207 protein-coding genes and 3 pseudogenes (1 of these 210 running past the window's edge) are annotated in these 229,629 nt (G+C 69.4%); 76 read left to right on the forward strand and 134 right to left on the reverse strand.

The annotated features are described in order from the left end of the window. Positions 1-230, forward strand: partial view of an FAD binding domain-containing protein gene (locus ACFSXZ_RS06420; RefSeq protein ID WP_378262226.1) — the end only. 742 nt of this gene lie to the left of the window's left edge; 230 of the gene's 972 nt are visible here — the last part of the coding sequence; its start codon lies beyond the left edge, outside the window; its stop codon occupies positions 228-230. Continuing rightward, positions 230-2,404 (forward strand): xanthine dehydrogenase family protein molybdopterin-binding subunit, encoded by a 2,175-nt coding sequence (locus ACFSXZ_RS06425; protein ID WP_378262228.1) that lies wholly within the window; start codon positions 230-232, stop codon positions 2,402-2,404. The genes ACFSXZ_RS06420 and ACFSXZ_RS06425 overlap by 1 nt, the downstream gene beginning before the upstream one ends. A 4-nt stretch (positions 2,405-2,408) precedes the next feature. On the opposite strand, the gene ACFSXZ_RS06430 is transcribed toward ACFSXZ_RS06425, so the two are convergent. From ACFSXZ_RS06430 to ACFSXZ_RS06440, 3 genes and pseudogenes are all read right to left on the reverse strand, one after another. Next, complete coding sequence (locus tag ACFSXZ_RS06430) at positions 2,409-3,431, reverse strand: threonine ammonia-lyase (protein ID WP_378262230.1); 1,023 nt, start codon at positions 3,429-3,431, stop codon at positions 2,409-2,411. 250 nt (positions 3,432-3,681) lie between these two features. Beyond that, positions 3,682-4,575, reverse strand: a complete 894-nt coding sequence (locus tag ACFSXZ_RS06435; protein ID WP_378262232.1) for a hypothetical protein — start codon at positions 4,573-4,575, stop codon at positions 3,682-3,684. Positions 4,576-4,788: 213 nt separating this feature from the next. Beyond that, a pseudogene (locus ACFSXZ_RS06440) lies at positions 4,789-5,145 on the reverse strand (epoxide hydrolase); the annotation flags it as partial. Here ACFSXZ_RS06440 and ACFSXZ_RS06445 point away from each other — a divergent pair. Next, complete coding sequence (locus tag ACFSXZ_RS06445) at positions 5,126-5,662, forward strand: CGNR zinc finger domain-containing protein (protein WP_378262234.1); 537 nt, start codon at positions 5,126-5,128, stop codon at positions 5,660-5,662. The pseudogene ACFSXZ_RS06440 and the gene ACFSXZ_RS06445 overlap by 20 nt on opposite strands. A gap of 149 nt (positions 5,663-5,811) precedes the next feature. Here the strand turns inward: ACFSXZ_RS06445 and ACFSXZ_RS06450 are convergent, their stop codons facing one another. The 5 genes from ACFSXZ_RS06450 to ACFSXZ_RS06470 form a co-directional block, all read right to left on the reverse strand. Further along, positions 5,812-7,056 carry an HNH endonuclease signature motif containing protein gene (locus tag ACFSXZ_RS06450; RefSeq protein WP_378262236.1) on the reverse strand — a complete coding sequence of 415 codons (1,245 nt, stop codon included), beginning with the start codon at positions 7,054-7,056 and terminating at the stop codon, positions 5,812-5,814. 223 nt (positions 7,057-7,279) lie between these two features. After that, entirely contained in the window at positions 7,280-7,828 is a 549-nt protein-coding gene (locus ACFSXZ_RS06455) for a cysteine hydrolase family protein (RefSeq protein WP_378262238.1), read from the reverse strand. Positions 7,829-7,831: 3 nt separating this feature from the next. Further along, complete coding sequence (locus ACFSXZ_RS06460) at positions 7,832-9,577, reverse strand: MFS transporter (protein ID WP_378262240.1); 1,746 nt, start codon at positions 9,575-9,577, stop codon at positions 7,832-7,834. After that, complete coding sequence (locus ACFSXZ_RS06465) at positions 9,574-10,023, reverse strand: MarR family winged helix-turn-helix transcriptional regulator (RefSeq protein WP_378262242.1); 450 nt, start codon at positions 10,021-10,023, stop codon at positions 9,574-9,576. Before ACFSXZ_RS06465 ends, ACFSXZ_RS06460 begins: the two co-directional genes overlap by 4 nt. Positions 10,024-10,128: 105 nt before the next feature. Continuing rightward, positions 10,129-11,346, reverse strand: a complete 1,218-nt coding sequence (locus ACFSXZ_RS06470) for an erythromycin esterase family protein (RefSeq protein ID WP_378262244.1) — start codon at positions 11,344-11,346, stop codon at positions 10,129-10,131. 113 nt (positions 11,347-11,459) lie between these two features. Between ACFSXZ_RS06470 and ACFSXZ_RS06475 the strand changes: the two genes are divergently transcribed. From ACFSXZ_RS06475 to ACFSXZ_RS06495, 5 genes are all read left to right on the forward strand, one after another. Beyond that, on the forward strand, positions 11,460-12,158 hold the full coding sequence (locus tag ACFSXZ_RS06475; protein WP_378262246.1) for a MerR family transcriptional regulator: 699 nt from the start codon (positions 11,460-11,462) through the stop codon (positions 12,156-12,158). 24 nt (positions 12,159-12,182) lie between these two features. Next, positions 12,183-12,959, forward strand: a complete 777-nt coding sequence (locus ACFSXZ_RS06480; RefSeq protein ID WP_378262248.1) for an Fpg/Nei family DNA glycosylase — start codon at positions 12,183-12,185, stop codon at positions 12,957-12,959. Positions 12,960-12,991: 32 nt separating this feature from the next. Then, positions 12,992-13,645: a transcriptional repressor LexA gene (gene lexA / locus ACFSXZ_RS06485; RefSeq protein WP_378262250.1), complete on the forward strand. Its 654-nt coding sequence runs from the start codon at positions 12,992-12,994 to the stop codon at positions 13,643-13,645. Positions 13,646-13,746: 101 nt separating this feature from the next. After that, a complete protein-coding gene (locus ACFSXZ_RS06490; protein ID WP_378262252.1) occupies positions 13,747-14,391 on the forward strand; it encodes a TetR/AcrR family transcriptional regulator in 645 nt (214 codons plus the stop codon). Then, positions 14,388-14,522 carry a glycosyltransferase gene (locus ACFSXZ_RS06495; protein WP_378262254.1) on the forward strand — a complete coding sequence of 45 codons (135 nt, stop codon included), beginning with the start codon at positions 14,388-14,390 and terminating at the stop codon, positions 14,520-14,522. Before ACFSXZ_RS06490 ends, ACFSXZ_RS06495 begins: the two co-directional genes overlap by 4 nt. Here ACFSXZ_RS06495 and clpB read toward each other — a convergent pair. The 7 genes from clpB to ACFSXZ_RS06530 all read right to left on the reverse strand — a co-directional run bounded on the left by clpB (position 14,510) and on the right by ACFSXZ_RS06530 (position 22,998). Then, the gene (gene clpB, locus ACFSXZ_RS06500) at positions 14,510-17,158 is read right to left on the reverse strand and encodes an ATP-dependent chaperone ClpB (RefSeq protein WP_378262256.1); all 2,649 of its coding nucleotides are present in this window, start codon (positions 17,156-17,158) and stop codon (positions 14,510-14,512) included. The genes ACFSXZ_RS06495 and clpB overlap by 13 nt on opposite strands. Continuing rightward, positions 17,149-17,448 (reverse strand): chaperone modulator CbpM, encoded by a 300-nt coding sequence (locus ACFSXZ_RS06505; protein ID WP_378262258.1) that lies wholly within the window; start codon positions 17,446-17,448, stop codon positions 17,149-17,151. Before ACFSXZ_RS06505 ends, clpB begins: the two co-directional genes overlap by 10 nt. Further along, positions 17,445-18,332, reverse strand: a complete 888-nt coding sequence (locus ACFSXZ_RS06510; protein ID WP_378262260.1) for a DnaJ C-terminal domain-containing protein — start codon at positions 18,330-18,332, stop codon at positions 17,445-17,447. Before ACFSXZ_RS06510 ends, ACFSXZ_RS06505 begins: the two co-directional genes overlap by 4 nt. Before the next feature lie 7 nt (positions 18,333-18,339). Next, positions 18,340-18,810, reverse strand: a complete 471-nt coding sequence (locus ACFSXZ_RS06515; protein ID WP_378262262.1) for a nucleotide exchange factor GrpE — start codon at positions 18,808-18,810, stop codon at positions 18,340-18,342. Positions 18,811-18,816: 6 nt separating this feature from the next. Then, positions 18,817-20,691 (reverse strand): molecular chaperone DnaK, encoded by a 1,875-nt coding sequence (dnaK, locus tag ACFSXZ_RS06520; RefSeq protein ID WP_378262264.1) that lies wholly within the window; start codon positions 20,689-20,691, stop codon positions 18,817-18,819. Positions 20,692-20,777: 86 nt separating this feature from the next. Further along, positions 20,778-21,875 (reverse strand): hypothetical protein, encoded by a 1,098-nt coding sequence (locus ACFSXZ_RS06525; protein ID WP_378262266.1) that lies wholly within the window; start codon positions 21,873-21,875, stop codon positions 20,778-20,780. Positions 21,876-21,939: 64 nt separating this feature from the next. Next, on the reverse strand, positions 21,940-22,998 hold the full coding sequence (locus ACFSXZ_RS06530) for a uroporphyrinogen decarboxylase family protein (RefSeq protein ID WP_378262268.1): 1,059 nt from the start codon (positions 22,996-22,998) through the stop codon (positions 21,940-21,942). Positions 22,999-23,153: 155 nt separating this feature from the next. Here ACFSXZ_RS06530 and ACFSXZ_RS06535 point away from each other — a divergent pair, with 155 nt between their 5' ends. Both ACFSXZ_RS06535 and ACFSXZ_RS06540 read left to right on the forward strand, forming a co-directional pair. Beyond that, positions 23,154-24,452 carry a DUF1800 domain-containing protein gene (locus ACFSXZ_RS06535; RefSeq protein ID WP_378262270.1) on the forward strand — a complete coding sequence of 433 codons (1,299 nt, stop codon included), beginning with the start codon at positions 23,154-23,156 and terminating at the stop codon, positions 24,450-24,452. Positions 24,453-24,457: 5 nt separating this feature from the next. Further along, positions 24,458-25,666, forward strand: coding sequence for a DUF1501 domain-containing protein (locus tag ACFSXZ_RS06540; protein ID WP_378262272.1), 1,209 nt, complete (start codon positions 24,458-24,460; stop codon positions 25,664-25,666). A gap of 4 nt (positions 25,667-25,670) precedes the next feature. On the opposite strand, the gene ACFSXZ_RS06545 is transcribed toward ACFSXZ_RS06540, so the two are convergent. The 3 genes from ACFSXZ_RS06545 to ACFSXZ_RS06555 are packed head-to-tail and all read right to left on the reverse strand — an operon-like array spanning position 25,671 to position 28,913. After that, positions 25,671-26,978, reverse strand: a complete 1,308-nt coding sequence (locus ACFSXZ_RS06545) for a sensor histidine kinase (protein WP_378262274.1) — start codon at positions 26,976-26,978, stop codon at positions 25,671-25,673. Further along, the gene (locus ACFSXZ_RS06550) at positions 26,975-27,652 is read right to left on the reverse strand and encodes a response regulator transcription factor (RefSeq protein ID WP_378262276.1); all 678 of its coding nucleotides are present in this window, start codon (positions 27,650-27,652) and stop codon (positions 26,975-26,977) included. Before ACFSXZ_RS06550 ends, ACFSXZ_RS06545 begins: the two co-directional genes overlap by 4 nt. A gap of 43 nt (positions 27,653-27,695) precedes the next feature. Further along, positions 27,696-28,913 (reverse strand): FAD-dependent monooxygenase, encoded by a 1,218-nt coding sequence (locus ACFSXZ_RS06555; protein WP_378262278.1) that lies wholly within the window; start codon positions 28,911-28,913, stop codon positions 27,696-27,698. Between the two features lie 124 nt (positions 28,914-29,037). Between ACFSXZ_RS06555 and ACFSXZ_RS06560 the strand changes: the two genes are divergently transcribed. Continuing rightward, positions 29,038-29,943 (forward strand): LysR family transcriptional regulator, encoded by a 906-nt coding sequence (locus ACFSXZ_RS06560; protein WP_378262280.1) that lies wholly within the window; start codon positions 29,038-29,040, stop codon positions 29,941-29,943. Between the two features lie 8 nt (positions 29,944-29,951). Here ACFSXZ_RS06560 and ACFSXZ_RS06565 read toward each other — a convergent pair whose 3' ends face one another. Both ACFSXZ_RS06565 and ACFSXZ_RS06570 read right to left on the reverse strand, forming a co-directional pair. Further along, positions 29,952-31,316, reverse strand: coding sequence for an MFS transporter (locus tag ACFSXZ_RS06565; RefSeq protein ID WP_378262282.1), 1,365 nt, complete (start codon positions 31,314-31,316; stop codon positions 29,952-29,954). Positions 31,317-31,463: 147 nt separating this feature from the next. Beyond that, positions 31,464-31,730 carry a hypothetical protein gene (locus tag ACFSXZ_RS06570; RefSeq protein WP_378262284.1) on the reverse strand — a complete coding sequence of 89 codons (267 nt, stop codon included), beginning with the start codon at positions 31,728-31,730 and terminating at the stop codon, positions 31,464-31,466. A 281-nt stretch (positions 31,731-32,011) separates the two neighbouring features. Here ACFSXZ_RS06570 and ACFSXZ_RS06575 point away from each other — a divergent pair, with 281 nt between their 5' ends. Next, the gene (locus ACFSXZ_RS06575) at positions 32,012-32,503 is read left to right on the forward strand and encodes a molybdopterin-binding protein (RefSeq protein ID WP_378262286.1); all 492 of its coding nucleotides are present in this window, start codon (positions 32,012-32,014) and stop codon (positions 32,501-32,503) included. A 179-nt stretch (positions 32,504-32,682) separates the two neighbouring features. Beyond that, a complete protein-coding gene (locus tag ACFSXZ_RS06580; protein WP_378262288.1) occupies positions 32,683-33,720 on the forward strand; it encodes an ester cyclase in 1,038 nt (345 codons plus the stop codon). Positions 33,721-33,734: 14 nt separating this feature from the next. Here ACFSXZ_RS06580 and ACFSXZ_RS06585 read toward each other — a convergent pair whose 3' ends face one another. The 12 genes from ACFSXZ_RS06585 to ACFSXZ_RS06640 all read right to left on the reverse strand — a co-directional run bounded on the left by ACFSXZ_RS06585 (position 33,735) and on the right by ACFSXZ_RS06640 (position 45,852). Continuing rightward, positions 33,735-34,961: a cytochrome P450 family protein gene (locus tag ACFSXZ_RS06585; RefSeq protein ID WP_378262290.1), complete on the reverse strand. Its 1,227-nt coding sequence runs from the start codon at positions 34,959-34,961 to the stop codon at positions 33,735-33,737. After that, entirely contained in the window at positions 34,958-35,275 is a 318-nt protein-coding gene (locus tag ACFSXZ_RS06590) for a putative quinol monooxygenase (protein ID WP_378262292.1), read from the reverse strand. The genes ACFSXZ_RS06585 and ACFSXZ_RS06590 overlap by 4 nt, the downstream gene beginning before the upstream one ends. Positions 35,276-35,316: 41 nt before the next feature. Then, positions 35,317-37,683 (reverse strand): FAD-dependent monooxygenase, encoded by a 2,367-nt coding sequence (locus tag ACFSXZ_RS06595; RefSeq protein WP_378262294.1) that lies wholly within the window; start codon positions 37,681-37,683, stop codon positions 35,317-35,319. A gap of 22 nt (positions 37,684-37,705) precedes the next feature. Then, positions 37,706-38,938: a beta-ketoacyl synthase N-terminal-like domain-containing protein gene (locus ACFSXZ_RS06600; RefSeq protein WP_378262296.1), complete on the reverse strand. Its 1,233-nt coding sequence runs from the start codon at positions 38,936-38,938 to the stop codon at positions 37,706-37,708. Positions 38,939-38,987: 49 nt separating this feature from the next. Further along, complete coding sequence (locus ACFSXZ_RS06605; protein ID WP_378262298.1) at positions 38,988-40,256, reverse strand: beta-ketoacyl-[acyl-carrier-protein] synthase family protein; 1,269 nt, start codon at positions 40,254-40,256, stop codon at positions 38,988-38,990. Beyond that, positions 40,253-40,705 (reverse strand): cupin domain-containing protein, encoded by a 453-nt coding sequence (locus tag ACFSXZ_RS06610; RefSeq protein ID WP_378262300.1) that lies wholly within the window; start codon positions 40,703-40,705, stop codon positions 40,253-40,255. Before ACFSXZ_RS06610 ends, ACFSXZ_RS06605 begins: the two co-directional genes overlap by 4 nt. Continuing rightward, positions 40,702-41,160: an SRPBCC family protein gene (locus tag ACFSXZ_RS06615; RefSeq protein ID WP_378262302.1), complete on the reverse strand. Its 459-nt coding sequence runs from the start codon at positions 41,158-41,160 to the stop codon at positions 40,702-40,704. Before ACFSXZ_RS06615 ends, ACFSXZ_RS06610 begins: the two co-directional genes overlap by 4 nt. After that, positions 41,160-41,417 carry an acyl carrier protein gene (locus ACFSXZ_RS06620; RefSeq protein WP_378262304.1) on the reverse strand — a complete coding sequence of 86 codons (258 nt, stop codon included), beginning with the start codon at positions 41,415-41,417 and terminating at the stop codon, positions 41,160-41,162. Before ACFSXZ_RS06620 ends, ACFSXZ_RS06615 begins: the two co-directional genes overlap by 1 nt. A 32-nt stretch (positions 41,418-41,449) precedes the next feature. After that, a complete protein-coding gene (locus tag ACFSXZ_RS06625; protein ID WP_378262306.1) occupies positions 41,450-42,868 on the reverse strand; it encodes an acetyl-CoA carboxylase biotin carboxylase subunit in 1,419 nt (472 codons plus the stop codon). Then, a complete protein-coding gene (locus ACFSXZ_RS06630) occupies positions 42,835-43,335 on the reverse strand; it encodes an acetyl-CoA carboxylase biotin carboxyl carrier protein (protein WP_378262308.1) in 501 nt (166 codons plus the stop codon). The genes ACFSXZ_RS06625 and ACFSXZ_RS06630 overlap by 34 nt, the downstream gene beginning before the upstream one ends. Positions 43,336-43,394: 59 nt before the next feature. Beyond that, on the reverse strand, positions 43,395-45,104 hold the full coding sequence (locus tag ACFSXZ_RS06635) for an acetyl-CoA carboxylase carboxyltransferase subunit alpha (RefSeq protein ID WP_378262310.1): 1,710 nt from the start codon (positions 45,102-45,104) through the stop codon (positions 43,395-43,397). An 82-nt stretch (positions 45,105-45,186) separates the two neighbouring features. After that, the gene (locus ACFSXZ_RS06640; protein WP_378262312.1) at positions 45,187-45,852 is read right to left on the reverse strand and encodes a TcmI family type II polyketide cyclase; all 666 of its coding nucleotides are present in this window, start codon (positions 45,850-45,852) and stop codon (positions 45,187-45,189) included. A gap of 801 nt (positions 45,853-46,653) precedes the next feature. Here ACFSXZ_RS06640 and ACFSXZ_RS06645 point away from each other — a divergent pair. Beyond that, a complete protein-coding gene (locus ACFSXZ_RS06645) occupies positions 46,654-46,857 on the forward strand; it encodes a hypothetical protein (RefSeq protein WP_378262314.1) in 204 nt (67 codons plus the stop codon). Here the strand turns inward: ACFSXZ_RS06645 and ACFSXZ_RS06650 are convergent. After that, positions 46,844-49,057 (reverse strand): ATP-binding protein, encoded by a 2,214-nt coding sequence (locus ACFSXZ_RS06650; protein WP_378262316.1) that lies wholly within the window; start codon positions 49,055-49,057, stop codon positions 46,844-46,846. The genes ACFSXZ_RS06645 and ACFSXZ_RS06650 overlap by 14 nt on opposite strands. Before the next feature lie 187 nt (positions 49,058-49,244). Between ACFSXZ_RS06650 and ACFSXZ_RS06655 the strand changes: the two genes are divergently transcribed. From ACFSXZ_RS06655 to ACFSXZ_RS06675, 5 genes are all read left to right on the forward strand, one after another. Continuing rightward, entirely contained in the window at positions 49,245-50,114 is an 870-nt protein-coding gene (locus tag ACFSXZ_RS06655) for a DUF222 domain-containing protein (RefSeq protein ID WP_378262318.1), read from the forward strand. 478 nt (positions 50,115-50,592) lie between these two features. Beyond that, complete coding sequence (locus tag ACFSXZ_RS06660; RefSeq protein WP_378262320.1) at positions 50,593-52,062, forward strand: family 2B encapsulin nanocompartment shell protein; 1,470 nt, start codon at positions 50,593-50,595, stop codon at positions 52,060-52,062. Positions 52,063-52,068: 6 nt separating this feature from the next. Further along, positions 52,069-54,360 carry a terpene synthase family protein gene (locus tag ACFSXZ_RS06665; protein WP_378262322.1) on the forward strand — a complete coding sequence of 764 codons (2,292 nt, stop codon included), beginning with the start codon at positions 52,069-52,071 and terminating at the stop codon, positions 54,358-54,360. A gap of 37 nt (positions 54,361-54,397) precedes the next feature. After that, positions 54,398-55,792 (forward strand): family 2B encapsulin nanocompartment shell protein, encoded by a 1,395-nt coding sequence (locus ACFSXZ_RS06670; RefSeq protein WP_378262324.1) that lies wholly within the window; start codon positions 54,398-54,400, stop codon positions 55,790-55,792. 37 nt (positions 55,793-55,829) lie between these two features. Then, a complete protein-coding gene (locus tag ACFSXZ_RS06675; protein ID WP_378262326.1) occupies positions 55,830-56,204 on the forward strand; it encodes an MmcQ/YjbR family DNA-binding protein in 375 nt (124 codons plus the stop codon). On the opposite strand, the gene ACFSXZ_RS06680 is transcribed toward ACFSXZ_RS06675, so the two are convergent. Both ACFSXZ_RS06680 and ACFSXZ_RS06685 read right to left on the reverse strand, forming a co-directional pair. Next, positions 56,173-58,530, reverse strand: a complete 2,358-nt coding sequence (locus ACFSXZ_RS06680) for an ATP-binding protein (RefSeq protein ID WP_378262328.1) — start codon at positions 58,528-58,530, stop codon at positions 56,173-56,175. The two genes, ACFSXZ_RS06675 and ACFSXZ_RS06680, sit on opposite strands and share 32 nt — an antisense overlap. Before the next feature lie 69 nt (positions 58,531-58,599). Continuing rightward, on the reverse strand, positions 58,600-59,142 hold the full coding sequence (locus ACFSXZ_RS06685) for a DinB family protein (RefSeq protein WP_378262330.1): 543 nt from the start codon (positions 59,140-59,142) through the stop codon (positions 58,600-58,602). Between the two features lie 92 nt (positions 59,143-59,234). Between ACFSXZ_RS06685 and ACFSXZ_RS06690 the strand changes: the two genes are divergently transcribed. From ACFSXZ_RS06690 to ACFSXZ_RS06720, 7 genes are all read left to right on the forward strand, one after another. Further along, positions 59,235-60,218 carry a helix-turn-helix transcriptional regulator gene (locus tag ACFSXZ_RS06690; RefSeq protein WP_378262332.1) on the forward strand — a complete coding sequence of 328 codons (984 nt, stop codon included), beginning with the start codon at positions 59,235-59,237 and terminating at the stop codon, positions 60,216-60,218. Positions 60,219-60,635: 417 nt separating this feature from the next. Continuing rightward, positions 60,636-61,883: an RICIN domain-containing protein gene (locus ACFSXZ_RS06695; RefSeq protein WP_378262334.1), complete on the forward strand. Its 1,248-nt coding sequence runs from the start codon at positions 60,636-60,638 to the stop codon at positions 61,881-61,883. Between the two features lie 158 nt (positions 61,884-62,041). Continuing rightward, positions 62,042-65,155 (forward strand): amidohydrolase family protein, encoded by a 3,114-nt coding sequence (locus tag ACFSXZ_RS06700; protein ID WP_378262336.1) that lies wholly within the window; start codon positions 62,042-62,044, stop codon positions 65,153-65,155. A gap of 284 nt (positions 65,156-65,439) precedes the next feature. Then, positions 65,440-65,850: a DUF222 domain-containing protein gene (locus ACFSXZ_RS06705; protein WP_378262338.1), complete on the forward strand. Its 411-nt coding sequence runs from the start codon at positions 65,440-65,442 to the stop codon at positions 65,848-65,850. A gap of 2 nt (positions 65,851-65,852) precedes the next feature. Then, on the forward strand, positions 65,853-66,065 hold the full coding sequence (locus tag ACFSXZ_RS06710; protein WP_378262340.1) for a hypothetical protein: 213 nt from the start codon (positions 65,853-65,855) through the stop codon (positions 66,063-66,065). Between the two features lie 49 nt (positions 66,066-66,114). Then, a complete protein-coding gene (locus ACFSXZ_RS06715) occupies positions 66,115-66,336 on the forward strand; it encodes an imine reductase family protein (protein WP_378262342.1) in 222 nt (73 codons plus the stop codon). Positions 66,337-66,347: 11 nt separating this feature from the next. Next, on the forward strand, positions 66,348-67,358 hold the full coding sequence (locus ACFSXZ_RS06720; protein WP_378262344.1) for an amidohydrolase family protein: 1,011 nt from the start codon (positions 66,348-66,350) through the stop codon (positions 67,356-67,358). A 55-nt stretch (positions 67,359-67,413) separates the two neighbouring features. Here the strand turns inward: ACFSXZ_RS06720 and ACFSXZ_RS06725 are convergent, their stop codons facing one another. Genes ACFSXZ_RS06725 through ACFSXZ_RS06775 form a run of 11 tightly spaced genes read right to left on the reverse strand, consistent with a single transcriptional unit; the run spans position 67,414 to position 79,847 of the window. Continuing rightward, positions 67,414-67,599 (reverse strand): hypothetical protein, encoded by a 186-nt coding sequence (locus ACFSXZ_RS06725; RefSeq protein ID WP_378262346.1) that lies wholly within the window; start codon positions 67,597-67,599, stop codon positions 67,414-67,416. Positions 67,600-67,628: 29 nt separating this feature from the next. After that, complete coding sequence (locus ACFSXZ_RS06730; protein WP_378262348.1) at positions 67,629-69,023, reverse strand: amidase; 1,395 nt, start codon at positions 69,021-69,023, stop codon at positions 67,629-67,631. Between the two features lie 10 nt (positions 69,024-69,033). Beyond that, on the reverse strand, positions 69,034-70,443 hold the full coding sequence (locus ACFSXZ_RS06735; protein WP_378262350.1) for an amidase: 1,410 nt from the start codon (positions 70,441-70,443) through the stop codon (positions 69,034-69,036). Beyond that, positions 70,440-71,909, reverse strand: a complete 1,470-nt coding sequence (locus ACFSXZ_RS06740) for an MFS transporter (RefSeq protein ID WP_378262352.1) — start codon at positions 71,907-71,909, stop codon at positions 70,440-70,442. Before ACFSXZ_RS06740 ends, ACFSXZ_RS06735 begins: the two co-directional genes overlap by 4 nt. Positions 71,910-71,917: 8 nt before the next feature. Beyond that, on the reverse strand, positions 71,918-73,579 hold the full coding sequence (locus tag ACFSXZ_RS06745; protein ID WP_378262354.1) for an amidase family protein: 1,662 nt from the start codon (positions 73,577-73,579) through the stop codon (positions 71,918-71,920). Between the two features lie 31 nt (positions 73,580-73,610). Next, the gene (locus tag ACFSXZ_RS06750; protein WP_378262356.1) at positions 73,611-75,233 is read right to left on the reverse strand and encodes an ABC transporter substrate-binding protein; all 1,623 of its coding nucleotides are present in this window, start codon (positions 75,231-75,233) and stop codon (positions 73,611-73,613) included. A 12-nt stretch (positions 75,234-75,245) separates the two neighbouring features. Beyond that, complete coding sequence (locus tag ACFSXZ_RS06755) at positions 75,246-76,193, reverse strand: ABC transporter ATP-binding protein (RefSeq protein ID WP_378262358.1); 948 nt, start codon at positions 76,191-76,193, stop codon at positions 75,246-75,248. Continuing rightward, positions 76,193-77,182: an ABC transporter ATP-binding protein gene (locus ACFSXZ_RS06760; RefSeq protein WP_378262360.1), complete on the reverse strand. Its 990-nt coding sequence runs from the start codon at positions 77,180-77,182 to the stop codon at positions 76,193-76,195. The genes ACFSXZ_RS06755 and ACFSXZ_RS06760 overlap by 1 nt, the downstream gene beginning before the upstream one ends. Before the next feature lie 37 nt (positions 77,183-77,219). Next, positions 77,220-78,125, reverse strand: coding sequence for an ABC transporter permease (locus ACFSXZ_RS06765; RefSeq protein ID WP_378262362.1), 906 nt, complete (start codon positions 78,123-78,125; stop codon positions 77,220-77,222). A 16-nt stretch (positions 78,126-78,141) separates the two neighbouring features. Next, a complete protein-coding gene (locus ACFSXZ_RS06770; protein WP_378262364.1) occupies positions 78,142-79,086 on the reverse strand; it encodes an ABC transporter permease in 945 nt (314 codons plus the stop codon). Then, positions 79,086-79,847 (reverse strand): GntR family transcriptional regulator, encoded by a 762-nt coding sequence (locus ACFSXZ_RS06775; RefSeq protein ID WP_378262366.1) that lies wholly within the window; start codon positions 79,845-79,847, stop codon positions 79,086-79,088. The genes ACFSXZ_RS06770 and ACFSXZ_RS06775 overlap by 1 nt, the downstream gene beginning before the upstream one ends. Before the next feature lie 502 nt (positions 79,848-80,349). On the opposite strand from ACFSXZ_RS06775, the gene ACFSXZ_RS06780 reads away from it, so the two are divergent. The 6 genes from ACFSXZ_RS06780 (at position 80,350) to ACFSXZ_RS06805 (ending at position 87,896) form a co-directional block, all read left to right on the forward strand. Beyond that, a complete protein-coding gene (locus ACFSXZ_RS06780; RefSeq protein ID WP_378262368.1) occupies positions 80,350-80,808 on the forward strand; it encodes a YbaB/EbfC family nucleoid-associated protein in 459 nt (152 codons plus the stop codon). Positions 80,809-80,821: 13 nt separating this feature from the next. Then, the gene (locus ACFSXZ_RS06785; RefSeq protein ID WP_378262370.1) at positions 80,822-81,148 is read left to right on the forward strand and encodes a hypothetical protein; all 327 of its coding nucleotides are present in this window, start codon (positions 80,822-80,824) and stop codon (positions 81,146-81,148) included. Between the two features lie 85 nt (positions 81,149-81,233). Next, positions 81,234-82,640 carry a WXG100 family type VII secretion target gene (locus ACFSXZ_RS06790; RefSeq protein ID WP_378262372.1) on the forward strand — a complete coding sequence of 469 codons (1,407 nt, stop codon included), beginning with the start codon at positions 81,234-81,236 and terminating at the stop codon, positions 82,638-82,640. A 233-nt stretch (positions 82,641-82,873) separates the two neighbouring features. Beyond that, positions 82,874-86,218, forward strand: coding sequence for a GH92 family glycosyl hydrolase (locus ACFSXZ_RS06795; protein WP_378262374.1), 3,345 nt, complete (start codon positions 82,874-82,876; stop codon positions 86,216-86,218). Continuing rightward, entirely contained in the window at positions 86,215-86,391 is a 177-nt protein-coding gene (locus ACFSXZ_RS06800) for a hypothetical protein (RefSeq protein ID WP_378262376.1), read from the forward strand. Before ACFSXZ_RS06795 ends, ACFSXZ_RS06800 begins: the two co-directional genes overlap by 4 nt. Before the next feature lie 290 nt (positions 86,392-86,681). After that, the gene (locus ACFSXZ_RS06805; RefSeq protein ID WP_378262378.1) at positions 86,682-87,896 is read left to right on the forward strand and encodes a branched-chain amino acid ABC transporter substrate-binding protein; all 1,215 of its coding nucleotides are present in this window, start codon (positions 86,682-86,684) and stop codon (positions 87,894-87,896) included. A 169-nt stretch (positions 87,897-88,065) separates the two neighbouring features. On the opposite strand, the gene ACFSXZ_RS06810 is transcribed toward ACFSXZ_RS06805, so the two are convergent. From ACFSXZ_RS06810 to ACFSXZ_RS06900, 19 genes are all read right to left on the reverse strand, one after another. Then, positions 88,066-88,173 carry a DUF6893 family small protein gene (locus ACFSXZ_RS06810; RefSeq protein WP_378262380.1) on the reverse strand — a complete coding sequence of 36 codons (108 nt, stop codon included), beginning with the start codon at positions 88,171-88,173 and terminating at the stop codon, positions 88,066-88,068. A gap of 56 nt (positions 88,174-88,229) precedes the next feature. Continuing rightward, entirely contained in the window at positions 88,230-88,439 is a 210-nt protein-coding gene (locus tag ACFSXZ_RS06815) for a hypothetical protein (protein WP_378262382.1), read from the reverse strand. Further along, positions 88,432-89,076, reverse strand: a complete 645-nt coding sequence (locus tag ACFSXZ_RS06820; protein ID WP_378262384.1) for a DUF5947 family protein — start codon at positions 89,074-89,076, stop codon at positions 88,432-88,434. Before ACFSXZ_RS06820 ends, ACFSXZ_RS06815 begins: the two co-directional genes overlap by 8 nt. Further along, on the reverse strand, positions 89,073-89,618 hold the full coding sequence (locus ACFSXZ_RS06825) for a hypothetical protein (protein ID WP_378262386.1): 546 nt from the start codon (positions 89,616-89,618) through the stop codon (positions 89,073-89,075). Before ACFSXZ_RS06825 ends, ACFSXZ_RS06820 begins: the two co-directional genes overlap by 4 nt. 184 nt (positions 89,619-89,802) lie before the next feature. Then, on the reverse strand, positions 89,803-91,599 hold the full coding sequence (locus tag ACFSXZ_RS06830) for a nickel-dependent hydrogenase large subunit (RefSeq protein WP_378262388.1): 1,797 nt from the start codon (positions 91,597-91,599) through the stop codon (positions 89,803-89,805). A gap of 38 nt (positions 91,600-91,637) precedes the next feature. Further along, positions 91,638-92,723 carry an NADH-quinone oxidoreductase subunit B family protein gene (locus ACFSXZ_RS06835; protein WP_378262390.1) on the reverse strand — a complete coding sequence of 362 codons (1,086 nt, stop codon included), beginning with the start codon at positions 92,721-92,723 and terminating at the stop codon, positions 91,638-91,640. Next, positions 92,720-93,268, reverse strand: a complete 549-nt coding sequence (locus tag ACFSXZ_RS06840; RefSeq protein ID WP_378262391.1) for a hydrogenase maturation protease — start codon at positions 93,266-93,268, stop codon at positions 92,720-92,722. The genes ACFSXZ_RS06835 and ACFSXZ_RS06840 overlap by 4 nt, the downstream gene beginning before the upstream one ends. Further along, a complete protein-coding gene (locus ACFSXZ_RS06845; RefSeq protein ID WP_378262393.1) occupies positions 93,265-94,650 on the reverse strand; it encodes a hypothetical protein in 1,386 nt (461 codons plus the stop codon). Before ACFSXZ_RS06845 ends, ACFSXZ_RS06840 begins: the two co-directional genes overlap by 4 nt. Next, positions 94,647-95,366 (reverse strand): hydrogenase nickel incorporation protein HypB, encoded by a 720-nt coding sequence (hypB, locus tag ACFSXZ_RS06850; RefSeq protein ID WP_378262779.1) that lies wholly within the window; start codon positions 95,364-95,366, stop codon positions 94,647-94,649. The genes ACFSXZ_RS06845 and hypB overlap by 4 nt, the downstream gene beginning before the upstream one ends. Before the next feature lie 175 nt (positions 95,367-95,541). After that, positions 95,542-95,871, reverse strand: a complete 330-nt coding sequence (locus ACFSXZ_RS06855) for a hydrogenase maturation nickel metallochaperone HypA/HybF (RefSeq protein WP_378262395.1) — start codon at positions 95,869-95,871, stop codon at positions 95,542-95,544. Between the two features lie 3 nt (positions 95,872-95,874). Beyond that, on the reverse strand, positions 95,875-96,984 hold the full coding sequence (gene hypE, locus ACFSXZ_RS06860) for a hydrogenase expression/formation protein HypE (RefSeq protein ID WP_378262397.1): 1,110 nt from the start codon (positions 96,982-96,984) through the stop codon (positions 95,875-95,877). Beyond that, positions 96,981-98,108, reverse strand: coding sequence for a hydrogenase formation protein HypD (hypD, locus tag ACFSXZ_RS06865; RefSeq protein ID WP_378262399.1), 1,128 nt, complete (start codon positions 98,106-98,108; stop codon positions 96,981-96,983). The genes hypE and hypD overlap by 4 nt, the downstream gene beginning before the upstream one ends. Before the next feature lie 2 nt (positions 98,109-98,110). Further along, a complete protein-coding gene (locus ACFSXZ_RS06870) occupies positions 98,111-98,383 on the reverse strand; it encodes a HypC/HybG/HupF family hydrogenase formation chaperone (RefSeq protein WP_378262401.1) in 273 nt (90 codons plus the stop codon). A gap of 21 nt (positions 98,384-98,404) precedes the next feature. Then, a complete protein-coding gene (locus ACFSXZ_RS06875; RefSeq protein ID WP_378262403.1) occupies positions 98,405-99,109 on the reverse strand; it encodes a D-sedoheptulose-7-phosphate isomerase in 705 nt (234 codons plus the stop codon). Then, positions 99,102-99,326, reverse strand: coding sequence for a HypC/HybG/HupF family hydrogenase formation chaperone (locus ACFSXZ_RS06880; RefSeq protein ID WP_378262405.1), 225 nt, complete (start codon positions 99,324-99,326; stop codon positions 99,102-99,104). The genes ACFSXZ_RS06875 and ACFSXZ_RS06880 overlap by 8 nt, the downstream gene beginning before the upstream one ends. After that, positions 99,323-99,958, reverse strand: a complete 636-nt coding sequence (locus tag ACFSXZ_RS06885) for a D-sedoheptulose-7-phosphate isomerase (RefSeq protein WP_378262407.1) — start codon at positions 99,956-99,958, stop codon at positions 99,323-99,325. The genes ACFSXZ_RS06880 and ACFSXZ_RS06885 overlap by 4 nt, the downstream gene beginning before the upstream one ends. 233 nt (positions 99,959-100,191) lie before the next feature. Next, entirely contained in the window at positions 100,192-101,175 is a 984-nt protein-coding gene (locus ACFSXZ_RS06890) for an aldo/keto reductase (RefSeq protein ID WP_378262408.1), read from the reverse strand. A 62-nt stretch (positions 101,176-101,237) separates the two neighbouring features. Continuing rightward, positions 101,238-103,346 (reverse strand): sensor histidine kinase, encoded by a 2,109-nt coding sequence (locus tag ACFSXZ_RS06895; RefSeq protein WP_378262410.1) that lies wholly within the window; start codon positions 103,344-103,346, stop codon positions 101,238-101,240. A gap of 507 nt (positions 103,347-103,853) precedes the next feature. Then, a complete protein-coding gene (locus ACFSXZ_RS06900; RefSeq protein ID WP_378262412.1) occupies positions 103,854-104,744 on the reverse strand; it encodes a sterol desaturase family protein in 891 nt (296 codons plus the stop codon). A 78-nt stretch (positions 104,745-104,822) separates the two neighbouring features. Between ACFSXZ_RS06900 and ACFSXZ_RS06905 the strand changes: the two genes are divergently transcribed. After that, a complete protein-coding gene (locus ACFSXZ_RS06905; RefSeq protein WP_378262414.1) occupies positions 104,823-105,461 on the forward strand; it encodes a TetR/AcrR family transcriptional regulator in 639 nt (212 codons plus the stop codon). A 223-nt stretch (positions 105,462-105,684) separates the two neighbouring features. After that, a complete protein-coding gene (locus ACFSXZ_RS06910) occupies positions 105,685-106,125 on the forward strand; it encodes a hypothetical protein (protein ID WP_378262416.1) in 441 nt (146 codons plus the stop codon). Positions 106,126-106,146: 21 nt separating this feature from the next. Here ACFSXZ_RS06910 and ACFSXZ_RS06915 read toward each other — a convergent pair whose 3' ends face one another. After that, entirely contained in the window at positions 106,147-107,175 is a 1,029-nt protein-coding gene (locus ACFSXZ_RS06915) for a hypothetical protein (RefSeq protein ID WP_378262418.1), read from the reverse strand. 181 nt (positions 107,176-107,356) lie between these two features. On the opposite strand from ACFSXZ_RS06915, the gene ACFSXZ_RS06920 reads away from it, so the two are divergent. Next, positions 107,357-108,568: an MFS transporter gene (locus tag ACFSXZ_RS06920; protein WP_378262420.1), complete on the forward strand. Its 1,212-nt coding sequence runs from the start codon at positions 107,357-107,359 to the stop codon at positions 108,566-108,568. Between the two features lie 45 nt (positions 108,569-108,613). Here the strand turns inward: ACFSXZ_RS06920 and ACFSXZ_RS06925 are convergent, their stop codons facing one another. The 3 genes from ACFSXZ_RS06925 to ACFSXZ_RS06935 form a co-directional block, all read right to left on the reverse strand. Continuing rightward, the gene (locus ACFSXZ_RS06925) at positions 108,614-108,907 is read right to left on the reverse strand and encodes a DUF3040 domain-containing protein (RefSeq protein ID WP_378262422.1); all 294 of its coding nucleotides are present in this window, start codon (positions 108,905-108,907) and stop codon (positions 108,614-108,616) included. Positions 108,908-109,032: 125 nt separating this feature from the next. Further along, positions 109,033-109,326, reverse strand: a complete 294-nt coding sequence (locus tag ACFSXZ_RS06930) for a hypothetical protein (RefSeq protein ID WP_378262424.1) — start codon at positions 109,324-109,326, stop codon at positions 109,033-109,035. 152 nt (positions 109,327-109,478) lie between these two features. Further along, entirely contained in the window at positions 109,479-110,615 is a 1,137-nt protein-coding gene (locus tag ACFSXZ_RS06935; RefSeq protein ID WP_378262426.1) for a glutathione-independent formaldehyde dehydrogenase, read from the reverse strand. Between the two features lie 127 nt (positions 110,616-110,742). On the opposite strand from ACFSXZ_RS06935, the gene ACFSXZ_RS06940 reads away from it, so the two are divergent. Beyond that, positions 110,743-111,954 carry an alcohol dehydrogenase catalytic domain-containing protein gene (locus ACFSXZ_RS06940; protein ID WP_378262428.1) on the forward strand — a complete coding sequence of 404 codons (1,212 nt, stop codon included), beginning with the start codon at positions 110,743-110,745 and terminating at the stop codon, positions 111,952-111,954. A gap of 9 nt (positions 111,955-111,963) precedes the next feature. On the opposite strand, the gene ACFSXZ_RS06945 is transcribed toward ACFSXZ_RS06940, so the two are convergent. The 7 genes from ACFSXZ_RS06945 to ACFSXZ_RS06975 form a co-directional block, all read right to left on the reverse strand. After that, positions 111,964-112,428 (reverse strand): hypothetical protein, encoded by a 465-nt coding sequence (locus ACFSXZ_RS06945; protein WP_378262430.1) that lies wholly within the window; start codon positions 112,426-112,428, stop codon positions 111,964-111,966. Next, positions 112,429-112,728, reverse strand: coding sequence for a YbaB/EbfC family nucleoid-associated protein (locus ACFSXZ_RS06950; RefSeq protein WP_378262432.1), 300 nt, complete (start codon positions 112,726-112,728; stop codon positions 112,429-112,431). After that, complete coding sequence (locus ACFSXZ_RS06955) at positions 112,725-113,816, reverse strand: CHAP domain-containing protein (RefSeq protein WP_378262434.1); 1,092 nt, start codon at positions 113,814-113,816, stop codon at positions 112,725-112,727. The genes ACFSXZ_RS06950 and ACFSXZ_RS06955 overlap by 4 nt, the downstream gene beginning before the upstream one ends. A 17-nt stretch (positions 113,817-113,833) precedes the next feature. Beyond that, positions 113,834-114,622 carry a transglycosylase SLT domain-containing protein gene (locus tag ACFSXZ_RS06960; RefSeq protein ID WP_378262436.1) on the reverse strand — a complete coding sequence of 263 codons (789 nt, stop codon included), beginning with the start codon at positions 114,620-114,622 and terminating at the stop codon, positions 113,834-113,836. Between the two features lie 133 nt (positions 114,623-114,755). Beyond that, positions 114,756-115,571 (reverse strand): ESX secretion-associated protein EspG, encoded by an 816-nt coding sequence (locus ACFSXZ_RS06965; protein WP_378262438.1) that lies wholly within the window; start codon positions 115,569-115,571, stop codon positions 114,756-114,758. 59 nt (positions 115,572-115,630) lie between these two features. After that, a complete protein-coding gene (locus ACFSXZ_RS06970; RefSeq protein ID WP_378262440.1) occupies positions 115,631-116,770 on the reverse strand; it encodes a WXG100 family type VII secretion target in 1,140 nt (379 codons plus the stop codon). Positions 116,771-116,778: 8 nt separating this feature from the next. Further along, complete coding sequence (locus ACFSXZ_RS06975) at positions 116,779-117,255, reverse strand: hypothetical protein (RefSeq protein WP_378262442.1); 477 nt, start codon at positions 117,253-117,255, stop codon at positions 116,779-116,781. A 212-nt stretch (positions 117,256-117,467) separates the two neighbouring features. On the opposite strand from ACFSXZ_RS06975, the gene ACFSXZ_RS06980 reads away from it, so the two are divergent. Together ACFSXZ_RS06980 and ACFSXZ_RS06985 are read left to right on the forward strand one after the other, a co-directional pair. Further along, positions 117,468-118,076, forward strand: a complete 609-nt coding sequence (locus ACFSXZ_RS06980) for a potassium channel family protein (protein WP_378262444.1) — start codon at positions 117,468-117,470, stop codon at positions 118,074-118,076. A gap of 262 nt (positions 118,077-118,338) precedes the next feature. Then, positions 118,339-118,947 carry a GNAT family N-acetyltransferase gene (locus ACFSXZ_RS06985; RefSeq protein WP_378262446.1) on the forward strand — a complete coding sequence of 203 codons (609 nt, stop codon included), beginning with the start codon at positions 118,339-118,341 and terminating at the stop codon, positions 118,945-118,947. Between the two features lie 17 nt (positions 118,948-118,964). Here the strand turns inward: ACFSXZ_RS06985 and ACFSXZ_RS06990 are convergent, their stop codons facing one another. The 4 genes from ACFSXZ_RS06990 to ACFSXZ_RS07005 form a co-directional block, all read right to left on the reverse strand. Next, positions 118,965-121,241 carry a heavy metal translocating P-type ATPase gene (locus tag ACFSXZ_RS06990; RefSeq protein ID WP_378262448.1) on the reverse strand — a complete coding sequence of 759 codons (2,277 nt, stop codon included), beginning with the start codon at positions 121,239-121,241 and terminating at the stop codon, positions 118,965-118,967. Between the two features lie 54 nt (positions 121,242-121,295). After that, on the reverse strand, positions 121,296-121,502 hold the full coding sequence (locus tag ACFSXZ_RS06995) for a heavy-metal-associated domain-containing protein (protein ID WP_378262450.1): 207 nt from the start codon (positions 121,500-121,502) through the stop codon (positions 121,296-121,298). A 289-nt stretch (positions 121,503-121,791) separates the two neighbouring features. Next, complete coding sequence (locus ACFSXZ_RS07000) at positions 121,792-122,943, reverse strand: permease (protein ID WP_378262452.1); 1,152 nt, start codon at positions 122,941-122,943, stop codon at positions 121,792-121,794. A 143-nt stretch (positions 122,944-123,086) separates the two neighbouring features. Then, positions 123,087-123,698: a maleylpyruvate isomerase N-terminal domain-containing protein gene (locus ACFSXZ_RS07005; protein WP_378262454.1), complete on the reverse strand. Its 612-nt coding sequence runs from the start codon at positions 123,696-123,698 to the stop codon at positions 123,087-123,089. A 187-nt stretch (positions 123,699-123,885) separates the two neighbouring features. Between ACFSXZ_RS07005 and ACFSXZ_RS07010 the strand changes: the two genes are divergently transcribed. Further along, positions 123,886-124,281 carry a CBS domain-containing protein gene (locus ACFSXZ_RS07010; protein ID WP_378262455.1) on the forward strand — a complete coding sequence of 132 codons (396 nt, stop codon included), beginning with the start codon at positions 123,886-123,888 and terminating at the stop codon, positions 124,279-124,281. Positions 124,282-124,299: 18 nt separating this feature from the next. Here the strand turns inward: ACFSXZ_RS07010 and ACFSXZ_RS07015 are convergent, their stop codons facing one another. Further along, entirely contained in the window at positions 124,300-125,373 is a 1,074-nt protein-coding gene (locus tag ACFSXZ_RS07015; protein WP_378262457.1) for a TetR/AcrR family transcriptional regulator, read from the reverse strand. An 89-nt stretch (positions 125,374-125,462) separates the two neighbouring features. Between ACFSXZ_RS07015 and ACFSXZ_RS07020 the strand changes: the two genes are divergently transcribed. Continuing rightward, on the forward strand, positions 125,463-126,671 hold the full coding sequence (locus ACFSXZ_RS07020; RefSeq protein WP_378262459.1) for a cytochrome P450: 1,209 nt from the start codon (positions 125,463-125,465) through the stop codon (positions 126,669-126,671). Here the strand turns inward: ACFSXZ_RS07020 and ACFSXZ_RS07025 are convergent. From ACFSXZ_RS07025 to ACFSXZ_RS07040, 4 genes are all read right to left on the reverse strand, one after another. Beyond that, positions 126,662-126,904, reverse strand: coding sequence for a DUF2630 family protein (locus ACFSXZ_RS07025; RefSeq protein WP_378262461.1), 243 nt, complete (start codon positions 126,902-126,904; stop codon positions 126,662-126,664). The two genes, ACFSXZ_RS07020 and ACFSXZ_RS07025, sit on opposite strands and share 10 nt — an antisense overlap. A gap of 62 nt (positions 126,905-126,966) precedes the next feature. Next, positions 126,967-129,072 (reverse strand): EAL domain-containing protein, encoded by a 2,106-nt coding sequence (locus tag ACFSXZ_RS07030; protein WP_378262463.1) that lies wholly within the window; start codon positions 129,070-129,072, stop codon positions 126,967-126,969. 132 nt (positions 129,073-129,204) lie between these two features. Next, positions 129,205-130,236, reverse strand: coding sequence for an alpha/beta hydrolase (locus ACFSXZ_RS07035; RefSeq protein ID WP_378262465.1), 1,032 nt, complete (start codon positions 130,234-130,236; stop codon positions 129,205-129,207). A 20-nt stretch (positions 130,237-130,256) separates the two neighbouring features. Next, positions 130,257-131,588 carry a cytochrome P450 gene (locus ACFSXZ_RS07040; protein ID WP_378262467.1) on the reverse strand — a complete coding sequence of 444 codons (1,332 nt, stop codon included), beginning with the start codon at positions 131,586-131,588 and terminating at the stop codon, positions 130,257-130,259. A gap of 34 nt (positions 131,589-131,622) precedes the next feature. Between ACFSXZ_RS07040 and ACFSXZ_RS07045 the strand changes: the two genes are divergently transcribed. Further along, positions 131,623-132,423, forward strand: a complete 801-nt coding sequence (locus tag ACFSXZ_RS07045; RefSeq protein ID WP_378262469.1) for an SAM-dependent methyltransferase — start codon at positions 131,623-131,625, stop codon at positions 132,421-132,423. 28 nt (positions 132,424-132,451) lie between these two features. Here the strand turns inward: ACFSXZ_RS07045 and ACFSXZ_RS07050 are convergent, their stop codons facing one another. Next, positions 132,452-133,609 (reverse strand): pyridoxal phosphate-dependent aminotransferase, encoded by a 1,158-nt coding sequence (locus ACFSXZ_RS07050; RefSeq protein ID WP_378262471.1) that lies wholly within the window; start codon positions 133,607-133,609, stop codon positions 132,452-132,454. Positions 133,610-133,771: 162 nt separating this feature from the next. Between ACFSXZ_RS07050 and ACFSXZ_RS07055 the strand changes: the two genes are divergently transcribed. The 8 genes from ACFSXZ_RS07055 (at position 133,772) to ACFSXZ_RS07090 (ending at position 140,993) form a co-directional block, all read left to right on the forward strand. After that, complete coding sequence (locus tag ACFSXZ_RS07055; RefSeq protein WP_378262473.1) at positions 133,772-134,452, forward strand: DUF998 domain-containing protein; 681 nt, start codon at positions 133,772-133,774, stop codon at positions 134,450-134,452. A gap of 78 nt (positions 134,453-134,530) precedes the next feature. Further along, positions 134,531-135,292, forward strand: a complete 762-nt coding sequence (gene fabG, locus ACFSXZ_RS07060) for a 3-oxoacyl-ACP reductase FabG (protein ID WP_378262475.1) — start codon at positions 134,531-134,533, stop codon at positions 135,290-135,292. Between the two features lie 7 nt (positions 135,293-135,299). Continuing rightward, positions 135,300-135,752 (forward strand): MaoC family dehydratase, encoded by a 453-nt coding sequence (locus tag ACFSXZ_RS07065; protein ID WP_378262477.1) that lies wholly within the window; start codon positions 135,300-135,302, stop codon positions 135,750-135,752. A gap of 79 nt (positions 135,753-135,831) precedes the next feature. Beyond that, positions 135,832-136,863 carry a phosphotransferase family protein gene (locus tag ACFSXZ_RS07070; protein WP_378262479.1) on the forward strand — a complete coding sequence of 344 codons (1,032 nt, stop codon included), beginning with the start codon at positions 135,832-135,834 and terminating at the stop codon, positions 136,861-136,863. Positions 136,864-136,866: 3 nt separating this feature from the next. Then, complete coding sequence (locus tag ACFSXZ_RS07075; RefSeq protein WP_378262481.1) at positions 136,867-138,087, forward strand: acyl-CoA dehydrogenase family protein; 1,221 nt, start codon at positions 136,867-136,869, stop codon at positions 138,085-138,087. After that, complete coding sequence (locus ACFSXZ_RS07080) at positions 138,084-139,274, forward strand: acyl-CoA dehydrogenase family protein (RefSeq protein ID WP_378262483.1); 1,191 nt, start codon at positions 138,084-138,086, stop codon at positions 139,272-139,274. The genes ACFSXZ_RS07075 and ACFSXZ_RS07080 overlap by 4 nt, the downstream gene beginning before the upstream one ends. Continuing rightward, positions 139,271-140,362: an acyl-CoA dehydrogenase family protein gene (locus ACFSXZ_RS07085; RefSeq protein ID WP_378262485.1), complete on the forward strand. Its 1,092-nt coding sequence runs from the start codon at positions 139,271-139,273 to the stop codon at positions 140,360-140,362. The genes ACFSXZ_RS07080 and ACFSXZ_RS07085 overlap by 4 nt, the downstream gene beginning before the upstream one ends. 160 nt (positions 140,363-140,522) lie before the next feature. Next, on the forward strand, positions 140,523-140,993 hold the full coding sequence (locus ACFSXZ_RS07090; RefSeq protein WP_378262487.1) for a DUF7715 family protein: 471 nt from the start codon (positions 140,523-140,525) through the stop codon (positions 140,991-140,993). Here ACFSXZ_RS07090 and ACFSXZ_RS07095 read toward each other — a convergent pair. The 3 genes from ACFSXZ_RS07095 to ACFSXZ_RS07105 all read right to left on the reverse strand — a co-directional run bounded on the left by ACFSXZ_RS07095 (position 140,957) and on the right by ACFSXZ_RS07105 (position 143,144). Next, on the reverse strand, positions 140,957-141,544 hold the full coding sequence (locus ACFSXZ_RS07095) for a TetR/AcrR family transcriptional regulator (protein WP_378262489.1): 588 nt from the start codon (positions 141,542-141,544) through the stop codon (positions 140,957-140,959). The two genes, ACFSXZ_RS07090 and ACFSXZ_RS07095, sit on opposite strands and share 37 nt — an antisense overlap. A gap of 68 nt (positions 141,545-141,612) precedes the next feature. Beyond that, positions 141,613-142,395, reverse strand: a complete 783-nt coding sequence (locus tag ACFSXZ_RS07100) for an SDR family NAD(P)-dependent oxidoreductase (RefSeq protein WP_378262491.1) — start codon at positions 142,393-142,395, stop codon at positions 141,613-141,615. After that, positions 142,392-143,144 (reverse strand): SDR family oxidoreductase, encoded by a 753-nt coding sequence (locus ACFSXZ_RS07105; RefSeq protein WP_378262493.1) that lies wholly within the window; start codon positions 143,142-143,144, stop codon positions 142,392-142,394. Before ACFSXZ_RS07105 ends, ACFSXZ_RS07100 begins: the two co-directional genes overlap by 4 nt. Positions 143,145-143,256: 112 nt before the next feature. On the opposite strand from ACFSXZ_RS07105, the gene ACFSXZ_RS07110 reads away from it, so the two are divergent. The 3 genes from ACFSXZ_RS07110 (at position 143,257) to ACFSXZ_RS07120 (ending at position 145,444) form a co-directional block, all read left to right on the forward strand. Next, positions 143,257-143,847: a TetR/AcrR family transcriptional regulator gene (locus tag ACFSXZ_RS07110; RefSeq protein ID WP_378262781.1), complete on the forward strand. Its 591-nt coding sequence runs from the start codon at positions 143,257-143,259 to the stop codon at positions 143,845-143,847. 76 nt (positions 143,848-143,923) lie between these two features. Next, positions 143,924-144,373, forward strand: coding sequence for a nucleoside deaminase (locus tag ACFSXZ_RS07115; RefSeq protein WP_378262495.1), 450 nt, complete (start codon positions 143,924-143,926; stop codon positions 144,371-144,373). Between the two features lie 153 nt (positions 144,374-144,526). Next, entirely contained in the window at positions 144,527-145,444 is a 918-nt protein-coding gene (locus tag ACFSXZ_RS07120; protein ID WP_378262497.1) for a glycoside hydrolase family 25 protein, read from the forward strand. Between the two features lie 20 nt (positions 145,445-145,464). Here ACFSXZ_RS07120 and ACFSXZ_RS07125 read toward each other — a convergent pair whose 3' ends face one another. The 8 genes from ACFSXZ_RS07125 to ACFSXZ_RS07160 form a co-directional block, all read right to left on the reverse strand. After that, positions 145,465-145,680, reverse strand: a complete 216-nt coding sequence (locus ACFSXZ_RS07125) for a hypothetical protein (protein ID WP_378262499.1) — start codon at positions 145,678-145,680, stop codon at positions 145,465-145,467. Between the two features lie 181 nt (positions 145,681-145,861). Then, positions 145,862-146,560, reverse strand: a complete 699-nt coding sequence (locus ACFSXZ_RS07130; protein WP_378262501.1) for a TetR/AcrR family transcriptional regulator — start codon at positions 146,558-146,560, stop codon at positions 145,862-145,864. 12 nt (positions 146,561-146,572) lie between these two features. Continuing rightward, complete coding sequence (locus ACFSXZ_RS07135; RefSeq protein ID WP_378262503.1) at positions 146,573-147,730, reverse strand: acyl-CoA dehydrogenase family protein; 1,158 nt, start codon at positions 147,728-147,730, stop codon at positions 146,573-146,575. Then, positions 147,727-149,643 (reverse strand): acetyl/propionyl/methylcrotonyl-CoA carboxylase subunit alpha, encoded by a 1,917-nt coding sequence (locus ACFSXZ_RS07140; RefSeq protein WP_378262505.1) that lies wholly within the window; start codon positions 149,641-149,643, stop codon positions 147,727-147,729. Before ACFSXZ_RS07140 ends, ACFSXZ_RS07135 begins: the two co-directional genes overlap by 4 nt. A gap of 8 nt (positions 149,644-149,651) precedes the next feature. Continuing rightward, complete coding sequence (locus tag ACFSXZ_RS07145; protein ID WP_378262783.1) at positions 149,652-151,187, reverse strand: acyl-CoA carboxylase subunit beta; 1,536 nt, start codon at positions 151,185-151,187, stop codon at positions 149,652-149,654. A 53-nt stretch (positions 151,188-151,240) separates the two neighbouring features. Next, positions 151,241-152,377 (reverse strand): acyl-CoA dehydrogenase family protein, encoded by a 1,137-nt coding sequence (locus ACFSXZ_RS07150; protein WP_378262507.1) that lies wholly within the window; start codon positions 152,375-152,377, stop codon positions 151,241-151,243. After that, positions 152,374-154,056, reverse strand: a complete 1,683-nt coding sequence (locus ACFSXZ_RS07155) for an acyclic terpene utilization AtuA family protein (RefSeq protein ID WP_378262509.1) — start codon at positions 154,054-154,056, stop codon at positions 152,374-152,376. Before ACFSXZ_RS07155 ends, ACFSXZ_RS07150 begins: the two co-directional genes overlap by 4 nt. 163 nt (positions 154,057-154,219) lie before the next feature. Continuing rightward, entirely contained in the window at positions 154,220-154,999 is a 780-nt protein-coding gene (locus tag ACFSXZ_RS07160; protein WP_378262511.1) for a TIGR03084 family metal-binding protein, read from the reverse strand. A gap of 321 nt (positions 155,000-155,320) precedes the next feature. Between ACFSXZ_RS07160 and ACFSXZ_RS07165 the strand changes: the two genes are divergently transcribed. The 3 genes from ACFSXZ_RS07165 to ACFSXZ_RS07175 all read left to right on the forward strand — a co-directional run bounded on the left by ACFSXZ_RS07165 (position 155,321) and on the right by ACFSXZ_RS07175 (position 161,122). Further along, positions 155,321-157,792 (forward strand): ribonucleoside-diphosphate reductase subunit alpha, encoded by a 2,472-nt coding sequence (locus ACFSXZ_RS07165; RefSeq protein ID WP_378262513.1) that lies wholly within the window; start codon positions 155,321-155,323, stop codon positions 157,790-157,792. 115 nt (positions 157,793-157,907) lie between these two features. Next, a complete protein-coding gene (locus ACFSXZ_RS07170) occupies positions 157,908-158,984 on the forward strand; it encodes a ribonucleotide-diphosphate reductase subunit beta (RefSeq protein ID WP_378262515.1) in 1,077 nt (358 codons plus the stop codon). Positions 158,985-159,268: 284 nt separating this feature from the next. Continuing rightward, positions 159,269-161,122 (forward strand): diguanylate cyclase domain-containing protein, encoded by a 1,854-nt coding sequence (locus ACFSXZ_RS07175; protein ID WP_378262517.1) that lies wholly within the window; start codon positions 159,269-159,271, stop codon positions 161,120-161,122. A gap of 123 nt (positions 161,123-161,245) precedes the next feature. On the opposite strand, the gene ACFSXZ_RS07180 is transcribed toward ACFSXZ_RS07175, so the two are convergent. The 3 genes from ACFSXZ_RS07180 to ACFSXZ_RS07190 form a co-directional block, all read right to left on the reverse strand. Further along, positions 161,246-162,460: an LCP family protein gene (locus ACFSXZ_RS07180; RefSeq protein WP_378262519.1), complete on the reverse strand. Its 1,215-nt coding sequence runs from the start codon at positions 162,458-162,460 to the stop codon at positions 161,246-161,248. A 333-nt stretch (positions 162,461-162,793) separates the two neighbouring features. Next, positions 162,794-163,474 carry an alpha/beta hydrolase gene (locus ACFSXZ_RS07185; RefSeq protein ID WP_378262521.1) on the reverse strand — a complete coding sequence of 227 codons (681 nt, stop codon included), beginning with the start codon at positions 163,472-163,474 and terminating at the stop codon, positions 162,794-162,796. A 67-nt stretch (positions 163,475-163,541) separates the two neighbouring features. Then, positions 163,542-165,428, reverse strand: coding sequence for an ABC transporter ATP-binding protein (locus tag ACFSXZ_RS07190; protein WP_378262523.1), 1,887 nt, complete (start codon positions 165,426-165,428; stop codon positions 163,542-163,544). A 170-nt stretch (positions 165,429-165,598) separates the two neighbouring features. Here ACFSXZ_RS07190 and ACFSXZ_RS07195 point away from each other — a divergent pair, with 170 nt between their 5' ends. Next, positions 165,599-166,849 (forward strand): glycosyltransferase 87 family protein, encoded by a 1,251-nt coding sequence (locus ACFSXZ_RS07195; RefSeq protein ID WP_378262525.1) that lies wholly within the window; start codon positions 165,599-165,601, stop codon positions 166,847-166,849. On the opposite strand, the gene ACFSXZ_RS07200 is transcribed toward ACFSXZ_RS07195, so the two are convergent. From ACFSXZ_RS07200 to ACFSXZ_RS07210, 3 genes and pseudogenes are all read right to left on the reverse strand, one after another. Further along, positions 166,827-167,036 carry a helix-turn-helix domain-containing protein gene (locus ACFSXZ_RS07200; protein ID WP_005437638.1) on the reverse strand — a complete coding sequence of 70 codons (210 nt, stop codon included), beginning with the start codon at positions 167,034-167,036 and terminating at the stop codon, positions 166,827-166,829. The two genes, ACFSXZ_RS07195 and ACFSXZ_RS07200, sit on opposite strands and share 23 nt — an antisense overlap. 289 nt (positions 167,037-167,325) lie before the next feature. Then, positions 167,326-168,300 (reverse strand): ABC-F family ATP-binding cassette domain-containing protein, encoded by a 975-nt coding sequence (locus ACFSXZ_RS07205; protein WP_378262785.1) that lies wholly within the window; start codon positions 168,298-168,300, stop codon positions 167,326-167,328. A 75-nt stretch (positions 168,301-168,375) separates the two neighbouring features. Beyond that, positions 168,376-168,924 (reverse strand): annotated as a pseudogene (locus ACFSXZ_RS07210) (ATP-binding cassette domain-containing protein); the annotation flags it as partial. Between the two features lie 267 nt (positions 168,925-169,191). On the opposite strand from ACFSXZ_RS07210, the gene ACFSXZ_RS07215 reads away from it, so the two are divergent. Then, positions 169,192-170,070: a cyclase family protein gene (locus ACFSXZ_RS07215; protein WP_378262528.1), complete on the forward strand. Its 879-nt coding sequence runs from the start codon at positions 169,192-169,194 to the stop codon at positions 170,068-170,070. A gap of 37 nt (positions 170,071-170,107) precedes the next feature. On the opposite strand, the gene ACFSXZ_RS07220 is transcribed toward ACFSXZ_RS07215, so the two are convergent. Both ACFSXZ_RS07220 and ACFSXZ_RS07225 read right to left on the reverse strand, forming a co-directional pair. After that, positions 170,108-170,773 (reverse strand): acVLRF1 family peptidyl-tRNA hydrolase, encoded by a 666-nt coding sequence (locus ACFSXZ_RS07220; RefSeq protein ID WP_378262530.1) that lies wholly within the window; start codon positions 170,771-170,773, stop codon positions 170,108-170,110. After that, positions 170,770-172,428, reverse strand: coding sequence for a deoxyguanosinetriphosphate triphosphohydrolase family protein (locus tag ACFSXZ_RS07225; RefSeq protein ID WP_378262532.1), 1,659 nt, complete (start codon positions 172,426-172,428; stop codon positions 170,770-170,772). Before ACFSXZ_RS07225 ends, ACFSXZ_RS07220 begins: the two co-directional genes overlap by 4 nt. A 16-nt stretch (positions 172,429-172,444) precedes the next feature. On the opposite strand from ACFSXZ_RS07225, the gene ACFSXZ_RS07230 reads away from it, so the two are divergent. Together ACFSXZ_RS07230 and ACFSXZ_RS07235 are read left to right on the forward strand one after the other, a co-directional pair. Beyond that, complete coding sequence (locus tag ACFSXZ_RS07230; protein ID WP_378262534.1) at positions 172,445-173,503, forward strand: lycopene cyclase family protein; 1,059 nt, start codon at positions 172,445-172,447, stop codon at positions 173,501-173,503. 73 nt (positions 173,504-173,576) lie between these two features. Next, positions 173,577-175,331 carry a GGDEF domain-containing protein gene (locus ACFSXZ_RS07235; protein ID WP_378262536.1) on the forward strand — a complete coding sequence of 585 codons (1,755 nt, stop codon included), beginning with the start codon at positions 173,577-173,579 and terminating at the stop codon, positions 175,329-175,331. A 25-nt stretch (positions 175,332-175,356) separates the two neighbouring features. On the opposite strand, the gene ACFSXZ_RS07240 is transcribed toward ACFSXZ_RS07235, so the two are convergent. The 8 genes from ACFSXZ_RS07240 to ACFSXZ_RS07275 form a co-directional block, all read right to left on the reverse strand. Next, on the reverse strand, positions 175,357-176,787 hold the full coding sequence (locus ACFSXZ_RS07240; protein ID WP_378262538.1) for an MFS transporter: 1,431 nt from the start codon (positions 176,785-176,787) through the stop codon (positions 175,357-175,359). Positions 176,788-177,216: 429 nt separating this feature from the next. Then, positions 177,217-177,645 carry a metal-sulfur cluster assembly factor gene (locus ACFSXZ_RS07245; protein ID WP_378262540.1) on the reverse strand — a complete coding sequence of 143 codons (429 nt, stop codon included), beginning with the start codon at positions 177,643-177,645 and terminating at the stop codon, positions 177,217-177,219. Between the two features lie 13 nt (positions 177,646-177,658). Further along, positions 177,659-178,114 carry a Fe-S cluster assembly sulfur transfer protein SufU gene (sufU, locus tag ACFSXZ_RS07250; protein ID WP_378262542.1) on the reverse strand — a complete coding sequence of 152 codons (456 nt, stop codon included), beginning with the start codon at positions 178,112-178,114 and terminating at the stop codon, positions 177,659-177,661. After that, positions 178,111-179,400, reverse strand: coding sequence for a cysteine desulfurase (locus ACFSXZ_RS07255; RefSeq protein ID WP_378262544.1), 1,290 nt, complete (start codon positions 179,398-179,400; stop codon positions 178,111-178,113). The genes sufU and ACFSXZ_RS07255 overlap by 4 nt, the downstream gene beginning before the upstream one ends. 40 nt (positions 179,401-179,440) lie before the next feature. After that, the gene (gene sufC, locus ACFSXZ_RS07260) at positions 179,441-180,211 is read right to left on the reverse strand and encodes a Fe-S cluster assembly ATPase SufC (RefSeq protein WP_378262546.1); all 771 of its coding nucleotides are present in this window, start codon (positions 180,209-180,211) and stop codon (positions 179,441-179,443) included. Positions 180,212-180,289: 78 nt separating this feature from the next. Beyond that, the gene (sufD, locus tag ACFSXZ_RS07265; protein WP_378262548.1) at positions 180,290-181,486 is read right to left on the reverse strand and encodes a Fe-S cluster assembly protein SufD; all 1,197 of its coding nucleotides are present in this window, start codon (positions 181,484-181,486) and stop codon (positions 180,290-180,292) included. A 1-nt stretch (position 181,487) separates the two neighbouring features. Next, positions 181,488-182,936: a Fe-S cluster assembly protein SufB gene (gene sufB / locus ACFSXZ_RS07270; RefSeq protein WP_378262550.1), complete on the reverse strand. Its 1,449-nt coding sequence runs from the start codon at positions 182,934-182,936 to the stop codon at positions 181,488-181,490. Between the two features lie 154 nt (positions 182,937-183,090). After that, on the reverse strand, positions 183,091-183,828 hold the full coding sequence (locus ACFSXZ_RS07275) for a helix-turn-helix transcriptional regulator (protein ID WP_378262552.1): 738 nt from the start codon (positions 183,826-183,828) through the stop codon (positions 183,091-183,093). A 95-nt stretch (positions 183,829-183,923) separates the two neighbouring features. On the opposite strand from ACFSXZ_RS07275, the gene mptB reads away from it, so the two are divergent. The 5 genes from mptB (at position 183,924) to ACFSXZ_RS07300 (ending at position 189,350) form a co-directional block, all read left to right on the forward strand. After that, entirely contained in the window at positions 183,924-185,525 is a 1,602-nt protein-coding gene (gene mptB, locus ACFSXZ_RS07280; RefSeq protein ID WP_378262554.1) for a polyprenol phosphomannose-dependent alpha 1,6 mannosyltransferase MptB, read from the forward strand. 5 nt (positions 185,526-185,530) lie between these two features. Next, the gene (locus ACFSXZ_RS07285; RefSeq protein ID WP_378262556.1) at positions 185,531-186,457 is read left to right on the forward strand and encodes an ABC transporter ATP-binding protein; all 927 of its coding nucleotides are present in this window, start codon (positions 185,531-185,533) and stop codon (positions 186,455-186,457) included. 130 nt (positions 186,458-186,587) lie between these two features. After that, the gene (locus ACFSXZ_RS07290; RefSeq protein ID WP_378262787.1) at positions 186,588-187,313 is read left to right on the forward strand and encodes an ABC transporter permease; all 726 of its coding nucleotides are present in this window, start codon (positions 186,588-186,590) and stop codon (positions 187,311-187,313) included. A gap of 25 nt (positions 187,314-187,338) precedes the next feature. Beyond that, positions 187,339-188,331 carry a COX15/CtaA family protein gene (locus ACFSXZ_RS07295; RefSeq protein WP_378262558.1) on the forward strand — a complete coding sequence of 331 codons (993 nt, stop codon included), beginning with the start codon at positions 187,339-187,341 and terminating at the stop codon, positions 188,329-188,331. A gap of 83 nt (positions 188,332-188,414) precedes the next feature. Beyond that, complete coding sequence (locus ACFSXZ_RS07300; protein WP_378262560.1) at positions 188,415-189,350, forward strand: acyl-CoA desaturase; 936 nt, start codon at positions 188,415-188,417, stop codon at positions 189,348-189,350. A 2-nt stretch (positions 189,351-189,352) separates the two neighbouring features. Here ACFSXZ_RS07300 and ACFSXZ_RS07305 read toward each other — a convergent pair whose 3' ends face one another. After that, entirely contained in the window at positions 189,353-190,222 is an 870-nt protein-coding gene (locus ACFSXZ_RS07305) for a siderophore-interacting protein (RefSeq protein WP_378262562.1), read from the reverse strand. A gap of 251 nt (positions 190,223-190,473) precedes the next feature. On the opposite strand from ACFSXZ_RS07305, the gene ACFSXZ_RS07310 reads away from it, so the two are divergent. The 3 genes and pseudogenes from ACFSXZ_RS07310 to ACFSXZ_RS07320 all read left to right on the forward strand — a co-directional run. Further along, on the forward strand, positions 190,474-191,445 hold the full coding sequence (locus ACFSXZ_RS07310; protein WP_378262564.1) for a quinone oxidoreductase family protein: 972 nt from the start codon (positions 190,474-190,476) through the stop codon (positions 191,443-191,445). Positions 191,446-191,611: 166 nt separating this feature from the next. Continuing rightward, on the forward strand, positions 191,612-193,000 hold the full coding sequence (locus ACFSXZ_RS07315; RefSeq protein WP_378262565.1) for a hypothetical protein: 1,389 nt from the start codon (positions 191,612-191,614) through the stop codon (positions 192,998-193,000). A 38-nt stretch (positions 193,001-193,038) separates the two neighbouring features. Beyond that, positions 193,039-193,266: pseudogene (locus ACFSXZ_RS07320) on the forward strand (zinc-binding dehydrogenase); the annotation flags it as partial. Here the strand turns inward: ACFSXZ_RS07320 and ACFSXZ_RS07325 are convergent. Continuing rightward, a complete protein-coding gene (locus tag ACFSXZ_RS07325) occupies positions 193,263-194,414 on the reverse strand; it encodes a cytochrome P450 family protein (protein WP_378262567.1) in 1,152 nt (383 codons plus the stop codon). The pseudogene ACFSXZ_RS07320 and the gene ACFSXZ_RS07325 overlap by 4 nt on opposite strands. 122 nt (positions 194,415-194,536) lie before the next feature. Here ACFSXZ_RS07325 and ACFSXZ_RS07330 point away from each other — a divergent pair, with 122 nt between their 5' ends. Next, entirely contained in the window at positions 194,537-195,394 is an 858-nt protein-coding gene (locus ACFSXZ_RS07330; protein ID WP_378262569.1) for a helix-turn-helix domain-containing protein, read from the forward strand. Between the two features lie 5 nt (positions 195,395-195,399). Here the strand turns inward: ACFSXZ_RS07330 and hpnH are convergent, their stop codons facing one another. The 7 genes from hpnH to hpnC all read right to left on the reverse strand — a co-directional run bounded on the left by hpnH (position 195,400) and on the right by hpnC (position 204,071). Next, positions 195,400-196,404, reverse strand: a complete 1,005-nt coding sequence (gene hpnH / locus ACFSXZ_RS07335) for an adenosyl-hopene transferase HpnH (RefSeq protein WP_378262571.1) — start codon at positions 196,402-196,404, stop codon at positions 195,400-195,402. A gap of 2 nt (positions 196,405-196,406) precedes the next feature. Then, positions 196,407-197,876, reverse strand: a complete 1,470-nt coding sequence (ispH, locus tag ACFSXZ_RS07340; RefSeq protein ID WP_378262573.1) for a 4-hydroxy-3-methylbut-2-enyl diphosphate reductase — start codon at positions 197,874-197,876, stop codon at positions 196,407-196,409. After that, a complete protein-coding gene (gene shc, locus ACFSXZ_RS07345) occupies positions 197,873-199,774 on the reverse strand; it encodes a squalene--hopene cyclase (protein WP_378262575.1) in 1,902 nt (633 codons plus the stop codon). Before shc ends, ispH begins: the two co-directional genes overlap by 4 nt. After that, positions 199,774-200,784, reverse strand: a complete 1,011-nt coding sequence (locus ACFSXZ_RS07350) for a polyprenyl synthetase family protein (protein ID WP_378262577.1) — start codon at positions 200,782-200,784, stop codon at positions 199,774-199,776. The genes shc and ACFSXZ_RS07350 overlap by 1 nt, the downstream gene beginning before the upstream one ends. 163 nt (positions 200,785-200,947) lie before the next feature. Then, complete coding sequence (gene hpnE / locus ACFSXZ_RS07355) at positions 200,948-202,378, reverse strand: hydroxysqualene dehydroxylase HpnE (protein WP_378262579.1); 1,431 nt, start codon at positions 202,376-202,378, stop codon at positions 200,948-200,950. Further along, on the reverse strand, positions 202,375-203,232 hold the full coding sequence (hpnD, locus tag ACFSXZ_RS07360) for a presqualene diphosphate synthase HpnD (RefSeq protein WP_378262581.1): 858 nt from the start codon (positions 203,230-203,232) through the stop codon (positions 202,375-202,377). The genes hpnE and hpnD overlap by 4 nt, the downstream gene beginning before the upstream one ends. Continuing rightward, positions 203,229-204,071, reverse strand: a complete 843-nt coding sequence (gene hpnC / locus ACFSXZ_RS07365; RefSeq protein WP_378262583.1) for a squalene synthase HpnC — start codon at positions 204,069-204,071, stop codon at positions 203,229-203,231. Before hpnC ends, hpnD begins: the two co-directional genes overlap by 4 nt. 93 nt (positions 204,072-204,164) lie before the next feature. Between hpnC and ACFSXZ_RS07370 the strand changes: the two genes are divergently transcribed. Further along, on the forward strand, positions 204,165-205,508 hold the full coding sequence (locus tag ACFSXZ_RS07370; RefSeq protein ID WP_378262585.1) for a PucR family transcriptional regulator: 1,344 nt from the start codon (positions 204,165-204,167) through the stop codon (positions 205,506-205,508). A 58-nt stretch (positions 205,509-205,566) separates the two neighbouring features. On the opposite strand, the gene ACFSXZ_RS07375 is transcribed toward ACFSXZ_RS07370, so the two are convergent. The 5 genes from ACFSXZ_RS07375 to ACFSXZ_RS07395 all read right to left on the reverse strand — a co-directional run bounded on the left by ACFSXZ_RS07375 (position 205,567) and on the right by ACFSXZ_RS07395 (position 211,822). Continuing rightward, a complete protein-coding gene (locus ACFSXZ_RS07375) occupies positions 205,567-206,844 on the reverse strand; it encodes a wax ester/triacylglycerol synthase domain-containing protein (protein WP_378262587.1) in 1,278 nt (425 codons plus the stop codon). A gap of 95 nt (positions 206,845-206,939) precedes the next feature. Continuing rightward, positions 206,940-207,692: an SDR family NAD(P)-dependent oxidoreductase gene (locus ACFSXZ_RS07380; protein ID WP_378262589.1), complete on the reverse strand. Its 753-nt coding sequence runs from the start codon at positions 207,690-207,692 to the stop codon at positions 206,940-206,942. Positions 207,693-207,697: 5 nt separating this feature from the next. Continuing rightward, positions 207,698-208,264: an FKBP-type peptidyl-prolyl cis-trans isomerase gene (locus tag ACFSXZ_RS07385; protein WP_378262789.1), complete on the reverse strand. Its 567-nt coding sequence runs from the start codon at positions 208,262-208,264 to the stop codon at positions 207,698-207,700. A 170-nt stretch (positions 208,265-208,434) separates the two neighbouring features. Next, positions 208,435-210,729, reverse strand: a complete 2,295-nt coding sequence (locus ACFSXZ_RS07390; RefSeq protein WP_378262791.1) for an ATP-binding domain-containing protein — start codon at positions 210,727-210,729, stop codon at positions 208,435-208,437. 130 nt (positions 210,730-210,859) lie between these two features. Continuing rightward, positions 210,860-211,822 carry a heme o synthase gene (locus ACFSXZ_RS07395; protein ID WP_378262591.1) on the reverse strand — a complete coding sequence of 321 codons (963 nt, stop codon included), beginning with the start codon at positions 211,820-211,822 and terminating at the stop codon, positions 210,860-210,862. Between the two features lie 262 nt (positions 211,823-212,084). On the opposite strand from ACFSXZ_RS07395, the gene tkt reads away from it, so the two are divergent. The 7 genes from tkt (at position 212,085) to ACFSXZ_RS07430 (ending at position 221,949) form a co-directional block, all read left to right on the forward strand. Beyond that, on the forward strand, positions 212,085-214,184 hold the full coding sequence (gene tkt, locus ACFSXZ_RS07400; RefSeq protein WP_378262593.1) for a transketolase: 2,100 nt from the start codon (positions 212,085-212,087) through the stop codon (positions 214,182-214,184). A 15-nt stretch (positions 214,185-214,199) separates the two neighbouring features. Continuing rightward, positions 214,200-215,315, forward strand: coding sequence for a transaldolase (gene tal, locus ACFSXZ_RS07405; RefSeq protein WP_378262595.1), 1,116 nt, complete (start codon positions 214,200-214,202; stop codon positions 215,313-215,315). A 4-nt stretch (positions 215,316-215,319) separates the two neighbouring features. Then, positions 215,320-216,945 carry a glucose-6-phosphate isomerase gene (locus ACFSXZ_RS07410; protein WP_378262597.1) on the forward strand — a complete coding sequence of 542 codons (1,626 nt, stop codon included), beginning with the start codon at positions 215,320-215,322 and terminating at the stop codon, positions 216,943-216,945. A gap of 101 nt (positions 216,946-217,046) precedes the next feature. Beyond that, positions 217,047-218,576, forward strand: coding sequence for a glucose-6-phosphate dehydrogenase (zwf, locus tag ACFSXZ_RS07415; RefSeq protein ID WP_378262599.1), 1,530 nt, complete (start codon positions 217,047-217,049; stop codon positions 218,574-218,576). A 73-nt stretch (positions 218,577-218,649) separates the two neighbouring features. Then, entirely contained in the window at positions 218,650-219,636 is a 987-nt protein-coding gene (gene opcA, locus ACFSXZ_RS07420; RefSeq protein ID WP_378262601.1) for a glucose-6-phosphate dehydrogenase assembly protein OpcA, read from the forward strand. 163 nt (positions 219,637-219,799) lie between these two features. After that, entirely contained in the window at positions 219,800-220,579 is a 780-nt protein-coding gene (gene pgl / locus ACFSXZ_RS07425; protein ID WP_378262603.1) for a 6-phosphogluconolactonase, read from the forward strand. Positions 220,580-220,722: 143 nt separating this feature from the next. Next, complete coding sequence (locus tag ACFSXZ_RS07430; RefSeq protein ID WP_378262605.1) at positions 220,723-221,949, forward strand: histidine kinase; 1,227 nt, start codon at positions 220,723-220,725, stop codon at positions 221,947-221,949. A gap of 23 nt (positions 221,950-221,972) precedes the next feature. Here the strand turns inward: ACFSXZ_RS07430 and ACFSXZ_RS07435 are convergent, their stop codons facing one another. The 7 genes from ACFSXZ_RS07435 to ACFSXZ_RS07465 form a co-directional block, all read right to left on the reverse strand. Further along, on the reverse strand, positions 221,973-222,314 hold the full coding sequence (locus ACFSXZ_RS07435; RefSeq protein ID WP_378262607.1) for an RNA polymerase-binding protein RbpA: 342 nt from the start codon (positions 222,312-222,314) through the stop codon (positions 221,973-221,975). Between the two features lie 55 nt (positions 222,315-222,369). Further along, a complete protein-coding gene (secG, locus tag ACFSXZ_RS07440; RefSeq protein WP_378262609.1) occupies positions 222,370-222,600 on the reverse strand; it encodes a preprotein translocase subunit SecG in 231 nt (76 codons plus the stop codon). A gap of 136 nt (positions 222,601-222,736) precedes the next feature. Next, on the reverse strand, positions 222,737-223,525 hold the full coding sequence (gene tpiA / locus ACFSXZ_RS07445) for a triose-phosphate isomerase (RefSeq protein ID WP_378262611.1): 789 nt from the start codon (positions 223,523-223,525) through the stop codon (positions 222,737-222,739). Beyond that, complete coding sequence (locus ACFSXZ_RS07450; protein ID WP_378262613.1) at positions 223,525-224,784, reverse strand: phosphoglycerate kinase; 1,260 nt, start codon at positions 224,782-224,784, stop codon at positions 223,525-223,527. Before ACFSXZ_RS07450 ends, tpiA begins: the two co-directional genes overlap by 1 nt. A gap of 13 nt (positions 224,785-224,797) precedes the next feature. After that, complete coding sequence (gene gap, locus ACFSXZ_RS07455) at positions 224,798-225,802, reverse strand: type I glyceraldehyde-3-phosphate dehydrogenase (RefSeq protein WP_378262615.1); 1,005 nt, start codon at positions 225,800-225,802, stop codon at positions 224,798-224,800. A gap of 130 nt (positions 225,803-225,932) precedes the next feature. Next, positions 225,933-227,120, reverse strand: coding sequence for a winged helix DNA-binding domain-containing protein (locus tag ACFSXZ_RS07460; RefSeq protein WP_378262617.1), 1,188 nt, complete (start codon positions 227,118-227,120; stop codon positions 225,933-225,935). Between the two features lie 85 nt (positions 227,121-227,205). Next, on the reverse strand, positions 227,206-229,608 hold the full coding sequence (locus ACFSXZ_RS07465; RefSeq protein ID WP_378262619.1) for an ATP-binding protein: 2,403 nt from the start codon (positions 229,606-229,608) through the stop codon (positions 227,206-227,208). Positions 229,609-229,629 lie beyond the last annotated feature (21 nt).

Here is a 229,629-nt window from a genome sequence, read left to right on the forward strand (position 1 = left end):
ACGCCCGGGTCGCGGTCGGAGGCGTGGCGACCGTGCCCTGGCGGCTCACCGCTGTCGAAGAGGCCCTGCGGGGGAAGCCCGCGATCCAGGAGTCCTTCTCGGAAGCCGCTTCCCTGGCGGCCGAGGGGGCGAAACCGCTGTCGGACAACGGTTTCAAGGTGACCTTGCTGAAGCGGACGGTACTCCGCGCGCTACTCGAACTGACCGACCTCACCAGGGGGAGCCGCTGATGGTCAGCAGGATGGACGGCCGGCTCAAAGTGACCGGCCAGGCCCGCTACGGGCTCGACCGCACCATGCCCGGAATGGTCTACGGCTACGTGGTGCTCAGCACCATCGCCCACGGCGAGATCGCGGCCATGGACGTCACGGCCGCGAAAAGCGCTCGCGGCGTGCTCGGCGTGTATTCGCCCTTCGATCCGTTGGAGTTGAGCACACCGGCCTCGCCCATGATGGGCGAGACGTGGGTTCCCCTCCAGAACCGCGAAGTCGCCTACTACGGTCAGCCGATCGGTTTCGTGGTGGCGGAAACCTTCGAGCAGGCGCGGGACGCGGCGGCGCTCATCGAGGTCACCTACCACCAGCGTCCGGCCCTGACCTCGTTGCGGGACGGGCTGGCCACGGCCGAGGACGCACCGCCCGCCTTCAACGGCTCGCCCCAGACCCTCACGGTCCTCGCCTCCGGCGTCGAGTCCATTGAGGACGCTCTCGCGGCGAGTCCGGTCGTCGTCGAAGCCACCTATGCCACGGCGAGCCAGCATCATGCCGCGATGGAGCCGCATTCCGCGGTCGCCGTGTGGGACGACGAGGGCCTGACTGTCTACAGTGGAAATCAGGCATCCGATCTCCAGGCGGCCGAACTGGCCGGCGCGCTCGGGGAGGATCTCTCGTCGGTGCGTGCGGTGAACCCCTTCGTGGGCGGCGCTTTCGGCGGTAAGGGCCGGACTTCGGCGCCCGCGTTCCTGGCGGCGGCCGCGGCCAGGGCCCTCGGCCGGCCGGTGAAGGCCGCCCTCACCCGGGAACAGGTTTTCACCGCCACCGCGGGCCGCGCCGAGACGATGCAGAAGATCTCCCTCGGCGCGGAACGCGACGGCACCCTGGTCGCGGTCCGGCACGACTCGTGGTGCACCACGGCGGCCGACCGCTCGTTCGTCGAGCCGACCTCGTTCGGCACCTCGCGTGAGTGGTATGCCACCCCGAATCTGGCCATCAGCCAGAAAATGGTGCCACTGCACATCCCGCAGACCACGTTCATGCGCGCGCCGGGCGAGGCGCCCGGTTCGTTCGCGCTGGAGAGCGCGATGGACGAACTCGCGGTCGCGCTCGGGATGGACCCGATCGAACTGCGCCTGCGCAACAACTCGACCGCGCCGCCCGGCAAGGACCTCCAGTGGTCGAGCAAGCATCTCGACGAGTGCTTCCGCATCGGGGCGGCGCAATTCGGCTGGGCGGACCGTTCCCCGCGCGGCCGCACCGACGGTGACTGGCTGGTCGGCATGGGCACCGCCACCGCGATGTTCCCCGCCCTGCGCTTCCCGGCGACGGTCGAGGTCACGTTGCGGGCGGACGACTCGGCCGTGGTCGCGACCAGTGGCGCGGACCCGGGCACGGGCCTGCTGACCGTGCTGTCGCTGATCGGCGCCGAATCGCTTGACATCGCACCGGATCGCGTCACTCCGCGCCTCGGCGACTCCGCGTTCCCGGCCGGGGGCATGTCCGGCGGCTCGACCGCCACGGCGAGCGCGGGTACGGCCATCATGATCGCCGCGACCAAGGTGATCGACGACCTCCAGACCCTGGCGTCGTCTCCCGGCGCGCCCTTCGAGGGAAGGGAGGTCACCTACGCGGACGGTCGCGTGCACGCCGGCGGCCGGGCCATGACGTTCGGCGAACTGCTGCGGGAAATGGACCACTCGTCGATCTCCGCGCGCGGCTCGTCGGCGCCCGGCGAGGAAATGACCAAGCATTCGTTCAGTTCGTTCGGCGCCCAGTTCTGTGAAGTGCGGGTGCACCGGTGGACCCGTGAGGCCCGGGTCTCCCGCATGCTCGGCGTGTTCGACGCCGGGCGCGTCATCAACGAGAAGACCGCTCGCAGCCAGCTCGCCGGCGGCATGATCTGGGGCGTCTCGGCAGCGCTGCACGAGGGGCTGGAACTCGAGGCGAACGGACGGTTCGCGAACGCGGACTTCGCCAATTACCTCATCCCGGTGAACGCGGACATCCCCGAGATCGACGTCCATTTCGTCCAGTACCCGGACACGCTGCACAACGCCGTCGGCGCGAAGGGACTCGGCGAAATCGGAGTGGTCGGGATGGCCGCGGCGATTGCCAACGCGCTCTACAACGCGACCGGCATCCGGGTGCGCCACATCCCCATCCGGATCGAGGACCTCCTGGAGGACTGAGCGGTCAGGAGGTGGCCACTCCCCGGGATGCGGCGGGCCGGGCCGGCTCTGCCGGACGGTCCGGCCCGCCGGCCAGGACCCGGGCGGCGAGCCCCGGCGCGACGTTGCCCCCGGAGAGGATCGCCACCGTGGCCCCTCCGGCGGGCAACGCGGCCCTCCGGTGCACCATCGCCGCCGCGGCGACCGCGCCGGAGGGCTCCACCAGCTGTTTCGCGGCCATCGCGAGCTGACGCAGGGTGTCGGCGATCTCCTCCTCGGAGACCGTGACGATCTCGTCGACCAGCATGCGAATGTGATCCCAAGGCAGTTCACCCAGCCTGTCCGCCCGGAGGCCGTCCGCCATGGTGCGGCCGGTGTCCTCCTCCGGCCAGGCGACGAGCCTGCCGAGGCGGTGGCTTTCGGCCGCGTCGGCGGCGAGTTCCGGCTCCACACCGATGACCCTCACCCCGGGGCGCCGGGCCTTCACCGCCGCCGCGACGCCGCTGATCAGCCCGCCGCCGCTGACCGGCACCAGCACCGTGCCCAAGCCGGGCACCTGATCCAGTAACTCCAGCCCGATCGATCCGTGTCCGGCGATGACCTCGCGCGAGTCGAAGGGGTGGATGACGACCGCACCGGTCCGCTCCCCCAGTTCCTTCGGATGCGTTTCCCGCTTTTCCGGCTCGACGAGGTGCACGGTGGCACCGAGCGCCCGCACCGCTTCCACCTTGACCGCGGGAGCGGTGACCGGCATGACGATGGTGGCCGCCACGCCCAGCGCCTTCGCCGCGTACGCCACCGCCTTGCCGTGGTTACCGCTGGAAAACGCCACCACACCGGCCCGGCGCGCCCGTTTTCCGGCGGCCTTGACGGCGTGCAGGGCGCCCCGGATCTTGAAGGAGCCCAGTAGTTGCGTGTGTTCCGCCTTGAGCAGGAGCGGCGTCCGGGAAGGCAACGCCGAGCAGGGCAGGACCGGTGTTGTCCGGACCACGTCCCGGATTCCGGCGAAGGCGTCCGCGATTTCGGCGGACGTCACCAGATCGACCACGAAGACACAACTCCCCCACAGCTGAATTTCACGCCATTTCGGACGTGAATATGGTGGACCCCAGTTCTTGACAGGAGACGCGAGCTACGACCCCAGTTCGCGTCCCGGGGTCAGGTTAGCAACGGTTCCCGGGACCGACCTTCCCCCGATTGGGTGCTTTTCTTTTTGATGAACGAAAAACCGGGCCGCGCTCGCACGTGCCCAGAAAATCTTTTTCCCGCAAGCTCTTCGAACATTCCGGCGCATCGGCTCACCACGCTCCCGTCTCCATGCCCAGCTGGGCACGCCGGACAGCCTGTTCGGCGGCCTCGGCGAGGTCGTGGCTTCCACGGGTCCTGGCATCGCGGGCGACGGAACGCATCCGTTCCACTTTGTCCGTCCGGGTGGCTTCCGCTCCGTCGTGGACGATTTCCAGACGCTCGGTCGACCACAGCGGGTCCAGGGCCGGGTGCGAACCGAGCGGCGACAGACAGGAGTAGTCCTCGCTCGCCGCGATGAGGCAACGACGGAGCCGCCCCTGCAACGCGAGCGCCGCCGCCGCGAGCGCCGCACCGTGGTAGTGCTCCCAAGGGACCAGCGGGTCGGCCAGTTCCCGGACGTTCGTGTCCAGCACGACGGTGCGGCAACCGGTCCGCCCCGCGACGCGCCTGAGACGCCGCAGCACCATCTCGTAACCCCGGATCGCCCGCCGTTCGTAGTTCACGTAGAGCAGGTCCGTGATCGGACGGTGCCCGGGGTCCGCGCGCAGTTCACCGTCCTTGAAGAGGCTGTAGAAGGAGTCCACCCCGGTGGTGAAGAAAAGCCCGACGCCCTCGGGTTCGTCACGCAACAGCCTGCCCCGCGCCTCCACTCGCACGGGCACCAGCCCGTGCCCCCACGCCCGGTAGACCTCCATCACCGACTTGCTCGCGCGCAGCAGGCGGGGCGATACCGGCGCGTCGAGCACCAGGTCCTCACCCAAGCGCATCGCCGGCATCAACAAGGCCGCGAGAAACGCGTCTCCACGCTCCGGAAGCCAGTCCGGTTCGCCACCGCGCAGGATGAAGTGCAGCATTCGCCCCACGGGTCTCGCTTCGGTGCGCACGGTCGCGGACAGGCGCCAGCCACTGGCGGCGCGGTCTCGTGCCACCTGCTCGACGATCACTGCACGGGCACCTCCATCCCGCATTTCCCGGACAGGGCGTCCTTCACGACGTCGTGGCGCGAACAGAGCGGTCATTACCGGCGATTCTTCAGGATAACGAGAAGAAGCTCAGAATAGCGCTCCGATGCGGGGAGTCAAACCGGCGCGATCGGTGATTTCCTGGTGATGATCCACGGCGATTCGCCACCGTGCCGGCAAGGTCGCGTGCCGCGTTCACCGAGGAGCGGCCAGCACTGCCGCGAGGCCCTCGCGCAGATCTTCGACGAAATACCCGGGAACCTCCAGCGACGGGAAATGTCCCCCGATTTCCGGTGACCCCCATCGGACGATCCGCCGGTACCGCTCCCGCGCCCAGGCGCGCGGGCACTTCTCGATGTCACGGGGATACATCGTGATGGCCGACGGTACGTCGACGCGAAGTCCGGGATCGAGCGAATTGTGACTTTCGGAGTAAATGCGAGCCGACGACGCGCCGGTCCGCGTCAGCCAATACAGCGTGACGTCGTCCAGAACGCGGTCCCGGGAAATCGTCTCGAACGGACTGTCTTCGGTGTCCGACCACTCGGCGGCCGTCGAGCGCATTCCCACGCCACAGCGACTCGTCGACTGGCTGGCCGTGAACGGCCTCGCCGTGGACTCCTGCACTCCCGCCCAACTCGACCTCGCTCGGGAACTGAGGGAATCCATTCACGCCGCCGCGACAGCGACCGCGATCCAGGACGCGCTCCCCGCGTCTGCTGTCCAAGTCATCAACAAGTGCAGCATTGAGGGCCGGGCCGCGGCTGTCCTGACGCCCGAGGGCGATCGGCGATGGCGGCTCAGCTCGGCTTCCTGCGTGGAAGACGCCCTCAGCGTGATCGCCGCCGACGCGATCAGCATCATCGCGGGCGAACGAGACGGAAAACTGGCCTTGTGCGCATCACCCACCTGCCGAGCCGCCTTCTTCGACACCAGCCAAAGCCGCACCCGCAAATGGTGTGACATGAACACGTGCGGGAACCGTCAGAAGAAGGCGCGCTTCAATGCCAATCAGCGCAAGAACGCCAGTTCAGCGTTTGGCTCTGCCCAGGATTTGGTTGACACCTGACGTGTGCCCGGCGACGCGGCGACATCGCGCACAGAGCGCCCTTCCACCAGATCAAGCGCACGTCGCCGGAACCCGGACATGCGCGTGATGCGACGGTTGCCCGTGATCGAATTTGTGCTTTTGTAGTGAGGACCGTCTATGGGTGCGGTTTATGCGCGCATGGCATGTAAGGTGTTGCGCCGTGGTCTGCGTTCGGGATCCACATAGGACGGTGGAAGGTACTCCGGAAGTCCTTGCCTGATGCGGACTTCCCACTCCGAATGATGGATCACCTGATGATGGCGGGCACAGATCAGGACGAGGTTGTCCAGCGCTGTCGGGCCGCCCCACGCCCAGTGTCGCACGTGGTGCGCCTGGCACCACTTGGCCTTCTTCGCGCACGCCGGAAATGAACAACCGCGATCCCTGCGGATCAGCGCCCGGCGGATAGCACGAGGGACGACTCGGGTGGCGCGTCCGATGTCGAGAATCTCGCTCTTCGAGCCGAGTACCACGGGCACCACGGCGGCGTCGCAGGCGATGCGGCGGATCTGGGCGGCGGAGAGGTTCCAGTAGCCATCCACCAGCCCGTGCCCGATCCCTGACTTCAACTCCTCCAACGTCACGCTCACCATCAAGGTGGCCGGTTCCCCCGCCTCACTCGGCGTGCTTTCACACTGGGCGGCGAGGGTGAGGATGTCGCGGAACGCATCGCCGTAACGTTCACTGCGCGAACGTCGATCGGGCTCGTCTTCTGTGGGCTGTGGCGCGGTGTGCGGGGAGAGCAGGGTGGTGAGGAGTGCTCCGGTTTCGGTGTCGAGGTCGAACCGGCCCAGCACGCGGCCGTCCCGGGTCTCCTGCACATCCAGTCGCCGCTGCGGACGCAGTAGGTCCTTGTCTTTCGGCTCGTCGCCGTCGGGATCCAGACGCAGCGCGATCTCCTCGCCGAGTCGTTTGACGTGGGACGGTTCGCTGGTGATGGCGGCCTCGCACAGGATCTTTTCCGCGATCGCCCGGTCTTCGGGGGAGGCGGTGTCCGGCAGGCCGGTGACGGCCTTGCGGATCGCCTCCACATGTCCAGGCGAGATCACCCCGTCGCCCACGGCATCGGCCACCACCGGAAGCTGCGGGCCGATGCGGGCCCCGGTGGGCGTCACCGAACCACATAACGCCTCGGCGTGGGCGACGATCCGCTGCGCCTCGGGGGAACTGAGGTTGAACATATCCCGCAGCAGTGCGGACGTCTCGATATGCACACCCCGGCTCGTCGCGATACCCCGCGACTCGATTTCGGCCACCAGGACAAGCTCGTCTCGATACCGCTGACGACGCCGGATCTCCACTTCCCGCAACGCATCCAGCACCGCCGTGTCACTCAGCGAGGACACGTGCTCAGGAGTCAATGCGGCGGCCATGCGCCCAGTCTACCCGCATATCGAACACATGTTTATACACGTTCGGGTGAGCTTCAACGGAACGAAAGGACCATTCGCTCGCGGAGGCGACCTCGGCAAGATCGAGTTGCCGAGCGGGAAGCAAAGGATCTTGGTGGTGGCGTGAGAGTGTGTTGGGAGGGGACTCTCAGCGAAGACCGCTCGCCGCGCGCGAACCCCACAGCCCGAATCGAATGCGGCTACCTCAGAGTTTTTCGATCCAGGTGTCGATGGTGATGACGTCGGCCTGCCGGGGAAAGACCTTTTCGACGAGCACCCGGTGCACCTCCTCGTCCTGATCGAGGCAGCCGTCGGACAGGACGGTGATGCCGAAGTCCAGGTCGGCGGCCTGGCGCAGGGTGGACAGGACCACGCCGCTGGTGGAGATCCCGGTCAGCACCAGGGTGTCCACGTCGGCCGCGCGCAGTACGACGTCCAGATCGCTTCCGGTGAAAGCGCTTACCCGGCGCTTGGTGACCACGATTTCGCCGGGTTCGGGCGCGACCTCTGGCGCGATTTCGAGAGCGTCGGCGGTGAAGCCGCCGTACTGCGCGACAGCGGCGAAGGCCTTGTTGCGGCTGCTGACTTCGGGATAATTTTCGCGGAAGCCGACGCGCACGAAGATCACCGGGAGGTCGGCGGCGCGGGCGGCGTCGATCGCGCGGCGCAGGTGGGGCAGGTAGCCGGAATCCTCTCCGAATCGTCCTACGATGCCGTTTTGGATGTCCATCACGAGCAGGGCGGTGCCGGCCATGGGTCAGTATTCCCCTCTCCGGCCCTGGGCCGGCGTTGTCGGATCGGCGACGATCGCCACTGGCGCGGTCTCGGCGCCGGTTTCCGATGTGGACATTCTGGGGCCGCGTGCCAGCGAGGCCACGGCGGCGAGAAGCGTCATGATCGTGGCGGCGGTGAACACGGTGAAGAGTCCGTTGTGGACCGGTCCGGAGACCAGTTCCGGGAAGAATCTGCCGCCGGTGAGCACGTCGACGTTGTGCTGTGACAGGGTGCGCAGCACGCCGCCGCCCAGCAGGTGCGCGATCGGGTTGTCGCCGAGGAAGGCCGCGAACAGCGTGCTCACCGGAGGCAACGCGGCCACGCTGGTCGCCGTGGCCAGCGGTACGCCCTGGGCGTGCAATCCGGTGGCGAGGGTGCCCGGCAGCGTCCCGGCGAGGCCCGCGATCATCAGCGAGAAGAAGATCCCGATGGACAGCGAAGTCCCCGAGTTCTGGAAGGTGGACCGCATCCCGGACGCCACCCCGCGTTCGGCGGCGGGCACGCTGCCCATGATCGCGGAGGTGTTCGGCGCGGCGAACATGCCCTGGCCGATACCGGAGGCCACCAGCAGGCCCGCGAACGCCGGGTAGGAGAAGTCGACGGGCAGGGTGACCAGGCCGACGAACGCGCAGGCGACGATGACCAGGCCACCGGTGGCGAACAGCCGCGCCCCGAACCGGTCGGACAGGTACCCGGAGATCGGTCCGGCGAGCAGGAAACCCCCCGTCAGCGGCAACATGCAGATCCCGGCCCACAGTGGCGTGTCTTCGTAGGCGAACCCGTGCAGGGGCAGCCAGATCCCCTGCAACCAGATGATCAGCATGAACTGCATGCCGCCCCGGGCGACGGCGAGCAGCAGCGCCGCCATGTTCCCGGCGGCGAACGCGCGGATGCGGAACAGCCCCAGCCGGAACATCGGCGCGGCCACCCTGGTTTCCGCGACGCAGAACACGATCAGCAGCAGCACACCGAGCGCGAGCCCACCGAGCACTCGCGGGCTGGCCCAGCCCGTCGCATTGCCGCCATAAGGCTGGATGCCGTAGGTGATCGCGGCCAGGAGCAGTCCGGTACCCGCGGTGAACGTCGTGGTGCCGACCCAGTCGATGCGGGCCGGGCGCCGCACACCGACGTCACGAAGGCTGCGGTAGGACCAGAACGTGCCGACCACGCCGATCGGCACGCTCACCCAGAACACCGCGTGCCAGTCGACCGCGGCCAGCAACCCGCCGGCGAGCAGGCCGAGGAACTGACCGGCCAGCGCGGTGATCTGGTTGATGCCCAGGGCCATTCCGCGCTGCCGTGCCGGGAACGCGTCGGTCAGGATGGCCGCCGAGTTCCCGGTCAGCATCGCGCCGCCGAACGCCTGGACCACCCGCCATCCGATCAGCCACAGCGCGCCCGGCCCGCCCATGAACGGATCGAGGGACAACGCCAATGATGCCAGCGCGAAGATCGCGAATCCCGCGTTGTACATGCGGACGCGGCCGAACATGTCCCCGAGCCGGCCCAGCGCGACCACCAGGACCGCGGAAACCAGGAGATAGCCCAGAATCATCCACAGCAGGTAACCGATGTTGCCGGGCGCCAAGGGATCCAGGCCGATGCCGCGGAAGATCGCCGGCATCGAGATGATCACGATCGAGCCGTCGATGGTCGCGATCAGCACCCCGAGTGTGGTGTTCGACAGCGCGATCCACTTGTAACGCCCGGCGGCGTCCTCACCGCTCACAACCGCTCCGCCAGCCGGTCCAGGAGGGACATGACGGCCAGCAACTCGCCCCGTTCGGCGTCGGTGAACTCCTCGTCCAGCGCGCGGGCCAGCCGCTGGACGGTCGCCGAGCGGCGGTCCCTGACCACCGCCCGGCCGGCCTCGGTCGGCACGACGAGCACCCGCCGCCGGTCGTCCGGGTCCGGCGTGCGCTCCACCATTCCCCGCCGTTCCAGCGCGGCCAGTGTCACGGCCATCGCCTGCGGGCGCACTCGCTCGCTTTCGGCGAGCAGGCCCGGCGGAAGCGGACTCTCCCGGTCGAGCCGGGACAACACGGAAACCTCCGACAGCGTCAACTCCCCCACCTCGTGCGCCTGGCGCAACCGGCGCGCGACGCGTCCTATCGCGACCTTCAGCTGGCCCGCCAGTTGGGCGGACTCTCGAGACGGCACCTTGACCACAGTCACGATAGTTACCATAGACTTATCAAGACACTTTAATCAACTTGCCGTAACTAATTGCGCGATCTTGCCGTCCGGGCCCAGGGTGCCGAGTCTGGCGTATCGCGGGCGCTACCAGTACTGATGCCGTTCGCCGTCGGTGTCGGCGATGAAGATGACGGCGTCCGCGCCGTCCAGGTCGGCGGGATCGAACGGGAGATGGCCGCGCACGATGGGTTCGCCGGTACCGATCGACGGGGGAAGCGCGGCACGCAGGGCCGGTGCCGGGAACAGGGTGCGGCGGGTCGTCGCCGCGGCCAACGCGTGCTGGAAAGTACCCGGTTCGCTGTCCGGACTGGCGTCGCTTGCCACGAACACGTAACGCTCGCCGAGGGTCAGTGCCACGAGCGCGCCGGCGCTCCCCCAGCTCGCTTCGTCCTCACCGACGGTCAAGCGAGACCGTCCACGCTGGAGGTGCACGTTGTGCGCGAACACCAGGCCCGGTCCGCGCTGGTGCTCCCGCGTGACGATCGCGAGCAGGTTGTCGGCCATCATCTCGGCGCGCACGCTGAGCAGGGTCGCGATGCGATCGGGCCCGGCACTGGCCATGGCGGCGTGGTAGCGCAACAGACTCCGCGCGGTGCGCGCGGAGGCGACGGCGTGGTCGTAGCCCTCCGGGTCGGCGGGACGCAGTCCGGGCGCCGCGCGGCGCAGCACACTGGTGAGATCGTCGGCGACGATACGCAGGGCACGAGCGCGCTCGGAGTCGCCGACGGATGCCGCCGGATCGAACGCGGCCGCCTGGTTCGTCCATTCCCGGTCATCGCCGAGCAGCGCGTCGAGGTCGCGAACCGATTCGGGCCGCAGCGTGGCGGGCAGGTAGTCGTTGACCGAGAACAGCGCTCGTCGGGGGCTGGGCGCACTGTAGTTCTCGGTCGGCGCGTCGAAACCGTAGAAGCGAACCCGGTCTTGCGGTTCACGGTCGGCGTTGTACTCCCGGAGCCATTCGACGAGTTCACGGTTTCCCGGCACAGCGCCGAATCCGTGACTGAACCCTGTTGCGAGTACCGTGTCGACCTCCGCCGGGGCCCCGGCCACGTAGTCGTCGACAACGGAGGCGGCGAAGAAATCGGTCTCCAACGCGATCGACCGGTACCCGCGTTCGACGAGGTGAGCCAGGATTTCGTTGCGCAGCAACGGGAACGCCTCGATTCCGTGAGTCGGTTCACCGAGGGCGAGCAGGACGGACGGCTCGGTCCGCGTGGTGAGCAACTCGTCGAGGGCACGGCCCAGGCTCGCCGGGTCGTCGAGTGGGCGGCCGATTCCCGGCAGTGCCGCGGCAGTGGACATGAACACTCCCTTTCCGTAAGGAACTGACCTCGACGCTATCGTTGAAGAATCGAGGGAAACTTGTGCGATGCCGACCTGGGTTCGATAGGTTGAAGCCTCAAACGGAGGTGTGAGTGCGCCCGATCGACCTCGCCCGGGAACACGGGTTGTCCGCACAGGCGATCCGCAACTACGACGACGCCGGCATCCTGCCGCCGACCGAACGCAGCGAGTCCGGCTACCGTCTCTACACACCCCTGCACGCGCAGGCCCTCCGTGCCTTCCTGGCGTTGCGCCGCGGCCACGGGCACCAGCAGGCGACGGAGATCATGCGCGCGACCAACCGCGGCGAGACCGAGTCCGCCTACCGGCTCATCGACGCCGCACACGTCGCGCTGCTCGCCGAACGCGACACGCGCGCCGAAGTCGCCACGGCTCTGGGCGTGCTCTCCACCACGCCACCCGTCCCGGTCGGCGGCCGGCCGCTGACAGTGGGGGAACTCGCACGCCGTCTCGGCGTGCACCCGGCGACGCTGCGCACCTGGGAGACTCAGGGCATCCTGCGTCCCGAACGCAACCGGGCCACGGGTTACCGCGAATACGGACCGGACGGCGTGCGTGACGCCGAGATCGCACGGCAACTACGCCGGGGCGGGTACCCGCTGCACCAGGTCGCGCGGTTCATCGAGGCGCTGCGTGAGGCGGGTGGAGCCGACGCGCTGAGCGCCTTCCTCGACTCCTGGCAGGCCAGGCTGACCACGCGCAGCCGCGGTCTCCTGGCGGGCGCGGCCCAACTCGACGCCTACCTCACCCAACTCGAAGCTTTGCCGTGAGCGTTACCCGGGTAGTCCCGGACCATGCCGGAGTTGCCGGACGTCGAAGGGTTCCGCCGGGTGCTCGCGTCGCACGCGGTCGGCCGGCCGATCCAGCGTGTCGAGGTGCGGGACCAGGGAGTGCTCCGCGACGTCAGCGCTGAGCGGTTGTCGCGCACGCTGACCGGGCGCCGTTTCTCCGAGCCGCGCAGGCATGGCAAGTGGCTCATCGCCCCTGCCGGCCCGGACGCCGTGGTGTTCCACTTCGGCATGACGGGCTCGCTCCAATGGGGAGAACCGGACCGTCACGACCGCGTCGTGTTCGGCTTTTCCGATGGCGAATTGCGGTATCGGGACATGCGGAAGTTGCAGGGCCTGCGGTTGCTGGACTATCCGCGCGGTGTGGAGGATCTGCTCGCCGGTCTCGGACCGGACGCGACGGAAATGACCACCAAGAAATGGGACGAGGTGCTGCACGGACGGCGAGGGCAGATCAAGGCGACGCTGGTGGACCAGTCCGTCGTCGCCGGGATCGGCAATCTGCTGGCCGACGAGATCCTGTGGCGTGCGGGCCTGCACCCGCGTGTCTCGTGCGCCCGGCTCGGCGGGCACGAGTTCGCCGGGCTGGCCACCGCCACGCGCGGTGTGCTCCGGCAGTCGATCAAGGTGGGCCGGGTGCCGCCCCGGAAGTCGTGGCTGACCGGGCGGCGCGACGAGCCGTCCGGAACCTGCCCGCGCTGCGGCACCGTCCTCGCCCACGGCCGCGCGGGCGGCCGCGGTACCACCTGGTGCCCGCGGTGTCAGCCGGAGAACCGGCGCTGAACCGCGCGAGGTCGGCCTCTACCATTTCGCGGGTGACCACCTACGACGATTTCGACCAGCTCGACGCCTCCTCCCTGCCGCCCCGCCAGCAACGGATCCTGGTCGCGATCCGGGACTGGGTGGTGCGCCACGGATATTCGCCGAGCACGCGCGAAATCGGTGACGCGGTCGGGCTGCGGTCTTCGTCGTCGGTGTCGAAACACCTGGCCAGCCTGGAGGACAAGGGATTCCTGCGGCGTGGCACCGGAGTGTCCCGCCCGATCGACGTGCGCGCGTTCCTGCGGGAGACCGTGGCCCAGGAGCCTTCCGGCGACTCCGTCACCGTGCCCGTGGTCGGTGACATCGCCGCGGGAACTCCCATCACCGCCGACGAGCACACCGACGACATGCTGACCCTCCCCCGCGAACTCGCCGGACGCGGCACCGTCTTCGCGCTGCGCGTACGCGGTGACTCGATGATCGATGCGGCGATCTGTGACGGTGACATGGTGGTGGTGCGGCAGCAGTCCGAGGCCTACTCGGGCCAGATCGTCGCCGCGATGATCGACGGCGAGGCCACGGTCAAGGTGTTTCGCCGCCGAGACGGTCACGTCCTGCTCGAACCGCGCAACCCGGCTTACGACGTCATCGACGGTGACGAGGCCGTCGTCCTCGGCATCGTCGTCTCCGTCCTGCGCAGCGTCTGAACTCCGTCGCCCGGGCGTCGGACGTGACGGCCCTTTCATCGGCAACGGCATCCTGATCAGCACACATTCCGCTTCTTGACCGATCGGTCTATACTTCGTTCGTGCGGACTAATGATGAACCGGGTGGACAAACGTTCACCGAGCGGGCGCGGCGGACGCAGATCGTCGGATGCGCGATCGAACTCGTCGCCGAGGCCGGCTACCCGGCGGCGTCGATCGGCAAGATCGCCGAGCGCGCCGGAGTGGCCAAGAGCGTGGTGCTCTACTACTTCTCCACCAAGGAGAAACTGGTCCACACGCTGGTGATGGAGATCTTCCTCGCGTCGGTGCCGGTGATGGTGCCCGCCATCGCGGCCGAGGAGACCGCCTCCGGCAAGCTGCGCGCCTATATCCGGTCCAACGGCGAGTTCATCCACACCCACCGCGACCATGCGCTGGCGATGCTGGAGATCTGGACCAGCTACCGCTCGGCCACCGGGCAGCGGCTCGACGAGGAGATGGCGGAGTCCACCGCGCGACAGCCGCCCCAGGGAGACCTCGCGGCCCTGGACCCCACCACGATTTTCGAACTCGGGCAGCGCACGGGCGAATTCCGCGCCTTCCCGGTACACCACATGACGACAGCGCTGCGGCAGGCGATCGACGGCGCTGTCCTTCAGTCGTCCCGCGACGCCGGTTTCGACGTGCCCGGCTACTGCGAGGAACTCGTCACCATTTTCGATCTGGCAACCAAGGGGGAACCATGAGCACTGTTGTGATAGCCGCGTTCGGGTCCAGAGGGGACGTGGCGCCGTTCACCGGTCTCGGCGTCCGGCTTCGGCAGGCCGGGCACGACGTGGCCATCGCGGCCCGTGAATTCGTCGATCAGTTCTTGTGAAGGTAGTCCAGCGTGATTTCGTCGCCGGTGGCGTCGATCCGCACGATCTGACCATCCTGGAGGTCGCCGCGGATGAGCGCGCGGCCGATGCGGGTTTCGATGTCGTGCGAGAGGTAGCGGCGCAGTGGCCGGGCGCCGTAGACCGGGTCGTAGCCGCGCTGCGCGATCAGCCGCCGTCCCTTCTCGGTCAGTTCGACGGAAATCCGCCGGTCCGCCAGTCGCGAGCGCAGGTCGTCCAGCTGGAGGTCGACGATCCGTTCCAGTTGCGCCTGCGTGAGCGGCTTGAATAGCACGACGTCGTCGATGCGGTTGAGGAACTCGGGCCGAAAGTGCCGGCGCAGCTCCGCCATGACCCGGTCGCGGGCCTCGGCCTTGATTTCCCCGCCCACGGTGGACCCTTCGAGCAGGAACTCGGACCCGATGTTCGAGGTCATGATGATCACCGTGTTGCGGAAGCCGACCACCCGGCCCTGCGAGTCGGTGATCCGGCCGTCGTCGAGGATCTGGAGGAGGGTGTTGAACACGTCGGGGTGGGCCTTTTCGATCTCGTCGAACAGCACCACGGAGTACGGTTTGCGGCGCACCGCCTCGGTGAGCTGCCCGCCCTCTTCGTAGCCGACGTACCCTGGTGGCGCGCCGACGAGCCGGGAAACGGTGTGGCGTTCCTGGTATTCGCTCATGTCGAGCCGGACCATGCTCTCCTCGCTGTCGAACAGCGCGGCAGCGAGGGTCTTGGCCAGTTCCGTCTTCCCGACGCCGGTGGGGCCGAGGAAGACGAACGAGCCGATGGGCCTGCGCGGGTCGCGGATGCCCGAGCGGGCGCGGATGATCGCGTCCGCGACCAGCGTGACGGCCTCGTCCTGGCCGATCACCCTGGCGTGCAGGATCTCGTCCAGCCGCAGGAGTTTCTCGCGCTCGCCTTCGCGCAGACGCGCCACCGGGATACCGGTCCACGCCGCCACGATCTCGGCGATCTCCTCGTCGGTGACCACCTCGCGCAGCAGTGTGTCCTGCCTGGCCGTCACGCGTTCTTCTTCGGCTGCCAGGTCACGCTCGAGTTCGGTGAGCCGTCCGTACCGGAGTTCGGCCGCACGGTTGAGGTCGTAGGAACGCTCGGCTTCTTCGGCCTCATGCCGCACCTGCTCCAGTTCCTGACGCAGATGCTGCACTCGTTTGATCGCCTCGCGTTCGGTTTCCCACTGCGCCCGCATGGAATCCGCCTCGGTGCGCAGATCCGCCAACCCTGGTGTTCTGTGGGGGGCACGGCCCCCCACACCCCCCTCTGGGGGCAAGCCCCCAGACCCCCTCCGAAGTTCCTCCAACCGAAGCTTGCCCGCCTCGTCGGTTTCCTTGGCCAGCGCGGCTTCTTCGATCTCCAGCCGGGTAACCCGGCGCGTGAGCTGGTCCAGTTCGGCCGGCATCGAGTCGATCTCGGTGCGCAGCCGGGCGCAGGCCTCGTCGACGAGGTCGATCGCCTTGTCCGGGAGGAAGCGGTCGGTGATGTAGCGGTGGGACAGCGTCGCCGCGGCGACCAGGGCGCTGTCGGTGATCTTGACGCCGTGGAAGACCTCCAGGCGCTCCCGCAGGCCCCGCAGGATGGAAATGGTGTCCGCCACGTCCGGCTCGCCGACCATGACCGTCTGGAAACGGCGTTCCAGCGCGGCATCGGATTCCACGCGCTTGCGATATTCGTCGAGCGTGGTCGCGCCGATCATGTGCAGTTCGCCGCGGGCGAGCATCGGCTTGAGCATGTTGCCCGCGTCCACCGCGCCTTCGGCCGCTCCGGCGCCGACCACCGTGTGTAGTTCGTCGACGAACAACAGGATCCGCCCTTCGGCGGCCTTCACCTCGCCCAGCACCGCCTTGAGCCGTTCCTCGAACTCGCCGCGGTACTTGGCACCGGCCACCAGTGATCCCATGTCCAGCGCGAAAATCGTCTTGTCCCGCAAGCCTTCCGGCACGTCACCGTTGACGATGCGCTGCGCGAGTCCCTCGGCGATCGCGGTCTTGCCGACGCCGGGATCGCCGATGAGCACCGGGTTGTTCTTCGTCTTGCGGCTGAGGATCTGGATCACGCGGCGGATTTCCGCGTCGCGCCCGATCACCGGGTCGAGCCGGCCCGCGCGGGCTTCGACGACCAGATCGCGCCCGTACTTTTCGAGCGCTTCGTAGGCGGCTTCGGGCGAGGCCGACGTGACCCGCTGGCTGCCGCGCACACTGGTGAGCGCGGTCAGGAAGGAGTCCTTGGTGACGCCGTTGGCGGCGAGGACCGGCTCCTCGTCGATCAGCGCCAGCAGGAGATGTTCGACCGAGACGTATTCGTCCTTGAGGCGCTTGGCCTCCCGCTCCGCGTCGTCGAGGATCTTCGAGAGGTGCCTGCTGAGGAACACCTGTCCCGGCTCGGCACCCGGTCCGGTGACCTTTGGCCGCCGTGCCAGCTCCCGCTCGACGGCGGCGCGCAGTTCGCCGGGGTCCGCTCCCGCCCGCTCGATCAGCCTCGGTACCAGGCCTTCCTGACTCAGCAAGGCGAACAACAGGTGCGCACCGTCCACTTCGGTCTGACCGAGGCGGGTGGCGACGGACTGCGCCTCGCTCAACGCTTCCCGTGACTTCTCGGTGAGCCGGTTCAGGTCCATCGTTCCGGCCTCCTCCGCAGCTCGGTTTCCAGTCGGCGAATGCGATCGAGCAGGTCGAGAACGACGGCCACACCGGCATAGTTGACGCCGAGCCCGGCCCGCAGCCGCTGGATCCGCCCGATGGTGGCGAGGACTTCCGGGTCGAACCACAGCTCTCCGTCGGCGTCACGGCGCGCGTCCAGCACGCTCAACGTCACCAGGCGCCGCAACAAGTCCGGGTGCAGGCCACTCAGCCGGGCCACCACCTCCAGGCTGAGCCGCCGCGGCGGCACGGCAAGGGGAAAGCTCATCGCGTCCTCCGTGGGTCGAAGTCCGACACCGCCGCCAACTGCTCGAACAGTTCCCGTTCCCGGCGGTCCGGCTTGGGCGGCACCATGATCCGGACCTCGGCGTAGAGGTCACCGGGGCGGCCGCGCGGGTCCGGCATGCCCTCGCCGCGCAGCCGGAGCCGCTTGCCGCTGGAGGTTCCCGGCGGGACCCGGACCTTCACCTCGCCACCCGGCGTGGTGACCGGAACGTTCGCGCCCAGCGCCGCTTCCCACGGCGTCAACCGCAGCACGAGATGAATGTCGCGGCCGTCCAGCCGGTACCGGGAGTGCGGAGCGATCCGGACCCGCAGGAAGAGATCACCGGCCGGGCCGCCGCGGCCTCGCCCGCCTTCGCCGGCGAGCCGGATGCGCTGGCCGTCGGTCACGCCGGGCGGGATGGCGACGTCGTACTCGCGCCCGCCGCGCCCGGTGACGCTCACCTGGCGTTTCCCGCCGCGATAGGCCTCTTCGACGCTGAGCGGGAGTTCGGCTTCCTGGTCGGCACCGGACATCCGGCCGGCCCCGGACCCTGCCCCGAAGAGCCCGCCGAACAGGTCCTCGAAGTCGATCCCGCCTCCTTGTCCGAAGTGGACATTCGCACCGCGCGGCCCGCCCGCGCTCGCCGCGCGCTCGGCACCTTCCGGGATCTGCCGGAAGTCCGGGCCGAACCGGTCGTAGCGGGCACGGGTGCCGGGGTCGGACAGGACCTGATAGGCCTCGCTGATCTCCTTGAACCGGTCCTCCGCGCCCGGGTCGGCGTTGATGTCGGGATGGTATTTCCGGGCGAGCGTGCGGTAGGCCTGTCCGATCTCGTCGGTGGTGGCGTTCCGGGAAACGCCCAGCGCCGCGTAGAAATCCTTCGCCACGCCACGTTCACCCCCGCCGGTTCACCACGACCGCCGCCGGCCGCAACTGGGTCTCGTCCTCGCCGTAGCCGGGCCGCACGACACTGATCACGACACCGTCCGGCCGGTCCGGGTCGTCGGCCGTGCCGACGACCTCGTGCCGGTGCGGGTCGAACGGCACGCCCACTTCGTCCTGCCGCGGGTAACCGAGCCGTGCCAGCACGTCCACGGCCTGATCGCGGACCGCGCGCACGCCGTCCATGACCGGGTTGGTGTCCTCTTCGGCGTGCGAAAGCGCCAGTTCCAGGTTGTCCAGCACGGGCAACCACGCGGCCATCGCCTCGTTCCGCGACGCCAGCCGGCCACGGCCGAGGTCCTTGGAGAACCGCTTGCGGAGATTGTCCAGGTCGGCCAGGGTGCGGCGCCAGCGGTCCTCGAACTCGGCGGCCTTCTCCCGCGCGGTGTCCTGGCCGTCGGCGATAGGAGATTCTTCGGGCATCAGGGGTCAGCCCCGATCGAATTCGGCGTCCACCACATCGTCACCGCCGTCTTCGCCACCCTCCGATGTGGACGGTCGGGGCTCCGTTCCCTGGTGCGCCGCCAGGGAGTGGTAGAGCTGTTGCAGTTCCGAGGTCAGCGAGCGAGCCCGGTCGATCGGCGCCTCCGACTTCAGGGCTTCTCGCGCCTCGGTGACCAGCATTTCGGCGCGCGACCGTTCGTGCGCGGGTGCCGCTTCGCCGAGTTCACTCAGCCGGTGTTCCACCTGGTGCGCCGCCGAATCCATCGCGTTGCGGGCGTCGACGGCTTCCCGCAGCCGGAGGTCTTCGGACCGGTTGCGCTCGGCCTCGGCGACCATCCGCTCCACTTCGCCGGGGTCCAGATTGGAACTTTCGCTGATCGTGATGCCCTGCTCCGCGCCGGTGTCCCGGTCGCGCGCCGTGACGGCGAGAATGCCGTTGGCGTCGATGTCGAAGGTGACCTCGACCTGAGGCTCACCCTGCGGCGCGGTCCGGATGTCCTCCAGCCGGAAGCGGCCGAGCACCCGGTTGTCCGCGGCCCGCTCACGTTCCCCCTGCAGCACGACGATGTCCACCGCGGCCTGGTTGTCCTCCGCCGTCGAGAAGGTCTCGCCGCGGCGGGCCGGGATCGTGGTGTTCCGCTCGATGATTTTCGTCATCACCCCGCCCCGGGTTTCCACGCCCAGCGAAAGCGGTGTCACGTCGAGCAGAAGCACGTCCGAGACCTCGCCCTTGAGCACCCCGGCCTGCACGGCCGCGCCGATGGCCACCACCTCGTCGGGATGGACGCTCATGTTCGGGTCCTTGCCCCCGGTCAGCCGCCGCACCAGGTTCTGCACGGCCGGGATCCGGGTCGAGCCGCCGACCAGGATGACCTCGTCGATTTCGGCGTCGCTCACCTTCGCGTCCGCCATCGCCTGCTTGACCGGGCCCAGGCACCGCTGCACCAGGTCCCCGGTGATCTTGTCGAACGTCGACCGCATCACCGTGGCGGTCAGGTGCTTGGGCCCGGCGGCGTCCGCGGTGACGAAGGGCAGGTTCACCTGCGTCTGCGTGACCGAGCTGAGCTCCACCTTCGCCTTCTCGGCGGCCTCGAACAACCGTTGCAGCGCTTGGGGATCGTTGCGGAGGTCGATTCCCTGCTCCCGTTGGAACTCCTCGGCCAGGTAGTCCACGAGCCGCCGGTCGAAGTCGTCACCGCCGAGGTGGCCGTCACCGGAGCTGGCCCGCACCTCGACCACGCCGTCACCGACGTCGAGCACGCTCACGTCGAAGGTGCCGCCGCCGAGGTCGAAGACGAGCACCGTCTCGTGCTGGCGCTTGTCGAGGCCGTAGGCCAGCGCCGCCGCGGTCGGCTCGTTGATGATCCGCAGCACCGACAGCCCCGCGATCTTTCCCGCGTCCTTGGTCGCGGTGCGCTGCGCGTCGTTGAAGTAGGCGGGCACCGTGATCACGGCTTCGGTGACCCGCTCGCCGAGTTGCTTCGCCGCGTCGTCGGCGAGTTTGCGCAGGACCTGCGCGCTGATCTCCTCCGGCGCGTAGAGCTTGCCGCGCACGTCGAACCGCGCGTTGCCCCCCTCGTCGGCCACCACGTCGAAGGCGACCGCCTTGGCCTCGTCACCGATCTCGTCGAACCGGCGGCCGATGAACCGCTTCGCCGAGTAGATCGTCCCCTGGGGATTGAGAATCGACTGCCGGCGCGCGAGCTGGCCGACCAGCCGTTCCCCGCCCTCGGTGAAGGCCACCACCGACGGTGTGGTGCGGGAACCCTCCGTGTTGGGCACCACCCTCGCTTCGCCGCCTTCCCACGCGGCGATCACGGAGTTGGTCGTCCCTAAGTCGATGCCTACCGCCCTGGCCATGGGTGCCTCCTCAGCGCGCTTGCCCGCACGGCACCAGATCCGGCTCGCGGTGTCATCGCCCGGCGATGATGAAAACGCCCTTGGCGCTAACCGTCGCGGTCGCGGGCAGCCTCTTCCTGCTCGCGCTGCTCCGCCTCACGGGTGCGGGCACGCCGCTCCCGCTCGCGCCTGCTGTAGGTGGCCTGTTGAACGGCTTCCTCGGACTCGAAGCTGGATCCCAGCGCCCCGGCGACCGTCCCGAGCGACGCGGACAACCACGCCAGCTTCAGGTAGTTCCCGAAATCGGCGGTATGTCCCAGGCTCTTCGCCAGGTAGGGGGCGGAGATCACGGCCAGCGCGGCCAGCGTGGTCACCACCAGGAGAACGGCGTAGATGCACGCCACGCCGAGGAACACCGTGCCCACGGTGGCCGCGTTGTAGAGCACCGCCTGGGCGCGGGGAGTCCGGCCGGTCGCGCGTTCCCACAGGTCGTTGTACGCGATCAGCCAGACCACCATCGCGGCGATCGCGAAGAAGGTGATCAGCGCGAGCCGTCCGGCGCTGAGGAAGTCGGCCATCGCCCAGATGCTGCTGTAGAAAACGCCGAAAGCCGCCGAGGCCGCCGAAGCGGCCAGCGCCCGGGACAGGCTCGGCACCATCCGCCAGGGCCGGTTGTCCCGCACCATGCCGAACAGCAGCCGTGCCCACCCCCTCGGCCCCACCAGCACCAGCGACGCGTCGACGTCCTTTCCGGCGTTCCCGGTCATTTTCACCGGGGCGATCAGACCCCGGCGCCGCATCCGCGGCGACGGGCTCGCTTCCTGCCGGAGTTCGGCGGCCAACCGCACCACGGCGTCGAGCAGCCGCCGCCGGACCGACAAACCGGCCAGGGCGGGCAACGAAGCCAGCGCGGCGCGATGCGTGGTACTGATGTCCGCGACCACCGCGCTGCCCCCGGCGCACCGCGGCAGATCGGTCACGCAGACCACCAGGTCCCAGTGGTCACGACGGCGTTCCCGCTCGGCGATCTCCCCCAGCGGGATGTGGCCGTGATCGTCGAGACTCAAGGCCTCACAACGGAAAGAGACCTCCCAGTCGCCCTCGCCGAGGTTGCTCTTCAGTGCCTCGGGCAACTCTCCGGCAAGATCACGGGTCAACTCGCTCGGCAGGCCCGGATCGGCGATCAGGCCCATCGTCACGGTCATCGTTCCCCCTTCCCAGGTAACCGGTTCCGGCTACCCCGCCTGGGGGAAAAGAATCACCCTCCGGTCAGGAAGAGGGCACGCCCGCCTCGGCGCGGAGTTGGCGTGCCGCCTTCGCCATGGATTCGAGCTTGCCCCTGGCCGCGTCGCGCGGCAGGTACTTCATGCCGCAGTCCGGCGCCAGCACGATCTTTCCCGGTTCGAGGATGTCGAGCGCGCGGCGGGCCCGCGCGGCGACGGTCGCGGGGGTTTCCACCTCGGGTGTGGAGTTGTCGATGACGCCGAGGATGATGGTCTTGCCGGAGATGCTCTCGAGCACATCGAGGTCCAAATTGGACTGTGCGGTCTCGATGGAGATCTGGTCGCAGGCGGCGTCGGCCAGTTCCGGGAGGAACGAGTATCCCTCCGGGCGTTCGTGGACGATGGCCGCGTAGCCGAAGCACAGGTGCACCGCGGTGGTGCCCGGAGCGCCTTCCAGGGCACGGTTGAGCGCTTCGACGCCGTAGCGCCGTGCCTCTTCGGGGCGTGCCTGCAGGTACGGCTCGTCGATCTGGACGATGTCGGCACCCGCGGCGAAGAGGTCCGCGATCTCCTGCCTGCACACGTCGGCGTAGGCGAGCGCGGCGGAGCGCACGTCCGGGTAGTAGTCGTTCTGCGCCTGCTGCGCCATGGTGAACGGGCCGGGCACGGTGATCTTGACCGTGCGCCCGGTGTGCGCCCGCAGGAACTCGACATCGGCGCGCTCGACCGGCCGTGACCGCCCGATCGGCCCGGTGATGCGCGGCACCGGGTTGGGATGGCCGGTGCGGTCCAGCGCGGTGCCCGGATTGTCGATGTCGACGCCGTCGAGCGCGGTGGCGAAGTGGTTGGAATAGCTCTCGCGGCGCATCTCCCCGTCGGTGATGATGTCCAGCCCCGCGGCCTCCTGGTCGTGGATGGCGAGCAGGGTCGCGTCGTCCTGGGCTTCGGCGAGATGCTCGGCGGGGACGCGCCACAGTTCGCGGGCGCGCACCCGCGGCGGGAACCGCCCGGCCAGCTTCTGACGGTCGATGAGCCAGTCGGGCTGGGGATAGCTGCCGACCAGCGAGGTGGGAAAGAGAACCGACCCGTCACCGGCTGTGGTCATGATGCACGCCTTTCCGCTGCCTCGCCTTCTCGCCCCGATCATGGTTGTGGCGGGTCAGCGGTGTCAATCACGCCCCTCGCCGTCGCCTGAGGATCTGCTGAAGGACCGTGCCGGACCATGGCCCCGGCACCTCCTGCCCGGAGATCATCCGGGGCATGGGGTTCATCACTGAACGAGCGGCGGTGCGGCGGCTGCACGACCGGTTCGGGTTCGGGCCCCGGCCCGGCGACCTGGACCGTGGCTTCGCCGAAACCGCGAGCAGGCTGCTGAACCCGGGCCCCGATCCGGGCGCGCAGGCGACACCCCCTCCTCGGCTCGGCGCGCCCCCGGAACCACCCGGCAAGCAGGACACCACGGCGAAACAGCAGGCCGCCCAGCAGCTTCAGGAGCAGGCCTCCCAGGCCGCCGTGTGGTGGCTGGACCGCATGGTCGCGGCCGAGCGGCCCGCGGTCGAACGGCTCACCTGGTTCTGGCACGGGCATTTCGCGACCAGCGAGCAGAAGGTGCGCAGCCCGCAGTTGATGCTCACGCAGAACCAGACCCTGCGCGACCTCGGGATGGGCAGCTTCACCCGGCTCGCGCAGGCGATGATCGTCGATCCGGCGTTGTTGTTGTGGCTGGACGGCAACAGCAACAAGGCCGGCAAGCCCAACGAGAACCTCGCCCGTGAATTCATGGAACTGTTCGCCCTCGGCGTCGGCCACTACGGCGAGAACGACGTCCGCGAAGCCGCGCGGGCGCTCACCGGGTGGACCGCGACACGGGGTGACACGACCGCGCACCTGATGCCACGCCGGCACGACGACGCGGCCAAACAGATCCTCGGCCGCACCGCGGATTTCGACGCCCGCTCCTTCGTCGACCTCGTCCTGGACCGCCCGGAGTCGGCGCCGTTCGTGGCCGGGCGGATCTGGTTCCGGCTCGTCTCGCCCACGCCACCCCCGGCCGACGTGCTCGGTCGGCTGGTCGCGGCGTACGGACCCGGCCGCGACATTCCTTCGCTGCTGTCCGCCATCGCCGGGGAGCCGTTGTTCCGTGACAGCGCCACTTCCCTGGTCAAGCAACCGGTGGAATGGCTCGCGGGATTGATGCGCGCGCTCGGTGTCCGTCCCGGTTCGCTGGACGCCAAGACGAAGACGCAGCTCCTGACGGGGCTGCGCGGGATGGGTCAGGTGCCGTTCGAACCACCGAGCGTGGGCGGCTGGGCCGCCGGAGGCGCGTGGCTGACCACGTCGGCCGGGCTCGCGCGACTGCACCTCGCGCAACTCGTCACGGCGCACGCCGACCTGAGCGCGGTCGCCAAGGCGGCGGACAAACCGGCCGCCATCGGCGATCTCCTCGGTGTGGACGGCTGGTCCGACCGCACCAGGACCGCGCTCGCCGGTGTCGCGGGCAACGTCACCCAACTGTCCACTGTGGCCGCTTGTGCCCCCGAATACGTGGTGAGCGGGTAGGAATCATGAACAAACTGACCAGGCGCCGGTTTCTCGTGGCCAGTGGCGTCACGGCGGCGGGCGCGCTCGCCGCCGGTGCCACGCAGGTGGACTGGGCGCACCTGATGAGCGCCGCCCAGGCCTCACCGCTCGACCCGAACGCCGGTGTGCTCGTGGTCGTGACGCTCTACGGCGGCAACGACGGGCTCAACACCGTCGTGCCGGCGAGTGACCACGCCTACCAGGACGCTCGTCCGGAACTGGCCTACAAACCCGAAGAAGTCCTCGACCTCGGTGACGGGCTCGGCCTCAACCCGGGCATGAAGGGCTTCAAAGGCCTGTGGGACAACCATGAACTCGCGATCGTGCGGGGCGTCGGCTACCCGAAACCGGACCACTCGCACTTCCGGTCGATGGCGATCTGGCAGACGGCCTCCCCCGACACCGCGGTCCCGACCGGTTGGCTCGGCCGCTGGCTCGACGCCACCGGGGACGACCCGCTGCGCGCGGTCTCGGTGGAACCGGTGCTGCCACCGTTGCTGGCGGGCGCGCGGACCGCGGCCGCGTCACTGCCGGTGGGCGGCCTCACCCTGCCCAACGGCGCACTCGGCAAATCCTTCCAGGGGTTGGGCGCCGCGCAGCCGGGGGAAGGGTACTGGCAGGCGAAGGCGGCGCATTCGATCGGCGACCTGTACCAGGCCGAGAAGGTCCTCGGCGGTGCCGTGCACCCGAACGGAAAACCCGCCCAGCGCAAAGCGGCCCTGGCCGCTCAGCTCGACATCGTGGCCGGGCTGATCGAAGCCGGCGTGCCGACCCGCGCGTATTCGGTGTCACTGGGCGGTTTCGACACCCACGCGGACGAACGCGGCACCCAGCAACGGCTGCTGACCGAACTCGACGGCGCGCTGACCCCGTTCGTGCAACGGCTCGGCCGCACCGACCGGGGCAAACAGGCCATCGTGCTGGTGTATTCGGAGTTCGGCCGCCGCGTGAAGGCCAACGCCAGCCAGGGCACCGACCATGGCACCGCCGGCCCGGTGTTCGTACTCGGCAACGGGGTGCGCGGCGGATTCCACGGCGCGGAGCCGAGCCTGACCGACCTCGACGACGGGGATCTCAAGGAGAGCACCGATTTCCGCGACGTCTACGCGACGCTGCTGGAAAAGGTCCTCGGCACCGACGCGGGCCACGTACTGCCGAACCACACCGGTCGGCTGGACGAAATCCTGGCTTGACCGGCTAAGCCGGCGTAAGTCCGCTCAGGACGAAGGACGCACCACCGCCGGGTGCTTCCTCGCACCGCAGATCACCACCGTGCGCGCGAGCGAAACCGCGCGCGATGGCCAGTCCCAGCCCGGATCCGCCGGCCCGCCGGTCGCGGGCGTCGTCGAGCCGGACGAGGCGGTCGAAGACGCGTTCCCGTTCCGCTTCCGGGATTCCGGGCCCAGTGTCGGAAACGGTGCACCCGTCGGCGGCGACGGTCAGGGTGAGGGTGCCGTGGTTTTCCATTGCCTGAAGGGCATTGTCCACGAGATTGGCCAGAACCTGGGTCAGGCGGTCGGCGTCGCCGAGCACCGGCGTGTCCACTCCCGCCACCTCGGTCTTGACCTCGGGAGCCAGCAACCGGGCTCGCTCGGCCTGGGAACGGGCCAAGGACAGCAACGAAACCGGCTCCCGCGCGATCTCGTCGCCGGCGTCCAGGCGCGCCAGCTCCAGCAGGTCGTTGACCAGTTTCCCGGCGCGCCGCGACTCGCGGACCAGCAGCAGGTGCAGGTGTTCGGCCCGAGCCGGATCGTCGTCGGGGGAGGCGTCCAGCACCGCCTCGGCGGCCGCCTGGACACCGGCGAGCGGGGTGCGCAGTTCGTGGGCGGCGTCGGCGACGAAACGGCGGGTCCGTTCTTCGGACGCCCTCGCCGCGCGTTCGGCGCCTTCCAGCGCGTCGAGCGCGGCGTCGAACGCCGCGGCCGTGCGGCCGAGTTCCGTGGTCGTCCGGGTGGGCGCGAGCCGGTCACCCCGGCGCCCGGAGACGATCGACCGGGCCAGCCGGGTCATGGCGTCCAAAGGGGACAGTGCCAGCCGGACACCTACCAGCAGCGCCAGCGCGGTGACCGCCACCGCGATCAGACCGGTGATCACCAGCAGGCGCCGCAACGTCTGCTCGGCACCGTCCACCACCGCTTCGTCCGCGACCAGCGTCAGCTTCGCCCCGTTGACCCGCGACCCGCCGGACAACGTCGCCTTCACCTGCTTCAGCCGCTGGTCCGACACGTCGGGCGCACCGACGAGGTCGCCGTCGGCGAGGGTCAGCCATCCCCGCACGCCCCGCGTTTCGACCCGGCTGAGCAGGTTCGGCGGGCTGACGTTCTGCTTGGCCAGTTGCTGGGCCAACTGGACCCGTCCGGCGAGCACCCGGTTGACGTCCTGCTCCGCCTGCACGCGGAACACCGCGTCCACCACGAAGCCGACGGTCAGGAGCACGGCCACCAGCACCACCAGCGCGGTGAGCAGGACCCGCCGGTGCAGGGAGGCCGTGCGGAGTCCGGTCAAGACGGCTCACCGCCCAGCAGGTACCCCTGCCCGCGCACGGTGTGCAGCAGGCGCGGCCCATGCGCTTCGAGCTTCTTGCGCAGGGTGCTGACGTTGACTTCGACGAGGTTGGGGCTGAACTCGTCGTAACCCCACACGGCCGTCAGGATCTGGGTCTTGCTGACCACCCGGTCGCGCCGGGTGGCGAGGTAGCGCAGCAGTTTCCATTCCGTCGCGGTCAGATCGAGGCGGTTCCCGTCGTAGACCGCCACCCCGGACTCCACGTCCACGACGAGGTCACCGATCTCGATCGCCGGTTCCGCCCGCCCGATCCGGCGCAGCACGGCGGTGACGCGGGCGATGAGTTCGGCCAGCACGAACGGCTTCACCACATAGTCGTCCGCGCCTTCGCCGAAACCACGCAGCCGGTCCTCGACGCCGTCGCGCGCGGTCAGCATCACCACCCCGGCCGCTGACCTGCGCCGGATTACACGCAGCAGCGCGAACCCGTCGCGGCCGGGCAGCATCACGTCGAGCACGACCAGATCCGGCCGGAAGCGGCTCAGTTCGGCTTCGAGCCCCGAGCCGTCGGCCAGCGCCCGCACCGCGAACCCGGCCGAACCGAGCGCGGTTTCCACCGCGACACGGATCGCTTCGGCGTCTTCGACAAGGAGAATCCGCGGTTCACCGGACACGCGCGTTCCCGGCGCCGGAGGAGAAGGGCATGGCAAAGCATAATCAATGGCCCGTGACGCCGGATCCTGCCTTCGCGACCGCGCGGACCCGGGCGCGCCGGGTGTGTGCCGAGCGGTACGGCGCGTTGAGCTGGTTCTCCACGAAAGCCACCTGGCTGGGGAGCTCCATCCGCATGTCCGCGGCGGCCCCGGGCAATTCCCGGGCGGTGATCGCCATTTCGCCGTCGAGGATGGCACGAGACACGTCGGTCACCAGCCGCACGCGGTTGAAGCGCAGGTCCGCGACCGCGGTCAGCGACGCGTCCAGCGGGCGGTCCACCGCGATCTCGTCGGCGAGCACGATCGCGTCCTCCAGCGCCATGGCCGCGCCCTGGGTCAGATGCGGGACGGCCGTGTGCGCCGCGTCGCCCAGCACGATGACGTGGCCACGGTGCCACGGTTTCGGCACCCGGCACTGCATGAGCGGGCTGTAGACGATTCCCGCCGGGCCTTCGATCCGGTCACGGATCCAGCCGAGCGGCCCGGAGAACCCCGCCAGGCGCTCGGCGAGCAACCGGCCGAACTCTCGCGGCTCGTGCCGGGGATTGCCCGGCTCCGGAGTGACCAGGAGCAGGTACATGAGCTCGTCCGACAGGGGAATGAGCCCGCCCTTCACGCGGTCGCCCTGGAACGCCACGAGCCCGTGCAGCGACCGGAGTCTGGGAAGCGGCATGCGCCACACGGAATAACCGGTGAACTCCGGTTCGTAAGCGGTGCCGAACAACCGCCGCCGCATCGGTGAGCGCATACCGTCGAACGCCGCGACGAGATCATAGGCTGTCCGGCGCCCGTCGCTCAGCCGGACCGTGACATCCCAAGGACTTTCCGTGAGCTCGTCCACGGTCACGCCGTACTGAACGCGGGCGCCCGCGCGGATCGCGGCCTTGCGCAGGATCTCACCCAGCGCGGCACGGCTGATGGCCACGTTCGGCGGCACGCGGTCGTCCCCCAGTCCGGACGGGACATAGACGATCGGCGTGTCCTTCCAGTCGCGAAACTCGTTGCCACCGAAGGTGAATCCCGCCGCGATCACCTCGTCCAGCACGCCGAGGGTGTCGAGCGCGCGCAGAGCGTTACCCGGCTGGTTGATGCCGACGCCGAGAACGCGGGCGTCGGGCTTGACCTCCACGATCTCGACGTCGACGCCCTGACGGGCCAGGGCAATTCCGGCCGCGAGCCCACCTATGCCCGCACCCACGACGAGCGCCCGGTCGACCCGCATACGCTTCACCTCGTTTCTGCCTTTTCGTCACAACGTGTCTAAAGTGCACGGTATGTCGCCGGTCACACCAGGGGAAACGATTGACGTCGATCGGCCGCATCGACGAAAGTGATGGTGCGCCGGAATGTCACTCGGTGGAATCGATCTGAATCTGCTGGTAGCGCTCGAAGCCCTGCTCACCGAGTGCAACGTCACCCGGGCCGCGGAACGCACCTCGGTGGGCCAGCCCGCCATGAGTGCTTCACTGTCGCGGCTGCGCCGGCATTTCAACGATCCGTTGCTGGTGCGCGACGGACGGGGGCTGGTGCCCACTCCCCTGGCGGAATCCCTGATCCATCCCGTGCACGACGCGATCGAAGCGGCCGAAGCGGTGATGAGCGCGAGCGCGGTCTTCGACCCATCAGCCGACCGGCGCACCTTCACCGTGGTGGCCAGCGACTACGTGACCCTCGTGCTGTTGAGCCCGTTGTTCGCCGATCTCGCCGTCGCCGCGCCGGGCGTGGGCATCAGCGTCGAGCCGCTGCAAATGGACTTCGCCGACCAGCTCCGCAGCGGCAGGATCGACCTCCTGATCGTGCCGACCGCGGTGGCGGCGAACCTGGCCTTCCCGCACACTCGCCTGTTCGCCGACCGGTACCTGCTGGCCTGTGATCGGGACAATCCCGATGTCGGCGAGACGGTCACCCCCGCGCAGTTCAGCAAGCTGCCGTACCTGTCCTACAGCATCGGGCGAAGCCTGGGGCTGGCCGAGACCGAACTCGCCGAGGCCGGCATCCACCGCAACGTCGAGCTTCGCACCCACAGTTTCGTGCTCACTCCCTTTCTGCTCACCGGGAGCCGGATGGTGAGCATGGTGCACGAGAGACTGGCTCTTCGTTTCGCCGAGCAGGCCCGGCTGCGGCTGCTGGAACCGCCGATGCGGCTTCCGCCGATCGTCGAAGCCATGTACTGGAGTCCCCGGCACACCGACGATCCAGCGCACCGCTGGCTCCGGGACCGCATCACCGAAATAGCGGAATCACTGCCGTGAGCGCCGGTTCACCGGCCGGTGCCCAGCGGCCGGGAAGCGGCCCTGGTGAAATCCACGTCCTTCGTTTCCGGGCCGGCGAAGGCACCCGTGGCTCCGAGGACACCGCCGATGACCATCAGCACCACCGACGTCAGCGCGTAGGGCATCAGGTTTCCCAGTCCGGCCATGAAAAAGGCGTAGAACGAAGGGATGATCACCGAAGCGCTGAAGCCGAGGCCGAAGCCCGACGCGCGGACATCGGTGTGGAATCGCTCGTTGATGTAGGGCAGCACCACTCCCCACGGTGCCGTGACCAGGATCGAGAAGACGCAGACCAGCAGCACGAGCAACCCGAACGACAGCTGCGCGCGGGTCACCAGGAGCGCCAGCAGTGCCGCGCCGACGGTGGCGATGGCGGCTCCCAGGATGATGAAGAAGCGGCGGCGGCCGATCCGCTGCCCCACGATTCCCGATCCGACATAGCTGAAGACCAGGCAGGCGTAAGCGATCATCAGGGTCAGGGTCAGCTGCGTGCCGGAAAGCTTGAAGAACGTGTGCAGCACCGTCGTGGGCAGGTAGAGGGTCACCAGGTTCTGGGTGAGCCAGAATCCGGTCATCATGACGAACACCTGGAGGAAACTCTTCCCGCTGCTGCCCCGGAACACGGTCCGCAGCGGGAACGACTTCTTCTCCGACGCCTCCCAGATCTCCGACTCCGACACGTTCCGCACGTAGTAGAGCACCAGGCAACCGGCCAGCAGGGCCCCGAGCACGAACGGGATCCGCCAGCCCCACACCGCGTAGGGCGAATCCGGCCCGGCCAGCGGGAACAGCGCGAAGGACGCCAGGCCGACGAGGTTGATCGCGATGTAGGCCAACGGGAACGCGGCCAGGATCACCCCGCCGAGCAGGCCGCGCCGCTCCTTCGGCGAGTACTCCATCGCCAGCGGAAGAGCGCCGGTGTAGCCGCCGCCGAGGCAGATGCCGTCGGCGAACCGGAGGGCGATCAACAGCCAGAAGGAGGCGATACCGATCGTCGAGTGCCCGGGCAGGAACGCGATCAGCAACGTGATGATCCCGAAGCCCGACACGGACGTGATGGTCGCCGAGCGGCGGCCGGCCCGGTCGGCCAGCGCACCGAAGATGGCGGCGCCGACGGGCCGTCCGATCAGGGTGGTCACGAACACCAGGGACGTCATGATCCCGGCCAGTCCGGGAGAGAGCGAGGCAGGCTGGAAATACGCCAGCGCGGGCGTCAGGATCACGGTCGGCAAATAGATGTCGAACATGTCGACGAACTCGGCGAAAAAGGCACCCACGGTGGCGGAGCGCCGTTTCGCGTCCGGATCTTCCCCGGCCGCACGCGCCACCGCGGCCTGTTCACTGCTGGTCATCGGCCGATCCCTGTCTGCTCGCCGCATACGTCGTGGAATTCACTTACCCGACGAAAGGGATCGTCAAAACAGATGTTCCGCCTCCCGGAAGCCCGGTCGCGCCTGCCGGCCGGCGCCGGACCGCTTACGGGGCGGCGCGCACCGTGGTCAGGCGGCGCGGTTTTCGAGAATTTCGGTGCCGGTCCGCGTGACGGTGAGTTCGCGGTCGAGAGGACCGAGACGCCGTTCGGTGGTGATCATGCCCAGTTTGGTCAGCCGGTCGAGGGTTTCCGCCTGCGGCTGCGGGACCAGGCCCGCCTCCGCGCCGTCGCTGCCGCGCCAGCGGTAACCGGTCGGTCCGCCCCAGGTGCCCGCGTGGAAAAGAACCTCGCGGTCGGCCACTTGCCGAAGAGCTGTCAGTTCGTTGTCCTTCATGCCGAATCCTCGTAGTACTTGACTTACCTTTTCGAGAGTGCTCCGCCCGGCCGGGCCCGACATCCGGCGATCTACCCAAACGCCTACGTAATGGAGACCTACGTAGGCCATGAGGAGGGCGAACTCCCGGCACCGGCCAACCACCGCGCTCCAGGCACCCGCGCGGAGCCGGCCCACCTCCGCGAACGCTTCTGCGGAATCAGCGTCGCCTTTCAACCGCTTTTGCGGATCTACCCGTTCGGCGGCTGTACGGGCCCGTACCAGGTACTTACCGTGAGTTCATGGCGGCGAGGAGCACCCAGGGGTCCGTGTCGGCGCCGCCCGCGACGCCGGATCCGGGGCAGATCCTGATCACCGGCGACGTCGCCGGCGAGGGCGTTGTCCGCACCGCCGAGTTGGACGCCCGAGCACATGCCCTTCGCGAGATTCGTTACGTGACACGACGGTCGCGGGAAGTCCACTACGCGTGCGGAGTTCCCCTGCACGAGGTCCTCGCCGAAGCCCGTCCCCGGCTGGATGAACGGCACAAGATGGGCCAACTCAATGTCGTGGTCGTCGCTGTCTCGGCCGACGGCTACCAGGTAGTGCTTTCCCTCGCCGAAATCGATCCCGAGTTCGGCGCCTGCGACGCCCTGCTCGCCACCCGCTACAACGGGGAGTCGCTCACCCTGCCGACGCTCGTGCTGCCCTGCGACGGAAGGGCAAGCCGCTACGTCCGCCGCCTGTGCCGGCTGCATCTGCTCAGCATCGCGCCGTCGCACGAAACCGGATAGGCCGGAACGGCCACTGTGGACGGATGACGGGTTCCGCTTTCCATCGGCGCCATCCGGAGAGACACTGGGTTTTCCAGGGCGCGTCCCGAAAGAATCGCGGCAGCACAAGGGAAAAGAATCACCACCGGGGCCGGCTCGCGGAAAAAGGACAAAGCAGTCTCACAGGAGGGGTGAAGATCATGCATGTCCGGAGCAACATGCTGATCGGCGACCCGGCGCGGGTCGACGAGGTCCTTCACTACATCGAGGACACCGTGCGCCCGTATGTCGAAGCGCAGCCGGGCAGCCGCGGAATCGCGGTGGCGGCGAATTTCGAACTCGGCGTGATCGTGACGAACGCCTACTGGGACAGCGCCGACGCCATGACCGCCAGCGAGCACGCCGTGCAGACCGGTCGCAAGGAAGCCGCGGAACTGCTGCACGGCATGGTGACCGTGGACCATTACGAAGCCCCGGTCTTCCTCCGGCACCGCCGCCCGGGTCGCGGCGCCGGGCTGCGAGTGACCACGATCGAAAGCGATCCCGCCGATCTCGACGTGCTCGTCGACGTCTTCCGCGACACGGCACTGCCGAGGCTGGCGCGGATACCGTCCCTGTGCAGCGCCCAGCTCCTGATCGATCGCGCTTCCGGGCACTGCCAGGCGATCGTCGCCTACGATTCCGCGTCGGACCTGGCCGCCACCCGGGCGAACGTGGCACGGATCCGGTCCGACTCGATGGCCAGGACCCACGCCACCGTGCGCTCCGTGCAGGAGTACACGGTGATCTTCACCTCTGTCCGGGAGGGTGGCACGACCAGCCTCATCGAGCGCGAAACCGAATTGTGGAACGCGCACGACCGCGAGCAGTGGACGAGCCTGTTCGACCAGCAGGCGTTCGAACTGCGGGCGACCGGCGGCATCCGCGTGGCCGGGCGCGACGCGCTGGACCTGCTCTGGTACACCTGTCAGGACGCCTTCCCGGACAATCACGTGGAGAACCTCGCCTGCTACGGCGACGACCACGGCGGGGTGCTGGAGGGCCGGTTCACCGGCACGCACACCGGACCGCTACGGACCCGGGGTGACGAAATCCCGGCCACCGGCAAGAGCCTCGAAGTCGGCTTCTGCGGTGTCTACCGCGTGCAGGAAGGCAAGATCATCGGCGCGTCGCTGTACTTCGACCGCCTTGACGCGCTGGACCAGATGGACCGGCTGTACGGCATCACCCCCGCCTGACCGGGCGCCGCGCCTCAGACGTCGAACTCGACGGGAAGCTCGAGCAGACCTCGGAACGGCGACGCCGCGGCAAGCCGGCGCAGTTCGCCGGGCGGAACCGCTAGCCGCAGGTTCGGCAGCCGGCGCAGCATCGTCCCGATGCCGATCCGCGCCTCCATCCTGGCCAGGGAAACCCCGAGGCAGTAGTGGACACCGTGGCCGAATCCGATGTGCGGCCCGCGCTCGCGGCACAGGTCAAGGCGGTCCGGGTCGGCGAACTGGGCGGGGTCGTGGTTCGCGGAGTTGATCACCACACCGACGATCGAGCCGCGTGGGATGCGCACGCCGTCGTAGACGACGTCCTCGGTCGCTATCCGGGGACTGGCCACGGGCAGCGGACCGTCGAACCGGAGCAGCTCCTCGATCGCCTGCGGCAACAGTTCGGGCGTGGAGCGCAGCATGCCGAGTTGTTCGGGATGGGTCAGCAGGGCCACCGTCGCGTTGCCGATGAAATCCGCGGTGGTCTGGTGCCCGGCGAACAGCAACAGGAACGTCGTGGTGACCAGTTCCCGTTCGGACAGCTTCCCCTCCTGGTCGCACGCGTCGATCAGGGCGCAGATCATGTCGTCCGCCGGGGCTTCCCGCTTGGCCTGCACCAGGTCGGACAGATAGTGGTGCAGGTGGAGTTGCGCGTCCTGGACGGCCGCCTTGTCCTCTTCGGGCGCGCGGCCGGACGAGCCGGAGGTCCTGATCACCTGCGTCCAGTCGAGGACCCGCTCGTGGTCGCTCTCCGGTATCCCGAGCAGTTCGCAGATCACCGTCATCGGCAGCGGGATCGCGAAGTCGTGCATCAGCTCGGCCTCGCCCTGGTGAACCACCTTGTCCAGCAGGCTGTCCACGATCTCCCCCACCCGGGGCCGCAGCGCCTCGATCCGGCGCGGCGCGAACGCCTGCGAGATCATCCGGCGCAACCTCGTGTGCTCCGGCGGGTCGGAGTTGAGCATGTTCTTGTTCAGGCCCTCGGAATTCGGCCCGAAGATGCGCAGATAGTGCTTGTCCGGCCCGTAAAGATCCTTGGACAGCCGGGGATCGGTCAGCGCGGTTTTGGCATCGTCGTACCGGGTGATCAGATACGAGTCGTACCGCGGCGAACTGACCGGGCACACGGGCGCGGTTTCGCGCAGGTGCGCGAACGTGGGATAGGGATCGGCGGTCATTTCGTCGGTGTAGAGCTCCGACGCGGGCACCGGACGCTCGGTCATTTCGCGGCCTCCTCGGTTCCCACGCTGTGCAGCACGTGATAGGTCTGGCGCTGGGCCGATTCGCGCAGTTCACGCACCACCCGCATGAGACGGTCACGCTGCTCGCTCTGTCCGAAGGCGTCCAGCCGTTCCCGGTCGGCCCAGTCGCTGATGATCAGGTAACTGCGCGGGTCGTCGGCGTCGCGGAGCAGGTCCTGGCGCAGGCAACCGTCAAGGCCGCGGATCTGTTCGGCCGCCGACAACCACTCGTCTTCGAACCGCTGCTCGCAGCCCTTCCGGGTCCGCATCGACAGGACGGTACGGACATTCGTCATTTCGCACCTCCGAGCTTTTTCAGGACGCCTTCGCGGGCGCGTCACATCACACCACCGCGGGCAGCCTCACCTTGTGAATTGTTCCCTCCGAAAACGCCCTGCAGGTTCGCGCGTAGCGCGTCGGCGTCGATGGGCAGGGCCCGGAATCCGACATGGCCGTCCGGGCGCACCAGGTACAGCGCCATTCCGGCGACACCGTAGGTGGCGCGGAACTGGCCCCCGTTGTCCCGCACCACGGGCGGATCCAGCATCCACGGCACGCGGGTGTCCGGGCTGCACACGAGATACACGTTCAGCTCACCGCAGGTCAGCTCGCGGATGTCGGCGGTCAGCTTCTCCACCGCCGCCAACGACGACTCGTCGGCCGTGGAGTCGGCGTAGACGAGCAGGGTGTGCTTCGTGCCGCGAGTCAGGTCGAACAACCGCAGCGAATGTCCCACCCCGCGCCGGTACAGACCGGACACGTCGGGCGCGCGGTCGCCGGGCCGGGGACCGTCCCGCAGTGCGTCCGGAGTGGACACCGACTCGGCGACCAGCGGACTGTCCGAATAGCTCAGCAGCATCGACATCTCTTGCAGGAACTGGCGTTTCAGGTCCTCGCGGTCGAGTTCGTCGGTGAAGGCCATCCGCACCGCGCGACCGACGATCTCCTCGCCCTCCGGCCGCCGTTCGGCTTCGTAGCTGTCCAGCAGACCGGGCGCGGCCCTGCCCCGCACCGCCAGCGCCACCTTCCACGCCAGGTTCCAGGCGTCCTGGATACCGGTGTTCATGCCCTGCCCGCCGGCGGGAGGATGCAGGTGCGCCGCGTCTCCGGCGACGAACACGCGCCCGTCGCGATAGGAGTCGACGATCCCGTGGCTGATCCGGAAGATCGACGACCAGCGCAGGTTGGACGCCCGGGTGCCGGGAGGCGCCAGCCGCGTCAGCGCGGCCTGGATGTCGGCCAGCGTCGGCTGGGCCAGTTCCTCGCTGAACCCGGGAGGGGCGTCCTTCCCCCCGGTCTGGGCGAAGAACCGGGGTGGCGCGAGGGTCGCGATCCGGTACCGGGACTCGCCGCGCAGCGGGACGCACACCACCATGTCGTCCATCTGGCCGTCGGTCTGGTGCAGGAATCGCAGCAGGTGGCCCTCCGGCATGTCCCAGTCCACGTCCACGTCACCGAGCATGAACAGCTGCGGGAACCGGCCGAGGCCACCGGTGAAGGTCAGCCCGAGCAGTTCGCGAACGGTGCTGTGCGCGCCGTCGCAGCCGAGAAGGTATTTCGCGCGCACGGTTTCGCGGCCGCCGCCGGCCATCTGGAGCGTGGCGAGCACACCGTCGTCGTCCTGGCTGAAGGCGATCAGTTCCGCGCCCCGGTACGGGCGCACGCCGAGGGCGGCCAGCCGATCGGTGAGGATGCGTTCGGTCTCGTACTGCGGAAGCCCGAGGTGCGCGTAAGGCAGTTCCGGCAGTTCCCAGCTCATCCGGCCGACCTCTTCGCCGTTGACGAGCACCATCTGCCCGGTCAGCCAGATTCCGGCGTCCATCGCGTCACGCACGATGCCCTGGTCTTCCCAGAGCTCCATCGTGCGGCAGTGCACCCCGATGGCCTTGTCGGCCTTCCCCGTCAGGGTGGGCATCTTCTCGACCACCCGGCAGTCGATCCCGCGCCGGGCCAGTTCGACAGCGGCGGTGAGCCCGGTGGGCCCCGCCCCGACCACGAGTACGTCCGTTGTCCAGTGCACTGTTTTCTCCCTGCTGTCCCGGGTTTTCCTGAACTCGGTGTCCTCGGTCTCCGCGCGGTCTCGGCCGTCGTTGCCGTCACGCCGGGGAGAAGCCGTCAGGTGGAAGAGGCGGCGCCGGAATTCGAGCAGGAACGGCGCGATCGGCCCGGCCTCCTCCCGCGCGTGCGCCGGATCGCCGATCCAGCGGAAGAACTCCGCTTCGCCACGCCATTCGGCCACGATGTGGTAGGTGTCCGTGCCGGGCTCGCGCAGCAGTTCCTCGCACAGGTATCCCGGCACCTCGGCCATCCGGGGGGCGACCTCGGCATAACCGCGTTCGAATTCGGCGAGCCGGGCGCCCGGCACGGTCAGCTCGACGTCCACGCAGATTTCCGGCCCGGTGGGCGCAGGGTCTTCGGCGTCGGCCATCAGGCGATGGTCACCAGGACGGGAAGGTTCGCACAGCGAGCCGACGGCCTCGGCGAAACGCGCCGCGACCGGACCGCTCCGGTACTCCAGCAGCGCCGCCTCGCCGGACCATTCCGTGACGACGACGAACAAGCGCGGCTCGAGGGCGCCGGCGAGCAGGTCCGCGGCGAGGTTGCCGGGCAGCGCGCGGATCCGTCCGGTCGCGGTGCGGCAGGCGGCTTCCACCGCCGCTTCCTGACCGGGCAGCGCGCGCAGCCGGTCCATCGTCCTGATCATGCGAGGTTCCCTTCCACCGCGATCACGCTCCAGGCCTGCGAAGCACCACCGAACTGTTGAACCCGCCGTAGCCACGGGCGGTCACGAGCACCGCGCCGACGCGCATCCGGCGTGGCTCACGAACGAAATCGAGGCCGTACTCGGGATCCGGGTCGGCGAGATTGCCGACGGCCGGGACCATCCCGTCCCGGATGGCGAGCGCCCCCACCACGAGATTCAGCGCGGATCCGCCCGCGCACAGCCGTCCGATGAAACCCTGGGGCGCGGTCACCGGGACGTTCTCGGCGCCGGAACCGAAGGTCTCCCGGATGGCACGCACTTCGAGCGCGTCGAAGTCACGGTTGCCCGCGCCGTCGGCGATGACGAGATCGATGTCCTGCGGGAGCAGGCCGGCGTCGGCGATGGCCTGCCGCATACACCGCGTGAGCTGGACGCTGTCGCCGGGCGCTTCGTGGTGATGGTGCGCGTCATGAGTGGCCGCGTAACCGGCGACCTCGGCGTAGATGTTCGCCGCACCACGGCGCCGCGCTTCGGCGGCGTCTTCGAGCACGAGCACGGCGCCGCCCTCCCCCGGCGCGTACCCGTTCGCTTCGACGTCGAAGGGTTTGTAGCCCCGAAGCGGATCCGGGCTCGTGGTCATCCGCCCGTTCGCCGTCTGGCACGACAGCGAGTACGGGCACAGCGGCGCCTCGGTGCCGCCTGCCAGCACGGTGGGCGTGCCCCGGCGGATCACCCGGCGCGCGTAGCCGACGCTGTCCAGTCCCCCGGCGCCGTCGGTGACGATCACGCTGGACGGGCCCTTGGTGCCGCGCGCGATCGACACCTGACCGGTGTTCGCCGCGTAGAACCACGCGATCGACTGGTAGGCGCTGACCGCGCGGCGGCCGCGCGCCCACAGCGCCTGGATTTCGCGCTGCCCGAACTCGACGCCGCCGGAACCGCTGCCGAACGCCACACCGGTGTGGTATGCCTCGCGCCCGGCCACGTCGTATCCGGCGTCGGCGAGGGCGAATTCCGTGGCGGCCAGTGCCATCCAGGTCCACCGGTCGGTCTGCACGGCCAGCCGGTCGTCGATGTAGTCCTTCGAAGAGAAACCCGGGACCTGTCCGGCGATGGTGGTGTCGTAGCGGCTCGCGTCGAAGGCTTCGATCGGCCGGACGTGCAGCTCACCGTCCAAAGTAGAGCGCCAGTAGGCGTCGGCGCCGACGCCGCTCGGCGCGACGACACCGGCTCCGGTCAGCACGATCGAACTCATCGGCCCATCCTCCGTCTGTCGGGTCCAGCAGGTCCACAGTGGACTCCTGTCAGGACGACCATCCCGGCCGGGCGAGCAGGATCGCCGACTGGAAGCCACCGAATCCGCTGCCCACCGAAAGCACCACGTCCAGCGACTCGGCGCGGGCGGTCTTGGGCACGTAGTCCAGATCGCACAGGGGATCCGGTTCCTCGTAGTTCGCCGTCGGCGGCACCACCCCGTCCTCGATCGCCAGCGCGCACGCCGCCACCTCGATCGAGCCGATGGCGCCGAGCGAGTGCCCCACCATCGACTTGATCGAACTCACCGGCACCCGGTAGGCGTGGTCGCCGAGACTGCGCTTGAACGCCGCGGTCTCGTGCACGTCGTTCTGCTTGGTGCCCGAACCGTGGGCGTTGACGTAACTGACGTCCTCCGGATTGCACCTCGCCTGGCGCATCGCCTCCTCGATCGCCGCGGCCATCTCGATGCCGTCGGGCCGCAGCCCCGTCATGTGGAAGGCGTTGCAGCGGTTGGCGTATCCGGCGATCTCGGCGTACACATGGGCGCCACGGCGCGCGGCGTGCCCGGCTTCTTCGAGGACGAGCACCGCCGAGCCCTCCCCCATCACGAACCCGTCCCGGGTGGCGTCGAACGGACGGGACGCGTGCTCGGGGTCGTCGTTGCGCGCCGTGGTGGCCCGGATCGCGTCGAAACAGGCCATCGTGATCGGCGAGATCGGCGCGTCGGTGGCGCCCGCGATCACCACGTCGGCGTCGCCGTCCTCGATCAGCTGATGCCCGTAGCCGATGGCGTCGATCCCCGACGTGCAACCGGTGGAGATCACCGCCGCCGGTCCGTGGGCCCCGAAGCGGACGGCGACCTCGGCCGCCATGCTGCTCGGCACCAGTGCCTCGTAGAGGAACCTGGTCGCGTAGCGTGGATCGACCAGCCATTCGCGCCCGCTGTCGGAGACCAGCTTGTACTCGTCCTCCAGCCGGGTGGTGGCCCCGACCGCGCTGCCCATGGCCACCGCCAGCCGGTCGTGGTCCAGCGAGTCGAGTTCGAGCCCGCTGTCGGCGACCGCCTCGCTCGCGGAGACCAGCGCGAACTGGGTGAACCGGTCGCTGCGCCCGGCCTCCTGCCGGGTGAGCCCGGCGGCGAGCGGGTCGAAGTCGCACTCGGCCGCCACCTGCGACCGGAACTGGTCGGGGTCGAAGAACGAGATCCGCCGGGTCGCGGTCCGGCCGCTGGTGAGCAGCTCCCAGAACTCCTTGCGGCCGGTACCGCCCGGGGCCACCACGCCGACCCCGGTGATCACCGACGAGCGCCCGTTCATCCCGTGACCTCACCCGGTGCCGGCTCGGTGTCGACGTGACCGAGCTCGGGCCGCGGCGCCAGCGGGCCCAGGCTGAACACCAGGAACGCCGTCTCCTGCCCGTCGTTCATCAGCCGGTGCCGGACCCCGATCGGGATGTGCACGCCGTGGTCGGCGCGCAACGTGCGGGGCTGCCCGTCGAGCCGCACGGTGATCGTGCCGCGGACGCAGTAGAGGAATTCCTCGGAGTAGGGATGCCAGTGCTCGGTCACCACCTCCCCCGGTTCCAGCGTCAGGGTGCCCATGAACCCCGCTGTCGCACCGGTCGTGGCGGGCGAGAGCACGGTCCTGATGTCACCCCCGCGCCGCCGGTTCGGCGGCACGTCCTCCCGGCCGACGACACGGACGTCGTCGGCGTGGTTCGGCGGCGTTTTCGAGGGTGTTTTCGGCGGTGTTTTCGACGCGGTCATGACGCACGCTCCGCGGCCAGTTCGATCTTGCGCGCGATGATCTCCATCTGGATGCGGGAGTTCTCGTTGATCCGCCGGGTCATCGCCTCGTCGTCGACCGGAGCGTCCGGCCGCATCGCGAAGTCCTGCACCCAGCGCATCCGGGTGCCCTCACCGTCTTCGGCGTAGGTCCATTCGATGTCCATGTACTCGAACGGGCCCTTCTCCACGCGGTGCGCGAGCACCTTGCGCTCGTCGGGATACATCGTTCGCTCGGACACCCAGGTCCACACCGTGCCGTTCTCGTCGGGGTGCATCGCCAGCCGGAACCTCACCGTGTTCCCGTCGGTGGCCAGGATCTCCGCCGACGAGTACTCGGTGAACAGGGCGGGCCAGGACGCCACGTCGTTGGTCATGGTCCAGACCAGATCGATCGGTGCCGCGATGTGCACCGTGTTCTCGGTGTGCCCGCTCATCACGCGTCCACCTCCCCGAGCCGCCGGTTGACGGCGGAAATGATGTCGGCGAACGGCCGGTGCTGCAGGCCTTCGTCGGGAAGCTCGAACCCGTACCGGGTCTCCAGCGTCGCCTGCACGGCCAAGAACGCCAGGGAATCCAGTCCGATGTCGGTGAACTTCAGGCTGGCGTCCGCGGTGCGGTTCGCCTCCGGTAGCCCGGCCTTGTCTTCGAGGATGTCCATCAGGTCCTCGAGGCTGAACGGTTGGATGCTCATGATGCTGCGACTCCCTTCGGTTAGCGGGCAGATCAGTCCAAGCGCGCCGGTCGTCCTCCTTCGCTCGCGGCCTGTTCGCCGGCCAGTTCGTCGACGAAGCCGATGGTGTGCTCGCCGGCGGCGAACACCGGATGGTTCAGCACCGCGCGATGAAACGCCGCGGTGGTGCTGATTCCCTTGCCGTCGACCCGGATCTCGGCCAGCGAACGGTCCATTCTGGCCAGTGCGGCGGGCCGGTCCGGTCCCCAGACCACGACCTTCGCCAGCAGCGAGTCGTAGAACGGGGAGACCCGCGCGCCCGCGAGGTAACCGGCGTCGACCCGCGTCCACGGCCCGGCGGGCAGGTCGAGCCGTTCCAGCAGTCCCGGCGTCGGCGCGAACGCCGAAGCGGGATCCTCGGCGTTGATCCGGCACTCGATCGCCGCACCGGTGATCGTCACGTCGTCCTGCTTGAGCGACAACGGTTCGCCGCCGGCGATCCGGAGCTGTTCGGCGACCAGGTCCACTCCGGTGACCATCTCGGTGACCGGATGCTCCACCTGGATACGCGCGTTGAGTTCCATGAAATAGAAGCGGCCGTCGCCGTCGACCAGGAATTCCATCGTTCCCGCGCCGGTGTAGCCCACGCCGGCCGCCCCGCGCACGGCCGCCGCGCCCATCTCGTCGCGCAGCGCCGGATCCAGGCGGGTGGACGGCGCCTCCTCGACCAGTTTCTGGCGCCGCCGCTGGATCGAGCAGTCCCGTTCGCCGAGGTGGATTCCGTTGCCGTGCCGGTCACAGAGGATCTGGATCTCCACATGCCGGGCATCGGTCAGGAACCGTTCCAAGTAGACGGTGCTGTCTCGGAACACCGCGTGCGCGGCGGCTCTGGTGGCGTTGTAGGCGGGACGGAACTCGTGCTTGGCGGGCACCACCGCCATCCCGCGCCCACCGCCGCCTGCCGCCGCCTTGATGATCACCGGGTACCCGATCTCGGCCGCGATCCGCTCGCCGTCCTCGACCGTCTCGACCGGATCCTGCGTGCCCGGCAGCAGCGGCAGCCCGGCGCGGGCCATCAGCCCGCGCACGACCGCCTTGTTGCCCAGCCTGGCCATCACCTCGGGAGCGGGACCGACGAAGATCAGGTCGTTGTCCACGCAGATTTCGGCGAAATCCGGGTCCTCGGACAGGAAACCGTAGCCGGGATGGATCGCGTCCGCGCCCGCCTGCCGCGCCGCCTCGACGATGTTCGGGATGTTGAGGTAGCTGTCCTTGGCCGACGGCGGCCCGATGCACACCGAAGCGTCGGCCAGCGCGAGGACCGCCGCGTCCCGGTCCGCCGTGGAATACACGGCGACGACCTCGATCCCGAGTTCCCGGCAGGTTCGCGCGACCCGCACCGCGATCTCGCCGCGGTTGGCGATGAGCAGTCTGCGGATCATCGCCTGCCGCCCTCCGGGCCGGGGGTCCACGCCCGCTCCTCCGGCGCCATGACGATCAGCGGCTGGTCGAACTCCACCGGATCGCCGTTGGCGACGAGCACTTCCTCCACCGTGCCCGCGCATTCGGCGAGCAACGGATTCATCAGTTTCATGGCCTCGACGATGGCCAGCGTCTCGCCCTTGCCGACCAGATCACCGATCGACACGAACGGCGGCGCGCCCGGCTGCGGAGCCGTGTAGAAGGTCCCGACCAGCGGCGCGCGGATGACCACGAGGCCTTCCCGGTCGCCGGATTCCCCGGCTTCGCCATCCGCCGGAGGCGCGACCGCCCCGGTGACCGGGCTGACCGGGGTGTCCGACCACTCGACCTCGACGCTGTGCCCCGCCGCGTGCATCGCCACCCGCCGGAGGTTGCCGGACAGCTTCGTCACCGCGGTGACTTCTCGCGTCAGCGCGCGCAGGATCGCGGCGTGATCATCACCGCTGGGCTCGCTCATGCCACTACCTCCGCGCGTGTGCCTTCTTCGTCTCCGTCGTCACCGTGGTCCGGACTCGCTCAAGCCGACCTCACCTCGCTCGCTTGCCACTTGCCGTAGGCGCGAAACCGTTGATGCCGCGTGGAAAGCAGGTCCTGGCCCGGCACCGCGGCGAGTTCGTCGAGAGCCTCCACGACGGCCTTGGCCAGGTTGTCCGCCGCCTGCGCGGGATCGGTGTGCGCGCCACCGGCCGGCTCGGGCACGACCCCGTCGACGATGCCGAGCCCGAGCAGTTCCGGGGCGGTGATCCGCAGCGCGCGGGCGGCCTCGGGAGCCTCGTCCGCCGACCGCCACAGGATCGCGGCGCACCCTTCCGGGCTGATCACCGAATAGAAACCGTTCTCCAGCATCAGCACCCGGTCGGCGGTCGCGAGCGCGAGCGCCCCGCCACTGCCGCCCTCACCGGTGATCACCGAGACGATCGGCACCGGCAGGGTGCTGCTGCGCATGATGCATTCGGCGATCGCCGCCGACTGCCCGCGCCGCTCGGCCTCGACTCCGGGGTAGGCGCCGGGGGTGTCCACCAGGCACACCACCGGCAGCCCGAGCGACGCCGCGTGGTCCATCAGGCGGCGGGCCTTCCGGTATCCCTCGGGATGGGCCATGCCGAAGTTGGTGGCCACCCGCTCGCCGGTGGTGTGGCCCTTCTGGTGCCCGATCACCATCACCCGGCGTCCGCCGATGCGCGCGGGACCGCCGACCACGGCCGGGTCGTCACCGGTGCACCGATCCCCGTTCAGCGCGCAGAAATCGTCGAACGCGAGACCGAGGTAGTCCGTTGTGGACGGACGATCGACATGCCGGGCACGCCGCACCACCTCCCACGGATCCTCGGTGCGGAGCCGCTTGACCCGGCGGATCGGCGGAGTGCCCGGCACCGTCTTCGGCTCCTGCTGCTGAGGATGGTGAACGCGCAGCAGGCGGTGCAGCAACGGCCGGAGCCCGGCCCGGGGTACCACGTCGTCCACCATCCCGTGCTGGAGGAGGAATTCCGCGGTCTGGAAGCCTTCCGGCAGTTCCTCGCGCACCGTCTGCCCGATCACCCTCGGCCCGGCGAAGCCGATCAGCGCGCCGGCTTCGGCCAGCACGACGTGACCCAGTGAGGCGAACGACGCGCTCACCCCGCCGAAGGTCGGGTTGGTCAGCACGCAGATGGACAGCACGCCGTCCTCTCGCAGACCCGCCATCGCCTGCGCGGTCTTCGCGAGCTGCATCAGGGCGAGCGCGCCTTCCTGCATCCGGGCGCCGCTGGAAGCCGTGACCACCACCAGCGGCGTGCGGGTGCGGCGAGCGTGCTCGGCGGCCGCCGTCACACACTCGCCGACCGCCGAACCCATGCTGCCGCCCATGAAGCGGAAATCCATCGCGGTGAGCACGACCTCGCAACCGCCGAGTCCGGCGGTGCCGAACACCACGGCCTCCGCCTCACCGGTTTTCTCGCCCGCGGCGGCGAGGCTCTCCCCGTAGTCACGCCGGCCCCCGAAGGAAATCGGGTCCCAGCCGGTGCCGTACCGGGGAATCGCCTCGCCGGTCATCTCGACGAAGCTGCCGGGGTCGGCCAGCTGCGCGATCCGCTCGCGTGCGGTGAGCCGGGTGTGGTGACCACAGCCCGCGCACACGCCGAGATCACGCCGCAGCCGTTTCCGGTAGAGCAGCGCCCGGCAACCCGGGCACGTCTGCCAGCCGCCGACCCCGCGCAGCGTTGGAGTGATAGGTCTGGTCGTGCTCATGGTCACCGCTGTTCCTCCGCGAGTTCGCGCGTCCCCGCTCTGCGATCGCCTCGACAGCCGCGGGCCGGCACAGGGGGTGTCATCAGTCGCCGGCTCGCCAGCGGTAGAACTCCTTCGCCACCGCGTCCGCCGGACCACGCCAGGATTCCGGGTTGTACGGGTCGATGTACGGGCGGAGGTCTTCCATGATCTTGGCGAACGCGGGCTGGTCGTGGTTCTTGCGCACGGTGTCGGTGAACGGGCCGTCGCGCTCCAGCAGGTGCAGGTAGACATCGTCGATGGAGTAGAGCCAGCGCGCGGTCACGCCCATGATCTCCGGCAGCGGCCCGGCGTCGGACTGGGCGAAGATCCGCGCGACGTCGGTCTGGGTGTCGGGCTTGATCCGCGCGACGATCACCGTCATCTGCCGGTCGGCCGGGTCGACCTTCCTGCCCGAATCCCACCGGTAGAACTCCTTGGCCACCGAGTCCGACGGCACCTTCCAGTCCTTCGGATAGGGCGTCACATAGGGCGCGATGGCCTCGCTGACCTGTTTGAACGCGGGCAGTCCCCGGGTCTGCCCGGTGACCTTCGGGTCGGCCTTGCGCTCGATGATGTGAATGTAGAGATCGTCCAGTGAAAGCAGGGTCCGTCCGATCACGCCGAAATCCTGTGGCCGCGTGGTCTCGTCCGCCCGGCGGAAGACCTCGGCCACCTTGTCCTCACTACCGGGGACAATGCGCGCGACAATGACACTTCGGAAAGTCATGGCAACTCCTTATGGCCACTGCTGATTACGACCCGAGCGAATTCCGCACAGCGGGTACCGCGTGGAAAACCCATCGCTCGTGGCACCACCGCCCTGGCCGGGCGGCGCGGGCACCGCGCCGTACTCGGTGCGGTTCACAGACGATCTCAGACGGACGCCACCGAAACGAATACGCGCCGCCGGTGGTGTGCTACGACGCGGCAAGGTCTTGGCTCGGGGTAAAACCGCGGAACGGATGCAACGAATACGACAACATCATGTGCATGGAGTAAACCTGTGCGGAACCTAAGAGGTCTTCACCCGATAGTAGTGACCCGGGCCCCCTCCGATGTGATCCATCGCGCCGAGACCGCCGGACAACACGGTCGATCCGCCTACATCCGGTACCGGTACCCCCGGAAGGGACGACGCCGTGACACTTTCGGCACAACGGTTTCGTGACGGTGAGAGACAGGTCCGGTCCATCCCCACACGCACGGTGAACAGTCCGGCGAATCCATCGAAGAACGCCGGGCGACCAGAGAAAACGAATTTCGCGATATATCGGAAACTGTCGCGAATATGGTTTCGTGACAAAGGCACATTTCTTTGATTACCGGAATTCACCACTCTCGCGATGGCCCTTCCCGGGTCGACGGCACGGCCACTGCGGCGAACGGCCCGGAGCCGCTACCCTCGAACAGGAACTCGAAGACCGGTTCCCGAGCAGGAAAAGCCGGGCCGAGTTCGGCGGAGTGACGCCGAGTTCGGCGGTAACGCTCCCGCAACGCCAGTGTCGGCGCTCATCGAGGAGGAGACGAAGTGGCACCACGGCAACCGGAAGGCATCCCGTCCGCCCTGCTCGACCTGAGCGGTGTGTCCTTGCGCGAACTCGGCACCCTCGCCGGGCCGGAAGTGACCGAAGCGATCAACGCGACGCTGGCGATGGTGGCCGGCGGCGGAGACGAAGTCCAAGATCAGCGGGAGGACCCCTGGCGTCCTTCCCTCCCCGTCACACCCCGGTGAGGCGATCACCGCGTACTGACTCGAGGTCGTTCGCCACCGCGAACGCGTCGGCGGCCCGCCGGTGGTATCGCTCCGCTTCCTCGACGCGGCCCATGCGCTGACACGTATCGGCAAGGCGCGTCAGCACGTGTCCCTCCGACCGGCGGTCAGCCACCTCGCCGAAGAACCGCAGCGCGTCGAGAAGGCACTCCACGGCCTCGTCGAACCGGCCCATTTCGCGGTACGCGAGGCCAAGATCGGCCCGGGCGCGCGCCACACGGTGACGGTCGCCGACCTCGGTCAGCACGGTCAGGCTCTCGAGATGGCACGCCACCGCCTCCTCCAGCCGGCCCATCTCGCGATAGACGATCCCGATTCCGTTGAGATTGCGGCCTTCGACCAGTCGCGCACCGATCGAGCGGACGATGCGCAAATCCTCCAAGCGGCACCGCAGCGACTCCTCCAACCGCCCGAGAAGCCGGCACGCGACGGCAATGCCGAACAGTGCGCCACCTTCATGGGCACGGTCCCCCAGTTGACGGTAGATCGCCAGAGCACGCTGATGCAGGTTCAGCGCCTCCGAAGGGTTTCCCGCGATCTGCAGGACGTCACCGAGTCTGGTCAGGCTATGGCCTTCTTCCCAGGAGGATCCGATTTCTCGGCATATCGTCAGTGCTCGGCGATGGCAGGATTCCGCGTCGTCCAGCCTGCCGAGTTTCCGGAAAAGTACACCGAGGTGATTCAACATCCGCGCCTCGTTGGACGCGTCACCGCTTTCGCGGGTGATAGCCAAGGCGAAAACGTGGGTCTCATACCATTCGTCCCGCAATTCCCGTACCTCGAAAAACTGGTACAGCTCCCGGGTGAGTTCCACCGCCTGTCGCGGGTGTCCGTGCCGTGCGGCCGAAGTCACCATGCCGACGAGGCTGGCATGCTCGGTGTCGCCCCACTGGATGGCTTGCCTCGGGCCGGTGAACCGCGCTCGGGCCGCTCGTTCGGGTGTTCGCCTGATGTGATCGCGCGCCTCACGAACTGTGTCCAGGTAGTAGTCGAGGAGCCTGGCGAACGCATCCTCGCGTTCCGGATCTTCCCCCGCCCGTTCACCGGCATAGAGGCGCAGCAGGTCGTGTAACCGCCACCGGTCCGGTCCGGCCGCGGGCTGGACCAGGTTGGCCCGGCGCAGTTCGCGCAACAGCGGCCGGACCTCACTCTCTTCGATTCCGAGAAGAGCCGCCATCGCGCCGAGGCCGATCTCGGGCCCGGGGTTGAGCGCGATCAGCCGGAACAACCGGGCGGCCGCCGGATCGAGATTCCGGTAGGACAGATCGAACGCGGCGCGCACCGCCAGCCCGCTGTCGTAGCTGAGTTCGGTCAGCCTTCGCCGTTCCTCCGACAACGCGTCGGCCAACTCGGCGACCGACTGTTCCGGCATCGCGGCCAGCAGGGCCGCGGCGACCCGGACCGCCAACGGCAGTCCGCCGCACATCCGCACGACACGGGCCACCGCCGCGGGATCACTGGCCGCGCGGACGTCCCCCGGATCGACGGTGGCCAGTTCCTCGACCAGCATGCGAGCCGCCTCGTCGTCGTCCAGCACACCGAGATCGAGCAGCCGGGCACCGTCGAGGTCGGCGAGCCGGTGCCGGCTGGTGACCAGGACGCGATGCTCTCGCGTACCGGGCAGGAGAGGCCGCACCTGTGCCCCGTCCGAGACGTTGTCGGCGACGATCAGTAAGCGCTTTCCCCTCCTGCCCCACTCGGCGAGAATCGAACGCCACAACCGTTCACGATCAGCCGGGTGCGGTGGCACGTGTTCACCCGAAACGCCGAGCGCACCGAGCAGGCTCGCCAGCGCCGAAGAGGCCATGACACGCTCTCCCGGGTCGTAGCCGCGCAGGTTCATCATGACCGCCCCACCGGGGAACCAGCCCGCCTCCACGGCCTGGTGCGCGGCACGCACCGCGAGCGCGGTCTTGCCGACACCGGCCAGACCACTCAGCGTGGAGATCACCACGGCCGGGTCACCGGGCTCGCCCGGCCTCAACGCGGCCGCCACCGACGCCAGCTCGTTCTCCCGGCCGACGAAAACGGCCTGCGGCGGCAGCCCGGCCACCGCGACCGGCGGAGTCACCGGCCGGGAAAGCATCACGCGATGGCTTTGCAGCACGTTCCCGAGCACGAATCCGCTTATTTCGTTGTGCCCACCGGAGCCGTCCGCCATACCTTCCAGTCTGCCTTCGCGCTCGGCGGTGCGACAGGATTTCGGCGGACTCCGACCGCGGGCCACCGTAAGGCGTCATCATCCGAGGCCGAAGACACGGACACCCGCGATCCTCAGAACAAAGCACGTCACCCGATCGTGCTTACGCCGGGGACGATATTCGCCTTCCTGTTCGATAGAATGAGGTATGCCTGGAAGCCGTTCCGACCCGCCCGAGCGAACCCGTCCCGCCGTCGGGAAAGTCCTGCCGTGGCTGGAAACCGGGGAAGACACGGACACCCTCGCGGAACTGGAAGCACACCTGACCGCGACGTTGCGGGATTTGGCGGTGACAGGGAAGCCACGTGGCGGGTTGCTGCGGACCGCGCGACGGTTGCAGGCGATGGCAAACCAGATTCGGGCAGCCCAAATGGCGGTGATCGCGGAGTTCGACCGTGCCGCGGAGCAGCCGAGCAATGTTGCTCTGGAGGTCTCGCTGGGGCTGGCGATCAGTAAACACACTGCCCAGTACCAGATCGGGCTGGCGCAGGCGTTGACCACGCGCCTGCCGCAGACGTTGGCGGCGATGCGGCGGGGTGAGATCGACAGTTGGAAGGCCAGTCGTGTCTATGAGCCCACCGCGGTCCTTTCCGATGCGAAGGCGCGCGAGGTGGACGCGATCATGGCGGTTCGGATTCCCGGGAAGGATCCCGCTGGGTTGCGCCGCTCGGTCAACCGGGTGGTAGCCAAGGTCGATCCGGAGGGCTACGCGGAGCGCATGGTTCCCTTGTTGAGACAGTTCGATTTCGCGCGCCGGCGACTCACCGCACGCATGACGGGACCCGTCATGGACAGCGGCGACGGGGCGGCCACCGCGGTCGAGCCCATGACGGACAAAGAGTTCCTCTGGGAACCCGTGCGGGGCCGCTGGTCGGTGCGGCGCCGGGAGGAGGAGCCGGGAGTTCGTGCGACCTTCCTGCCGGCGCGGTGGGTCAACCAGGAATTGCTGCACCACGGAGCTGAAATCGCGCTGCTTCGAGATCTGTACCGCGATCTGCACCCCGCACAACGGGACTGACTCGCCGCACGCGGCCCTTGATCACCAGAACCTGAGCGCTCGCGAGACCGGGCGGCAACGTTAGCCCGAACCGCATCCGGCGGCAATGCGTCCTTTCCGTCTTCCTCCGTGTGGCCGCACGCCTGTCCTCCGTGTCGGCGGTCCGGCCGCTTCAGGCGGGTCTTCGGCTACTTTCCGGATACCTTTCGGTGGCCTGAGCCACCCCCGTGGAGCAATTGTGCCGCCGACGTGCCACACCGCGGGGAAACACCCGGCCAACAAGAAAGCCCGCGCGCCTCGTCCGGCCGCGCCCGATTCCGGCTCCGGCCTCGGGGTCGCGTGCGAAACCGCTGCTCATCCCGCCGCGCGGGGAAGATCTCGCGGGTTCCGGCGCCGCACTGATTTCCGATATGCGGGCATATGACCTTCGGTAGTTCCGGCTCCGGAAATCCCTCACCTGAATCAGCGATCGACACACTCCGGGGTCACTGCCACGATCATGCCAGAGCGACGAAGAAACTCGCCGGACCACAATCGGGGGTGGACAGTGACGAGCACGGAATCAACGTTCGCGGACACACAGTCGGAAAATGGGCAGACCCGGCTCAGCCTGAGCACCGACGCGGCACGGAATTTGTCGACCACGACCAAAACGCCGCCACAGATGCAATCCATCACGTCCCGCTGGCTGCTGCGGCTGTTGCCGTGGGTGCAGGTCTCCGGCGGCGTTTACCGGGTCAACCGCAGGCTGACCTACACCTTCGGCGACGGGAGAATCACGTTTTCCAACACCGGTTCGGACATCCGGGTCGTCCCGGCCGAACTGGGCGAGCTCGCGCCGTTGCGGGAATTCGACGACACCTCCGTGCTCGCGGCGCTCGCCGAGCGGTTCACGCAGCGGGAATACGAGCCCGGCGACGCCATCGTCACCGCGGGCGAACCGGCCGATCACGTGGTACTCATCGCGCACGGCAAGGTCAGCCGGATCGGCGCGGGCAAGTACGGCGACGAGACCGTCCTGGGTGTCCTGGCCGACGGCGATCACTTCGGCGCGCCGGTGTTCCTCGGCGCGGAAGCGAACTGGGACTTCACCGCGAAAGCGCTTACCGCCTGCACCGTACTGACCCTCTCCCGGTCCGCCGTGCGCGAGGTCATCGGGCAGTCCGACGCGCTGAGGGATCATCTCGCCTGGGTCGCCATCCACTCTTCCCGTGAGCAGAACGCGCACGGAGAGGCGGAAGTCAGCCTTTCCTCCGGGCACGAAGGCGAACCCGATCTCCCGGGCACCTTCGTCGACTACGAGCAGGAGCCTCGCGAGTACGAGCTGAGCGTCGCGCAGACGGTACTGCGCGTCCACAGCCGTGTCGCCGACCTCTACAACAAGCCGATGGATCAGGTCGAGCAGCAACTCCGGCTGACCATCCACGAGCTGCGGGAAGAGCAGGAGCGCGAACTGGTCAACAACCCGGACTTCGGGTTGCTGCACAACGCCGACCTGCGCCAGCGCATCCACACCCGGGCCGGCGCGCCCACGCCCGACGACATGGACGAGTTGCTGTCGCTGGTCTGGAAGGAGCCGGGTTTCTTCCTCGCACACCCCCGCGCGATCTCCGCGTTCGGCCGGGAATGCAGCCGCCGCGGTCTGTATCCGCAGAGCGTGGACTTCGGGGGGCACCACGTGCCGGCATGGCGCGGTGTGCCGATCTTCCCCTGTAACAAGATCCCGATGTCCGGCCACCGGACGACCTCGATCATGCTGATGCGCACCGGCGAGGCCGCCCAGGGCGTGGTCGGCCTCCACCAGACCGGCATCCCGGACGAATACGAGCCCGGCCTTTCGGTGCGGTTCATGAACATCAACGAAAAGGCCATCATCTCCTACCTGGTCAGCGCCTACTACTCGGCGGCGGTCCTGGTGCCGGACGCGCTGGCCATTTTGGACAATGTGGAAACCGGCCGGGAAGACTGACCGGACATGGGAGATCGACCGTTCGAACTGCCGGAGTTCTACCTCCCCTGGCCCGCCCGCCGGAACCCGTACCGGGAAAGCGCGCGGGACCACAGCCGGGCCTGGGCGCACGAGATGGGCATGGTCGCGGCGGATCCGGACAACCACGAGACGGCCGTGTGGGACGAGGCGGCGTACGAGAGCGCCGACTACGCCCTGCTCTGCGCGTACACGCACCCCGACGCGACGGACGAAAAGCTGAAACTCGTCACCGACTGGTACGTGTGGGTCTTCTATTTCGACGACCACTTCCTCGAACACTACAAGCGGACCGGTGATCTGACCGGGGCGCGGGAATACCTGACCGGGCTGGCGGAATTCATGCCGGCCGGCCCGGCAACGGAGATTCCCGGCGGGAAGAATCCCGTCGAATGGGGGCTGGCGGACCTGTGGCGCCGCACCGCGGGCACCATGTCCGCGGACTGGCTGACACGTTTCTCGGAAAGCACAAGGAATCTCTTGGAGGACTGCCTCTGGGAACTGGCGAACATCACCGAGGGCCGCGTGCCCAACCCGATCGACTACGTGGAGATGCGGCGCAAGGTCGGCGGCGCGCCGTGGTCGGCGGACCTGGTCGAGCTCGCGATCGGCGCGGAGGTGCCTGCCGCGATCGCCGCGAGCAGGCCCCTGCGGGTGCTCAAGGACACCTTCGCCGACGGGGTGCACCTGCGTAACGACATCTTTTCCTACCAGCGCGAGACCGAACAGGAAGGAGAGGTCAACAACGGCGTGCTGGTGCTGGAGACGTTCTTCGGCTGCGATCCCCAGCGGGCCGCGGATCTGACCAGTGAACTCGTCACGTCCCGGCTGGAACAGTTCGAAACCACGGCGCTGACCGAGGTGCCGCCGCTCTGCGACGAGTACGCGCTCTCCCCGGCCGAACGCGCGAGCGTGTTCGGCTACGTGAAGGGACTCCAGGACTGGCAGGCGGGCGGGCACGAATGGCATCTGCGTTCCAGCCGCTACATGAACGACCGCGGCGGTGGCGCTCCCGTGCTCGGCGGACCGTCCGGGCTCGGGACCGGGATCGCCACGCCGACGGTGCCCCGCCCCGGCCCGGGGTGGCGGCGAAGAGCGCGGCAACACTCGCACACGTTGTTCGCCCCGGTCGGCCACCTGACGCTGCCGGAGCTCCCCATGCCCTTTCCCGTGCGGATGAACCCGCACCTGGAGCCCGCCCGCGCGCGGGTGGTCGCCTGGGCGAGGGCGATGGGCATGCTCGACCCGGTGCCCGGCGTGTGGGACGAACGGCGCCTGCGCGTGTTCGACCTCGCCCACTGCGCGGCGATGATCCATGCCGATGCCGATCCGGAACAACTGGACCTGACGGCGGGCTGGCTGACCTGGGGCACCTACGGCGACGATTACTTTCCCGTGATGTTCGGCTCCCGCCGCGACATCGCGGCCGCCAAGCTGTGCAACGACCGGCTGCCCGCGTTCATGCCGCTCGACGGCGAGCCCGTGCAGGCCCCGCTCAACCCGCTCGAACGGGGGCTGGCCGACCTCTGGCGGCGCACCGTGGCCCCGATGACCCAGGCGGCGAGAGCCCGTTTCCGGCATTCGGTCGAGGACATGACCGGAAGCTGGCTGTGGGAATTGGCCAACCAGGCGCAGCATCGCATCCCCGACCCGGTCGACTACATCGAGATGCGGCGGAAGACCTTCGGGTCGGACATGACGATGAGCCTGGCGCGGCTGCGCCACCTCGATGAGCTGCCGCCGGCACTCGCGCGCACCCGCACGGTTCTCGCTCTGGAAAACGCCGCGCAGGACTACGCGTGTTTCACCAACGACCTGTTCTCCTACCAGAAGGAAATCGAGTTCGAAGGCGAGGTGCACAACCTCGTCCTGGTCGCCGAAAACTTCCTCGGCACCGACCGGTGGACCGCGCGCGACGTCGTGGCCGATCTCATGGCGGCGCGCCTGCGGCAGTTCGAACGCATCGTCGCCGAGGATCTGCCGCGCCTGTCCGACGAGTTCGGCCTCGACGGAGCGGGGCGGGCGGCGCTGACCCGGCACGCCGACGGCCTCAAGGACTGGATGTCGGGAATCCTGGAATGGCATCGCCGGTGCGCGCGCTACACCGAGGCCGAACTCCGGCGAAGCCGTGAACTCGTGGCGGGCACGGACATCCCGCCGGCCGCCCGTTCGTGGCGGGTGGGCCCGTGCGGTCTGGGCACCGCCGCCGCGCGTCCCCCTCGTCTGTCCTCTGTGGACGATTATTCCCTCTCCCCCGCGACAGCAGGTGATCACCGATGAAACCCCTTGTGGCAACTCGCGGCCGTCGAGGTGACCAATGACCGCACCGGATCCTCGGACCAATGGGCACACCAGGCTGAGCCTGGACACGGCCGCGGCACGCAACCTCGCCACCACCACCAAGACACCGCCGCACACCCCGTCGACCGGCCCGCGCTGGCTGATCCGCATGCTGCCGTGGATCGAGGCCGGTGGCGGCGCCTACCGGGTCAACCGGAGACTGACCTACCCCGTGGGCGCCGGACGGCTGACCTTTTCCTTCGCCGCGGGCCAGGCGCGTGTGGTGCCCGGCGCGCTGCGGGAACTGCCGTCCCTGCGTGACCTCGACGACGAGGGCACGCTGGCCGACCTCGCGGCGCGGTTCACCCAGCGCGAGTACGGGCCGGGCGACGTCATCACCACCGCGGGCCATGCCGCGGGTGAAATGGTGTTGCTCGCGCACGGCAAGGTCAGCACGCGCGCCACGGGTCCCTACGGCGGAGAGACCGCGCTCGACGTGCTCGCCGAAGGCGGTTTTCTCGGCGAGGAGGTGCTCACCGGCGCCCGGCCGACGTGGGCGGTCACGGCCGTCGCGCTCACGCCTTGCATCGTGCTGGCGCTGTCCCGCGCGGCAGTCGGTGAGATCACCGCCCGGTCCGGCCGGCTGAGGGCCCACCTCGACCGGATCCGGGACAGCCCGGCACCCGCCCGCACCAAGCACGGCGAAGCCGCGATGCGCCTGGCTTCCGGTCACCAGGGTGAGCCGGGGCTGCCCGGAACGTTCGCCGACTACGAGCTGGAACCTCGTGAGTACGAGCTCAGCCTCGCCCAAACCATCCTGCGCGTGCACACCCGCGTGTCCGATCTCTACAGTTCGCCCCTCGACCAGCTCGAGGAACAACTGCGGCTGACCATCCAGCAGCTGCGGGAAAGACAGGAACACGAACTGATCAACAATCCGGACTTCGGGTTGCTGCACAACGCCGATCTGCGCCAGCGCATCCACACCACGGCGGGTCCGCCGAGACCGGGCGACCTCGACGAGTTGCTGTCACGGCGCCGCAAGTCGCGGTTCTTCCTGGCCCATCCCCGGACCATCGCCGCGTTCGGCCGCGAATGCACCCGCGCCGGGGTTTACCCGGACAGTGTGGAGATCCAGGGCAGCAGGCTCCTCGGCTGGCGCGGGGTGCCGATCTTCCCGTGCGACAAGATCCCGGTCACCTCACGGGGTACCAGCTCCATTCTCGTGCTGCGCACCGGCGAGAAGGACCAGGGCGTCGTAGGCCTGCGGAGAACGGGCATCCCCGACGAATACGAGCCCGGTCTGAGCGTGCGCCTGACCGGGATCGACGACAAGGCCATCGCCTCGTATCTGGTCAGCGTCTACTACTCGGTGGCGGTGCTCACCCCGGATGCCCTCGGCGTGCTGGAGAACGTCGAAACGGCACGCTGAACCGCGGCCCGGCATCCCACCGGCTAGATTCGAACCCATGACTCCGCAGGAGCTCAAGGCCGCGTGCCTGGCGCTGCCCAAGGCGCGCGAGGAATTCCCGTTCGACGACGCGAACAGCGTGTTCAAGGTGGCGGGCAAGATCTTCGCGATCAGCAGGCTCGGCGCCAGCCCACTGCGGGTGAGTCTCAAGTGTGATCCGGAGGTGGCGGTGCATCTTCGCGCCACCTATCCGGCGGTGACACCCGGCTACCACCTCAACAAGCGGCACTGGAACACCGTCGTCGTCGACGGTTCGGTGCCCGAGGGCCTGGTGCGGGAAATGATCGAGAACTCCTACGACCTGGTCGTCGCGGGCCTGCCCGGGCGTGTGCGGGAACAGCTCAAGTGGGCGGGGCTGAGCCAGGAGCACTGAGGCGGAAGGGCTGCTTTTCGCTGTCGACGGCCACCTTGCGTTTGGTCAGCCAGGCGGCGATCTGCGCACGGGAAGTGAACCCGAGCTTGGTCAGGATATTCTCGACGTGGGTTTCGACGGTGCGTTGCGTGATCACCAGCCGGGCCGCGATCTGCTTGTTGCTCAGCCCCTCGGTGACCATTTCGGCGATCTCCAGTTCCCGGCGGGTCAATCCCCCGGGCTGGGTGGAGTGTGGCCGCCGAGAAGGGGTCCGTGGCTCCGGTTTCTCCGCCAGGACATAGGCGATAGCCTCCTCGACGCTTAATCGGGAGGTCGCCGCGAAGGCCTCGGCGAAGGTTTCCGCGCCGAGTGCTTTTTCCGCGGCCTGGCGGCAGTCCCGGTCGAATGACCAGTACGCGTTGGTCGCCGCGATCCGCGACTCGCTGGCGTGCAGCACGGCGTGCGCGGCGCCCAGCAGGCCTGCCGCCTGTTGGTGGCGTCCGAGCGCTCCGGCGGACCAGGCGAGGCCATTGATCGCGAGGTTGAGCAACCCGTAGTCGGGCAACCGCGCGGCGACGACCTCTCGCAGGAGAGCCTCGGAACGCCGGTAGTCGCCACGCCGCCACACGTGCAGGCCCAGCGTCCACAACGCGTAGGTGCGCGACCAGGTCGCATGGTGTGTTTCGGCCAAGGCCAGCGCTTCTTCGGCGACCTGCTCGCCCGCCGGATCGTTCAGGTAGAACAGGGCCGACGACAACAGCGACAGGATGCCGTTCACCTCCATGGGGTCACCGGCCCGCCGGAAACCCACCAGGGCCTGTTCCGCGAGTGCTCTGGATTTCTCCAGGTCGCCGTCGAAGTAGGCGACCATACTCGCGGCCATCGCGTACCGGGCTCGCAGGAGGTCGTCGTCAAGGGTGACGGTCAGCTCGCGCAATTCCGCCAGGAGCCCCCGAGCCTTGTCGAGAGCGCCGCCCGTGGTCATGATCTCCACAGCGGCGCGGAGCGCCTCCGCCCGGAGCGGAGTGGGCTCCGGCTCGGACTCGAGGGCCGCGCGCAGCCAATGGGCGCCTTCGGCGAGGAGACCTCCCGCGAACCAGAACTGCCGCAGTGGCGCGGCGATCTCGGCAGGCCGGTATCCCCGGTCCGGGCGGTCGATCGCATACCGCAACGCACCGCGCAGGTTCGGCAGTGCGCCGCGCAACCGGTCGATCCATTCCCGTTGGGAGGAGCTGAACTCCTCCTGCCGATAGCGCTGGGCGAGTCGAACCCAGTAACCGGCATGGCGGTCGCGCACGGCTTCCTCACGTCCGGACATTTTCAGTCGAAGCTGGCCGTACTCGCGTGTCGTCTCCAGCATCGAATACAACACCGTGTGGCCTTCGGTTCCGCCGACGCGCGCAATGATGGACTTGTCGAGAAGCCCGGCGACCAGGTCCAGCACTTCCCCGGCCGCGATGCCGAACCCGCCGCAGACCGCTTCCGCCGCCTCCAAGCCGAAATTCCCGTCGAACACCGAAACCGCCACCCACACCGCGCGTTCGGCGGGCGTGCACAACTCGTAGCTCCAGGCGATGGTGGCTTCGAGGGTCCGCTGCCGGAACGGAGTGTTCGCGGCGCCGGCGGTCAGCAACGCGAACCGGTCGTCCAGCCGCCGCAGGATCTCCTCCAGGGAGAACCTTCTCAGCTGCACGGCCGCGAGTTCCAGAGCGAGCGGAATCCCGTCGAGCCGCCGGCAGATCCGGAACACCGTCTCCCGGTTGCCGGCGTCGACGCGGAAATCCGGCCGGACCGCCGCGGCGCGATCGGCGAACAGCGTCACCGCGTCGGATTCGTCCGATTCCCCGGCGTTCGAGACGGACAACGGCGGAACGGTCAGGACCCGCTCCCCGCGGATGCGCAACAACTGCGTGCTCGTCGCGAGCACCCGCAACTCCTCCGCCGATTCCAGCAACCCGGCCACCAGCACCGCGGTCGCTTCCAGCACGTGCTCGCAGTCGTCCAGCACGAGCAGGAGCCGTTTGCCGGAGAAGTATCCGGCGAGCGCGGCCGCCGGCTCCTCGACCGTCTCGGCGAGTCCCAGGGCACTGGCGACCGCGGAGGGCACCAAGGCGGGATCGCGGAGGTCACCCAGGCGAACGAACCAGACTCCGTCCTGGAACGATCCGCGCGTGGCCTCCGCGGCAACGGCGGCCAGGCGGGTCTTGCCGACCCCGCCGGGGCCGCTCAGCGTCACCAGGCGAGCCGAGCCAAGGAGCCGCCGGACTTCAGCCAGTTCCCGCCGCCGCCCGACGAAACTGGTCGACCGCGCGGCGAGGGTTCCGGCTCCAGGGGATCCACCGGACATGACACACAGTGTATGTGGTGGCGGAGCGTCAGCCACAATGCGTCATGGGGAGTGGGTGATGGGACACGCTCACCCCATGGTCTTGGCGCCGTCCAGTGACTCGCGGATGATGTCGGCGTGGCCCGCGTGCTGGGCCGTCTCGGCCATGATGTGCAACAGGACACGGCGGGCCGACCGCCGGGCGCCGGGCTCGAACCAGGGGGCCCGTGGCAGCGGGTGGGTGCCGTTGAGGTCGGGCAGCGCGGCCACGACTTCGTCGGTCCGGCGACCCGCTTCGGCGTAGTCCTCCAGCAGTCCGGCCAACGTCTCGCCGTCGGCCATCCGGAACCGTTGCGCCCACTGCGCCTGGGCTTCCTCGGTCATCTCGGTGAACTCGGGAAACGCCGAGGGGCCTTCCTGGATGAAGTCCACCCACATCCGTTCGACGGCGGTGACGTGCTTGATCAGCCCGCCCAGGCACAGTTCGCTCACCGTCGTCCGCGCCTTCGCCTGTTCGTCGGTGAGATCACGGACGGTGTAGCGGAGGAAGAACCGATGCTGTGCCAGAGCTTCGAGCAGGTCGGCCTTTTCCGCGGACAGCGCCGGCTTCTCGGCGGTCTCGGTGCTGGTCATGGGGGAAGTCCTTTCCGTTTTCGTCGGTACGCAGACGAAGTTAGCCCGCATTGCGGCCACTTCCTGACCTCAATGAGGCCAGAATGAAAACCATGGCGAACACCAGCTCGCGAACCCTCCGGTTGCTCTCGCTGTTGCAGACCCATCGGTTCTGGCCCGGCACGGAACTGGCCGGGCGGCTCGAAGTGTCGGCGCGCACGCTGCGCCGCGACATCGAACGGCTCCGTGACCTGGGGTATCCGGTCGAAGCCACCCGCGGGGTCGACGGCGGGTACCGGCTGGCCGCGGGCGCCGCCCTACCGCCGCTGGTGGTCGATGACGACGAGGCGGTGGCGCTCGCGGTCGGGTTGCAGGCCGCCGCGCAAAGCGCGGTCGAGGGCATCGAGGAACCCTCGGTGCGGGTGCTGGCCAAGGTGACCCAGGTGATGCCGGCGAGGTTGCGCCGCCAGGTGGAGGCGTTGCGGGCGATGACGGTCTCCGCGATGTGGACTCCCCCTGCCGATACCGGAGTCGACGCGGGAGATCTGACCACGGTCGCCCTGGCCTGCCGGGACAGCGAGCGGCTGACGTTCGCCTACCGCACGGCCGAAGGGAAGCGCGGTGACAGGCATGTGGAGCCGCACCGGCTGGTCGCGCTCGACCGCCGCTGGTACCTGGTCGCCTACGACCTCGGCCGCCACGACTGGCGGACCTTCCGCGTCGACCGCCTCACCGCGCCTTCGGCCACGGGCGCCCGGTTCCGGCCGCGCGAACTGCCCGCCGCGGACGCGGCCGACTTCGTCCGCTCACGGCTCGGCGCCCTGCCGGCCTCTTATCAGGTCGAGGCGCGGCTCGACGCGCCCGCCACGGTCGTCCGCCAGAAGGTCGGCCGGTGGTGCACGGTCGAGGACATCGACGAAACGACCTGCCTGCTCCGGATGACCACCCATTCCCTGGACTGGGCGGCCCTGACGCTCGGCGTCACCGGCGCCGGGATAGAGGTGCGCTCGCCCCGCGAGCTCGTCGGCTACCTGCACGAGTGGGGCGATCGGTTCAGCCGCGTTGAGAGCGCTTTCTCGACGTCGCCGGGACAATGACGGTAAACAAGCGGGTCGCGCACACCGAAAGGCATTCTCTCGCCGACCGCCGAAATCGTGGCTGAAAGCGCATTCACCCGCCGGAGATACCTACGCCGGACGGGAAAGTATTACGGAAACCTGAAACGGTGGCCCTCGGACAGCGTATCGGAGGGGCACCCGCCGGTCACTTTCCGCGAGAACGGGAAAAACAACTCACCCCCAGCACAACCCGATTGACCGATTTCCGCCGGGGAGAGCGGACTGGCAGGCTGGCGAAGCCACGCCTGGGTTACCGCCGTTTGTGCGCGATTTCCTTCCAGGGGCATGGGCGGCGTGGCCCTGGCTTCGAGTTCCACGCCAGGAAGGACCTGCAGCAGCATGCGCCTGTCGCGAGGGGAAGATCAGGGGCGGCGATCCGGACGAAGAGCAGGGAGAATGGCCGCGCGGCTCGCGGTCGCCGCGCTGATCGCGGCGATACCCACGCTGACCGTCGTTCCCTTGGCCGAAGCCGGCCCACTCGAACAGCACACTCCGGCCACCTACAACATGCAGGGCGCGTCCGCGGACACCGCGTCCAAGTGGTCCTCGGACATCCGTGACCTCACCGGAAGTCACGATGTCCTCGCCCTCCAGGAGGCGGGGCCACTGCCACCCATGACCCCGGGCGGTTCGTTCGACTACATCGGCAGCTTCGGCAACGGCGCGGGCACCGTTCATCACTACACGCGCAACTTCGGCACGTTGTCCCGTCCCCTCTTCCGCCACGTCTACTTCATGCAGACCGACCCCAACGGCAACCGGGTGAACCTCGCGATGGTGACCCAGAACCAGCCGGACGAGGTGGTCGTCGTGCCGCCCACCTTCAACACCAGCCGCTGGTCGTTCGGGCTGCGCTTCGGGCAGACCGTGTTCTTCACCATCCACGCGCTGTCCGGCAGCGGCAACGACGGACCGAACATGGTGCAGCGCATAGCCCAGTTCACGGCGCAACAAGGCTGGGACTACGCGGTGATGGGCGACTTCAACCGTCGTCCGGACACCTGGGGGAACGGCAGGCTTCCCCAGGGCGGGCATATTTACCGCACCGGGGAAGCGACCCAGGTGCGCCAGGGCGAACTCGACTACATGATCGCGTCCCGGGACGTGCCCCTCTACACGGGCAGGCTGCTGGGCGGCTACTCGTCCGACCACTTCGCCGTCGACTTCCGGGTGTTCCCGTTGCGCGCGGCCGGTCTGCCGGTCTCCATCGGCAGCTACAGCAACCACGGCGACGGCGAGCGGATCCTCGACATCTACGAAAACCAAAGCGCGAACGGCACGCACGTCATCACCTACGACCTCAACGGCGGCCGCAACCAGCTGTTCAACCTCGTCCCGGCCGGCGTCGACGGTTACACCCTGCGCAGCCTGTCCACCGGCAAGTGCGTCGACCTCGACCGGGGCCCCAACGCACAGGCCGGGGACTACGTCAACGAATGGGACTGCCAGGGCCAGGCCACGCAGATCTGGCAGTTCTACGCGTGGCCCGACGACCCGGGCGCGGCGCTGGTCTACAACCCGTACAAGCACATGTGCCTGGACGTGCTGGGAAACAAGACCGGCAACGGACGGTGGCCCGGTATCTATCCGTGCACCGGCGCCATCAACCAGAAGTGGACGCTGCAGGACCGCAGCCTGGATTGACCGCGGACCACGTCCACGGACACGAGTGAAGAGCCGTCGCGCCGGGGGGCAGGCGGCTCTTCACCGTGATCCCACGATGCCGGTTTTTCCTCTACCATCTGCCATGTTCGGTGATTCTCCGACGGACCCTTGGGGGGCCTTCAGTGGGTATTCCGGCAGTGAACAGGCGCGGCTTCCTCACGGGGGTGGCGGGAGCCGCGGCGCTTTCCGGGCTCGGTGTCGCGAACAGCCCGGAGGCGCTGGCTCAGACCAGTACGGGCCGCGCCGGGCCGGCGGTCCGGGAGGGCACGAACATGGCCGCCCAGGTCTCGCCGGACGGCCGGACGATCGCCATCGACCTGCTCGGCGTGCTCTGGCTCGTGCCCGTCCACGGCGGGCAGGCAAGGCGGCTGACCGGCGATCTGTTCGACATCGCACAGCCGGACTGGTCCCCCGACGGGACGACGCTGGTCTTCCAGTCCTACCGCGACGGCAACTTCCACCTCTGGACCATCCGGGCCGACGGCACCGGGTTACGCCGGCTGACCACCGGCCCGTTCGACCATCGCGAGCCCCGGTTCTCCCCGGACGGCAAGCGGATCGTGTTCTCCTCCGACCAGTCCGGCGGTTACGGCCTTCATCTGCTCGATCTCGCCACCTCCGCGATCACGCCGCTGACCGACACCGCCGAAGAGGAGTACGAGCCTGCCTTCTCGCCAGACGGAACCAAGGTCGCCTTCGTGACGGCGAACCGGCGCGTCGATGTCGTGTCGCTCGCCGACGGCAGCAGGCACACCGCGGCCGAAGTCCCGGCGGGCCAGATCGTGCATAGTCCGCAATGGACTCACGATGGCGCCGATCTGGTGTACTGCCTGTTCTCCGGCGTAGGGTTGGGTTCGACGGCGGGGAGCGCGCAACTGGTGTCGAAGGGCGCGCCGCTGTTCTCCGGCGAAGACGTGTTCCCGTTCCGCGTTTCGTGGCTGGGCCCGGACGAGTATGTCTACACCGCCGACGGAAGGATCCGGCGGCGCACGCTCGGTGGCAACGCCCGCGAAATAGCGTTCTCCGCCTCGGCCGGCGTGGTCAGGGCGCCACGTAAGCCCACCCGGCGTCGGGATTTCGATTCGCCCGGTCCACGGCCGGTGAAGGGAATCGGCAGCCCGGTCCTGTCCCCCGACGGCACGCAGGTGGCCTTCCGCGCCCTCAACGACATCTACGTGATGCGCATCGGCGGTCCGGCTCGGCCGCTGACCGGAGACGCCTGGTGGAAATGCGATCCCGCCTTCTCCCCCGACGGCGCCTCCCTGTCGTATTCCACCGATCGAGGCGGCAAGCTCGACATCTGGATCCGGGATCTGCGCACCGGGAAGGACCGGCAGCTCACCCATCTTCCCGGCGCCGCCGCCGTTTCCGGGTCGTGGTCGCCCGACGGCCGCCACATCGCCTTCCTGGACCAGACCGGTGCCCTGCACACGGCCGAGGTGGCGACCGGCGCGGTCCAGCGGGTGTTCACGGCCACGTTCGAACCGGGAAGGCCGACGTGGTCGGCGGACGGTTCGGTGATCGCGCTGGCCGCCATCCGGCCGTACTCGTCCCGGTTCCGCGAAGGGCTGAGCAAAATCCTGCTGGTGGACCGGAAAACGGGCAAGGCGACCTACGCCGACCCGATGCCACACCGGTCGATCCAGACCCGGGGCGACGACGGGCCGGTGTGGTCGCCGGACGGCCGCAGAATGGCGTTCGTCGTCGGCAGCGTCCTGTGGACCGTCGACGTGCATCCCGACGGCACGTTCGCCGGAGAGCCACGGCAGATCACCTCCGAGGTCACCGACGCACCGAGCTGGCGCGGGGATTCGCGGGAAATGCTCTACCTGAACAACGGGCGGCTGCGGCTGGTCTCCGCCGACGGCGGCACTCCCCGTACCGTGCCGCTCGGTCTCACCTGGACGAACACGCGGAGCCGCGGCCGGGTGGTGATCCGCGCGGGCCGTGTCTGGGACGGCACCAGCCACACCCTGAGGTCCAATGTGGACATCGTGGTGGACGGGCACCGCATCGCTTCCGTCGAACCGGCGGGCCGGGCGACCGACGGCGAAATCGTGGATGCCCGGGACGCCGTGGTCATGCCCGGCCTGATCGACATGCACAACCACCGGGAAATGCAGGGCTACGCCTACGGTGACCGGCAGGGGCGGCTCTGGCTCTCGCTCGGTATCACCACGACCCGGTCTCCGGGCAGTCCCGCCTATCACATGGTGGAAGAGCGCGAATCCGTGCGGTCCGGTGCCCGGATCGGCCCGCGCTATTTCGCCACCGGAGAGGCGATCGACGGCAGCCGGATCTACTACAACTTCATGCGCCCCACCTACGACGACGAGCAGTTGCGGCGGGAACTCGAACGCGCCGGAGCACTGGACTACGACCTGATGAAGGCCTACGTCCGGCTCGCCCCGGAGTGGCAGCGACGGGTCATCGACTGGGCGCACGAGCGCGGAATTCCCGCCACTTCCCACTATCACTACCCCGCGTTCGCCTTCGGCGGCGACGGCATGGAGCACGTCGGCGCGACGAACCGGCTCGGCTACTCGCGAACGGTGAGCGCCCTCGGCGCCGGGTACGGCGATGTCATCGATCTGTTCACCGCGGCCGGGGCGGCGCGCACGCCGACGCTTTTCCTTTCCGCCGCGCTGTTCCGCGACGACACCAGCCTGGTCACCGACAACCGGATGCGCACGCTCTACCCGGAATGGGAGTACGCGTCCCTGCTCGCCGCGGCCAAGGACGCCCGAAGCGGCGACCAGACCGTCAACCTGGCGAACCTGGCCCGTCAGGTCGCCCAGCTCAAGGCCATGATCCGTGCGGGAGGCCGGGTGATCACCGGGACCGACTCGCCGATCGACCACACCGCGGTGAGCACGCACATGAACCTGCGCGCGATGGTCACCTACGGGCTCACGCCGTACGAGGCGCTGACCACGGCCACCAGCGTTCCCGGCGAGGTCCTCGGCGAACCCCTCGGCCGCGTCGCCCCCGGAATGTACGCCGACCTGACGATCCTGGGCGGCGACCCGCTCGCCGACATCAAGCAGGCCGCGAACGTCCGGCAGGTCATGGTCAACGGCCGTCTGTTCGCCGTGCCGGAACTCCTCGCCCCGTTCACCACGGCCGCGCCGGCGGTGCGGCCGAGCGCGGTCCTCTCCCCCGTCCCCGACCACCCCGGCAACAGCCGCTACTGGTGGCACGACCCGCATTACGTGGCCACGGCACGGTATTCGTGCTGCGCCGGAGGCTGAGCCTCGGGCCTTGCCGACCGCGCAGGCGCGGCGGCTTGAGCGCTTGGCTCGGCCCTGTCTCTCTGCCGGGTTTCGGTGTCCCCAGTTGATGGTCGTGTCGTTGAGGACCGTGTAGACGTTGCGGCGCTTCGACGGTTGCCGTACGTGCTGCGCCGACTGCCGTGCACCGCTTCGTGGATCCCTTGCCTGTCAGAACGGGGTGTGTACCGGTGTGGGCCCCGACCGACTGAGAGGCGTGGGGCGGCGCTCGCCCGGCTCGGGCGGGCGCTGGCGGACCCGACCCGTTGCCGCGCACGCTGGAGGCGATGCGGCACGGTGAAATCGATGGGTACAAGGCGGCGAAAATCCACGAACCCACCGCGCTCCTCACTGATGCGGAAGCCCGCCAGGTCGACGCGGTCATGTCCACCCGCTTGGCGGGGAAGGACCCGGGTGGCCTGCGGCGGTCGGCGAACCGGGCGGTCGCGAGGATCGACCCGGAGGGCTATGCCGGGCGTTGCCGTGCCCGCCGTGTGCGGCGGAAGGTGGAGTTAATTCCCCTGGATGAGGGAATGGTCCAGCTCTCCGGCGATCTCCCAGTGGAAATCGGCGTGGCCGCCTACCAGCGGATCGACCGGGAGGCCCGGCGCCGGAGGGATAGGGCCCACGCCGCGGCGCCCTCGCCACCCAGCTCCTCGAGGCCGGGCACCCGGTGACCGTGTGGAACCGGACATCCGGCCGCGACAGCTCTGTGGTCGAACGTGGCGCCGAAAGCGCTGCGACGGTCACCGACGCGGTCACCCGGCGGCCACTGATCGTCGCCTGCCTGCTCAGACACTGCCTCGGTCCACGAAACCCTCGGCCCTGTAGTCGGCACGCTACGTCGCCGTCGGCTTCGCCGCCCGGGCCACCCCGTTCATCAGCGCCATGACCAGCTCTTTCGCCCGGCATGCACGGTTTATCGACAGGGGGATTACACCGTGCCCGGGCAACAGAGCCTGGAGTTCTCGGATCTGTCCCCCATCGTGCGGGCCAGCACCGAACAGGGCGTGGACCCCGTGACCATCGCGGCGGTACAAGCGCTGATCAGCCGGGAGATCGCCAACGGTCATGGCGCCGAAGGATTTGCACGGATCTATGAGAGCCTGCGCACGGACAATTCGGCGACGGCCCCGAGAAAGGCCGGCCGAGCCATCAACTGATAGGAGACTCGATGGACGCTCCGTCACAGGGCGCCAAGACCGCGCCTCTCATCGCCATCGAAGAACACTGGATCCTGCCGGAGCTGACGGCCGCCCTCGCCGCCATGCCCGAGCGGGTTCGCGACGAAAGCCTCGTCTTCAACGAGATGGGCGACCATCGGCAACGCCTGGAGGACCTGGGGACGGACCGGATCGCGGCCATGGACGCCCAGGGCATCGACGTGTCGGTCCTCGCCCTGGCGCCGCCGGGGACCCAGCCGCTGCCACCGGAGGAGGCCCTGCGCCTGAGCCGGACCGCCAACGATGTCGCCGCGGCGGCCGTCGGCGCCCATCCGTCCCGGTTCCGTGCGTTGTCCACGCTGCCCATGTCATCGCCCAAAGACGTGGCGGGTGAGCTCAGGCGGGCCGCGAGCCTCGGTCACGTAGGCACCATGGTCTACGGCCGATCGGGCGAGTTCATGCTCGATGACCCGGTCTACGACGACTTCTTCGCCACCGCTGCGGAACTCGGCCAACCGGTGTTCCTGCATCCCCAGCTGCCGTCGTCCGCCGTTCGCGACGCGTCGTATCGCGGTTTCGATGCCGCCGTCGAACTCGGCCTCGCCACCTTCGGGTGGGGCTGGCACCTGGACGCCGGGACGGCGGCGCTGCGGTTGATCCTCCGGGGCACCTTCGACCGGCATCCCGGCCTCCAGGTCGTGCTCGGCCATTGGGGCGAGATGCTGCTGTTCTGGCTGGACCGCGCGGACAGTCTCGCTCGCGTCGCGGGCTTGCGGCGATCGGTTTCGGACTATCTGCGGTCGAACTTCTTCATCACCGCCTCCGGCATGTTCAACCCGGCGCTTCTGCACCACGCCCTGTCGGTGACCTCCGCCGACCGGTTGATCTTCTCGACCGACTATCCGTTCCAGCATCCGACGCGAGACGAAATCGGCTCCTTTCTCGCGCAATTTTCGTCCGGGGAAGATCGGCAGAAGTTCTCGTCGGGCAACGCGGCATCCCTGTACGGCATCGACCTCTGACACGCCGACGGCACGGATGGCGAAGAGGATGCCATCCGTGCCGTCGCTCAAGGGCCTACAACAGGGACCGGAAAATGGTGGCGGGCTCTTCGTAGCGCGCCTCGGGAACCTGGTACAGCGCATCGATCGCCTTCGCCCGGTCCGGGAAATCGGCGATCATGACGGCGACCTCCTCGTCCCGAGGGCTGAGGCCGGCCGCCGAGAGCAGCGCCGGGATGATCACAGTGGGGTCGGCATCCATGGGTTTCTTCCCTTTCCTTTCACACGCTTTCAGGCCGCGGTCTTCACGCTCAGGTCCGGCGCCTGAAGGTGCCAGCCGGTGCGTTGCTGGTAGGCGTATCCCGCGGCGAGAACTCCCGCCTCGTCGAACGGTTTGCCGACGATCTGCAGCCCGAGCGGCAGACCGTCGGTGGTGAAGCCCATCGGGACCGACATCGCCGGGTTGCCGAGCGCGTTCCAGTAGGGCGTGTGCAGTGCCGTGATGATGTCGGCGAAGGCGAGTTTCTCCAGTGCCGGGGCGCCGCAGGAACTCGTCGGCGTGACGATCAGGTCGACGGTTTCGAACAGCGCGGCGACCTTGCGCTGTCCCACTCGCCGGACCCGCTGCGCCTGCGCGTAGTCGCCTCCGGTGATCAACGCGCCGGTGGCGACCGCCATGCGGGTGCCCGCACCGTAGTCGGTCCAGCGGCTTCGCAGGTCAGGCCGGTGGTAGGCATAGGCTTCCGCGGACATGCCCACCATGGTCGCCGTGGTCAACTCGTCGTAGAGCGGGAGCGTCACGTCGACGATTTCCGCGCCCGCGGCACGAAGCTCGGCGAGCGCGGCGTCGATGACGGACGCGAGTTCGGGCACGGCCAGCGGTGAGGTTCCCAGCAGCCGGTCCACGCCGATCCGGAGCCCGGACAGAGATCCGGTGAGCCCGCTGGTGTAGTCGTCGACGGGCCGGTCGACCGAAGTCGCGTCGCTCGGGTCGTGCCCGGCGAGCACGGCCAGCATCACCGCGCAGTCCGCGGCGCTGCGCGCCATCGGCCCGATGTGGTCGTAGCTGTAACCGAGCGGTACACACCCGGACTTCGGCACCCGCCCGAAGGTCTGCTTCAGGCCGGTGATCCCGCAACTGGTGGCCGGGTAACGGATACTGCCACCGGTGTCGGTGCCCAGACCGCCGAGGAACATCCCCGCCGCCACACCGCCACCGGTGCCCGAGCTCGATCCCCCGGTCCAGTGCTCCGGATTCCACGGATTGCGCGGGATCGGGAAAGGCTTGTCCGGATCGGGAATCCCGATCGCATACTCCATTGTGGACGTCTTTCCGGTGATCACGGCACCGGCGGCCCGCAGCCGGGCCACCACCGGCGCGTCCCCGGAAGCGCCCCAGGCACGATCCAGGACCAGGCTCTGCGCGGTGGTCTCACCTTCGTCCGTGGCGATGATGTCCTTGATGCCCAACGGAATTCCGTGCAACGGCCCACGGTCGGTGCCGGCGGCCAGTTCGGCGTCCGCCTTGGCCGCGGCGGCGAGCGCGGTTTCGTCGAACCGGGAAAGGTAGACGCCCAGTTCCTCGTCGTGGGCGTCGGCGGCCGCGAAGGCGGCTTCGGTGAGCGCCACCGACGTGGTGGTGCCCGCGCGCAGCGCCGCGGCCGCGTCGGTAATGGTGGAATACAAGGTTTCTCTCCTAAACGGTGGCGGGCAGGGCAGGTCGGCGAAGGTGGTGTGTGGTGCCGCGCTGGTAGGCGTCGCCGAGGGCGAACAGGGTCGCCTCGTCCCGTGGCCTGCCGACGAACTGGATGCTCACGGGCAGGCCGTCGACGGCGCCGGAAGGCAGGACCAGGGCAGGGCTGCCGGTCAGGTTGAACGGCACGTTGGTGCGGCAGCAGGCGTCCAGCCACGGGACTTCCCGGTCCCCGAGGTCGGAGGTCATGTCGTCGCCGATGAGCGGGGGAAGGGCGGTCATCGCGGGGGTCACCAGCGCGTCGCAGCCGCTCATGGCTTCGTCCAGTTCGCGCTGGAACAGCGGGCGCAACCGCAACGCCCGCAAGTAGTCCGCGGCGGACACGAACGGGGCCGCGCCCAGCAGCGAAGCGCCCATCTCGTCGCGATCTTCGATCCCGCCGGCATGCCCTTCGTGCAGGGAAAGCATTTCCGCGTAGATGATCCACCATCCGGCCACCGGCGCCAGCTCGGCCGTGGGCAGGTCGACGTCGACGATTTCGACGCCGAGCGCGGCCAGTTCGGTCAGCGACGCCTCGTACGCCTGGGCGAGGGCCGGGTGCATCTCGGCTTCCAGGAAAGTGCGGTCGCGGCCGACCCGCATCCCCGCCACATCGCGGCCGAGCGCGGCGACGAAGGGGGTTTCCCCGGCGGGCAGGCTGGTCGGATCGGCCGGATCGGGCCCGGCGATCACGTCCAGCATCAGGGCACAGTCGGCGACGCTGCGCGTCATGGGACCGGCGTGGTCCATGGTCCAGGACAATCCCATCACGCCGTGCCGGGGCACGCGGCCGTACGTCGGCTTGATGCCGCTCAGCCCGCAGAACGCGCTGGGGATGCGGATCGAGCCGCCGGTGTCGGTGCCGATGGCCAGCGGCACCTGGCCGAGCGCGACCGAAGCACCCGAGCCCGACGACGAGCCCCCGGTTGTCCGGCGCGGATCCCACGGGTTGGGGGTCGGCCCGAAGGTCCGGTTGATCGCGCCGCCGCAGGCGAACTCGAAGGTCGCCAGTTTGGCCAGCAGCACTCCCCCGGCGGCGGCCAGCCGCGCGGCGAGGACGGCGTCGGTGGTGGGCACGTAGTCCCGGTACAGCGCCGAGCCGCCGGTCGTGCGGATGCCCGCGGTGGCGACGATGTCCTTGAGCCCGTAGGGAATTCCCTCCAGCGGCCGGGCCGTCCCGTCACGCCAGCGCGCATCGGACTCGGCAGCCAGTTCACGAGCGTGGCCGGCCAGTGTGGTGATCACGGCGTTCGCGGCCGGTTCGGTGGCTTCGATCCTGGCCAGGCAGGCTTCGACCGCCTCCGACGGTGTGGTGGTTCCCGCCGCGAACTGGGTGAGCAGTTCGGTGGCGGTGAGATCGGCGAGGTCGGTCACTGGTGCCCTCCTCCGGCTATCCAGGCGAGCCCCGTCGCGGGTTCGGTCACCGGCTCGGTGAAGGGCAGGGGCAACGCGCGAAGACGTTCGAGATCAGGGCGGTAGCGCGTGTGCGTGGCGTAGGCCTGCGCGAGCCGCTCGGGGGTGAGCGTGATGCCGGAGTTCGCCGCGAACACGGTGAACTCCTCGAGCGAGGGCATGGATGACACCGGCACGAAATTCTCCTTCACGGGACGGGATTCGAGTGGGACGACAACGGAGTGAGCGGGCAGGGTCTCCCCGACGGCGAAGGTGAGCAGCAGCCCCACGGCCAGGAGCGCGGCCGTGGCGAACAGGGCCGTGTCCACCCCGCCGATCGCGATGCCGACGCCGGAAAGCAGGCCACCGGCGAGCATCCCGAGGTCGCTGGCGATCCGGTACCCGGCGAGCGCGGTGTCCGGGTCCGCGGCGATATCGACGACCATCACGGTCGGCACCACCCAGGTGGTCCCGACGGTCACCCCCACGGCGAGTGCCGCGACGGTGAACTCCCACGGGGAACGCACCACCGCCGCCAGGGCGATGACGGCGAGCACGCCCCACGCGAGCGCACCGGCGAGCGGAACGAGCCGGCCCCGGCGATCGGTCCACGCGCCGCCGAATCGCATGGCGCCGACATCGGTGAGCGCGAGCGCGAACATCGCGAAGCCCAGGGTGATCCAACCCATGCCAAGCCGGGCACCCAGCAACGGCACCAGGGTGAGCGCGAGGCCACCGCGGACCGCCTGACCGAACCCGGCGAGGATCAGCACGGACCACCCGCGACGACCCCGCAGGCCCAGTCCGGCGGGCAGGCCCAGGCGCGGCGACCGCCCGGAACGCCACCGGGGCACCAGGAACCAGGCGGCCACCGCCCCGGCGAGGTTCAGCACGCCGCACACCGCGAACAGCAACCGCAGCCCGCCCGCACCGGGGACCGTCGCCGCGATCAGGCCGCCGCTGAGCGGGCCCGCGGCGATCCCGACGAACCACGCCGCGTTGAACGCCCCGATCGCGCCGCCCCGCGACCGCGCCTCGCCGAGCCGGACGGCGAGCACCACACCGCCGCCCATGAACAGCGCGGCACCGAAACCCTGCAGTACCCGCGCCAGACCCACCATCTCCCAGCTGGTCGTGGCGGCGGAGAGCAGCGACCCGGCGCCGAACACGACCATGGACACGGTGAGCGCGGTGCGGGAGGACAGCCTCGGCACGAACCGGGTGCCGAGGAAGTCCACCAGCAGCAGGGAAAGCCCCATCGACGAGACCACGTAGGCCGCCCATTCGGGCGGTCCACCCAGTGCCACCACCAGCAGCGCGGTGAACGGCGCGGTGAGGCCGAACCCGACCCCGGCCAGCATCACGACGAGGTGGAACCGGCGCCGCACAGCGGAACTGTGCGGTGCCGTCGTGGGCCGCTCCGGCAGCGCCGCGGGGCGCGAGCCCACCGTGCCGATCATGGCCGTGCCGCCGCCATGGCCACTTCGGCCGCGCCACCCGGGGTGACCCCGGCCGCCCGTTCCACCACCGCGCCGGCCCGGAAGGTCAGCGCGTCCGCCCAGTGCGGGGCGATGATCTGGATCGACGTGGGCATCGCGGTCTCCGGGTCCACGCCGCTGGGCACGGCGAGCGCGGGATGCCCGGAGAGGTTGAGGACACAGGTGTTGGCCACCATGGTCGTGCCACGGGTGAGCAGTTCCGGATCCTCGGCGGGCCGGTCCAGCAGGACCGGGGCGACCTGCGGGGTGGTCGGCGTGACGAGCAGGTCGAACGACGAGAGCGCCTCGTCGATCTGTGCGGTCAGCGCGCGGCGCAGGTTCGCCGCCTTGGCGAAATAGGTCGAGAAGTAGTTGTCGTGCAGGTAGCGCCCGCCGAGCAGCCAGACCTTGAAGAACGGCGGGAAGGAGTCGGCTTCCAGCCGCCGCACCAGGCCGAAGGCGTGGGTCCGCTCGACGTCCACCTCGCCGAGATGGCTGTAACCGGCGCCGTCGCTTTGCGTGGTCAGCCACGCCAGGTGCAGCAGCAGGGTGGTCGCGATCGCCCACCCATCCGTCCACAAAGGAATCGACACCGGGGACACGGTGGCGCCCGCGTCCCGCAATGCCGTGCACGCGGACTCGAAACCGGCGAGCACGCCCGGTTCACACGACGCGGGATCACAAGACTGCTGTGTGTTGCGGGACACCCGCACCCGGTCGGCCTCCGCGATGAAAGCTCCGCCGATACCGCTCACGGCCTCCGTGACCACGCCGATCCGCAGGCCGTCCACGCCCCCGGCGAGACCGGCCGCCGCCTTCGTCGGTTCCGGCTTGCCGCGCACCCACTGCGGGTCACGGTCGGAATGGCCGCTCATCACGTCGAGCATGCGAGCGGTCAGTTCCACCGTGCGGGCCATCGGGCACACCGCGTCGATGGTGTGGTCCATGTAGGTCAGCCCGTGGGAAGGCACCAGTCCCTGCGTCGGTTTGATGCTCACGACTCCGTTGAAGGACGCCGGAATCCGGGCCGATCCCCCTTCGTCCACACCGATGGCGAGATCGACCGCACCCGAGCGGACGGCCGAACCCGAGCCACCCGACGAGCCACCGGACGAACGGGCCGGGTCGACCGCGTTGCGCGCCGGGCCGTACCAGCTCGACTCGCCGGTGCCGGAGGTGGAGAAGTCGTCCAGGTTGGTCTTGCCGACGATGTCCGCGCCGGCTTCCAGCAGCCTCGTCACCACGACCGCGTCCGTGACCGGGGTGTAGGTCAAGGTCCGCGATGCGTTGGTGATCGGGATTCCGGCCACCGCGAGGTTGTCCTTGACGCCCACGGTGAGCCCCGCCAGCGGCCCGTCCGGTGCGCCCTTGACGTGGCACCGCCGGACGAAGGCGTGGTACGGGTCTTCGGCGTCGCTCACCGGCCCGCCCGGGTCCCGGTCGGTGAACGTCAACGGGGTGGCGGGGGCGTGCAGTTCGTCGAGCCGGTCCACGCTGGCCAGGGTCTGGTCGAGCACGGCGGCGTACTGCTCGGCCTCCCGGGGCGTGAGGGAAAGGTGCTCGGCGGCGCCGATCTCGGTGAGTTGTTCCGGTGTCGGGCGGCGCACGAAGCCGCGGATACGTCCGCGAGGCATGGCCATGACGGATCTCCTTGTTCTCGTTGGGGGATGCTCAGCCGACCGACAACTGGGTCAGGTCGGCGAACCAGGACTGGGGTTGCACGAAGCCGTGCACGCTCGATGCCAGCACGCGGGGGTTGCGGTCGTTGACCACGACCAGCCATGGCGAGTCCTTGGCGAGCAGCGTCGCCACCTGGGCGTAGAGGTCCGAACGGGCGGTGCCGTCGAGGACCGTCTTCGCCTTGCCGAGCAGGGCGTCCACCTGCGGGTTGGCGTACTTGCCCGCGTTGATGGCGGAATCGCTGCCGAACCAGCTTCGCCAGAAGCCCTCCTGCTGATAGCTCAGCGAGATGTTGAGCGCGTCGGCGTTGTCCGGGATCTTCCCGACGAAGAAGTCGTTCAGCATGGCCGCCCATTCGATGGGCTTGAGCTCGACCTTGACCCCGGCCGCGGCGAGGTCGGTCTGCAGCGCGGTGTTCATCGGCGTCGGGATCATGTTGCCGGACCCGCTGGTGGGATAGGACAGCGTCATGGTGAAACCGTTCGGGTAACCGGCTTCGGCCAGCAGCTGCTTCGCCTTCGCGGGATCGTAGCCATAGACCTGGCTTTCCGGGCGGAAGGCGGCGTTGGCCTTGGGGGTGAAGCCGAGCGCCGGTTCGGCCGTGCCCTTGAGGATGTTGTCCACAAGGGACTGACGGTTGATCGCCCAGTTCAGCGCTTCGCGCACCTTCGGGTTGTCGAACGGCGCCTTGGTCATGTTGTAGACCCACGGCCAGATGTGGTCATAGGAGTTCGTCAGCACCTGGAAGCCCTGCGACTTCAGGCTCGGCACGTCGTCCGGCGGCGGCACCTCGATCCAGTTGACCTCACCCGAGCGCAGCGCGGCGGTCCGCGCGGTCGGGTCCGGAATCGGCCGCAGGATGACCTTGTCGACCTTGGGCGCGCCGGCCCAGTAGTCGGGGTTCTTCAGCAACACGAGCCGCTGGCCGCGTTCGAGCGAGTCGAACTTGAACGGGCCGGTGCCCACCGGATGCTGGGCGAAGCCCTGGTTGCCCTCGGCCTTCACCGCGGTGGGGCTGGCGAAGTAGACCGTCGCGAGGTCGCTCGGCAGATACGCCCACGGGCCGTTGGTGTCGATCCGGATGGTCAGGTCGTCGATCTTCTTGAAGCTCTTGACGCCCGCGATGGACAGCCCGCCCTGCGCGTTGAGCTCCTGGTAGTAGTTGGGGCTGGTCTTGTCGTCGTACCGCTCGAGGTTGAAGATCGCCGCGTCGGCGTTCCACGGCGTGCCGTCGTGGAACTTCACGTTCGGCCGCAGTTTGAACGTCCAGCTGGTCAGGTCGGCGTTGGGCTCCCACGACTCGGCGAGCGCGGGAATGATCTTGGGGATCTGGTCGCCCTTGGTCAGGTCGAACTTGGTGAGGCCGTCGTAGAGCTGGTTGCCCACGAAGCGCAGGCCCTCGTAGCCCTGTCCCTGCGCCAGACCCGTGTCCAGTACGGGAATGTCGGACGCGGTCATGCCGACGATCAAGGTGTTGCCGTTGCCGCCTCCCGACGAGGCGGTGCCGCCGCAGGCGGCGAGCGCCAGAACGGCCACTGTGGACAGTGTCAGTGCGGTCAACCGGCCGTGGCGTCTTCTTCGGCGCGCCATGGACAGCGGTGTGGCTGGAGACACGGGATCTTCCTCTCAGACGTTCAGGGAGGTGGTGAGGGGTTTGACATGCACGCAAGCCGCGCCGTGCCCCGGCGCGGTCTCGGTCAGGGGCGGCCACGCCTGGGCGCACACCGGCTCGGCCAGCGGGCACCGCGTCCGGAAGCCGCAACCGGACGGCGGATCGGCCGGGTCGGGCAGGTCACCGGCGAGCACGATGCGTTCCCGGCCCTGGCCCGGCGTGGCCGACAGAAGTGCCTGGGTGTAGGGGTGTCGCGGGTTCGTCCACAGCTGTCCGGACGAGGCGATTTCCACCACCCGGCCGAGGTACATCACCGCGACGCGGTGGGAAATGTGCTCCACCACGGCGAGGTCGTGGGAGATGAAGACGAAGGCGACACCGGTTTCGGCCTGCAGGCCGGCCAGCAGGTTCAGCACCTGGGCCTGCACGCTTTTGTCCAAAGCGGACACCGCCTCGTCGCAGACCACCAGGTCGGGTGAGGTGGCGAGCGCGCGGGCGATCGCCACGCGCTGCAACTGGCCGCCGGAGAGCTCGTGCGGGAACCGTTCGGCCTGTACGGCGGTCAGCCCGACCCGGTCGAGCAACCCGACGATCTTGTCCCGCCGCCCGTTCCGCTCGAACCCGTGCGCGCGCAGGTTGAATTCGATCGACTGGCGGACCGTCAGCCGGGGGTTGAGCGAGGTCTGCGGGTTCTGCGGGACCACCTGGAGCCGTGCCCGCAGCGCGCGCAGCCGACGACGATTCAGCCTGGCCAGGTCGTGGCCGTCGAAGGTGACCGTGCCGGCTTCCGGCGCGAGCAGACCGAGCAGCATCTTGCCGGTGGTCGACTTGCCACAACCGGACTCGCCCACCACGCCGAGCGTCTCTCCTTTATGGACACTCAGGGAAACGTCGGAGACCGCGCGTACGCCGTTGCCGAAGGTTTTGGACAACCCTTCCGCACGCAACAGGACCGTGTCCATCAGGTGACCGCCTCTCCGGAGTTGACGACCGGGCACGCCGCCGACCGGTCCGGCGCCACCGGCACCAACGGCGGATCCTCGCGGTGACAGGAAGGCAGGGCTCGCGGGCAGCGGGGAGCGAACGCGCAACCGGCCGGGAACTCCCCCACGCCCGGCGGCGATCCGACGATCGACCGCAGCGCGCCACGCTCGACGTCCGGCCTGGGCAGGGAATCCAGCAATCCTTCGGTGTAAGGATGTTTCGGGTCGCTCAGCACCTCTTTGGCCGGCCCCTCCTCCACCAGGCGCCCCGCGTACATCACGCCGATCCGGCCACCGAAGTCGGCGGCGACGCCGACGTCGTGGGTCACCATCAGCACCGCCGTGCCCATCCGGGCCTGCAACTCGGCGATCAGTTCGAGGATCTGGGCCTGCACGGTGACATCGAGGGCCGTGGTCGGCTCGTCCGCGATGAGCACCTGGGGGTCACAGCTCACCGCGATGGCGATGACCGCCCGCTGCCGCATGCCACCCGAAAGCTCGTGCGGGTAACTCGCGGCCACCCGCTTCGGGTCGGGAATGCCCACCATGGCGAGCAACTCCTCGGCCCGCCGTCGCGCGGCCGACGTGACCCGTTCCACGCCGTGGACCGCGAGCACCTCGGTGAGTTGCGAACCGATCCTGCGCAACGGGTCGAGCGCGCCGGTCGGATCCTGGGGCACGAGCGCGACCTGGCCACCGCGCAGCGAGCGCATTTCCGATTCCGGCAGGGACAGCAGTTCGACGCCGTTCATCCGGACGGTGCCGCCGATGTCGGCCGACGAGCCGTACAGCCTCAGGATCGACCGCGCGGTGACCGACTTGCCGCTGCCGCTCTCCCCCAGCAGCATCATCGTCTGGCCCCTGGCGAGGGTGAACGAAACGCCCCGCACCACAGGGGTTCGCCGACGGCGGGAGACGAACGTGGTGGTGAGGTCGCCGACGTCCAGGGGCGCGTGTTCGGTGATCACGAGACACCTCCGGCGGACCCGCACGAGAATGGGGATCTCACGCGCGCACCTCCCCGCGGACGTCGAGCAGGTCGCGCAGGCCGTCACCGAGGACGTTGAACGCCACCGAGGCGACCAGGATGGCCAACGCCGGAATCGCGGCCAGGAAGGGAGCCGAGTAGATGTACTGGGTGTGTTCGCTGACCATGATTCCCCATTCCGGGGTCGGTGGTGACACGCCCAGGCCGAGGAAACTCAGTCCTGCCGCGTACACAATGGACAGTCCGATGAGGGCGGTGCAGTACACCACGACCGGTGGCGCGACGTTGGGCAGCACCTGCCGCAGCGCGATCGCGCCCGCGCGCGCCCCGCTCGCCCGCGCGGCCTCCATGTAGTCGAGGTCGATCAGGCGCCGCGTCTCCGTTTCCGCCACCCGCGCCACCGGCGGCACCAGGATCACGGCCAGCGCGATGATCGAGTTGGACATCCCCGAGCCGAGCGCGGCCGCGATCGCGACGGCGAGCAGCACCGCGGGAAACGCGTAGAAGACGTCGAGGGTGCGCATGATCAGGCGCTGCCCCCACCGTCCGGACAGCCCCGCCGCCATGCCCAGCCCGGTGCCCGCGACGGCCGCGAACAGCACCGGGATCAGCCCGGCGAGCAGGGACAGCCGAGTGCCGTCGACCAGCCGGGCGAGCACGTCGCGGCCCTGGCCGTCGGTGCCGAGGAGGTGGCCGGGTGCCCCCGCGTCCAGCAGCCGGTGGGCGGGATCGCCGGCCAGCGGATCACCGGCCACGAACGGGCCCACCACGGCCACGAGCACGATCAGCGCGATCACGCCGGCGGCGACCGTGGCGCTGACGGTCATCCGGCGGTGCCGGCGTCGCGGCGGAGGGATCGCGACGGAGACATCGCCGGCCTCCGGCAGCGACTCGGCCGTGGCCGGTCCGGTTACAGCGGTCATCACGAACACTCCTTACTCAGGCGCGGATACGGGGGTCGACCAGCCCGTGCAGGGCGTCGACGACCACGTTGATCACGACGAACGCGAACGCGGAGACCAGCACGCCGGCCTGGATCACCGGCAGGTCGCGCTGGCTGATGGACTGGTAGACCAGCAGCCCGATCCCCGGCCAGGCGAAGACCGCCTCGACGAAGACCACGCCGCCCAGCAGGTAACCGATCTGCAGGCCCGCCACGGTCAGCAGCGAGGGCACGGTGTTGTGAAAGGCATGCGCCATGACGCGGCGGCGGGACAGCCCTCGCGCGGTCAGCGCCTCGACGAAGTCCATGCTCATCACGTCCAGCACGGACGAGCGGAACATGCGCGCGATGATCCCGGCCGGCACCAGGGACGCGGTGACCGACGGCAGGATCAGATGGTTGAACAGATCCGGGAAACCTCGGTTTCCGTTCGGGTTGTACATGCCGCTGACCGGGAACAGGCCCGCCTTCGACGCCAGGTAGATGATCAGCAGCAGGCCGATCGAATACTGCGGCACCGAGATCGAGAACAGGGCGAAGGCGTTCCCCACCCGGGCCAGGATTCCGGTGCGGCGCAACGCGGTGAGCGCCCCGACCGTCAGTCCCAGCACGATCGCCAGCGCCCCGGCGGCGAGCGTGAGGATCAGGGTGTTGGCCAGCGCGTCGAAGACGATGGGCGCGACCGCGCCGTGCCGGGTGAGGCTGGTGCCGAAATCGCCGCTGACCGTGTGCCCCAGCCAGCTGACGTACTGCACCGGCAAGGGTTTGTCGAGACCGAGGCGCGCGGTGAGCGCGGCGTGTGCTTCGGGGGAGCCGGTGGGCCCGAGCATGGAGGCCACCGGATCACCCGGGATGATCTTGATCGTGACGAAGATGACCAGGGAGACACCGATCAGGATCGGCACCGCCATCAGCATCCTGCGTCCCAGGTAACCGAACATCAGGCCTCCCGCCTGGTCGTGGTCAACGGACGCCGGACGCGGCGCGGCAGTTGCGCGAGCAACGTCAGCCGGTCGCCGCGCACCCGCGCGAAGGCATATTCCAGCGGGCGCCCGGCGCGATCCCGGACCAGGCGCTCGAACAACATCAGCGGCGCGCCCGGGGGAATGTCGAGCAGCACCGCGGCCTCGTCGTCGGCGAGGATCGCCTCGACGGCCTGATCGGTGACGCCGAGTTCGAATCCGGCGGCCTCGTAGACGGAGTACCATTCCTCGACCGCCTGCCCGTGCATCACCACACCACGCAGTGGCAGCGGAATGTAGGCGGTGCAGACGTAATACGGCTCGTCACCGAGTACCGCGACATATTCGACGACACCGCATTCGGCGCCGGGGTCGAGCCCGAGCCGGTCGGCGACACGCGGCGCCGCGATTTCCTGGCTGATCGCCAGAATCCGGTGGGAAACACGTTCGAGGGCGGGTTCCGGTCCGTGCAGGTGACCGAACGGGTGGCGCACCTTCGAGGAGACGGCGAACGTACCGGTGCCGGGCACCCGTTTGACCAGACCTTCCTCCCGCAACAGGGCCAGCGCGTCGCGGATCACCTGCCGGCTGGCGGAAAAGGACAGCATCAGTTCCGCTTCGCCGGGCAGGGCCCCGGCGGGGAATTCTTCGTGCACGACGGCCGCCCGGAGCAGATCTCGCACCCGGCGGGCAGCGCTCAACCGGCGCTTGGTCCGCGGATCCATCCTGGCCTGACTCATGCCCGATAGCCTGCGCCCGGGTGAGAGTCAACTCAAAGACCGCACAGGTAAAGCCGTCGTTAAGCCGGAAGAGCGCCCGGGCTGGGGAACCTGAGCTGCGGAAACACGGCGGCCCGGGTGGTGAAACGCCGGATGGGAGACCCGCTCGGCCGGAAGTCCCCGGACACTCCACATGCGACAGTGTCACCGACGGTGAGCGAGGAGGCCTTGGCCGCCCTTTTTTCGCCGGACGGCCGCACGCGTGGCCGAGACTTGAGCAAAGCTTAAGATTCGCGTCACCGCGCGGAGGAGGGAAATGAATACCGGCGGGTGTGGAATATCTGCACGAAAGTCCCTTACCTGCCGCGGAGTGACTCTTAGCACACGGGTCGGCACCCGGAGTTCAACTTCTCGCCGCATGCATGATCGTCGTCGTTCACGCCGCACTGTTTGACTCGCCGATGCCCAGAATCCTTACGAACCCGGCAAGGCAGCGGTGACCGACTCCCATCATCCCGGCCCGGTGGACCCGTTCACACAGTTCAGCGCGTTCACCGAAGAACTCGACGGTTTGCGGGCGAAAGCCGAACAGGTGCAGGAAAAGATCCGGAACGCCACCGCGACGGCGACCGCGCGGGACGGCGCGGTGTCGGTGACGGTGGGACCGGCAGGCGCGCTGGTTGGTCTCAAGTTCACCTCCCAGGCCTACCGGCAGCCGCCGGAAACGCTGGCCGCTCTGGTGCTTTCGCTCGCCCGGCGGGCACAACGGCAGGTCGGCGGTGAGGTTTCGCGGGCCTACGCCGAGTTGGTCGGCGAGAACTCGTCCGCGATGAGCGTGCTCGGGGAATTCCTGCCCGCCGAAAGCGAGCGCGAGGACCCGGAGTCGCGCGAACGGAAGAATTCTTCGCTGCCCCGTCCGTACCGGCCTTCCGGGCAAAGACGCCCTGCCGGGGACACCGACGACTACGACACTTCTTGGTAGAGAAGGGATTACCGTGCCCACCACCCAAGTGGCCCCGGACGAGCTCATCACCTTCGCCCGTTATCTGGATTCGACCACGGGACCCGAGGTCTCCCACGCGGCCGACCAGGTACGCGCGGCGAACGGATTCGACAACAACGCTTTCGGTGTGCTCGTGGCGCAGTTCCTCGCGGTACCGGCCCGGATCGCGCTGGGCGTGGTCGCGGGGAACCTCTCCGGTGTCGCCGACGAGATCCACGACGCCGGGGCCCGGACGTGGAAGGTGGCCAACGACTACGAGGCGACCGACCGGGCCTCCGCCCGGAACGTGCTGAATTCCTACGAAGAAGCGCCGGCATGAAACCCCTCGAGCCGGCCCGCGGCTGTCAAGATGCCCCGAGGGCGCGCCGGTTCTTTCCGGCGCGCAAGGCCGCGGATAAAAGAGCATGAGCGATCAGCTTCAGCCGTTCACCCCGACCAACTCCACCAGCGGTGCCGGGGTCATCGACAGCTGGCACAACGTCGAGCTGGCGGTTCAGGAGATCAAGACCTCGCACGGCGCGGACCAAGCCGCGGTCGCCGTGGAACTGGGCATCGTCACCGTCAGCGCGGTGCTGGACACGGTCGCGTTCGCGCTCGACCCGCTCGCGAAGCTGATCGCGGCCGGGCTGGGCTGGCTGATCGAGCACGTCAAGTTCCTGCGCTGGCCGCTGGACCAGCTGGCCGGCAACCCCGACCAGATCAAGTTGCTCGCGGAGTCCCTGCACCGGATCGGCGAGGACCTGCGCAACACCGCGGACGACATGGACCGGGCCATGCACCGGGTCGTCACCGAATGGCAGGGCGTGGGACACGACAGCTTCGACGCGGAGATGACGGCCCACCGCGAGCACATCGCCGGTTCGGGCAAGGCGGTCGACACCGCCGGATACGTGGTCGAGACCACGATGGCGCTGATCGTCACCGTGCGGAGCCTGATCCGCGACATCATCACCACGCTGATCGCCGACATCATCGCCACCATGCTGATCGCGCTGGCGCTGGCGGTGATCACCTTCGGGGCGTCGATCCCGGTCGCCGTCGGCAAGTGCGTGGCCGAGGCCGCGGTCCAGTGCTCGGCGATGGCGGCGAAGATCGCCAGGATCGCCCAGTTCGCGGCCCGGGCGGCGGCCCGGTTGAAGCAGCTCGCCACGCTGACCAGGAACGAGCCCGCACCACATCCCACGCCACACGCCACACCGCGTCCGTCGTCGTCGGCCACCACCAGCACGGCGCACGAGGTTCCTCCCCCACCGCCGGTGAGCCCCGCCGTGTCGGAGGCCGAGTCACTGGGGATTCGCGCCACCGACGAGCCGTTCGCCACCTGGCTGGCCGCGGACCGGTACTACAACGGCCCCCCGGCCCGCACGCCCGTGAACGAGCCGCCCGCGCCCCGCCCTTCCGTCGGAACGGCCGCGGAGCGTGCGCCCGTGCCCGTGGTGGCCGAACCCCGGCCGGCGCCTGCGGCCCGCAACAGTTCGTCCGCGCAGCCGAATTCGCTGCTCAGGCCGTGGGACATCCGGCCGCTCAAGGCGCACGAGGAGTATTTCAAGAAGAACTACGCCAGGTACTGGGAGAAGAACAAGTACTTCGAGAATCTCGTGCGGGCCAAGTTCCCCGACTGGTTCCCGGTGATCAAGGGCCTCAGCGACATGAAGACCGGCAAGAACTGGATCGGCTGGATCGGCAAGGGCATCGTCAACGTGGACCGGTCGCTGACCGACATCCACCAGCAGGCCGAAGCGGGCTGGCAGGAGTCCGACGACACCTGGCGGGCCGAGCATCCCGAACCGGCCACCGCCCAGGAGGCTTGACGCGGCGGGAAAAACATTCTTGGCGGCTGGAAAATAAAATTCCTACTTTAGTAGGTAGTGGTCCATTCCTGACCGGTTGTTGACTTTCCCTGGCCGGAACCCGATCCCTGCACGGCGCGACGCCTGACAACGTTGTCGTCGCCGCCGTCGGCGTTCCGGCCCGCACCGGAGGGAATCGACGTATGCGTGTTGCCAATCCGACCAAAAGTGGGCGGAGACGGTCCGGAGCCAATTTGCTTGTAGACACCCGTTTCCGCCGTGGCTGTGGTCGGATTGGCAACGATCGGCACAGTACCCGGATTCTTCCCCTGCTCTTCGCGCTTCCCCTGCTGGCTCCGGCGATCGTCGCGCCGGCCGCGACCGCGGCGCCTGACCACTCCAGGGACTTCGCCGCGTACGTCAACCCGTTCGTCGGGGCCAAGGCCGGACAGGAGGCGGAAAGCAACACCTACGCCGGGGACACCTTCCCCGGCGCGGACGTGCCCTTCGGCATGGTGCAGTGGAGTCCGGACACTCCGCTGGAGCCCAAGGCACCGGCGGGGCAGGGCCGGTACTACGCGCGCGACCGGGACGGCGGCTACGCCTGGGAGGAGAACCGCCTGCGCGGTTTCAGCCTCACCCACTTCAACGGCGCCGGATGCGGTGGCGCGGCCGGGGACCTCCCGTTCCTGCCCTACGCCGGAAAGGTCACCACTTCCCCCGCCGCCACCCAGGAGCACTATTTCGCGACGTTCGGCCACCAGAACGAAGTCGCTTCGCCGGGCTACTACAAGGTGACCACGGACTCCGGCATCACCAGCGAACTGACCGTCACCCAGCACTCCGGGTCCGGCCGCTTCACCTACGCGCCGGGCTCCGACGCGACGATGCTCGTCGATGTCGCCGACTCCGCGATGGGCAGCGACGACGCGTCGGTGACCGTCGACCCGGCCGCCCACACGGTGTCCGGTTGGGTTGCCAGCGGCCACTTCTGCCGCGGCCCCAACACCTACCGCGTCTACTTCACCGCCACCTTCGACCAGGCCTTCGCGGGCTGGGGAACCTGGCAGAACAGCACCGTGACACCGGGCGGCACCTCGGCGCGGGGCGGAAACCTCAGCAAGGACACCTGGGACAAGCAGGTGGTCACGGCCGACGGCGGTTCCGGCGCCTACCTCACCTTCGACCCGTCGAAACCGGTGAACGTCCGGATTGGACTGTCCTATGTGGATCTCGAAGGCGCTCGTCTCAACCTCGCGGCCGAACAACACGGCGCGCCGTTCGAGGCGATCGCCGGCCGGGCCCGGCAGGCATGGAACGACCGCCTCCGGCAGATCGACGTCGAGGGTGGAGCCGACTCGGACACCCGGACCTTCTACACGGCGCTGTACCACAGCCTGATGCAGCCGAACGTCTTTTCCGATGTGGACGGTCGCTACGCCGGGTTCGACCGGCAGATCCATCGCGCCGCGCCGGGTCATGCCCAGTACGCGAACTTCTCCGGCTGGGACACCTACCGCGACGTGGTGCAGTTGCAGTCCCTGCTCGCCCCGCACGAAGCGGCCGACATCGCGCAGTCGATGTACAACCAGGCCACCCAGTCGGGCGGGATCTGGGACCGCTGGTCACAGAACAACGACTTCATGGGGGTGATGGCGGGCGACCCGTACCACTCGATCGTCGCCAGCACCTACGCCTTCGGTGCCCGCGACTTCGACGCCACCGGCGCGCTGGCTTCCATGGTGCGCGGCGCGACCCGGGTCCAGCAGGCCGGCGAGCGCGCGCTCGAGCGGCCCGGCCTTTCCGACTACCTGACGCTCGGCTATCACCCCGACAACGTGTCGGACATGCTCGAAGAGACCACCGCCGACTTCGGCATCGCGCAACTCGCGGGGCGGCTCGGCCAGGCCGGGACCTACCACGACTTCATGGCCAGGGCGCAGTACTGGGAGAACGTCTACAACCCGGCCACCGGGTACCTCCAGACACGCATGCGCGACGGCCAGTTCCTGGCACCGTTCGATCCCGCACAGCACGAGGAAATGCGGTACCAGGAAGGAAACGCGGCACAGTACACCTGGATGGTGCCCTACGACGTGCGAGGCCTGTTCGACGCGATGGGTGGCGACGACGCGGTGAAGAAGCGGCTGGACTTCTTCTTCACCAAGCTGAACACCGACGCCGACTCGCCGTATGCCTTCATGGCCAACGAGCCGTCCTTCGAGGTGCCATGGGAATACGCCTACGCGGGTGCCCCGGCCAAGACCCAGGACATCGTGCGGCGGTCTGCCCAGCTGTTGTTCAAACCGACCGAAGACGGCTTGCCCGGCAACGACGACCTCGGCGCCACCTCGGCGTGGTACGTCTTCGCCGCGCTGGGCATCTACCCCGAGGCACCCGGCCGGGCGGAAATGGTGCTCGCGAGCCCGCTGTTCCCCCGCATCACCATCACGCGAGGCGGTGGACAGCGAATCTCGATCAGCGCACCAGGTGCGTCGAGCACGGTCAAATACGTCGACGGCCTTCGGGTGAACGGGGTGCCGAGCACGAAGCCGTGGCTTCCGGAGTCCTTTGTGAACAGTGGCGGACGGCTCGACTTCACGCTCGGGACCACCCCGGCGGCATGGGGTTCAGCGCCGGGCGACGCACCGCCGTCGTTCCGCGACGGCGAAGTCCCGGTGCGGGGATCCATCGGGCCGGGCCGGATCGTGGTCACCCCCGGCGCTCCGGGAACGGCGGCGACGGTCACCGCCGACGCCATCACCGGCTCGGGCACCGTGTCCTGGCAGGCCAAGCCACCGGCCGGGATCACGGTGACCCCGTCGAGCGGCACGCTCACCGTCGGCGCCGGTGGCCACGCGACCCAGCCGGTCACGGTCACCGCGGCGCCCGGAACGGCCGACGGATTCACCACCGTCCCGGTGGCCTTCAGTGGGACGGGCGCGGCGCAGGTGCCCGCGAACCTGCCAGTGACCATCGGCTCACCGGGTACGCCGCACGCGGCGTACACGAATGTCGGCGTCACCGACGACAAACAGGTCCAGTACGGCGACTTCGGGGAAACCGACCTGTACCCGGGCGGCTTCGTGTTCTCCTACTCGGCGCAGGGCTTCGCCGCCGACGGGATCACGCCCGGCGGCACGGTGACCGCGAACGGCCAGCGTTTCCCGTGGCCTGACAGCACCCCGGGAACGCCGGACAACATGATCGCCGCCGGACAGACCCTCGCCGTCGACGCGCCAGCCGGGGCGACGAAACTGTCCTTCCTCGGCGCGGCGACCGGCGGCGACGCCGAAGGCACGGTGACCGTCACCTACACCGACGGCTCGACGCAGCAGGCCTCGCTCGGGTTCTCCGAATGGCTGTTGAAGGGTGGCGACGAAAAGCCACAGTTCGGCAACACGGTGGTGGCCACGGTCCCCTACGTGAATTCGGCCTTCCCGAGGTACATGTTCCGCCTGCAGCGGCCTTACACGTCGTATCTCTTCGCCACCGCCCCGATCGCGCTCGATCCGGCGAAGAAGGTCAAAAACATCACGCTGCCCACGGCGGTGACCGGCGGCGGCGCGGCTCACGTCTTCACCTACGCCGTGTCGTGAAGACCCACGAGGGCGTGGTGATGCCGAGCCCCAAGCCCGACCCGCTGGTGCGGACCGACGAGGAGTTGCGTGTCCTGAGTGGATGGTCGCATCGGCGGTCGACCGGCGTGGGGCTGTATCTGAGTCCGCCGGAGAACGCGCTGGTACTAGCGGTGATCGACCGCACCGCCTGATCCGCCACCCGCGGTTCCACCGGTGAGCCGTCGCAACCCTCATTGCGATGACAGAATGTGTTCACCGCGTCGCGGACAGAAGCCACTCCAGGGGCGAGCCGGCGAGAGACTTGCCCGTTTGGGGCAAACGGGGCGACACAAAGGGCATTCGGCGGGAAATTAACCCCCGAAGACGCAGGAAGATCGGTCCTGTGCATACTTTCCCCAATCCAGCCAGGGCGCCGTCTTTATGGTTCGAAGTTCGTGGCTTATGACCTTGGCTGGCCTTCACGCAAGACCCTGTTGTTCGTATGGAGGAATGTGTGTCCAGAGCAATCATCACTGGCGTCGCCGCGTTGGTGACCGCCGCGTCGGTCACCCTCGGCGCCTGCGCGGCACGCGACAGTGGGTCGTCAGCGGGTGCGATTTCCGAGGCCGCCGCCCCGCAGGCGGCCGCGAACGCCGCCACCCCGGCGGGCGACGGCAAGGGGAAATGCTCGAAGGTCTCGCTCGCCTACGTCGGCACGATCAACGGCAACAGCGCCGCGCTGGGGGTCAACACCCTCAAGGGCGCCGAACTGGCCATCAAACAGCACAACCAGGCCAACCCGGACTGCCAGGTGACCTTGAAGCATTTCGACACCGAGGGCAAGCCGGACAAGGCGCCCGGCGTAGTCACCCAGGTGATCAACACGCCGGACATCCTCGGCGTCGTCGGGCTGCCGTTCTCCGGTGAGTCCAAGGCGGTCGGCGACCTGTTCAACAACGCCGGCCTGGCGCAAATCAGCGGTTCGGCCACCAACCCGGCACTGAGCACCCACGGCTGGAAGACCTTCTTCCGCGGCATGGGCAACGACTCGGTGCAGGGCCCCGCCGCGGCGAAGCTGCTCACTGGCTCGCTCAAGGCCTCCAAGGTCTGCGTCATCGAGGACGACTCCGAGTACGGCACCGGCCTGGCCTCCCAGGTCACCCAGGCGCTCGGCGCCAAGGCCACCTGCTCGGACAAGGTGAAGACCGGGCAGACCGACTTCTCCGCCGTCGTCAACAAGGTGCAGTCGGCGAACCCGGACGCGATCTTCTACGCCGGTTATTACCAGGAAGCCGGGCCCTTCGCGCAGCAGCTCAACGACAAGGGCGTCAACGCGAAATTCGTCGCGCCGGACGGCAGCATGGACGAAGAGTTCATCAAGAACGCGGGCCTGGCGGCCACGGGCAACGTGTACTTCACCTGCCCTTGCGTACCGGGCGACACCTTCAAGGACTTCAACGCCGCCTACACATCGGCGGAGGGACAGGCGCCCGGCACCTACTCCACGGAGGGGTATGACGTCACGACGGTGTTCCTCAAGGGGCTCGACAAGGGTTTGAAGGACCGGGCCTCGCTGCTGGACTTCGTCAAGAACTACGACGGCCAGGGCCTGACCAAGCACTACAAGTGGAACGCCCAGGGTGAGCTCTTCGACACCCCGGTCTGGAGCTACAAGGTGCAGAACGGCAAGATCGTCAGCGCCGGGAAGATCGGCTGAGGTCAGCGGCAGGCGGGAACCGGCCAGACTCCAGCGATTTCTGCCCGGTTCTCGCTTTTCGAACATGCCGACCGCACCATCGTCCTTGCCGCGCCGGGCCCTGGGGCCGGCGCGGCAAGGACACCACCTCCACGACAGAGGTGGACCGTGTCCTTTCCGGACTGTCCGGTCACATGCTCCGGATCTTCAGGTAACGCGTGATCGCCGGGTACTCCCGCCAGACCATCGCGGCCAGGGCCACACCCACCGACACCATCAGCACTCTCCGTACTTTCACGGCATTCCTTTCTCTCGCCCGGCACCTGCGGTGACGCCGGCTACGGCGGCCGGTCCTCATGCCGGGGACAGGTTCGGCATGACCGGCAGGATCGCGTCGTGGTCCTTCGGGTTCACCCCGGTGGACCGCCGTGCGTCGGCGGTACCGTCCGGGTGGTGCCCTGCCTGCTTTTCGTAGGCGCCCAGGGCGTTGCCCTGCGGCACGCCCTTGGTGTGCGCCGAGGCATCGGGCTTGACGTCGGGTTTCCCGACCCGGATCTCAGCCATCTCCACTCCTTTCTGTGCCTCCCACGCCGGCGGGCTTGCGCCGGGCGGAAAGGTCGGTGAAGAACTGCTCGACGGCGGGCCACACGGTTCCGCCGCCGGAGAGTCCGCGCCATTCCCGGCCGATGAGCGCCACCAGCCGGAAACAGTCGTCGATGGGCACCAGCCAGTGCTCGCGCGCGCCCCGCGCGGTGTTCACCAGCAGTGCTCGCACGCCCGGCTCCAGCTCGCGCAGCGGCGGGAACCGGCGCTCGATCGTCTTCCACGCGTCTGGGTCGACCTCCCATCGGGTCGCGCCCGCGGGGCTCGGGTAGTGCGCCATCACCGTGCCGTCCGCCTGCCGCACGAAGAACGCCAGGCTGACCGGGACGCCGAGCGCGGTGAGGTCTTCGCGGGAGAACTCCGGCAGCCGGACACGCCGGTCCGGGATGAGCCGGTAATGTCCGCGTCCCGCGGCTTCCCGCTCGAACAGCAGGGTGCACGCCTGGCACGTGCACAGCACGCCGTCGCCGCGCTCGTCCAGCAGATGCCGGTGCCGCGACAGAAGGTCCGCCCCGCACAGGTCGCACCGCTCGGCCGCCCGGGCGGGCTCGGGCCGCCGGATGATGCGGCCCAGCGCGCTTCCCGCCGGGGCGGTCACGACTTCACCCCGCTGTCGCGTGCGCGTGCCGTGACCGACGCGAGCGGGACGAACGCGGTGTCGCCCCTTTTCGCCGGGGCCATGATGGAGACCTCGGACAGCTCGGGCGCCACCGCGAGCACGGCTTCGGTCACCGCCTTGCGCACACCGTCCACAGTGGACCCGCAGCCACCGAGCGCCAGCACCACCGTCGCCACGCCTTCGTCGACGCCGGCCAGTTCGACCATGCCACCACGGCCGGCGACCTCGGGCCGCAGGCGCGCGATGGCGCGGGCGACCCGGCGGGCGACCGGCTCGGGGTGGATCTCGTGCAACACCAGCAGGTGGCCGAGCAGTTCGTCGGCGAGGAACGCTTCCAGCGGGCCGGCCGCCTCGGCCACGTACCCGGCGGCGCGCGCCAGCGCCTCCCCGTACACGCGCGCCAGCTCGGTCACCGCGGCGAGCGCCACCTCGCCGGCCGGACCGGGCGTGGCCTCCACCTGGCCGAGCAGCTCGTCGAGCCGGGAAAGCCGCTCGGCCACCGCGTCGTCGCGAAGCCGCACGGCGGACCCGGCGTCCTCGGTGTTTTTTTCAGAACGCGCCCACCCGATCTCGTTGCCAGGGCTCTCGCTGGTAGGCAACTCCCGTTCTTGCTGCTGGGAGCCCTGCCCCCAAGATCGGGTACCTTCGGAAGGCGCGTGCGACTGCTCACCCTGATCGGTCAGGCCAAGGCTGTCCAACGGTCTGTCAAGCATGCGAGGCGCCCCACATGGGCGAGTGCAGCTTCTCGATCGTGCGGCCGCCACCGAGGTACATGTGCACGCCGCAGGGCAGGCACGGGTCGAAGCTGCGCACCGCCCGCATGATGTCCACGCCCTTGAAGTTGTCGGGACCGTTCTCCTCGAAGATCGGCATGTCCTGCACCGCGTCCTCGTAGGGGCCTGGCGTGCCGTAGTGGTCCCGCGGGCTGCCGTTCCACGGGGTCGGCGGGTACGGGTGGTAGTTGGCGATCTTGCCGTCCCGGATCACCAGGTGGTGCGACAGCACGCCCCGCACCGCCTCGTGGAAGCCACAGCCGATCGCTTCGTCGGGCACCTCGAAGTCGGTGAACACCTTGGTGTCGCCCCGGCGGATGCGGCTCATCCCGTCCTCGAGGAACCGCAGCGACATCGCCGCCGCGTAGGCCACGAAGTAGACCCGCGCGCGGTTGCGCTCCAGCGCGTTGGACCACTTCGGGATCTTCCACTCCAGCGTCATCTCGGGCAGGGTGCGGCTCTTGGGCAAGGCGATCTGCACGCTGCTGCCGGTCGACTTGACGTAGGGCGTGTCCACCAGTCCGGCGAGCGCGGTGGTGTAGAACCGGGCGAACGGGCCTCCCCCGGTGTCGAGCGCGAGATGATCCCCGGTTCGCTTGTCGAACCAGCGCGGGCTCATCACCCAGCTGTACTTGTCGTTGAAGTCGCGCTTGCGCGGCTCGGGCAGGGTGGTCTGGTTCCACGGGTGCCGCATGTCGACCGGGTTGCCGAGAGGATCGTGGGTGACGAAGGGTTCCTCGTTCACCCAGTCCTGGTAGTAGGAACTGCCGAGCAGGATCCGGAGCCCGAGATTGATGTCGACCAGGTCGGTGGTGATCAGCTCGCCGTCGACCACGACACCGGGCGTCACGTACATCGCCCGGCCCCAGTTGGTCATGTTCTGGTAGCGGTAGTCCACGACATCGGGATTCTGGAAGGCACCCCAGCAGCCCAGCAGGACCCGGCGGCGGCCGACCTCCTCGTAGCCGGGCAGCGCCTCGTAGAAGAAGTCGAACACGTCGTTGTTGAGATAGACGGCCTTCTTCACGAAGTCCAGGATGTCCATCAGCCGCGAGAGGTAGTCGGTGAACAGCGTCGGTTCCGGCATGGTGCCCACCCCGCCGGGGTACACAGTGGACGGATGGACGTGCCGTCCTTCCATGAGGCAGAACATCTCCCGGGTGACCCGGCTGATCTTGAGCGCCTCCTTGTACACCTCGCCCTCGAACGGGTTGAGCGCGCGCATGATGTCGGCGATGGTGCGATAACCGTGCACGGCCGCGCCCGGCGCCGCGGTCTTCTCCGCCCTTGCCAGCACGCTCGGGTTGGTGTCCTTGACCATCGCCTCGCAGTAGTCGATGAAGACCAGGTTGTCCTGGAAGATGGTGTGGTCGAACATGTACTCCGCCGCCTCGCCGAGGTTGAGGATCGTCTCCCCCAGCGGCGGGGTCTTGATGCCGTAGGCCATGTTCTGCGCGTAGACCGAGCACGTGGTGTGGTTGTCACCGCAGATCCCGCAGATCCGGCTGGTGATGAACCCGGCGTCCCGCGGGTCCTTGCCCTTCATGAACACCGAATAACCGCGGAACAGCGACGAGGTGCTGTGGCACTCGGTCACCATCCGGTTCGCGAAGTCGATCTTGGTGTAGATGCCGAGGTTGCCGATGATGCGGGTGATCGGATCCCACGCCATCTCCATGATCTGCGGCTGTTTGTCCTTGCTGGTGCGCGCTCGCTGGGTTGCCGTCATGTCCGCTCTCCTGCCTGCTCGTCGGGAACCGTTGACCGTTAACGGGTCGGGGACGCCGGGCGCCAGCGCGGGTCGAAGCCGCTGGTGAGCTTGTCCCGGTTGTGCCGCCACTTGGGCTCTTTGTTCACGGTGCGGTTGGTGATGCCGCGCATCCGCCGGATGAACGTCCCGTACGGCTTGACGGCCAACGACGAGATATGGCCCCCCGGCGGCATGTCCATGAACGGCATGAACTTGTCCGGGAAACCCGGCATGGTGCACGCGATGCAGATGCCGCCGACGTTGGGACAGCCGCCGACCCCGCCCATCCACCCGCGCTTGGGCACGTTGCAGTTCACCACCGGTCCCCAGCAGCCCACCCTGACCTGGCACTTCGGCGAGTTGTAGTCCTCGGCGAAGTCGCCCTGCTCGTAGTAGCCCGCGCGGTCGCACCCCTCGTGCACCGTCTTGCCGAACAACCACTGCGGCCGCAGCATCTCGTCGAGCGGGGGCGGTGGCGCGGAGCCCGCCGCGTGGTAGAGCACCCAGGTGAGGGTTTCCATGAAGTTGTCCGGCTGCACCGGGCAGCCGGGCACGTTGACGATCGGCAGCCCGCCCGCCGACCGGAAGTCCCAGCCGAGATAGTCGGCCAGGCCCATGCATCCGGTCGGGTTGCCCGCCATGGCGTGAATGCCGCCGTAGGTCGCGCAGGTGCCGATCGCGACCACCGCCCACGCCTTGGGCGCGAGACGGTCGATCCACCAGTTCAGCGTGAGCGGGTCACCGGTGTCGGGGTCGTTCCCGAACGAGGTCCAGTACCCGTCACCGTTGATGTTCTCGTTGGGGATGGATCCCTCGATCACCAGGATGAACGGCTTGTCCAGCCGGCCGGCCGCGGCCGCGCGGAACGGGGCCAGGAACTGCTCACCACCCAAGGTCGGGGACAGCACCTTGTTGTGCAGGTGGATCTTCGGCAGTCCGGGCACCAGCCCGGTCACCACGTCCTCGATCGGTGGCTGCGCGGCGGCGGTCACCGAGACCGTGTCGCCGTCACAGCTCATTCCTTCCGAGATCCACAGGATGTGCATCTCGTCGAAGCCCTCCGTGTGCGGGGTCACCGCGCTTCGTGCCGACTCTGTGGTCATTTCGGGTTCCTCCGTCCGACAGCGCTGACCTTTTCCGGCTCGATTTCGTACGCGGGGCCGTAGCCCGCGAGGTCGGCCACCAGCTTCAGCACCACCCGCTCGGCCTCCGGGACCGCCGCGAACACCACATCCGACAAACCCATGCCTTCGGCGAGCACGGCGGGAACGCAGCCCACCACGCGTACGCGGGAGACCCGGCCGCCCAGCGTGCGCAGCAAACCCAGCACCGCCACCGGATCCATGCCGTGCGCGTCCACTCCACGCCCGGCGATCTCGGGGGCGTCCGGGTCCACCTCGAGGACCGCGATGGTGCCGGGCGGGTCGTCCAGCGGAATCGCGTCGACCATGACCAGCGTGTCGAAGCGGCCGCCGAGCAACTCGTAGGCCAGGTGCAGGCCGCGGATGCCGTAGTCGGTGACCTCGATGCCGGGCGGGAGCGGCCTGGCCGACAGCCGCCGCGCCACCTCGACACCGAACCCGTCGTCGCCGAGGAACACGTTGCCGATCCCGGCGACGAGTACCGAGGTCCCGGGTCGCGTGATCATGGTGTCGTCCCGATCGGTTCGAGTTCATCCGGGGCGAAGTAGTAGTAGCGGCCGTACCACCGGTGCAGGTCGGCACCAGGATCGTCCACTATGGTCACCGCCACGTGCCGGGAGTCGTCGACATCGAGGAAAACCGCTTCCACCAGGCCGGTCCGCCCGTCGAGGAACATGTCGTGCGCGTCGGCCCCGTGACGGCGGGGCCGGAGCCGCACCTGGCTTCCCTTGGCCACCCGCACTCCGTCGACGAGCACCGCGTCGCTGTCCGGGCGGAGCGCCGAATCCGCGCCCGGTTCCCACCAGCGAGGCGGGGACGACGGCGACTCGTCCTGCCCGGCACCCAGCGGCCGCAGCGACCGGACCGCGCCGTGGAGCCGGTCCAGGACCTCGCGCGGGATCCCGTCGACCCGGTCGATGATCTCGGCCGCTCGCGGATCGGTCGCCCGTGCCTCACGCTTTTCTTCGTCGGTGAGCGTGAGGGTCCGCAACGACAGGATCTCGTCGATTTCGGTGGCGTCGAACATCGCGCCGGGACTTTCCGGGCTCACCTCCGGGTGGTCGTACATGAGGATCGGCGCCGAGAGCATCACGTCCCGCCGGCCCGCGTCCCCGGCCAGCACGGGGAAGGTGTGCACGTTGCGGCACTCTTTCGCGGCCGCCTCGGCCCACACCGGCGGGTCGAGCAGCGACAGGAACGACCCGCCCCGCACCGACAGCAGGGAATGTGTCGCGACGAGGGAAACCCGCAGCGCCTCGGTACGCGGAGCCTCCGCCGTCGGCGCATCGCCGGTGTTCTCTATTTCGGCGCGCAGCCGCACCAACGGGAACGGCGCGTCCGCTCGCTCCGCCGACAGTCGCACCACCGCCCGCACCGGCCAGGTGGTCCAGACCACACGGCCCACGTCACCGAGCCGCTCGATCTCTTCGCCGGGCGGCGCGAAGATCTCGGTCACGCGGGGAGCCTCGCACAACTCGCCGACCGTCGCCTCGATGTCGTACTCGCGGGGTATCGCCTCGTCGAAAGTCAGATACTGCTCGCCGTCCACGGTCAGTTCGCCGACCGGCCGGAAACCCCGGTCCGGGCAGGCCGCCTGGACCGAACGATGCCGGGTCCGGAGAAACCGGAGTCTCATGTGGACAGTCGCAGAAGCCGGAGCCTCCAGCAGGCATTCGGTCCGCTGGCGCCAGGCGTCGGCGGACCCACTGATCCCGGTGTCCGTCGCGAGTTCCTCGGGCACCCAGGTACGCGGCGCGAGCACCCCGAACTGCCAGCGGACCCGGTTCTTCCCCGAAGACTTCCGGTACGGGTAAAGCAGGTAGCCCTCGTACAGCACCGCGTCGGCCACGTCGACGGCGTGGCCGTACTCCGCGACCGGCCCGCTCACCGCGGTATCCCTGCTTCCTCGGTCAACCGCCGCAGCCGGTCGGCCAGCCACGTGTCCCACTCGCCGAGTCCGTCACCCCGCAGCGCCGACACCGGCAGCACATCCGCCGCCGGGTTGACCCGGCTGAGCCGCTCACGGAAGCGAACGGGATCGAAGTCGACGTGCGGCAGCAGGTCGACCTTGTTCAGCAGGACCACATCCGCCGTGCGGAACATGTACGGATACTTCAGCGGCTTGTCCTCCCCCTCGGTGACCGACATGACCACCGCGCGGTGGTCCTCACCGAGGTCGAACAGCGCGGGACAGACCAGGTTGCCCACGTTTTCCACGAACAGGACCGAACCGGGCGCCGGATCGAGTTCGTCCAGCGCACCGGCGAGCATCCCGGCGTCGAGATGACATCCGGAGCCGGTGTTGACCTGCAGCGCGGGGCAACCGGTGGCACGGATCCGATCGGCGTCCAGCGGGGTGGCCTGGTCGCCCTCGATCACCGCGACCGGCACCCGGTCGAGCAGCCCGGTGATCACCCGCTCCAGCAACGTGGTCTTGCCCGAACCCGGCGAGCTCATCAGGTTGACCATCAGGATCGACCGTTCTCGCAACCACGTCCGGTTGTGCTCGGCCAGATGGTCGTTGCGGGCCAGGACACGGTGCTCCATCGGCACGGTCTCCCCGTGGCCGTGCTCATCCCCACCGCACCCGCAGGTACCACACACCTTCACATCACCTCCCTTTCCGCGGGTTTGCGCGCGACCGCGATCGTGTCGACAGGGCGCTCCTTCACAGCGCAAGGCACTTCACCGAGCCGGGCGCCCTGCCGCCCCGATAGCGGGCCTATCGGCAAGGCGCGCGCTCTCTGATCACCGTGGCAGCCGCGCGTCAGGAGCCGTTTCATGTCACCTCCACCGACAGGATCCGCAATTCGTCACCGGCGAGGATCTGGACGCCGGCGCTGCCGCAGCGGCACAACGGAATCGGGACGTCCAGTTCGAACTCGCTGCCGCAGTCGCCACACAGCGCGCGGCCCGCCGGTTCGTCGATGTCCAGCCGCGCGCCCGCCAGCGTGGTGCCTTCGGCGACGAGGTCGAAGCAGAACCGCACCGCGTCGGGCAGGATTCCCGAAAGCTTGCCGATCTCCAGCCGCACACCCGAAACCTGGACGCCCTCGAACCGCTCGGCGACGGCGTCGACGATGCTCTGGGTGACGGCCAGCTCGTGCATGGCTCAGCAGATCCTCGGCAACGGATCGCCGACCAGCAGGTCCACCACCCGCGTGCCGCCGAAGCTCGTGGTGACCAGGACCATGCCCGGTGGATCCTGCCGCACGCGGCCGATGACCGCGGCCTGCTCGCCGAGCGGGTGACCCCGCATCGCCGCCAGCGCCGCGTCCGCCTCGGCGCCGTCGACCACGGCCACGAACCGGCCCTCGCAGGCGACATAGAGCGGGTCGATACCGAGCAGTTCGCAGGCGCCGCGCACTTCGGCGCGCACCGGGACGGCGTCCTCGTCGACGACGACCGAGACCTGGCCGCCCGTGGCGATCTCGTTGAGGATCGTCGCGACCCCGCCGCGCGTGGCGTCGCGCAGCATCCGCGTCCCCGGGGCGGCCGCCAGCAGACTCGCGACCAGACCGTGCACCGGCGCGGTGTCCGAGACCAGATCCGCGTCGATGTCCAGTTCCCCGCGCGCCAGCATGATCGTGATGCCGTGCTCGCCGATCGGCCCCGACACCAGCACCGCGTCGCCGGGGCGCACGCCCGCCACGCCGAGTCCGCCGGGCCGTTTCAGCACGCCGACCCCGGCCGTGTTGATGTAACAGCCGTCCGCCTTGCCGCGCTGGACCACCTTCGTGTCTCCGGTGACCACCTCGACCCCGGCGGCCCGTGCCGCGGCGGTCATCGAGGCCACCACCTGTTTCAGGTCGGCGACCGGAAACCCTTCCTCGAGAATGAAGCCGGCGGTCAGGTACATCGGGATGGCCCCGGACACGGCGAGGTCGTTGACCGTGCCGTTGACCGCGAGGTCGCCGATGTTCCCACCCGGGAAGAACAGCGGGGACACCACGAACGAGTCGGTCGTGAGCGCCAGTCTCGCGCCGTCGAGGACGAGTTCCGCGGCGTCGCCGAGCGGTTCCAGCAGCGGGTTGCGGAAGGCGTCCAGGAAGATCGCCTCGATCAGCGTGTGGGTCGCCTTGCCGCCGGAACCGTGGGCGAGGGTGACGCGCTCGGCCCGCACCCGGGCGGGAGCACGCCGTGCCCGGTCGATGCGGTCGAGTACCGACCTTTCACGACTGTCCGAAGTAGACATACCGGTAGTGGACACTTCGGTACTCATGCCGGGCTCGCCTCCTTCACCCTCTGCCGGCTGAACCGGCCGAAGTTGTAGTAGGCCGCGCACGCGCCCTCGGGCGAGACCATGCAGGTGCCGATCGGGGTCTCCGGGGTGCACGCGGTGCCGAACACCTTGCACTCCCACGGTTTCAGCACGCCCTTGAGCACTTCGCCGCACTGACACGCCTTCGGGTCCGCCACCCGCACGCCCGGCAGATCGAAGATCCGTTCGGCGTCGAACCCGGCGTAGGCGTCACGGATCCGCAGCGCCGAGTGCGAGATGAAGCCCAGGCCCCGCCATTCGAAGTAGGGCCGCGGTTGCATCGTCTCGCCGATCACCCGCATGGCCACCCCATTGCCGTCCCAGCTCACGACCCGGGAGTACTGGTTCTCCACCTCCGCGCGGCCACGGGCGAGCTGCCGCATGATCATGTAGATCGACTGGAGGATGTCCAGCGGCTCGAAACCGGCGACCACCACGGGCTTTCCGTAGTCCCGCGCGATGAACTCGTAGGGGCGGCAACCGATCACCGTGGACACGTGGCCGGGACCGAGGAAGCCGTCCAGGCGCAGATCCGGCGAGTCCAGGATCGCCTTGATCGCGGGAATGATGGTGACGTGGTTGCCGAACACCGAGAAGTTGCCGATCTTCTCCTCCGCCGCCCTTAGCAGGGTCATCGCGGTCGACGGCGCGGTGGTCTCGAACCCGATCGCCATGAACACCACCCGCCGGTCCGGGTTCGCGCGGGCGATCTTGAGCGCGTCCAGCGGCGAGTAGACCATCCGGATGTTCATGCCCTCGGCCCCGGCGTCGAAGAAGTTCCCGCCGCTGCCCGGCACCCGCATCATGTCGCCGAACGAGGTCATCAACACCCCCGGCTGCCGCGCGATGTGGATCGCGTCGTCGACCCGGCCCATCGGGATCACGCACACCGGGCAGCCCGGCCCGTGCACCAGACCGATCTGCTCGGGCAGGTAGTCCTCGATGCCGTGCCGGTAGATCGTGTGCGTGTGCCCGCCGCACACCTCCATGATCTTGTACTCGCGCCCGGGCTCGCACAGCCTGGCGATCTTCGCGGCCAGCGCGCGGGCCTTCTCCGCGTCACGGAACTCGTCGACGAACCGCATCCCTACTCCATCCCGGATTCCCGTATCGCGGCCAGCTCGTCCTGATAGGACTGGCCGATGCCGTCGAGGAGCGCCAAGACCGCCTTCGCCTCCGCTTCGTCTATTTTGGACATCGCGAAGCCGACGTGGATGAGCACCCAGTCACCGGTGACCGGCGGCGACTGGCCGAGCAGGGAGACGTTGATCATCCGCCGCACGCCGCTCACCTCGACCTTGGCGACCTCCGGCCGGGCAGGGTCGAGTTCGACGACCTCTCCCGGGATGGCCAGGCACATCGGCGTTGTCTCCTTCCGCGGTTACTCCGCTCGCTGCTCCGGCGCGGCTTGGGCACGCGCGTCAAGGACGTCGACGGTGAGTTCCCACAGGGCGTGGTAAAGGGTGGTCTGCGCCTCCTGGATGCGGTGCACCGACGGTGAAGGCACCACGAACAGGTAATCCAGGCAGTCCAGTTCGGCCATCTTGCCGCCGTCGTAGCCGGCGATCCCGACGGTGAGCATCCCCCGCCTGGCCGCCTCGCCGAAGGCGCGCAGCAGGTTCGGCGAGTTGCCGCTCGTGGTCAGCCCGACCGCGATGTCACCGGACCGGCCGAAAGCACCCAACTGGCGGGAGAACACCACATCGAAGCCGACATCGTTGGACAGCGCGGTGATCACGGCGATGTCGTTGGTCAGCGCGAACGCGGGCAGCGGCCGGGCAGGCACCCCGCCGCTGGTGCTGTCCGGGCTCAGGAACAGGCTGGCCAGATCCTGGGCGTCGGTGGAACTGCCGCCGTTCCCGAACGCCAGCAGGCGCCCTCCGGCGGTGAAACGGTCCGCCATCGCCCGCGCGCACTCCGCCAGTCTGCGGCCCTCGCGCTCCCCCACCGTGCGGCGCAGCGCGGTGACCTCCGCCAGCTTGTCCATTGTGGACTTCCGTGCTTCGGTCAGCAGGCCACCGAGATCGGACTCACCCGCGTAGAGGAACGGATACAGCGACTTCATCGCCGCGTCGTGCTCAGTCATGAGCGTTTCTCCCCGTGACCGCGATCGCCTCACCGGCGTGCACCAGGATCCGGTCGCCGGGACGCGCGTCGACGAGCGCGACACTGACCTCCTCGATCCGGCCGTCCCCCGGATCGGCCTCGGCGAGGTCACCGTCGAGCAGCCCTACGACGACGACCTCGACCGCGGTGTCGGAACAGGTGACACACACCCTCTCGTCACACGGCTCCTGCTTCATCGGATCACCCCCGGTCCCAGTAGCCCCGGTTGCTCCAGGAAGACATGCACCAGCTCCCACAGGATGTGATAGGTGGTGACGTGCACCTCCTTGATCACCCGGGGGTCGGCCGACCGCGCGAGGAAGGTGTGGTCCACCCGCTCGCATCCGACGATCGCGCCGCCGTCACCGCCGACCAGCGCCAGCGTGAGCATGCCGAGTTCCCTGGCCGCCGCCAGGCCGCGCCGCACGTTCGGGCAGTGACCGTCGGCCGAGAGACCGAGCGCGATGTCCTCTCCAGCGGCGAGAAAACGCAACTGGTGCGTGAAAATCTCGTCGAGCCCCTGACGCCCGGCGACCCCCGTGATGGTCGCGACGTCCGCGGTCAGCGAGATGGCGGGCAGTGCCCGTTTGCCGACGATCACCGGGTGCACGAACTCGACGGCGATGTGCTGGGCGTCCGTGCTCGCCGGGCCGTTGCCGAACACCACCAGCTTTCCCCCGTGATGAAACCGCTCGGCCATCGCGTGGCACGCCCGCGCGACCTCACCGGCATGCCCGGCGAGTTCCTCGATCGGCGCGCCGCGGCGTTCGAACACGGCGGTCACCCGGCCGGTGTCCGGCCCGGTGACCCCCGGCATCGAAACCGTCATCGTCGCTCCTCACCCGGACACGGACCGGCCGGCACGGCGTCACTGTTGATCGGTGCGCCGCGGCGGGGAACGATCGCGGCCTTGAGCATGGGTAACATGCGAGCGTCACGTCACCACCGGCCGCGCGGCGCGCACCGTCGACGGAAACGCGCACGGGCAAGGAAAAGCCGAGGACGTGCCTCAGGGCCGAGATATGTCCACAGTAGACAACCGGGGCGGTCCCGGTTCAGGGGTCACCAATGCTGGTGAACCCCGGGCCGGATCTTCCGGTCGTAGAGATCGGCGACAGCGTCCAGAGTGGACGGTGAAAGCGGGGCCAGTTCCGCGGCGGCGGCATTGGCGCGGGCCTGCTCGGGTGATCGGGCGCCGGGAATCACCGAGGTGACGCCAGGCTGCTGAATGATCCACCGCAACGCGGTCTGCGCGGGGCTCGCCCCTTCTCCCGCCAGCTCCGCGAACTCGGCGGCGGCCTCGACACCGGTGGCGAAGTCCACCCCGGCGAAGGTCTCACCCCGGTCGAACGCCTCGCCGTGCCGGTTGAACGTGCGGTGGTCGTCCGGGCCGAACACCGTGTCTTTGGTGTACCGGCCGGACAGCAGCCCGGACGCCAGCGGTACCCGCGCGATGATCCCGACGCCCGCCCGCGCCGCGGCCGGCAGGACCCGCTCGAGCGGCTTGAGCCGGAACGGGTTCAGGATGATCTGCACACTCGCGGTCCCGGGCCGGGCGATCGCCGTCAGCGCTTCGTCACACGTTTCGACGCTGACCCCGTAGGCCGCGACCCGCTTTTCCGCGACCAGTGTGTCGAGCGCGTCGAAAACCGGGTCACTGGAGTAGACCGGCGTGGGCGGACAATGCAGCTGAACCAGATCCAGCGTCTCCACCCCGAGGTTCTCGCGGGACCGGTCGGTCCAGGCACGGAAGTTGTCGAGCGTGTAGTTCGCCGGGGCGAGTGTGGCGCGCCTGCCCATCTTGGTGGCCACGAAGATCTCCCGGTCCGGACACTCACGCCGGTACCGGCCGATCAAGGCCTCGCTGCGCCCGTCGCCGTACACGTCGGCGGTGTCGAAAAAGCTCACCCCGGCGGACACCGCAGCGTCGAGCACCGCGAGGGCGGCGTCCTCGTCGACCTGCCCCCAGTCGGCGCCGAGCTGCCAGGTGCCCAACCCGATCACCGAAACATTTCGGCCTGTCCTGCCCAGAACGCGCTGCTCCACCCGCCCCACCCTAGTGCCCCGCGGATGATCACGTCGGCCGTGGCTCACCGCCGCCACGCGCCCTAATCCGTGGGACCCGCGCGGTGCCGTCCCCGCCGGACCTCCTGCCGGAACCGTTCCAGACCACGCGCCGTGGTCTCGCCCCGCGCCGGAAGACGGTCGGCGGACGGTGGCGGTGGCGGTGGTGGCGGTTCCAGACGCCGCCCTTCCACATCGAGGTCGTGGAACTCGGTTTCGTCGGCGTAGGCGTCCTGGCCGTCTTCGACCGGAAACGACCATGCCGGTTCGGGGGGCCGCGGGAACTCCATGCCCGGCGAGGTGTCGGCGACGTCGGGTACCGGAGGCTGCTCACGAGAGGCGTAACGGCCACGGTTCAGACCACGCTGGAAGTTGCTCAGGCGGCCGCGCATCTCGTTGGCGTCGCGCGTGGGCACCTCAGGCGGAGGCGGGGCGGGAAAGGAACCCCTCGGCGGGGCAAGGCTTCCCGGCATGAGCTGCTCGCCACGGCGACGGCGGGGCAAGCCGACCTCCGTGAAGGTCTCCGGCGCGGCCTGCGAGACCTCCTGCACCGCGCGCCAGCTCGCGTCGGCCGCGAAGTCCCACCCGCCGGTGCCGGTAGTACCGGTGGAGGACCCCGCGGTGGCGGAATCCTCACGGAACCAGGCGGGGATGATCGCGTCGAAGATCGGCGTGGTCTCCTGGACCACCGTCCCGGCCCGACCGCCGGCGAGTGGATCACCGGCCCCGTAGTCGCGCCGCGGCGGGGCCGCGGCCGGCTGCGGAGGAGCCCAGGCGGGCTCCGGCGGAGCCCACACCGGTTCCGGCTCGGGCTGCGCGACCTCGACGCGGCCCCAGGCCGGCTCCGGTTCCGGCTCGGCGATCTCCACCCGGCCCCACGCCGGTTCCGGTTCCGGCTCCTCCTCCGTCGTGCCGTCCCAGGCCGGTTCCGGCTCGACGGCGGCGCGATCCGGCGGGGTCCACTCGGACTCGGGGGAAGCCCATGCCGCTCCGGTCGGGGTCCACTCGTGTTCGGGCGGACTCCACCGCGCGCCCGAGCGCGTCCAGGTGGGTTCCGGATCGGGTTCCACCGACGGGTAGGCGATCTCCTCCGCGGGCGGCGGAGCGGGCGACAACGAACCGATGTAGCCCTCACGCCGTGAGGTGCCCTTGTCCGGCCGGCGGGGCAGCACCTGGCGGGCCGGCGAATCCGGCAGGCGGATGGCGACCGACATCTCCGTCCGGACCTCGCCGGGGACGAGCACGCTCGCCTTCACGCCCGGCAGTCCCATACCGCTTTCCAGCGTCACGTGGAGGCCGTGGCGGCGGGCGAGCCGCCCGGCCACGGCCAGTCCCAGCTGTTCGGGCATCAGCGGATCGGCCGTGCCGCCGGCGAGCCGGGAATTGGCCTCGGCGATCTGGGCTCCGCTCATGCCGGGACCGTGGTCGGTGATCTCGATCCGCAGGGCGCCCCGGTCGGCCTCGATCAGGTCCATCACGACGGCGGTGGACGGATCGGAAAACGCGGTCGCGTTGTCGAGCAGTTCGGTGAGCAGCCGCGTCAGGTCACCGGCCACGTGCCCGTCGATGCGGCAGTACGGCTCCTTGTTCAGCACGATCCGCTCGTGCTGGTCGACATCGGCGATCGCGGTGCGGATGATCTCGGCGGTGTCGACCTGTTTGCGCGCCGGCCTGCCGCCGGAGAGCACCATCAGGTTCTCGGCGTTGCGCCGGATCCGGTTCGCGATGCGGTCGAGCTGGAGCAGGGTGGCGACCTTGTCGACCTCGCTCAGCGCGCCCTCCAGCCGGTCGATCAGCTGGAACTGCCTTCGCACGAGGGTCCGGTCGCGGTGGGACAGGACGAGGACCAGGTCCCGGTAGCCGACGCGCTTGCGGCCTTCATCACCGTGCGCGGTCAGGTACCGGTCGTACTCGGCACCCGCTTCCTTGTCTTCGGCGTCGAGGTGGCTCGCGCAGTGCTCCCACAACGGCCGTGCTTCCTCGAACCCGTACTCGACGGCCGTGCGCAGCCAGCGTTCCGCGTCGGCGTGCAGGCCGTCCTCGAAGTCGCGCGCGCCGAGTTCGAACGCGCGCTGGGCGATGTCGGACATGGTGACGGACCGTTCGGGCGGGTCCGCGCTGCCGTAACGGTCGTAGTACTGGTCGGCGGTCACCGGCCCGCCTCCTCGCCGGAGTGACCCGTCATGGCGACCGGCTCCGGAGCCCCTCGGGTAGGGCTCCGACCGGTTCTGCCGTCGTCAGTACGCATGAGCTCCTCGCCGCGGTCGGCCCATGACGGACGAGCCGGGGTTGCGCCCTCGTCGCGGGTCCGGTTCGTGTTGGTCACACCTCACGGGTTCTCCACTGCCGGAGAGGCTATGTCGCGCCGCCCGTCCGGGACAACCACGTGCTGACAATCCGCTGCCGGTTCGAGCGTCCATACCGGTGAATACGGAGGACACCCGAAGATCGGACAACACGCGTCGTGTGTTTTTCGTCCCCTCACCGGGACGGTTCTTCACCGGCGTCCCGGGATATACCTACCGGATCCGGAAAAGCCCCCGCAAGTCGGCGACGGACCGGCCCGTGAGTGAGAGCCACGTCACGATGCACGCCGCGGCTCCGTGTTGATCAACGCCCGGCGGACACGGCGGGTTCATCGGGGCAGGGAGAAATCCGCGTCAGCGCGATCCGGCACCTTCCCCGGCTTCCTCGGTGGTCACCGCGGGCGAGAGCGCGGGCTGCCACCCGGGCGGGCCGAAGAGGTAGCCGAACCGGTCGCGGGGACCCTTCGCCGCCCGGAGATCGCGCCAGAGCGCACCGAATTCGTAGTACTGCAAGGTCAGCACGTTGTCGCTGTCGATGTTCTTCGTCAGGCCGTAGGTCGGCCGGAAGGTCTCCGCACGGAAGCTGCCGAACAGGCGGTCCCAGATGATGAAGATCCCGCCGAAGTTCTTGTCCAGGTACTCCGGGTCACTGGCGTGGTGCACGCGATGGTGCGAAGGGGTGTTGAACACGAACTCGAACCAGCGCGGCAGCTTCCCGATGGTCTCGGTGTGGACCCAGAACTGGTAGATCAGGTTCACCGAGAAGGCGGTGAAGATCATCCAGGGCGGCACGCCCAGCACCGGAAGCGGCGTCCAGAGCAGGAGTTCGAACCACGGGTTCCACTTCTGGCGCAGCGCGGTCGAGTAGTTGAAGTACCGGCTGTTGTGGTGGACCTGGTGCGCGGCCCACATCAGGCGGATGCGGTGCGACATGCGGTGGTAGACGTACCAGATCAGGTCGACACCGACCATGACCCCGGCCCAGACCAGCCAGTTGTGCGGGTCGAGGCGGAACGGGGACGCCACGTACAGCACCGCGTAACCGATCAGAGCCAGTGCCCTGCCGCCCCCGTTGAAGAGCAGCGAGACCACGCCCATGGTCAGGCTCGTCCGGGTGTCGGTCTTGTCGAAGCCCCGGCGGTCGTGGGTGTCGTGCCGCAGGGACAGCGCCTCCACCACGACCGCGAGCAGGAAGAACGGTATGGCGTAGGTCACCGGCTCGTTGATCTGGTCCCACAGCGTCATGGCCCGTCCATTCCGGCTCGAACGATATGACTCTTCGGTCACTTCCGGTGAAATGACCGTAGGGTAAGTTCGGAACCGATGTCAATATCGTCAGCGTCGTCACCCCCGCGGCAGGCTCGCGGGACCAAGGGCATGCCGCACGCCGACCGCCGGCAGGAGATCATGGCGGCGGCCCTGCGGGAGTTCGCCGAGCACGGCTTCGCCGTCTCGTCGATGGCGTCGGTCGCCGCCCGGGCCGGCATCTCCAAGGCGCTGGTCTACCAGCACTTCCCGTCCAAGGAAGGGCTCTACCTCGCCTGCTTCACCGGCATCGCCGAGCCTCTCGTCGCCAGGATCGAAGCCGAGATGGCCGCCTCGCCCCCCTCGTCCCTTCCGATCAACGTGCTCAACGGGGTCTTCGATGCGCTCGGCCCGGACAGGACCACCTGGCGGCTCTTCTACGACCCCACCGCGCCCACCACCGGCGAGGCGGGCGAGACCGTCAACCGGTTCCGCGAGCGGCTGACCGGCCTGGCCCTGTCCGGAGTGTCCGACTTCCTCGGCACGCTGGGCGAGGTGGACCCCCTCGACGTCGACGCGCTGGCCCGGATGTGGACCGGGATCGTCGACGCGGTCGTCACCTGGGCGATCGACCACCCCGATGAGACCGCCGAACAGCTCACCGCGCGCTGGACCCGGATCGTCACCGCGATCTTCGACGTCGGCGGCCGCCGGTAAGCCGGAGGTTCTGGCCGGCGAATTCGCCTCCGGCGCGGAATTCACCACCGTCCGGGTATCACACTTTTCGGTAGATCAGCGGACCACCACAGCACTTTCGAGGACAGCCGGAAACGGGCGGTAGCGAAATGATCCCCCTGCCTGCGGACTGTGCGGGCAGGGGGATTTTCGTATCCTGGAAATAACCGGAAAAATTCCAGGAAAAGTGAGGGACTGATATTCCATGCCTACGCCGCCGAGAACCCGGAAGGCATTGCCGACGGCCTGGCCGGGGCGCCTGCTGGTCGTGCTGGGCGCACTGGGCACGGTGGTCACTGTGCTCACCCTGGCCGGCTGCCGGTCCGAAAGCAGTGACAGCACCATCGTGATCGACCACGGGAACCACGTGCTGCCCGCCACCGAGGAACCTGTGGGCACACAACGATCCTGGACCATGCCGGCGGTCACCGGACTCACCCTGAGGCAGGCCCAGGACCGTGTCCGCCAGCGCACCGACGGCGCGCTCGTCTCGATCCGCACCCATGACGCGACCGGCCAGGGGCGTCATCCCCTGGCCGGAGCGCGCTGGCGGGTCTGCTCCCAGGACATTCCGTCCGGCACTCACCTCGTCCGGCGCCAGAAAATCGATTTGGGAGTCGTGCAGCTCACCGAATACTGCCCGTGAGGGCGATGCGTATTCCGGGATTCACGAGGTGAACGGGACGACCGTCCAGCTCAGCACCCGCGGGTCACGCGGATCCACGGTGACCCGGAGATAGTCCTTCGCGTTGGAGGATCCGTCGACCGTGACCCGGGAAAGGTTCGGCACCGGTTGCCCGACGCCGTAGAAGGACAACCATTGCGAACCGGCAGCCAGGGGGTTGTCGCTGTGGTAGACGTGGCTGTCCCCGTTGAACAGGTAGACCGGTCCCGGGAAGGCGGCCGACTCACGGGCGATGGCCGCCACGATCGGCTGGAAGCCGTAATACCCGCCGAAGGCGGGGTCGGGCACCGTCGGGTCGAACATGTCCGCCTGCATCAGCAGCGTGACCGCGCGGTCGTGGTGCTGGCGGGCCTCGGCGAAGGTGGTCCGGATTTCCTGGATCACCGCGGCGGTCCGGCCGAGCACTTCGGCGGTCTGCTCCGGCGTCGGCGCGGTCTGCCCGGTCCACGGCGCGAGACTGTCGTTGCTGCCGACCACGTCCACCGCCGCGAACGCCACCCGCGCCCGCTCCCAGCGCACGTTCTCCGGGATGCCCTGATCCGCCTGCGAAACGACCGGGGCGCTGTGCTGCCCGAGCGTGCGGCCGGGACTCGGGAAGAACACCTGCCGGATCTTCGCCAGCCGCTCCAGCGGGTTGTAGCCGCCGTTGTTCGCGCGATGGCAGTCGGTCCACTCGTTGTCCCCGACGGTGTAGACGAGCGGGTCGGAGAACTTGTCGAAGTCGCCCTTGATCTTCTGGAAGTACTCGTCGCCGCACACCGACGAGCCGTCCTTGATGTCGCCGAGGTGATCGACCCACTCCACCGCCGGGTCGGCGTTGATCTGCGCGACCACCGAGGGGAACTGGGCGATCTCCGCCGCGCCGTAGGGAATGTCGCCGATCACGGCGAAGGTGTGCGCGTCATCGGGCCGTCCCGGCGCCGTGGCGGAGGCCGGCCCCACCGCCGCGACCGTGCCGCTCAGGATTCCGGCCGACACCACGGCCCCTACCACCACATGCCATCTCCGCACGAAACACTCCCTCACTCAGCGTTGGCCGAAGCCGCCGTAACGGCGCTGAGAATCGCAGGACGGGCTTACCGGAAGGCGACCACGAAGTGAACGGTCTTCCTCCGGGTACCGACAGCGTGAATTCGCGGGCGGGCGGGTATGCGGCGGTATGGAGTTCGAGCGGGAAGCCGAAGGAACGAGCGTGACGGGCCGCCGGGCGACGGTCGTCACACGGCGGCAGGTGACGGGCTGGCCCGCGGTCGCGCTGACCGCCGCGGCCTTCACCATCGCGATGCTCGGCACCACCCTGCCGACCCCCCTCTACCCGCTGTACCAGCAGGCCTTCGGGTTCGGCGAGTTGAGGACCACCGTGGTCTTCGCCGTGTACGCGATGGGCGTGATGGTCGCGCTGGTGCTGACCGGCAGGTGGTCCGATCAGCTCGGGCGCAGGCCGATGCTGCGCGCCGGTCTCGCCCTGTCCGGTCTCGCGGCGCTGGTGTTCGTCCTGGCGGATTCGATCGGCTGGCTGTTCGCCGGCCGCGTCGCGTCCGGACTGTCGGCCGGTATCTTCACCGGGACCGCGACCGCCGCCCTCGTCGACTTCGCTCCCGGGCCGCACAAGGCACGGGCGGGGCTGGTGGCCGCCGTGGTGAACATGGGCGGGCTCGGGTTGGGCCCACTGATCGCCGGGCTCCTCGCCCAGTACGCTCCCGCGCCCCTCAGGCTGGTCTATCTCGTCGATCTCGGCCTGGTGGCGGTGGCGGCGTTCGCGGTGGAGGTGGTCACCGAACCCGTCGAGCGCGCGGCCTCGCCGAATCTGCGGCCGCAGAAGCTGGCCGTACCGGCCGAGGTGCGGGATGTCTTCGTCCGCGCCGCGATCGCCGGGTTCGCCGGTTTCGCGGTGCTGGGCCTGTTCACCGCGGTTTCCCCGGCCTTTTTCGGTGCCGTGCTGCATGACACGAACCGCGCTCTGGTCGGCGTCGTCGTGTTCGCGCTGTTCGCCTCCTCGATGGCGGGCCAGACGGTGTCGTCGCGGCTCGGTGAACGCCGTGCCCTGATCGCCGGATGCGCCGGGCTGGTCGCGGGAATGGCGCTGATCGCGGGCAGCCTCGCGCTGGCGTCACTGCCGCTGCTCGTCACCGGCGCGGTGATCGCGGGGCTCGCGCAGGGCATGGGTTTCCGGGCCGGCCTGACCGCGGTGACCGTGTCGGCCCCGGCCGGGCGACGCGCCGAGATCACGTCCACCTTCTTCGTCGTGCTCTACCTCGGCCTCATCATTCCGGTGATCGGCGAGGGCGCGGCGGCCAGGGCCGTCGGGCTGGTCTCCTCCGGCATCGTGTTCGCCGGCGGCGTCGCCGTGCTCGCCATCGTCGTGCTCGCGTTGCTCATCCGCGGGCGCGACACGACCTCTTGATCGGAAAGCGCTTACAACACTCCCCCGGCGGCGTGCTTCCCCGAGCTAGCGCAGGACGGGCGGGATCGGATCGACCCGCGTCTGGTCGGGCCGGGCGACGTGCAGGGTCAGCGCCGCGGACAGCAGCAGACAGGCGAGAAAGATCAAGAGGAACGGGCCGATGACGATACCGACGGCCAGCGCGGCCGCCGCGGCCACGGCGAGCCCGGCCCGCACGGCCGGGCAGTTCACCCGGCGGCACTCCCGGCCCGCGCCGAGGCTGCGGGCCAGCGCCGGGTCGGTGCGGGCGAACCAGTTTTCGACCTGGGCGAGTTGACGCTGTTCGCGAGCGCTGAGCATGGCGGCTCCCGGCGGGTGCGTGAAGCGCGAATGTGACCTGCCTTACACCATTATCCCTCGGCGTCACCCGCGCGCGATGCCACCGTTCGTGTGCATCCACCTCCGGGGCGTGCACGCGCTCGTGTTCAGCCCGTCACGGCACCGGGCGAGGCCTCCAGCTCCGCGCCATCGGCAGGTGAGCGGGCGTCCCGCGCGGAGTGCGCCCTGTCGGGCCGACGGGAGGCGAGGCCCGCCGGGGGGACGATGATCGTCCACAAGAGACTTTTTCCGGCCTCGCCCCGAGGGGAGGCGACGGTGGCAGGTTCCGCCCGCCCGGACTTCGGCACGAGCAGCGCGGTCTCGAACCGTTCCATGAAGAGAGTGCCGGTCAGGACGACGACGGGAAACAGCAAGGCCGGCCACATCAGCGAACCTGCCAAGACATGTCACGGTGAACCATGGATTCTCCTGGGCGTGGCGGTAGCGGCGGTGGGCCGTCTTCGGATACCCGTGATTTCACGGTTTAACCACCGCCCGGGCCCCGGCGGAATTCCCGCGAGGCCCCCGGTGACCAAGTGTCCTCAAAAGACAGTCACGGCCGCAGCAGGACCTTGGTCCAGCCGTCCTCCCGCCGGTCGAACCGGGCGTAACCCTCGGGAGCATCGTCCAGTCCGATCTCGTGGGAGACCAGGAAGGACGGGTTCGCCCGCCCCTGGAGGATCAGATCGCGCAACTGGTGGTTGTACCGTTTCACCGGGCACTGGCCGGTCCCCATGCGCTGTCCCTTCTGGAAGAAGGTGCCGTAGTCGAAGCCGATCCGGCCCTGTTTCGCCTGTTCGGTCGCGGCGCCGGGATCCTGGGGCAGGTACACGCCGACCACGCCGATCCCGCCGGTGGAGCGCACGGAGGCGATCAGGTTGTCCAGCACCAGCTCCGGGTGTTCCTCACCCGTCGGGTCGTGGGCCTGGTAGCCGACCGCTTCGACACCGCAGTCGGCTCCCTGGCCGCCGGTCGCCTCCATGATCCGCTCGACCGGGTCGTCCCTGCCGAAGTCGACCGGCGTGGCCCCGATCTTTCCCGCGAGCGCGAGCCGGTCGGGCTCCTTGTCCACGACGAGCACCTCGGCCGCTCCCCTGATCATCGCGCTGTGCGCGGCGAGCAGCCCGACCGGTCCGGCGCCGAACACCGCCACGGTGTCGCCAGGGCGCATCCCGGCGAGTTCGGTGCCGTGCCAGCCCGTCGGGAAGATGTCGGACAGCATGGTGAAGTCGTTCTCGTGTTCCTTGCCGGGCGGCAGGGTCAGCAGATTGAAGTCCGCATAGGGCACGCGCAGGAACTCCGCCTGGCCACCCGCGTACGGGCCCATGTTCGCGTAACCGTAGGCCGCGCCGTCCATGCCCTCGGCCGGGTTCGTCCGCAGGCAGAACGAGGTCCACCCGGCCACGCAGTTGCGGCAGGTGCCGCAGGCGATGTTGAACGGGACGGAGACCCGGTCACCCACCTTGATGCGGTCGACCCCGATCCCGATCTCCTCGACGATCCCCATGTTCTCGTGGCCGAGGATCTTGCCGTCCTCCACATTCGTGCGGCCTTCGTACATGTGCAGGTCGGAGCCGCAGATGTTGGTGGTGGTGATGCGGACGATCGCGTCGCCCGGCCCCTCGATCAGCGGGTCGGGCACCTGCTCCACGGTGACTTCCCGCGCACCGCGATAGATGAGTGCTCGCATGCTTGTTCTCCTTGGCGTCCGGGGATGTTCTTCCCAGCGGATACCCGGGTGCCGGTCACTAAACGTTTTCCTCTTCTCACGACGGGAACACGGGGAGCAAAGGAATCCACGAGGAGGGAACACACCGGTGAAGGCAGTGGTATGGCACGGCGCCGGGGACATCCGCCTGGAGGACGTGGCGGACCCCAAGATCGTCGAGCCGCAGGACGCGATCATCCGGATCACCCGCAGTGCCATCTGTGGCACGGATCTCCACCTGGTTCGCGGCACGATGCCGGGCATGGTCGAAGGGACGGTGCTGGGCCACGAGGCGGTCGGGGTGGTCGAGGAAACCGGCGACGCGGTGCGAGGATTCAGCCCGGGTGACCGCGTGGTGGTGACGTCGACCATCGGCTGCGGCACGTGTTCCTATTGCCGTGCCGGATATTTCGCGCAGTGCGACAAGGCCAACCCGAACGGCCCGGCGGCCGGCACCTGCTTCTTCGGCGGCCCCGAGTCGACCGGCCCGGTGAACGGGCTGCAGGCCGGGTACGCGCGGATTCCCCACGCCATGACCACGCTCGTGCGGATTCCCGACACCGTCACCGACGACCAGGCGATCCTGCTCTCCGACATCTTCCCGACCTCCTGGTTCGGCTCCCGGCTGGCCGAGGTGGGCGACGGCGACAGCGTGCTGGTCCTGGGCGCCGGCATCGTCGGGCAACTGGCCATCGCCTCGGCCAAGCGCCAGGGTGCCGGGCGGGTGCTGGTCGTCGACGGCATCTCCTCGCGCCTGGACACCGCCCGGCGGCAGAACGCCGAGCCCATCGACTTCAACCGTGAGGATCCCGTGGCGATGGTCAAGGAACTCACCGGCGGAATCGGGGTGGACCGGGTGATCGACGCGGTCGGGGTGGATGCCGAACGGCCGAAGCGGGGACCCGCCGCGGAACAGGCCCGGCAGCAGGCGGAAGACTTCTCGAAGGAACGCGAGCAGGCGGCGCCCGGGGCCTCCCCGCGCGGTGAGCAGTGGGTGCCCGGCGACGCGCCGAGCCAGGCCGCGCAATGGGCCGTGCAGGCGGTCGCCAAGGCGGGCAGCATCGGCGTGATCGGCGTGTATCCGCCCGGGTTCAGCAGCTACCCGATCGGCGAGGCGATGAACAAGAACCTCACCGTGAAGATGGGCAACTGCAACCACCGGCGCTATCTCCCGCGGCTGCTCGACCTGGTGGTCAGCGGCGTGGTCGACCCGACGGCCTTCATCACCCGGCACGAGGAGCCGACCGCCGCCATCGAGGCCTACGAGACGTTCGACCGCAGGGAAGACGGCTGGCTCAAGACCGTCCTGGACCTCACCTGACGCTCGCGCTCAGACCCTGGTCAGCACGAACCCCTCGCCGTCATCGTCATCGGGTGCCGCGGCCCGCCGCCTGACGGGTTCACGCCGACTGTCCACAACGGACTCTTCGGTGGGTCCGGCTTCCTCTTGCCGGTCGCCGGGTTCGTCCAGGTCGACACCGAGGTACTGACCGACCGACTCGGCCAGCGCCGGGGTGCACCCGGCCTTGATCACCTTCAGCCCGTCCCGCAGGGCGTTGGTGCCGGCTTCGGCGCTCAGCCGCGAGATCTCCGCGGCCAGCCGTTCCGGGCCGAGGGCCAGGGCATGCTCACCGATGTCCAACTCGACGAGCATGCCCTGCACGTCCACCGCCACGGACACGTGCTCGCCGCGCGCCCTGCCCCGCACTTCCGCCATCCCGGCGGCGAGCCCCAGCCGGTCCGGCATTTCCTCGGCGATCTCGATCAGTTCGTCGACGGTGCGCTCGTCGTCCACTCAGACCCTCCAGCTGTCCGGCACCGTGCTTTCGGCGGTCTCGGTCAATGTCCCGTCCTGATCCAGCCCGAGCATCGTGAGCTCGGCCCGGCCGAGTCCGCCGAGTTCGTCCGCCATGGCGTGTTTCGCCCTTTCACCGGCCTGCGCGGCGGCTTCCCGCACCAGCGCCAGGATTTCCTCGGCGAGTGCCCGGCCCCCGCCGCGCAGCGCTTCGGGGGTGAGTTCGAGCGCGCTGAGCGCGCCACCGGGCAGTACCTCCACCGAAACGCCGTCGCGCCGGGCACTTCCGCTGATCGTCATTTCGGGTGCACCCCTCCGTAGAAACGGTGCGCGTCGCGGGGCAGCGTGTAGGTGTGGCGCATCACCTGATCGCTCGAATTGCCTTCGATCGTGGTGATCTTGTTGCCCTCCACCTTTTCGATGATGCCGATGTGTTCGCTCCCGCTCCAGCTGGAGTTGGTGCCGAACAAGATCGCGTCACCGGGCCGGGCCTGCTTCGCCAGATCATGCCGGTCGTAGGCGCAATGGTGGCGTTCGCCCCACTTGTAGACGTCACCGGTGAAGCCGTACTTCGGGATGTTCACCCCGGCCTCCCGCCACATCGAGGTGGCGAAATACGCGCACCACGGCTGCCCGGTCGGGCCCCACTTGTTCCGGTTGTTCGGACCTTCGTGGTAACCGACGTTCTTCCGGGCGTTGGCCAGGATCTCCTCGACCCGGGCGGAGTTCGGCTTCGTGCTGCCGTGATGGCCCTTTCCGCCATGCGGCTTACCGTGCTCCTTGCCGTTCCCTTTGCCGGGCGAATGCTTGTGCTGTGCCTGCCCCGGATCGCCGACGCCGTCGGAGTTCAGATCCTTTTCCAGCGCACGGAGTTTGCGCGCCGCGTCCTCCATTTCGGCACGCGCGTCCTTGAGGTGCCCGGCGGACTCCTTGACGTAGGGACCCGCCAGATCGGCGACCTCGCTCAGCGCCTTGAGCAGAGCCCCCGGCACTTTGGCCCCGGCAAGGGCGTACCCCGCCTTGAGCAACCCCTCGGCCTTGGCGACGAACTCGTCGACCAGCGATCCGGTCGCGCCGTGCCGGGCCGAGAGCGCGTGCGTGACCTCGGAGACGATCTTCGCGCCGCGCGCGCTCGCCTCCGCGGTCGTGGTCAGGTCGTCGCCGAATCTGGCGGAGCGGCCTTCGAACCCCTCGGCGGCCTTGGCGTCCCAGTGGGTCAGCAACGACTGGGCGGACTTCCGCTGCTCGTCGTGCCGCTCCATGATGGACTTCGCGGCCGACTCCAGTGCGGTCTGCGCCACCTGCGCCTCGTTCACGTTGCCGGCCAGCTTCGCCTGATGGGTCTTCATTTCGCCGGCGAAGAGCGTGGCGATGGTACCGGTGTCCATGATGGTCCCCCTTTTACTCAGCCGAGCACGCTGGTGATGTCGGTGGCGCGCAGGTTCTGCACCGCGGTGTCTTCCTGCGCGTGATAGGTCTTCGCCGCCTTCGCGGTCAGTTCACCGAGATCCTGCGCGTTCTTCGCGGTGGTCTTGACCTGCTTTTCCAGGGACCTGCTGAAATCCCCCAGCGCGTCGGCGAAACCGGTTTCCTTGCCGACCTGGCCGAAACTGTCCTTCGCGATTCCGGTGACCGAGTGCACGGTGCGGGAGGAGATCTCACGCAGTTCGCCGGCGATCTTGTCGACACCGCGCGTGTAGGCGGTGAACTGCGCGGGGTCGGCCTTGAAACCGCCGCCCTTGTGCCCGGTCTTGGAGCCCTTGTCGTGTCCCTTGTCGTGCCCCGTGCCGTGTCCCTTGCCCGCCGAAGTCCTACCGTGGTTCGCGGAAGCCTTCTGCGCCGCCTTGCGAGCTTCGGCGAGGTGCTTGCGGTAGGCGCCGTCGGTGTAGGTCGACCACGGCCGGAAAGACTTGCCATGGCCCGAAATCGCGTAGGCGGCCTTGGCGTTGGTGTCCGGATCGAACAACTGGTCGTTGGAGTGCAGATGGAACTGGTGGCGCCGCTCGGGCCCCATGCCGCCGAGCATGTTGACCTGCCACAGGCCGTAGGAGTTGTCCGGCGGCCTGCCGTTGTGCGCGTGGGCGTTCCCACCGGATTCGGCGAGCGCCACCGCCACCGCCGTGGTCAGCGCTTCCCCCCGGAAACCGGCGCGGTAAGCGTGCTGCGCGATCTGGTCCGCGTTCAGAGTGCTCATCCCGACACCTTCATCGAATCGACCTTTCCCCTCTCGTGCCCGGCCCACCGCACGGGCGGCCCGGCCCGATCCCGGCCCACAACCGGGATTCCACCGCCTCCGACGCACCGCCGGGCGGAACCGTTCCCCGCTGTCACCGCAGGATCCCGGAAAGTGGCGCTTCGCCGGCCGGGTCATGCCCGCGGACCCGGTCGAGAAGCGCGCTCAGCCGGGCGGCCAGCCACCTCTTGTCGGCCGGGGTCACGGTCACCAGCCTGCCCGCGCCCGCGGCTTCGACGGTCACCCCGTACCGGCCCGCTTCGGTGTCGAACCAGGCCACGATCGGCGAGCGGCCGGCGGGACCGTTCGCGGCGAACTGCCCGGAACACGTGCGAGGAGAGTCCACAATGGACGAGAGAGCGCGGACCGCGCGGCCGGTGACGCCCTCGCGGGCCAGCGCCGCGGTGAATCCCTCGTGGCCGTCGGAGGCGAAGGCGTTCATCGCCGCGGAAAACGCTTCCCGGGCGAGCGTGACCGGCTGTCCCGGTCCCGCGCCCACATCGCCGATCACGTCGGCGACGACCTCGGTCAGCTCCGCCGGCCGGATCGGCCGCAGCGCCAGCTCGGTGTGGTCCAGCACGGCCAGGACGGCCTGCCGGTGGCCCGCCACGGCCACCAGCCGCAACGGCACCTGACCGATGATCAGCGCGTCGACCGACAGCACGGGCCTGCTCAGCAGGACGAGCAGATCCTCCACCCAGGCCGCGACCTCGTCACCGTCGATCAGCCCGGCCTCGTCGAGGCTTTCGAATACCCGTCCGCCCAGCTGGTCCCGCTCCGCCATGGTGAAACCGTGCGAGCGGATCTCCAGTGGATAGGGCGGCGCGCCGAGATCGAGGTCCGACCACAGCAGATCGAACTCCAGATGCGAAAGCACCACCCCGCCCACCGCGGGCATGCGACGCGCCATCGCTCGTCCTTCCCCAGATACTGCGCCTACTCGGATACTGTGCCTACTCCTGCCTGCGATCACTCACCGAGCACCGGCGGATAGGCCGGTGGCAGGTCCTCGAGCATGTCGATGCCCATGTCCTCGGCATAACGGTTGTGGTGTTCGCCGTCCTCGTCGTTCCGCTGCCCGGCCCCCGGCGGATACATCCCCGCGCCACCAGCGGCCCCGCGGGCGCCTGGCGCCCCGGCCACCATGCCCGGCTGTCCCGGCGCCCCGGGCATGCCTTCGCTGGCACCGAGAGCGCCCAAGGCCTTACCACCGGCGCTCAGCCCCCCTGCGCCGATGCCCGCACCCGCACCCGCGCCGTACCCGGAGCCGTAACCGGCGCCCCCCGCGGAGCCGTAGCCACCGCCGCCAGGCAGGTCCGATCCCGGCACGTCCGCCGCGAATCCCGAAGCCACCGTGCCGCCCCTGCGCCCGTCGGCACCGGCCTCCCCGGAACCGTCGGTCCCGTCCGCGGAACCACTGGTCGCCTCGGGGGCGTCGGCGAACGCGGGCAGCGTGTCGTGCACGCCCTTGCTGGTCGACTCGTACTGTTCCATCACCCGCACCGCTTCGGCCTTCGCGCGGTCGGCCTGGGTGCGAGTAGGCAAATGGTCGTCGAGCAACTGGTCGGCGAGGACCGCGGCGGCCGGGCCGCTCTCCTTGACGTCGTACCCCTGGCGGAAATGCCGCTCCGCGGAGTAGTAGACCGGCTCCGGCATCCGGTTGCGCGCCTCGACGACCGCCGAGGTGTAGGTGTCGAGCCCGTCGCCCACCCCGCGCATCGTGGAACTGGCCTCGGCGGCCCACCGGGTCAGCTTCGAAGCGGAGTCCGCGGCCCGCACGGCCGACTCGCCACGCCACGACAGCAACAGTTTCTGCACTGTCTTGTGGACTTCGGCGGTGGTGGAGTCACTGCTCAAGGCGAGCTGGGCCCACCGGTGCGCGGCGCCGCCCATCGCCGCGGGATCGGCGGTGGTCACCATGTCGTAGAGCTGCGGGTGGGTGTAGGCATCCCAGTTGATCTTGCCGAAGGCCTTGTCCTGGGCGTTGGCAGCGCGCATCCGGCGAATGCGCCGGTCACGTCTGCGCTGCCGGGCCGTCTCCGGATGGTCCTGCGAGTAGTACCGGTGCTTGCGGTGCGTGTTGTAGGGCAGGTAGCCCGAATCCCCCATGGCCGTTCTCATCCTCTCGCGCTGCGGCCGGGCCGGATCGCGGCCAGCGTGTCGGCGGCGTCGGCCTCGTTCCGCTGGTGGTCCTGGGATGCCTGCCGGATCGCGTCCCGCAGCCCGGCGAGCTCGTCGAGGTAGTCACGAAGGATGGCCTGGACCCCGCTGTCCGCGGAGCCACGGAGGCCGAAGGCCTTCCGCAGGTGCCCCGACACCGGACCCGAACCGTCCCGCAGCGGCGTCTCCAGTTCACCGGCCTGCCTGAGCAGCGCGGTCAACTCGTCGTAATGCCGGTCGAGTTCGGCCTGCGCCTCGGCGATCTCGGCCGGGTCGAGTTCGATCCGGCCGGCGTCGCCGACCAGCTCCGCCGAGCCCGCGCCGGCCGGGGCCTCGACCTGACCGGCCTTCGCGACCCGCCCGGTGTGCTCCTTGGGCATCTCCCGGAGCAGGCGTTTCGCGTCGGCCTTGTCGGACAACCGGTACCCATCCACCTCGATCCCCCATTCAGCTCAGTTCATGCCTCCGCGACAGTATGGCAACATTCCGGCGCCGCCGGGCGCCACTTTCGAGAGGTTCCTCCGGTTCGACGCGGGCACGCCGTCCCGCGGTTCCCGCCCGAGGGGAACCGGTGACCCTCCACGCCGGGTGGACTCACCCCGCGCGGGTGGTGCCGGGCACGCCACCGTCTCCGGAGGCTGACACCATGACGCCGACGCCCCTTCCGCCCGGCAGGCCGGTCACCTCCGCGGAGCGATGGCGCTTCCTCTGGCTGGCCGTGGCGCGCCCGGCGATCACCGTGGTCGCGCTGATCGTGCTGTACTACTACCTGCCGGTGGACAAGAAGCTCGACGTGTGGGGCACGCTGTTCCTGGTCGCCGGGCTCAGCCTGGTGGTGGCCATGATCGTGTGGCAGGTCCGGCTGATCGCCCTCTCGCCCTATCCCGCGCTGCAGGGCGTCCAGGCGCTCGCGATCATCGTCCCGCTGTTCCTGCTGGTCTTCGCGAACGTGTACTACATCATGGAGCACGATCTGCCCGGCAGCTTCACCAAGCACCTCACCCGGACCGACGCGCTCTATTTCGTCGTCACGGTGTTCTCCACGGTCGGATTCGGTGACATCACCGCGGCCACGCAGGTCGCCCGGGTCCTGGTGACCATTCAGATGGTGGCCGACCTGCTGGTCCTCGGGGTGGTCCTGCGGGTCATCGTGTCGGCGGTCCAGCTACGGCGCCAGGATCCCGACGCCATGCGCGCCGCGACCCAACGCCAGATCACGATGCTCAGCCGTCTGCGGCGGCGCCGGAACCGGTGACGCGGGCGATCGCGGTCACGGGAATCCACAGTGGACGGAAGACCACCCGGGCGCGGGGCGGTCCACCCGAGCGGATGCTCCGGCTCCCCCGCGCGGAGGATTCACGGCCGGTTCGCTTGGGCCTCCGGGAACCCCTCCCTCATAATCGAACACGTGAGCGAGAATTGAGCCGTCGCGCGCCCACGGTGCGCGACGCACCCAGCCACATGATCTCCTCCGCTCACCTGATTTAACCGTAGATACCCGAACAGAGGATCGAATAGTGGCCGCTTTGCGGGGTGAGTTCGGAGTGGCCGGAGCCGTGCGGCCTGCGGTCGGAAGCGGCAGCCGCCGCACGCCCTCGCGATGCCTGCGCGGTCACACGCTGGCCGTCGGCGGCGCGACCGCCGGCTGGTCGCACGCCTACGGCCTGCCCACGGTCACCTGCGAAGTCTGCTACGCGCGCCCGGAGGCCCGCGATTCCAAAGCCACGTGGTGCCTGCTCGATCCCACCGTGCAGTACTCCGCCGGCAAAGCACCGGACCTGGGCCTCGTCCTGGTGACCCTCCCGCCGGCCCAGCGGCGGGCGGGGGTAGGACGGATCGAGTTGCGCTGGGACCGCAAGCCCGTGGGCGCGGTGTGGCTGGCGATCTGCGCCCCGTGCCGGCGAGCCCTGCTCACCGGCCTTCGCGTGGAACCGGACCGCCGCCGCCTGGGCTACGGCACCGTGCTCGTCGCGGCGGCGCTGGCGCTGGCCGCCCCGCCGGACTACCGGTGGTCGACCACCGCCCTGCCGGACTCGCCGGAGGTTCTCGCGTTCTGGGCCACCGTCGGTGGTTTCCCCGGTCTCGGCTCGCCGGAGCCGTGTTCGGACATGCGCGTGCCCGAATGAGGACGGCAGTGACCTTGTCACGGCCGCAGCGCGGACGTGGCGGCGCCGCCACGGAACCGGCGCAGGCGCAGGCTGTTCGACACGACGAAGACCGACGAGAAGGCCATCGCCGCCCCGGCGATCATCGGGTTCAGCAGGCCGAGCGCGGCCAGCGGCAGGGCCGCCACGTTGTAGGCGAAGGCCCAGAACAGGTTGCCCCGGATGGTCGCCAGCGTGCGCCGCGCGAGGCGGATCGCGTCCACCGCGGCACACGGATCACCGCGCACGAGGGTGAGGTCACCGGCCTCGATGGCGGCGTCGGTGCCGGTGCCCATGGCCAGCCCGAGATCGGCCGTGGCCAGGGCCGCGGCGTCGTTCACACCGTCGCCGACCATGGCCACCACACGTCCTTGCGCCTTCAGCCGCGCGATCACGTCCACCTTGTCCGCGGGCAGGACCTCCGCGATCACCTCGTCGATGCCGACCTCGGCCGCGACGGCGCGGGCGGCGGCGGAGTTGTCCCCGGTGAGCAACACGGGTTCCAGCCCGAGGGCACGCAGGTCCCGCACGGCCCGCGCGGAGGTCGGTTTGACGGTGTCGGCCACGACGAGCACGGCCCGCGCCCGGCCGTCCCAGGCGACGAGGACCGCCGTGCGGCCTTGATGTTCGGCCTCTTCCTTGGCCTTGACCAGTTCGTCGTCGACGGTGACACCCCGCTCCTCGAGCAGGGCCGCCCGCCCCGCCAGCACGGCCTTGCCCTCGGCCACTCCTTGGACGCCAAGCCCTTCGGTGGTGCGGAACTCCGTCACCGCGGGAAGCGCACCGGCCCGTTCGGCCGCCGCGCCGGCGATCGCCCGGGCGATGGGATGACCGGAGGCGTGCTCCACCGCACCGGCCAGGCGCAGCACCTCGGTCTCGTCCTCACCGGCCGCCACCCGCGTGTCGACCAGGCTCATCTTGCCGGTGGTGATGGTGCCGGTCTTGTCCAGCACCACGGTGTCCACCGCGCGGGTCGACTCCAGCACTTCGGGACCCTTGATGAGAATGCCGAGCTGCGCGCCACGGCCGGTGCCGACCAGCAAGGCGGTCGGCGTGGCCAGGCCCAGCGCGCACGGGCAGGCGATGATCAGGACCGCGACGGCGGCGGTGAACGCGGCCGTCGTGCCCGCGCCGGCCGCCAGCCACGCGACCAGGGTGCCCGCGGCGAGGACGACCACGATCGGCACGAACACCGCGGACACGCGGTCGGCCAGCCGTTGCACCGCCGCCTTGCCGTTCTGTGCCTGTTCGACCAGCCGGGACATCTGCGCCAGCCGTGTCCCGGACCCGACCCGTTCCGCCCGCACCACCAGCCGTCCGCCGACGTTCACGGTCGCGCCGGTCACCGCGTCACCGGGCCGCACCTCGACCGGCACGGATTCGCCGGTGAGCATGCTCTCGTCGACCGCGGAACTGCCGTCGACCACCACGCCGTCGGTGGCGATCTTCTCGCCGGGGCGCGTCACGAACTCGTCCCCCACGCGCAATGCCTCGACGGGAACCCGTTCCTCACGGCCGTCCCGCAGCACCGTGACGTCCTTGGCGCCCAGTTCGAGCAGGGCCCGCAAGGCCGCCCCGGCACGCCGCTTCGAGCGCGCCTCGAAGAAACGCCCGGCGAGAATCGCCGCGGTCACGCCCGCGGCGACCTCGAGGTAGATCGTGGAGCCTTCGGACCCGCGCTCCGCGATCAGCTCGAAACCGTGCCGCATTCCGGGCATTCCGGCGGTACCGAAGAACAGCGCGTACAGCGACCATCCGAACGCCGCGCCGACGCCGAGCGAAACCAGCGTGTCCATGGTCAGGGCACCGTGGCGGAGATTCGTCCACGCCGCGCGGTGGAACGGCCACGCGCCCCACACCACCACGGGCGCGGCCAGGGTGAGGGAAAGCCATTGCCAGTACGTGAACTGCCACGCGGGCACCATCGACAGCACGATCACCGGCACCGCCAGCACGACCGAACCGATCAGCCGCTGCCGTGCCGGCCGCAGCGGATCGTCCGCCTGGGGCACCTCCGGCGCCGCGCGGGGCGGCGGGGGAAGCGCGGCGGTGTAACCGGCGGCTTCGACGACCTTCACCAGGTCTTCCGGCGAGACCGTCTCCGGGTAGCTGACCCCGGCCTTGCCGGTGGCGTAGTTGACGGTCGCGGACACGCCCGCGACCTTGTTGAGCTTGCGTTCGATCCGGGCGGCGCACGACCCGCAGGTCATGCCCCCGATCGACAGCTCCACCCGCCGCGCGTGCTCCGCGCGCGGTTCCCGGGTCACCGGACCCATGCGCCCGCCACCTTCCACCGAAATCCTTGCGCGCACCGGAGAAACCGGCGCGAATCAGCCGGCCAGAACGTAGCCGGCCTCGGTCACCGCCGCGGCGATCCGCTCCGCCGGGATCGGCGCGTCGCTGGCGACCGTGAGCCTGCCGGTGGCCAGATCGACGTCGACGTCGCGCACTCCGGCGATCTCACCGACCTCCTCGGTCACCGACGCGACACAGTGGCCGCAGGTCATGCCCTTGACGGTGTAACTGGCTTCGGTCATCGGAACCTCCTGGACGATCACCGGCGCGGAACACGTCCGCCACCTCACGATCTTTATACCCTAAGGGGGTACCGGGTAGCCATCGAACGCGGGGCAGGTCACAGCGTTCCTCCGCACGTCGCACGGCGCCTGCCGCGCGACGGGAGAGCGGCCGGTGACACCCACCGGAAGGACACCGGCCGCGCCCGCGCGATCACCTTTCCACGGTAGGGCCACCCCCGAGGGAAGACCGGCAAGGTGGCGGTCGGACTGCTGACGTCCTGCGACACGTCCCGGCGGGGCCGCCGGTTCATGAGTGGTGGTGCTCCGTATCCGGTGATCCGCCCATGGCCCGGAGCATCGGGATGCCCCCGGTCCGCACGAAACGAAGGACGAGCACACCGGCCACGGCCAGGAACACGATGTTGAGCCAGGTGGTGTAGTTCCACGAGATCCCGGCTTCGAGCACCGCGGCCGACCGTTCGCGCGGCACCAGCCCGGCCACGCCGAAGATCAGCTCGATCAAGTACCCGGCGGCGACCATGGCGGCGTAGAAGATGCCGAACAACGCCAACGCCATCCGCGTGCCGTAGTAACGCCGGTAGATGTTGAGGATCGGCAGGATGAGCAGGTCGGCGAAGATGAAGGCGAGCACGCCGCCGAAGCTGATCCCGCCGTTCCACAGCACCGCGGCCAGCGGCACGTTGCCGATCGAGCAGACGAACGACAGGATCGCCACGACCGGGCCGATCAGCGGTCCCCACAACGCGGAAGCCACGGGGCTGCCGGTGAAGAAGAACGCGTGCCAGAACGATTCCGGGACCCACGCCCCGACCGCGCCCGCGATCAGCAGGCCGAGGACCAGGTCACGCAGAATCGCGGCCCACTCCATGACGAACACGTGCGCGACGGAGGTGAACCCGTCGCGCGAGAACAACCGCCGGCGGAACGATCCCTCGCCCGTGACCGACATGTCCATCGCGGCATGCCCCTCCATGGCACCGGCGACACCACGCTCGGCCTGCTCGCGCGCCTTGTCGAGCAGGTGCCGCCGGACGAACAGGCGGAACAGCACGGCGATGCCCACGATCATCAGCGGGCCGCCGACGAACTCCGCGAGGGTGAACTGCCAGCCCAGCAGCAGGGCCATGATGATGCCCAGTTCGATCACGAGGTTCGTCGAACCGATCTCGAAGGCCATCGCCGCGGTGAAGTTCGCGCCCTTCCGGAACAGCGACCGGGCCAGCGCCACCGCCGCGTAGGAGCACGACGAGGACGCCGCGCCCAGCCCCGACGCGATCGCCAGGGTGCGCGGGCGGTCGTCGCCCATCAACCGCACGATCGTCGACTTCCGCACCACCGCCTGCACCACCGCGGACAGCGCGAAACCGAGGATCAGCGCCCAGAGCACCTCCCACGTCATCGCGCCTGCCAAACCCAGGGCGTGCCCGATCGCCGTCATCGCCACTCCTTCGTCGATACCCTACCGGGGTATAGCTACCGGATGACAGGGCTCAGCGCGTCCATGGCGTTCCCTATTCCCGGTGGCGGGAAACTCCTCCGCTTTTTCCCCGGCGGCCTCGAAGACCGACGCGGCGGCGCGTCCTACAGCCAGGGGCCGAGGTCCGGCGCCTGCGCGCTCCGGCCGGTCAGCCAGCGAGCCAGGGCCGGTCCGTTCCCGGCGTCCGCCCGGTCCGCGAGCACGTCGATGACCAGGGCCTTGAGCAGGTCCGGAGGCAGATCTTCGAAACCGGCGCTCGCGTCGAGGTCGGCCAGGTGCACCGTGACCTCGCGGGCCCGCAGCCACGGGATCCGGGTCGCGGTCATCTCCCGCCCCTGCCTGCTCAACACCGTGTGGTCCCAGGCCTCGGCCGGCAGTTCGTCGAGGTCGCGGGCCAGCGCCTCGGCGGAGCCGCGCACCTTGGACCGCAGGTCGGACACCGGCAGCCCGGCGACTTCTTCGATCTCGGCGTCGCGCCGCCCGGGGTCGGGATACATCGGGGTCTCCTCGCCGGTGCGTGCCCAGTGCACCAGGCGCCGGAAGCCTTCGGCGTTGTTGTGCACGTGGGCGACGACGTGCCGCCGCGCCCACCCGGGCAGCAGGCTCGGCGCGTCGAAATCGGCCTCCGCCAGCCCGTCGACCGTGGCCAGCAGCAGGCGGGTCCCCTCGTCCATCCATTTCCGGGCGGTCACGACATCGGCAGGTCCAGTCGGCATAAGGGAAATCTACCCCGCCCGTCGCCCACCACCGCCCTCAACGGAGCTTCGCGCGGTCACACCAGAGGGAGCCCCATGGGGGCTCGCGCGGGCACTTAGAGCCGTTGGTCCGCTACGGCGAGTCTTTGGACTCTGCCCCGTGGCCGCCCGGTCCGGGAAACATGGGGTGATGCAAGTAAGGGACATCATGAGCACCCCGGTCATCGGCATCACCGGGGACGCGACCATCGAGGAGGCCGCGGCCCTGATGTTGGCTCGCGGCTACACCACCATCCCGGTGTTCGCCGAGACCGGTGAACTCGTGGGCATGCTCACCGAAGCAGACCTCGGACGGGTCCGGTTCGCCCCGGATCTCCGGTTCGAAGACGGACCCGAGGGCGGCGCGATGACCGGCGTCCGGGCTCGCCTGGTCAAGCAGGCCATGCGGCCCGCCTCGATCGTCGTTCCCGCCGACACCGAACTCGGCGAACTCGCGTCCGTCATGGTCGACGCGAACCTGCGGTGCCTGCCCGTGGTCGACGAAAAGCACGTCGTCGGCATCGTGAGCTGGCGGGATCTGCTGGCGAACCTGGTCGCCCGCTGACCGCCGCGCGAAAACCCGCTATCGGGCCGGGACCGGCCGCAGGTCATCGCGAGCCACGGCATGGCACGCACCGCGGCCTTCGGCCGTGGCGACGATCCGGCCGTCTTCGACCCGCACCGCCACCTCCGTTTCGTCACTGACCGACCGCACTCCCGCCGCCGCGGCCAGCGTCCCCGACTCGTCACACACGACGCGGATCCGAGGCCACGCCGAGGCGGGAACGGCTTGCCGCAAGCAACCGCAAAGGCCGCCGACGACCAGCCTCGTCAGCGGCGCCAGCTCACCCGGATCGCCGGTGACCAGCACCGCGGTCACCTCGTTCCCGGCACGGACGGCCTGCTCGACCGCGCTCAGGCGGTGCAGCCCGACGACCGTCACCACCCCGTCACCGTGCAGTTCCGCCGGGGCGGCACGGACGAGGTCGATCGCCGAGGGCGGGACCCACGGCAGGGCCACGCGCTCGGCCGCGGGGGCGGTTCGCGGAGGCGCCCAGAAGTCGTTGAGTTTCAGCCCGGCGAGTTGCTCACAGGCGCTGATCACGTCGAAGGGCTCGACGAAGCCCGGAGCCGCGGCCGCCATCCGGCTCGCGCCGTGCAAGGTGGTGAGCACCGTTTCGGCCAGGCGCACCAGCCGCGCGGGCGGTTCCTCCGGCGCTTTTCCGGGCGGCCTCAGTCGTTCCAGCGCGAGCGCGAGCAGCAACGCGTCCAGCTTCATCAACTGTGTGAAGGGCAGCGTGACCCGCTCGTCGGCCACGATCTCCGGGATCAGTTCGAGGCCGAGCCGTTCACCGGGCTCCGGTAGCCGGGCTACCCAGGCGCGGGCGAGCGCGCCGAGCGCCTCCTTCACCGTGTCGCCGGGCTGGGCATGCGGCGCCACCGGCGCCTGTGCCGCGAGCCGGGCGAGGACCGCGAAGTAGAGCGCCCGCTTGCCGGGGAAGTTGGAGTAGACCGCGCCACGGGTGAGCTCGGCACGCTCGGCGATGACATCGATCTTGGCGTCCCGGAAGCCCCGTTCCGCGAACTCGTCCCGCGCGGCGGCCAGCACCCTGGCGCGGTTGCGCTCCTGGGATTCCGCCCTGGTCAGCCGGGTCATCACGCTCCCTCGACGTCCGGTGCTGACAAGATACCGTGAGCATCTATATGATCTGATCATCTGATCTCAACATGTGAAATGGAGACCTGGTGGCACCCCTTCCCGAAATCGATCTGGCCGGCGCCGACGTACTGCGTGATCCCGTCGCGGCCTACGGCGAGGCGCGTGAGCAGGCACCGTTGGCACGACTGCACGCCCCGGGGATCCCTCCGATGTGGGCGGTCACGCGGTACCGGGAGGCCAAGGCCGTACTCGCCGATCCACGGTTCGAGGTCACCGCGGCCAGCTTCGCGCTGCGGCCCCGCGACCTTCCCGCCGACTGCCTCCCGTACCTGCGGACCATGCAGGAGATGAACGGTCCCGAGCACGCTCGCCTGCGCCGCCTCGTCTCACCCGCGTTCGGCGCACGCCGCGCCGCGGGTTTCCGTCCGCGGATCGAGAAGGTCGTCGCCGGCTTCCTCGACGCGTTGTCCATCGACGCCGAGAACGGCCATGCCGACCTGGTTTCCGGCTTCGCACGGCCACTTCCGATGGAAGTGATCGGTGAACTCATCGGCGTCCCGCCGACCGACCGGCCGCGCTGGCACCGCTACGGAGCAGCCGTCGCTGCGGGTGCCGGACAGGACTTCGCCGAAGCCGTTCCGCGGATCATCGCCGACGCCAGGGCCGCGATCGCGCAGCGGCGCGACGAACCCGGGGACGACCTGGTCTCGGAGCTGCTCCGTGGTCCGTCCGGCGGCGGCGAGAAGCCCTCCGAAGCGGAGTTGATCACGCTGGTCTGGCACCTCGTCCTCGCCGGCCAGGTACCGGCGCACCTGATCGCCAACGCGGTGGACGCTCTGCTCGCCCACCCGGCCCAGCTGGCCGCGCTGCGCGAAGATCCCGGGCTCATGCCGGGCGCGGTGGAAGAACTGCTCCGCTGGTGCGGTCCGCAGTTGCTGACCATTCCCCGCTATCCGCGGGAGGACACCGAGATCGGTGGCACACCGATCCCGGCGGGCGAGCCGGTGGTCACCGTGATCGCCGCCGCCAACCGCGATCCGCGGGCGTTCCCCGATGCCGGCCGCCTGGACGTCACCCGGCCCGTCACCGGCCCGGGGCATCTGGCGTTCGCCCACGGGCCACATTTCTGTCTCGGCGCCGCGCCCGCGCGGGTGCAGACCGAGGCCGCGCTCACCGCGCTGCTGCAACGCTTCCCGCGTCTGGCTCCGTTGCCGGACGGGGCACGGCGTGTTCCCGACCCCGCCACCTTGCGCCTGGCCGGGCTCCACGTCGCGCTACAGGAACCTCACTGCTGATAGGACTCGACTTCACCGACCGGGCGCGGCTCGCTGGCTTCCGGGTTCTCGCCGAATTCACGGCGAGCCCGGCGCTGGCGGAGCAGGTCCCAGCACTGGTCCAGTTGCTCCTCGATCTGCCGGATCCGGGTTTGCTCGTCCTCACCGAGCCCGCCGCCGACCGCGCGGCCGCGCAACTGATGCTCTTCCGCGATCAGTTTGTCCACCGTGGTGATGATGTCTTTGTCGGCCATGTGTCCAACCGTACCTTCGTGAACGCGGGCCGACGGCTCCGGCGGACGCCGTGTCACCGGATTCAGCCCGGGTGGTCGAACAGCTCACCCAGCGCGAAGTCCGCACCCGCGCGCCGCCAGAAATCGGCTTGTTCCGGCGTGCCGACACCGTCGACGCTCACCGTCGCGCCCGACCGGTGTGCCATCGCGACCATGCCCGTCAGTATCGGGGTGATGGCCGAATCCGGTCCCGGCCGCTCGCGCTGCCGCGCGACCAGCACCGGTGCCAGCCGGATCGAGCCGGCCCGCAGGTCCTCGAGGAAGATCGCGTCCCTGGCCGCACCGAAGTCGTGGATCGCGGTGCGGACGCCGATATCGGCCAGCACGCACAGGTTGTCGGCCGTTTCGCCGTGCTCGGCGGCCAGCGCCTCCGCCGGGAAACCCAGTTCCAGCGCTCGGCCGTTCAGCCCCGTCTCGCCGAGCACGCGCCGGACCACGCCGACGAGGTCGGGGTCGGCCGCCTGACCGATGGTGAGCGGCACCGAAAGGGGCAGTTCGTCGTCGGACTCCGCTCTCCGCGCACAGGCTTCCGACAGCAGCGAGTAACCCAGCGAAAGCCCCAGGCCGGTCCGTTCGGCGAGCTTGACGCAGTCGGCGTGGGACAGTGGACCGCGGCGGGGGTGGTCCCAGTACGAAACCGCCTCGACCCCGGCCTGGCGCCGGGTGTCCAGCCGTGTCACCGTCCGGAAGGCGACCTTGATCGCCCCGGTTTCCCAGGCGGCCGCCATCGAGGTCGCCAGCTCCGACATCTCGCGCTGACGCGCGTCCTCAGGCGGATCGAACAGTTGCCACTGCCGTCGTCCTTCGTCTTTCGCGCGCCGCAACGTCGTCTCCGCGGCGCGCAGCACGTCGGCCGGCGCGGTGCCCGGGCCGGGGCGGTCCACGACCCCGATGCACACCGGGGCGGCCAGGCCGTGTTCACCGTCGAGATAGACCGGTTCGTCCAGGACCTGCTGGATCCTGCCCACCATTTCGAGCACCGGCAGGCTCTCCGCGGTGTTCTCCACGACGATGCCGAACTCGTCGGCGCCCAGCCTGCCCACCGCGGCTTTCTCTTGCGCGACAACGCTTCGCAGCCGTTCGGCGACGCTGACCAGCAACCTGTCGCCCGTCTCGGCCCCGAGACCGGCATTGATCAGGGAGAAGCCGTCGATGTCCAGGTGATACAGCGTGACCGGCGACCGGCTCAGGGCGGCCTGCAGCGCGGCCCGGAAGGCTTGCCGGTTCAGCAGACCAGTCAGCGCGTCGTGACGCGACAGTTCGCTGAGACTCCGGCGCAACCCGGCCAGGTCCGATTCGGCTTCGACGACCGTGACGAAGTGATCGGCCGCGCCGTCGGCGTCGCGGACCAGTGAAGCGCTGAACGACATGGGCACCACCGCGCCGTCCCCGCGCACCACCTGGCAGTTCGACTCCAGGTGCGGCAACCCCCCGGATTCCAGCCGCTCATAGGCTTCGCCGAGCGAACCGGCGTCCTGGGGCGCGATCAGATCGAACAGGCTCAGCCCGATCAGGTCGTCCTCGGACCGCAGGACGATGCCCGCCATCGCCTCGTTGATCGCTCCGATGCGCTTGTCCAGACCGACCAGGGCGACACCGCTCGACGACGACCGGAACACCTCCTCGAACCGCGCATGACCGATCAGATGGGTCCGCCGGGCGTCTTCGGCGACCTTGTGCAGGGACCGGTTCAGCTCCTCCTGCCGCTGCTGTGTCACCTGCCGGAGCCGCTCGGCATAGCCGGTCATCATGGCGCCGAGGACGAGGACCACCCGCTCGGCCAGCCGGTCCACACCGGCCAGTTCCGGCTGGTGGAGCAGCGCCCGCCCGAGCGCGTCGACCGTGCGGCGGATGCTGTCCGGGCCCACGCACTTCATCTCGACCAGCCGCGTGCCGACCGCGCCGGCCGCCTCCGGGTCGAACGGCTCGCGCCGGATCGTGTCGAAGAGCCGGTTGACCAGGTGCAGCATGTGCTGTTCGAGTTCGCTGTGGGTGAGCGGCAGATAGGCCGTGCTCGACACCAGATACGCCCACTTCCGGGCGAGCAGGAATCGCCCCCGCGTCGCGTCCGCCGGGGCGGTCAAGGCGTGGGGCGGAGCCGGACCGTCGTCCGCATTCGGGACCGTCATATCCCCATCCCGGATCAGGAGTCTCTTGGCTGTCGCACGTCGGTGAGTCGCTCAGCGTAACCGATCTTACTCACAGTGCACAACGGATCACCATACCCCGTCGGGACGCGTCCCGGTGCGGCCGTCGGGTGATCACAGCCCGAAACAGGCGGTCAGCCAAGCGCGCGTGGCGTCCCGGTAGGCTCCCGCGTTTTCGTGCAACGCCAGCGAATGGCCCGCTCCAGGCAGGACATACGTGGTCAGGTTCGCGGCCGCACTGTAGTAAGGAGCTTCCTGTTCCCGCAGCGAGGCCGCGGTCGAACAGTCGCGGAGGGCGAGCACACCGCAGAACAGGACATCGCTTCCCCCGACCGCCTGGAAGACCGGGACGGTGATGCCCGAGGTCGCGGGCATGACGATTCCGAAGACCGCCACCGTCGCCATCCCGGGCGCCGACACCTCGTCCTTGGTGGCCTCGTCGGCGGCGATCACTCGCGGGTCCGAGTCGTTCTTCGCGTAGAAGAGGCCGGCGCGGGCGCCGGGCTTCGTCACGAAATAGGCCGGGTCGGCGCCCTCGAAGCGCCGGTCCAGGAACGCCGGTTCGAGACCGGTGCCGGCGCCGGTGGTCAGGGCCGGCACCGACGGCACATGCGTGATGCCGGTGAGGATCACTCCGTCGACGTCGTGATACCTGGCCGCTTCGAACGCCACGATGCCCGAACCCACGGAATGCCCGGCGATGACCACCTTGCCGAACCGCACTCCCCCGGCACGGCCTGCCCTCAGGTGACCGACGACGTCGTGCAGCGAAGCGGCCTCGGCGCCGATCAGCAGCCGCGCCGCCGGGGGCCTGGTGCTGCGCCCGGTACCCAGCAGGTCCACCGCGAAGGTCGCGTAACCGTGCGCGGCCATGTCGCGCTGATACGAATAGCGGTCCGGATCGTAGGGAAGATCCCAGTAGTACCGGTTGTAGGTCCCGCCGTGCACCAGAAGCTGAACCGCCGCCGGAGGGCCGCCTGCCGGCAAGCACAGCTGGCCGTGCATCGTCGCGGGCCCGTCGGGCCCGGTCACCGGAAGGTCGGTTTCCGTACAGCTGGGGGATTCCGCTCCGGACGCGTGCGCGGCGACGCAACCACCGAGGAGAGCCAGGCAGGTGACGAGTGCGACAGCGAGTCTCACGGGCACCGGCAGACCGTACACGGGTCCTAATCGCGGCGAGGAAGCACCTTCATCGGCAACCGGTTCGGCTGCATCGTCGCCTTCACCTTGGCGTAGACCTTCTTTCCGTCGGCGGGCACGAGGTGCCAGCGCGCGCCGATCGTGGCCGCCACGATCGCGATCTCCGTCGGGGCAAGGAAATGCCCGGGACAAAGACGGGCGCCCGCGCCGAAGGGAATGTAGGCGCCCTTCGGCACCTTCGCCGCGCGCTCGGGCGACCAGCGATCGGGATCGAAGCGGCCCGGTTCGGGAAACCAGCGCGGATCCCGGTGCAGCGTGTGCTGGCTGACCGCGACCTCCGTGCCCGCCGGAATCGGCACGCCGGCCAGTTCGATGTCCTCGCGGGCCCGCCGCATCAGGATGATCGGCGGGTTCAGGCGCACGATCTCGTTGATGATCCGCTGGGTGTAGGTCAGCTTCGGCAGATCCGCGAACCGGGCGGGCCGCCCGCCCAGCACCTCGTCGACCTCGTCGTGGAACCGTTGCCGGACCACGGGATCCCGGCCGATTTCGTGGAAGAACCAGGCGAGCGCGACCGCGGTCGTCTCCGCTCCGGTGGTCAGGATGGTGACCACCTCGTCGCGGACCTGCTCGTCGGTCAGGCCGGCGCCGGTTTCCTCGTCAGTGGTCCGGACCAGCATGGACAGCAGGTCGCCCCGATCGCCGCCCGCCGCCCTGGCCGCGCCCACGACTTCGGGAATCACGCGGCGCAGGCGGGCGGCGGCCGCGTCGAACCGGCGGTTGGCCGGAAGGGGCAACCGTTCCACCAGTTTCGGGGAAAACGCCTTCACCAGAACGTACTTGAGCATGATCGGAATGGAGCGCCGGACTTCGGCGAGCACCTCGTCACCGAGTTCGGCGGAGAACAAGGTCCGCCCGGCGATGGTCAGGACCAGATCCTGCATCCGCTCGTCCAGCGCGACGGTCTGGCCCGGACGCCACGTTCCGGCCAGTTCCGCGGCGAGCACGCTGATCGTGGAATCGGTGTAGGTCACGACCCGTTCGCGCTGGAACGAGGGCAGGACCAGCTTGCGCCGCCGCTGGTTGACCTCGCCGCTGGAGGTGGCGAGCCCATCGCCGAACAGCGGCCGCATCTTGTCGAAGACGATGCCCTTGTCGAACTTTCCCGCGTCCACCGCGAGAATCCGCCAGGCGAGTTCCGGGGACGTGGCCAGATAGACCGGCAGCGGCCCGAGGCGGATCCGCACCAGTTCACCGTGCGCGGGCAGGGACGAGAGGAATTCCAGGGGCTTCCGCAGAAGCGGCACGGTGTGACCGAGTACCGGCCAAGCACCCGGAACCGTTGGAGCGTCGGCCATTCTTCACCACCTCGTGAGGTCTACACTGCTGCGCGTGACCGCAGAATGGGTTCCGCCCGAAGTCGACACGAGAGTACCGAATCCCGCTCGTGTCTACGACTACTGGCTCGACGGCGACCACAATTTCCAGGCCGATCGCGAACTGGCCGAGCAGATCATCCGGATCATGCCGGGGGTCCGGGACGCCTCCCGGCTCAATCGCGCCTTCCTGCGCCGTGCGGTCGAGTTCATGGTGGACGCGGGAATCCGCCAGTTCCTGGATATCGGGTCGGGCATTCCGACGGTGGGCAACCTGCACGAAATCGCGCAGCGGGCCGACCCGGAATGCAAGGTGGTCTATGTCGACAAGGATCCCGTCGCGGTCGCGCACAGCCGCCTCCTGCTCAAGGGAAACGACCGCACCGCGGTGGTGCGGGCCGACCTCCGCGACGCCTCCCGCATCCTGACCGAGGCGGGCCGCCTGCTGGACTTCGACCGCCCGGTCGGGCTGTTCATGTTGCTGCTGCTGCATTTCGTGCCGGATTCCTGGGACCCGGCCGGCATCGTCGCACGTTACCGCGACAACCTCTCCTCCGGCAGCTACCTCGCGCTCACCCATGTCGCCGCCGACTCCGACACACCGGAGCTCACCGACGCGATCGAGGCGTACAAGAGCACGCGGGTCGAGGCGTATCCCCGCACCCACGAGGCAGTCTCACGGCTGTTCACCGGCTTCGACTTCGTCGAGCCCGGACTCGTGGGATGCGCGATGTGGCGGCCGCAGGGCGCGGGCGACGTTTCCGACCAGCCCGAAATCAACCTTCTCCCCTACGCCGGAGTGGCGCGCAAGCCCTGAAAGCGCTTACCCGAATGCTTGCCGGCGCTTATCCGAAGGCGCGTTCGTCGGCCTGAGCGACCAGTTCCACCGCGGAACCGCTGCGGGCGAACCCGCGCAGCCCCTCGACGAGCAGGTCCACGTCGTCCTCGGGCCGCACCGAGACCCGGATGAAACCGCCGGTCATCCCGATCCTGGTGCCGCATTCACGGACCAGGATGTTGTGCTCACTGAGCAGGTACGCGGCCAGCTCACCGCAGTTCACCCCGGGCGGGAGCCTGATCAGCAGGAAGCTGGCCTGCGACGAGTACACGGTCAGTTCCGGGAACCGGCCCAGTTCGGCGGACATCATGAACCGGTCGCGAACCACCAGCTTCAGGCTTTCCGCGTACTCGCCCCAGTGCTCGGTGAGCATGAAGACGATCGTCTCGGCCAGGCAGTTGAGATTCCGCTTCGGCAGCGTGGCGCCGATCTTCTGGCTCAGCGCGGGGTTGGAGACCTGATAGCCGAGCCGGACGCCGTTGAGACCGAGCGTCTTGCCCAGGCTCCGTACCACGATGACGTTCGGCCGCACGGTGGCCTCGAGCGCGACCGAAGCGTTGCGTTCCAGTTCGACGAAGTCGATGAAGGACTCGTCGATGACCACCAGGTCCAGGTCGGCCAGCTGGTCCATGAACCGGAGCACCTCACGGCGGGGAAGGTAGCCCCCGTCGGGGTTGTTCGGGTTGCACAGCACCGCCGCCCGCGAGCCCCGCTGCCGGATGAACTCCACATAGGCCTCGACCCGCAGCTCGAAGTTCTCGGCTTCCCGCAGGGGAAACATGTCCACCCGCTTACCGGTTTCCAGAGGCTGGTCGATCCACCGGCCCGAAGTCGGGACCGGGACGGCGACGCTGCTGTCCACCAGCAGATGGTCGATCCAGGTGAGCAGTTCGGTGGTTCCGTTGCCCACCGTCAGGGTTCTCGGATTGAGTTTGAGCACGGTGGCGAGCTGGTCGGCGACCAGCGCCGGGTCGCCCGGGTGGGACCGGAGCAGCGCCCTGAGCTGTCCGGCGAGTTCGTCGAACAACTCGGCGGTGGGAAAGTAGGGATTGCCGGGCGCGGAGAAATCGGCCAGCTCGCCCAGGCCCAGGCCCGGCTCCCGGGAGACGGCGAGAGAGGACGGGCTGCCCAGCGGATACCGGATCGCGTTCTTGCCGTGCCGCATTCCGTGCCTGCCTCCGCCCAAGGGTGTCCGCCGCCCCCGGTTCGACACGGGCGGACATCACGTCCGGTTCACCTCCTTTCGTCCCTGGACATTTCCTCCCGGCCGGCCGTCCCCGCTTTTCCGATCGCGACCGCCACCCGGGGCCGGCCGTAAGCTCGTCCCATGAGCGCGATCACCGGAACGGAACCCCGGACACCGCCAACCCCCGCCCGGTTCTCCGGCCGTGCCACGGGCGTGGCGGCCCTGACCGCGCTCACCGGTCTCGCCGTCGGCGCCGGACTGATCTTCCTGCTCCAGTTCATCCCGCCGACCGACGCGATCAGCCCGCTTCGCCGGACCATCAGTGAATACGGCCTTTCCGCGAACAAGGGCCTGTTCGACGCGGCGGTCATCCTCGTCGCGGGCGGATCCGCGACGCTGTTCGCCGCGCACCTCCCGCGCCGGGTACTCACCGCGGTCCCGGCGGTGGCGGGTGCGCTGTGGACGGTCAGCCTGCTGGTGATCGTGGCCTTCCCCAAGGCCGACTGGGCGGTCGGGCCGAGCGCGGGCGGCGTGGTGCACCGCATCGCCAGCGTCGTCGGTTTCCTCTGCCTGCCGGCCGGCATCCTGCTCGCTTCGGGCCGGGTGTTCCCGGACAGCGCGGTCTGGCGCGGGATCGCGCGCTGGCTGGGGGTGGCTTCGCTGCTGTGGTTCGGGGTGATCCTCGGCGCCATCGCCAGGTCGGCGCTCCTGGGCGGGCGGTGGTGGCAGGTGATCCCGCTCGGGCTCGTCGAACGCGGGATGGCGCTGACCGAAATTCTCGCGGTCGCCACGCTCGCGGTGCCTTTGCTCAGGAGAACATGACCGGCGTCACGGCGCGAGAGTAGGCTGGCACGGGTAACTTACTAAGCGCTCGCTTACCCCATCGACGAGGAGGAGCCCGTGCCCGACTCCCATTCCCGTGTCGCGATCGTCACCGGCGCCGCGCGCGGCATCGGTGCCGCCATCGCCCGGCGGCTCGCCGAGGACGGTTTCGCCGTCGGCCTGCTCGATCTCGACGAGGCCGCGGTCAAGCAGGGTGCCGAAGCCATCACGGCCCAGGGCGGCAAGGCCGTCGGGATCGGCCTCGACGTCAGCAGCACCGAGCAGGCCGAAGCCGCGGTCGAGGAGGTCGCGCGCGAACTCGGAGCGCCCACCGTGCTCGTCAACAACGCCGGCATCACCCGGGACAACATGCTGTTCAAGATGTCCGACCAGGACTGGGACTCGGTCATCGGGGTGCATCTGCGCGGCTCGTTCGTGATGACCCGCGCCGCCCAGAAACACATGACCGAACAACGCTGGGGACGCATCGTCAACCTGTCCAGCATCTCCGCGCTCGGGAACCGGGGCCAGGCGAACTACTCGGCCGCCAAGGCCGGGATCCAGGGCTTCACCAAGACGCTGGCCTTCGAACTGGGCAAGTTCGGTGTCACCGCGAACGCCATCGCGCCCGGCTTCATCGCCACCGACATGACCATGGCCACCGCGGAACGTCTCGGTGTGCCGTTCGAAGACTTCAAGGCCGCCGCCGCCCAGGAGATCCCGGTACGCCGTGTCGGGGAGCCGGAGGACATCGCGAACGTGGTGTCGTTCCTGGTCAGCGAGGGCGCCGGATTCGTCTCCGGCCAGGTCATCTACGTCGCCGGCGGACCGAAGGGCTGAGCAGACGATGCGCGTTTTCCCCTCCCTGGAATCCTTCGTCGCCGCGGCCGGTGAGCATCTCGGCCACAGCGACTGGCACACCGTCACCCAGGAACAGGTCGGCACCTTCGCCGACGCCACGGGTGACCACCAGTGGATCCACGTCGATCCGGAGAAGGCGGCGCGGGGACCGTTCGGTGGTCCCATCGCCCACGGGTTCTTGACCCTGTCCCTGATCTCGATGCTGAGCCAGCAGACCTACCGGGTGGACGGCCTGTCGATGGTCATCAACTACGGGCTGAACAAGGTGCGCTTCCCCCGGCCGGTCAAGGTCGGCGCGCGCATCCGCGGCGGCGCGGAACTCGTCGAGGTCACCGAGGTGCCGGGCGGCCGCCAGGCCGTGGTGCGCTGGACGATCGAGATCGACGGTGAGGAAAAACCCGCCTGCGTGGCCGAGTCGGTCACGCGACTGGTCGCCTGAACCGCCCTCGCGGCGCCGCCCGCGAGCGGTAGGCTGCGACATACCGACCGGTCGGTACCCCCAACGGACAGGAGGCCCAGTGAGGTCAGGACAGGGAGATCCAGAACAGCCACCCGGCCTGGACCCCGCGAGGCTTCGCGACTACCTCGACGCTCACGTCCCCGGGCTGACCGCGGGGCCCCTGACCGGCGAAGTCGTGCCGGGCGGACGATCCAACCTCACCTATGTCGTCACCGACGGCCGGTCCCGGTGGGTCGTCCGCCGTCCGCCCCTGGGGCACGTGCTGCCCACCGCGCACGACATGACGCGCGAGCACCGCGTGATCAGCGCGCTGGCGCCCACCCCGGTGCCGGTGCCCGGGACGATCGCGCTGTGCCAGGACGCGGACGTGCTGGGCGCGCCCTTCTACGTCATGGAGTACGTCGAAGGGAAGCCCTACCGTTCCGACACCCAGCTCGCCGAGCTCGGCCCGGAGCGCACCAAGGCAATCGGCGAAAGGTTGATCGACACCCTGGTCGACCTGCACGCGGTCGACCCGGTGGCGGTGAAGCTGGAAGACTTCGGGCGGCCACAGGGGTTCCTGGAACGGCAGGTGCGACGCTGGAAGAAGCAGCTCGACGCGTCGCGCAGCCGTGACCTGCCCGGCATCGACAGCCTCCACGAGCGGCTGGTGGCGGCCGTTCCGGGTGACGCCGAACCCACGATCGTCCACGGCGACTACCGGCTCGACAACGTGCTCGTCCGGGACGGCCGGATCACCGCGGTCCTGGACTGGGAGATGTCCACCCTCGGCGACCCGCTGACCGACCTCGCGCTCATGGTCGCCTACGCCGAAGCCGGCAAGATCGGCCCGAGCGTGGTCTCCACCGTCAGCACGGCGCCCGGGTATCCCGGCACCGAGGACGTGGTCGGCCGCTACGCCCAGGGCTCCGGCCGTGACGTCTCGAACCTCGACTGGTACATCGGCTTCGCCTTCTTCAAGCTCGCCGTCATCCTCGAAGGCATCTACTACCGTTTCAGCCACGGGCAGACGGTCGGCGAAGGCTTCGAGGCGATCGGTGACGCCGTCATTCCCCTGATCCGGCTCGGCAACGACACCTTCAAGGACTGATCGATGGACTTCGCGCTGGACGCCAAGACGACGGAACTGCGCAAGCGGTTACTGGACTTTCTCGACGAGCACGTCTACCCGGCCGAACCGGTCTTCGCGCGGCAACTCGCCGAGCGCGAGGATCCGTGGGCGAGCGTGCCGGTGGTCGAAGAGCTGAAGGCCGAAGCCCGTGAGCGCGGGCTGTGGAACCTGTTCCTGCCCGGTGAGCTCGGCGCCGGGCTGACCAACCTCCAGTACGCGCCGCTGGCGGAGATCACCGGGCGCAGTCCGCATCTGGCCCCGGTGGCGCTGAACTGCGCGGCGCCCGACACCGGCAACATGGAGGTCCTCGCGCAGTTCGCCACCGAGCGGCAGCGCGAGACGTGGCTGCGTCCGTTGCTGGACGGCGAAATCCGCTCCGCGTTCGCCATGACCGAGCCGGACGTGGCCTCCTCCGACGCCCGCAACATCGCCACCAGCATCAAGCGGGACGGTGATTCCTACGTCATCACCGGGCGCAAGTGGTACATCTCCGGCGCGATGAACCCGGCCTGCCGGATCTTCATCGTGATGGGCAAGACCGATCCCGACGCCGAACCGCACCGGCAGCAGAGCATGATCCTCGTCCCCCGGGACACGCCGGGCCTGGAGATCAGGCGCGGCATGACCCTGTTCGGCTACGACGACTCCTCCCACGGCGGCCATGCCGAAGTGGTCTTCCACGACGTGCGCGTGCCGGCCGAAAACCTCCTCGTCGAGGAGGGCGCCGGGTTCGCCATCGCCCAGGCCCGGCTCGGTCCCGGACGGATCCACCACTGCATGCGCCTGATCGGGATGGCCGAACGGGCGATCGAGCTGATGTGCCGCCGCACGCTCGGCCGCGTCGCGTTCGGCAAGCCGATCGCCGAGCAGGGCGTGGTGCAGGACTGGATCGCCGAAGCACGGGTACGGGTCGAGCAGTTGCGCCTGCTGGTGCTCAAGACGGCGTGGCTGATGGACACCGTGGGAAACAAGGGCGCGCACACCGAGATCCAGGCCATCAAGATCGCCACCCCGGCGTCCGTGGAATGGATCCTGGACAAGGCGATCCAGGCGCACGGCGCCGCGGGGCTGAGCCAGGACACCCCGCTGGCCGAACTCTGGGCGCAGGCCAGGATGCTGCGGTTCGCCGACGGCCCCGACGAAGTGCACAAACGCTCGCTGGCCCGGCAGGAGCTGAAAAAGTACCGCGAAGGAGCGAAATGACCCGCCCTTTCACCGAGGAGGACCTGCGGGAGCGGGTGCGCGCCCTGCTGGCCGCCCACGATCCTGCGGTCACCGACCGTCTCGAGTTCCTGCGCGCCCGGTTCGACGCCGGGCTCGCCTGGATCCACTACCCGGAGGGGCTAGGCGGTCTCGGCGCGCCCCGCGAACTCCAGTCCGTCGTGGACGCCGAACTGGAAGCGGCGGGCGCGCCGGACAACAACCCGCACCGGATCGGGATCGGCCTGGGGATGGCCGCTCCCACGATCCTGCGGTTCGGCACCCCGGAACAGCGAAAGCGCTTTCTGCGTCCACTGTGGACCGGTGAAGAGGTGTGGTGCCAGCTGTTCAGCGAGCCGGGCGCCGGGTCCGATCTCGCCGCGCTCGGCACCAGGGCGGTGCCCGACGGCGACGACTGGGTGGTCACCGGGCAGAAGGTGTGGACGTCGGTGGCGCACATCGCGCGGTTCGCCATCCTGGTCACCCGCACCGATCCGGACGTGCCCAAGCACCGGGGCATGACCTACTTCATCTGCGACATGACCGACCCCGGCGTCGAGGTGCGTCCCCTCCGGCAGATCACCGGGGAGGCGGAGTTCAACGAGGTCTTCCTCAGCGGCGTGCGGATCCCGGACGCCCACCGGCTTGGCGAGGTCGGTGAAGGCTGGAAGGTCGCCCAGACCACGTTGATGAACGAACGGGTCGCCATCGGCGGGCGCGCGCTCCCCCGCGAAGGCGGTCTCGCCGGCATCGTGGCGAACACCTGGCGGGAACATCCGGAACTGCGGACCCCCGAACTCCGGGAACGGCTGCTGCGCCTGTGGGTGGAGGCCGAGGCGATGCGGCTGGCCGCCGTCCGCCTGCAACAGGAGCTCACGGCCGGGCAGCCCGGCCCGGAAGGGTCGGCGATGAAGCTGGGATTCGCGCGGCTGCAGCAGGCGTGGTCCGGCTTCGAGGTCGAACTGGCCGGGGAGGACGGCCTGCGCTACGACGACTGGACCATGACCCGTCCCGAGAAGGTCGACATGATCGGCCGCGAACCCGGATACCGTTACCTCCGCGCGAAGGGCAACTCCATCGAGGGCGGCACTTCGGAGGTCCTGAAGAACATCATCGCCGAGCGCGTGCTCGGCCTGCCGCCGGAACCCCGGACCGACAAGGACATCGCCTGGAAGGACCTGCCGAGGTGAGCGATCTCCGGTATTCCGAAGTCGAGGAAGACCTCCGTGCCAGTGTGCGCGACCTGATCAGTGACCGGGCGCCCGCGACGGCCGTGCTCGAACGGGCCGAAAGCGCCGAACCCTACGACCTCTCCCTCTGGCGCACGCTCGCCGCGGACCTCGGCGCGGCCGGGCTGGCCGTTCCGGAGAAGCTCGGCGGGCAGGGCGCTTCCGCGCGCGAAACGGCCGCGGTGATGGAAGAACTGGGCAGGTCGGTCGCGCCCGTGCCGTTCCTCGGCAGCGCGGTGCTGGCCACGTCCGCCCTGCTCGCCGCGGGCGACACCACGGTGCTTCCCGGACTGGCCTCCGGCGAGGTGATCGGCGCGCTCGCGGTGCCGCTGACCCTGTGGCCGGGTGCCGGATTCCCGGACTCCGTGCGCTTCGCCGACGGTGTCCTCGAAGGACGGGTGGGCACCGTCGCCGACGCGGGCGTCGCCGAAGTGCTCGTGGTCCCGGCGATGGGCCCGGACGGTCCCGGTCTGTACGAGGTGGCGGCGACCGCCGCGGTGATCAGCGAGATCACGCCGCTCGATCTGACCCGCCGGCTCGCCGACGTCACCTTCGACGGCTCTCCCGCGCGCCTGATCACTGGTCCCGGTGGCGCCGCGGAGGCGCTCGACGCGGCGCTGACCACCGGCGCGGGCCTGCTCGCCTCGGAACAACTCGGGGTCGCGCAGTGGTGTCTCGAATCGACCGTCGCCTACGTCAAGCAGCGCTTCCAGTTCGGCCGCCCCGTCGGTTCGTTCCAGGCGCTCAAGCACCGGCTCGCCGACATCTACCTCGAACTCGTCGCGGCCCGTGCGGCGGCCCGGCACGCCGCCGACACCCTGGCCACGGCCGACACCGACGTACCGGTCGCCGTGGCGGTGGCCCAGTCCACCTGTTCGGCCCTGGCGGTCCATGTCGCGGAGGAAGCGGTGCAGTTGCACGGCGGGATCGGCATGACCTGGGAACACCCGGTCCACCTTTACCTCAAACGGGCGAAGGCGAGCGAACTGGCCCTCGGCACCCCCGGGCGGCACCGCGAACGCCTGTCGGCGCTGGTAGACCTGCCCTGATCGGGCACAGGAACGGCTCGGTGGCCCTGGCGTCCGCGCACCCGCCGAGCTGTTCGTTTTCACACCTTTGAGCGAAGGTCGGCGAACATCCTCGACCGGTGGTGAACTCACGTTCGATACTGGACGCACACCAATCGCGTCCCACCGGAGGAGAACCGTCATGAAGCTGCTCGTCGCCACCGCCAGGACCCAGGGCGCCCGCGCCAACGACTACCACCACTGCACCGAGGGTGAACTGGTCTGGATCGGCCTGGTCTGCCGCAAGGACCGGGACGATCCGGACGGCGGCTGCGGGTGCGGCCGCGGGTTCGGCGGCCTGAACTCCCACCGCGCCACCACCACCGCGCTGGTGGCCGACCTGCCCGGATTCACTCACGAAGACTACGTGCTGGCGATCCGTTCCAGTCTCGCCGTTCAGGGCTGGCCACCTTCGGTCGCCGAAGAGGTCGCCGACGGCCTGCGCGAACTGGCGAGCCACTACCCGGTGGGCGCCGTGCTCGAGCGCCGTCTCGACGACGTCTACGCGCGCATCCGGATACCCGGGGGGCGGCCCCGGCTCTCCGGAGTCCCGGGAATGACGCGCGCCTCGCCCTCTTACGGGCGCAAGGAGTCCAGCAGCAGATCGGCGTAGTACTCGCCCACCTGGCGGCCCGACAACGGTCCACTGGGGGAATACCAGGAAACGAGGTGATGCACGGCGCCGAAGAAGAAATCGACGACGATCTCCGCGGGCTTGTCGGAGCGGAACTCCCCCGTCGACTGCCCTTCCTCGATCAGCGACCGGAACCGTTCGTGGTAGCGGCGGCGCTCACCGCGGACCGCCTTCCGTTTCTCCGGGCTCAGCTGATGCATGGACTGCTGAAAAATGACCATGTCGTCGAGGTTGTCGATGGTACTGACCACGACGTCGGTACAGGCATCCCTCAGGCGCAGGCGCGCCGGTGCCTCGGTGACGGCGACCTTCTCCAACTGTTCTGTCTGGGCTCGCAGAACCCGGCTGTAGACCTCGTAAAGGAGTTCTTCCTTGGAACCGAAGTAGTGATACATGGCGCCCTTGGTGACGCCCGCCGCCTCCACGATCTCCTGAACCGTGGCGCGGTCGAACCCCTTCTGGGCGAACAGTTTCGTCGCCGCCGACAACAGCCGGCGCGGCACCGGATCCTCGGGCGGCTTACGCGACACCGCACAAGCATACCGACCGGATGGTTTGACCAGGCGGCGACGAAACGCCGGCGAGTCCGGCGGCCACGTCAGTCGGCGGCGGCTTCGATCTTGCGCTGCAACTTGTTCATGCCGTTCAGCCAGTGATCGGTGTCGGTGGCCCTGGCCGTGTAGTACGCGGCGACCTCCGGGTGCGGCAAGATCAGGAACCGGCCGTCCGCCAGCCCGTCCAGCACGTCGTCGGCGACCTGTTCGGGCTCGATCGCCGAACGTTCCATGATCAGCCGGCCGGCCGCGCCGGTGTCGGCCAGCATCCGGGTGCGGACGCCCTGCGGGCAGACGGCCTGCACCGTGATCCCGCGATGCCGGTAGGTCGCGCTGAGCCATTCCGCGAACGCGAGCGCACCGTGCTTGGTGACCGCATACGGTGCGGCTCCGAGGGAGGTGAGCAGGCCGGCGGCGGAGACGGTGGCGAGGAAATGTCCCCGGCCGCGCGCGAGCCAGTCCGGCAGAAGCAGCTTCGCGGCGCGGACGTGAGCCATCACGTTCACGTCCCACGCCCGGGCCCATTCGTCCTCCGCGCTGTCGGCCCCGCCGTGCGGGGCGACGCCGGCGTTGGCGCAGAACAGGTCGATAGCGCCCAGTGCGGACTTCGCCTCGGTGATCAGCCGTTCGACACCGGACTCGGTGGCGGCGTCACCCGCGATCGCCGTGCCGCCGACTTCGCCGGCCACCGCGGCCGCCCGGCCGCCGTCGAGGTCGGCGATCACCAGGCGGGCGCCGCGGGCGGCGAAGCGACGGGCCAGCGCGGCACCGATCCCGCCGCCCCCGCCGGTGATCACGACACCGGCACCGTGCGGATCGAACGTCACACGCCACCTCCGAGGGTGACGCCGCCGTCGAGCACGATCGTCTGGCCGGTGATCCAGCTCGCGTCGTCGGACAGCAGGAACGCGACCGCGCCGGCGACGTCGCCGGGCAGTCCGAGACGCTTGAGTGGGTACGCGGCCGACACCTGCTCCTCGCGGCCCTCGTACAGCGCCGTGGCGAACTTCGTCTTCACCACCGCCGGTGCGACGGCGTTGACCCGGATCCCCGGGCCGAGTTCGGCGGCCAGTTCCATGGTCAGCCGGATAAGCGCGGCCTTGCTGACCCCGTACATGCCGATGCCCGGCGTCGCGCGCAGGCCCGCGGTCGAGGCGACATTGACCACCGCACCGCCGTGTTCGCCCATCCACGCTTCCCGGGCGCGCCGGACCCAGGCCAGCGGCGCGAGCACATTCACGGCGAGGATCTTGGCCGCGGCGGCGGGATCGGTGTCGACGACCGGGCCGTAGACCGGGTTGATCCCGGTGTTGTTCACGAGCATGTCCAGGCGGCCGAACGTCTCGACGGTCTTGGCCACGGCTTCGGCCTGGTGCGCCGGGTCGTCGGCCTTGCCGGGCACGGCGACCGCGACGTCCGGGCCGCCCAGCTCGTTCACGGCCTCCGCCAAAGGCTCCGGCTTACGAGCGGTGATGCACACCTTCGCGCCACGCTGGACGAGTTCCCGCGCGATGCCCAACCCGATCCCGCGGCTCGCGCCGGTCACGATCGCGACCCGGTCCTTGAGCGAGTTCACCTGCTTCACCTGTTCCTCACCGGGGTCATCACGGCCCCTCCTAGACTTCGAACCTGTGACACTGTCCGCCGAACTCTGGCCCGACGTACAACCCGACGCCGCGAGACGCCTGATGCTCGCCGCCGTCGAGTCTTTCGCGAGCCGCGGCTACCACGCCACCACCACCCGCGACATCGCCGGCGCGGCGGGGATGAGTCCGGCCGCGCTCTACGTCCACTTCCCCTCCAAGGCCGCCCTGCTCTTCGCGATCAGTGAGAGCGGCCATCAGCAGACCCTCACCCTGGTCGAAACGGTGGCCGCCGGCGACGAAAGTCCCCGGGAAAAGATCCGGCGCATCGTCGAGGACTTCGTCGCCTGGCACGCCCGCAGGCACACGATCGCCCGCGTCGTCCAGTACGAGCTCCAGGCCCTGCCCGAGCAGGAATACGCGGTGGTCAAAGACCTGCGGCGCCGCATCGAACGCCGGATGCGGGACGTCATCGCCGAGGGCGTGAAACAGGGGGCTTTCGCGGTCGACGACGTGCACACGGCCGCGCGAGCCGTGCTGTCCCTGGGCGTGGACGTCGCCCGCTGGTACACCGACCGCCCCGGGGGCAAGACACCCGAAGCACTCGGGCACGACTACGCGCGACTGGTGCTGCGCATGCTCGGCGCCGGCTCGGAGCCCCTCACGGAAGAGTCCCACACCGAACAAGCTACCTGACATACTAAGCGGTCGGTAACCTCCGGCCGCGCGCTCGCCCTACGATCCCGGCCGGTTGTCCGCCTAGGCTCGGGCCATGACCGGTTTCGACCCCGGCGACCTGCTCGCCGTGGCCCGCGAAGAGGCCCTCATCGGCAAGGCCGAAGGCGGCATCCCGATCGGTGCCGCCTTGTTCACCATCGACGGCGAACTGCTCGGCCGGGGGCGCAACCGGCGCGTGCAGGACGGCGATCCGTCGATGCACGCCGAGACCGCCGCCTTCCGCGACGCCGGGCGCCGGAGGCACTACCGGGACACCGTCATGGTGACCACGCTTTCGCCGTGCTGGTACTGCAGCGGCCTGGTCCGCCAGTTCGCCATCCCGCACGTGGTGATCGGTGAGGCACGCACCTTCTCCGGCGGTCACGACTGGCTCGCCGGGCACGGCACCCGGATCACCATCCTCGACGACCCCGCCTGCGTCGAGGCCATGACCGAGTTCATCGCCGAACGTCCGGACCTGTGGTTCGAAGACATCGGACAATGACCACGGGCTCCGCCTGCTCGTTCCCCAGCTCAGCCAAGTGCCACCGCACACGGATCGCGAAGAATTTTCCGAAGATAACGGCCACATAACAGCCGGTCGGCCATCCTGACGAAAATCCACATACTGAGCATCTAATCGGGGTAAAGAAAAACTATGGCCGACGGTATCGATGTCTTCACCCTGTACCAGGATGTGCGGGACTGGCACGCGGTCCGTGGCGCGGGCTACGAATTCTGTTATGTGAAGGTCTCCGACGGGGACGAGGACCGCGCCGACAACGGTTACGGACCCGCGGGTCATTCCGCGGGACTGGCCATGGGCGCCTATCACTACGCCCAGTTCGGTGATCCGGTCACGCAGGCGGAGCGGCTCGTCCGCCGCGCGGAAACGGCGGGGTGCACCGACCTCGCACCGGCATTGGATCTGGAGGACCCGTTCGGCCCGGACCAGCGTGCGACCGACTTCGCGATCGCGTTCCTGCGGCGGGTCGCGGAACTCGGGCACCGTCCCTGCCTCTACGGCAACAACAACATTCTCGGCACCGTACTGGGGCCGGCGAAGGCGGCGGTACCGGAAACACTGGTGTGGGCGGCCAGCTACGGCGCCGCCCCGACCGTGCCCTACGACGTGTGGCAATGGTCCAGTTCGGGCAATGTGCCCGGCATCTCGGCCAGTTCGGTCGACCTGAACCGCGGCGTGATCCCGGTCGATGCCCCAGGCGGCTCAGATGTCCCGCTCGCAGATCTGTACACGGAGGACTCAATGGCCAGGATTCCCAAGGGCGGCAGCGAAGGTGGCCTGGAGAGGGCCGTCAACTACCAGCTCGCGGTGAGTATGTTGCGCGAACACGACGTGGTCATCGCGCCCGGTGACATGCCGGTGGTGGTTTATGGCTCCTATCACTGGGCCTGGAATGCCGGAACGGGCGGGAATCCGGTGACCGACCCGAACAATCCGGTCGTCGTCCCGGTCCAGGGTTCCTACAGCTATATCGTGCCCAGAGGAACCGGAAAAGTGGACCTGATCTACTGGTCCGACGACGACTTCACGGTATTCGTCGCACCCCGGTGACAGTTTCCGCGAACAATTGTTCAGGCGACGGTGCGCACGGCCAGTGCCGCGCGTCCCGCCTCGGTGAGTTCCGCCGGAACGCGGTCGCCGGGGCAGGAAGGGCGGAGGTAGCCCGCGTGCGCGAGCATGTGCGCGGTCACCTGGTCACAGCACGCGACACCGTCGATGAACAGGTCGGGCTCGCAACTGCCCGACATCGTCGCGCGGCCCGCCGCGACGGCTCTCAACATGGCCATCGCACGATGGGAAAGCAAACCGTCCGTTCCCGTCACCGGAACCATCCCCCTCGAAGAACTCCTCGCGAAGACACCGAACGTCTCTCTGGATTTCAGAGGCGGCGAGTCACCGGGAGATACCGGTGGCTTCACCATCGTTACCAGTCCGACCGAAAGTAGGCGGACACGATGCGTACCCGAATCACTTGTGTAGATCCATTTCCGCTGTGGCTGCCGTCGGATTGGTAACGAACGGCACAGCAGGACGCTCGGGGCCCGGACCCGGTTCCCCCAGGACGGGCCCGAGCACGCGCGCCCACTGCCGGGCGATCCTCCGCCGCCGCCTGGTGTCGTCGGTGAGCAGGTTCGCCAGGCCCAGCCCCCGCGCCAGGTCGAGCGTGGACTGGACCAGTTCCCGGATTCCGGGGTGCGACTCGTCCACGCCGAGCAGGTCCACCGCCAGCCGGTGCGCTTCCCGGCCGACCCGTGCCTCGAGCGGCACCAGCACCGCCCGCAATGCCTCGTCACCGGAAGCGGCCACCCACAGGTGCAGGGCCGCGCGGAACATCGGACCGGTGTAGAGGTCGAGCAGCATGTCGACGACGGGCTCGATCCGCGACCGGCCGGCGGGCAGGTCGCGCGCCTGGCGGCGCAACTCGGCGACCTGGACCTCGCCGATGTACTCCACCGCCGCGGTCACCAGGTCCTCCCGGGTGGGGAAATGGTGCTGCGCGGCGCCCCGCGAAACACCGGCCCGCCGCGCGATCAGCGCCACGGTCGTGCCGTTCCAGCCCTGCTCGGCCAGGCACCCGACGGCGGCGTCGACCAGCCGCCGGCGCGTCGTCCGGCTGCGCTCCTGCTGTGGCTCACCGCCCCGCTTGGGCTCGGCACGTCCGGTCATCGGTGAGCCATCTCAGTACGACTTCGGCAGCCCGAGGCTGTGCTGGGCGACGAAGTTGAGGACCATCTCACGGCTCACCGGCGCGATTCGCGCGGCCCGGACCGCGCCCAGCATCGAGCCGAGACCGTACTCGGAGGCCAGGCCGTTCCCACCGTGCACCTGCACCGCCTGGTCGACGGCCTTGATCGCGACCTCACCGGCGGCGTACTTGGCCATGTTGGCCGCCTCCCCGGCGCCGAAGTCGTCACCGGAGTCGTACAGCGCGGCGGCCTTCTGGGTCATCAGCCGCGCCAGCTCCAGTTCGATCTTGATCTGGGCCAGCGGATGCGCGAGGCCCTGGTGACTGCCGATCGGCGCGCCCCACACGCTGCGCTGCCGGGCATAGGAGACGGCCTTGTCCAGCGCGAACCGGGCGAGCCCGGCCGAGAACGACGCGCCCATGATCCGTTCCGGGTTGAGCCCGGCGAACAGCTGCGCCAGCGCCGCGTCCTCCGACCCGACCAGCGCGTCGGCGGGCAGCCGCACGTCGTCGAAGAACAGCCCGAACTGCTTGTCGGCCGAGACCAGGTCCATTTCGATGGGGCGGTACTCGAAACCGGGTGCGCCGGTCGGCACGATGAACAGCGCCGGTTTGAGCCGGCCGGTCGCGGCGTCGGTGGTGCGCCCGACGACGAGCACGGCCTCCGCTTCGTCGACACCGGAGATGAAGACCTTGCGCCCGTTGAGGATCCAGTCGCCGCCGTCCCGGCGAGCGGTGGTGGTGATCTTGTGAGAGTTGGAGCCCGCGTCGGGTTCGGTGATGGCGAAGGACATCCTGACCTCGCCGGTCGCGAAACGCGGCAGCCACCGCTGCTTCTGCTCGTCCGTGCCGAACCGTGCGATCACCGTCGCGCAGATCGCCGGTGACACCACCATCAGCAGCATCGGGGTGCCGGCGGCGCAGAACTCCTCGCACACCGCGGCGAGATCGCCGATCCCGGCTCCTCCCCCGCCGTAGGCCTCCGGAACGGCAACGCCGAGGTAACCGAGCCGTCCGGCCTCGTTCCACAAGTCGGTGGTGTGGCCGCCGCTGCGGGCGAGTTTCGTGTAGTACTCGTGCCCGTAACGGCGACCGAGTTCGCCGACGGCTTCCCGCAGGGCTTTGCGCTCGTCGGTTTCGGTGAACATCATTGCGGCTCCTTCACCACGGCCAGTACCGCCCCGACGTCGACCTGCGTTCCCGCGGTGACCGGCAGTTCCGCCACCACGCCGTCGGCAGGCGTGGTGATCTTGTGTTCCATCTTCATGGCTTCCAGCCACAGCAACGGGTCCCCGGCCCGGACCTCGTCCCCGGCCGCGACCGCGACCCGGAGCACGGTGCCCGGCATGGGCGCGACGAGCGAGCCCACGGCGAGCGCCGCCCCGGGCTCGGTGAACCGCGGCACGGGCGTCAAAAGGACCGTGCCCACGCACACCAACCCGGGGTAGATCCCCACCTCGAAGGCTCGCCGCACTCCACCGGCCTCCAGCACGACCCGGTCCTCGGTGGCTTCGACGACCCGGATGTCCGGTGTCCCCTCGTGAATTCCGTCCTGAGTACTACAGCCGTCGACCACGAGGCCCGAGCGCCCGTGCCGGTAGGCGACCTCGTACTCGGTGCCGTCGACGGAGTACGTCCTTCGCTGGGCCTGTGACGGCACATTGCGCCACGCGCCCGGACCCCGCCCCGCGTTCGCCGACGCCTGCGCGAGTGCCGCGGCGACCGCCGCGAGCCCCGGGTCGCCCAGCGGCTTGGCGAGCGTGTCCAGCCCGTGTCGCGTGAAGAACGCGGTGTCGATGTCGCCGGCCAGGAAAGCCGGATGCCGCAACACGTTGACCAGCAGGTCCCGGTTCGTGCGCAGGCCATGGATCGTCGCCCCGGAGAGCGCGGCCGCCAGCTTGCGGGCCGCGTCGGCGCGCTCCGGCGCCCACGCGATCACCTTGGCCAGCAACGGGTCGTAGTGCGTGCCGATCACCGAGCCGTCGGTCACCCCACTGTCGACCCGCACATCACCGGGAACCTCGAACCGGTGCACAGTGCCGGTCTGTGGCTGCCAGTCGGCGGCCGGGTCCTCGGCGTAAAGCCGCACCTCGATCGCGTGACCGTTGCGCTCGGGTGGTTCCGGCGGTAACGGATGTCCTTCGGCGACGCGGAGCTGGAGTGCGACCAGATCGAGCCCGAAGACGTATTCGGTGACCGGATGCTCCACCTGAAGCCGGGTGTTCATTTCCAGGAAGTAGAAGCGGCCGTCGCCGGTCGCCAGGAACTCGACGGTACCGGCGCCGGTGTACCCGATCGCCGTGGCCGCCCGGCGGGCCGCCTCGGACAGCTCCTCCCGCATGGCCGGGCCGACCAGGGGCGAGGGAGCCTCCTCGATCACCTTCTGGTGACGCCGCTGGATCGAGCACTCCCGTTCGCCGAGCGTCCACACCGTGCCGTGCTCGTCGGCGAGGACCTGCACCTCGATGTGCCGGCCCGTCTCCAGGTAGCGTTCGCAGAACACCGTCGGGTCCCCGAAGGCCGACTCCGCCTCGGCCCGTGCGCTTTCCACCGCCGCGGGAAGCTCGTCGAGCGAGGTCACCACGCGCATGCCCCGCCCGCCGCCGCCCGCGGAGGCCTTGACCAGCACGGGCAGGTCGTCCTCGGTGACCTTCGCCGGGTCCAGTTCGGCCAGGACCGGGACCCCGGCCTCGGCCATGATCCGCTTGGCGTCCGCTTTGGACCCCATGGATTCGATCGCGGCGGGCGGCGGACCGACCCAGGTCAGGCCCGCGTCGCCGACCGCGCGGGCGAAGCCGGCGTTCTCGGACAGGAAGCCGTAACCGGGGTGCACGGCGTCCGCGCCCGCCGCCTTCGCGGCCGCGATCAGCTTCTCGGCCCGCAGGTAGGTTTCGGAAGGTGCGTTGCCCGGCAGGCGGACCGCGGCGTCCGCCTCGAGGACGTGCGGGGAGGAGGCGTCGGCGTCGGAGAACACCGCCACCCGCCCGATGCCCAGCGTGGCACAGGTGCGGAACACGCGGCGGGCGATCTCCCCGCGGTTGGCGACCAGAAGGGTGCGGATCATGAGCGGCCTCACATCCGGAAGACGCCGAAGCCGTCGGCGCCCTTGATCGGTCCATTGTGGATGGCGGAAAGGCTCAGCCCGAGCACGGTTCTGGTGTCGCGCGGGTCGATGATGCCGTCGTCATAGAGCATCCCGGACAGGAACATCGGCATGGACTCCGCCTCGATCTGCCGTTCGACCATGGTGCGCATGGCCGCGTCGGCGTCGTCGTCATAGGGTTGCCCGCGGTTGGCCGCGGCCGCGCGCGCCACGATCGACAGCACACCGGCGAGCTGCTGCGGGCCCATCACCGCGGACTTCGCGCTGGGCCAGGCGAACAGGAACCTCGGCCGGTAGGCCCGGCCGCACATGCCGTAGTGACCGGCGCCGTAGGAGGCCCCCATCAGCACCGAAAGGTGTGGCACGCGGGAGTTGGACACCGCGTTGATCATCATCGCGCCGTGCTTGATGATGCCGCCCTGTTCGTACTCCTTGCCCACCATGTAGCCGGTCGTGTTGTGCAGGAACAACAACGGTGTGTCGGTCTGGTTGGCGAGTTGGATGAACTGCGCGGCCTTCTGCGACTCTTCGCTGAACAGGACGCCCTGCGCGTTGGCGAGAATGCCGACCGGGTACCCGTGCAGGTTCGCCCAGCCGGTCACCAGGCTGGCCCCGTACAACGGCTTGAACTCGTCGAACTCGGAGTCGTCCACGATCCGCGCGATGACCTCACGAGGATCGAAGGGGACCTTCAGGTCGCTGGGAACGATGCCCAGCAGGTCCTCGGGGTCGTAGCGGGGCTCGCCGTAATCGGTTCGCGGTGGGGGCCCGAGTTTGCGCCAGTTGAGCCGGCGGACGATGCTCCGGCCGATGCGGATCGCGTCGTATTCGTCCACGGCCAGGTAGTCCGCGAGCCCGGAAACGCGGGCGTGCATCTCGGCACCGCCGAGCGACTCGTCGTCGGACTCCTCGCCGGTCGCCATCTTCACCAGCGGCGGCCCGCCGAGGAACACCTTCGCGCGCTCGGCGACCATCACCACGTAGTCCGACATGCCCGGCAGGTACGCGCCTCCGGCGGTGGAGTTGCCGAACACCAGGGCGATCGTCGGCCGCTTCTCGGCGGAGGCGGTGGTCAGGTTCCGGAACGTCGCGCCGCCCGGGATGAAGATCTCCTTCTGGGCAGGCAGGTCGGCGCCACCCGACTCCACCAGGTTGATCGTCGGCAGCCGGTTCTCCGCGGCGATCTCGGCCGCCCGCAGGCCCTTCTTCAGGCTGGACGGGTTGCTCGCGCCGCCCTTCACGGTCGGGTCGCTGGCGGTGATCAGGCATTCCACGCCCTCGACGGTCCCGATCCCGGCGACCACACTGGCCCCGACGTGATAGTCGGTGCCCCACGCGGCCAGCGGTGAGAGCTCCAGGAACGGCGAGTCCTCGTCGAGCAGGAGTTCGATGCGCTCCCGCGCGAGCAGTTTCCCGCGTTTGCGATGCCGTTCGACATACTTCTCACCGCCGCCCGCGACCGCCTTGGCGTGTTCGGCTTCCAACTCGGCAAGCTTGGCCAGCATGGCGTCCCGGTTGGCCGCGAACGCCTCGCTCCCGATGTCCACAGTGGAACGAATCAACCCGTGTACCCCAATCGTTTCGCGGCAAGGCCGGTGAGGATCTCCGTGGTACCGCCACCGATGCCGAGGATCCGCACGTCCCGGTAGTGACGCTCCACTTCGGACTCCCGGAGATAGCCGGCACCACCGTGCAACTGGACCGCCTCGCTCACCACCCACTCCGCGGCCTCGACCGCGCTGTTCTTGGCGAAGCACGCCTCGGCGATCACCTCTTCACCGGCGACGTGACGCTCGGCCACGTGCCGGGTGTAGACCCGGGCGAGGTCGGTCCTGCGCGCCATCTCGGTGAGCTTGTACTGCACCGCTTGGCGGGAAACGAGCGAACGACCGAACGTCTCGCGCAGACGGCACCAACCGAGCGCCAGGTCGAGTGACCGGCGCGCGATCGCGTAGGCCTGCACGGCCAGTGACAACCGTTCGGCGACGAACTGGGTCGCCAGCTGGGCGAAGCCGCTTCCTTCGGCACCGACCAGGTTCTCGGCCGGTACCCGGGCATCCACATAGGACAGTTCAGCGGTGTCGGAGCAGGCCCAGCCCATCTTCTCCAGCTTCCGGCCCACCGTGAAGCCCGGTGTGCCGCGCTCGACCACCAGCAGGGAAAGCCCATGCGCGCCCGGCCCGGAGGTACGGACGGCGGTGGTGACGAAGTCGGCGCGGCAGCCCGAGGTGATGAACGTCTTCGTGCCGTTGACGACGTAGTGGTCCCCGTCGCGCCGAGCGGTCGTGGCGATCGACGCGACATCCGAGCCGCCACCGGGTTCGGTGATCGCCAGCGCGCCGATCTTCGTCCCGGCCAGCGTGGGCCGCACCCACTTCGCGATCTGGGCCGCATCACCCGCCTCGGCGATATGCGGCACGGCGATACCGCCGGTGAACAGGGAAGCGACGAGCCCTCCGCTGCCACCCGCGTAAAGGATCTCCTCGACCACGGCGACGCTGTCGAGGAAGTCTCCCCCGCCGCCGACCGATTCCGGGAATCCCGCCCCCAGCAGACCGATTTCGCCCGCCTTGCGATGCAGTTCGCGGGGCAGCTCGCCGGCGCGCTCCCACTTGTCGAGTTCGGGCAGCACCTCCGCTTCCACGAACCGCCGCACGGTCTCGCGAAGCGCCCGCCGCTCAGGAGTTTCGGTCATGTGGGCACCTCCACGTGCCGGGCGCGGAGCCATTCGCCCAGTGCTTTCGCCTGCGGGTCGAACCGGTACTGCGAGGCGACTCCTTCACCGAGCAGTCCGGTCACGACGAAGTTCAACGCGCGAAGGTTCGGCAGCACATACCGGCGCACCGGCAGGGAAGCCGTTTCCGGCAGCAACCGCCGGAACTCCTCCACGGTCAGGAAATGCGCCAGCCATCGCCAGTGCTCGTCGGTCCGCGCCCAGACACCGAGGTTGGCGTCACCACCCTTGTCGCCGCTGCGCGCGCCGACGATCGTGCCCAGCGGTGCCTCGCGTGTCGCTCCCGGTTCGAGCGGCTCAGGCAGCGGTGGATCATCCACATCGGACAACCCGAGAGTCTCCGCGGCGGCGTCGATCGGGATTCGCGTCCCGTCCGGGAGCACAGCCACCTGCGCGATCTCGTGAATGTCCACAAAGGACGGCCGATAGACACCGTAGGGCGCGGCGTCCGACGGAGGCGCGGTCACGTGGAAACCCGGATAGCTGCTCAGGGCCAGTTCGATCGCGGCACCACTGAAGGCACGTCCGGCCACCTTCGGATCGTCGTCGACGACCGCGCAGTGCAGCAGGGCGCTCGCCCGCTGCTCGGTGTCCGCGTCCTGGTGGTCCGTGCGAGCCAGCGTCCAGCGGATTTTCGCGGGCCGGCGGGTCAACGCGGCTTCCAGTTGCTCCCGGACCATCCCGGCCTTCGCCTCGATGTCCAGCCCAGTCAGCACGAACGTGGTGGAGTTGCGGAAGCCGCCGAGCGTGTTGAGGCAGACCTTGGCCTCCGGCGGCGGCGGTTCACCCTTCGTCCCGCTGATCCGGACCCGGTCCGGGCCCTCCTGGGCGAGTTCGACGGTGTCGAACCGGGTGGTGACGTCGGGCCCGGCATACCGGGCGCCGGAGATCTCGTACAGCAGCTGGGCGGTGACCGTGCCGACGGTGACCGCTCCCGGCGTGCCCTCGTGCTTGGTGATCACGCTCGATCCGTCGGCGTGGACCTCCGCGAGCGGGAAGCCCGGCGTGCCCAGGTCGTGTTCGGCGAAGAAGGCGTAGTTGCCGCCGGTCGCCTGGGCGCCGCATTCGAGCACGTGCCCCGCCACCACCGCGCCGGCGAGCGCGTCGTAGTCGTCGCGACGCCACCCGAAGTGCGCCGCCGCGGGGCCCACGACCAGCGATGCGTCGGTCACCCGGCCGGTGACCACCACGTCCGCGCCACCCCGGAGGCACTCCGCGATGCCCCAGGCGCCGAGATAGGCGTTGGCGGTCAACGGCGTACCGAAGCCGAGTTCGGCGGCGCGCGGCAGAAGATCGTCCCCTTCGACGTGGGCGACCGTGACGCCGAGGCCGAGACGCTCCGCCAGCTCGCGGATCGCGGTCGCCAGCCCGGCCGGATTGAGCCCGCCGGCGTTGGCCACGATCCTGACGCCCTTGTCCTTGGCCAGCCCGAGGTTTTCCTCCAACTGCCGCAGGAAGGTCTTCGCGTAGCCGCGGGCGGGATCCTTCAGCCGGTCACGCCCGAGGATCAGCATGGTCAACTCGGCCAGGTAGTCGCCAGTCAGCACGTCGAGAGGCCCGCCGTCGAGCATCTCGCGCATCGCGGAGAACCGGTCCCCGTAGAAACCCGAGGCGTTGCCGATCCTCAACGGGGCGCTCACGCTCGTCCCTTCGCGACTTTGCGCGCCCCCGCGATCGTGTCGACAGGGCGCTCCTTCCCTGCACACGCCACGCCAGGCGAATGGGCGCCCTGCCGCCCCAATAGCGGCAAGAAAAGGCGCGCTCTGTAGTCACCTGGACGGCCGTGAGTTGACATCAGTGGTGTCATGCCGCACCCCCGGCCCGGCCCGCTCCAGGCGGGCCCGCGAAGGCCTGCGCGATCCCCAGCCATTCTCGGGCGTCGTCCCCGGTGACGACCAAGCCGGTGGCGGCCGGGTCCCGGCGCTGGGTCACGACAAGGCAGAACTCCAGAGCTTCGCCGGTCACCCGCTGGGCAGCGGCTTCGGGACCGAACGCCCAGGTTTCCCCGTCGGGCGCGGTCAGTTCCACCCTGAACGGCTCAGGCGGCGGGGTGAGCCCGTGGAGGCTGAAGGCGAAGTCGCGCGTCCGAACCCCGAGCCAGGCGATGTGCCTGAGCCGCGCGGTCGGCCGGTGCACGAGCCCGAGCGCGTCGAACACGTCCTGTGCGTGCGCCCACGTCTCCATCAACCGGGCGGTGGCCATCGACGCGGCGCTCATCGGCGGCCCGTACCACGGGAACTTCTCCCCGGACGGCGCGGTTTCCAGTGCCGCGGCCAGGTCCGCCCGCGTGGTCCGCCACTCGGCGAGAAGTTCGGCCGCGGGCTTCGCCGCACCCTCGGCGGCGGCATCGTCGACGTAGGTCTCACCGGCGGCGAGCGCCCGCTTCAGTTCGGCGCCGAAGTCGTCGGGAGTCCGCACGGCGATGAGGGCCCGTGAATCCGTCCACGTCAGATGCGCGATCTGATGGGCGATCGTCCAGCCCTGCGCGGGAGTCGGCGTGGCCCAGTCGGCATCGGCCACCACGTCGTCGAGTTCCCGGCTTTCCGCCGCCAGGTCACCCAGAATTCCTCCGACGTCCGCCACCGCTCGGCCTCCTCGCCCTCACCTGTCCGCGCCTGCGGTGCGAGCGTGTCACCGGACGAAGAAAAAAGCAAGCGTGCTTGATTTTTTCAACCGGCGTCCCGGGCGTCCCCAAGATCGTCCAGCGTGCTTCGCCGCCTTAACACAACACGCCGACACGCCTTGATATTGGGGTACGTGCACTCACACACCCCAACATGTAGTCTCTGATCACCGGCAGCAGCCCAGCGGCGGGAGACGCTCGGTCCGCCGGTGCACCTCATTTCCCGCGCGCGCCCGCATCCGCCAGCGTGCCGATTCACCGCGCCCTTTTTGGAGTGATGCATGTCTGTGGAAGCGATGGCACGACCGGACGGCGAGACCGGTGGCATCTCGGTCAAGGACGCCGACGGCAACCTCCGGCCACTCGACTGGGCACGCGTGGCGCGGGTGGTGGGCGAAGCGGTCGCCGGGATCGAGGACACCTCGCCCGGCCCGGTGCTCGCCGAGACCGGGCGCGCCATCTACGACGGCATCACCACCGGCGAACTGGCGCTGGCACAGATCATGGCGGCCCGCACCCTGGTCGAGCAGGAGCCGAACTACTCCTATGTCAGCGCGCGGCTGCTGCTGGACAAGCTCCGTGGCGAAGCCCTGACCTACCTGGCGGACGCGCCGCGCCAGGCAGGCCAGCGTGAGATGGCCACGGAGTATCCGGAGTACTTCCGCCGGTACCTCGCGCGGGCGATCGAACTGGAACTGGCCGACCCCGAACTGGCGCGGTTCGACCTGGACCGGATCACCGCGGCTCTGGCCCCGGAGCGCGACCTGGACTTCACCTTCCTCGGCCTGCAAACCCTCTACGACCGCTATTTCCTGCACCACGAGGGGAACCGGTTCGAGCTGCCTCAAGCGTTCTTCATGCGGGTCGCGATGGGCGTGGCGCTCCGGGAGGACGAACGGGAATCCCGTGCCATAGAGTTCTACGAGCTGCTGTCCACCTTCCATTTCATGGCGTCCACGCCGACCCTGTTCAACGCCGGCACCACCCGCGCGCAACTGTCGTCGTGCTTTTTGACCACGGTGGACGACAACCTGGACTCGATCTTCCAGGCGTACCGGAACAACGCGCTGCTGGCCAAGTACTCGGGCGGCCTCGGCAACGACTGGACACCGGTGCGCGGGCTGGGCGCCCACATCAAGGGCACGAACGGGACCTCACAGGGCGTGGTGCCCTTCCTCAAGATCGCCAACGACACGGCGGTGGCGGTCAACCAGGGCGGAAAGCGCAAGGGCGCGGCGTGCGCCTACCTGGAGACCTGGCACATCGACCTCGAAGAGTTCCTCGACCTGCGCAAGAACACCGGGGACGACCGGCGCCGCACGCACGACATGAACACCGCCAACTGGGTCCCCGACGAGTTCCTGCGCCGCGTCGAGGCGGACGCGCACTGGACGCTGTTCTCCCCCGACGAGACACCGGACCTGCACGATCTCTACGGCAACGCCTTCGCCGAACGCTACCGCGCCTACGAAGCGGCCGCCGACGCCGGCGAGATCAAGGTGTTCCGCCGGCTGCGTGCGGTCGAGTTGTGGCGGCGGATGCTGACCATGCTCTTCGAAACCGGCCACCCCTGGATCACCTTCAAGGACCCGTGCAACCTGCGCTCGCCCCAGCGCCACACGGGCGTCGTGCACTCCTCGAACCTGTGCACCGAGATCACCCTGAACACCAGCACCGACGAAGTGGCGGTGTGCAACCTGGGCTCGGTCAACCTGGCGAAACACGTCACCGGCGCGGGCCTGGACACCGCGCGGCTCGAGCGCACCGTGACCACCGCCGTCCGCATGCTCGACAACGTGATCGACATCAACTTCTACACCATCCCCGAGGCCAGGCGGTCCAACCTGCGGCACCGCCCGGTCGGCCTGGGGCTCATGGGCTACCAGGACGCGCTCTTCGAACTGGGCATCCCGGTGTCCTCCCCGGACGCGGTCTCCTTCGCCGATCTCAGCATGGAGCACCTCTCCTACCACGCGATTGCGGCATCGGTCTCCCTCGCCGCCGAACGCGGCCGGTACGAGACGTTCGAGGGATCGTCATGGAGCAAGGGAATCCTGCCGCTCGACTCGATCGAACTGCTGGCGCAGGCACGGCACGGCGACGGGCTCGACGTCGACACATCGTCCACTTTGGACTGGGACACCCTGCGCGAGAAGGTGCGCACCACCGGGATGCGCAACTCCAACGTGATGGCGATCGCGCCGACGGCGACCATCTCCAACATCTGCGGGGTCGCTCAGTCGATCGAACCGCTGTTCCAGAACCTCTACGTCAAGTCGAACATGTCGGGCGACTTCACCGTGATCAACCCGCATCTGGTGCGCACCCTCAAGGATCGCGGGCTGTGGGACGAAGCCATGGTGGCCGACCTCAAGTACTACGACGGCAGCCTCGGCGAAATCGACCGCGTGCCCGACGACGTCAAGCGGCTGTACGCGACCGCGTTCGAGATCGAGCCCCGGTGGCTGGTGGACGCGGCGTCACGGCGGCAGAAGTGGATCGACCAGGCGCAGTCGCTGAACCTCTACCTGGCCTCGCCCAGCGGGCGCAAGCTCGACGAGTTGTACCGCCACGCCTGGCACAAGGGGCTGAAGACGACCTATTACCTGCGGACACGGTCGGCGACCCACGTGGAGAAGAGCACCCTGCGCGGCACGGACGGAAAGCTCACCGCGGTCGCGCCCACGACGGTGGAACCGGACCCCGCCCCGGCGTGCCGGATCGACGACCCCGACTGCGAAGCCTGCCAGTGACGGTCCGCGAATCGCAAGTTACCTGCGAAAGTGACCGGCCAAACGCGCCTTCCGAAGGTGCGGCGCGTTCACCAATAAGCTCAGTAAATCCTTTGACTTTCCGGAAGGAAAAGCTTTGATCACCAACCCGGACAGCGCGACCGCGACGGGCCTCGGCGAAATCGACCGGCACGGCGCCAGGATCGGCGTCGACGACAAGGCGATGATCAACTCCCGCGCCGACGTCAACCAGCTTCTCCCCCTGAAGTACCAGTGGGCCTGGGAGAAATACCTCGCCGCGTGCACCAACCACTGGATGCCCACGGAGGTCGGCATGCAGGCCGACATCGCGCTGTGGAAGTCGCGCGACGGCCTGACCTCCGACGAGCGGCTGATGCTCAAGCGCAACCTCGGGTTCTTCGCCACCGCGGAGTCGCTGGTCGCCAACAACATCGTGCTCGCGGTCTACCGGCGGATCACCAACCCCGAGTGCCGCCAGTACCTGCTTCGCCAGGCGTTCGAGGAGGCCGTGCACACGCACACCTTCCAGTACATCTGCGAAAGCCTCGGTCTTGTCGAAGGCGAACTGTTCAACATGTACCGCGAGGTGCCGGCCATCGCGGACAAGGACGCGTGGGCACTGAAGTACACGCGGAACCTGGAGGACCCGGAATTCACCACCGGCACGCCGGAAGCCGACCAGAGCTTCCTGCGCGACCTGGTGGCCTTCTACGTGGTCTTCGAGGGCATGTGGTTCTACACCGGCTTCGCGCAGATCCTCTCACTCGGACGGCGCAACAAGATGGTGGGCATCGCCGAGCAGTACCAGTACATCCTGCGCGACGAGTCGATCCACCTGAACTTCGGTATCGACTGCATCAACCAGATCAAGATCGAGAACCCGCACCTGTGGACACCGGAGTTCCGGGCCGAGGTCCGGGCCATGCTCACCGAGGCCTGCGAACTGGAAGTGGCCTACGCCCGCGAAACCATGCCCCGCGGCATGCTCGGGCTGTCGGCGAAACTGTGCGAGCAGTACATGCGCTTCATCACCGACCGCAGGGCGCGCCAGATCGGTCTCGACCCGATCTTCGGCGAAAACGAAAACCCGTTCCCGTGGATGTCGGAGGCGATGGATCTGAAGAAGGAGAAGAACTTCTTCGAAACCCGCGTCATCGAATACCAGACCGGCGGCGCGCTCGACTGGGACTGATCATCCCAGAACCCGGACCGCTTCCCGGCTCGGGCCCGGTCGGTGACATCTTTCACGACCGGTACCCTTTGACAGGCTCCCGTTCAGCGGGTCGCGCCGGGAAGCGGTCATCAGGGTTTTCACCAAGCGTGATCACATCTACACTGTTGATCACTCGTTCAGCCGGTGACGATGGCGGCGATACGGGCGTGGCACGACTCCGGAGCTTTCCCGGCCCGGGGTGGGTCGGGCGGGCCCCCACGGAGGGCTTGTTCTGGTGGGACACAGGGGCATGGAGGGTGAGGGTGACCGAACCTGGTGAGGCGCCAGGTGTGGCTGAGGTCGTCCGCCGATGGGTGGGGAGATTGGCCCATACGGAGGGCATAGGGCTTTCGCCGGACCGGCTGGAAGAGCTTCTGACCGAGGTGACGGGCGAGGCGCTCGCCGCGACCGAGGCCGCCCGGGAGGCCGCGGCCCGCCGCTTCAACACGCTCTACTCCGCCGCGCCGATCGGTGTCGCCCTGGCCGACGTGAACTGTGAAATCGTCGAGGTCAATGCCGAAATGACCCGGTTCCTCGGCCGCCGCGCCGAAGAACTGCAGGGCATGGCACTGGCCGACCTCGCCTACAGCGATCACGACGCCGAAACCATCCTGTCCGGCCTGGAAGACCTCACCGAGACCGAGGCCGAACACGTCCGCCAGCGGGTCCAGCTCACGCACGCCGACGACGCGGCGGTGTGGGCCGACATCACGCTCACCTACCTGCCCAGCGACCGGCCGAACGTGGCCTATCCGGTCATGATGGCGATGGACTCCAACGAGGTCCACGCGCTGCAGGAGACTTTGCGGCACCAAAGCGTGCACGACTCGCTCACCGGTCTGTCCAACGCCTCCCGCTTCAAGACGTTGCTGGAAGGCGCGCTCAGCCCGAGTGCCCGCGGCCAGGTCGCGTTGATCTACTTCGACCTCGACGGCTTCCGGGTGATCAACGACGGTCTCGGCGCCGGCGTGGGCGACAAGGTCCTGCGCGGCGTGGCCGCCAAGCTCCGGGACGCCTTCACCGAGCACAAGGCGCTGGTGGCGCGGTTGTCCGGGGACGGATTCGCGGTCCTGCTGCGAGGACAGCTGTCCGCCGCCGAGGTGATCGGCATGGTCGAGGAGGCGATGGTCGAACTCGCCGAGCCGATCTATATGAAGGATCAGGGCGTGGGTGTCAGCGCCAGCGCCGGCATAGTGGTACGGAACGTGGCCGAAGCGACGGCCGAGGACCTTCAGCGCGGGGCCGAACTCGCCCTGCACCGCGCCAAGGAAGCCGGCCGGGGCCAGTGGATGCTGTTCGACTCGGAGCTCGACAGGGTCGACCGCGCCCGGTACCGGCTGGGCGCGGAGATCGCCGGGGCGCTGGAGAACGGCCAGTTCGTGATGACCTACTACCCGACGGTCTCCCTCGCCGACCCGGAAGAGATCACCGCCATCTCGGCCGGCCTGCGCTGGCACCATCCGGAACAGGGCGAACTCGATCCCGCCCAGTTCTATCCGCTCGCCGAGACCACCGGCATGGTCGCGGCGCTGGGCCGGTGGCTCATCGGCGAAACGCTGGCCATGAGCGCCCGGCTGCGGGAACGCTACGGCGACGACGCGCCCGAGCTGTGCATCCGGCTGCCGAAGCGGCTGGTGATGGAGCCCGAGCTGGTGAAGATGATCCGGGAGAACCTGGACCGCAACAACGTGCCGGCGAACGCGTTGCGCGTGTGCACCAGGGCCGCCATCGCGGTCGATCGTGACGGCGAGGTCAGGGACTCGCTCCCGGTGCTGGCCGACCTCGGCGTGAAACTGGTGCTCATCGTGCACAACTCGGCCGATCTCGAGCTCATTCCACGGCATGGTCTCGACGTGCGGTACGTGATGCTCGGCGGCCCGGTGGTCGACGCGTTCGCGCTCGGTGAGCCCGAGCCGGCGGCGGTGCGCCATCTGGAATACCTGCTCGGCCGCGCCACCGAACTCGACCTGCGCGTCGGGGCGGAAGGCGTGTATTCGGCCGAACATGCCGAGCGGCTCAGCAAGTTCGGCGTGCTCGTCGGCCGCGGTCCGTTCGTGCCGTTTACCGACGAGGACGGCATCGACGAACTGATCGGCGGCGGGGACAGCGCGCAATAAGCCGCCCCGCAGGCAGACCTTCGTCATCGATACCGAAGCGCGGATGGCCGTGGGCGCGGGACAGAGCACTCACTGTCCCGCGCCCACGGCCGGCTGAAATCCCGCGACCGCCCGGAGGGCCGTTTAGTTGAAGATCGCGCTCTGCGGGATCTCCGTGTCGTGCTTCAGGGCGTCGAAGAGTTGACCTGACTTGGTCTTGTCCCAGTTCTCCGCCGAACCCGAGGTGACCGGGACGGTGGTGGTGACCACGCCACCGGACGAGATACCGCGCAGTGCCCACCCGAGACCGAGCAGGTTCTGCAGGTGATCGCCCGAGTCGATGGTCAGCGCCTCCGGCGCCGAGGACAGCAACGGGAAGAAGTCGAACGGGTTGAGCAGCGTGCCCGGGCTGGCGATCTGGCTCGCCAGCGCGCCCATGAACTTGCGCTGGTTCTCGACGCGGTCGAGGTCGGACCGCGGCGTGGCGTCACTGTGCCGCATGCGCACGAAGCCGAGCGCGTGCGCGCCGTCGAGTTTCTGGCAGCCCGCCGGGATCGAGACGTTGGTCATGTCGTCGTGCATCGCCTTGTCGATGCACATGTCCACACCACCGATCGCGTCCACGATGTTGGCGAACCCACCGAAGCCGATTTCGGCGTAGTGGTCGATGTGCAGCCCCGTGGCGCCTTCCACGGTCTGCACCAGCAACGGCGCGCCACCGAACGAGAAGGCGGCGTTGATCTTGTTCCTGCCGTGCCCCGGGATCGACACCTGGGAGTCACGCGGGAGGCTGAGCAGCGTCGGCTTGGTGCTGTTGTCCGGCAGGTGCGCGATCATGATCGTGTCGGTGCGCTTGCCGCCTCCCGCCGCCTCGACGTCACCGGTCGCCAGCTTCTTTTCCTGCTCCGGGGTAAGCCCGTCCCGGCTGTCCGACCCGACGATCAGCCAGTTGGTTCCCGACGCCGCCGCCGGGCGGTTCGACAGGTTCGCGAAGGCTTCCGTCCGGTTGATGGAGGTGTCGAGGTAGATCCACACCCCGGCGAGGAAGACGACGAACAGGACCACCAGCGTCAGCAGGATCTTGCCGGGCCCGAAGCGGCGGCGCCTGCGCGGCGGGCGCGGCCCGGACGAACGGGGTGGCTCCCGGTCGTAGGGATCCGGCTCATAGGCCGGCTCCGCCGAGGGCATCGGCATGGCGCGGGTCGCGGGCGGCCCTGACGGAGGACGCCCACGGCCCGGATAACCCCCCGCGTCACGGCCCGGCACCGGCATGGCCTGGGCCGACTGGTGCTGCCTCGGCCCTCTGGGCTGCCGACGGCCTTGCCCCGGATATCCACCGTAGTCACCGCCGTAGCTCATCGTGCCCTCACCCAACTCCCGCGGTCGAGACCTTGTCTGCCCAGTGAACCGTAGTGCCCGTCAAAAAAGACGTATGGTCCGCCCGAGGGTTGCTAAGGGGGTCTGGGGGCTTGCCCCCAGCGAGGGGTGTGGGGGGCCGTACCCCCCCCCACTAAGTGCCGGAAAGTCACAGTGCTTCCTCCGCAGGCTTGCGCGCCCCCGCGATCGTGTCGACAGGGCGCTCCTTCTCTGCCCACGGCACGTCCGGTGGACGGGCGCCCTGCCGCCCCAATAGCGGACAACAAGGGCGCGCGCTGTGGTCACCTCTACTGCCGCGAGTCGACACAAGAGGTGTCACAAGGGAAGGCGGAGCCTCCGGCCGGGGTCTGTTTCCCACGCCGTCGCCGCCTCGATCCCGGCGGCGTCAAGGGTGAAGCTCCGCACGATCCGGTTCCACACGCCCGGCCTGCGGAGCATCGCGTGGCCCTCCCCCATGACCTCGAAGCGGACGACCCTGGCGCCTTCGTACCCGGCGCGCCGGGCGTAGGTGTAGGACTCGGCCGGGCGGGTGATCCGGTCCCAGACACCGTGCGCGATGACCACGTCACGCCCGCGCACCGGTTCGACGGGCTCGGCGTCGGGAGTCCACGGCGCGAGCGCGCACACCGCCGTCACCGCGGGATCATCGGCGACCCGGAGCGCCACGCGGCCGCCCATGGAATGCCCGACGAGCAGGACCGGGACGCCGGGGCGCTCCTTGGTCACCCGCTCCAGCGCCCACCGCGCGTCCGCGACCGGATGCAGTTCGGGCTCGTTCCAGCCACGGACGCGGTTGCGCAGCAGCCGGACCTCCACCCCGTGCCAGGCGGTGGCCCGGTGGACCGCACGGGCCATGGGCAGCATGCGCAGATACGCCGGCCCCCACGGGCGCACCCGCCCGAGCCCCGTCTCGGCACCGCCGTGCAGCACCAGCACGACAGCCCGGACCGGCCCACGGGACGGCAGGATCGACATCAGCGGATCGCCGGCGTCCATCACAGCGTGCCCACGGGTGCGGCCCCTCCTCATGAAGTCGGCTCGGCTCACACCCGTAACCAACGTTTCACGCGGCGAATTCTTCCGGGTCGGGCGAGACGGGCCCGTCCGCGAACTGAGTGTGGTACAGCTCGGCGTAGCGGCCTCCGGCGGCGAGCAGTTCGTCGTGCGTGCCGCGTTCGACGATCCGGCCCGCCTCGACGACCAGGATCACGTCGGCGGCACGGACGGTCGACAGCCGGTGCGCGATGACCAGCGCGGTGCGTCCGGCAAGGGCGTGCGACAGCGCCTCGCCGACGGCCACCTCGGACTCCGAGTCCAGATGCGCGGTGGCTTCGTCGAGCACGATCACCTTCGGCTGCGCGAGCAGGAGCCTGGCGATGGTCAGGCGCTGGCGTTCGCCACCGGAGAGCCGGTAACCGCGCTCCCCCACCACGGTGTCCAGGCCGTCCGGCAGCGAAGCCACCAGGTCGGCCAGCCGCGCCCGCTCGAGCGCGTCGCGAAGCTCCTCGTCCCCCGCGCCCGGCCGCGCATAGGTGAGGTTCGCCCGGATCGTGTCGTGGAAGAGATGGCCGTCCTGCGTCACCACCCCGACGGTGTCCCGGATCGTCGCGAAATCCAGGTCGCGTACGTCCACATCGGACAGACGGATCGCCCCGGAGTCGACGTCGTAGAGCCGCGGCAGCAACGAGGCGATCGTCGACTTTCCCGCGCCCGACGATCCGACCAGCGCGACCATCTGACCGGCTTCGGCGCGGAAACTGATTCCGTGCAGGACCTCCTCGCCCCCGCGTCCATCCAATATGGACACTTCTTCGAGTGAGGCGAGCGAGTACGACTCAGGCGCGGGATAGCCGAACCGCACGTCGTCGAACTCGACCGACACCCCGCCGGGCGGGAGCGCCCTGGCGTCCGGCCGCTCCTTGATCATCGGCTCGAGATCGAGCACCTCGAAGACGCGCTCGAAGGACACCAGCGCGGTCATCACGTCGACCCGCACGTTGGCCAAAGCGGTCAACGGGCTGTAGAGGCGGGTGAGCAGCAGCGCCAGCGCGACCACCGTTCCCGGCGCGAGCTTGCCCTGAATGGCCAGCCAGCCGCCCAACCCGTAGACCAGGGCCTGCGCCAGCGCCGACACCAGGGTCAGGCTGGTCATGAACCAGCGGGTGAGCATCGCCGTCCGCACCCCGATGTCACGGACCCGGCCCGCCCGCTGCCCGAACTCCTCGGCCTCCTGCAGGGGCCTGCCGAACAGCTTGACCAGGGTGGCCCCGGGCGCGGAGAACCGTTCGGTCATCTGCGTGGTCATCCCGGCGTTGAGCTGCGCCGCCTCCCGCTGCAGCGCGGCCATCCGGCGGCCCAGGCGCCGCGCCGGCAGCACGAAGATCGGCAGCAGCACCAGCGCGACCACCGTCACCTGCCACGACAGCGTCACCATCACCACGAGCGAGAGCACGAGCTGGATGACGTTGGTGACCAGCCCGGACAGCGTCGCGGTGAACGTCCGCTGCGCGCCGATCACGTCGTTGTTCAGCCTGCTGACCAGCGCGCCGGTCCTGGTGCGGGTGAAGAAGGCGATCGGCATCCGCTGCACGTGCTCGAAGACCGCGCGGCGCAGGTCCAGGATCAGGCCCTCACCGATCCGCGACGACTGCCAGCGCTCGACGAGACCGAGCCCGGCGTCCGCGACCGCGAGGCCGGCCACCGCGAGCGCCAGGCCGATCACCACGCCGGCCTGGTGACCGCCCACGATCCGGTCCACCACCTTGCCCGCGAGCACCGGCGTGGTCACCGCGATCACCGCGGAGACCACCGTCAGCACCAGGAACACGGCCAGGCTGCGCCAGTAAGGCCGGGCGAAGCGGGCCACGCGCCGGACCGTGCCCGGAGCCAGCCCCCTGGGCGTGTCCGCGCGGCGCATCGCCGAGCTCATCAGCATCCAAGCGTTGTCCACGTTTTCCTCCCGATCGCCCCGGCCCGGCGCGAAGCTCCACATTACTCGAGGTTTTACCCCGGCCACCCGGAGCAACACGACCACCGCGCGGAATGTTCCCCGAAGCCGGAGTGACGGTACCGCCACGGCGCCCGGCGGCGGCGGTACGCGTGCCGGTAATCTTGCCGCTCATGGGATCGCGGGCAGGCACGGCCGAACGCACCCGCACGATTTCACCCCTGGCGGGAGATCTCGTCTTCTACCTGGGCTGCCTGGCTTACGCGGTCGCGACCGCCGTGGGGTCGGAGTTCTACGGGTTCCGGATCTGGGGTGAATGGGCCGCCGTCGGCTACGGGCTGGCCGCGGTGTGCACGTGCCTGCTGTTCGTCCGCCGCCGGTCACGCTGGACGAGTCTGGCCGCGATCGGCGTGTTCGCCATGGTGGTCCCCCTTGCCGTGCTGGTCGTCCGGCGCCTGACCGGTGTCGACTGGCTGATCACGCCGTTCTCGTGGAGCGCCCAGCCCGAGGTGTGGGTGATCGAGCGTTCGGCGCGGTTGCTGCTGGCGCACGGCACGCCCTATGTCGACGTCACCGCGCTCGGCCGCGCGCCCGAGGTCAACGACTACACGCCGTACGGCCCGGTGATGACCGTCTTCGGGCTTCCGCGCGCCCTCTTCGGTGGCACACCGGTGACGGACGCGCTGACCGACGCGCGGCTGATGTTCGCGCTGACCGCTGTGGCCTGCGTGTGGTTCACCCTCAAACTGCTCGGCTTCCCCCCGGTTCCGGTACGGGCCGGGCAGGTCGCGCTCGCCTGCCCGCTCACGGCCCTCACCTGGGCGGTGGCCGGACCCGACCTGGCCATCCTCGGCCTGCTGCTGGTGGCCGGGGCGCTGGCCGCCCGCGATCGCCCCCTCGCTTCCGCGATCGTGCTCGCGCTGGCGGTGAACGCCAAGCTCATCGTGCTGCCGGCGGTGGTCGTGCTGGCGATGCTCGTCCTGACCCGGCTGGGCAAGCGCGCGGCCGGTCTCTTCCTGGCCACCGGACTGGCCGCGACCGCCGTCGTCACCGTTCCCGTGCTGCTGGCCGGACCGCGCGCGTTCGTGGAGCACGTGCTGCTTTTCCCGGCCGGACTCGGCACGGTGACCTCGCCGGCGGCGAGCCCGTTACCCGGACACCTGATCGCCTCGGCCGGGACGGCCGGGCGAGTGACCGCCTTCGTCCTGCTCGGCGCCGCCGCGGCCGCGATCGTGCTGTGGCTGGCCCGCCGCCCGCCGGTGACGGGAGCGGATGCGATGCTGCGCATCGCCGTCGCACTGGGAGCGTTCACACTCCTGACGCCGGCCACCCGGTTCGGATATCTCGTCTACCCGCTCGTGCTGATCGGTGCGACGTTGTGCTTCGGCGGTACGGGGAAGTTCACTTCTTCTTCACGCGAGTAGCGCCGCCACGCCCGCGCAACTGAACGCCCGATTCCGAAAGGACCCGGTGCACGAAACCGTACGAGCGTCCGGTGGACTCCGCCAAGGCTCGAATACTGGCGCCCTTCTCGTATTTCTTCTTCAGGTCAGCGGCCAGCTTGTCGCGCGTGTTACCGGTGATCCGCGCGCCCTTCTTCAGGTCAGCCACGTCGATCCGCCTTCCTCCAGACAGTGTTCACCCGAGCCGGTACGGCTCCCATCAGGCAATGATCGAACACCCGGGCCCGGAATGCCAGACGGCGAGGCAAATTACTGCCCCGCCGCCATGATATTGGGCCATTCCGGTGTGGTTGCCTACAACAACTAACGAAAAAGGAGGTTTAGTTGTCTTGTTGCCAGTTTGCGAAGCCCGCGAAGCCGTCGCCAGACCGTCACTGTTTTCCTCGGCGACGAGGGCACTGTGGTCACGCCGGCGGCCGCGAGCCGCGGCAAGGACGTCACGCCAGCTGGACGAGTTCGAGATAATCCGGTGACCAATGGTCCTCGGTTCCGTCCGGCAGCAGGATGACCCGCTCCGGTTCGAGTGCCTCCACCGCGCCGGGGTCGTGCGTCACCAGCACCACGGCCCCCGCGTAACTGCGCAACGCGTCGAGCACCTGCGCCCTGCTGGCCGGGTCGAGGTTGTTGGTCGGCTCGTCCAGCAGCAGCAGGTTGGCCGCGCTGGAGACCAGGCCGGCCAGCGCGAGCCGCGTCTTCTCCCCGCCTGAGAGCGTTCCCGCGGGCTGGTCGAGCTGCTCCCCGGTGAACAGGAACGACCCCAGCAGGTTCCGCAGTTCCTGCGCGCCGGTGTCCGGAGCCAGGTGACGGATGTTCTCCCACACGCTCGCGTCGTGGTCCAGCGTTTCGTGTTCCTGCGCGTAGTAGCCGACGCGGAGCCCGTGCCCGGCCACCACTTCACCGGTGTCCGGGGTCTCCATCCGCCCGAGCAGGCGCAGCAGCGTGGTCTTGCCCGCGCCGTTGAGCCCGAGCACGACGACCTTGGACCCACGATCGATCGCCAGGTCCACCCCGGTGAAGATCTCCAGTGAACCGTACGTTTTGGACAGTCCGGTCGCGGTCAGCGGCGTCCGCCCGCACGGAGCGGGTTCCGGGAACTTGATCTTCGCGACCCGGTCCGCCCGCCGGGTCTCGTCGAGACCGGCCAGCATCTGCTCGGCGCGCCGGGCCATGTTCTTCGCGGCGACGGCCTTGGTCGCCTTGGCGCCGAGCTTCGCCGCCTGCTGCTGGAGCGCCGAGGCCTTCTTCTCGGCGTTCGCCCGTTCCCGGCGGCGGCGTTTCTCGTCCGTCGCGCGGGCTTCGAGGTAGCGCTTCCAGCTCATGTTGTAGGGATCGAGTTCGGCACGCGTCGCGTCGAGGAACCACACCTTGTTGACCACTTCGGCCAGCAGTTCGACATCGTGACTGATCACCACGAGGCCGCCGTCGTGCGCCTTGAGGAAACCGCGCAGCCAGGTGATCGAGTCCGCGTCGAGGTGGTTGGTGGGCTCGTCGAGCAGCAGGATCGTGTCCGAGCGGCCGGCGGCGCCCACGTCGGAAGCGGCGAAGAGGATCCGCGCCAGTTCGACCCGGCGCCGCTGGCCACCGGACAATGTGCCCAACGGCTGATCCAGAATCCGCTCGGCCAAGCCGAGGTTGGCGCAGATACGGGCGGCCTCGCTCTCCGCGGCGTACCCGCCGAGCGCGGCGAACCGCTCCTCCAGGCGCCCGTACCGGCGAATCGCGCGATCCCGCGCCGTGTCGTCGGCCATCTCCGACATTTCGGTCTGGGCCTTTTCCATTTCGCGCAGCAAGGTGTCCAGCCCGCGGGCCGAAAGCACCCGGTCCTTGGCGGTGACGGACAGGTCGCCCTCGCGCGGATCCTGAGGCAGGTAGCCGAGTTCACCGGAGCGGCGTACCTCCCCGGCGTAGGGCAAGCCCTCTTCGGCGAGCACCTTGAGCGTGGTGGTCTTGCCCGCGCCGTTGCGGCCGACCAGGCCGATGCGGTCGCCCGGCTGGACGCGAAGGGTGGTGCCGGCAAGCAGGATGCGCGACCCGGCGCGCAGTTCGAGGCCGGTGGCCGTAATCAAGAAAGACTCCCGTCAGGGGTGTGGACGTGACGAAGGACCGCTCGACGATCGGGATCGGAGCTACTCCAGCTGAATATCCACGCTTCGAGTGTACGGACCGGAGTCCACCGGGTTTCCGGCGCCGCTGGATTCACCGGTTTCCTGAGTAAGCTTCCGGTGTCGCCGTGTCACCGTGGCCCACGGCACACCCGGCCGCGCTGGTGGCCGGTGCGGGGTAGGGCGAACAGGGAGAGATTCGTGAGCGAAGTCGCCGATCTGCCGACCAACTGGGGGCGCTGGGGCGAGCACGACGAGCGGGGCACGTTGAACCTGATCACCGCCGAGGTGCGGGCCCAGGCGGTCGCCGAGGCACGGACCGGACGGACGGTCTCGATCTCGCGGCCCATGCCGACGTCACCGATCGCCGCCGGGCCCTTCGCGCACCCGGGCGCGGACTCGATCGGGGCGATGCAGGCGGTGCTGTTCACCGGCGCGTCCCCGCGCGGCACAGCCGAACTGATCATGATGGTGCCGCACCACCCCGAGGTGACACACCTCGACTCCCTGGTGCACCAGGTCGTGGACGGCCAGGTGTATCCCGGGATCGCGTTCGAGGAGGTCGTCACTCCGGCCGGCTACCGGCACGGATCCACCGCGGTGTTCGCCGACGGCATCCTCACCCGTGGCGTCCTCGTCGATCTGGCGGCCGACGGGCCGCTGCCGGAGGGCCACGGGGTGACCGGCGCCGACCTCGAGAAAGCGTGCGCGCGGGCCGGGGTCGAGATGCGCAGCGGCGACGCGCTGGTCCTGCGCGGTGGCTGGAACTATGCGGCTAGCCGTGACCGGCGTATCCCGGGATTGACCCTCGACGCGGTCACCTGGATGCACCAACACGATGTGGCCATCTACGCCGGCGATATCGGCGACGGGCGGCCGCCCGTCGATCCTCGCGTCCCCGGCCCCTTGCATCGCGTAGCCCTCGCCCGCCTGGGCATGCCCCTGATCGACGTCGCCGATCCCACCGAACTGGCGGCCGCCTGCGCCGAGGAAGGGCGCTCCACCTTCCTGTTCGTCGCCGCGCCGCCACGGCTCGGCACGGCGAGTGGCGTACCGGTCAACCCGCTCGCCATCTTCTGAGGCCTTGTCGATGCCGGTGCCCCGCTGATCCTTGTGGTCACCGGGGTCCCGGATCGCGGACCAGGATCTCGACCGCGCGGGCCCGTTCCGCCGCCTCGTCGAGCAGCGAGCGGCGTGGCTCGCCGAGTTCGAGGACTCGCGGCACCGCGAGCGCGAACACCCCGGCCAGCGCGTCGTCCGCGCGCAACTCGTCGAGGGCTCTCCGGTCGCCGCCCAGCACGACCGCGTCGAGTTCCCCCAGCCGCGGGCCCAGCACCTCCAGCACGTCCTCGGCCGTGGCGCGCAGCGCCTGGCGGGCCTGTCCCTCCCGCCTGCGCGCGAACCGCTGCTGCGACCAGCCACCGGCCGCGGAACGGCCGTGCACCCGGTGCCGGTCCGTACGGGACACGACCACCTTGCCGCCCTCCGCGACGCCCACGCTGTGCGCGCCGAGGCGCACCAGCAGCAGGCCGATCCGGCGCTCTCGCCGGGCGTGCACACCGAGGCGCACGGTGGGCGGCCCGGTCCCCGACAGGGGCGGGAAGGGCACCGCCGCGGTCGCGACGGTGCCGTTGCGGCCGGTCACCACGACCTGGTCGGGCGTGGCTTCGGTCGAGGAGATGCCGTCATTGCGCTGGGCGAAGCGGTCGAACCAGCCGGCCAGCCGTGCCGGGGACACCTCGACCAGCCGTCCGCCACCGGCGGCCTCCCGGACGCGGCTCACAGCACGAACGAATCGGACCACGGCTGCGAGGATCGCCCCGAGAGCGCGTCGAGCAGCGTCACCGCCTGCTTGTCCGTGAGCGAGGCGACGAAGTCGACCACCGCCCGGCCTCTGGCCAGCCCCCGCACGGCGTCGGCGCCGGTGACCGGTTCGCCGGTGGCGCCGACGAGCAGTTCGGGCGCCCGCGCGGCCAGGTCGCCGAACTCCGCGTGCGCCAGTTCGACGAGATCGTGCAATCGCCGCGGCAGCCGCGACACCTCGTCCCGGTCGCCCAGCCAGGCGTCCAGCGCGTCCACCAGCGCGGTGATCAAGCCGGCCTGGCCGCGCTGGTGCAGTGCCAGTTCCGGGCGCAGCAGCACGAACTGCCGGTGCACGAACTTGAGCACCTGGACCTCGTGCCACTGCGCGGGCCGCAGGGTCACGTGCCCGGACCGTGTCGTCGGGGACGGCAGCACCACCACGCCCTCGACCAACCGTGACGTCCAGCGGGCGGAGAACGCCGCGATGGCCTGTTCGGCCTCGACCGAGCCGTCGAAGGCGGCCGCCAGCAGGCCATCGGCCAGTTCGCGGCGGACCCGCGCCACGGCGGCGGTGAAGGCCTCGTCGTCGACGATCCACGAGTCCTTCGCGTGCATGCGCCGGCGGAGGAGTTCCAGCGAACGGCCCGGCCGCCGGGCTTGTGCCGTGAGCGTCGCGTCGTCGAGCCCGGCCAGTTCCAGCGCCTGCGAAAGCCACTCCCCCAGCTCCGTGGCGACCGGGGCGTGCTGCAGCACACCGATCCGGTGGAAATCCTGGAGATCATGGATCGCGTAGGCGATGTCGTCCGCGGTGTCCATCACCGATGCCTCGACGGTCTGCTGCCAGGGCTCGATCAGCCCCGCGAAGGGGCTCCTCGCCTGCTCGACGTCGTCGAGTTCGGTGCTGTAGGCGGAAAACTTGCCCGACCCGGTCCCCTGCGCGTCGGCGGGTTCGGCGGCGCCCCGGGGCGGCACGCGCAGAGTCGCCGGGTGCGGGTGGGGCCGGTGCAGGCGGGCCCACGGATACTTCAGCACCGCCGCCCGGACCGCGGCCGTGAGATCGAGTCCCACCCTGGAGGGCCCGCGCACGTCGGTGGTGGTGAGGATCCGGAACGTCTGGGCATTGCCCTCGAACCCGTCGGCGAGCCCGAACCGGTGCCGCGCGACCCGGTCCAGCACCTGCTCGCCGAGGTGCCCGAACGGCGGGTGCCCGAGGTCGTGCGCGAGCGCCGCCGCCTCGGCGACATCGGCGTCGAGGCCGCCGAGCTTGCCGATCAGCTCGGCGGAATCGACCCCCGCCAGCAGCCGTTCGGCGATCGCCCTGGCCACCTGCGCGACCTTGAGGCTGTGCGTGAGCCGGTTGTGCAGCAGGCCCGACCCGGCGGCGCTGACGACCTGCGTGACCCCGCCGAGGCGGGCGAAGAAGGGCGATCCCACGATGCGGTCACGGTCGGCGCGGAACGGATTGGACACCAGGTCCGGCCAGGCCGCCTCGGCCCCGGTACCGATGCGACCGAAAGAAGGCGGATACAGTCCGCAGCCGACCTGCGTGGAGGCATCCGTTTCCGCCGTGACTGCCGTCGCATCGGTACCGAACGGCACCGTGTCCCGGCGCGCCGCGCGAAGATCGCTTTGCATGCGTACAACCGTATCCGTGAGGGACGTTCTGGTCGCGGGTGCCGGTCCGGCGGGGTGGGCGCTCGCCTCGGCGTGCGCGAGGCTGGGGTTGCGCACCGCCCTGGTGGCCCCAGCACCGCGAGAACGCTGGCCTGCGACGTACGGGGTGTGGCGGGACGAGCTGCCGGATTTACCCGGTTACGCGATCGCGGCCGCGCCCGCCGCGACGCTGGCGGTCGGTACCTCCGGGCACCGGCTGGACCGTGAATATCTCATCCTCGACAACGACGGGTTGCGCCGGCACCTCACGCATCCCGCTGTCGAGGTGCTCACGGGCCGGGCCGAGGGGCTCCAGGCGCGTGTGGTCGTGAACGCGACCGGCGCCCGGGCAAGACCGGGCGGCGCCGAACAGACCGCCTACGGGCTGGTGCTGCCCGCTGAAGACGCGGCACCGCTGGTGCCCGCGAACACCGCCCTGCTCATGGACTGGTCGCACCCGGTACGAGATCCCAGTTTCCTCTACGCCGTGCCCCGGAGTGACGGCGTACTCGTCGAGGAGACCTCGCTGGCCCGCGCGCCGGGATTGCCGCCGGACATTCTCGCCGCGCGCCTGCGGCATCGTCTGTCGGCCGCGGGGATCCGGATTCCGGCATCGCCACGCGAAGAACTGGTCCGCATCCCGCTGGACGCACCGCGCGCTCCGGCTCCGGCCTTCGGGGCCGCGGCCGGCCTGATCCACCCCGCCACCGGCTACAGCCTGGCCACCTCGCTCCGGTTGGCGCCTCCGGTCGCGCGGGCTCTCCACGAGGGGCTGCGCGACGGGCCTGCCGAGGCGATTCGCGCGGCGAGCCACGAGATCTGGCCGCCCGCCGCGCGGGCCGTGCACCGCCTTCGCCTTCACGGTTTCCGCGCGCTGCTGACGATGTCACCCCAGACGACCGCCGAATTCTTCGAGCTGTTCTTCCGGTTGCCCGCCGAACTCCAGCGCGCGATGACATCGGGGCGGACGGACCTCGCCGGCACGGTCGCCGCGATGACGGAGTTGTTCCGCGAAGCGCCGTGGCGAGTACGCATCGCGCTCATGGCGCTTGGGTGACACCGGGCGAATTTCGATGAACTTTGGACGACTTGAGTGGAGAAGAGGCGAGCGTTCGGCGACCATTGCGGACGTGTACGCCTCCCCGGACGCGATCGGCTTCGTCCCTCAACCCTTGTACAGCCTCCATACCGGCGGTGTCGTCGGTCTCGAAATCCTGCCCCGGCCCGGACAGCCGGTGCTGCGAGAACTTTTCGATGCGGCGCGACGGGAACGCAGGCTACCGGAAACCGACATCGCACTCGCCGCCCGCGCGGCCGAGACCGCATCCGAAATCGACCGCACGTTTCCCTTACACCTCAACATCTCCGCGCCCACCGTCACCGCGCCGGAGGCGGTCTTCGGCCCGCTGCTCGACGTGCTCGCGGAATCCGGGAGACGTCCCCGCGAGGTCGTCCTCGAAGTGGGACCGCCGTTTTCCCGAGTCCGGCCGGCCGAACTCCTGGACGGCCTGCGCAGGCTCGGTGATCACGGCTTCCGGATCGCGCTCGACGGTGTGGGGCACGCGGATCTGCCCGCGGCGGTCCTGACCGCCGCGCCGGTGAGCGAGATCAAACTCGACCGGGGCATGGTGCGCGGACTGCCGGAGGACGCCGCGTCGGTCGCGTTCGTCGAAGCGTTGCTGCACTTCACGGCGCGGACGAACAGCCGCCTGGTCGCCACCGGCGTCACGACCCCCACGCACCTCGACGCGGTGCGGCGGCTGGGCGTGCGGGTCGCCCAAGGCGAACTGTTCGCCGCGACCGCGGAGGGGTCCCCTGTCGCACCGCTCCCGGCGCACACCCTTCCCGATCCGGAGGAACCGGCGGTGCGTGGCACGGTCGTCGCGCCCCGGGTGCGCGATTTCCTCTCCTCCGCCTGCACCTTGCCGGAAGGCGCCACCTGTGACGACGTGCGGACCACGCTGATCGGAGCCGACGCGCCGACCGGCGTCGTCGGCGTCGACGCCGATAATCGTCCACAGTGGACTGTCGACCGGACACGGTTCCTGGCCGCCGTCACGGGTCAATACGGGCACGCCCTGCACGCGAAGCGGCCCGCGAGCAGGCTGGCGGACAAGCCGCCACACGTCATCGACGCCGACGCGCCGGCGCTCGAACTACTGGAACTGGTGGCCGACGCCGACTGGGGACGCGGTGCGGACGACGTGGTCGTGGTCGACAACGAGGGCCGCTGCGCCGGCATCGTCCTGGTGACCGACGTGGTGCGCGGAATGGCGGAAGTGAAGATCGAGGAGGCCGCCGCGCTCAACCCGCTGACCCGGCTGCCCGGAAGCGACACCATCGCGCGGGACGTGGAGCGGCGCATCGACCGCCACGAACCGTTCGTCACGGCCTGGCTGGACGTCGACGCGTTCAAAGCCGTCAACGACACCGTGGGCTTCGCCGCGGGTGACGACCTGATCCGCGCCCTCGGCCGGACCCTGACCGATCTGGCGGCCCGGCTGCCACGGATGACCGTCGGTCACGTGGGTGGCGACGACTTCCTGATCGTCTGCGACGTGGACGAGATCTCCACGGTGGCCGCGGCCCTGCTCGACTCCGTCTGGTCGGCCGACGGGATGGCGGTGACCGTGTCACTGGCGACCCTGGTCTGCGCCACGTCTTCCATCGGCTCCTACCCCGAGGCCTCGCGGCTGCTGGCACCGTTGAAGAAGCGCGCGAAGGCCGTTCCCGGTTCGAGCTGGGTCCTCGGCCGCCCTGGCTCCGACCACGTCGACGTACTCCGTGGGCTGCCGGGTTACTCCCTGCCGGATCCCCGCCGGGAAGACCGGTCCGGCGGGGCCACCCATGACCTGGAAGCCCACACCGGAACGCTCGCCGTATAGGTCGTTATACATAAGGCGCGCCTGGTCATGCGGGCACGACCTCGGGGGCGGGGATACGACGTGCCCCCACGCCGAAGAGGATCAGGCCCGCCAGCGGGAAGGCCGCGGTGGCCAGCAGCGTCGCGCTCAGGCCATGGTCCAGACCACCCGTGGCGGCCAGGACGCTGGTGAGAACGGCCAGGCCCATTCCGCCGCCGAGTTGCTGCAACCCCTGGTTGAGACTGGCGGCGGCGCCGATGTGCTCGACGGGGGCCTGGTGCAGGATGACGGCGGTGACCGGCGCGAAGGTCGCCCCCGCGCCCGCACCGAGCAGGACCGAGGGCAGCAGCACCGTGACGAACGAGATGTCCTGGACGGCATCGGCTGCCACCAACGCCATCCAGGCGATGCCCAGCACCAGACCGGACAGACCCGCGACGCCGATGACGCGTTCGCCCAGACGGGGCAGCAGCCGCGGCGTGAGCTGGTTGGTGGCGATCAGCCCGAGAGTGAAGGGCACCAGCGCGGCACCGGTCTGGATCGGAGTGAAGCCGAGGACCCGCTGGGTCAGCAGTGTGGTGAAGAACAGGAAGCCGACCTGACCGGCCGGGATGGCCAGCATGGACAACAGCGGGCCCGCACTGCGCAGGGAGGCGAAGAACGCCAGCGGCATCACGGGATGCGGATGCCTGCGCTCACAGACGACGAGCATCACGAGGGACGCGACGGCCACGGCGAACGCGCCCAGCACCAACGGGCTGCTCCATCCCCGGTCGGCGGCGGAGGTGAAACCGAAGACCAGCGCCACCATCACCAGGATCGAGGCAGCGGCCCCGCCGACATCGAGCGAGGTGCGCCGGCGCTCCATCTCGGGCAGGTTGCGCATCGCGCCGAGCAGGACCACGAAGCCGATCGGGGCGTTGACGAACATCACCCATTCCCAGCCCAGCGTCTGCGTCAGCACCCCGCCCAGGAGCAGGCCCACCGCCGCGCCGGCGCCGACGGCGAGGACGAACATCGCCATGGCGCGCGAGCGCTGCGGGCCGGGAGCGGTGATACCCATGAGGAGCACCAGCACGCTGGGTGCGGCCAAAGCGGCCCCCGCTCCCTGCAGGGCGCGCGCGGCCACCAGGACTCCCGGCGACGTGGCAAGACCTCCGCCGATGGAGGCGACCACGAAGATCGACACACCGAGGACAAGAGCCCGGCGGGGACCGATCATGGTGCCGACCTTGCCGCTCACGAGGATCAACCCGCCGAAGGCCAGTACGTAGGCGGTGACGACCCAGGACAGACCGGCGGAGGAAAAGCCCAGCTCGCGTCCGATGGCGGGAAGTGCCACGTTCACGATCGAGGTGTCCACGACGAGCATCAGCTGCGTCAGCACCAGGATCACCACGGCCGATTTCACCGAGCCGCGCCGAACGGCCACCATCGCGCCGCCCGCCGGGGCCATGGACGGACTGTCTCTGGTCATCACGCATCTCCCTGTCCTGTGTCCCCCGGATCGGGGCACCTTCTGACACAGTCGGGCCACGCGCACGGATAGGCAAAGATCTTTGCCGCGGTGGCAAGGTGGAGACATGGATTCAGCGCGAGGCCACCGCACCCCTGCGACGAGGCGGCAGCGTCGTCGACGAACTCATCGCGGAACGGCGCGCGGAGGCGGCGCGAGAAGAAGGCGGCGAACAGGGTGATCGTGCTCGATGCTTCCGCGGTGCTGGCGTTCGTCTACACGGCGACAGCACGAAACCGTACTCGGGCACTTGGAGACAGGCCGGATCGGCGCGGCGAACTGGGCGGAGGTCCTCCAGAAGATCAAGACCAACGGCGACGACTCCGCTCGGCAGACGGTGGGCTTGACCTGCCGGTCGAGGTCGAACTCGTGCGCTGAGCGGCGAGTTCCTCAGACGGTGAAGCCGAGGGCGCGCAACTGCTCGCGGCCGTCTTCGGTGATCTTCTCCGGGCCCCACGGCGGCATCCACACCCAGTTGATGCGGAAGTCGGAGACCACACCCGCCGACCCGACCAGGACCGAGGCGGTCTGGTCCTCGATGACGTCGGTCAGCGGGCAGGCCGCCGAGGTCAGGGTCATGTCGATGGTCGCGGTGTTGTCGTCCTCGACCCGGATGTCGTAGACCAGGCCGAGGTCGACGACGTTGATGCCGAGTTCGGGGTCGACCACGTCACGCATGGCCTCCTCGACGTCCTCGACCTTCGCGACCTCGGCGGACGACGGGCCGCCTGCGGGGAGATCCGCCGCGGTCCGGCCTTCACGGTGTTCCGGGGTGGCCTCGGCGGTGGATTCCTGAACCTGTTCCTGAGTCTCCGACATACTCAACGCTCCATCACTTCGCGGTGCCGTTCACGTGGTCCTCGGTGCGCGCCAGCGCGTCCTTGAAAGCCATCCAGCCCAGCAGCGCGCACTTGACCCTGGCCGGGTACTTCGCGACGCCGGCGAAGGCGACGCCGTCTTCGAGCACTTCCTCGTCCGGCTCGACCTGGCCACGGCCCTGCATCAACTCGACGAAAGCGTCCATCGTGGACAGTGCGTCCTCCACGGTGTGTCCGACGACGAGGTCGGTCAGCACCGAGGCGGACGCCTGGCTGATCGAGCACCCCTGCCCCTCGTAGGAGACATCGGAGACCTTTTCCCCGTCGAGCTTGAGCCGCAGCGTGATCTCGTCGCCACAGGTCGGGTTGATCTGGAACGACTCGGCGTCGTAGGGCTCCTTCAGCCCGCGGCCGTGCGGATTCTTGTAGTGGTCCAGGATGATGTCCTGGTACATCGACTCCAGGTTCATCCGCCCACCCCGAAGAACCGTTGTGCCTCACGGACCCCACGCACCAAGGCGTCGACTTCGGACAGATCATTGTAGAGGTAGAAACTCGCCCGCACGGTCGCCGGGATGCCGCAGGCCCGGTGCAACGGCCAGGCACAGTGATGCCCGACCCGTACGGCCACGCCGAGGCTGTCCAGCACCTGACCGGCGTCGTGGGGGTGCACCCCGTCGATCACGAACGACGCCGTGGCGCCACGGTTTACCGCGTCCGGCGGCCCGATGATGCGGACACCCGGGATTTCGGAAAGCCCCGCGAGCACCGCTTCGGTGAGCACGTGCTCGTGCGCGGCGATCCGGTCCATGCCGATTTCGCTGAGGTAGTCCACCGCCGCCCCGAGACCGACGGCCTGTGAGGTCATCGGCACGCCCGCTTCGAACCGCTGCGGCGGCGGGGCGAAGGTGGTGCGCTCCAGCGTGACCAGCTCGATCATCGACCCGCCGGTGAGGAACGGCGGCATGGCCTCCAGCAGCTCCCGCCGCCCGTAGAGGACGCCGATACCCGACGGTGCCAGCATCTTGTGCCCGGAGAAGACCGCGAAGTCCACTCCGAGCGCGTGGAAGTCGACCGGCGAGTGCGGCACCGACTGACAGGCGTCGAGGACGGTCAGCGCGCCGACCTCGGCCGCCCGGCGCGCGATCGTGGCGACCGGGTTGATCGTGCCGAGCACATTGGACTGGTGCACGAACGCGACCAGCTTGGTCCGCTCGTTGACCAGTTCGTCCAGATTGGACAGATCGAGCCGGTAGTCCTCGGTCAGCTCGAACCACCGCAGCGTGGCACCGGTCCGCTGGCACAACTGCTGCCAGGGCACCAGGTTCGCGTGATGTTCCATGGTGGTGATGACGATCTCGTCACCGGGACCGACCACGAACCGCTCCGCCCCGGGACCCGCCGTGGCCGCGTTGCTCATCGCGTAGGCGACCAGGTTGATGCCCTCGGTGGCGTTCTTGGTGAACACCAGCTCACCCGGGTCGGCGCCGAGGAACTCCGCGGTCCGCGCGCGAGCGTGCTCGTAGGCGTCGGTGGCCTCTTCGGCGAGTTGGTGGGCGCCGCGGTGCACCGCCGCGTTCGAGGTCTCCAGGAACCGGCGCTCGGCGTCGAGCACCCGCACCGGCCGTTGCGAGGTCGCCCCGGAGTCCAGGTACACCAGGGGTTTTCCGTCCCGTACGGTCCGGGACAGGATGGGGAAGTCGGCGCGCAGCGCCGCGACGTCCAAAGGCGTGTTGGCTTGGGTTGTGGTGGTCACGCCAACTCCTCTCCTGGTGTCGGTTCTCCGGAACGGGCTATCAGACCGAGGCGGGCTCGGTCTTGCCCACGTACTTGACGTAGCCGTGCTCCTCCAGCTCGTCGGCCAGTTCCTTGCCGCCGGACTCGACGATCCGCCCGTCGGCGAACACGTGCACGAAGTCCGGGCTGATGTGGCGCAGGATCCGCGTGTAGTGCGTGATCAGCATGACGCCGACCTCGTTGTTCGCCTTGTACTCGTTGACGCCTTCCGAGACCACGCGCAGGGCGTCCACGTCCAGGCCGGAGTCGGTCTCGTCGAGAATCGCGATCTTCGGCCTGAGCAGGGCCAGCTGGAGGATCTCGTGACGCTTCTTCTCACCGCCGGAGAAGCCTTCGTTCACGCTGCGCTCGGCGAACTCCGACGAGATCTCCAGCTTCGCCATCTCGTCCTTGACTTCCTTGACCCAGTGCCGCAGCTTCGGCGCCTCGCCGCGGACCGCGGTCGCCGCGGTGCGCAGGAAGTTCGACATCGACACACCGGGCACCTCGACCGGATACTGCATCGCCAGGAACAGGCCGGCGCGAGCCCGCTCGTCGACGGTCATCTCGAGCACGTTTTCGCCGTCCAGCAGGACTTCACCGGAGGTCACCTCGTACTTCGGGTGCCCGGCGATCGCGTAGGACAGGGTGGACTTCCCGGAGCCGTTGGGCCCCATGATGGCGTGTGTCTCGCCCGCGCGGATCGTCAGGTTGACGCCCTTGAGGATCTCCTTCACGCCTTCCTCGGTGGTGACACCGGCGCGCAGGTCCTTGATTTCCAGTGTGGCCATGTCTCGTTTCTTCGTCCTTCTCCGGCAGAACTACGGAAAGCTTCCCAGGGCCCGGCCGCGGTGGCGGCCGGGCCGGGCTCAGCCGCCGACCGCTTCGAGTTCGGTCTCGATCGCGGCTTGAAGGCGCTCACGCACCTCCGGGATGTCGATCTTCATCAGGATCTCGTGGAAGAAGCCGCGCACCACCAGCCGGCGGGCCGTCTCTTCCTCGATTCCGCGCGACTGTAGATAGAACAACTGCTCGTCGTCGAATCTTCCCGTCGCGCTCGCGTGCCCGGCGCCGGTGATCTCGCCCGTCTCGATCTCCAGGTTCGGCACCGAATCGGCCCGCGCGCCCTCGGTCAGCACGAGGTTGCGGTTGAGCTCGTAGGTGTCGGTGGCCTCCGCGGCGGCGCGGATCAGCACGTCGCCGATCCATATCGCGTGCGCCCCGTCGCCCTGCAACGCGCCCTTGTACATCACGCGCGACTTGCAGCCCGCGACCCCGTGGTCGACGAAGAGCCGGTGCTCCTGGTGCTGCCCCGCGTCGGCGAAGTACAGGCCGAGCATTTCCACGTCTCCGCCGCGGTCGGCGAAGGTGGCGGTGGGCGAGATCCGGACCACATCCCCGCCGAGGGTGACCACGATGTGCTTGAGGGTGGCGTCCTTGGCGAGCCGGAGATGCTGCTCGGAGACGTGCACCGCGTCGTCGGCCCAGTCCTGCACGCTCACCACGGTCAGCCTCGCGCCCTCGCCGATGACGAACTCGACGTTGTCGGCGTAGGTGCCCGAACCGCGGTGATCGAGCACGACCGCGGCCTGCGCGAACGGCTCGGCGCGCACCTGCAGGTGCCCGTAGGCCACCGCGCCCTCGCCGGGGCCGGTGAGCCGCAGCACCGCGGGCGTGGTGACCTTGGCCTCCTTCGGCACCGTCACCACGGTGGCCGAGGTGAACGACGAGTAGGCCTGCGCCGCGATCCGGTCTCCCGGCACCCCGGCCTCGCCGAGGCGCTCGTCCTCCCGGCCTACCGTCTCCACGCGCACCTCGGGGGGCGCTTCCGCGTCGACCTTGATCTCCCCGTCGGCCACCGCGGAGCCGTTGTGCAGGCCCCGCAGCCGCTTCATCGGTGTGAACCGCCAGTTCTCCTCGCGGCCGCCGGGGACCTCGAAGGCCTCGACGTCGTAGGAGGTGAAGCGCTCGCCCCGGGAGGATTGCGGCACGACGGCCTCGGCCGCGGAAGCGGCGGCCTCGGTGCCCGCCGGTCCGGCGGGCTGGGTGTTCTCGGCGACCGTCATGTCAGCCGACGGCTCCTTCCATCTGCAGCTCGATCAGGCGGTTCAGTTCCAGCGCGTACTCCATCGGCAGCTCGCGCGCGATCGGCTCGACGAACCCGCGCACCACCATCGCCATCGCCTCGTCCTCGGTGAGGCCGCGCGACATCAGGTAGAACAGCTGGTCCTCGCTGACCTTCGACACCGTCGCCTCGTGCCCCATCGACACGTCGTCGTTGCGGATGTCGACGTAGGGGTAGGTGTCCGACCGCGAGATGTTGTCCACCAGCAACGCGTCGCACTTGACCGTGGACCGGGAGTGGTGCGCGCGCTTGGCGACCTTGACCAGGCCCCGGTAGGAGGTGCGGCCACCGCCGCGGGCCACCGACTTCGACACGATCGTCGAGGAGGTGTGCGGCGCCAGGTGTTCCATCTTCGCGCCGGCGTCCTGGTGCTGCCCTTCGCCGGCGAAGGCCACCGACAGCACCTCGCCCTTGGCGTGCTCGCCCATCAGGAAGACCGACGGGTACTTCATGGTGACCTTGGAGCCGATGTTGCCGTCGATCCACTCCATCGTCGCGCCCGCTTCGGCCTTGGCGCGCTTGGTGACGAGGTTGTAGACGTTGTTCGACCAGTTCTGGATCGTGGTGTAGCGGCAGCGGCCGCCCTTCTTCACGATGATCTCCACGACCGCCGAGTGCAGCGAGTCCGACTGGTAGATCGGCGCGGTGCAGCCCTCGACGTAGTGCACGTAGGCGTCCTCGTCGACGATGATCAGCGTCCGCTCGAACTGGCCCATGTTCTCGGTGTTGATCCGGAAGTAGGCCTGCAGCGGGATGTCCACGTGCACGCCCTTCGGCACGTAGATGAACGAGCCGCCGGACCAGACCGCGGTGTTCAGCGCGGAGAACTTGTTGTCCCCGGCCGGGATCACCGAGCCGAAGTACTCCTTGAACAGCTCCGGGTGCTCCCGCAGGCCGGTGTCGGTGTCCAGGAAGAGCACGCCCTGGGCTTCCAGGTCCTCACGGATCTTGTGGTAGACGACCTCGGACTCGTACTGCGCGGCGACCCCGGCGATCAGGCGCTGCTTCTCCGCCTCCGGGATGCCCAGCTTGTCGTAGGTGTTCTTGATGTCCTCGGGCAGTTCGTCCCAGCTCGTCGCCTGCTTCTCGGTCGAGCGCACGAAGTACTTGATGTTGTCGAAGTCGATGCCCGACAGGTCCGCGCCCCAGTTGGGCATGGGCTTGCGCTGGAACAGTTTCAGCGCCTTCAGGCGCGCGTCACGCATCCACTCCGGCTCGGACTTCTTGTCGGAGATGTCCGTCACGACGTCTTCGTTGAGCCCCCGGCGGGCGCTCGCACCCGCGGTGTCGGAGTCCGCCCAGCCGAACGCGTACCGGCCGAGCGAGTCGATCGTCTCTTCCTGGCTCAGCGGCGTCGTGGTGGCAGTGCGCTGCTCGGCAGCGGCAGTCATTCGCCTCCTCCTTCTGTGTTTTGGCGAGTTTGCGCGCGACCGCGATCGCGTCTACAGGGCGCTTCTGGCAACCGGAACAGCGGCGCCACGGGAGGGCGCCCTGCACGGCACTCACGGGTAACCCCGAACGCCGTCACTCGATTCCACATCGGCTTCATTTCTCGTCTTTCGAAGTCTCTGCCTGAGCCCGCGGGGGGTCCGCGGGGACGTGGGTCGTGCAGGCCGCGTCACCGCGTGCGATGGTCGCCAGCCTCTGCACATGGGTACCCAGCAATCCGGCGAATGCCTCGGTCTCGGCCTCACACAGTTGCGGGAATTCGGCGGCGACGTGGGCGACCGGGCAGTGATGCTGGCACAGCTGCTCACCGGTGCCTGCCTGGCGGGTCGAGGCAGCGTAGCCCTCCTTCGTCAGCGCCGCGGCGAGGGCCTGTGCCCGGCCCGAGGCCGCGGCCGGGCCGGTCACCTGCGCGCGGTGCGGTTCGACGAGCTTGGCCACCCGGTGCCGCGCGAAGGCCCGGACCGCCTCCTCCCCCGCGTGGTCGGACAGGAAGCGCAGCGCCGAGACGGCGAGGTCGTCGTAGGCGTGCCCGAACCGGGCCCGGCCCTGCTCGGTGAGCAGGAAGAGCTTGGCGGGCCGTCCCCGGCCCCGCGGGCCGCGCCGGGACGCCTCCCTGGTGTCGGCCTCTCCGTCGGCGACCAGTGCGTCGAGGTGACGGCGCACCGCGGTGGGACTGATGCCGAGCCGGTCCGCGACGACGACCGCCGTCATCGGGCCCTCCTCCAGCAGCAGCCTGGCCACCTCGTGCCTGGTCCGGCCCTCGGTCGCCAGTTCCCGGCCGGCCTGCGCGGGCACAGCGATCCCGGGGTGCCCGGACTCCTCGCTGTTTTTCACAACACAAGTGTGTCGTATTTCCGGCCCGGGAGCAAAGACGGGGAGATCATCGAGTGACCGGCATCACGCGGAGCGGGTGTCGATACGCTCTTCTCGTGACACTTGGCGAACACGGCACCGAGGAGCATGTCGTCGTGTCGCCGGTCCGTCCTCCGCAAGCGGATCCGCTCGACGGACCGGAGCTCCGGGCACTCGACGTGGTGCGCCGCTTCGGCACCGTCGGCGCGCTGTTCCTCGCCCTCGGCTCGCTCGGCGCCGGCGCCGCTCCGGTGCTCAACCCGGTCCAGGACATCCCGGTCCTGCGGCTGTTCGCCCGCATCCCGACGGTGTCGCTGGCGATGGCCTTCACCGGGATGGCGATGCTGGTCCTCGGCTGGCTGATGCTGGGCCGCTTCGCCCGGCCGGGCCGCGCCCGCCTGGCCACCCGCGCCCAGCTGACCCGGACGCTGGTCATGTGGCTGACACCGCTGATGGCCATCCCGCCGCTGTTCTCCCGCGACGTCTACAGCTACCTCGCGCAGAGCGAAATCGTGCGCCGCGGGATGGACCCTTACTCACTGGGCCCGGCGCAGGCACTCGGCGTCGCCGACCCGCTGACCAGCGGCGTGTCGAACATGTGGCGGGAGACCCCGGCGCCCTACGGCCCGCTGTTCCTCAAGCTGGGTAGCTGGATCTCGGGAATCGTGGGTGAGGACGTCGTGGCCGGCGTGCTGTTGCAGCGGGCGCTGGAACTCGCGGGGGTCGCCCTGATCATCTGGGCGCTGCCCCGGCTCGCCCGCCGGTTCGGCGTCGAACCCGCCACCGCGCTGTGGCTGGGCGCGGCGAACCCGCTGGTGCTGTTCCACCTGGTCGCCGGGGCGCACAACGAAGCGCTCGGCATCGGGCTGATGGTGGCCGGTCTCGAACTGGGCCTCCGCAGGCTGCCGGCCCGGGTGCCCGGCGCCGTCCCGCCGCCGCTGGCCCGGGGCGAGGTGCTGTTCATCGTGCTGGGCGCGGCGGTGATCACGCTCGCCGCCGCGGTCAAGATCAACGCGATGATCGCGCTGGGCTTCTTCGGCGTGATGATCGCCCGCCGCTGGCACGGCCGGGTCGCCGACCTGCTGCGCGCGATCGCGCTGATGTCCGGAGTGTTCGCCGTGGTGATGGTGTCGCTGTGCTACGCGACCGGGCTGGGCTTCGGCTGGGTCGGCGCGCTGGGCACCCCGGGCCTGGTCCGTAGCTGGATCTCCCCCACCGCCGAGCTGGCCAACCTCGGCGGCGTGCTCGGCATCGCGCTCGGCATGGGCAACCACACCGACTCGCTGGTGTCCATCGTGCAGGTCGCCGGCACCCTCGCGGCCGGGCTCATCACGCTCAAGTTCCTCTGGGACAGCTTCCGCTGGCGTTACCGTCCCATCATCGGTCTCGGCGTCTCCCTCGGTGCGTTCATGATGTTGCACGTGGCGATGCAGCCGTGGTGGCTGCTGTGGGCGGTGATCCCGCTCGCGGCGTCGGCGGGCACCTCGCGGTTCCGGGTCGCGGCGACCGTGGTCAGCGCCGTCCTGGCCTTCCTGGCGCCGCCTCCTGGCAGCACCTTCGACGGACGATCGTTCGTTCCGCTCCAGGCCTATCTGGCCGGGCTCGTCGTGGTCGCGCTCGGCTTGCTGGCGGTCCGCCGGACCGCGCCGCTGTTACTGGCCCGAAGGTCGTACGCTTGATGGTCGTGAGCACACCTGCGGTCGAGATCACCGGGCTGATCAAGCGTTATGGCCCGAAGACCGCGGTCGACGGCCTGGACCTGAAGATGGAACGCGGGCATCTGCTCGCGTTGCTCGGGCCCAACGGGGCGGGCAAGACCACGACGATCGAGATCTGCGAAGGCTTCCGGCGGCCCGACGGCGGTTCGGTGCGCGTGCTGGGCCACGACCCCGTCTCCGAGGGCGCCGCGCTGCGGCCCCGGGTCGGGGTGATGCCGCAGGGTGGCGGGGCGTACCCGGGGGTGCACGCCGGCGAGATGCTGACCCTGGTCGCCGCCTGCGCGGCCAACCCGCTGGACCCGGCCTGGCTGCTGGACGTGCTGGGGTTGGCCCCCGTGGCCGGAACACCGTTCAAGCGGCTCTCCGGCGGGCAGCAGCAGCGGCTTTCGCTGGCCTGCGCGCTGGTCGGCAGGCCGGAGCTGGTCTTCCTCGACGAGCCCACCGCGGGCGTGGACCCACAGGCCCGCCGCCTGGTCTGGGAGCTGCTGGCCGCGCTGCGATCGGACGGGGTGAGCGTGCTGCTCACCACGCACCTGATGGAGGAAGCCGAGGCACTGGCCGACCAGGTGGTCATCGTCGACGGCGGCCGCGTCATCGCCGAGGGCACGCCGAGCGCTCTCACCGCGGAAGACGGTGACGCCGCCCAGCTCCGCTTCAAGGCGCGGCCCGGCCTCGACACCGAACTCCTCTCGGCCGCGCTGCCCGAGGGTTACGAGGTGGACGAGTCCTCGCCCGGCTACTACCTGGTGACCGGCCGCGTCAGCCCGCAGGTGGTGTCGACAGTCACCTCGTGGTGCGCGCAGCAGGGCGTGCTGGCCGAGGAACTGCACGTCGGCAGGCGGGACCTCGAAGAGGTCTTCCTCGAACTCACCGGACGGAATCTTCGCTCGTGATACCCCGGAATTCGGCTCGCGGCACCCAAGGCAACCGCAGAAAACCCGCGCGGGAGGAGAAGTGACCGACGCGCCGACGTTTCCCGCCGGGACCTTCACGCCCGCGCCCGGTGCGGGCGGGCGGTGGCGGATGCTGCTCGCTCACGCGAAGGTGGAGACGATTCTCACCCTGCGCAACGGCGAACAGATCCTGCTCACCCTGCTCATCCCGCTGGCGTTGCTGATCGGCCTGTCGAAGCTGAACATCCTGGCCACGCCGGAGCTCGGCAATGTGTCCAAAGTGGACTGGATGACGCCCCGGATCTTCGCGCTCGCGGTGATGTCCTCGGCGTTCACCGGACAGGCGATCGCGCTCGGCTTCGACCGCCGCTACGGGGTGCTGAAACGGCTTTCGGCGACCGCGCTGCCCCGGTGGCTGCTGGTCGCCGGCCGGCTGGTGGCCGCGCTGGTCGTGGTCGCGGTGCAGGTGGTCGTGCTCGGCATCGTGGCGGCCGTGATGGGCTGGTCACCATCGGGTGCCGGCCTGGCCGAAGCCGTGCTCCTGCTCGTGCTCGGCACGCTGAGCTTCGGCGCGCTCGGGGTCCTCCTCGGCGGCGCGTTGCGGGCCGAGGTGGTGCTCGCGCTGGCCAACGTCGTCTGGTTCGCGCTGATGCTCGGCGGCGGAATCCTGCTCGCCCCCGCGGTCCTGCCCTCCGGTGCCGCCGTGGTGGTGGAACTGCTGCCCTCCGGCGCCCTCGCGGAGGGCCTGCACGACGCCCTGGTGGGCGGCACGCTCGCCTGGGGCCCCGTCGCCGTGCTCGCCGCGTGGGCCGTGGCCGCGGGCGCCCTCGCCACGCGCACCACCCGCCTGACCTGACAGGCAACGTCTCTAGTATCGAAGCGTGCATGTGAAGTCGCTGATCTCCCGGCTGCCGTATCCGTCGCGGACCCTCCAGCGCACGATCGGGATCGCCGCCGTGGTGACCCAGGCCGGGATCGGCGTGACCGGTTCCGTGGTCCGGGTGACCGGCTCCGGGCTCGGCTGCCCCACCTGGCCGCAGTGCGTGCCCGGCAGCATGGTGCCGGTCCAGCGTGCCCAGTATCACGCGCTCAACCAGTGGATCGAGTTCGGCAATCGCCTGCTCACCGGTGTCGTCGTCGCCGTCGCGATCCTCGCCCTGCTCACCGTCTGGCGGATCCGGATCGACCAGCCGCACCGGCGCCGCCTGTCCGCCCTGGCGTGGACGCTGCCCGGCGGTGTGGTCCTTCAGGCGGTCCTGGGCGGCATCACCGTGCTGGCGAAGCTGGAGTGGTGGACGGTCGCGATCCACTTCCTCGCCTCCACACCGCTGGTCTGGCTCGCCGTCCTGCTCCTGCACGCCTTCGGCGAAGGCGACGGCCCGGCCCGCCCGCTGATCTCCCGGCCCGCGCGAGGACTTCTCGTCGCCCTGATCGTCTCGATGTGGGCGGTGCTGATCGCGGGCACCACCGTCACCGGCGCGGGTCCGCACGGTGGCGACCCCGGCACGAAACGGCTCGACGCGCCCATCGAAGTGCTGGCCCAGGCGCACAGCGGGCTGCTCGTGGTCTACCTGGTGCTGCTGGCGGCATTCGGAATCTTTCTTGCCCGCGGCGGTGGCGCACCGGGCCGGCTGTGGCGCCGTTACGGCATCGTCTGGGCGGTCGCGCTCGCCCAGGGCGCCCTCGGTTCGGTCCAGTACGCGCTGGGCGTGCCGGAGACGCTGGTGTCCTTCCATGTGCTCGGTTCCGCGCTGGTGATCATCGCGACGGCCGCGTTGTGGTGTGCCACCAGGGATTTCGGGCCCGCCACCCTGACTTCGCCCGAGGTTCCCGAACTGACCTCCGCCGGTTCGCGGCCGGACATGCCTGCGTAACGCGAACGGAGGCCGGGCACAGTAGGCTCAGACGGCGAGGGAAACGCCCGATTTCTCCAGTCTCTGCGAGGTCCCAACCCGACATGACCACCACCGGCACCCGCGCCCAGGCCAAACCGCTCGTCTCCCACTCCCGCTCCACCGGGCAGATGATCGTGCTCAAGGCATTCCTGTTGATCCCCTTCGCCGCGCTGGTCGCCGCGCTCCCCGCGGCCTGGGGCTGGGGCCTGAACTGGCTCGATCTCGGCCTGGCGGCGGCCTTCTACGTGATCGCGACCCTGGGGGTGACAGTCGGGTACCACCGCTACTTCACCCATGGCGCCTTCAAGGCCGGGCGGCCGCTGCGCGTCGCGCTGGCCATCGCCGGGAGCATGGCCGTGCAGGGCTCGGTCATCTTCTGGGTGGCCAGCCACCGGCGGCATCACGCCTTCGCCGACCGCGACGGCGACCCGCACTCCCCCTGGCTGTTCGGCACCAGCCCGGCGGCCCTGGCGCGTGGCTTCTGGCACGCCCACATGGGATGGATGTTCCGCCGCGAGGTGACCAACTACGAGCGGTTCGCGCCCGACCTGCTGGCCGACGGCGACCTGCGCGTGGTGAACCGGTTCTTCTGGCTGTGGATCACGCTGAGCCTGGCGCTGCCCGCCGCGCTCGGTGGCCTGCTGAGCTGGTCGTGGTGGGGCGCGGTGACCGCGTTCTTCTGGGCCGGACTGGTCCGCATCGCGTTCCTGCACCACGTGACCTGGTCGGTCAACTCGATCTGTCACATGGTCGGCGACCGTCCGTTCAGCAGCCGCGACAAGGCCGCGAACTTCTGGCCGCTGGCGATCCTGTCCATGGGCGAGTCCTGGCACAACTCGCACCACGCCGATCCGACCTGCGCCCGCCACGGCGTGCTGCGCGGTCAGATCGACGTCTCGGCGCGGGTCATCTGGATCTTCGAGAAGTTCCGGTGGGCGCATGACGTCCGCTGGCCCCGGGCCGAGCGCCTCGCGGCCAAGCGCGTCCGGGCCGTCTGAGGTCAGACCGCGTCCCTAGCCGCCGCGAGAAGTTCGTTCGCGTCGGCGAGATCTTCGCCGGTCGGCGGGTCGTCCTGAGTGAGGCCGGCCCGCCAGTAACCGGTGAAGTCGATGGCTGTCTTGTCGATCTTCCGATCCCCCACCAGATACCTGCGCAGCGCGCGCACCGTGCCGGCCTCGCCGCCGAGCCACGCGAACACCGAACCCGCGGGGAATTCCGCCTCCGTCACCGCGTTCGTGAGCAGGTCGCTGTGTCCGGCGGGGATTCCGTCGCGGTGCAGCCAGCGCAGCGTCACCTCGCCCCGTGTGTCGAACCGCTGCTCCTCAGCGGCGTCGGCGACCTCCACGTAGGCCAGGACGCGGACGCCGTCGGGCAGCGATTCGATCATCGTGCCGATCGCCGGGAGCGTCGTTTCGTCCCCGGCCATCAGAACCCAGTCCGCCTCGGCGAGCGACGCGCTCAAGGGCACCGTGCGGGCGAACATGTCCGAAGGCCCGAACATGCCGAGGGTGTCGCCGGGACGCGCCGACCGGGCCCACCGGGTCGCGGGGCCTTCGCCGGAGTCGCCGTGCAGGACGAAATCCACGGTGACGGTGGAAGTCCCAGGATCGTGCGCGCGGACCGTATAGCTCCGCGTCCACGGCCGTTCGGGTTCCGGAATCGCGGTGAAAGCCTGGTACCAGCCGGCGAAGCCGCCGTCGGCGTCCGGGAGGCGCGGCAGGTCCTGACCCGGTTTCGGGAAGTACAGCTTCACTTGCCGATCGGGCTCACGTCCGGTGAGATGGGCGCCCTCGAAGGTGATACGGGCCATCCCCGGTGTGATCCGGCCGGCCTCGGCGACCCGGATCAATCCGACCGGCAACCTCGTCATCGAAACTCCTTCCGCGGCTTCTGCACGAACCAGCCGGATCCGCTCCGGCTCCTTCGATTGTTTCATTGAACTTCCCTGGGAGACTTTTCTCGCATTTTCCGACGTAGACTCGGCCAAATCCTCCAAGCGCAGGTGAGCCGACAGGGCGCGGGTGGCGCCAGGGCGCCGCACGGCTATCTTCGGATCGAACGCGGAAACAAATGCCGATGTCCGCTAGGGACACGTTCCGCGCAAGCGGACAAGGAGGTCGAATGCCGACGGCAGTGCAGATCCGGCGGACGGGTGGACCCGAGGTGCTCGAAGTGGCCGAAGTGGACCCCGGTGAGCCCGGTCCCGGGCAGCTCCTGGTCGACGTCATCGCCGCGGGGGTGAACTACATCGACACCTACCACCGTGCCGGCATCTACCCGCTCGACCTGCCGGTGACCCTGGGCATGGAGGGAGTGGGCACGGTCGTGGCCGCGGGTCCGGAGGTGACCGGGTTCTCGCCGGGCGACCGGGTCGCCTGGCAGGGACAACTCGGCAGCTACGCCGAGCGCGCGGTCATCCCGTCCGCCATCGCGATGCACGTGCCCGCGGAGATCCCGGACGAGACCGCCGCCGCCATGATGCTGCAGGGCATCACGGCGCACTACCTCGTCCGTTCCACCTACGAGGTTCAGGAAGGCGACACCGTCCTGGTGCACGCCGCGGCGGGCGGAGTCGGCCTGCTGCTGGTCCAGTTGGCCAAGGCTCGCGGGGCACGCGTGATCGGCACGGTCTCGACCGAGGAGAAGGAACGGCTCGCCCGGGACGCCGGTGCCGACGAGGTGATCCGGTACGACCAGGTCGACTTCGCCGCGGTCACCCGCGAACTCACCGGTGGCGAAGGCGTGGCCGCGGTCTACGACGGGGTCGGGAAGTCCACTGTGGACGGAAGCTTGGCCAGCCTGCGGATCCGGGGCGTACTCGCGCTGTTCGGCGCGTCGAGCGGACCGGTCCCGCCGATCGATCCGCAGCGGCTCAACGCGGCGGGTTCGGTCTACCTGACCCGGCCGACCGCCGCGCACTACGTGCGCACGCGCGACGAACTGGACTGGCGCGCGAGTGAACTGTTCGACGCCGTCACCAGCGGCAAGCTCGCGATCCGCGTCGGGGGCCGCTACCCGCTGGCCGACGCCCGCCAAGCGCACGAGGATCTCCAAGGGCGCCGTACCACCGGCAAGCTGCTGCTGATCCCCTAGCTCGAATCCACGCTCATGGGCGCGGCGGGCCGGAGCCGTCGTGGCCATGAGCCGTCGTGCGGCTGACGGCGAAATGACCGATTCCGCCCAATCGGCGGCGCCGAATCGCTACCCTTCGAGGCATCGACAGACCCGAATTGCCAACTGGGGGCCAGCGGTGCGGTACTTGTCGCGAACTTCGTTCGCGCGGACTTTGGTATTACTCGGATGTGCCGGCGCACTGATCGCCGGCTGTGATTCGGGGACGGGGTCCGCGCCGGGGCCGTCTTCGGCGCAACCGCCTTCGGCCGGCCATGGCGAAGACCTCGGCTACCACGGCCCGGCGCTGCCCGGCCTGGAGGCCCAGCCCATCGCGCATCTGGTGAACATCACGTTCGGCGCCGGCAAACCGTACGTCGTCGGCGACTCCTTCGCCTTCGTGACCTTCAAGGGTGGCGCGGACGGGGACCGCTCCGGTTCGACGCCCGCCACGGTCACCTTCTACGACGCGATCACGGGCCGGAAGACCGCGACCGCCGACGTCCCGCTGTGGGATCTGCACGCGCCGCAGGTAGGTGAGTCCGGGGGCGCGCCCGCGATCTTCTTGCACGGGACCGAAACCCGCGAATCGGACGGCCTGAGCCGGACGAAGAAGGTGGAGCACCAGGTCGGCTTCGATTCATCCGGGCGCAAGGTGAGCGACCTGGCGTGGGACTCCGGTGACGACCGGGTGGCGGTGGCGGGGTGGACCGCCACCAAGGCGACCAACGATCATCTGACCAGGGAGGAACTGACGGTCTACGCCGCCGACGGCGCCGCCCGGCTCAGCCTGCCCGCCGACCATGGCGCCATCACCGCCGTCGCGCCGGTCCTCGACATCATCGCCGGTGACATCGCGCTGGTGCGGCACACCCGCGAAGGGCGGACAGGCGCCGAACACTACCTCGCCGCCTACGACCTGGCCCGCCCGGGCGCTCCACTGTGGACTTCGGACACCACGCGTCCCCAGGCCGCGACCAACCCCGACGCGTCAGTCTCGTTCCTCTCGCGTGGCACCATCGGACTGATCTATCCGGCGGGCTCGGGCAAGGCGACCGTCGCGGTGCAGGACGTCCGCACCGGCGCGGTCAAGGGTGCGACACCCGCCATCGACAAGTACCCCGGACTCCGCGACAGTTCCGTCGGTGAAGCCGACAACGCCGGTTCCGGCGCCGCCGTGCTCGCGCTGACGCACGCGTCGTCCGGCCACGGCAGCGTCGCGGTCAGCCTGGCCGACGGCCACGTGCTGTGGCAGCAGACCGGTGACCAGGAAGGTTTCGCGCCGGACGTCGTCGTCGGCGGCACGGTCTACGGAACCTCGGCGCAAAGTCCTGGCCGGGGCAAGGGTGACGCGGCACGGCCCAGCCTCGCGCTCGACCTCGCGACCGGACGGGTCCAGGAGAAGTCCCTGACGACGGCACCCATCGCGGCCACCGACAGCGGGTATGCCATCGTGCCGGAGATCGGCGACGACACTTCGGGCGAGGACGCCGGAGCCAAGGGCAGTTACTGGATTTTCCGGGCACGCCAAGGTTGATCCGGTAGTGCCGCCCGCTCGCCAGGGCGGGCGGCATCATCGAGCAGGAACGATCAGGTGCCGACCGCGGCGCGCAGCGTTTCCTACAGCGACGACTGCGCACGCGCGACGAACTGGATTGGCGCGCAAGTGAACTGTTCGACGCCGTCACCAGCGGCAAGCTCGCGATCCGCGTCGGGGGCCGCTACCCGCTGGCCGACGCCCGCCAAGCGCACGAGGATCTCCAAGGGCGCCGTACCACCGGCAAGCTGCTGCTGATCCCCTAAGCAAGGCCAGGGGCCGGCGCGGTTTCGTCATGCTCCGCTTCCCTTGGCCGCGTCCGAACCGGCAGCTGGTCCAGACCACGCATGAAGTCCTGGCGCAAGGTCAGCTCGGTGGCCGGGACGGCGAGGTCGAGCGCGGGGAACCGGGTCATCAAGACGGTCAACGCGACCTTGGCCACCAGCCGGGCGAGTGGCGCGCCGAGGCAGTAGTGGATGCCGTGCCCGAAGCCGAGGTGCGGGTTGTGCGCACGATCGAGCCGCAGCTGGTCCGCGGCGGGGAACCGGTCTTCGTCGCGATTCGCCTGTGCCAGGCTGATCTCGACACGGGTGCTGGCCTGGACGGTCCGGCCGGCGAGTTCGAACGTCTCGGCGGCGATCCGGGAGTTGTCGATGGCCAGCGGTGTGTCGTAGCGAACGAATTCCTCGATCGCGGTGGCCAGCAGGTGCGGCTCCGCGCGCACGCGGTCCCATCGGCCGCGGTCCTCGAGCAACCGGAACACGCCGTTGCCGAGCAGGTTCTTGGTCGTCTCGTGGCCGGCGATCAACAGCATGAAGACCATCGAGGTCAGCTCGTTCTCGGAGAGCCGATCCTGACCGTCGCGGACCTCGATCAGGTCGCTGAGCAGGTCGTCACCTGGGTGTGCGCGCCGCTGGGCGAGCAGATCCCGGATGACCGTCAGCATCCGGGCCAACTGCGCGGGCATCTCCTGCCGGCGGGCCGGGCCGGCGGCTATGATGGCCGTCCAGGTGACGAATTCGTCTCGCATGCCGGCCGGGACTCCGAGCAGGTCACAGATGACCTGTAACGCCAGCGGCAACGCGTAGGCCTGGATCAGCTCGACCGTCTCGTGGGCCGGTACCTCGTCGAGAAGTTCGTGTGCGACGTGCTCTATGCGCGGACGCATCGTTTCGACGCGCCGGGCGGTGAAGGACGCGGAGATCAATCGGCGCAGGCGCGTGTGATCCGGCGGATTCGCGAACATCATCTGGTTCACCATCGCGTCGAGCACATCAAGGGAAACGCCCATCGAGGAGAGGTCGAGGTGCTTGATGACGCGCTGATCGGAAAGCGCTTGCCGGGCGGCGTCATAACCGGTGACCAAAAGAGCCTTCGTACCGTCCTGCCCCGTCGTCTCCTGGATTTTTTCCACGAAATGCTCCTTCTCCTCCAATGCCGGTCCGTGAAACAATTCATAACATGATTTTCATCTTCCTTGCTTGAACGAGAAAGCCACTTCGTGGAACTTCGAGGCCACCTGGTTCAATGAACCCTGTGAGTGAGCAGGCGGATGGCGGGAAGAGCAGCGGTGGTGCACCGGCACCATGCGCCCCGGGCACCAGCGAGAAAACCCAGGTGCGTACCCGTGATTCCCGGGCCAGGGATGTCGTCGTCACCGACTTCTCCACGGTGACCAGGTTGGCGGTCGAGACATCCGCGGACACCGAGGACACGCTCAGGCTGTTCGTGGTGCGGCGCGGCGCCTGGACACTGCGATACGGCCGCACCGAGGCCGTTCTCGACGCCGGTCGTTTCACGATGCGGCGTTCGAACGGACTGAACGGCTACGAAATGACCCCGCACACGTCGGGTGTGACCATTGGGCTGCCGCCAGAAATGGCCGAAGCCATGACCACGCCGATAACCGGCCCGGCCGCCACGCCCGAAGTACGTCTGCTGCTGGCCCATGCGAGCCTGCTGCACGAGACGATCGGCGAACTCGCCGGAACCGGTGTCGAGGCGGCACGGAGCGCACTGATCGAGTTGGCCCGCGGCGTGGCGCATCGCTACGTCGACGACGCAGAGCCTGCCCTGGTGCCCGCGCTTGTCCGGGCCGCCCGTGAGCTCGCCGATCAGCGACTCGCCCATCCGGAGCTGGCGCCCAGGCTGCTCGCCCGCGAACTGCATGTCTCCGTGCGCACCCTGACCCGCGCGTTCACCTCCACCGCCGAACCGGTCGGCGCCTACATCCGGCGCCGCCGGCTCGAGGAAGCGCGTCGTGAGCTGGCCGCCGGGTACACCGTCTCACAGGTCGCGGCACGCTGGCAGTTCGCCGACAGCAGCCACTTCGTCCGCGCCTTCCGCAAAAACTACGGCGAAACCCCGGCCGGATACTCCCGAAGCCGCGGATAGCAGGGTTACGTGCCGACCGCGGCGCGCAGCGTTTCCTTCAGCGACGAGGTGGTGGCGATGACCGCGGTGGGCTCGTAGCCGCAGTGCGCCATGCAGTTGGCGCAGCGCGGGTCCTTGCCCCGGCCGAACTTGTCCCACTCGGTCTCTTCGATGAGTTCCCGCCAGGTCTTGGCGTACCCGTCGTCGAGCAGATAGCAGGGCCGTTGCCAGCCCAGCAGCGAGTACGACGGGATGCCCCACGGGGTGCACTCCAGGTCCCGCTTGCCTTCGAGGAAGTCCAGGAACACCGGAGAGTGGTTCAGCCGCCACTTCTTCCGCCGGCCCCCGGCGAAGGCCTTGGTGAACAACTCGCGCGTCTGCTGCACGCCGAGGAAGTGCTCCTGGTCAGGCGCCTTCTCGTAGGCATAACCCGGCGAGAGCTGCATGTTGTCCACGCCGACTTCGTCGTTGAGGTAGTCGAGCACGTCGATGACGTCCTGCGGGGCGTCGGTGTTGAAGAACGTCGTGTTCGTCATCACCCGGAAACCGGCGTCCTTGGCCATTTTGATCGCGTCGACGGCCGCCTGGAAGCCGCCTTCCTTGCGCACCGAGGCGTCGTGCTTTTCTTCGAGGCCGTCGATGTGCACCATCCACGCGAAGTTGCGGTGCGGCTTGAACTTGTGGATGTGCTTGGGCAGCAGGAGCGCGTTGGTGCACAGGAAGACGATCTTGTTGCGCTCCAGCAGGATCCGGGTGATCTCGTCGATCTGCGGATGCATCAGCGGCTCGCCGCCGGCGATGGAGACCATCGGCGCGCCGCTCTCCTCGACCGCGCCGACCGCCTGCTGCACCGGCATCCGCTGCTTGAGCAGGTGGGCGGGCTGCTGGATCTTGCCGCACCCACCGCATTTGAGGTTGCACGCGAACAGCGGTTCCAGCTCGACCAGGATCGCGTATTTCTCCCGGCGCCTCAGCTTCTGCTTGGCCAGGTACGCGCCCAGCCGGATCGACTGCCGTAACGGCATTGCCATGACTACCCCACCTCCCGCGGTAACGTGAAAACGACATCCTCATCGGCCACCTGGCTTTCCCGCACGAAACGGCGGCCGAGACCAGTCAGGCACCGGGTCAGCTCGTCGACCAGGTGCGGGGGTGCCGAAGCACCCGCGGTGATGCCGACGCGCCGGGCGCCCGCCAGCCAGCGAAGGTCCACTTCGGACACATCGTCGATCAGGTGCGCCGGGGTGCCCCGCCGCTGTGCCACCTCGACCAGCCGCTTCGAGTTGGACGAGTTGGCGGAGCCGACCACCAGCACCAGATCGGCCTCGTCAGCCACGGCGCGCACCGCACGCTGGCGGTTCGTCGTGGCGTAACAGATGTCGTCCCGGCGCGGGGCCGACATCGCCGGGAACCGCTCCCGCAGCACGCCCGCGATCTCCTCGGCCTCGTCGACGGCCAGGGTGGTCTGCATCGCGTAGGCCACCCTGTCCGGATCGCGCGGCCGCACCTGCGCGGCGGCGGCCGCGTCCTCCACGACCACCACGTGCTCGGGCGCCTCGCCGAGTGTGCCTTCCACCTCCTCGTGATCGGCGTGCCCGATCAGGAACACCGTGTCCCCTCGCGCGGAATACCGGCGCACCTCGTTGTGCACCTTGGTGACCAGCGGGCAGGTGGCGTCGATGACCTGGAGCCCGCGGTCCGCGGCGGCCGCGCGCACCGACGGCGCGACGCCGTGCGCGGCCAGCACGGTCCGCGCCCCGGCGGGCACCTCGTCGACCTCCTGGACGAACACCGCGCCCAGCTTTTCCAGCCGCCGCACCACGTGCACGTTGTGCACGATCTGCCGCCGCACGTAAACCGGGGCGCCGTAACGTTCGAGCGCGCGCTCGACGATCTCGATGGCCCGGTCCACCCCGGCACAGAACGAGCGGGGGCTGGCGAGCAGGATCTCGCCGGGACCGGCCGCCTCGCACCACTCCCGCAGCACGCCCGCGGCGGTGCGCAGCGAGCGCAACCCGGAGATGCCCCGCAACACCGTGCCCGGCCGCCACAGCGGATGCCCCGGAGTGTCCACAATGGAACGGACAACGGCCAGCGGGCCCGGTGCGGCGGCGAAGGCGGATGACTCCATGTCGACCGCGAGCGCGCCGCCGTCGGCGAGCCGGACCCGTTCGGCGCCCTCCACGATCACGTCCGAAGACGCTATCGGTCCGGTGTGGACGGTCAGCCCGTGCCGCCGCAGGGCGGCCGCGAGCAGCGGGGCCGAGGGCACCGGAACCCGCCCGCGCGGACCGTCGAGTTCGGTGGCCACCACCAGGTCTCCCGGCCGCACCCGGTCGGTCACCGCCCCGGCGACTCCCGCGACCAGGACGGGTGCCTCACCGAGCCGGGCCGCCGACTCGGCCGCCCGCCGTGGCCCCATGCCGGTGTGCAGCACTCGCATCCCCGGCCCCCGCAACGCAGCGGCCTCCAGGCGCATCGGCGCGCAGACGACCCCGGTCATGTGGGCCAGCCCTTCAGATACCGCCCGAGCGCGGAGACCGGGAACACGATCCGGTAGAGGTGGTAGTTGATGTAGAAGTCACCCGGGAACCCGGTTCCGGTGAACTGCGGCTCGTCCCAGGTGCCGTCCGGGCGCTGGTGCTCCACCAGCCATCGGACGCCACGCTCCACAATGGACGATTCACGCTCGCCCGCGGCGAGCAGCGCCATCAGCGCCCAGGCCGTCTGCGAAGCCGTCGAAGTGCCCCGGCCGATCCACTCGGGATCGCGGTAGGAGCGCAGGTCCTCGCCCCATCCGCCGTCCGGATTCTGGTGCGCGGCGAGCCAGTCCACCGCCCGCCGGATCGGCACCGCCGAGGGCGAGACCCCGGCGGCCACCAGTGCCGGGACCACCGCGCCGGTGCCGTAGACGTGGTTCGCACCCCAGCGGCCGTACCACGAACCGTCCTCACGCTGGTCGTCGAGCAGCCACAGCACTCCGCGCCGGCATTCGGTTTCGCCCGAAAGTCCTTCCGCGGCCAGCATTTCCACCACGTGCGCGGTGACGTCGGCCGACGGCGGGTCGATCACCGCGCCGAAATCGCAGAACGGCAGGCTCAGCGTGAGCCGCTGCGTGTTGTCGGCGTCGAACGCGCCCCAGCCGCCATCGGCGGACTGCATGCCCCGCGCCCAGGTCACCCCGCGGTCGATCGCCTCCTTCAGGCGGCGCGGATCGGGGTGACCGGCACGGCGCAGCGCCAGCACGATCTCGGCGGTGTCGTCGACGTCGGGATAGACGTCGTTGGCGAATTCGAACGCCCATCCACCGGGCGGGGTGGCCGGGCGGCGCACCGCCCAGTCGCCGGGCTGCCGGATCTCCTCGCCGAGCAGCCAGTCCGCGGCCTTCACCACGACCGGATCGTCGGGCGGCACACCGGCGTCGGCCAGCGCGATCACCGCGAGCCCGGTGTCCCATACCGGCGACTGGCAAGCTTCCAGGCGACGAACCGGGCCCTCGGGGGTGTCCTCCCGGATGATGAACCCCTCCAGTCCTTCGAGGCCGGCTCTCATCGCGGGGTGGTCGAGCGGATAGCCGAGCAGGTGCAGCGCCAAAAGGGAATAGACCCAGGGCGGCTGGATACCGCCCCACGAGCCGTCCGCCTCCTGCCGTGCGAGGATCCACTCGGCCGCCTCCCGCATGGCCCGCTTGCGCAGCGGCTGGACGGGCAGCTTTCCGTACTGGTGCAACGCCTTGTCGAGATAGTGGAAGGCGCCGCGCCAGGTCCACGGCGCGACCAGCCGGCCCCCCGGCTTGGTCCCCGTGCGGATCTCGTCGACGTCGAACGGGAGCGGGCGGACCGGACGGAGCGTGGAAACGATCGTCAAGGGCACCACGGTCTGACGTGCCCAGCACGCCCAGTCGTAAACGTTGAGCGGGAACCACGACGGCAGAAAGATCAGTTCCGGGGGCATGGTGGGCAGTTCGTCCCACGACCACAGGCCGAAGAGCGCCAGCCAGATGCGGGTGAACACGCGGCTGGCCTCCAGGCCCCCGCCCGCCCGCACGAACTCCGCCGCGGCCCGCATGTGCGGCTCGCCGGGATCGTCACCGGCCAGCCGCAGCGCGACCCAGGCTTCGACCGTGGTGGAAAGGTCGCCGGGACCGCCGTAGAAGTTCGCCCAGGTGCCGTCGTCCCGCTGCTGCGAACGGATCCAGCGCGCGGCTTCCTCGGTGTCCTTCGCACCCCGGACGCCCAGGAACTCCCGCAGCAGAAGGTCTTCGGCGTCCATCGTGACGTTGGTTTCCAGTTCGCCCTTCCACCAGCCGCCCTCGGCCTGCAGCCCCTTCAGGTGCGCCACCGCGCGGTCCAGCGCGAGGCTCTCCGCCGTTTCCTCCTTCGCGGACAGACTTTCGGGCATCAAGCCTCCCTCGTCACGATGAACCGCGCGAGTGAAAGCAGTTCCTCCCGCGCGTGGTCGCCGATCTCGGCTTCTTCGAGCTTGTGCTGCCCGGCGGTCATCCGGCGATGGGCCTCGTCCAGCGCCCAGCGACGGCCACCGGCCTGGTCGACGAGATCGGCCGCATGCCGCAGGCTCGCTTCGTCGGGCTGGTCCGGGGCGGCCAGCCAGGCGGATAGTTCCCGGCCGATCGCGCCGCCGTGGGTGATCGAGTAGGTGACCGGCAGGCTCTTCTTGCGCGCCCGCAGGTCCGAATACACCGGCTTACCGGTGGTCGACGGCTCGCCCCAGATGCCGAGCACGTCGTCGACCAACTGGAAGGCCAGGCCCAGGTCGGCGCCGAACCCGGCGAGCGCGCTGACCGTGGCGGCCGGCGCTCCGGCCAGCACCGCGCCGATCGCCGTGCTGGCGGACAGCAAGGCGCCCGTCTTGCCCGCGGCCATGTCGAGGCATTCGTCGAGGGACACGTCATGCCGTTTTTCGAAGGCGACGTCGAGGACCTGGCCGCGAATCAGTTCGTTGACGGCCTCCGACATCAGCCGTGCCGCGGCCACCGCGGCCGGGCCGTCGACCTCCAGCAGCACTTCCTGGGCCAGCGAAAGCATCGCGTCGCCGGTGAGGATCGCGCTCGCCGCGCCGCGTACGGCCCACACGGTCGGGCGGTGCCGCCGCTCGGTGTCGCCGTCCATCAGATCGTCGTGCAGCAACGAGAAGTTGTGCACCAGTTCGACCGCCACCGCCCCGGGCAGCCCGGTTTCGGGCGCGGCACCGGCGGCTTCCGCCGACAGCAGCGCCAGCGCGGGACGGACCGCCTTGCCGCCACCCGAGGTCGGGTTGCCGTCGAGGTCGGTCCAGCCGAGGTGGTAGTAGGCGATCGACCGGCTGGTCGGGTCGAGGCGGTCGATCGCGGCCCGCAGTGCGGGTTGGACCGTCTGCCGTCCCTGCTGCAGGGAATCGAGTACGGCGGTCATGACGTTTCCTCCGCGAGTTCGCGCGCCCCCGCGACCGTGTCGACAGGGCGCTCTTTGGCAGTGCGCGTCACGTCGCATGGATAGGCGCCCTGCCGCCCCGGTAGCGGATAAAGAGGGCGCGCTCTGTGGTCACCATGACAGCCGCGAGTCGGCACAAGGAGTCTCATACTTGTTCCTCCGGCACTCTGCGCGGACGGCGCGCTTCGTCGGCGCTCTGCTCGCCCCGGATCGACGTGAGTGTTGTCATGCGAGGATCCCCTCCCTTTTTCTCGGCATGCTGCTCGAGCAGGGCGCCGGCCGCGGCCACACCGCTGCGGACGGCGCCCTCCATCGTCGCGGGCCACCCGGTCGCGGTCCACGCACCGGCGAGCACCAGCCCGTCGGCGCCGGTGACCGGCCCGGGGCGCAGTGCCGCGCACCCCGGAGCCGGGCGGAAGGTCGCGTGCCGCTCCCGTGTGACGAAGAAATCCCGTACCCCCGCCCCAGTCCCCAAAACCTCCCGCAGCGCGGGAAGGAGCCGCTCCCGGATCGCGTGCACCGGCGCGTCGATCAGCTCGTCGGCCGCGGACATCGACACCGCCACGTACTGACCACTGTCCACACCGGACGGTTCCGTGCGGTCGAACACCCACTGCACCGGGGAATCCACCGCGGCGACGAACGGCTGATCCATCACCCGGCGGTCGAAGACCACGTGCACGTTGACGATCGGGGAACTGCCCAGGCCCGCCGCCCATCCCTCCGGCAGGTCCACACTGCCCGGCGGCAGCAGGCGCTCCGCGGCGGCCGGCGGCACAGCGAGGACTACCGCGCGGGCCGTCACCGACGTCTCCCCCGCGCTCACGAGCCACTCGTTCCCCTCGCGGCGCAGCCCCGTCACCTTCGTCGCGGTCGCCACCTTGGCTCCCGCCGAGGTGAGCGCGAAGTGCGCCGGATCACCGTGCAGTTTCCGCAGCGGCACCTTGGACCAGCCGATGTCGGCCGCGGCCGCGTCGGTGAGCAGACCGAGCTGGAACACGGTGGCGGCCAGTCCGAGGGAAGCATCGGTGGCCGGGGCGTTGAGGGTCGCGATACCGACCAGGTCCCACAGTTTGGTGACGGCGTCCGCGCTCTGGCCATGAGTGGCGAGCCAGGTCGCGAACGACTGCGCGTCCGACGACGGCGCCGCCGGGTCGACCCCGCGCAAGGCGAGCGCGGCACCGGCGAACCGCAACCGGTCGGCCAGCCTGAGCGGACGGTACTTCAGCACCGAGTCGGCGAGGTGAAGGGGCGCGGGCAAACCGTTGCGGCGCAACCACACCGGCTCGGCCAGTCGCGGCGAACGGACGGGAATGGCCAGCTTCGGTTGCAGAAACGCCTTGTCACTCACCCCCAGCCTGCGCAACAGCTCCTGGTAGGCCGTGCAGCAGCGAAGGAAGACGTGCTGGCCGTTGTCCACCTCGATCTCGCCCCGGCGGAACGAGTGGGTCAGACCACCGAGGTGGCGCCGTGACTCCAGCAGCGTGACGTCGAGTCCCGCGTCGGCGCAGGCCAGCGCGGCGGTGATCCCGGCCAGGCCGCCGCCGACCACCACGACGTCACGGAGGGGTGTCATGGTTGTCTCCCGGTCAGCGCGCGCACCGCCACGACCAGTTTTTCCTTGCCGGACAGGGAAAGCCTGCGGTCGAAGGTGTCCGAAGGACGCTCGGCGATCCGCTCGCCGAGCCTGCGGTAGATGCCGGCCATCGCCAGGCAGCAGGCGCCGCTGCGCCGGTCGAGCAGCGGCCCGAGGCGCAAACCGTCTTCGTACCACTCGTTCGCGCGAGCCGCACAGTGCCGGATCAGGGCCGTCAGCCTGCCGTCGGGATCGGCGAGCCGGCCCGCTTCGTCGAGCTTCAACTCGACGCCGAAGGACTCGAGATCCTCACGGGGCAGGTAGACCCGTCCGTTCATCAGGTCCTCACGGATGTCGCGCAGGATGTTGGTCTGCTGCAACGCGATGCCGAGTGAGTCCGCGTACCGGGCCGCGTCCGGATGCGGCTTGCTGCCGAACACTCCCAGGCAGAGCCGCCCGATCGAACCCGCGACGCAGCGGCAGTAGGTGGTGAGTTCGTCGAAGGTGTCGTAGCGCCGCCCTTCGATGTCCATCCAGACCCCGTCGAGAAGTTCCTCGAAGGCCGTCAACGGGATGGGGAACCGGCGTGCCGCGTCGGCCAGGGCGACATACACCGGGTCGACGGCGGTTTCCAGCGCGGCCAGCGACTTGCGGACCTCTTCCAGCTGATCGGCTTTCTCCGCGGTCGGCAGGTCACCGTCACCGATGTCGTCGATGCGGCGGGCCAGGGCGTAGACGGCGCACAAGGCCGACCGGCGGCGCCGGGTGAGCAACCGGATGCCGTAGTAGAAGTTGCGCGCTTCGGTCCTCGTGATCGACTCACAGACCACGTACGCCTCTTCGACCTCCGTCACGCCCACCGGCGACCTCCCAGAAGTTCGATCATGTGGATGAACAGGTCCCGGCGGCTCGGCTTGGGCGGACCCGCCAGGACCTCCCAGTCGGCGCGCCTCAGCGCGTCGGCGGTGGCCAGCCCGCCCGCCACGTAGCCGGCGATGGCCAGGCGGGCCCAGCCGTGCAGGCGGCGCACCAGCGGGGCGCCTTCGGTCAGCAGTTCCATCGCCCGCCGGGACTGGGCTGCCACCGCGGGCCTGACCCCGGTCAGGTCCCGTTCGTCCACCCCGAACGCCGCCAGGTCACGACGCGGCAGGTAGATCCGGCCCGCGCGGTGGTCCTCGGCCACGTCCTGGCAGTGCTCGAGAAGCTGCAGCGCGGTGCACACCCGGTCGGAAAGCCGTTCCGCTTCGGCCGAGCGGACGCCGAAGATCCGCAGCACGATGCGCCCGACCGGGTTGGCGGAGAGCACGCAGTACGCCTCCAGGTCGTCCTGCGTCGCGTACCTGGTGACGGTCTGGTCTTGAAGGTTGGCCTGAACCAGCCGATCGAACGGTTCGAGGTCGAGCCCGCGCGCACGGACCGTGACGACCAGCCTGCGCAGCACCGGCTCCTGCGGCTGCCCGTCGTCGAAGACCCGCGCCAGGTCCTCCCGGAAACGCAGGAGCGCCGCGGTGCGGTCACCGGCGGATTCGTCGCCGAGGTCGTCGATCACCCTGGCCACGTCGTAGAGCGCGCCCAGGTCACGCCGCAGGTCCCGGGGGAGTATCCGTAACGCTACCGGGAAGTTCTCGGCGTGTTTCTTTTCGCGCAGCCGCGCCTGCCCGACCGTGTCATGACCTGCCGGTGCCCGTCCCATCGGCCCATAATCCATCCAGAGGGCTCACGGGTTCTTCACACGGGAAACAAATTCGGGGATGCCCCGGTTGTCACGAGCGAACAGTATGGACGCATGACCAGGGCGGGGTGGCGAAACGAGCGGAAGCAGAGCGGGGAGGCAGCCGGGGAAGTGGTGAACGAACCGAGAACGCGACGGAAACCGCCGGAAATCGGCGACCTGACCGGTGGCGAGGGAAATGTGCCGTCCCAGGCGGACGGCGCCGAGACGCCCACCGGAGTCAAACTCGACGATCTCGCGATGGCGATCGCCGACCGGCTGCCCCGCATGCTCGACGACGTCACCAGGCTGTTGTCGGACCACTGGCCGGACTACGCGGAGTTCATGCACACCGAGCGCGACGAGGTGCTCGTTTCGGCCACGATGTTCGTGCACCGCCTGGTCGGCATGGCCAAATGGGACATCACCGAACTGTCCGGTGCCTCCGACCGGCCCGCCGAGGGCCTGGGCGAGCAGCCGCTGTTCGAAGAGATCGGCCGCGCCCAGTGGCAGCAGGGCAGGGACCTGACCAGCCTGCTTTCGGCTTACCAGATCGGGGCCAGGGTGGCCTGGCATCACGTGGCCGAGGTGGCCCTGGAGGTCGGCGTCCCCTCCGACGTGTTCGCTTCACTGGCCGAAGCGGTGTTCATCTTCGTCGACCAGCTCTCCTCGGCGTCGGCCCGCGGCTACGTGCTCGAGCAGTCCGAGGCCGCGGCGGCGCGGGAACGGCTGCGCGACGAACTGGGCAACATGCTGCTGTCGGACCGGTCGGACTCGGAGGCGATCCGCGCCACCGCGGCCAGGGTGGACTGGCCGGTACCCCGCGAGGCCGCGGTGATCCTGGTCGAGCCGGACAACCCGGTCGGTACCGCGCTGCTGGCGCGTCTGGACCATTCGTGCCTGCACGTGCGGCGGGAGCGGATGGTCTGCGCGATCATCCCGGATCCCGACGGACCGCAACGGCGCCAGCGGCTGGCCACCGCGCTGCGCGGGGCCGGGGCCGTGGTCGGCCACGCGGTGCCGCTGGCCCAGCTGCCGGCCAGCATGCGCGTGGCCGAGGTGGCCGTCCAGCTTCGCCGGTCCCATGTCCTCGCGGACGATCCGGTGTTCGTCGACGAGCACCTCGACGCGATCATCGTGCACCGCGATCCGCGGCTGCTCGACGCGCTGCGCGCCCAGTGTCTCGCGCCGCTGTCCGAGGTGGGCCCGGTCACCCGGCAGCGGCTGTGCGAGACGCTGGTGTCCTGGCTGCGTCACCTCGGTGACCGCCGGGCGGTCGCCGAGGAGTTGCACATCCACCCGCAGACCGTCCGCTACCGCCTCAGCCAGTTGAGGGAACTTTTCGGTGAAGCGCTCGACGATCCCGACAACCGCCGCCGCCTCACCCTCGCCCTCGCCTGGGGCGGCCCCGAAACCTAGGCTGTGTTTCAGAGGCGCGCGATCGGATTTGCGGAGACGGGCGGGAACGGCCGCCGCGCTAGCTCAGTTCGTCGAGGACCTTCTGGAACTCGTCCACGAACCGTTCGGCGTCACCCGCGAAGGCCGGGTCGGTGGCGACGGTCATCGAGAACACGCCATACCAGCCGAGTACCCCCACCACGAACGGTGTCCCCGGCGCGATCGGGATGATCGGGTAGGCGGTGATCAGCGGGTACTCCCCCAGCGCGGTCACCTGCCAGGTGGCCCCCGGCATGTTGGACACGGTGCCGTTGAAGAACTTCCCGCCATAGACGGCCCGGGCGAACCACGCGTGGAACGCGGGCGGCATCAGGTCCGCGATCCTGGTCATGACGAACCTCGAAGCGATCACGCGGGTGCCCGTGCGCAGACGGTTCGTCGCCTTCGCGATCGCGGCCAAGCGGGCTCGCTCGGGCATGTCGCCCAGGGGAACCTCGACCATCACGCCCGCGGTGATGTTCCCCACGCCGCCGTCCTTGCCGGGTCTGATCTCGGCCGCCATCAGCGGCACGTTCACCAGCAGCGTCGGCGGGAGCGGGTGGTCACTGATCCGGCGAAGCGCCCCGGCGGTCCCGGACAGCAACAGGTCGGTCACGCGGGCCCCGCGCGCCCGGGCCAGATGCCGGACCGTGTCCAGGTCCAGTGCCAGCGTGGCGAAGCGGCGCTCCGCGACCGGGCTCACCGGCAGTGCCGCCCGCGGCCGGCGGTCGGTGGCCAACTGCGCCAACCCGATCACACCGCCCAGAATCCGCCGCGGCAGGCTCGGAAGCACCACGTCCTCGACGCCCGCGGTGAGATCCGGGGAGTCGAACAGCCGGAGCATCAGGTTGACCGTGCCGATCCCGTCCGCGACCGAGTGGTGCACCAGCGACACGATGGCCGCCACGTTCTCCTCCACCCCCGCCACCAGGCAGAACCGCCAGAGCGGGCGATCGCGTGGCAGCGGCCGCGCGGACAGCCCGGCCACCAGTTCGTGCAGCGCGGACATCCCGCCGGGACGCCCGTCCGGGCGAGTCAGGTCGAAGGCCGGGACGTGCCATTCCCAGTCGAGGTCCTCGTGCGGGACCCAGCGGGGACGACGCCACCGTGACGACGGTGACGGCCGCAGGCGGAACCGGGGCAGGGCCGGGAGTTTCGCCTTGATCGCCGCGATCGCCTGCTCCCGCCGGGGCGGCCCGCCCGCCTTCGCGGTGTCCAGCATGATCAGCCCACCCACATGATGCGGTGCCGCGGGCGATTCCACGTGCAGGAAGAACGCGTCCGACGAGGGCACCCGTTCCGCTCGCTGTTCAGCCACGCTTGTGATCATCGCAGCAACGGTGCCCGGTGTTTTGTGGGGGCACGGCCCCCACACCCCCGCTGGGGGCAAGCCCCCAGACCCCCGCAGGAACCTCAGGAGCCTCCGAAACGCGCGGCAAGGCCGCGATACAGACCGGGAACCAGACCGCGCACGGCCACGGGTACGCGTAGCCAGCGCGGGACGTAGGACTCGGCGCGGCCGTCGCGCACCGCGCGGACCACCGCGGCGGCGACCCGTTCCGGCGGCACGGGCCGCGGCGAGCGGCGCTCGTAGGGACGCCCCCGCCGGGCGAAGAACTCGGTGTCCACCACACCCGGAACCACGACACCGACCTTCATACCGGTGCCCGCCAGCTCGAACCGCAGGCTTTCGGCGAAGGAGTCGAGACCGGCCTTCACCGCCGAGTACACCGCCTCCCCCGCGACGCCGGTGCGCCCGGCGATGGAGGTGACGAAGACGACCCGGCCCTGGGGGCTCAAGGCGGGAAGCAGGGCGCGGGTCAGCTCGATCGGCGCGGTGAGGTTCACCGCGATCAGGTCCCGCACCTGCTCCCGCGTCATCTCCGAGAACGCCCCCGCCCAGCCGATCCCGGCGTTGTTGACCAGCGCGTCCACCGTGCCGAACCGCTCGGTGACCTCCGCGGCCACCCGGCTCACCGCCTCGGTGTCGGCGAAGTCGGCCGGCAGAGTCAATCCGCCGGTGCGGCCGGCCAGCGAGGCGAGCCGTGCAGGGTCACGGCCGTGCAGAACCAGCTTCGCACCGGCCCGTCCCAGCTCCAGCGCGGTGGCCGCGCCGATGCCCGACGACGCGCCGGTCACCACCACGACCGCCCCGCGCAGCTCCATCGGCGTCAGCCGGCGACCTGTGTCACGTCGACCACGAAGACCAGCGTCTCGTTCGGCTTGACCTGCTGGTTGCCCGACGGCCCGTAACCGAGGTCCGGCGGGACCACGATCAGCCGCCGCGCGCCCTGCTTGACGCCGTTGAGTCCCTGCTCCCAGCCCGGCACGGCCTGGCCCTTGCCGAGGGTGAAGGAAAACGGGTGCGCCCCCTGGTCCACTTTGTCCGACCACGTGACGAGGTCGTAGTTCACCGTGAGCGCGCTGCCCGCCTTGGCGGCCGGACCGGTTCCGGGCGTGAGGTCCTTGACCAGCAAGGTGGTGGGCGCGGTGCAGGTGTCGGGGATCGTGATCGACGGCTTGGCGCCGGGGTCGCCGGCGACCTTGATGTCGTCGGCGGTGCACACCCGCGCCTGCGTGGAAGGCTTCGCGGCGGACGAGGACGCGCCCACCGGGTTCGGCGCCGGATACGCGGGCCCGTCGCCGGGCGGATAGTCCGAGGCCTTTTGGCTGTTGACGCACCCCGCGAGGCTCAGCGCGGCGGCGACCACGATCACGATCTTGCCAACGTTACCGATCCGACTGAAAGAAGGCCGATACGGTCCGCAGCCGATCTGCTCGTCGACATCCGTTTCCGCCGTGGCTGCCGTCGGATTGGTAACGAACGGTCCAGTACGCATGGCGCTCACCTTAACCGGCGTTGACCAGTCGATTTCCGGTACCCGGTGTTGCCTCCCCGCGATGGGCCTCAGCCCACGATTTCCCGTTCTCCGGCCGAGAGTTCCCACTCTTCACGCACGGGGACGATGCCGAGCCGGCGCGTGGCACGGGTGAGCGCCACGTAGAGGTCGTTCCACCCGCGCGGGGATCCGGCGACGATCTCCTCCGGGGCGACCACCACCACGCCGTCGAACTCCAGCCCCTTCGCATCGTCCACTGTGGACAATGACAGTCGCTCGTCGTCGGGCAGATCCGCCCGCAGCCGCTCGATCCACTCCGGCGGACACAGCACACCGACCGTCCCACCGTCCGCCGCCGCCAGCTCGCCGTCCACGACGGAGCGCAGCCCGACTTCGGAAATCGGGCGCTGCCAAGGGGAAACGCCGCTCTCCCGCACCGACAGGGGCACCCGGAGGCCCGGGTCCACCCGCGCCAGCGCGGCCGCGGCGAGGGACATGATCTCCACCGGCGTGCGGTAGTTGACGGTGAGCTCGCGCAACCGCCACCGGTCGCCCACGTGCGGGCCGAGGACGTCCTGCCAGGCCGAAGCGCCCGCGGGGGCGCCGGTCTGCGCGACATCGCCGACCAGGGTCATCGACCGGCTCGGGCACCGGCGCATCAGCAGGCGCCAGTCCATCGGGGACAGTTCCTGTGCCTCGTCGACGATCACGTGCCCGAAGGTCCACGTGCGATCACGGGCCGCGCGCTCGGCGGCGGTCAGTTCACCCCGCCGCTGCTGCCGCTCGGCGAACAGTTCGGCGTCGAGGATGTCGGCGACCCGGAGGATCTCCTCGTCGGCGATCTCCTCGTCCTGCTCCAGGATGTCCAGCACGCCCTCGGCGTAGGCGCGTTCCTCGCGCTCCCGCCGCGCACGCCGGGCCTGCCGGTCGGTGTCGTCCACACCGAGCAGTTCGGCCAGCTCGTCGAGCAAGGGCACGTCGGCCGGTGTCCACGAAGACTTCGGCGGGCGCACCAACCGGTCCCGTTCCGCTTCCGTCAGGGCCGCCGCCGCACTGTCCAGGCGCTCCCGCGACGCGAACAGCTCTCGCAGCAGGCGTTGCGGTGTCAGCGTGGGCCACAGGGAGTCGAGCGCGGCTCGCACGGTCTCCGAAGCGGCGAGTTCGGCCCGGATCTCGGCGTGGTCCCCGGCGTCGAGTACGGTCGCGTCCGTCCTTTCGCCCTCCTCCACCGGAATTTCGGGAACGCCTTCGAACAGACCGACCTCGAACCCCTCCGTGGCCTGGTCGACGAGCACTTCGAGCAGTTCCTCGACGAACACTCGCCGGGCGGGATTATGGGGGCGGCGCGTGGCGCGCGCCTTGGCGCGGGCTCGTTCGCAACTCACGCGGTCGAGCGTCAGCACGGTGTCGTCGAACTCGACCTCCAGAGCGGTCTCGGGCACCTCCTGCCGGTCCCGGACCGCCTGGGTGAGCACGTCGGCCATCACCGCCCGGCCCTTGATCTCAGCGGTCTCGCGGGAGTCCTGTCCGGTGGCGCGCACGCCCGGGAACAGCTGCCCGACCGTGGACAGCAGCACCCCGGTCTCCCCCAGCGACGGCAGGACCTGGGCGATGTAGCGGAGAAAGGTGGTGTTCGGGCCGACCACCAGCACACCGCGTCCGGCCAGCCGCTCCCGGTAGGTGTAGAGCAGGTAGGCGGCACGATGCAGCGCGACCGCCGTCTTGCCGGTGCCGGGACCGCCCTGCACGACCAGCACACCGCCGAGTTCGTCACGGATGATCCGGTCCTGCTCGGCCTGGATCGTGGCGACGATGTCGCTCATCTCGCCGGTCCGGCGGCGTTCCAGCGCGGCCAGCAGGGCCGCCTCCCCGGCGAGCCCGAGGTCGTGTCCCTGATCGGCCGCGTGCAGGTCGAGCACCTCGTCGTCGACGCCGACGACGGTACGGCTCAGCGTGCGGATGTGCCGCCGGCGGCGCACTCCCTCCGGCGACGCCGCGGTGGCGAGGTAGAACGGCCGGGCAGCGGGCGCGCGCCAGTCGAGCAGCAGCGGCTCGTAACCGCCCTCCTCGTCGAAGAGGCCGATCCGCCCGACGTAGTGGGCCTCGCCGTCGAGAAAGTCGAGGCGGCCGAAACACAACCCCTGCTCGACCGCGGTGATCTGGGCGAGACGTTCCGAATACATCGAGGCGGACACGTCACGCTCCGTCCTCGCCTGGGGCGTCCCGCCGGTGCGGCCGAGCGCGTCGGTCAGCCTGCGCTGCGCGCCCTCCCGCTCGGCGTCGAGCTTGCGGTAGAGCATCGACACGTAGTCCTGCTCGGCCGCGATTTCGGTCCTGTTCTCCGGTTCCCGTTCCGCCGACAGGGACAAAGAGCAACTCGCTTTCGCTTGGAGGATTCCGGCCGTTTCGCCGAGCGCAATGACCAACGAGTCTACCGGCGGAAGAATTCCCCCGTGGGTGAACGAACGCGGCGCGCCGGTGGCGTTCCCCCAGCTACAGCGGCAGGCCCAGGGCCGGCATCCCGATCGCCGAGTCGATCGCGAGCGCGCAGAAGACCACCATCAAATAGGTGTTCGAGCGATGGAACAACGCCATCGGCTTGGTCTTGGCCCCGCGCTTGACCTCACCGTGAAGCCGGTGCGCGTAGAACAGGAACCAGGCTCCGGCGACGAGCGCGAAACCCGCGTACAGCCAGCTCGTCGCGGGCACCAGCAGCAGCGTCCAGCCGACCATCACCCACGAGTAGACGACGATCTGCCGCGCCACATGCTCCTCGGTGGCGACCACGGGCAGCATCGGCACGCCCGCCCGTTCGTAGTCCTCGCGGTACTTCATCGCCAGCGCCCAGGTGTGCGGCGGCGTCCAGAAGAAGATCACCCCGAACATCACGAAGGCGGGCCACTGCACGGTGCCGGTCACCGCGGCCCAGCCGATCACCACCGGCATGCAGCCGGCGGCCCCGCCCCACACCACGTTCTGCGCGGTGCGCCGCTTGAGCACCAGCGTGTAGACGAAGATGTAGAACAGGATGGTCGTGACCGCGAGCACCGCGGCGAGCAGGTTCACCGTCAGGTACAGCATCGCGAACGACGCGGCGCCGAGCGCGATCCCGAACACCGCGGCGTTGCGGCGCGGCACCGAGTCACGGACCAGCGGACGGCGGCGAGTGCGGTTCATCACCTTGTCGATGTCCGCGTCGATCACGCAGTTGAGCGCGTTGGCGCTGCCCGCCGCCATGGTCCCGCCGGCGAGGGTGGCCAGCATCAGCCACGGCGACGGGATCGCCCGGCCCGCGAGGAACATGGCCGGGATCGTTGTGACCAGCAGAAGCTCGATGACCTGCGGTTTCGTCAGCGCGAAGTAGGCGCCGGCGAGGCGGCCCAGGCGGGCGACCCGCGACGGCCCGGTGGCGTCGACGCGGTCACTGCGGCCGCGCGCAGTGTTCACCGACGCCATGTCGCTCCCTGGATCGAGGTAGGCCGCGCGGGGCGACCCTTGCCACAGATCGTAATCACGCCCGCTTCCGGCCTTGGTGCTGGGGGTTCGGGTGTCACGCCTGCCACCTTCGGGTAGCCAGCCACTAGGCTGGCCGCCGGGGGGCCTGGTTTGTGGTGGTGCGCACGGTCCGCCCCCGCGACGGACTCTCCGGTGATCGCGTGCGGCACCATCTCCGGCCTGGAAGAAACACCAACTACGACAGCACGGGAGTTCGAGCTCAGTGTCCGAAACCGCCAATCTCGCCGAGACCAGCCCTCTGCTCAGGCGGAACGTTCCCGCCGACTGGACCGACCTCGACACCCGCGCCGTGGACACCGTCCGCGTGCTCGCCGCGGACGCGGTCGAAAACTGCGGCAGCGGTCACCCCGGCACGGCGATGAGCCTGGCGCCGCTGGCCTACACCCTCTACCAGCGCGTGATGCGTCACGACCCGGCCGACCCGGAGTGGCCGGCGCGCGACCGGTTCGTCCTCTCCGCCGGGCACAGCAGCCTCACCCTCTACATCCAGCTCTTCCTGGCCGGCTACGGCCTCGAGATGGAGGACCTGGAGCAGCTGCGCAAGTGGGACTCCCGGACACCGGGGCACCCGGAGTACCGGCACACGCCGGGCGTGGAGACCACCACCGGCCCGCTGGGCCAGGGCCTGGCCAACGCGGTCGGCATGGCGATGGCCGCCCGCCGCGAGCGTGGGCTGCTCGACCCGGACACCGCTCCCGGTGAAAGTCTCTTCGACCACCACATCTACGTCATCGCCTCCGACGGCGACATCGAGGAGGGGGTCACCTCCGAAGCGTCCTCGATCGCCGGGCGGCAGGAGCTCGGGAACCTGATCGTCTTCTACGACGACAACAAGATCTCCATCGAGGACGACACCACCATCGCGCTGTCCGAGGACACCGCCCGCCGCTACGAGGCCTACGGCTGGCACGTGCAGGTCGTCGAGGGCGGCGAGGACGTGGTCGCGATCGAAGAGGCGATCAAGGCGGCCAAGGCGGACCCGCGGCCCTCCTTCATCCTGCTCCGCACCATCATCGGCTATCCCGCGCCGAAGAAGATGAACACCGGCAAGGCGCACGGCGCGGCGCTGGGCGCCGACGAGGTCGCGGCGGTCAAGGAGATCCTGGGCTTCGACCCGGAGAAGAGCTTCCAGATCGAGGACGAGGTGCTCGCGCACACCCGCAAGGCGACCGAGCGGGGCGAGAAGTGGCGTGGCGAGTGGCAGAAGCGCTACGCGAAGTGGGCCGAGGCCAACCCAGAGCGCAAGGCGCTGGCGGACCGGCTGTCCACCCGGAGCCTGCCGGAGGGATGGGCGGACAAGTTGCCGTCCTGGGAGCCCGACGCGAAGGGCATCGCCACCCGCAAGGCCTCCGGTGAGGTGCTCTCCGCGCTGGCCGACGTGCTGCCCGAGCTGTGGGGCGGTTCGGCGGACCTGGCCGAGAGCAACAACACCACGATGAAGGGCGCCGACTCCTTCGGCCCCGAGAAGGCCTCCACGAGCATGTGGAAGGCGAACCCCTACGGCCGGACCCTCCACTTCGGGGTCCGCGAGCACGCGATGGGATCGATCCTCAACGGGATCGCGCTCCACGGGGGCACCCGCCCGTACGGCGCCACGTTCCTCATCTTCAGCGACTACATGCGCCCGCCGGTCCGCCTGGCCGCCCTGATGAAGGCACCGGTGATCTACGTGTGGACGCACGACTCGATCGGTCTCGGTGAGGACGGCCCGACGCACCAGCCGATCGAACAGCTGGCGGCGCTGCGCGCCATCCCGGGCCTGAACGTGGTCCGGCCCGCCGACGCCAACGAGACGGCCGCCGCCTGGAAGACCGTGCTGGAGGACAAGCACCACCCGTCGGGAATGGCACTGACCCGGCAGAACGTTCCCGTATTGGAGGGCACCTCGGCCGAAGGAGTGGCCCGTGGCGGTTACGTGCTCGCCGACAGCGACGGCACGCCGGACGTGGTGCTCATCGGCACCGGTTCGGAAGTTCAGCTGGCCGTGGCTGCCCGGAAGGCCCTGGAATCGGAAGGGGTTCGAACCCGGGTGATCTCCATGCCGTGTGTCGAGTGGTTCGAGGCACAGGACCAGGACTACCGCGAGTCCGTGCTGCCCTCCGGGGTGAAAGCCCGGGTGGCGGTCGAGGCGGGCATCGCGCAACCCTGGTACCGCTTCGTCGGCGACGCCGGTGAAATCGTGTCGATCGAGCACTTCGGTGCTTCGGCCGACTACCAGACTCTTTTCCGCGAGTTCGGGTTCACCGCCGACGCCGTCGCCGACGCCGCGCGCCGCTCGCTGGCGAAGACCCGCGAATCCTGAAAGGGGATGACATCCATGAGCGACAACGATCTGCTTGCTCAGCTGTCTCGTGCCGGCGTGTCCATCTGGCTCGACGACCTCTCCCGTGAACGGCTCGACACCGGCAACCTCGCCGAGCTGATCCGGGACCGGCACGTGGTCGGCGTGACCACGAACCCGACCATCTTCGCCAACGCGCTGGCCAAGGGCGAGGCCTATGACGAGCAGGTCCGCGAGCTCACCGCTCGCGGCGCCGACCTCGCCTCCATCGTCCGCGAACTGACCACCACCGACGTGCGCAACGCCGCGGACCTTTTCCGTGACGTCTACCGCGCCACCGGCGGCGTGGACGGCCGCGTGTCCATCGAGGTGGACCCGGGCCTGGCCAAGGACGCGGAGAAGACCGCGGCCGAAGCACAGGACCTGTGGAAGGCGGTGGACCGGCCGAACATCTTCGTCAAGATCCCGGCCACCGAAGAGGGCCTGCCCGCCATCACCCGGACGCTGGCCGAGGGCATCAGCGTCAACGTGACGCTGATCTTCTCGGTCGAGCGCTACCGCAAGGTGATCGAAGCCTTCTTCGCCGGCTTGGAGCAGGCGAAGGCCAACGGGCACGATCTGCGCTCGATCCAGTCGGTCGCCTCGTTCTTCGTCTCCCGGGTGGACACCGAGGTCGACAAGCGGCTCGACGCGATCGGCACGGACGAGGCGAAACAGCTGCGCGGGAAGGCCGCGATCGCCAACGCGCGGCTCGCCTACGCCGCCTTCGAGGAGCTTTTCGCCACGGACCGCTGGCAGGCGCTCGCGCAGGCGGGTGGCAACCCGCAGCGGCCGCTGTGGGCCTCCACCGGGGTGAAGGATCCGTCCTATTCGGACACTCGCTACGTCGACGAGCTGGTGGTCGCCGGAGTGGTCAACACCATGCCGGAGAAGACGCTGTTCGCCGTGGCCGACCACGCGGCGGTCGAAGGCGACAAGGTCACCGGGACCGGGGCGCAGGCCCAGGAGGTGTTCGACCGTCTCTCCGCGGCGGGCATCGACGTGCCGGACGTGTTCCGCACCCTGGAGGACGAGGGCGTCGAGAAGTTCGAGAAGTCCTGGCAGGAGCTTCTCGACTCGGTGTCCGGTCAGGTCGAGAAGGCGAAGGGCTGAGCCGATGCCGGGGGCAGAAACGACCGTCGAGGCCAACGGCGACCTGGCGGCCAAGGCCGCGCCACTGATCGGCAAGCTGGTCGCGGACCAGGTCGCGAGCAAACTCGCCGCCGCGGACCCGACGCTGTGGGGGGCCGCGGCCGAGTCCGAGGCGTCGATCCGGCTTTCGTGGACGACGCTGCACAAGACCTCGCGCCCGCTGATCGGCGAGATCGAGTCGCTGCGCGAGGAGCTGCGGAGCGAGGGCGTGGACCGCGTGGTCCTCGCCGGGATGGGCGGGTCCTCGCTGGCGCCCGAGGTGATCACGGCGACCGAGGGTGCCGCGCTCACCGTGCTGGACACCACCGATCCGGGTCAGGTCGCCGACGCGCTCGCCGGCGACCTCCAGCGCACCGTGCTGGTGGTCTCGTCCAAGTCCGGCGGGACGGTGGAGACCGACAGCCACCGGCGGATCTTCGCGAAGGCCTTCGCCGAGGCCGGGATCGATGCCGCGAGCCGGATCGTGGTGGTCACCGATCCCGGGTCGCCGCTGGCGGACCTGGCCGCGAACGAGGGCTACCGCAAGGTGTTCCTCGCCGACCCGCACGTCGGTGGCCGCTATTCGGCGCTCACCGCGTTCGGGCTCGTCCCGTCCGGGCTCGCCGGCGCCGACGTGGCCCGGTTGCTCGACCAGGCGGCCGCCGTCGCCCCCGTGCTTTCGGCCGACGAGCCCGGCAACCCGGCCTTGCTGCTGGGAGCCGCCTGGGCGGCGGCGCACGACGAGGGCGCGGAGAAGGTCGTCGTGGCGACGACGGACACCGGCAGCCCCGCCACGCTGACCGGCTTCCCGGACTGGGCCGAGCAGCTGATCGCCGAGTCGACCGGCAAGCAGGGCACCGGACTGCTTCCGGTCGTGGTGGAAGGACCGGACGCGCCCGGCTTCGCCGACGCGGGACCGGACGCGACCACGGTGGCGGTCGGAAGGCCGGACGGCGCCGCCCGGATCGTGACGACGGGCCCCCTGGGCGCGCAGTTCCTGTTGTGGGAGTTCGCCACGGCGATCGCCGGGCGGCTGCTGGAGATCAACCCGTTCGACCAGCCGGACGTCGAGGCCGCCAAGCAGGCGGCCCGTGATCTGCTGGACGACCCGGCGAAACTGGAGGGCGGCGAGACACCGTCCACTGTGGACGGCCCGGTGCAGGTCTTCGCTTCGGCGGGGGTTTCCGGCGACGGCGACCTCACCGACGTGCTCCGGCAATTCCTCGCCACCGCACCGGAAAAGGGCTATCTCGCGGTCCAGGCCTACCTGGACCGCCTCGACGACGCCTCGGCGGCGTTGCTGCGCACGGAACTCGCGCGGCACACCGGGCTGCAGACCACGTTCGGCTGGGGCCCGCGGTTCCTGCACTCCACCGGCCAGTACCACAAGGGCGGCCACCAGAACGGGATCTTCCTGCAGATCACCGGCGACCCCGAAAACGACCTCGAGGTGCCCGGCCGCCCGTACACCCTGGGCAAACTCCAGCACGCGCAGGCCCTCGGCGACGGGCAGGTCCTGGCCGGGCACGGCAGGCCGGTACTGCGCCTGCACCTGACCGACCGCGCCGCGGGGCTGGCGCACCTGGTCCGCGCGGTCCAGTCGGCCGGATGAACGGCCGTTCTTCCCAAGAGTGAAGGAGATTCAGTGACACCCCTCGTGTCCACCCGCGGCAGTCAGGGTGACCACAGCGACAAAATCGCGGAGGAAATACTGTGACCGAGCGGTGGACGAACCCGCTGCGCGATCCCCGTGACAAGCGCCTGCCGAGGATCGCCGGGCCGTCGAGCCTGGTGATCTTCGGGGTGACCGGCGACCTGTCCCGCAAGAAGCTCATGCCGGCGATCTACGACCTGGCCAACCGGGGCCTGCTGCCCGCCGGGTTCTCGCTGGTCGGTTTCGCCCGGCGGGACTGGGCCGACGAGGACTTCGGGCAACTGGTGCACGACGCGGTGGCCGAGCACGCCCGCACCCCCTTCCGGGAATCGGTGTGGCAGCGGCTGGCCGAGGGAATCCGTTTCGTCCAAGGCAGCTTCGACGACGACGCCGCGTTCGACAAGCTCGCCGACACGGTGCACCACCTCAACACCGAGCGGGGCACGGGCGGCAACACGGCGTTCTATCTTTCGATCCCGCCGGGCGCCTTCCCCGTCGTGACCAAGCAACTCGCCCGTTCCGGCCTGGCCCAGGGCGACGACAAGAGCTGGCGCCGGGTCGTCATCGAGAAACCCTTCGGGCACGACCTGGCCAGCGCCAGGGAACTCAACGCGATCGTCAACGACGTCTTCCCCGAGGAGTCGGTGTTCCGCATCGACCACTACCTCGGCAAGGAGACGGTGCAGAACATCCTGGCGCTGCGCTTCGCCAACCAGCTCTTCGAGCCGATCTGGAACGCCAACTACGTCGACCACGTGCAGATCACGATGGCCGAGGACATCGGGCTCGGCGGGCGTGCCGGCTACTACGACGGGATCGGCGCCGCCCGGGACGTGATCCAGAACCACCTGCTGCAGTTGCTCGCGTTCACCGCGATGGAGGAGCCGGTCTCGTTCGAGCCGCGTGCCCTCCGGGCGGAAAAGATCAAGGTGCTCTCGGCGACCAAACCGGTGCCGCCCTTCGACGAGACGACGGCGCGCGGGCAGTACGCGGGCGGCTGGCAAGGCGGCAAGAAGGTTCCGGGACTGTTGCAGGAGGCCGGTTTCGCCAAGGACTCCACCACCGAGACCTACGCGGCCGTCACCCTCGCCGTGGACAACCGGCGGTGGGCCGGGGTGCCGTTCTACCTGCGCACCGGCAAGCGGCTGGGCCGGCGGGTCACCGAGATCGCGATCGCCTTCAAACGCGCGCCGCACCTGCCTTTCGACCGCACCGACACCGAGGAACTGGGCCAGAACGCCCTGGTCGTCCGGGTTCAGCCGGACGAGGGCGTGACGCTGCGCTTCGGGTCGAAGGTGCCGGGCACCACGATGGAGGTCCGGGACGTCACGATGGACTTCGGCTACGGCCACGCGTTCACCGAATCGTCCCCGGAGGCCTACGAGCGGCTGATCCTGGACGTGCTGCTCGGCGAGCCGTCGCTGTTCCCGGTCAACGACGAGGTCGAGCTGTCCTGGGAAATTCTCGACCCGGTCCTGGAGCACTGGGCCAAGCAGGGCGCGCCCGAGCCCTACGCCCCCGGCAGCTGGGGACCGCAGTCGGCGGACGACCTGCTCGCGCGGTCCGGGCGGAACTGGAGGCGGCCGTGAATTCCGAGCGCACCGCCCTCGTGAACCCGGGAGCCACCGGTGAGCGCACACCGTCGCGGAAGGGACTCAAGCCATGATCATCGACCTGCCCTCCACCACGACTTCGCAGGTCAACCGGAAGCTGGTGGAGCTCCGCGAGCGGGGTGGCGCGGTCGCGCTGGGCCGCGTGCTCACCCTGGTGATCGTCGACGACGACGGTGAGCATCTCGAGGAGCACATCGACGCGGCCAACGAGGCCAGCCGCGAGCACCCGTGCCGGGTGATCGTGGTCGCGCGGGGTTCACGCACCGCCGCGGCCCGCGTGGACGCCCAGATCCGGGTCGGCGGTGACGCGGGTGCCAGCGAAGTGGTGATCCTGCGGCTGTACGGGCCGCTGGTCAGCCACGGGCAGAGCGTGGTGATCCCGCTGCTGCTCTCCGACACGCCGATCGTCACGTGGTGGCCCGGTTCGGGCCCGAAGGCGCCGGCCCAGGATCCGCTGGGCGAGATCGCGCAGCGCCGGATCACCGACTCCGCGGCCGAGCGCAGCCCGGTGCGTGCGCTGACCACCCGCCGGAAGTCCTATGTGGAGGGTGACACCGACCTCGCCTGGACCCGGCTCACCAACTGGCGCGCCCAACTGGTGGCCGCGCTGGACCTGCCGCCACACGAGAAGGTCACCGCTGCCACGGTCACCGGCGAGGCCGAATCGCCGTCCACCGAACTGCTCGCGGGCTGGCTCGCGGAGTACCTGGACGTGCCGGTGAAGCGAGTGAAATCCACTACGGCGCAAGGCATCCAGTCGGTGGTACTGGAGCGCCGTTCGGGACCGGTCGAGCTCACCCGGCCCGACGGCAAGGTCGGCAAGCTGACCCAGCCCGGCCAGCCCGCACGGCGGATCGCCCTGCACCGGCGTAACACCAAGGACTGCCTGATCGAAGAGCTGCGCCGCCTCGACCCGGACGAGGTCTACGAAGCCGCGCTGCACGGTCTGGACAAGTTCACCGCCGGAGCGAACGGCAAGTCCGGAGACGGCAAGAAGTCCCCGGCCAAGAAGTCGGCGAAAGCCGCCGTCTCATGACACCCCTTGTGCAGACTCGCGGCTCTCAAGCCGACCAAAGAGCGCGCCCTTTCTGTCCGCTATCGGGGCGGCAGGACGCCCACCTGTCCTCCGTGGCTTGCCTTGTCAAGGAGCGCCCTGTCGACACGATCGCGGGGGCGCGCAAGGTCGCGGGAGAACGAGCATGAGCAAGACCGAGGTCGTGGTCTATGCCGGGCCGGACCTGCTCGCCGCCGCGGTCGCGGCCCGGCTGGTGACCCGGCTGGTGGATCTGCAGGCGGCGAAGGGGTGGGCGTCACTGGTCCTCACCGGTGGCGGCACCGGGGTGGCGGTGCTGGAGCAGTTGCGCCGCTCCCCCGCCCGCGACGCGGTGGACTGGTCGCGGCTCGACCTGTACTGGGGCGACGAGCGGTTCGTGCCCGCGGACGACGACGAGCGCAACGAAAAGCAGGCCCGGGTGGCGCTGCTCGATCACGTGCCCGTCGACCCGGGACGGGTGCACGCGATGGCGGCCTCCGACGGCGAATTCGGTGACGACCCCGACGCGGCCGCCGAAGCCTACGCCCGTGTGCTCGCCGCGAACGCCCGGCCGGAGGATCACGGCGACGTGCCCGCCTTCGACATCATGCTGCTGGGTCTCGGCGGCGAGGGGCACACCGCCTCGGTGTTCCCGGAGTCGCCCGCGGTCTACGAGACCGAACGCTCGGTGGTGGCGGTGCGCAACTGCCCGAAACCGCCGCCGACGCGGATTTCGCTGACCCTGCCCGCGATCCGCGCGGCGCATGACGTGTGGCTGATGACCGCGGGCGAAGCCAAGGCGGACGCCGTCGCCCTCACCCTCTCCGGCTCCGGCGAGGTGCAGTTGCCGGTCGCGGGCGCCCGGGGGCAGCGGCGCACGCTGTGGCTCATCGACCGCGCCGCGGCGGGCAAGCTTTCCCATGTCTATCTCCCACCTACGGCCTGAGAGATCCAGCCACCGTCCGTGACGGTGCACGAAATTTACCCACACCGGCGTTAGCATCCGCACATTTCTCACGCCGCGCGCGTCCCGATGAAACTTTCCCGGCCTCTCATCGTCCAAGCCCCACAAGACGAGTGAGGTCCGAGATGAGCACAGAGGGACTCTCCATCGGGATCAGGGTCGGCGCCGGCCGGACCGGTGAACGCGCCAACCTCATCCGTCCGGTCCGTCTCAGACGGGAAACCTGGATGCCACTGGTCGTCGACGCCACGGCGATCATGCTCGCCGGCCTTGACGTCTGGCTGGTCATCCCCGAGAAGGCGCAGCCCTACTCGCTGTATCTGTCGGCGCTGGCGTGCCTGGCGCTGGCGTTCCGGCGCTGGCTGCCCTTCGTCGTCGTGCTGGCCACCGTGCCCGGGTTCCTCACCGGCTGGTCCCAGCTCGCGGCGATGATCGCCCTGGGCATGCTGGCCACCCGCAAGCAGACGCACTGGCAGGTGTGGCTCGGCGCGGCCCTGGTCTGGGCGGGCCGGTTCATCCAATGGCCACTGCCCGACTTCGCCCAGCTCAGCTGGCGTGAACACGCCATCGACGCGATCTACGGGGTCCTGGTCGCCGGGATGCCGATCGCGATCGGCCTGCTCATCGGCGCGCGCGCCGAACTGGCCCAAAGGCTCGGCGAACTCGCGGTCAGCCGCGAGGCCGAACGCCGGCTCCGTGACGACGCGGTCCGCGCCGAGGAACGCGCCCGGCTGGCCAGGGAGATGCACGACATGGTGTCCCACGACATCACGCTGATCGCCATGCAGGCCGGGGCCCTCGCCGTCACCCCCGGCACCGATGACGCGCAACGGACCGCGCAGGTGATCCGGCAGCTGTCGACCCGCACGCTCGAAGATCTCCGGTCACTGGTCGGGCTGCTGCGCTCGGGCGCGGGCGACGAGGGCCCGCAACCCGGGATCGGCGAACTCGGCCAGCTCGTACGGGACAGCGAAGTCCGGGTACGGCTGTCCCTGGAGAAGGTGCCCGAACAGTTGCCGAGGAACGTCTCCGCGGCCGCCTACCGCACCGTGCAGGAATGCCTGACCAACGTGCGCAAGCACGCTCCTGGCGCCGCCGCCACCGTCCTCGTCGTGGGCGGCGAGAACACGTTGACCGTGGAGGTCAGCAACGACCGGCCCCGCAGCCCCGCCGCGCCGCTGCCCTCGGGCGGGCACGGGCTCACCGGCCTGGCCGAGCGTGCCCGCCTGCTCGGCGGCGGGTTCGACACCGAACCGACCGAGGACGGCGGTTTCCGCGTGAGGGCCACCTACCCGGTGGAGGTGGTGGGAAATAAACCCACCACCAACGGACAAGAAATGGCCCATCCGTAAACCAGGAGAGGGAAGCGCCGTCGTCAGATCTGGCGGCGCTGACGAAGGCGTTCGAGCGCCTCGGCGAGAATGGCCTCGCCGTCGGCGTCGCTGCGCCGCTCCTTCACGTAGGCCAGGTGGGTCTTGTAGGGCTCGGTCCGCGGCGCGGCCGGCGGATTCTTGCTGTCCTGGCCGCCGGGAAGCCCGCAGCGCGGGCAGTCCCACTCCTCCGGGATCTCGGCGTCCAGCGCGAACGAGGGACGTGACTCGTGCCCGTTGGCACACCAGTAGGAGACCCGGCGACGCGGCGCGGACTCGCCGCGCTCGGACTCACCGGAGGGACCGGCACCGACCCTGGTGCCACGAATCGCGTTACCGCCAACCATGAATCCTCACAGTGGTTTCTCCGGCGGCGCGCCCTCCACTGGGCGCGCCCTGCACTCAGACCTTCAGCAGGAGCCCGAGACCCACGATGCTGATCAACCAGATCGCACCGAGCAGCAGGGTGATGCGGTCGAGGTTCTTCTCGGCCACGCTCGACCCGGCCAGGCTCGACTGCATCCCGCCTCCGAACAGGGACGACAGCCCGCCACCGCGTCCGCGGTGCAACAGAACCGCGCCGACCAGCAGCACGCTGGTCGCGATCAACAGGATCTGCAGGAACAGCTTCATCTCGTCCTCTGTCGTTTTCTCGATCGGGAAGGTGGCCGTGGGATCCGGCCGGTAGGCCCGATCCTACGTCACCCGCCCAGGGTGCCCTGATGGAGTGACGGTCTGAGATTGACAGACTACTCGGCGGCGAAAGACCTCACGGCAGTGGTCCCCCGGCGGCCAGGGCACACAGCTTCGTGAACTCCTCGGCCTGCAGGCTCGCGCCCCCGACCAGGGCACCGTCGATATTGTCGCAGGCGACCAGTTCCGCGATGTTGCCCGACTTCACCGAGCCTCCGTAGAGCACCCGGACCGCGTCGGCCACCTCGGCGCCGTACTTCTCGGCGAGCGTCTCCCGCAGGGCCTTGCACACCTCTTCGGCGTCCGCGGCGGTGGCCACCCGGCCGGTGCCGATCGCCCAGACCGGCTCGTAGGCGACCACCACCCGCTCCTTGACCTGCTCGGCCTTGAGGCCCTTGAGCCCGGCGATCAGCTGAGCGCAGCCGTGGTCGACGTGCCCACCGGCCTCCCGCACCTCGAGGTTCTCCCCGACGCACAGGATCGGGCTGATCCCGTGCTTGATCGCGGCCCGGACCTTCTTGTTGACCAGTTCGTCGTCCTCGTGGTGGTACTCGCGGCGCTCCGAGTGCCCCACCGTGACGAACCGGCAGCCGAGCTTGGCCAGCATCGGGCCCGACACGTCCCCGGTGTAGGCGCCGGAGTCGTGCGGGGACAGGTCCTGCGCACCGTAGGTGAGCAGGAGCTTGTCCCCGTCGACGAGCGTCTGGATGCTGCGGATGTCGGTGAAGGGCGGGAGCACCGCCACGTCCACCTTCGCGTAGTACTTCTCCGGGAGGGAGAACGCGATCTTCTGGACCAGGGCGATGGCCTCGAGGTGGTTGAGGTTCATCTTCCAGTTGCCGGCCACGAAGGTCTTGCGTGCCATCAGCGATTCCCCTCGGACAACACAGCCACGCCGGGAAGGTCCTTGCCCTCCAGGAACTCCAGCGACGCACCGCCACCGGTGGAGATGTGCGAAAACCCGTCCTCCGGCAGCCCGAGCAGGCGGACCGCGGCGGCCGAGTCGCCACCGCCGACCACGCTGAACGCGGCGGAGTCCGCGATGGCCTGGGCCACCCCGCGGGTTCCGGCGGCGAACGGCGCGAGCTCGAACACCCCGGCGGGCCCGTTCCAGAACACCGTCTTGGCACCCGCGATCGAGCCGGCGAACAGCTCGACCGTGCGCGGCCCGATGTCCAGCCCCTTCCAGCCCGACGGGATCTCCTCCGCCGCGACCGTGCGCACCTCGACATCGGGGGCCAGCGCCTGGGCGATCACCACGTCGACCGGGACCACGATCTTGTCACCGTGCTCGTCGAGCAGTTTCCGGGCCGTTTCGACGAAATCGGTCTCCAGCAAGGAATCCCCGACATCGTGTCCCCGCGCGGCCAGGAAGGTGAAGGCCATGCCGCCGCCGATGAGCAGCGTGTCCACCTTCGGCAGCAGGGCCTCGATCACGGCGAGCTTGTCCGACACCTTGGATCCGCCGAGCACCACCACGTACGGGCGCGCCGGCTCACCGGTGAGCTTGGACAGCACGTCGAGCTCGGCGAGCACGAGGCCGCCCGCGTAGGCGGGAAGCACCCGGGCCACCTCGTAGACCGAGGCCTGCTTCCGGTGCACCACACCGAAACCGTCGGACACGAACGCGTCGGCCAGGCTCGCGAACTCGCCCGCGAGTTCCGCCCGCTCGGCCTCGGACTTGCTGGTCTCGCGCGGGTCGAACCGCACGTTCTCCAGCAGGCCCACCGAACCGTCCGTGAGCGAACCGGCCAGTGCCTTGGCCTCGGGCCCCACGACGTCACCGGCGAGGGCGACCTCGGCACCGAGCAGCTCACCCAGCCGGACGGCGACCGGGCGCAGCGAGTACTTCGCGTCCGGGGCGCCGGTGCTCGCTGGGGGCACAGCCCCCAGACCCCCGCCGGAGGCAAGCCCCCGGCCCCCCTTCGGCCGGCCGAGGTGGGCCGCCACGATCACCTTGGCGCCGGCTTCGGCCAGCTTCCGGATGGTGGGCACGGCCGCCCGCACCCGGCCGTCGTCGGTGATCGCCGAGCCGTCGAGCGGGACGTTGAGATCGGACCGCACGAGCACGCGCCGGCCCGCGACGCCTTCGGCGAGAAGGTCGTCGACAGTCTTGACCGCCAATTTTCCGCCCGCCTCAGGCCAGCTTCGACCCGACGAGACGGACCAGGTCGGCGAGACGGTTGGAGTAACCCCACTCGTTGTCGTACCAGCCGACGACCTTGACCTGGTTGCCGATGACCTTGGTCAGCGGCGCGTCGTAGATGCACGACGACGGGTCGGTCACGATGTCGCTGGAGACGATCGGGTCTTCGTTGTAGCGCAGGATGCCCTTCAGCGGGCCGTCCGCGGCGGCCTTGTAGGCGGCGTTGACCTCGTCGAGCGTCGCGCTCTTGGTCAGCGTCACGGTGAGGTCGGTGGTCGAACCTGTCGGCACCGGCACGCGCAGCGCGTAGCCGTCGAGCTTGCCGTTCAGCTCGGGCAGCACCAGGCCGATCGCCTTGGCCGCACCGGTGGAGGTGGGCACGATGTTCAGCGCGGCGGCGCGGGCACGGCGGAGGTCCTTGTGCGGGGCGTCCTGGAGGTTCTGGTCCTGCGTGTAGGCGTGGATCGTGGTCATCAGGCCCTGCTCGATACCGAAGGCGTCGTGCAGCACCTTGGCCAGCGGGCCGAGGCAGTTGGTGGTGCAGGAGGCGTTGGAGATGATCACCTGCGAGCCGTCGTAGGCGGAGTCGTTGACCCCCAGCACGACGGTGAGGTCCTCGCCCTTGGCCGGCGCGGAGATGATGACCTTCTTGGCGCCGCCGGCGATGTGCGCCTTCGCGGCGTCGGCGTTGGTGAAGAAGCCGGTCGACTCGACGACGACGTCCACGCCCAGGTCGCCCCAGGGGAGGTTGGCCGGGTCGCGCTCGGCGAGCGCCTTGATGGTCTTGCCGCCGACGACGAGGCCCTCGTCGCTGACGCTGACCTCCTCGGGGTACCGGCCGAGGATGCTGTCGTACCGGAGCAGGTGCGCCATGGTCGCGACGTCACCGAGGTCGTTGAACGCGACCACCTCGATGTCGTGCCCACTGGCCTGCACGGCACGGAAGAAGTTGCGGCCGATCCGACCGAAGCCGTTCACACCTACGCGAACAGTCACTGCTGTCTACTCCTCGGGTTCGACCCGGACGAACCGGGCAACACTTCTTCGGACGTCACGGCCACCCTAGCGCGCCGGCCGGTGGGCCCTGACATGGGCATACGAGAGATACACCACCGAGGGGAATCGATCAAGAAGCCAGCGCCTTCTCCGCGGGCGTGCGGAACTTCGGGGCCACCCGAACGCCGGAGAGCCATTGCTCCATCCGGGCGGCACAGGCCTCGATCGCGGCCTTCGCGTCACTTCCGGCGTCGGTGAAGGTGCGGTAGGCGACCTCACCCGTGGACCGCTGGGCCCAGGCGCCCACGACGCGCCCCTCCCACCACACCGTCGGCCCGATGTTGCCGCTGCGGTCGAACAATTCCGGCACCGGAGCCTCGGACCCACCGAGGAACCACGACCGCTCGCTCCATCCCATCGGGGTCGGGTCGAGCGCGGGCAGGAACGCCGCGACGGGCTCCGGCGGTGCCACCGGTTCGAGGTCGCCGGACAGCGCGATTCCGGGCTTGCCGTCCAGGTCGACCTCGACGGGGGCGATCGCGGTGAGCGCCGCCTTCACCTGCGTGGCGGTCCAACCGGTCCACCATTTGAGGTCGGCGACCGGGGCGGGCCCGAACGCGTACAGCCACCGGCGCGCCAGTTCGGCCCTGGCCTCAGCGGGGTCCTGGCTCCCGGACAGAGCGGTGGCGCCCGGGAGCCAGGATTCCGCGGTAGTCCACGAGTACCGGGTGGACAGCCACGAACCCGTGGGGCGGCCACGCACGATCCGGCCCTGGGCGGCGAGCAGGAACAGCACCCGGTTGGTGATGTACACGGTGGCTTCGTACGGTTTTCCTTGCGCCATCACGATCCGCGTGCGCAGGCGCGGCTCGTCCTCGGCGATCTGCTCGGCGTAGGCCTCGCCCCGGGCCTTCAATGCGGCGTACGCGCCTTCCTCGACTTCGGCCAGCCAAGCGTCGAGGCCGGTTTCCAGATCCGCCGTGGCGAGATGCTGGAGCAGCAGTTTCCGTTGGCGTTTCGCGATTTCGTCGGCACACGCGGCCTGCACGACGCCGGCCAGCCCGGTGGGCACCACGAACATGGTGCGGCGCATGCCCAGCATCCGCAGCAAAGTGCGGTCGGTGTACATCGCGCGTTCGACCTCCCCGACGGGCAGGGACGAGCGAGCGGCGACGGACAGATGCACCGTCGCCGGGTCGGTGGCGTGCAGCGCTACCAGGCTCTCGGCGACCGCCTCCGGGCTCGCGGCGCCACCGGCGAGGTGATGCCGGAGCACCAGGCGGGCACGGCGCTGAGCGGTGTCGATGCGTGTGGTCACACCCGATTCTTAGCACCGAGGACCGACAATCCGGGTCACCGGACGCTCGGACCCTCACGCCGGAATCTCGTTCGGAGAGATCACCTCACCGCACGGGTGTGTCGTCGGCCGGCTGCTGCGCGGTGACCCAGGCAGCGATCTGAGCCCGGGAGCCGAAACCGAGTTTGGTCATGATGTTCTCGACGTGGCCCTGGGCGGTGCGCTGAGCGATGACCAGTGTGGAAGCGATTTCCTTGTTGCTGGCCCCTCTGGCGATGAGATCGGCGACTTCACGCTCGCGGCGGGTGAGACCGGTGGTCGTGGCGCCGGGTGGTGATGTCCGCTGATGCCGGTCCTTGCCGAGCGCGTAGCCGAGGATGTCCTCATAGGACAGGTCGTTGCCCTCGCGCAGCGCATCGGTAAAAGCCGCCTCGCCGAGGGACTCCCGAACCCGGCTTACGCACTCACGGTGGAAGCCGGCCAGTGCTCGATGGTGTTCGAAGGAAGTCGCGGCTTCGGTGACCAAAGTTTCCGCCGCGCCCAGCAGTATCCCCGCCCGCCGGTACCCGCGTTCGGCGGCGGAGGCCCAGGCCAGGATCTCGACCACCCAGGCAATGGCGAAGCGGTCACCGATGTGCTGGTCCCGGCTGAATCGCAGGTACGTCTTCGCGTGGTCGACGGCCGCCGCGACGTTGCCCATAGCCCACTTCGCCATCGCGGAGACACCGAGGATCTGGTAGTAGGCATGGCCGTGCCCGGTGATCGCCTCGATTTCGGCGCGGCAGGCGCTCGCCAGACGGGGATCGCCGGACAGCGCGGCCGTCAGGGAGCGCATGAGCAGCACCCGTAACTGCAGGTCCGGTTCGCGTTTCTCGGACAGGCTCGCCTGTGCCCGGCTGAAGTAATCTTCCGCCGCGGACAGATCGTTGGCGTACAACGCCCGTACCCCTCGGACGTAATCGACACACGCCAGCGTGGCACGATCGTTCAACTGCCGGGCGATTTCTTCCGCCTGCTCCAACTGCGTCGTGGCGTCGGCCTGCATGAGTGCCATCGAGGCTCCCAACGCCAGCGCCTGGGCCCGGACGGCGGTGGGTGCACCGGCGCGAGCCAGCGCGGATCGCAGCCAGCGACGCCCGTCGTTGAACAAGCCCAGGCCCCACCAGGTCAGCCACGGCAGGGCGACGAGCATACGCAGCGCGTGCCCGGCTTCTCCGGGTTCGGTGAGGGAATATTCGATCGCGGCACGAATATTGGGATGCACGCGGCGCAACTGGTTCAGCGTGTGACCCTCGCGCTCGCTCACCCACGCTGTGCGTGCCCGCACGGCGAGTCGCTCGAACCAGTCACGATGACGACGCCGGAGCACCTCGTACTCCCCCGCCGCGCGCAGCCGCTGTTCGCCGTAGTCGCGAATAGTCTCCAGCATCCGGTAACGGGCGACGCCATGCTGGTCGTCCCGGACCAGGATGGACCGGCTCACCAGACCTCCCACGGCATCGAGAAGGCCGGGTCCGGCCAGTTCCTCGCCGGCGCAGATGCCCTCGATGGCATCCAGTTCGCAGCCACCGGCGAAAACCGACAGCCGGCGCCACAGCAGCCGCTCACCCTCGGTGCACAGGTCATGGGACCAGTCGACACACGCGCGCAACGTATGCTGCCGGGCCGGCACCGGACGCGTGCCATGAGCCAGCAAGGCGAACCGGTCGTCGAGGTTGCCGAGGATCCGGTCCGGGGTGAGGGTGCCCACCCACGCGGCGGCCAGTTCGATCGCCAGCGGCAACCCGTCCACTCTCGCGCAGACTCCCGCCACCGCCAGACGATTGTCCTCGGTCAGCCGGAAACCCGGTTGCGCCGCTTCGGCCCGTTCACAGAACAACGTGACCGAGTCACAGGACTTCATCTCGGCCAGATCGGGACACTGTCCCGGATCCGGAACGGACAAGGGGGCGACCAGACAGGTCGTCTCTCCCCCGATCGACAACGGCTCACGACTCGTCGCCAGAACCCGTAGCCACGGGCATGCCCGGAGCAACTGATCGACCAGCAGCGAACACTCTGGAATCGCGTACTCGCAGTTATCCAGCACCAGCAGCAGCTGACGCGACAGCAGGTAGTCGATCAGGTGCCCTACGGCGGACTCAGCCGCCCCCGTCCGTACGCCCAGTTCCGTCGCCACGATGGTCGCCAGCGGTTCCAGATCCACCTCGTCGCCGACCGGAGGGTTCGCATCGGAGGCAAAGGCCAGGTCAACGAACCAGACGCCATCCGGGAATGCCCGCCGGACACTCACCGCGACACCTTGCGCCAGCCGGGTCTTACCGACGCCACCCAGCCCGGTCAAGGTGACCAGACGAGACCGCGTCAACGCCTGCCTGACGTCGGCCAACTCACTCCGCCGCCCGACCAGCCCGGCCGACTCCGCGGGAAGGCTCCCGCGAAGGTCGTCGTGATCTCCTTTCACCCCGGCGGGAACACCGGGCTTCCGGCCCGGAACCGACCTACGCACCGCATACCCAGCTTCTCCGGC

It is taken from the genome of Amycolatopsis pigmentata (assembly GCF_042684065.1).
GTDB classification, from domain to species: domain Bacteria; phylum Actinomycetota; class Actinomycetes; order Mycobacteriales; family Pseudonocardiaceae; genus Amycolatopsis_E; species Amycolatopsis_E pigmentata.

Bases quoted from the DNA above. Each gene is read 5' to 3' on its own strand.
- ACFSXZ_RS06815 (WP_378262382.1), bottom strand. From the start codon at position 88,439: ATGGCTGAGATCCGGGTCGGGAAACCCGACGTCAAGCCCGATGCCTCG.
- ACFSXZ_RS07150 (WP_378262507.1), bottom strand. From the start codon at position 152,377: ATGACCGAAACTCCTGAGCGGCGGGCGCTTCGCGAGACCGTGCGGCGG.
- ACFSXZ_RS07145 (WP_378262783.1), bottom strand. From the start codon at position 151,187: ATGCTGGCCAAGCTTGCCGAGTTGGAAGCCGAACACGCCAAGGCGGTC.
- ACFSXZ_RS07195 (WP_378262525.1), top strand. From the start codon at position 165,599: ATGGGATCGCGGGCAGGCACGGCCGAACGCACCCGCACGATTTCACCC.
- pgl (WP_378262603.1), top strand. From the start codon at position 219,800: ATGAGCAAGACCGAGGTCGTGGTCTATGCCGGGCCGGACCTGCTCGCC.
- ACFSXZ_RS07135 (WP_378262503.1), bottom strand. From the start codon at position 147,730: ATGATGTTCACCGAAACCGACGAGCGCAAAGCCCTGCGGGAAGCCGTC.
- ACFSXZ_RS07115 (WP_378262495.1), top strand. From the start codon at position 143,924: ATGACCGGTTTCGACCCCGGCGACCTGCTCGCCGTGGCCCGCGAAGAG.
- ACFSXZ_RS06525 (WP_378262266.1), bottom strand. From the start codon at position 21,875: ATGACCGTGACGATGGGCCTGATCGCCGATCCGGGCCTGCCGAGCGAG.
- ACFSXZ_RS06575 (WP_378262286.1), top strand. From the start codon at position 32,012: ATGGCGGCGAGGAGCACCCAGGGGTCCGTGTCGGCGCCGCCCGCGACG.
- secG (WP_378262609.1), bottom strand. From the start codon at position 222,600: ATGAAGCTGTTCCTGCAGATCCTGTTGATCGCGACCAGCGTGCTGCTG.
- tal (WP_378262595.1), top strand. From the start codon at position 214,200: ATGAGCGACAACGATCTGCTTGCTCAGCTGTCTCGTGCCGGCGTGTCC.
- ACFSXZ_RS06980 (WP_378262444.1), top strand. From the start codon at position 117,468: ATGACGCCGACGCCCCTTCCGCCCGGCAGGCCGGTCACCTCCGCGGAG.
- ACFSXZ_RS06650 (WP_378262316.1), bottom strand. From the start codon at position 49,057: ATGGCGGACGGCTCCGGTGGGCACAACGAAATAAGCGGATTCGTGCTC.
- ACFSXZ_RS06600 (WP_378262296.1), bottom strand. From the start codon at position 38,938: ATGAGTTCGATCGTGCTGACCGGAGCCGGTGTCGTCGCGCCGAGCGGC.
- ACFSXZ_RS07015 (WP_378262457.1), bottom strand. From the start codon at position 125,373: ATGACCCGGCTGACCAGGGCGGAATCCCAGGAGCGCAACCGCGCCAGG.
- ACFSXZ_RS06830 (WP_378262388.1), bottom strand. From the start codon at position 91,599: ATGACGGCAACCCAGCGAGCGCGCACCAGCAAGGACAAACAGCCGCAG.
- ACFSXZ_RS06535 (WP_378262270.1), top strand. From the start codon at position 23,154: ATGGGGTTCATCACTGAACGAGCGGCGGTGCGGCGGCTGCACGACCGG.
- ACFSXZ_RS07075 (WP_378262481.1), top strand. From the start codon at position 136,867: ATGGACTTCGCGCTGGACGCCAAGACGACGGAACTGCGCAAGCGGTTA.
- ACFSXZ_RS07005 (WP_378262454.1), bottom strand. From the start codon at position 123,698: ATGCCGACTGGACCTGCCGATGTCGTGACCGCCCGGAAATGGATGGAC.
- ACFSXZ_RS06620 (WP_378262304.1), bottom strand. From the start codon at position 41,417: ATGAGCATCCAACCGTTCAGCCTCGAGGACCTGATGGACATCCTCGAA.
- ACFSXZ_RS06805 (WP_378262378.1), top strand. From the start codon at position 86,682: ATGGAGGAATGTGTGTCCAGAGCAATCATCACTGGCGTCGCCGCGTTG.
- ACFSXZ_RS06690 (WP_378262332.1), top strand. From the start codon at position 59,235: ATGGCGAACACCAGCTCGCGAACCCTCCGGTTGCTCTCGCTGTTGCAG.
- ACFSXZ_RS06450 (WP_378262236.1), bottom strand. From the start codon at position 7,056: ATGGCCGCCGCATTGACTCCTGAGCACGTGTCCTCGCTGAGTGACACG.
- ACFSXZ_RS06455 (WP_378262238.1), bottom strand. From the start codon at position 7,828: ATGGCCGGCACCGCCCTGCTCGTGATGGACATCCAAAACGGCATCGTA.
- ACFSXZ_RS07180 (WP_378262519.1), bottom strand. From the start codon at position 162,460: ATGAGCTACGGCGGTGACTACGGTGGATATCCGGGGCAAGGCCGTCGG.
- ACFSXZ_RS07130 (WP_378262501.1), bottom strand. From the start codon at position 146,560: ATGACCGGACGTGCCGAGCCCAAGCGGGGCGGTGAGCCACAGCAGGAG.
- ACFSXZ_RS06540 (WP_378262272.1), top strand. From the start codon at position 24,458: ATGAACAAACTGACCAGGCGCCGGTTTCTCGTGGCCAGTGGCGTCACG.
- sufD (WP_378262548.1), bottom strand. From the start codon at position 181,486: ATGACGGTCGCCGAGAACACCCAGCCCGCCGGACCGGCGGGCACCGAG.
- ACFSXZ_RS07435 (WP_378262607.1), bottom strand. From the start codon at position 222,314: ATGGTTGGCGGTAACGCGATTCGTGGCACCAGGGTCGGTGCCGGTCCC.
- ACFSXZ_RS07185 (WP_378262521.1), bottom strand. From the start codon at position 163,474: ATGGACGCCGGCGATCCGCTGATGTCGATCCTGCCGTCCCGTGGGCCG.
- ACFSXZ_RS06675 (WP_378262326.1), top strand. From the start codon at position 55,830: ATGACTCCGCAGGAGCTCAAGGCCGCGTGCCTGGCGCTGCCCAAGGCG.
- ACFSXZ_RS06640 (WP_378262312.1), bottom strand. From the start codon at position 45,852: ATGACTTTCCGAAGTGTCATTGTCGCGCGCATTGTCCCCGGTAGTGAG.
- ACFSXZ_RS07165 (WP_378262513.1), top strand. From the start codon at position 155,321: ATGTCTGTGGAAGCGATGGCACGACCGGACGGCGAGACCGGTGGCATC.
- hpnH (WP_378262571.1), bottom strand. From the start codon at position 196,404: ATGGCAATGCCGTTACGGCAGTCGATCCGGCTGGGCGCGTACCTGGCC.
- ACFSXZ_RS06565 (WP_378262282.1), bottom strand. From the start codon at position 31,316: ATGACCAGCAGTGAACAGGCCGCGGTGGCGCGTGCGGCCGGGGAAGAT.
- ACFSXZ_RS06685 (WP_378262330.1), bottom strand. From the start codon at position 59,142: ATGACCAGCACCGAGACCGCCGAGAAGCCGGCGCTGTCCGCGGAAAAG.
- ACFSXZ_RS06725 (WP_378262346.1), bottom strand. From the start codon at position 67,599: ATGGATGCCGACCCCACTGTGATCATCCCGGCGCTGCTCTCGGCGGCC.
- ACFSXZ_RS06665 (WP_378262322.1), top strand. From the start codon at position 52,069: ATGGGAGATCGACCGTTCGAACTGCCGGAGTTCTACCTCCCCTGGCCC.
- ACFSXZ_RS07370 (WP_378262585.1), top strand. From the start codon at position 204,165: ATGACCAGGGCGGGGTGGCGAAACGAGCGGAAGCAGAGCGGGGAGGCA.
- ACFSXZ_RS07000 (WP_378262452.1), bottom strand. From the start codon at position 122,943: ATGACGGCGATCGGGCACGCCCTGGGTTTGGCAGGCGCGATGACGTGG.
- ACFSXZ_RS06870 (WP_378262401.1), bottom strand. From the start codon at position 98,383: ATGTGCCTGGCCATCCCGGGAGAGGTCGTCGAACTCGACCCTGCCCGG.
- hypD (WP_378262399.1), bottom strand. From the start codon at position 98,108: ATGCGGTTCGTCGACGAGTTCCGTGACGCGGAGAAGGCCCGCGCGCTG.
- shc (WP_378262575.1), bottom strand. From the start codon at position 199,774: ATGCCCGAAAGTCTGTCCGCGAAGGAGGAAACGGCGGAGAGCCTCGCG.
- ispH (WP_378262573.1), bottom strand. From the start codon at position 197,876: ATGACCGGGGTCGTCTGCGCGCCGATGCGCCTGGAGGCCGCTGCGTTG.
- ACFSXZ_RS06470 (WP_378262244.1), bottom strand. From the start codon at position 11,346: ATGTCCACTGCCGCGGCACTGCCGGGAATCGGCCGCCCACTCGACGAC.
- ACFSXZ_RS06885 (WP_378262407.1), bottom strand. From the start codon at position 99,958: ATGACGGTTTCGATGCCGGGGGTCACCGGGCCGGACACCGGCCGGGTG.
- ACFSXZ_RS07065 (WP_378262477.1), top strand. From the start codon at position 135,300: ATGCGCGTTTTCCCCTCCCTGGAATCCTTCGTCGCCGCGGCCGGTGAG.
- ACFSXZ_RS07120 (WP_378262497.1), top strand. From the start codon at position 144,527: ATGGCCGACGGTATCGATGTCTTCACCCTGTACCAGGATGTGCGGGAC.
- ACFSXZ_RS06605 (WP_378262298.1), bottom strand. From the start codon at position 40,256: ATGAACGGGCGCTCGTCGGTGATCACCGGGGTCGGCGTGGTGGCCCCG.
- ACFSXZ_RS07395 (WP_378262591.1), bottom strand. From the start codon at position 211,822: ATGGCGTCGGTGAACACTGCGCGCGGCCGCAGTGACCGCGTCGACGCC.
- ACFSXZ_RS06905 (WP_378262414.1), top strand. From the start codon at position 104,823: ATGTCAATATCGTCAGCGTCGTCACCCCCGCGGCAGGCTCGCGGGACC.
- opcA (WP_378262601.1), top strand. From the start codon at position 218,650: ATGATCATCGACCTGCCCTCCACCACGACTTCGCAGGTCAACCGGAAG.
- hpnE (WP_378262579.1), bottom strand. From the start codon at position 202,378: ATGACACCCCTCCGTGACGTCGTGGTGGTCGGCGGCGGCCTGGCCGGG.
- ACFSXZ_RS06660 (WP_378262320.1), top strand. From the start codon at position 50,593: ATGCCAGAGCGACGAAGAAACTCGCCGGACCACAATCGGGGGTGGACA.
- ACFSXZ_RS07025 (WP_378262461.1), bottom strand. From the start codon at position 126,904: ATGGCCGACAAAGACATCATCACCACGGTGGACAAACTGATCGCGGAA.
- ACFSXZ_RS06670 (WP_378262324.1), top strand. From the start codon at position 54,398: ATGACCGCACCGGATCCTCGGACCAATGGGCACACCAGGCTGAGCCTG.
- ACFSXZ_RS07350 (WP_378262577.1), bottom strand. From the start codon at position 200,784: ATGACCGCCGTACTCGATTCCCTGCAGCAGGGACGGCAGACGGTCCAA.
- ACFSXZ_RS06480 (WP_378262248.1), top strand. From the start codon at position 12,183: ATGCCGGAGTTGCCGGACGTCGAAGGGTTCCGCCGGGTGCTCGCGTCG.
- ACFSXZ_RS06425 (WP_378262228.1), top strand. From the start codon at position 230: ATGGTCAGCAGGATGGACGGCCGGCTCAAAGTGACCGGCCAGGCCCGC.
- ACFSXZ_RS07305 (WP_378262562.1), bottom strand. From the start codon at position 190,222: ATGACGAGGTTGCCGGTCGGATTGATCCGGGTCGCCGAGGCCGGCCGG.
- dnaK (WP_378262264.1), bottom strand. From the start codon at position 20,691: ATGGCCAGGGCGGTAGGCATCGACTTAGGGACGACCAACTCCGTGATC.
- ACFSXZ_RS06720 (WP_378262344.1), top strand. From the start codon at position 66,348: ATGGACGCTCCGTCACAGGGCGCCAAGACCGCGCCTCTCATCGCCATC.
- ACFSXZ_RS06585 (WP_378262290.1), bottom strand. From the start codon at position 34,961: ATGACCGAGCGTCCGGTGCCCGCGTCGGAGCTCTACACCGACGAAATG.
- ACFSXZ_RS06910 (WP_378262416.1), top strand. From the start codon at position 105,685: ATGCCTACGCCGCCGAGAACCCGGAAGGCATTGCCGACGGCCTGGCCG.
- hpnC (WP_378262583.1), bottom strand. From the start codon at position 204,071: ATGGGACGGGCACCGGCAGGTCATGACACGGTCGGGCAGGCGCGGCTG.
- ACFSXZ_RS06840 (WP_378262391.1), bottom strand. From the start codon at position 93,268: ATGATCACGCGACCCGGGACCTCGGTACTCGTCGCCGGGATCGGCAAC.
- ACFSXZ_RS06955 (WP_378262434.1), bottom strand. From the start codon at position 113,816: ATGGACACCGGTACCATCGCCACGCTCTTCGCCGGCGAAATGAAGACC.
- ACFSXZ_RS06950 (WP_378262432.1), bottom strand. From the start codon at position 112,728: ATGACGATCAGCGGAAGTGCCCGGCGCGACGGCGTTTCGGTGGAGGTA.
- ACFSXZ_RS06880 (WP_378262405.1), bottom strand. From the start codon at position 99,326: ATGAAGCAGGAGCCGTGTGACGAGAGGGTGTGTGTCACCTGTTCCGAC.
- ACFSXZ_RS06495 (WP_378262254.1), top strand. From the start codon at position 14,388: ATGAGCACTGTTGTGATAGCCGCGTTCGGGTCCAGAGGGGACGTGGCG.
- ACFSXZ_RS07050 (WP_378262471.1), bottom strand. From the start codon at position 133,609: ATGCGGCACGGCAAGAACGCGATCCGGTATCCGCTGGGCAGCCCGTCC.
- ACFSXZ_RS07010 (WP_378262455.1), top strand. From the start codon at position 123,886: ATGAGCACCCCGGTCATCGGCATCACCGGGGACGCGACCATCGAGGAG.
- ACFSXZ_RS06765 (WP_378262362.1), bottom strand. From the start codon at position 78,125: ATGACCGCTGTAACCGGACCGGCCACGGCCGAGTCGCTGCCGGAGGCC.
- ACFSXZ_RS06995 (WP_378262450.1), bottom strand. From the start codon at position 121,502: ATGACCGAAGCCAGTTACACCGTCAAGGGCATGACCTGCGGCCACTGT.
- ACFSXZ_RS06590 (WP_378262292.1), bottom strand. From the start codon at position 35,275: ATGACGAATGTCCGTACCGTCCTGTCGATGCGGACCCGGAAGGGCTGC.
- ACFSXZ_RS06555 (WP_378262278.1), bottom strand. From the start codon at position 28,913: ATGCGGGTCGACCGGGCGCTCGTCGTGGGTGCGGGCATAGGTGGGCTC.
- ACFSXZ_RS06515 (WP_378262262.1), bottom strand. From the start codon at position 18,810: ATGCCCGAAGAATCTCCTATCGCCGACGGCCAGGACACCGCGCGGGAG.
- ACFSXZ_RS06530 (WP_378262268.1), bottom strand. From the start codon at position 22,998: ATGACCACAGCCGGTGACGGGTCGGTTCTCTTTCCCACCTCGCTGGTC.
- ACFSXZ_RS07225 (WP_378262532.1), bottom strand. From the start codon at position 172,428: ATGCAAAGCGATCTTCGCGCGGCGCGCCGGGACACGGTGCCGTTCGGT.
- ACFSXZ_RS06835 (WP_378262390.1), bottom strand. From the start codon at position 92,723: ATGACCACAGAGTCGGCACGAAGCGCGGTGACCCCGCACACGGAGGGC.
- ACFSXZ_RS06960 (WP_378262436.1), bottom strand. From the start codon at position 114,622: ATGAGCACTCTGAACGCGGACCAGATCGCGCAGCACGCTTACCGCGCC.
- ACFSXZ_RS06560 (WP_378262280.1), top strand. From the start codon at position 29,038: ATGTCACTCGGTGGAATCGATCTGAATCTGCTGGTAGCGCTCGAAGCC.
- ACFSXZ_RS06570 (WP_378262284.1), bottom strand. From the start codon at position 31,730: ATGAAGGACAACGAACTGACAGCTCTTCGGCAAGTGGCCGACCGCGAG.
- ACFSXZ_RS06505 (WP_378262258.1), bottom strand. From the start codon at position 17,448: ATGAGCTTTCCCCTTGCCGTGCCGCCGCGGCGGCTCAGCCTGGAGGTG.
- ACFSXZ_RS06965 (WP_378262438.1), bottom strand. From the start codon at position 115,571: ATGGCGCGTCGCATGCCCGCGGTGGGCGGGGTGGTGCTTTCGCATCTG.
- ACFSXZ_RS07040 (WP_378262467.1), bottom strand. From the start codon at position 131,588: ATGGCCGACGCTCCAACGGTTCCGGGTGCTTGGCCGGTACTCGGTCAC.
- ACFSXZ_RS07090 (WP_378262487.1), top strand. From the start codon at position 140,523: ATGAAGCTGCTCGTCGCCACCGCCAGGACCCAGGGCGCCCGCGCCAAC.
- ACFSXZ_RS06595 (WP_378262294.1), bottom strand. From the start codon at position 37,683: ATGATCAGGACGATGGACCGGCTGCGCGCGCTGCCCGGTCAGGAAGCG.
- ACFSXZ_RS07290 (WP_378262787.1), top strand. From the start codon at position 186,588: ATGCTGCTCGCTCACGCGAAGGTGGAGACGATTCTCACCCTGCGCAAC.
- ACFSXZ_RS07300 (WP_378262560.1), top strand. From the start codon at position 188,415: ATGACCACCACCGGCACCCGCGCCCAGGCCAAACCGCTCGTCTCCCAC.
- ACFSXZ_RS06610 (WP_378262300.1), bottom strand. From the start codon at position 40,705: ATGACCGCGTCGAAAACACCGCCGAAAACACCCTCGAAAACGCCGCCG.
- ACFSXZ_RS07430 (WP_378262605.1), top strand. From the start codon at position 220,723: ATGAGCACAGAGGGACTCTCCATCGGGATCAGGGTCGGCGCCGGCCGG.
- ACFSXZ_RS07080 (WP_378262483.1), top strand. From the start codon at position 138,084: ATGACCCGCCCTTTCACCGAGGAGGACCTGCGGGAGCGGGTGCGCGCC.
- ACFSXZ_RS06580 (WP_378262288.1), top strand. From the start codon at position 32,683: ATGCATGTCCGGAGCAACATGCTGATCGGCGACCCGGCGCGGGTCGAC.
- ACFSXZ_RS06615 (WP_378262302.1), bottom strand. From the start codon at position 41,160: ATGAGCGGGCACACCGAGAACACGGTGCACATCGCGGCACCGATCGAT.
- ACFSXZ_RS07030 (WP_378262463.1), bottom strand. From the start codon at position 129,072: ATGACGGTCCCGAATGCGGACGACGGTCCGGCTCCGCCCCACGCCTTG.
- sufB (WP_378262550.1), bottom strand. From the start codon at position 182,936: ATGACTGCCGCTGCCGAGCAGCGCACTGCCACCACGACGCCGCTGAGC.
- ACFSXZ_RS07125 (WP_378262499.1), bottom strand. From the start codon at position 145,680: ATGGCCATGTTGAGAGCCGTCGCGGCGGGCCGCGCGACGATGTCGGGC.
- hypE (WP_378262397.1), bottom strand. From the start codon at position 96,984: ATGAGTACCGAAGTGTCCACTACCGGTATGTCTACTTCGGACAGTCGT.
- ACFSXZ_RS07140 (WP_378262505.1), bottom strand. From the start codon at position 149,643: ATGATCCGCACCCTTCTGGTCGCCAACCGCGGGGAGATCGCCCGCCGC.
- tpiA (WP_378262611.1), bottom strand. From the start codon at position 223,525: ATGGCACGCAAGACCTTCGTGGCCGGCAACTGGAAGATGAACCTCAAC.
- sufU (WP_378262542.1), bottom strand. From the start codon at position 178,114: ATGAACCTGGAGTCGATGTACCAGGACATCATCCTGGACCACTACAAG.
- ACFSXZ_RS07310 (WP_378262564.1), top strand. From the start codon at position 190,474: ATGCCGACGGCAGTGCAGATCCGGCGGACGGGTGGACCCGAGGTGCTC.
- ACFSXZ_RS06875 (WP_378262403.1), bottom strand. From the start codon at position 99,109: ATGACTGAGCACGACGCGGCGATGAAGTCGCTGTATCCGTTCCTCTAC.
- ACFSXZ_RS06790 (WP_378262372.1), top strand. From the start codon at position 81,234: ATGAGCGATCAGCTTCAGCCGTTCACCCCGACCAACTCCACCAGCGGT.
- ACFSXZ_RS06925 (WP_378262422.1), bottom strand. From the start codon at position 108,907: ATGCTCAGCGCTCGCGAACAGCGTCAACTCGCCCAGGTCGAAAACTGG.
- ACFSXZ_RS06770 (WP_378262364.1), bottom strand. From the start codon at position 79,086: ATGTTCGGTTACCTGGGACGCAGGATGCTGATGGCGGTGCCGATCCTG.
- ACFSXZ_RS07110 (WP_378262781.1), top strand. From the start codon at position 143,257: ATGCTCGCCGCCGTCGAGTCTTTCGCGAGCCGCGGCTACCACGCCACC.
- ACFSXZ_RS06970 (WP_378262440.1), bottom strand. From the start codon at position 116,770: ATGGGGGATTCGGGCTACCTGCCCTACAACACGCACCGCAAGCACCGG.
- ACFSXZ_RS06935 (WP_378262426.1), bottom strand. From the start codon at position 110,615: ATGCGAGCACTCATCTATCGCGGTGCGCGGGAAGTCACCGTGGAGCAG.
- ACFSXZ_RS06635 (WP_378262310.1), bottom strand. From the start codon at position 45,104: ATGAGCACGACCAGACCTATCACTCCAACGCTGCGCGGGGTCGGCGGC.
- ACFSXZ_RS06755 (WP_378262358.1), bottom strand. From the start codon at position 76,193: ATGGACACGGTCCTGTTGCGTGCGGAAGGGTTGTCCAAAACCTTCGGC.
- ACFSXZ_RS06775 (WP_378262366.1), bottom strand. From the start codon at position 79,847: ATGAGTCAGGCCAGGATGGATCCGCGGACCAAGCGCCGGTTGAGCGCT.
- ACFSXZ_RS06745 (WP_378262354.1), bottom strand. From the start codon at position 73,579: ATGGCCATGCCTCGCGGACGTATCCGCGGCTTCGTGCGCCGCCCGACA.
- ACFSXZ_RS06630 (WP_378262308.1), bottom strand. From the start codon at position 43,335: ATGAGCGAGCCCAGCGGTGATGATCACGCCGCGATCCTGCGCGCGCTG.
- ACFSXZ_RS06695 (WP_378262334.1), top strand. From the start codon at position 60,636: ATGGCCGCGCGGCTCGCGGTCGCCGCGCTGATCGCGGCGATACCCACG.
- ACFSXZ_RS06655 (WP_378262318.1), top strand. From the start codon at position 49,245: ATGCCTGGAAGCCGTTCCGACCCGCCCGAGCGAACCCGTCCCGCCGTC.
- ACFSXZ_RS07245 (WP_378262540.1), bottom strand. From the start codon at position 177,645: ATGTCGGAGACTCAGGAACAGGTTCAGGAATCCACCGCCGAGGCCACC.
- ACFSXZ_RS06990 (WP_378262448.1), bottom strand. From the start codon at position 121,241: ATGGGTCCGGTGACCCGGGAACCGCGCGCGGAGCACGCGCGGCGGGTG.
- ACFSXZ_RS07055 (WP_378262473.1), top strand. From the start codon at position 133,772: ATGAGCGCGATCACCGGAACGGAACCCCGGACACCGCCAACCCCCGCC.
- ACFSXZ_RS07380 (WP_378262589.1), bottom strand. From the start codon at position 207,692: ATGGAGCTGCGCGGGGCGGTCGTGGTGGTGACCGGCGCGTCGTCGGGC.
- clpB (WP_378262256.1), bottom strand. From the start codon at position 17,158: ATGGACCTGAACCGGCTCACCGAGAAGTCACGGGAAGCGTTGAGCGAG.
- ACFSXZ_RS07410 (WP_378262597.1), top strand. From the start codon at position 215,320: ATGCCGGGGGCAGAAACGACCGTCGAGGCCAACGGCGACCTGGCGGCC.
- ACFSXZ_RS07240 (WP_378262538.1), bottom strand. From the start codon at position 176,787: ATGACCAGAGACAGTCCGTCCATGGCCCCGGCGGGCGGCGCGATGGTG.
- sufC (WP_378262546.1), bottom strand. From the start codon at position 180,211: ATGGCCACACTGGAAATCAAGGACCTGCGCGCCGGTGTCACCACCGAG.
- ACFSXZ_RS06680 (WP_378262328.1), bottom strand. From the start codon at position 58,530: ATGTCCGGTGGATCCCCTGGAGCCGGAACCCTCGCCGCGCGGTCGACC.
- ACFSXZ_RS06855 (WP_378262395.1), bottom strand. From the start codon at position 95,871: ATGCACGAGCTGGCCGTCACCCAGAGCATCGTCGACGCCGTCGCCGAG.
- ACFSXZ_RS06900 (WP_378262412.1), bottom strand. From the start codon at position 104,744: ATGACGCTGTGGGACCAGATCAACGAGCCGGTGACCTACGCCATACCG.